The organism is Candidatus Poriferisodalis sp. (genome assembly GCF_965204125.1).
In the GTDB taxonomy this organism is placed as follows: Bacteria; Actinomycetota; Acidimicrobiia; order Acidimicrobiales; family Poriferisodalaceae; genus Poriferisodalis.
In genome coordinates this window covers 343,338-574,023 of record NZ_OZ241968.1, presented here as the reverse complement: position 1 = coordinate 574,023, position 230,686 = coordinate 343,338, and the positions used below count along the sequence as shown (strand labels likewise).

Annotated in this window: 206 protein-coding genes and 3 tRNA genes (1 of these 209 running past the window's edge); 151 read left to right on the top strand and 58 right to left on the bottom strand. The window is 68.2% G+C overall.

Going from position 1 to position 230,686, the window contains the following annotated elements:
• Window positions 1–22: 22 nt before the first annotated feature.
• Complete coding sequence (locus tag ACOGXD_RS02845) at window positions 23–409, bottom strand: DUF2784 domain-containing protein (protein ID WP_419916419.1); 387 nt, start codon at window positions 407–409, stop codon at window positions 23–25.
• 120 nt (window positions 410–529) lie between these two features.
• On the opposite strand from ACOGXD_RS02845, the gene pncB reads away from it, so the two are divergent.
• Entirely contained in the window at window positions 530–1,840 is a 1,311-nt protein-coding gene (gene pncB, locus ACOGXD_RS02840; protein WP_419916418.1) for a nicotinate phosphoribosyltransferase, read from the top strand.
• On the opposite strand, the gene ACOGXD_RS02835 is transcribed toward pncB, so the two are convergent.
• Both ACOGXD_RS02835 and ACOGXD_RS02830 read right to left on the bottom strand, forming a co-directional pair.
• Window positions 1,837–2,499, bottom strand: coding sequence for a peroxiredoxin (locus tag ACOGXD_RS02835; protein WP_419916417.1), 663 nt, complete (start codon window positions 2,497–2,499; stop codon window positions 1,837–1,839). The genes pncB and ACOGXD_RS02835 overlap by 4 nt on opposite strands.
• 126 nt (window positions 2,500–2,625) lie before the next feature.
• Complete coding sequence (locus ACOGXD_RS02830) at window positions 2,626–3,777, bottom strand: NAD(+)/NADH kinase (RefSeq protein WP_419916416.1); 1,152 nt, start codon at window positions 3,775–3,777, stop codon at window positions 2,626–2,628.
• Window positions 3,778–3,845: 68 nt separating this feature from the next.
• Here ACOGXD_RS02830 and thiD point away from each other — a divergent pair, with 68 nt between their 5' ends.
• The 4 genes from thiD (at window position 3,846) to ACOGXD_RS02810 (ending at window position 7,300) form a co-directional block, all read left to right on the top strand.
• The gene (thiD, locus tag ACOGXD_RS02825; protein WP_419916415.1) at window positions 3,846–4,688 is read left to right on the top strand and encodes a bifunctional hydroxymethylpyrimidine kinase/phosphomethylpyrimidine kinase; all 843 of its coding nucleotides are present in this window, start codon (window positions 3,846–3,848) and stop codon (window positions 4,686–4,688) included.
• Window positions 4,689–4,802: 114 nt separating this feature from the next.
• Complete coding sequence (locus ACOGXD_RS02820; protein ID WP_419916414.1) at window positions 4,803–6,446, top strand: acyl-CoA mutase large subunit family protein; 1,644 nt, start codon at window positions 4,803–4,805, stop codon at window positions 6,444–6,446.
• Between the two features lie 239 nt (window positions 6,447–6,685).
• Complete coding sequence (locus ACOGXD_RS02815; protein WP_419916413.1) at window positions 6,686–7,153, top strand: DUF4333 domain-containing protein; 468 nt, start codon at window positions 6,686–6,688, stop codon at window positions 7,151–7,153.
• Between the two features lie 9 nt (window positions 7,154–7,162).
• Window positions 7,163–7,300, top strand: coding sequence for a hypothetical protein (locus tag ACOGXD_RS02810; protein ID WP_323671981.1), 138 nt, complete (start codon window positions 7,163–7,165; stop codon window positions 7,298–7,300).
• A 28-nt stretch (window positions 7,301–7,328) separates the two neighbouring features.
• Here the strand turns inward: ACOGXD_RS02810 and ACOGXD_RS02805 are convergent, their stop codons facing one another.
• Window positions 7,329–8,312, bottom strand: coding sequence for an MDR family oxidoreductase (locus ACOGXD_RS02805; RefSeq protein WP_419916412.1), 984 nt, complete (start codon window positions 8,310–8,312; stop codon window positions 7,329–7,331).
• Between the two features lie 135 nt (window positions 8,313–8,447).
• On the opposite strand from ACOGXD_RS02805, the gene ACOGXD_RS02800 reads away from it, so the two are divergent.
• From ACOGXD_RS02800 to ACOGXD_RS02785, 4 genes are all read left to right on the top strand, one after another.
• Window positions 8,448–9,113 carry a NifU family protein gene (locus ACOGXD_RS02800; RefSeq protein WP_419916411.1) on the top strand — a complete coding sequence of 222 codons (666 nt, stop codon included), beginning with the start codon at window positions 8,448–8,450 and terminating at the stop codon, window positions 9,111–9,113.
• Window positions 9,114–9,163: 50 nt separating this feature from the next.
• Window positions 9,164–9,898, top strand: a complete 735-nt coding sequence (locus ACOGXD_RS02795; protein ID WP_419916410.1) for a PIG-L deacetylase family protein — start codon at window positions 9,164–9,166, stop codon at window positions 9,896–9,898.
• 123 nt (window positions 9,899–10,021) lie between these two features.
• Entirely contained in the window at window positions 10,022–11,422 is a 1,401-nt protein-coding gene (locus tag ACOGXD_RS02790) for an OB-fold domain-containing protein (RefSeq protein WP_419916409.1), read from the top strand.
• 65 nt (window positions 11,423–11,487) lie between these two features.
• Entirely contained in the window at window positions 11,488–12,690 is a 1,203-nt protein-coding gene (locus ACOGXD_RS02785; protein WP_419916408.1) for an acetyl-CoA acetyltransferase, read from the top strand.
• Between the two features lie 96 nt (window positions 12,691–12,786).
• Here ACOGXD_RS02785 and dxs read toward each other — a convergent pair whose 3' ends face one another.
• Window positions 12,787–14,697, bottom strand: a complete 1,911-nt coding sequence (dxs, locus tag ACOGXD_RS02780) for a 1-deoxy-D-xylulose-5-phosphate synthase (RefSeq protein WP_419916407.1) — start codon at window positions 14,695–14,697, stop codon at window positions 12,787–12,789.
• Window positions 14,698–14,714: 17 nt separating this feature from the next.
• Window positions 14,715–15,635, bottom strand: a complete 921-nt coding sequence (locus ACOGXD_RS02775) for a lysylphosphatidylglycerol synthase transmembrane domain-containing protein (protein ID WP_419916406.1) — start codon at window positions 15,633–15,635, stop codon at window positions 14,715–14,717.
• 309 nt (window positions 15,636–15,944) lie between these two features.
• Between ACOGXD_RS02775 and ACOGXD_RS02770 the strand changes: the two genes are divergently transcribed.
• Genes ACOGXD_RS02770 through ACOGXD_RS02755 form a run of 4 tightly spaced genes read left to right on the top strand, consistent with a single transcriptional unit; the run spans window position 15,945 to window position 20,373 of the window.
• Entirely contained in the window at window positions 15,945–17,390 is a 1,446-nt protein-coding gene (locus ACOGXD_RS02770; RefSeq protein WP_419916405.1) for a TldD/PmbA family protein, read from the top strand.
• A 20-nt stretch (window positions 17,391–17,410) separates the two neighbouring features.
• Complete coding sequence (locus ACOGXD_RS02765) at window positions 17,411–18,775, top strand: TldD/PmbA family protein (protein ID WP_419916404.1); 1,365 nt, start codon at window positions 17,411–17,413, stop codon at window positions 18,773–18,775.
• Window positions 18,776–18,778: 3 nt separating this feature from the next.
• Window positions 18,779–19,504, top strand: coding sequence for a PHP-associated domain-containing protein (locus ACOGXD_RS02760; protein ID WP_419916403.1), 726 nt, complete (start codon window positions 18,779–18,781; stop codon window positions 19,502–19,504).
• Window positions 19,505–19,512: 8 nt separating this feature from the next.
• On the top strand, window positions 19,513–20,373 hold the full coding sequence (locus tag ACOGXD_RS02755) for an undecaprenyl-diphosphate phosphatase (protein WP_419916402.1): 861 nt from the start codon (window positions 19,513–19,515) through the stop codon (window positions 20,371–20,373).
• On the opposite strand, the gene ACOGXD_RS02750 is transcribed toward ACOGXD_RS02755, so the two are convergent.
• Together ACOGXD_RS02750 and ACOGXD_RS02745 are read right to left on the bottom strand one after the other, a co-directional pair.
• Complete coding sequence (locus ACOGXD_RS02750) at window positions 20,357–20,974, bottom strand: hypothetical protein (RefSeq protein ID WP_419916401.1); 618 nt, start codon at window positions 20,972–20,974, stop codon at window positions 20,357–20,359. The genes ACOGXD_RS02755 and ACOGXD_RS02750 overlap by 17 nt on opposite strands.
• Before the next feature lie 67 nt (window positions 20,975–21,041).
• Window positions 21,042–21,419: an FmdB family zinc ribbon protein gene (locus ACOGXD_RS02745; protein ID WP_419916400.1), complete on the bottom strand. Its 378-nt coding sequence runs from the start codon at window positions 21,417–21,419 to the stop codon at window positions 21,042–21,044.
• A 148-nt stretch (window positions 21,420–21,567) separates the two neighbouring features.
• Here ACOGXD_RS02745 and ACOGXD_RS02740 point away from each other — a divergent pair, with 148 nt between their 5' ends.
• The 9 genes from ACOGXD_RS02740 to ACOGXD_RS02700 all read left to right on the top strand — a co-directional run bounded on the left by ACOGXD_RS02740 (window position 21,568) and on the right by ACOGXD_RS02700 (window position 29,165).
• The gene (locus tag ACOGXD_RS02740) at window positions 21,568–22,719 is read left to right on the top strand and encodes a UTP--glucose-1-phosphate uridylyltransferase (RefSeq protein WP_419916399.1); all 1,152 of its coding nucleotides are present in this window, start codon (window positions 21,568–21,570) and stop codon (window positions 22,717–22,719) included.
• Between the two features lie 60 nt (window positions 22,720–22,779).
• Window positions 22,780–24,003 carry a gephyrin-like molybdotransferase Glp gene (gene glp, locus ACOGXD_RS02735; protein WP_419916398.1) on the top strand — a complete coding sequence of 408 codons (1,224 nt, stop codon included), beginning with the start codon at window positions 22,780–22,782 and terminating at the stop codon, window positions 24,001–24,003.
• A gap of 71 nt (window positions 24,004–24,074) precedes the next feature.
• Entirely contained in the window at window positions 24,075–25,103 is a 1,029-nt protein-coding gene (moaA, locus tag ACOGXD_RS02730) for a GTP 3',8-cyclase MoaA (RefSeq protein ID WP_419916397.1), read from the top strand.
• A gap of 15 nt (window positions 25,104–25,118) precedes the next feature.
• The gene (gene moaC / locus ACOGXD_RS02725; protein ID WP_419916396.1) at window positions 25,119–25,604 is read left to right on the top strand and encodes a cyclic pyranopterin monophosphate synthase MoaC; all 486 of its coding nucleotides are present in this window, start codon (window positions 25,119–25,121) and stop codon (window positions 25,602–25,604) included.
• A gap of 335 nt (window positions 25,605–25,939) precedes the next feature.
• Complete coding sequence (locus ACOGXD_RS02720) at window positions 25,940–26,143, top strand: hypothetical protein (RefSeq protein WP_419916395.1); 204 nt, start codon at window positions 25,940–25,942, stop codon at window positions 26,141–26,143.
• 65 nt (window positions 26,144–26,208) lie between these two features.
• Window positions 26,209–26,281 (top strand) — tRNA-Ala (locus tag ACOGXD_RS02715).
• Window positions 26,282–26,342: 61 nt separating this feature from the next.
• Entirely contained in the window at window positions 26,343–26,957 is a 615-nt protein-coding gene (locus ACOGXD_RS02710) for a sterol desaturase family protein (protein WP_419916394.1), read from the top strand.
• Window positions 26,954–27,970 (top strand): NAD-dependent epimerase/dehydratase family protein, encoded by a 1,017-nt coding sequence (locus ACOGXD_RS02705; protein ID WP_419916393.1) that lies wholly within the window; start codon window positions 26,954–26,956, stop codon window positions 27,968–27,970. Before ACOGXD_RS02710 ends, ACOGXD_RS02705 begins: the two co-directional genes overlap by 4 nt.
• A gap of 49 nt (window positions 27,971–28,019) precedes the next feature.
• Window positions 28,020–29,165 (top strand): amino acid ABC transporter substrate-binding protein, encoded by a 1,146-nt coding sequence (locus ACOGXD_RS02700; protein ID WP_419916392.1) that lies wholly within the window; start codon window positions 28,020–28,022, stop codon window positions 29,163–29,165.
• 93 nt (window positions 29,166–29,258) lie between these two features.
• Here the strand turns inward: ACOGXD_RS02700 and ACOGXD_RS02695 are convergent, their stop codons facing one another.
• Window positions 29,259–31,616, bottom strand: a complete 2,358-nt coding sequence (locus ACOGXD_RS02695; protein WP_419916391.1) for an ATP-binding protein — start codon at window positions 31,614–31,616, stop codon at window positions 29,259–29,261.
• A 116-nt stretch (window positions 31,617–31,732) separates the two neighbouring features.
• Here ACOGXD_RS02695 and ACOGXD_RS02690 point away from each other — a divergent pair, with 116 nt between their 5' ends.
• The gene (locus ACOGXD_RS02690; protein WP_419916390.1) at window positions 31,733–32,479 is read left to right on the top strand and encodes an SCO family protein; all 747 of its coding nucleotides are present in this window, start codon (window positions 31,733–31,735) and stop codon (window positions 32,477–32,479) included.
• 2 nt (window positions 32,480–32,481) lie between these two features.
• Window positions 32,482–33,342: a cytochrome c oxidase assembly protein gene (locus ACOGXD_RS02685; RefSeq protein WP_419916389.1), complete on the top strand. Its 861-nt coding sequence runs from the start codon at window positions 32,482–32,484 to the stop codon at window positions 33,340–33,342.
• 100 nt (window positions 33,343–33,442) lie between these two features.
• Here ACOGXD_RS02685 and ACOGXD_RS02680 read toward each other — a convergent pair whose 3' ends face one another.
• A complete protein-coding gene (locus tag ACOGXD_RS02680; RefSeq protein ID WP_419916388.1) occupies window positions 33,443–35,998 on the bottom strand; it encodes a M1 family metallopeptidase in 2,556 nt (851 codons plus the stop codon).
• 104 nt (window positions 35,999–36,102) lie between these two features.
• Between ACOGXD_RS02680 and ACOGXD_RS02675 the strand changes: the two genes are divergently transcribed.
• Window positions 36,103–37,113: an adenosine kinase gene (locus ACOGXD_RS02675; RefSeq protein ID WP_419916387.1), complete on the top strand. Its 1,011-nt coding sequence runs from the start codon at window positions 36,103–36,105 to the stop codon at window positions 37,111–37,113.
• Here the strand turns inward: ACOGXD_RS02675 and ACOGXD_RS02670 are convergent.
• A complete protein-coding gene (locus ACOGXD_RS02670; RefSeq protein WP_419916386.1) occupies window positions 37,110–38,825 on the bottom strand; it encodes a phospho-sugar mutase in 1,716 nt (571 codons plus the stop codon). The genes ACOGXD_RS02675 and ACOGXD_RS02670 overlap by 4 nt on opposite strands.
• Window positions 38,826–38,894: 69 nt before the next feature.
• Between ACOGXD_RS02670 and ACOGXD_RS02665 the strand changes: the two genes are divergently transcribed.
• Both ACOGXD_RS02665 and ACOGXD_RS02660 read left to right on the top strand, forming a co-directional pair.
• Window positions 38,895–40,316 carry an MBOAT family O-acyltransferase gene (locus ACOGXD_RS02665; protein WP_419916385.1) on the top strand — a complete coding sequence of 474 codons (1,422 nt, stop codon included), beginning with the start codon at window positions 38,895–38,897 and terminating at the stop codon, window positions 40,314–40,316.
• Between the two features lie 3 nt (window positions 40,317–40,319).
• Window positions 40,320–41,483 carry a DUF459 domain-containing protein gene (locus ACOGXD_RS02660; RefSeq protein WP_419916384.1) on the top strand — a complete coding sequence of 388 codons (1,164 nt, stop codon included), beginning with the start codon at window positions 40,320–40,322 and terminating at the stop codon, window positions 41,481–41,483.
• A 52-nt stretch (window positions 41,484–41,535) separates the two neighbouring features.
• Here ACOGXD_RS02660 and ACOGXD_RS02655 read toward each other — a convergent pair whose 3' ends face one another.
• From ACOGXD_RS02655 to ACOGXD_RS02645, 3 genes are all read right to left on the bottom strand, one after another.
• Window positions 41,536–43,272 carry a polysaccharide deacetylase family protein gene (locus tag ACOGXD_RS02655; RefSeq protein ID WP_419916383.1) on the bottom strand — a complete coding sequence of 579 codons (1,737 nt, stop codon included), beginning with the start codon at window positions 43,270–43,272 and terminating at the stop codon, window positions 41,536–41,538.
• 86 nt (window positions 43,273–43,358) lie between these two features.
• A complete protein-coding gene (locus ACOGXD_RS02650; RefSeq protein WP_416246623.1) occupies window positions 43,359–43,445 on the bottom strand; it encodes a 50S ribosomal protein bL37 in 87 nt (28 codons plus the stop codon).
• A gap of 43 nt (window positions 43,446–43,488) precedes the next feature.
• A complete protein-coding gene (locus tag ACOGXD_RS02645) occupies window positions 43,489–44,628 on the bottom strand; it encodes a CaiB/BaiF CoA transferase family protein (protein WP_419916382.1) in 1,140 nt (379 codons plus the stop codon).
• A gap of 117 nt (window positions 44,629–44,745) precedes the next feature.
• On the opposite strand from ACOGXD_RS02645, the gene ychF reads away from it, so the two are divergent.
• Genes ychF through ACOGXD_RS02610 form a run of 7 tightly spaced genes read left to right on the top strand, consistent with a single transcriptional unit; the run spans window position 44,746 to window position 51,157 of the window.
• Window positions 44,746–45,879 (top strand): redox-regulated ATPase YchF, encoded by a 1,134-nt coding sequence (gene ychF / locus ACOGXD_RS02640; protein ID WP_419916381.1) that lies wholly within the window; start codon window positions 44,746–44,748, stop codon window positions 45,877–45,879.
• Window positions 45,880–45,881: 2 nt separating this feature from the next.
• Complete coding sequence (locus tag ACOGXD_RS02635; RefSeq protein WP_419916380.1) at window positions 45,882–46,217, top strand: DUF192 domain-containing protein; 336 nt, start codon at window positions 45,882–45,884, stop codon at window positions 46,215–46,217.
• Window positions 46,214–47,071: a 16S rRNA (cytidine(1402)-2'-O)-methyltransferase gene (gene rsmI / locus ACOGXD_RS02630; protein WP_419916379.1), complete on the top strand. Its 858-nt coding sequence runs from the start codon at window positions 46,214–46,216 to the stop codon at window positions 47,069–47,071. The genes ACOGXD_RS02635 and rsmI overlap by 4 nt, the downstream gene beginning before the upstream one ends.
• A 59-nt stretch (window positions 47,072–47,130) precedes the next feature.
• Window positions 47,131–48,630 (top strand): class I tRNA ligase family protein, encoded by a 1,500-nt coding sequence (locus tag ACOGXD_RS02625; RefSeq protein WP_419916378.1) that lies wholly within the window; start codon window positions 47,131–47,133, stop codon window positions 48,628–48,630.
• 10 nt (window positions 48,631–48,640) lie between these two features.
• Window positions 48,641–49,429: a TatD family hydrolase gene (locus ACOGXD_RS02620; RefSeq protein WP_419916377.1), complete on the top strand. Its 789-nt coding sequence runs from the start codon at window positions 48,641–48,643 to the stop codon at window positions 49,427–49,429.
• On the top strand, window positions 49,426–50,313 hold the full coding sequence (gene rsmA / locus ACOGXD_RS02615; protein WP_419916376.1) for a 16S rRNA (adenine(1518)-N(6)/adenine(1519)-N(6))-dimethyltransferase RsmA: 888 nt from the start codon (window positions 49,426–49,428) through the stop codon (window positions 50,311–50,313). Before ACOGXD_RS02620 ends, rsmA begins: the two co-directional genes overlap by 4 nt.
• A 4-nt stretch (window positions 50,314–50,317) precedes the next feature.
• Window positions 50,318–51,157 (top strand): 4-(cytidine 5'-diphospho)-2-C-methyl-D-erythritol kinase, encoded by an 840-nt coding sequence (locus ACOGXD_RS02610; protein ID WP_419916375.1) that lies wholly within the window; start codon window positions 50,318–50,320, stop codon window positions 51,155–51,157.
• 26 nt (window positions 51,158–51,183) lie between these two features.
• Here the strand turns inward: ACOGXD_RS02610 and ACOGXD_RS02605 are convergent, their stop codons facing one another.
• Window positions 51,184–51,279 (bottom strand): 30S ribosomal protein bS22, encoded by a 96-nt coding sequence (locus ACOGXD_RS02605; protein WP_323671112.1) that lies wholly within the window; start codon window positions 51,277–51,279, stop codon window positions 51,184–51,186.
• A gap of 118 nt (window positions 51,280–51,397) precedes the next feature.
• Between ACOGXD_RS02605 and ACOGXD_RS02600 the strand changes: the two genes are divergently transcribed.
• The 10 genes from ACOGXD_RS02600 to ACOGXD_RS02555 all read left to right on the top strand — a co-directional run bounded on the left by ACOGXD_RS02600 (window position 51,398) and on the right by ACOGXD_RS02555 (window position 61,829).
• Window positions 51,398–51,469 (top strand) — tRNA-Gln (locus ACOGXD_RS02600).
• A 29-nt stretch (window positions 51,470–51,498) separates the two neighbouring features.
• The gene (locus ACOGXD_RS02595; protein WP_419916374.1) at window positions 51,499–52,284 is read left to right on the top strand and encodes an NTP transferase domain-containing protein; all 786 of its coding nucleotides are present in this window, start codon (window positions 51,499–51,501) and stop codon (window positions 52,282–52,284) included.
• 213 nt (window positions 52,285–52,497) lie between these two features.
• Window positions 52,498–53,481 (top strand): ribose-phosphate diphosphokinase, encoded by a 984-nt coding sequence (locus ACOGXD_RS02590; RefSeq protein ID WP_419916373.1) that lies wholly within the window; start codon window positions 52,498–52,500, stop codon window positions 53,479–53,481.
• Window positions 53,482–53,538: 57 nt separating this feature from the next.
• Complete coding sequence (locus tag ACOGXD_RS02585; RefSeq protein WP_419916372.1) at window positions 53,539–54,183, top strand: 50S ribosomal protein L25; 645 nt, start codon at window positions 53,539–53,541, stop codon at window positions 54,181–54,183.
• A gap of 8 nt (window positions 54,184–54,191) precedes the next feature.
• Complete coding sequence (gene pth / locus ACOGXD_RS02580) at window positions 54,192–54,833, top strand: aminoacyl-tRNA hydrolase (protein ID WP_419916371.1); 642 nt, start codon at window positions 54,192–54,194, stop codon at window positions 54,831–54,833.
• A 32-nt stretch (window positions 54,834–54,865) separates the two neighbouring features.
• Window positions 54,866–58,441 carry a transcription-repair coupling factor gene (mfd, locus tag ACOGXD_RS02575; protein WP_419916370.1) on the top strand — a complete coding sequence of 1,192 codons (3,576 nt, stop codon included), beginning with the start codon at window positions 54,866–54,868 and terminating at the stop codon, window positions 58,439–58,441.
• Window positions 58,442–58,499: 58 nt separating this feature from the next.
• Window positions 58,500–59,549, top strand: coding sequence for a hypothetical protein (locus tag ACOGXD_RS02570; RefSeq protein WP_419916369.1), 1,050 nt, complete (start codon window positions 58,500–58,502; stop codon window positions 59,547–59,549).
• 21 nt (window positions 59,550–59,570) lie between these two features.
• On the top strand, window positions 59,571–60,056 hold the full coding sequence (locus ACOGXD_RS02565) for a MazG nucleotide pyrophosphohydrolase domain-containing protein (protein ID WP_419916368.1): 486 nt from the start codon (window positions 59,571–59,573) through the stop codon (window positions 60,054–60,056).
• A gap of 31 nt (window positions 60,057–60,087) precedes the next feature.
• Complete coding sequence (gene eno / locus ACOGXD_RS02560) at window positions 60,088–61,383, top strand: phosphopyruvate hydratase (RefSeq protein ID WP_419916367.1); 1,296 nt, start codon at window positions 60,088–60,090, stop codon at window positions 61,381–61,383.
• Between the two features lie 44 nt (window positions 61,384–61,427).
• Window positions 61,428–61,829, top strand: coding sequence for an FtsB family cell division protein (locus ACOGXD_RS02555; RefSeq protein WP_419916366.1), 402 nt, complete (start codon window positions 61,428–61,430; stop codon window positions 61,827–61,829).
• A gap of 6 nt (window positions 61,830–61,835) precedes the next feature.
• On the opposite strand, the gene ACOGXD_RS02550 is transcribed toward ACOGXD_RS02555, so the two are convergent.
• Window positions 61,836–62,423 carry a TetR/AcrR family transcriptional regulator gene (locus ACOGXD_RS02550; protein ID WP_419916365.1) on the bottom strand — a complete coding sequence of 196 codons (588 nt, stop codon included), beginning with the start codon at window positions 62,421–62,423 and terminating at the stop codon, window positions 61,836–61,838.
• A gap of 135 nt (window positions 62,424–62,558) precedes the next feature.
• Here ACOGXD_RS02550 and ACOGXD_RS02545 point away from each other — a divergent pair, with 135 nt between their 5' ends.
• Both ACOGXD_RS02545 and ACOGXD_RS02540 read left to right on the top strand, forming a co-directional pair.
• The gene (locus ACOGXD_RS02545; RefSeq protein WP_419855646.1) at window positions 62,559–63,068 is read left to right on the top strand and encodes a (2Fe-2S)-binding protein; all 510 of its coding nucleotides are present in this window, start codon (window positions 62,559–62,561) and stop codon (window positions 63,066–63,068) included.
• A 13-nt stretch (window positions 63,069–63,081) separates the two neighbouring features.
• Complete coding sequence (locus ACOGXD_RS02540; RefSeq protein WP_419916364.1) at window positions 63,082–63,909, top strand: FAD binding domain-containing protein; 828 nt, start codon at window positions 63,082–63,084, stop codon at window positions 63,907–63,909.
• Between the two features lie 60 nt (window positions 63,910–63,969).
• Here ACOGXD_RS02540 and ACOGXD_RS02535 read toward each other — a convergent pair whose 3' ends face one another.
• Window positions 63,970–64,713, bottom strand: coding sequence for an SDR family oxidoreductase (locus ACOGXD_RS02535; RefSeq protein ID WP_419916363.1), 744 nt, complete (start codon window positions 64,711–64,713; stop codon window positions 63,970–63,972).
• A gap of 250 nt (window positions 64,714–64,963) precedes the next feature.
• Between ACOGXD_RS02535 and ACOGXD_RS02530 the strand changes: the two genes are divergently transcribed.
• From ACOGXD_RS02530 to ACOGXD_RS02465, 14 genes are all read left to right on the top strand, one after another.
• Window positions 64,964–65,980 carry a fatty acid desaturase gene (locus ACOGXD_RS02530; RefSeq protein ID WP_419916362.1) on the top strand — a complete coding sequence of 339 codons (1,017 nt, stop codon included), beginning with the start codon at window positions 64,964–64,966 and terminating at the stop codon, window positions 65,978–65,980.
• A 57-nt stretch (window positions 65,981–66,037) separates the two neighbouring features.
• A complete protein-coding gene (locus tag ACOGXD_RS02525; protein ID WP_419916361.1) occupies window positions 66,038–67,075 on the top strand; it encodes an aldo/keto reductase in 1,038 nt (345 codons plus the stop codon).
• A gap of 74 nt (window positions 67,076–67,149) precedes the next feature.
• Entirely contained in the window at window positions 67,150–67,977 is an 828-nt protein-coding gene (locus ACOGXD_RS02520; protein WP_419916360.1) for an EamA family transporter, read from the top strand.
• Window positions 67,978–68,111: 134 nt separating this feature from the next.
• Window positions 68,112–69,785, top strand: a complete 1,674-nt coding sequence (locus ACOGXD_RS02515; RefSeq protein WP_419916359.1) for a hypothetical protein — start codon at window positions 68,112–68,114, stop codon at window positions 69,783–69,785.
• Between the two features lie 25 nt (window positions 69,786–69,810).
• A complete protein-coding gene (locus ACOGXD_RS02510) occupies window positions 69,811–70,716 on the top strand; it encodes an AAA family ATPase (protein ID WP_419916358.1) in 906 nt (301 codons plus the stop codon).
• 14 nt (window positions 70,717–70,730) lie between these two features.
• The gene (locus tag ACOGXD_RS02505) at window positions 70,731–71,900 is read left to right on the top strand and encodes a vWA domain-containing protein (RefSeq protein ID WP_419916357.1); all 1,170 of its coding nucleotides are present in this window, start codon (window positions 70,731–70,733) and stop codon (window positions 71,898–71,900) included.
• A 75-nt stretch (window positions 71,901–71,975) separates the two neighbouring features.
• Complete coding sequence (locus ACOGXD_RS02500; RefSeq protein ID WP_419916356.1) at window positions 71,976–72,293, top strand: XdhC family protein; 318 nt, start codon at window positions 71,976–71,978, stop codon at window positions 72,291–72,293.
• Complete coding sequence (locus ACOGXD_RS02495; protein WP_419916355.1) at window positions 72,290–73,081, top strand: XdhC family protein; 792 nt, start codon at window positions 72,290–72,292, stop codon at window positions 73,079–73,081. The genes ACOGXD_RS02500 and ACOGXD_RS02495 overlap by 4 nt, the downstream gene beginning before the upstream one ends.
• A gap of 33 nt (window positions 73,082–73,114) precedes the next feature.
• Complete coding sequence (locus ACOGXD_RS02490) at window positions 73,115–74,281, top strand: acyl-CoA dehydrogenase family protein (protein ID WP_419916354.1); 1,167 nt, start codon at window positions 73,115–73,117, stop codon at window positions 74,279–74,281.
• A 30-nt stretch (window positions 74,282–74,311) separates the two neighbouring features.
• On the top strand, window positions 74,312–74,878 hold the full coding sequence (locus ACOGXD_RS02485; protein ID WP_419916353.1) for a nucleotidyltransferase family protein: 567 nt from the start codon (window positions 74,312–74,314) through the stop codon (window positions 74,876–74,878).
• The gene (locus tag ACOGXD_RS02480) at window positions 74,869–75,558 is read left to right on the top strand and encodes an SRPBCC family protein (RefSeq protein WP_419916352.1); all 690 of its coding nucleotides are present in this window, start codon (window positions 74,869–74,871) and stop codon (window positions 75,556–75,558) included. Before ACOGXD_RS02485 ends, ACOGXD_RS02480 begins: the two co-directional genes overlap by 10 nt.
• Window positions 75,559–75,644: 86 nt before the next feature.
• Entirely contained in the window at window positions 75,645–76,145 is a 501-nt protein-coding gene (locus tag ACOGXD_RS02475; RefSeq protein ID WP_419916351.1) for a DUF501 domain-containing protein, read from the top strand.
• Entirely contained in the window at window positions 76,135–77,223 is a 1,089-nt protein-coding gene (locus ACOGXD_RS02470; protein ID WP_419916350.1) for an exopolyphosphatase, read from the top strand. The genes ACOGXD_RS02475 and ACOGXD_RS02470 overlap by 11 nt, the downstream gene beginning before the upstream one ends.
• Before the next feature lie 31 nt (window positions 77,224–77,254).
• Window positions 77,255–77,893, top strand: a complete 639-nt coding sequence (locus ACOGXD_RS02465) for a GNAT family N-acetyltransferase (protein WP_419916349.1) — start codon at window positions 77,255–77,257, stop codon at window positions 77,891–77,893.
• Here ACOGXD_RS02465 and ACOGXD_RS02460 read toward each other — a convergent pair.
• Entirely contained in the window at window positions 77,863–78,822 is a 960-nt protein-coding gene (locus tag ACOGXD_RS02460; protein WP_419916348.1) for a PD-(D/E)XK nuclease family protein, read from the bottom strand. The genes ACOGXD_RS02465 and ACOGXD_RS02460 overlap by 31 nt on opposite strands.
• Window positions 78,823–78,926: 104 nt before the next feature.
• Here ACOGXD_RS02460 and ACOGXD_RS02455 point away from each other — a divergent pair, with 104 nt between their 5' ends.
• Both ACOGXD_RS02455 and ACOGXD_RS02450 read left to right on the top strand, forming a co-directional pair.
• Window positions 78,927–79,460: a hypothetical protein gene (locus ACOGXD_RS02455; protein WP_419916347.1), complete on the top strand. Its 534-nt coding sequence runs from the start codon at window positions 78,927–78,929 to the stop codon at window positions 79,458–79,460.
• Window positions 79,461–79,533: 73 nt separating this feature from the next.
• Window positions 79,534–79,619: transfer RNA gene (locus ACOGXD_RS02450), tRNA-Leu, on the top strand.
• Between the two features lie 24 nt (window positions 79,620–79,643).
• On the opposite strand, the gene ACOGXD_RS02445 is transcribed toward ACOGXD_RS02450, so the two are convergent.
• Complete coding sequence (locus ACOGXD_RS02445; RefSeq protein WP_419916346.1) at window positions 79,644–80,702, bottom strand: ketopantoate reductase family protein; 1,059 nt, start codon at window positions 80,700–80,702, stop codon at window positions 79,644–79,646.
• Between the two features lie 101 nt (window positions 80,703–80,803).
• On the opposite strand from ACOGXD_RS02445, the gene ACOGXD_RS02440 reads away from it, so the two are divergent.
• The 4 genes from ACOGXD_RS02440 to ACOGXD_RS02425 all read left to right on the top strand — a co-directional run bounded on the left by ACOGXD_RS02440 (window position 80,804) and on the right by ACOGXD_RS02425 (window position 85,198).
• The gene (locus ACOGXD_RS02440) at window positions 80,804–82,072 is read left to right on the top strand and encodes a cytochrome P450 (protein ID WP_419916345.1); all 1,269 of its coding nucleotides are present in this window, start codon (window positions 80,804–80,806) and stop codon (window positions 82,070–82,072) included.
• A 63-nt stretch (window positions 82,073–82,135) separates the two neighbouring features.
• On the top strand, window positions 82,136–83,437 hold the full coding sequence (locus ACOGXD_RS02435; protein WP_419916344.1) for an inositol-3-phosphate synthase: 1,302 nt from the start codon (window positions 82,136–82,138) through the stop codon (window positions 83,435–83,437).
• 144 nt (window positions 83,438–83,581) lie between these two features.
• Entirely contained in the window at window positions 83,582–84,169 is a 588-nt protein-coding gene (locus tag ACOGXD_RS02430; RefSeq protein ID WP_419916343.1) for a hypothetical protein, read from the top strand.
• A 93-nt stretch (window positions 84,170–84,262) separates the two neighbouring features.
• On the top strand, window positions 84,263–85,198 hold the full coding sequence (locus ACOGXD_RS02425; RefSeq protein ID WP_419916342.1) for an isopenicillin N synthase family dioxygenase: 936 nt from the start codon (window positions 84,263–84,265) through the stop codon (window positions 85,196–85,198).
• A gap of 42 nt (window positions 85,199–85,240) precedes the next feature.
• On the opposite strand, the gene ACOGXD_RS02420 is transcribed toward ACOGXD_RS02425, so the two are convergent.
• Both ACOGXD_RS02420 and ACOGXD_RS02415 read right to left on the bottom strand, forming a co-directional pair.
• Complete coding sequence (locus ACOGXD_RS02420) at window positions 85,241–85,927, bottom strand: class I SAM-dependent DNA methyltransferase (RefSeq protein ID WP_419916341.1); 687 nt, start codon at window positions 85,925–85,927, stop codon at window positions 85,241–85,243.
• Between the two features lie 84 nt (window positions 85,928–86,011).
• Window positions 86,012–88,084: a thiamine pyrophosphate-binding protein gene (locus ACOGXD_RS02415; protein ID WP_419916340.1), complete on the bottom strand. Its 2,073-nt coding sequence runs from the start codon at window positions 88,082–88,084 to the stop codon at window positions 86,012–86,014.
• 104 nt (window positions 88,085–88,188) lie between these two features.
• Between ACOGXD_RS02415 and ACOGXD_RS02410 the strand changes: the two genes are divergently transcribed.
• The 5 genes from ACOGXD_RS02410 to ppk2 all read left to right on the top strand — a co-directional run bounded on the left by ACOGXD_RS02410 (window position 88,189) and on the right by ppk2 (window position 92,655).
• A complete protein-coding gene (locus ACOGXD_RS02410; RefSeq protein ID WP_419916339.1) occupies window positions 88,189–88,677 on the top strand; it encodes a SixA phosphatase family protein in 489 nt (162 codons plus the stop codon).
• Window positions 88,674–89,876: an aminomethyltransferase family protein gene (locus ACOGXD_RS02405; protein WP_419916338.1), complete on the top strand. Its 1,203-nt coding sequence runs from the start codon at window positions 88,674–88,676 to the stop codon at window positions 89,874–89,876. The genes ACOGXD_RS02410 and ACOGXD_RS02405 overlap by 4 nt, the downstream gene beginning before the upstream one ends.
• Window positions 89,876–90,862 (top strand): ornithine cyclodeaminase family protein, encoded by a 987-nt coding sequence (locus ACOGXD_RS02400; protein WP_419916337.1) that lies wholly within the window; start codon window positions 89,876–89,878, stop codon window positions 90,860–90,862. Before ACOGXD_RS02405 ends, ACOGXD_RS02400 begins: the two co-directional genes overlap by 1 nt.
• A complete protein-coding gene (locus ACOGXD_RS02395) occupies window positions 90,859–91,746 on the top strand; it encodes a DMT family transporter (RefSeq protein WP_419916336.1) in 888 nt (295 codons plus the stop codon). Before ACOGXD_RS02400 ends, ACOGXD_RS02395 begins: the two co-directional genes overlap by 4 nt.
• Window positions 91,747–91,815: 69 nt before the next feature.
• Window positions 91,816–92,655 (top strand): polyphosphate kinase 2, encoded by an 840-nt coding sequence (gene ppk2, locus ACOGXD_RS02390; protein ID WP_419916335.1) that lies wholly within the window; start codon window positions 91,816–91,818, stop codon window positions 92,653–92,655.
• A gap of 50 nt (window positions 92,656–92,705) precedes the next feature.
• On the opposite strand, the gene ACOGXD_RS02385 is transcribed toward ppk2, so the two are convergent.
• From ACOGXD_RS02385 to ACOGXD_RS02370, 4 genes are all read right to left on the bottom strand, one after another.
• The gene (locus tag ACOGXD_RS02385) at window positions 92,706–94,361 is read right to left on the bottom strand and encodes a SulP family inorganic anion transporter (protein ID WP_419916334.1); all 1,656 of its coding nucleotides are present in this window, start codon (window positions 94,359–94,361) and stop codon (window positions 92,706–92,708) included.
• A gap of 84 nt (window positions 94,362–94,445) precedes the next feature.
• A complete protein-coding gene (locus ACOGXD_RS02380) occupies window positions 94,446–95,189 on the bottom strand; it encodes an SDR family NAD(P)-dependent oxidoreductase (RefSeq protein ID WP_419916333.1) in 744 nt (247 codons plus the stop codon).
• A 121-nt stretch (window positions 95,190–95,310) separates the two neighbouring features.
• Window positions 95,311–96,378 carry a TIGR03617 family F420-dependent LLM class oxidoreductase gene (locus ACOGXD_RS02375; RefSeq protein WP_419916332.1) on the bottom strand — a complete coding sequence of 356 codons (1,068 nt, stop codon included), beginning with the start codon at window positions 96,376–96,378 and terminating at the stop codon, window positions 95,311–95,313.
• Between the two features lie 31 nt (window positions 96,379–96,409).
• Complete coding sequence (locus ACOGXD_RS02370; RefSeq protein WP_419916331.1) at window positions 96,410–97,429, bottom strand: NAD(P)-dependent oxidoreductase; 1,020 nt, start codon at window positions 97,427–97,429, stop codon at window positions 96,410–96,412.
• 77 nt (window positions 97,430–97,506) lie between these two features.
• On the opposite strand from ACOGXD_RS02370, the gene ACOGXD_RS02365 reads away from it, so the two are divergent.
• The 3 genes from ACOGXD_RS02365 to ACOGXD_RS02355 are packed head-to-tail and all read left to right on the top strand — an operon-like array spanning window position 97,507 to window position 101,019.
• Complete coding sequence (locus ACOGXD_RS02365; RefSeq protein WP_419916330.1) at window positions 97,507–98,826, top strand: MFS transporter; 1,320 nt, start codon at window positions 97,507–97,509, stop codon at window positions 98,824–98,826.
• 30 nt (window positions 98,827–98,856) lie between these two features.
• Entirely contained in the window at window positions 98,857–100,179 is a 1,323-nt protein-coding gene (hmgA, locus tag ACOGXD_RS02360) for a homogentisate 1,2-dioxygenase (protein ID WP_419916329.1), read from the top strand.
• Between the two features lie 27 nt (window positions 100,180–100,206).
• Complete coding sequence (locus ACOGXD_RS02355) at window positions 100,207–101,019, top strand: SDR family NAD(P)-dependent oxidoreductase (protein ID WP_419916328.1); 813 nt, start codon at window positions 100,207–100,209, stop codon at window positions 101,017–101,019.
• Window positions 101,020–101,089: 70 nt separating this feature from the next.
• Here the strand turns inward: ACOGXD_RS02355 and ACOGXD_RS02350 are convergent, their stop codons facing one another.
• Genes ACOGXD_RS02350 through ACOGXD_RS02340 form a run of 3 tightly spaced genes read right to left on the bottom strand, consistent with a single transcriptional unit; the run spans window position 101,090 to window position 104,125 of the window.
• On the bottom strand, window positions 101,090–102,469 hold the full coding sequence (locus ACOGXD_RS02350) for an LLM class flavin-dependent oxidoreductase (RefSeq protein ID WP_419916327.1): 1,380 nt from the start codon (window positions 102,467–102,469) through the stop codon (window positions 101,090–101,092).
• A 40-nt stretch (window positions 102,470–102,509) separates the two neighbouring features.
• Complete coding sequence (locus ACOGXD_RS02345; protein ID WP_419916326.1) at window positions 102,510–103,259, bottom strand: ABC transporter ATP-binding protein; 750 nt, start codon at window positions 103,257–103,259, stop codon at window positions 102,510–102,512.
• Window positions 103,256–104,125: an ABC transporter permease gene (locus ACOGXD_RS02340; protein ID WP_419916325.1), complete on the bottom strand. Its 870-nt coding sequence runs from the start codon at window positions 104,123–104,125 to the stop codon at window positions 103,256–103,258. The genes ACOGXD_RS02345 and ACOGXD_RS02340 overlap by 4 nt, the downstream gene beginning before the upstream one ends.
• A 107-nt stretch (window positions 104,126–104,232) precedes the next feature.
• Between ACOGXD_RS02340 and ACOGXD_RS02335 the strand changes: the two genes are divergently transcribed.
• The 8 genes from ACOGXD_RS02335 (at window position 104,233) to ACOGXD_RS02300 (ending at window position 115,719) form a co-directional block, all read left to right on the top strand.
• Window positions 104,233–107,382 (top strand): glycosyltransferase, encoded by a 3,150-nt coding sequence (locus tag ACOGXD_RS02335; RefSeq protein WP_419916324.1) that lies wholly within the window; start codon window positions 104,233–104,235, stop codon window positions 107,380–107,382.
• A 27-nt stretch (window positions 107,383–107,409) separates the two neighbouring features.
• Window positions 107,410–108,309: a phytanoyl-CoA dioxygenase family protein gene (locus ACOGXD_RS02330; RefSeq protein ID WP_419916323.1), complete on the top strand. Its 900-nt coding sequence runs from the start codon at window positions 107,410–107,412 to the stop codon at window positions 108,307–108,309.
• A 26-nt stretch (window positions 108,310–108,335) separates the two neighbouring features.
• Window positions 108,336–109,112, top strand: a complete 777-nt coding sequence (locus tag ACOGXD_RS02325; protein ID WP_419916322.1) for an SDR family NAD(P)-dependent oxidoreductase — start codon at window positions 108,336–108,338, stop codon at window positions 109,110–109,112.
• Entirely contained in the window at window positions 109,052–109,606 is a 555-nt protein-coding gene (locus ACOGXD_RS02320) for a glycine/sarcosine/betaine reductase selenoprotein B family protein (protein ID WP_419917344.1), read from the top strand. Before ACOGXD_RS02325 ends, ACOGXD_RS02320 begins: the two co-directional genes overlap by 61 nt.
• Before the next feature lie 18 nt (window positions 109,607–109,624).
• Window positions 109,625–110,305 carry a hypothetical protein gene (locus tag ACOGXD_RS02315; RefSeq protein ID WP_419916321.1) on the top strand — a complete coding sequence of 227 codons (681 nt, stop codon included), beginning with the start codon at window positions 109,625–109,627 and terminating at the stop codon, window positions 110,303–110,305.
• An 83-nt stretch (window positions 110,306–110,388) separates the two neighbouring features.
• Complete coding sequence (locus tag ACOGXD_RS02310) at window positions 110,389–111,690, top strand: MFS transporter (RefSeq protein ID WP_419916320.1); 1,302 nt, start codon at window positions 110,389–110,391, stop codon at window positions 111,688–111,690.
• A gap of 125 nt (window positions 111,691–111,815) precedes the next feature.
• Window positions 111,816–115,379, top strand: coding sequence for an indolepyruvate ferredoxin oxidoreductase family protein (locus ACOGXD_RS02305; protein ID WP_419916319.1), 3,564 nt, complete (start codon window positions 111,816–111,818; stop codon window positions 115,377–115,379).
• A gap of 91 nt (window positions 115,380–115,470) precedes the next feature.
• Window positions 115,471–115,719 carry a hypothetical protein gene (locus ACOGXD_RS02300; RefSeq protein ID WP_419916318.1) on the top strand — a complete coding sequence of 83 codons (249 nt, stop codon included), beginning with the start codon at window positions 115,471–115,473 and terminating at the stop codon, window positions 115,717–115,719.
• Window positions 115,720–115,823: 104 nt separating this feature from the next.
• Here the strand turns inward: ACOGXD_RS02300 and ACOGXD_RS02295 are convergent, their stop codons facing one another.
• Window positions 115,824–116,033: a hypothetical protein gene (locus tag ACOGXD_RS02295; RefSeq protein ID WP_419916317.1), complete on the bottom strand. Its 210-nt coding sequence runs from the start codon at window positions 116,031–116,033 to the stop codon at window positions 115,824–115,826.
• Window positions 116,034–116,448: 415 nt separating this feature from the next.
• On the opposite strand from ACOGXD_RS02295, the gene ACOGXD_RS02290 reads away from it, so the two are divergent.
• From ACOGXD_RS02290 to ACOGXD_RS02255, 8 genes are all read left to right on the top strand, one after another.
• Window positions 116,449–126,555, top strand: a complete 10,107-nt coding sequence (locus ACOGXD_RS02290; RefSeq protein ID WP_419916316.1) for a Calx-beta domain-containing protein — start codon at window positions 116,449–116,451, stop codon at window positions 126,553–126,555.
• 147 nt (window positions 126,556–126,702) lie between these two features.
• The gene (locus ACOGXD_RS02285; protein WP_419916315.1) at window positions 126,703–127,044 is read left to right on the top strand and encodes a hypothetical protein; all 342 of its coding nucleotides are present in this window, start codon (window positions 126,703–126,705) and stop codon (window positions 127,042–127,044) included.
• A 16-nt stretch (window positions 127,045–127,060) separates the two neighbouring features.
• Entirely contained in the window at window positions 127,061–128,023 is a 963-nt protein-coding gene (locus tag ACOGXD_RS02280) for a hypothetical protein (RefSeq protein WP_419916314.1), read from the top strand.
• 104 nt (window positions 128,024–128,127) lie between these two features.
• Complete coding sequence (locus ACOGXD_RS02275; RefSeq protein ID WP_419916313.1) at window positions 128,128–129,057, top strand: phenylacetaldoxime dehydratase family protein; 930 nt, start codon at window positions 128,128–128,130, stop codon at window positions 129,055–129,057.
• A gap of 54 nt (window positions 129,058–129,111) precedes the next feature.
• A complete protein-coding gene (locus ACOGXD_RS02270; RefSeq protein ID WP_419916312.1) occupies window positions 129,112–130,515 on the top strand; it encodes a pyridoxal-phosphate dependent enzyme in 1,404 nt (467 codons plus the stop codon).
• The gene (locus ACOGXD_RS02265; RefSeq protein WP_419916311.1) at window positions 130,515–131,714 is read left to right on the top strand and encodes a cystathionine gamma-synthase; all 1,200 of its coding nucleotides are present in this window, start codon (window positions 130,515–130,517) and stop codon (window positions 131,712–131,714) included. Before ACOGXD_RS02270 ends, ACOGXD_RS02265 begins: the two co-directional genes overlap by 1 nt.
• Window positions 131,715–131,844: 130 nt before the next feature.
• Window positions 131,845–133,041, top strand: a complete 1,197-nt coding sequence (locus tag ACOGXD_RS02260; RefSeq protein WP_419916310.1) for an ammonium transporter — start codon at window positions 131,845–131,847, stop codon at window positions 133,039–133,041.
• Between the two features lie 40 nt (window positions 133,042–133,081).
• On the top strand, window positions 133,082–133,837 hold the full coding sequence (locus ACOGXD_RS02255; RefSeq protein WP_419916309.1) for a histidine phosphatase family protein: 756 nt from the start codon (window positions 133,082–133,084) through the stop codon (window positions 133,835–133,837).
• A gap of 44 nt (window positions 133,838–133,881) precedes the next feature.
• Here ACOGXD_RS02255 and ACOGXD_RS02250 read toward each other — a convergent pair whose 3' ends face one another.
• A complete protein-coding gene (locus tag ACOGXD_RS02250) occupies window positions 133,882–135,177 on the bottom strand; it encodes a M18 family aminopeptidase (RefSeq protein WP_419916308.1) in 1,296 nt (431 codons plus the stop codon).
• A gap of 7 nt (window positions 135,178–135,184) precedes the next feature.
• Complete coding sequence (locus tag ACOGXD_RS02245; RefSeq protein WP_419916307.1) at window positions 135,185–136,033, bottom strand: LLM class F420-dependent oxidoreductase; 849 nt, start codon at window positions 136,031–136,033, stop codon at window positions 135,185–135,187.
• A gap of 43 nt (window positions 136,034–136,076) precedes the next feature.
• Between ACOGXD_RS02245 and ACOGXD_RS02240 the strand changes: the two genes are divergently transcribed.
• Window positions 136,077–136,862 (top strand): hypothetical protein, encoded by a 786-nt coding sequence (locus ACOGXD_RS02240; protein ID WP_419916306.1) that lies wholly within the window; start codon window positions 136,077–136,079, stop codon window positions 136,860–136,862.
• A 29-nt stretch (window positions 136,863–136,891) separates the two neighbouring features.
• The gene (locus tag ACOGXD_RS02235; RefSeq protein WP_419916305.1) at window positions 136,892–138,631 is read left to right on the top strand and encodes a SulP family inorganic anion transporter; all 1,740 of its coding nucleotides are present in this window, start codon (window positions 136,892–136,894) and stop codon (window positions 138,629–138,631) included.
• Here ACOGXD_RS02235 and ACOGXD_RS02230 read toward each other — a convergent pair.
• Window positions 138,628–139,359: a DNA alkylation repair protein gene (locus ACOGXD_RS02230; protein WP_419916304.1), complete on the bottom strand. Its 732-nt coding sequence runs from the start codon at window positions 139,357–139,359 to the stop codon at window positions 138,628–138,630. The genes ACOGXD_RS02235 and ACOGXD_RS02230 overlap by 4 nt on opposite strands.
• Before the next feature lie 196 nt (window positions 139,360–139,555).
• Between ACOGXD_RS02230 and ACOGXD_RS02225 the strand changes: the two genes are divergently transcribed.
• Window positions 139,556–140,359, top strand: a complete 804-nt coding sequence (locus ACOGXD_RS02225) for a rhomboid family intramembrane serine protease (RefSeq protein WP_419916303.1) — start codon at window positions 139,556–139,558, stop codon at window positions 140,357–140,359.
• 24 nt (window positions 140,360–140,383) lie between these two features.
• Here the strand turns inward: ACOGXD_RS02225 and ACOGXD_RS02220 are convergent, their stop codons facing one another.
• Window positions 140,384–141,283: an EamA family transporter gene (locus ACOGXD_RS02220; protein WP_419916302.1), complete on the bottom strand. Its 900-nt coding sequence runs from the start codon at window positions 141,281–141,283 to the stop codon at window positions 140,384–140,386.
• A 169-nt stretch (window positions 141,284–141,452) separates the two neighbouring features.
• Between ACOGXD_RS02220 and ACOGXD_RS02215 the strand changes: the two genes are divergently transcribed.
• From ACOGXD_RS02215 to ACOGXD_RS02170, 10 genes are all read left to right on the top strand, one after another.
• A complete protein-coding gene (locus tag ACOGXD_RS02215) occupies window positions 141,453–142,796 on the top strand; it encodes a branched-chain amino acid ABC transporter substrate-binding protein (protein ID WP_419916301.1) in 1,344 nt (447 codons plus the stop codon).
• 57 nt (window positions 142,797–142,853) lie between these two features.
• Complete coding sequence (locus ACOGXD_RS02210) at window positions 142,854–144,005, top strand: branched-chain amino acid ABC transporter permease (RefSeq protein ID WP_419917343.1); 1,152 nt, start codon at window positions 142,854–142,856, stop codon at window positions 144,003–144,005.
• Window positions 144,002–145,864, top strand: a complete 1,863-nt coding sequence (locus ACOGXD_RS02205) for a branched-chain amino acid ABC transporter permease (protein ID WP_419916300.1) — start codon at window positions 144,002–144,004, stop codon at window positions 145,862–145,864. The genes ACOGXD_RS02210 and ACOGXD_RS02205 overlap by 4 nt, the downstream gene beginning before the upstream one ends.
• The gene (locus tag ACOGXD_RS02200; protein ID WP_419916299.1) at window positions 145,861–146,697 is read left to right on the top strand and encodes an ABC transporter ATP-binding protein; all 837 of its coding nucleotides are present in this window, start codon (window positions 145,861–145,863) and stop codon (window positions 146,695–146,697) included. Before ACOGXD_RS02205 ends, ACOGXD_RS02200 begins: the two co-directional genes overlap by 4 nt.
• A gap of 67 nt (window positions 146,698–146,764) precedes the next feature.
• Window positions 146,765–148,078, top strand: coding sequence for a branched-chain amino acid ABC transporter substrate-binding protein (locus tag ACOGXD_RS02195; RefSeq protein ID WP_419916298.1), 1,314 nt, complete (start codon window positions 146,765–146,767; stop codon window positions 148,076–148,078).
• A 50-nt stretch (window positions 148,079–148,128) separates the two neighbouring features.
• The gene (locus tag ACOGXD_RS02190) at window positions 148,129–148,950 is read left to right on the top strand and encodes an ABC transporter ATP-binding protein (protein ID WP_419916297.1); all 822 of its coding nucleotides are present in this window, start codon (window positions 148,129–148,131) and stop codon (window positions 148,948–148,950) included.
• A 25-nt stretch (window positions 148,951–148,975) separates the two neighbouring features.
• Window positions 148,976–149,848: a DUF1932 domain-containing protein gene (locus tag ACOGXD_RS02185; RefSeq protein ID WP_419916296.1), complete on the top strand. Its 873-nt coding sequence runs from the start codon at window positions 148,976–148,978 to the stop codon at window positions 149,846–149,848.
• 286 nt (window positions 149,849–150,134) lie between these two features.
• A complete protein-coding gene (locus ACOGXD_RS02180; RefSeq protein ID WP_419916295.1) occupies window positions 150,135–150,803 on the top strand; it encodes a dual OB domain-containing protein in 669 nt (222 codons plus the stop codon).
• Window positions 150,804–150,812: 9 nt separating this feature from the next.
• Window positions 150,813–151,481, top strand: coding sequence for a DUF488 family protein (locus ACOGXD_RS02175; RefSeq protein WP_419916294.1), 669 nt, complete (start codon window positions 150,813–150,815; stop codon window positions 151,479–151,481).
• A 2-nt stretch (window positions 151,482–151,483) separates the two neighbouring features.
• Window positions 151,484–151,936 (top strand): DUF488 family protein, encoded by a 453-nt coding sequence (locus ACOGXD_RS02170; protein WP_419916293.1) that lies wholly within the window; start codon window positions 151,484–151,486, stop codon window positions 151,934–151,936.
• Here the strand turns inward: ACOGXD_RS02170 and ACOGXD_RS02165 are convergent.
• Entirely contained in the window at window positions 151,933–152,829 is an 897-nt protein-coding gene (locus ACOGXD_RS02165) for an LLM class flavin-dependent oxidoreductase (RefSeq protein ID WP_419916292.1), read from the bottom strand. The genes ACOGXD_RS02170 and ACOGXD_RS02165 overlap by 4 nt on opposite strands.
• 252 nt (window positions 152,830–153,081) lie before the next feature.
• Between ACOGXD_RS02165 and ACOGXD_RS02160 the strand changes: the two genes are divergently transcribed.
• On the top strand, window positions 153,082–153,876 hold the full coding sequence (locus ACOGXD_RS02160; protein WP_419916291.1) for an SDR family NAD(P)-dependent oxidoreductase: 795 nt from the start codon (window positions 153,082–153,084) through the stop codon (window positions 153,874–153,876).
• Window positions 153,877–153,922: 46 nt separating this feature from the next.
• On the top strand, window positions 153,923–154,510 hold the full coding sequence (locus ACOGXD_RS02155) for a GGDEF domain-containing protein (protein ID WP_419916290.1): 588 nt from the start codon (window positions 153,923–153,925) through the stop codon (window positions 154,508–154,510).
• Window positions 154,511–154,553: 43 nt separating this feature from the next.
• Here the strand turns inward: ACOGXD_RS02155 and ACOGXD_RS02150 are convergent, their stop codons facing one another.
• The 3 genes from ACOGXD_RS02150 to ACOGXD_RS02140 form a co-directional block, all read right to left on the bottom strand.
• Window positions 154,554–155,045, bottom strand: coding sequence for a hypothetical protein (locus ACOGXD_RS02150; RefSeq protein WP_419916289.1), 492 nt, complete (start codon window positions 155,043–155,045; stop codon window positions 154,554–154,556).
• A 61-nt stretch (window positions 155,046–155,106) separates the two neighbouring features.
• Window positions 155,107–155,898, bottom strand: a complete 792-nt coding sequence (locus ACOGXD_RS02145) for a hypothetical protein (protein WP_419916288.1) — start codon at window positions 155,896–155,898, stop codon at window positions 155,107–155,109.
• Window positions 155,899–155,966: 68 nt separating this feature from the next.
• Window positions 155,967–157,565 carry an acyl-CoA dehydrogenase family protein gene (locus tag ACOGXD_RS02140; RefSeq protein WP_419916287.1) on the bottom strand — a complete coding sequence of 533 codons (1,599 nt, stop codon included), beginning with the start codon at window positions 157,563–157,565 and terminating at the stop codon, window positions 155,967–155,969.
• Between the two features lie 160 nt (window positions 157,566–157,725).
• Between ACOGXD_RS02140 and ACOGXD_RS02135 the strand changes: the two genes are divergently transcribed.
• Together ACOGXD_RS02135 and ACOGXD_RS02130 are read left to right on the top strand one after the other, a co-directional pair.
• Window positions 157,726–158,247, top strand: coding sequence for a MaoC family dehydratase (locus tag ACOGXD_RS02135; RefSeq protein WP_419916286.1), 522 nt, complete (start codon window positions 157,726–157,728; stop codon window positions 158,245–158,247).
• A 4-nt stretch (window positions 158,248–158,251) separates the two neighbouring features.
• Window positions 158,252–159,151: an A/G-specific adenine glycosylase gene (locus ACOGXD_RS02130; protein WP_419916285.1), complete on the top strand. Its 900-nt coding sequence runs from the start codon at window positions 158,252–158,254 to the stop codon at window positions 159,149–159,151.
• Window positions 159,152–159,187: 36 nt separating this feature from the next.
• Here ACOGXD_RS02130 and ACOGXD_RS02125 read toward each other — a convergent pair whose 3' ends face one another.
• Together ACOGXD_RS02125 and ACOGXD_RS02120 are read right to left on the bottom strand one after the other, a co-directional pair.
• Entirely contained in the window at window positions 159,188–159,706 is a 519-nt protein-coding gene (locus ACOGXD_RS02125; protein WP_419916284.1) for a UGSC family (seleno)protein, read from the bottom strand.
• 117 nt (window positions 159,707–159,823) lie between these two features.
• The gene (locus ACOGXD_RS02120) at window positions 159,824–161,335 is read right to left on the bottom strand and encodes a thioredoxin family protein (protein WP_419916283.1); all 1,512 of its coding nucleotides are present in this window, start codon (window positions 161,333–161,335) and stop codon (window positions 159,824–159,826) included.
• Window positions 161,336–161,383: 48 nt separating this feature from the next.
• Here ACOGXD_RS02120 and ACOGXD_RS02115 point away from each other — a divergent pair, with 48 nt between their 5' ends.
• Window positions 161,384–161,878, top strand: a complete 495-nt coding sequence (locus ACOGXD_RS02115; RefSeq protein WP_419916282.1) for a flavin reductase family protein — start codon at window positions 161,384–161,386, stop codon at window positions 161,876–161,878.
• A 24-nt stretch (window positions 161,879–161,902) separates the two neighbouring features.
• Window positions 161,903–162,277 carry a MauE/DoxX family redox-associated membrane protein gene (locus ACOGXD_RS02110; RefSeq protein WP_419916281.1) on the top strand — a complete coding sequence of 125 codons (375 nt, stop codon included), beginning with the start codon at window positions 161,903–161,905 and terminating at the stop codon, window positions 162,275–162,277.
• A 63-nt stretch (window positions 162,278–162,340) separates the two neighbouring features.
• Here ACOGXD_RS02110 and ACOGXD_RS02105 read toward each other — a convergent pair whose 3' ends face one another.
• Window positions 162,341–164,548, bottom strand: a complete 2,208-nt coding sequence (locus ACOGXD_RS02105; protein ID WP_419916280.1) for a S9 family peptidase — start codon at window positions 164,546–164,548, stop codon at window positions 162,341–162,343.
• Window positions 164,549–164,621: 73 nt separating this feature from the next.
• On the opposite strand from ACOGXD_RS02105, the gene ACOGXD_RS02100 reads away from it, so the two are divergent.
• The 11 genes from ACOGXD_RS02100 (at window position 164,622) to ACOGXD_RS02050 (ending at window position 173,527) form a co-directional block, all read left to right on the top strand.
• Window positions 164,622–165,140, top strand: coding sequence for a gamma carbonic anhydrase family protein (locus tag ACOGXD_RS02100; protein WP_419916279.1), 519 nt, complete (start codon window positions 164,622–164,624; stop codon window positions 165,138–165,140).
• A gap of 69 nt (window positions 165,141–165,209) precedes the next feature.
• Entirely contained in the window at window positions 165,210–166,115 is a 906-nt protein-coding gene (locus tag ACOGXD_RS02095) for an LLM class F420-dependent oxidoreductase (RefSeq protein WP_419916278.1), read from the top strand.
• 58 nt (window positions 166,116–166,173) lie between these two features.
• Window positions 166,174–167,586: a Fe-S cluster assembly protein SufB gene (gene sufB, locus ACOGXD_RS02090; RefSeq protein WP_419916277.1), complete on the top strand. Its 1,413-nt coding sequence runs from the start codon at window positions 166,174–166,176 to the stop codon at window positions 167,584–167,586.
• Window positions 167,586–168,656, top strand: coding sequence for an HpcH/HpaI aldolase/citrate lyase family protein (locus ACOGXD_RS02085; protein WP_419916276.1), 1,071 nt, complete (start codon window positions 167,586–167,588; stop codon window positions 168,654–168,656). The genes sufB and ACOGXD_RS02085 overlap by 1 nt, the downstream gene beginning before the upstream one ends.
• 17 nt (window positions 168,657–168,673) lie before the next feature.
• Window positions 168,674–169,549, top strand: coding sequence for an HpcH/HpaI aldolase/citrate lyase family protein (locus tag ACOGXD_RS02080; RefSeq protein WP_419916275.1), 876 nt, complete (start codon window positions 168,674–168,676; stop codon window positions 169,547–169,549).
• Window positions 169,550–169,563: 14 nt separating this feature from the next.
• Window positions 169,564–169,977 (top strand): hypothetical protein, encoded by a 414-nt coding sequence (locus ACOGXD_RS02075; RefSeq protein ID WP_419855739.1) that lies wholly within the window; start codon window positions 169,564–169,566, stop codon window positions 169,975–169,977.
• 66 nt (window positions 169,978–170,043) lie between these two features.
• Window positions 170,044–171,297, top strand: coding sequence for a Fe-S cluster assembly protein SufD (sufD, locus tag ACOGXD_RS02070; protein ID WP_419916274.1), 1,254 nt, complete (start codon window positions 170,044–170,046; stop codon window positions 171,295–171,297).
• Between the two features lie 25 nt (window positions 171,298–171,322).
• Window positions 171,323–171,655 carry a non-heme iron oxygenase ferredoxin subunit gene (locus ACOGXD_RS02065; protein WP_419916273.1) on the top strand — a complete coding sequence of 111 codons (333 nt, stop codon included), beginning with the start codon at window positions 171,323–171,325 and terminating at the stop codon, window positions 171,653–171,655.
• Window positions 171,652–172,551 carry a Fe-S cluster assembly ATPase SufC gene (gene sufC / locus ACOGXD_RS02060; protein ID WP_419916272.1) on the top strand — a complete coding sequence of 300 codons (900 nt, stop codon included), beginning with the start codon at window positions 171,652–171,654 and terminating at the stop codon, window positions 172,549–172,551. Before ACOGXD_RS02065 ends, sufC (ACOGXD_RS02060) begins: the two co-directional genes overlap by 4 nt.
• A 114-nt stretch (window positions 172,552–172,665) precedes the next feature.
• Entirely contained in the window at window positions 172,666–172,962 is a 297-nt protein-coding gene (locus ACOGXD_RS02055; protein ID WP_419916271.1) for a 4a-hydroxytetrahydrobiopterin dehydratase, read from the top strand.
• Window positions 172,963–173,041: 79 nt separating this feature from the next.
• Complete coding sequence (locus ACOGXD_RS02050) at window positions 173,042–173,527, top strand: NUDIX domain-containing protein (protein ID WP_419916270.1); 486 nt, start codon at window positions 173,042–173,044, stop codon at window positions 173,525–173,527.
• Window positions 173,528–173,551: 24 nt separating this feature from the next.
• Here ACOGXD_RS02050 and ACOGXD_RS02045 read toward each other — a convergent pair whose 3' ends face one another.
• The 5 genes from ACOGXD_RS02045 to ACOGXD_RS02025 form a co-directional block, all read right to left on the bottom strand.
• Entirely contained in the window at window positions 173,552–174,721 is a 1,170-nt protein-coding gene (locus ACOGXD_RS02045) for an acyl-CoA dehydrogenase family protein (protein ID WP_419916269.1), read from the bottom strand.
• Window positions 174,718–175,224: a Fe-S cluster assembly sulfur transfer protein SufU gene (gene sufU / locus ACOGXD_RS02040; RefSeq protein WP_419916268.1), complete on the bottom strand. Its 507-nt coding sequence runs from the start codon at window positions 175,222–175,224 to the stop codon at window positions 174,718–174,720. The genes ACOGXD_RS02045 and sufU overlap by 4 nt, the downstream gene beginning before the upstream one ends.
• A gap of 30 nt (window positions 175,225–175,254) precedes the next feature.
• Window positions 175,255–176,502, bottom strand: a complete 1,248-nt coding sequence (locus tag ACOGXD_RS02035; protein WP_419916267.1) for a SufS family cysteine desulfurase — start codon at window positions 176,500–176,502, stop codon at window positions 175,255–175,257.
• On the bottom strand, window positions 176,499–177,281 hold the full coding sequence (sufC, locus tag ACOGXD_RS02030) for a Fe-S cluster assembly ATPase SufC (RefSeq protein ID WP_419916266.1): 783 nt from the start codon (window positions 177,279–177,281) through the stop codon (window positions 176,499–176,501). Before sufC (ACOGXD_RS02030) ends, ACOGXD_RS02035 begins: the two co-directional genes overlap by 4 nt.
• A 78-nt stretch (window positions 177,282–177,359) precedes the next feature.
• The gene (locus ACOGXD_RS02025; protein ID WP_419916265.1) at window positions 177,360–178,733 is read right to left on the bottom strand and encodes a M20/M25/M40 family metallo-hydrolase; all 1,374 of its coding nucleotides are present in this window, start codon (window positions 178,731–178,733) and stop codon (window positions 177,360–177,362) included.
• A 39-nt stretch (window positions 178,734–178,772) separates the two neighbouring features.
• Between ACOGXD_RS02025 and ACOGXD_RS02020 the strand changes: the two genes are divergently transcribed.
• From ACOGXD_RS02020 to ACOGXD_RS02010, 3 genes are read left to right on the top strand one after another with little or no spacing between them, the layout of a single operon-like run.
• Window positions 178,773–180,218 carry an amidase gene (locus tag ACOGXD_RS02020; RefSeq protein ID WP_419916264.1) on the top strand — a complete coding sequence of 482 codons (1,446 nt, stop codon included), beginning with the start codon at window positions 178,773–178,775 and terminating at the stop codon, window positions 180,216–180,218.
• Window positions 180,219–180,274: 56 nt separating this feature from the next.
• On the top strand, window positions 180,275–181,282 hold the full coding sequence (locus ACOGXD_RS02015; RefSeq protein ID WP_419916263.1) for an ABC transporter ATP-binding protein: 1,008 nt from the start codon (window positions 180,275–180,277) through the stop codon (window positions 181,280–181,282).
• Window positions 181,279–182,124: an ABC transporter permease gene (locus tag ACOGXD_RS02010; RefSeq protein WP_419916262.1), complete on the top strand. Its 846-nt coding sequence runs from the start codon at window positions 181,279–181,281 to the stop codon at window positions 182,122–182,124. Before ACOGXD_RS02015 ends, ACOGXD_RS02010 begins: the two co-directional genes overlap by 4 nt.
• A 59-nt stretch (window positions 182,125–182,183) precedes the next feature.
• Here the strand turns inward: ACOGXD_RS02010 and ACOGXD_RS02005 are convergent, their stop codons facing one another.
• Both ACOGXD_RS02005 and ACOGXD_RS02000 read right to left on the bottom strand, forming a co-directional pair.
• Entirely contained in the window at window positions 182,184–182,825 is a 642-nt protein-coding gene (locus tag ACOGXD_RS02005; protein ID WP_419916261.1) for an MBL fold metallo-hydrolase, read from the bottom strand.
• A 63-nt stretch (window positions 182,826–182,888) separates the two neighbouring features.
• Window positions 182,889–184,634, bottom strand: a complete 1,746-nt coding sequence (locus tag ACOGXD_RS02000) for a molybdopterin-dependent oxidoreductase (RefSeq protein WP_419916260.1) — start codon at window positions 184,632–184,634, stop codon at window positions 182,889–182,891.
• Window positions 184,635–184,894: 260 nt separating this feature from the next.
• Here ACOGXD_RS02000 and ACOGXD_RS01995 point away from each other — a divergent pair, with 260 nt between their 5' ends.
• From ACOGXD_RS01995 to ACOGXD_RS01980, 4 genes are all read left to right on the top strand, one after another.
• Window positions 184,895–186,007, top strand: coding sequence for an acyl-CoA dehydrogenase family protein (locus ACOGXD_RS01995; RefSeq protein WP_419855763.1), 1,113 nt, complete (start codon window positions 184,895–184,897; stop codon window positions 186,005–186,007).
• A gap of 60 nt (window positions 186,008–186,067) precedes the next feature.
• On the top strand, window positions 186,068–186,514 hold the full coding sequence (locus tag ACOGXD_RS01990) for a hypothetical protein (protein WP_419916259.1): 447 nt from the start codon (window positions 186,068–186,070) through the stop codon (window positions 186,512–186,514).
• 28 nt (window positions 186,515–186,542) lie between these two features.
• Window positions 186,543–186,764 carry a hypothetical protein gene (locus tag ACOGXD_RS01985; RefSeq protein WP_419916258.1) on the top strand — a complete coding sequence of 74 codons (222 nt, stop codon included), beginning with the start codon at window positions 186,543–186,545 and terminating at the stop codon, window positions 186,762–186,764.
• A gap of 62 nt (window positions 186,765–186,826) precedes the next feature.
• Window positions 186,827–187,591, top strand: a complete 765-nt coding sequence (locus tag ACOGXD_RS01980; protein ID WP_419916257.1) for an alpha/beta hydrolase family protein — start codon at window positions 186,827–186,829, stop codon at window positions 187,589–187,591.
• Here ACOGXD_RS01980 and ACOGXD_RS01975 read toward each other — a convergent pair.
• The gene (locus ACOGXD_RS01975) at window positions 187,588–188,070 is read right to left on the bottom strand and encodes a MaoC family dehydratase (protein ID WP_419916256.1); all 483 of its coding nucleotides are present in this window, start codon (window positions 188,068–188,070) and stop codon (window positions 187,588–187,590) included. The genes ACOGXD_RS01980 and ACOGXD_RS01975 overlap by 4 nt on opposite strands.
• Before the next feature lie 106 nt (window positions 188,071–188,176).
• Complete coding sequence (gene aceE, locus ACOGXD_RS01970) at window positions 188,177–190,879, bottom strand: pyruvate dehydrogenase (acetyl-transferring), homodimeric type (RefSeq protein WP_419916255.1); 2,703 nt, start codon at window positions 190,877–190,879, stop codon at window positions 188,177–188,179.
• 21 nt (window positions 190,880–190,900) lie between these two features.
• On the opposite strand from aceE, the gene ACOGXD_RS01965 reads away from it, so the two are divergent.
• On the top strand, window positions 190,901–191,962 hold the full coding sequence (locus ACOGXD_RS01965; protein WP_419916254.1) for a ribonuclease H family protein: 1,062 nt from the start codon (window positions 190,901–190,903) through the stop codon (window positions 191,960–191,962).
• 53 nt (window positions 191,963–192,015) lie between these two features.
• Here ACOGXD_RS01965 and ACOGXD_RS01960 read toward each other — a convergent pair whose 3' ends face one another.
• The 3 genes from ACOGXD_RS01960 to ACOGXD_RS01950 form a co-directional block, all read right to left on the bottom strand.
• A complete protein-coding gene (locus ACOGXD_RS01960; RefSeq protein WP_419916253.1) occupies window positions 192,016–192,480 on the bottom strand; it encodes an SRPBCC family protein in 465 nt (154 codons plus the stop codon).
• Between the two features lie 8 nt (window positions 192,481–192,488).
• Window positions 192,489–192,713, bottom strand: a complete 225-nt coding sequence (locus tag ACOGXD_RS01955; protein WP_419916252.1) for a hypothetical protein — start codon at window positions 192,711–192,713, stop codon at window positions 192,489–192,491.
• A gap of 69 nt (window positions 192,714–192,782) precedes the next feature.
• Complete coding sequence (locus ACOGXD_RS01950) at window positions 192,783–193,106, bottom strand: hypothetical protein (protein ID WP_419916251.1); 324 nt, start codon at window positions 193,104–193,106, stop codon at window positions 192,783–192,785.
• A 226-nt stretch (window positions 193,107–193,332) separates the two neighbouring features.
• Here ACOGXD_RS01950 and lpdA point away from each other — a divergent pair, with 226 nt between their 5' ends.
• The 4 genes from lpdA to ACOGXD_RS01930 are packed head-to-tail and all read left to right on the top strand — an operon-like array spanning window position 193,333 to window position 198,795.
• A complete protein-coding gene (lpdA, locus tag ACOGXD_RS01945) occupies window positions 193,333–194,796 on the top strand; it encodes a dihydrolipoyl dehydrogenase (RefSeq protein WP_419916250.1) in 1,464 nt (487 codons plus the stop codon).
• 39 nt (window positions 194,797–194,835) lie between these two features.
• Window positions 194,836–196,233 carry a dihydrolipoamide acetyltransferase family protein gene (locus ACOGXD_RS01940; protein ID WP_419916249.1) on the top strand — a complete coding sequence of 466 codons (1,398 nt, stop codon included), beginning with the start codon at window positions 194,836–194,838 and terminating at the stop codon, window positions 196,231–196,233.
• Between the two features lie 14 nt (window positions 196,234–196,247).
• A complete protein-coding gene (gene lipA / locus ACOGXD_RS01935; protein WP_419916248.1) occupies window positions 196,248–197,921 on the top strand; it encodes a lipoyl synthase in 1,674 nt (557 codons plus the stop codon).
• Between the two features lie 31 nt (window positions 197,922–197,952).
• Complete coding sequence (locus ACOGXD_RS01930; protein WP_419916247.1) at window positions 197,953–198,795, top strand: hypothetical protein; 843 nt, start codon at window positions 197,953–197,955, stop codon at window positions 198,793–198,795.
• Between the two features lie 21 nt (window positions 198,796–198,816).
• On the opposite strand, the gene ACOGXD_RS01925 is transcribed toward ACOGXD_RS01930, so the two are convergent.
• Window positions 198,817–199,641, bottom strand: a complete 825-nt coding sequence (locus ACOGXD_RS01925; protein WP_419916246.1) for an enoyl-CoA hydratase/isomerase family protein — start codon at window positions 199,639–199,641, stop codon at window positions 198,817–198,819.
• 116 nt (window positions 199,642–199,757) lie between these two features.
• Here ACOGXD_RS01925 and ACOGXD_RS01920 point away from each other — a divergent pair, with 116 nt between their 5' ends.
• The 6 genes from ACOGXD_RS01920 (at window position 199,758) to ACOGXD_RS01895 (ending at window position 205,946) form a co-directional block, all read left to right on the top strand.
• On the top strand, window positions 199,758–201,143 hold the full coding sequence (locus tag ACOGXD_RS01920) for a 4-hydroxyphenylacetate 3-hydroxylase N-terminal domain-containing protein (RefSeq protein WP_419916245.1): 1,386 nt from the start codon (window positions 199,758–199,760) through the stop codon (window positions 201,141–201,143).
• 51 nt (window positions 201,144–201,194) lie between these two features.
• Window positions 201,195–202,142 carry an ABC transporter ATP-binding protein gene (locus ACOGXD_RS01915; RefSeq protein ID WP_419916244.1) on the top strand — a complete coding sequence of 316 codons (948 nt, stop codon included), beginning with the start codon at window positions 201,195–201,197 and terminating at the stop codon, window positions 202,140–202,142.
• Window positions 202,139–203,089, top strand: coding sequence for an ABC transporter permease (locus ACOGXD_RS01910; RefSeq protein WP_419916243.1), 951 nt, complete (start codon window positions 202,139–202,141; stop codon window positions 203,087–203,089). The genes ACOGXD_RS01915 and ACOGXD_RS01910 overlap by 4 nt, the downstream gene beginning before the upstream one ends.
• Window positions 203,089–204,096 (top strand): ABC transporter ATP-binding protein, encoded by a 1,008-nt coding sequence (locus ACOGXD_RS01905; RefSeq protein WP_419916242.1) that lies wholly within the window; start codon window positions 203,089–203,091, stop codon window positions 204,094–204,096. The genes ACOGXD_RS01910 and ACOGXD_RS01905 overlap by 1 nt, the downstream gene beginning before the upstream one ends.
• Window positions 204,093–204,878, top strand: coding sequence for an ABC transporter permease (locus tag ACOGXD_RS01900; protein ID WP_419916241.1), 786 nt, complete (start codon window positions 204,093–204,095; stop codon window positions 204,876–204,878). The genes ACOGXD_RS01905 and ACOGXD_RS01900 overlap by 4 nt, the downstream gene beginning before the upstream one ends.
• Window positions 204,879–204,950: 72 nt before the next feature.
• On the top strand, window positions 204,951–205,946 hold the full coding sequence (locus tag ACOGXD_RS01895) for a glycosyltransferase family 2 protein (protein ID WP_419916240.1): 996 nt from the start codon (window positions 204,951–204,953) through the stop codon (window positions 205,944–205,946).
• Here the strand turns inward: ACOGXD_RS01895 and ACOGXD_RS01890 are convergent.
• Window positions 205,936–207,699 carry an acetyl/propionyl/methylcrotonyl-CoA carboxylase subunit alpha gene (locus ACOGXD_RS01890; RefSeq protein WP_419916239.1) on the bottom strand — a complete coding sequence of 588 codons (1,764 nt, stop codon included), beginning with the start codon at window positions 207,697–207,699 and terminating at the stop codon, window positions 205,936–205,938. The two genes, ACOGXD_RS01895 and ACOGXD_RS01890, sit on opposite strands and share 11 nt — an antisense overlap.
• A gap of 81 nt (window positions 207,700–207,780) precedes the next feature.
• On the opposite strand from ACOGXD_RS01890, the gene ACOGXD_RS01885 reads away from it, so the two are divergent.
• Window positions 207,781–208,680, top strand: a complete 900-nt coding sequence (locus ACOGXD_RS01885; protein ID WP_419916238.1) for a biotin--[acetyl-CoA-carboxylase] ligase — start codon at window positions 207,781–207,783, stop codon at window positions 208,678–208,680.
• A gap of 126 nt (window positions 208,681–208,806) precedes the next feature.
• Window positions 208,807–210,303 (top strand): leucyl aminopeptidase, encoded by a 1,497-nt coding sequence (locus ACOGXD_RS01880; RefSeq protein ID WP_419916237.1) that lies wholly within the window; start codon window positions 208,807–208,809, stop codon window positions 210,301–210,303.
• 7 nt (window positions 210,304–210,310) lie between these two features.
• Here the strand turns inward: ACOGXD_RS01880 and ACOGXD_RS01875 are convergent, their stop codons facing one another.
• Window positions 210,311–211,027 (bottom strand): hypothetical protein, encoded by a 717-nt coding sequence (locus tag ACOGXD_RS01875; protein ID WP_419916236.1) that lies wholly within the window; start codon window positions 211,025–211,027, stop codon window positions 210,311–210,313.
• Between the two features lie 161 nt (window positions 211,028–211,188).
• Between ACOGXD_RS01875 and ACOGXD_RS01870 the strand changes: the two genes are divergently transcribed.
• From ACOGXD_RS01870 to ACOGXD_RS01840, 7 genes are all read left to right on the top strand, one after another.
• Window positions 211,189–212,007 (top strand): SIR2 family NAD-dependent protein deacylase, encoded by an 819-nt coding sequence (locus tag ACOGXD_RS01870; protein WP_419916235.1) that lies wholly within the window; start codon window positions 211,189–211,191, stop codon window positions 212,005–212,007.
• A gap of 90 nt (window positions 212,008–212,097) precedes the next feature.
• Window positions 212,098–213,261: a molybdopterin-synthase adenylyltransferase MoeB gene (moeB, locus tag ACOGXD_RS01865; RefSeq protein WP_419916234.1), complete on the top strand. Its 1,164-nt coding sequence runs from the start codon at window positions 212,098–212,100 to the stop codon at window positions 213,259–213,261.
• 46 nt (window positions 213,262–213,307) lie between these two features.
• Window positions 213,308–214,675, top strand: a complete 1,368-nt coding sequence (locus ACOGXD_RS01860; RefSeq protein ID WP_419916233.1) for an FAD-dependent oxidoreductase — start codon at window positions 213,308–213,310, stop codon at window positions 214,673–214,675.
• Window positions 214,672–216,273, top strand: coding sequence for an LCP family protein (locus ACOGXD_RS01855; RefSeq protein ID WP_419916232.1), 1,602 nt, complete (start codon window positions 214,672–214,674; stop codon window positions 216,271–216,273). The genes ACOGXD_RS01860 and ACOGXD_RS01855 overlap by 4 nt, the downstream gene beginning before the upstream one ends.
• Window positions 216,270–217,643, top strand: a complete 1,374-nt coding sequence (locus ACOGXD_RS01850; RefSeq protein ID WP_419916231.1) for a UDP-glucose dehydrogenase family protein — start codon at window positions 216,270–216,272, stop codon at window positions 217,641–217,643. Before ACOGXD_RS01855 ends, ACOGXD_RS01850 begins: the two co-directional genes overlap by 4 nt.
• 97 nt (window positions 217,644–217,740) lie before the next feature.
• A complete protein-coding gene (locus ACOGXD_RS01845; RefSeq protein ID WP_419916230.1) occupies window positions 217,741–218,565 on the top strand; it encodes a hypothetical protein in 825 nt (274 codons plus the stop codon).
• Window positions 218,562–219,614 carry a sugar phosphate nucleotidyltransferase gene (locus ACOGXD_RS01840; RefSeq protein ID WP_419916229.1) on the top strand — a complete coding sequence of 351 codons (1,053 nt, stop codon included), beginning with the start codon at window positions 218,562–218,564 and terminating at the stop codon, window positions 219,612–219,614. Before ACOGXD_RS01845 ends, ACOGXD_RS01840 begins: the two co-directional genes overlap by 4 nt.
• On the opposite strand, the gene cofE is transcribed toward ACOGXD_RS01840, so the two are convergent.
• The 3 genes from cofE to ACOGXD_RS01825 are packed head-to-tail and all read right to left on the bottom strand — an operon-like array spanning window position 219,611 to window position 222,791.
• The gene (cofE, locus tag ACOGXD_RS01835) at window positions 219,611–220,321 is read right to left on the bottom strand and encodes a coenzyme F420-0:L-glutamate ligase (protein ID WP_419916228.1); all 711 of its coding nucleotides are present in this window, start codon (window positions 220,319–220,321) and stop codon (window positions 219,611–219,613) included. The two genes, ACOGXD_RS01840 and cofE, sit on opposite strands and share 4 nt — an antisense overlap.
• The gene (gene cofD, locus ACOGXD_RS01830; protein WP_419916227.1) at window positions 220,318–221,289 is read right to left on the bottom strand and encodes a 2-phospho-L-lactate transferase; all 972 of its coding nucleotides are present in this window, start codon (window positions 221,287–221,289) and stop codon (window positions 220,318–220,320) included. Before cofD ends, cofE begins: the two co-directional genes overlap by 4 nt.
• A complete protein-coding gene (locus tag ACOGXD_RS01825; RefSeq protein WP_419916226.1) occupies window positions 221,286–222,791 on the bottom strand; it encodes a cell wall-binding repeat-containing protein in 1,506 nt (501 codons plus the stop codon). Before ACOGXD_RS01825 ends, cofD begins: the two co-directional genes overlap by 4 nt.
• Window positions 222,792–222,996: 205 nt before the next feature.
• On the opposite strand from ACOGXD_RS01825, the gene ACOGXD_RS01820 reads away from it, so the two are divergent.
• The 4 genes from ACOGXD_RS01820 to ACOGXD_RS01805 all read left to right on the top strand — a co-directional run.
• Window positions 222,997–223,977, top strand: coding sequence for a GDP-mannose 4,6-dehydratase (locus tag ACOGXD_RS01820; RefSeq protein WP_419916225.1), 981 nt, complete (start codon window positions 222,997–222,999; stop codon window positions 223,975–223,977).
• Window positions 223,978–224,177: 200 nt separating this feature from the next.
• Entirely contained in the window at window positions 224,178–226,262 is a 2,085-nt protein-coding gene (locus tag ACOGXD_RS01815) for a SpoIID/LytB domain-containing protein (RefSeq protein WP_419916224.1), read from the top strand.
• A 13-nt stretch (window positions 226,263–226,275) separates the two neighbouring features.
• Entirely contained in the window at window positions 226,276–229,569 is a 3,294-nt protein-coding gene (locus ACOGXD_RS01810) for a hypothetical protein (protein ID WP_419916223.1), read from the top strand.
• Between the two features lie 10 nt (window positions 229,570–229,579).
• Window positions 229,580–230,686, top strand: partial view of a hypothetical protein gene (locus tag ACOGXD_RS01805; protein WP_419916222.1) — the 5' portion only. The gene runs 549 nt beyond the window's last position; only the first 1,107 of its 1,656 coding nucleotides appear in the window; its start codon is at window positions 229,580–229,582; its stop codon lies off the right edge, out of view.

The following is a 230,686-nucleotide window of genomic DNA, read 5'->3' as shown; positions in this document are numbered from 1 at the left end:
CGCAGAACCGAGAGGCGAAGCGCTACGACGAAGCGGACCCGCCCTTGGGGCTAGCGGCGTTTCTGGCCAGTCGCCAGTAGCTCACCAAGACCGGGATCACGAGTGCGAGCAGGATCACCGAATTCACCCGGCCGGTGATGCCTTTCGAATAGAAGGGCTCCACGAGATAGTGGGAGGCGAAACCTGTCTCATACGGCTCCCGCCCTGCTCGACGGAGAAACCACTTCTCCCAAGTGGTCAGCGGGCAGTCGGAACCGGTGATGTTCACCAATCCGGCTGCGCCGAATGCGGCGAGGTGCCACTTCATCAGCTTCGGTCGGTGCTTCGCGGCAAATCCGCCGACCAGCAGGAACACGATGTAGGCCAGATGCGACACGGCCATGAGCCGTGCCAGCCCGACAAGTGCCATCGCCGCTCACGCTATCTGTGCATGTCGCGGTATTGCAGAGACGCACTGCTCCAGCGAGTCGGAATGGCCACGGCGACCGTGGCCCCAGCGTTGGGCCTGCGGTGCGGGCAGACTTGTGGTGTGGGCACGGCCATGATGACCGACCTGTACGAGCTCACCATGCTCGATGCGGCCTTGCAGTCAGGTGTCGCGTCCCGGCGCTCGTGCTTTGAGGTATTCGCCCGGCGATTGCCGCCGGGACGCGGCTACGGCGTGGTGGCGGGTCCGGGCCGGCTGGCCGGGCTGCTGGCTGACTACGGGTTCGAGGCCGACGATCTGGACTACTTGGCTGGGCTCGGCCGTTTCAGCGACGGCCTGCTCGATCACCTGGCGACGTTCCGATTCGACGGTGATGCCTGGAGCTACCGCGAGGGCGACTTCTATGTGCCCGGCAGCCCGGTGCTGCGTGTCGATGCGTCGGTAGGCACGGCGCTGCTCGTGGAAACGCTGGTGCTGTCGGTGCTCAACCACGATTGTGCTGTGGCGTCTGCGGCTGCTCGGATGCACGATGTCGCAGAAGGACGTCATCTCATCGAGATGGGCGGCCGCCGCACCCACGAGCTCGCTGCCGTTGCCGCCGCGCGTGCCGCCTGGTTGGTTGGTTTCGATGCGACATCCAACCTGCTCGCCGGTGAACAGTTCGAGATCCCGACGGCCGGCACCGCTGCTCACGCCTTCACGCTGGCGCACCACGATGAGGAAGCAGCTTTCGAGGCGCAGATGCGTGCGCACGGCCTCGAGACCACGCTGCTCATAGACACCTTCGACCTGAGAACAGGGCTTGAACGGGGTCTCGCAGCGGCGAAGCGTCTCGGCGGGGTGCCGGGCGCGGTACGCATCGACTCGGGAGATCTCACGGTGGAGGTGCCGCGGGTTCGGCGGTGGCTGGATGACGCAGGCGCCGAGGAGACCCGCATCGTGGTGTCAGGCGATCTCGACGAGTACCGCATCGCCGATCTGGCGCATCTGCCGGTCGATGGCTATGGCGTGGGCACCCAGCTTGTGGTGGGTTCCGGCCATGCAACCGCCGGCATGGTGTACAAGGCGGTGGCTATCGCACGGCACTCCGGCACGTTCGAGCCGGTGGTGCCCGTCTACAAGGAATCAGAGGGCAAGGCCACCCGTGGCGGCGTGGTGAGGCCCTACCGGGTAGTGCGCGATGGCGAGGCCACCTCGGAGACGCTCGTCGAGCAGGACCGCCCCGGGCCCACCAACAGCCGGCCGCTGCACGTTCCGCTGCTGCGATCCGGCCAGAACGCCTATCCCTACACGCTTGCCCAGGACCGTGTCTTCCACCAGCGCGTCCGCGCTGAGCTGCCCGAATCGATGCGCCGCCTCGACGGCGCCCCAGCATTCGAGGCCGAAGTGGTCGGCGAATCCAGCCTGAGCTAAACGCCCGGCTGCGGCACGAGACGCAGGTAGGGCAGCGGTGATTCCCAGCCGTCGGGGTACTTCTCGGCGGCGGCCTCGTTCGATACAGCGGGCACGATGATGACGTTCTCGCCCTGCTGCCAGTTGGCTGGCGTGGCGACCTGCTCGGCGGCGGTGAGCTGGCACGAATCGAGCAGGCGCAGGATCTCAGCGAAGTTGCGGCCGGTCGTCATCGGGTAGGTCAGCGACGCCTTGATCTTCTTGTCCGGGCCGATGATGAACACGGTGCGGGCCGTGGCATTGTCGGCCGCGGTGCGTCCCTCCGACGTATCACCGGCGTCGCCGGGAAGCATGTCGTAGAGCTTGACGACGTTCAGTTCGGGATCGCCGATGAGCGGGTAGTTGGCCTCGTGGCCCGTCGCGGAAGCGATATCTGCCTTCCAGGCCACGTGGTCGCTCACGCCGTCGACGCTGATGCCGATGATCTTGCAGTTGCGTGCGGCGAATTCACCGGCCAGCGCAGCAACGGCGCCCAACTCGGTGGTGCAGACCGGGGTGAAGTCCTTGGGATGGGAGAAGAGCAGCGCCCAGCCATCGCCGATCCAGTCGTGAAAGCTGATCTCGCCCTCGGTGGTGTCGGCAGTGAAATCGGGAGCGGTGTCGTTGAGTCGCAGTGCCATGGTCGTCCTCCATGCGATGCGGTTGGCGCGGTGGTGCGTGAGCCAGCACCATCCGTGCCGCGGAGGATAGCCGCATTTGACGATAAATCCGACCTGATTAGTCAGGAATTGGCCAAGCGGGCAGCATCAGCAGCAATCGCGGATCGGGGTGCCGTCGGCGTGGTGGTAGTGGACCTTCGAGGCCTCGTTGAGCGCACGGTCGCCGGTCGGCGCCCGAGAAGTCTCGAACACTCCGGCGGCGGCACCCAATTCCAGCGCCCGTTCCACGTTGACCACCCGAGGCCCGCTGCGCTGCACATCGGCTATTGCCGACGCACTGGGGCCGATCGTGCGTTCCCGGTCGCCGTCGAGCGACAGCACCGTCGGACCCCCGAGCTCCACGGCTTCCCCCAGATCGACGCTGCGGTGATCGATGACTGGCACCGTCCGGTACAGCCCCGGTGCCAGCGCCACTCGCATCGGGCGCCCGCCCGGCCCGCACTCAACCAGCACGCCCGCATCGTCGGCGAATGAGCATGGCTGCAGCAGCCCCGCGAGCGAACTGAGCCCGATGCTGGCGGGATGGGCACGTGACACGAGCACCTGCCGCAGCCGCGCCCCGTCCGCCGGCATGCGGTTGCCGACGAAATCGTCGGCAATCGTGACCGCGTCGACCAGAGCGATCTCGGTCCACGCCCCCGCCGGCTGCCCATTGCACGATGTGCCGTCTTGCGATGTCACGGTGATCAGCTTTGAGCGGGGCGCACACGCCTCGGCATCCACCACGCCGGTTGCCATCAGCCCCGCCGCAGCACCGGCCACGGTGGGCTCGGTGAGGCTGGGGAACACGTTGTTGGTGCCGGTGGACATGGGCACGAGCGTCGCTTCGGGCCAGACGCTGGCAATCGTGCGGTTGGTGCCGTCGCCGCCCAGCGTCACCAGCACGCTCACGTCCCGAGCTCGCATGGCGTCCACGGCACGGATCGTGTCGGTGGGTGACACGGTCGCCCCCACGTCCACGATCTCGATCTCCGCGTCGATGCGAAGGTCGGTGAGCGCACCCGTGGCGATGCCGAACGGTTCTGCCATGGCCACGATCCGCGTGGCTCCCGCGGTCACGGCGCCGATGACCGCCCGGGCGATCCGGTTGCGCTTGTCCTCGGTGGTCGACACTGCGCCGCGCGCCGCCACCCGGCGAACATCGCGCCCCGAGACCGGGTTGGCGATGATCCCCACCGTGCCGTCGGGGGAGATGCGGCCAGCGAAAGAGTCGCTCGGTCTCGACGCGGATCCGGCCATCGCCCGCCGACGCTAACCAGCGGCGCGCGTGACTGCCGCGCGGCGCTCTCAACTGTTGTACTTGGGACATGGCCGGCCCGATGACGAGGGAGAATCCCCATCCGCCCGCGCAGCACGCCTGGTCGCCCGCGGCCCTGACCATCGCGGGGGCGGATTCGTCCGGCGGGGCCGGTCTCGCGGCCGACCTGCGGGCGTTTGCGGCATGCGGCGTGCACGGGACATTCGCTCTCACGCTGGTGTCGGCACAGAACACTGCAGAGTTCCGGGCCGCGCAGCCCGTCGACGCCGAGCTGGTGGCCGCACAGATTCACGCAGTGCTCGACGACATGCCCATTGCCGCTTCCAAGACGGGCCTTCTGCTCACGGCGGAGACCGTCGCGGCGGTGGCCTCGGTAGCTGCCCGCCGGCTTCCCCAGTTGGTGGTGGACCCGGTGCTGGTCGACGGGGCCGGCGAGCCCCTGCTCAGCGCTGAGACCGAACGATCGGTTGCGACGCGCCTGCTGCCGAGCGCCCGCGTTGTGACACCCAACCACCTCGAGGCAGGTCGACTGGTGGGCAGAGACCTGGGCGACGAGGTCGAAGCGTGGATCGAAGCGGCCCGCGAGCTCGCTGCCACCGGGCCCGAGGCCGTGGTGATCACCGGCGGTCGACTCCTGAGCGGTGAAACGATCACCGATGTTGTGGTCCGCGACGGCAGCGTCCGGCTGCTGTCGGCGCCGCGCATCGAGACCCGCAACGTCCGCGGGTCGGGCGATGTCTTCTCGGCAGCCATCTGCGCGGAGCTGGCCAAGGGCACCAGCCTGGACTCAGCGATTGACCGTGCTCACGACCTGACGGCGCGCGCCATCTCGGCAGGCGCAGATCGCCTGCTCGGCAGCGGTCGCGGACCCGTCGACCCGCTCAGCCCCTGAGACCAGAGGCTGGGCCGGCCTGCGGGCTCCTGCATACACTTCAAGCGCCGCAGGTGACGCTGAAGCTGAGCGCACCTCGGCAGTGACGAGGCTGCGGATCTCAGGAGGCCACCGGTGACACGCGAGCGCTGGCAAGCAGAGTTCGAGGCCACCCCGGTGCGCGACGCCGACTTCGAGACGATGAGCGGTCTCGAGCTTGACCCGCTCTATGCGCCTGCGGAGAGCGAACCCGATCCTGAGGTGGGCTGGCCGGGGCAATTCCCGTATATCCGTGGCGTGCATCCCAGCGGCTACCGCGGCCGGCTGTGGACGATGCGCATGTTCGCAGGCTTCGGAACGCCCGAAGACACCAACAAGCGGTTCCACGAGATCCTCGAAGCAGGCGGAGGCGGACTGTCGACCGCATTTGATATGCCCACGCTGATGGGCCTCGACTCCGACGATGTCATGTCGCTGGGCGAGGTGGGCCGCTGCGGCGTGGCCGTCGACTCGATCGAGGACATGGCGACGCTGTACGACGGCATCGACCTCGAGGCGACCACCACGTCGATGACCATCAACGCGCCGGCGGCCACGATCTGGGCGATGTTCGTCGCGAACGCCGAAGAGCACGGCGCGGACCGCCGCAACCTCGGCGGCACCCTGCAGAACGACATCCTCAAGGAGTATCAAGCCCAGAAAGAGTGGGTGTACCCGCCGCGGCCGTCGATGCGCCTCGTTGCCGACACCATCGAGTTCGCTACCGAGGAGATGCCGCGGTGGAACTCGGTATCGATCAGCGGCTACCACATCCGCGAGGCGGGCTCGACGGCGGCGCAGGAGCTCGCATTCACCCTGGCCAACGGGTTCGCCTACGTCGAGGCCGCGGCCCAGCGGGGGCTGTCCACCGACGAGTTCGCGCCCCGCCTGAGCTTCTTCTTCAACGCCCACATCGATTTCTTCGAAGAGATCGCCAAGTACCGGGCAGCCCGCCGCATCTGGGCTCGGTGGATGCGCGATCGGTACGGCGCGCAGAGCGAGCGATCGATGATGCTGCGCTTTCACACCCAGACAGCCGGGGTCTCGCTCACCGCGCAGCAGCCGGAGATCAACATCGCGCGTACAGCCATCGAAGCACTCGCCGGAGTGTTGGGAGGCACCCAGAGCCTGCACACCAACTCGATGGACGAGGCACTGGCGCTGCCGACAGACAAGGCCGCCCGGATCGCCCTGCGGACACAGCAGATCATCGCCCACGAGACCGGTGCGGCGAACGTCATCGATCCCCTCGGCGGCAGCTGGTTCATCGAGGAGCTGACCGACCAGCTCGAAGCCGAAGCAGAGGAGATGTTCGCTCACATCGACGCAGCCGGGGATGGCTCGATGCTCGAGGGCGCATTCCGCCTGATCGACGAGGGCTGGTACCAGTCCGGGATCGCCGACGCGGCGTATGAGTTCGAGAAGAAGGTGAACGCAGGCCGCCGGGTCGTGGTGGGCGCCAGTGCCTTCACCGAGGGCAGCGAAGACGACGAGATCGACCTGCTGAAGATCACCAACGACGACGAGCAACGCCAGATCAAGCGGCTGGCCCAGGTGCGGGCCGACCGGAGTCAGGCGGCCGTCGACGAGGCGTTGATGTCGCTTCGCCGGGCGGCGGAGACCGACGCCAATCTCATGCCGCACCTCATCGACACCGTGCGAACGCGGGCCACCGTGGGCGAGGTGACCAACGCCTTGGCCGACGTTTTCGGGCGATACACCGAGCGGCCCTTCATCTGATCGGCATCCGAATTCGCGTGCAGCGCAAGGCTCTGCAGAGGACACGGATGACCTGTGATTTTGCCGGCTGTGAGAAGTACAGGTTGCGGCATGCCATTGGGCTATTGTCCCGTCATTCCTAGCCGGAGGCCCTCAACTTGACCAGACCGCTCGCGCCGGAGACAGCCTGTGCGCGGGGGCGGTGGACAGGTATGCATCGCATTGTCCGATGGGGCTGGATCGCCGTTTCGGCGTCGCTGATGGCGACGGTGCTCGCGGCCTGCGGCGGCGGTGCAGACCAGTCGCAGGTAGAGCGCGAGGTGCAGGATTACCTGCAGAGCGTGGTGGCGCCAGCCGAGATCGCCGACATCGACTGCCCCGAGGATGCGCCCATCCGGCCGGGTTCGACGTTCCTGTGCGACGGACTCGTTGAGGGAGCGTTCTACGAGGCGCAGGTGACGATCATCGACGAGCAGGGCCGCCGCGAGATCCGACCTCGCCAGGCAGTGATGCAGACCAATGCCACCGAGACGGCGCTTGGTGCCGAAGCGGCAGCCGCATTGGGATTCGGTGTCCAGGCCAATTGCGGCGACGACCAGTACCTGGTGGTTTCGGTCGGCCATACGTTCCTGTGCACGCTCGAGCGTTCCGATACAGGGGCCACACAGGACATCGAGGTCGAGGTGCAGAACGAGATCGGCGCCATCGAGTGGAGGCTGAAGGGCTAGGCCCAGCGCATGCCACGTCACCGTTATGACGCGATGGGCAACCTGCGCCCGCTGCGCCAGCGCCAGCCGGGGCTGTGGTGGACCGCAGTCCTTGTCGTTGCCGCGATGCTGCTGACCGGCTTCGCCGCGATCACCTCGGTGTTGTAGTCAGGCGCGGACCTCAACAGACGCGCCGTCAGGCGCGCACATCGACGACGGTGCGCCCTTGCACCTCGCCCGCCAGGATCTTCGGCCCCAGCGCGGCCAGATCGCCGAGACCCACCGTCGTCGCCATCGATGCCAGCAGATCCCGATCCACCAACTCGTCGAGTCGTTGCCATGCGGCAGCGCGCGGCTCGTAGGGGCACATCACCGAATCGATGCCGAGCAGGTTGACGCCGCGCAGCAGGAACGGGATGACGGTGGTGTCGAGCCCATTGCCGCCGGCGAGGCCGCACGCCGCCACGCTTGACCCGTATGACATCTGCGTCAGCACGTTCGCCAGCGTGGTCCCCCCGACTGCGTCCACGCAGCCGCCGAATCTCTCACTGCCGAGCGGCCGCCCCGGCGGCTCCGACAACTCCGTCCGATCGATGATCTCCGAAGCGCCGAGGTTGCGCAGGTAGTCGGCGGTCTGCGGTCTGCCAGTGGAGGCAGCGACCTCGTGACCAGCCGCTGACAGCAGGTGCACTGCCACGCTGCCGACCCCACCGGCGGCACCGGTCACGAGCACCGGACCCGATCCGAGGCCGTGCCGCTCCAGCGCTTGCGCGGCCAGCATCGAGGTGAACCCGGCCGTGCCGATCGTCATCGCGTCGAACGTCGACAGCCCGTCGGGCAGTCGCACCAGCCAGTCGCCGCTCACGCGTGCGCGCTCCGCGTAGCCGCCCCAGTGGGTCTCGCCGACTCGCCAGCCGGTCAGCACAACCCGATCTCCCGGAGCGAAGCGGCCGTCATCGGATGACTCGACGACGCCCGCGAAGTCGATCCCTCCCACGTGCGGGTACGTGCGGACCAGTCGCCCAATCCCGCCCAGGATCATCCCGTCCTTGTAGTTCAGCGTGCTGTACTCCACGGCCACGGTGACATCGCCGTCGGGCAGCTGGCTGTCCTCGATGTCGGCCAGCTCGGCCGAGACGGCTCGGTCCTGTTCGTGCAGCATCAATGCGCGGAAGGCCATGAAGATCCCCTTTGTTGCGGGGCGCCCTCGGTCTGAGAGGCGCAGCGAGCGCGCGGGACACTACCGCCAGGCTGTGGGGCAACGCCTTTCGCAGCCGCCCACGGACCCGCAGGGCGTCGTCAGTAGGCTGCCGACATGGCCCTGAGCGACCCGATGGCTCCCGCTGACGCAGTGCGCGAATCGATGATGGAGACGCGGCGCGAGACCTTTGACGTCACGCCGGCTGCACTCGAGAAGGTGGTCGAACTGCGCAACAGCGAAGTCGACGGCGATCAGCTCGCGCTTCGCATCGAGGTGACCGGCGCCCAAGGCGTCGACTACACCTACGACCTCGCCTTCGAGCTGCTGGCCGAGGCCGACGTTGCCGATGTGCCATTCGCAGTCGGGGGCGGCCTGACGGTGCTGATTCCCGATCGCGACGTGCCCAAGCTCGACGGCGCCTCGTTGGACTTGCCGTCCAACCCGAACCAGCCGGGCCTCGTGCTGCGCAATCCGAACCGCCCCGACCTCGGCCCCAACGCGCAGCTCGACCTCGACGGCACGGTGGAGGACAACGTCCAAGAGGTGCTCACCAAGCGCATCAACCCCTCGATCGCCGCGCACGGCGGGTTCGCCGAGCTGGTGTCGGTGGAAGGCGACACGGTCGTCGTCAAGTTGGGCGGCGGCTGCCAAGGCTGCGGCATGGCGAACGCCACCGTCACCGCGGGCATCGAGCGCACACTGCGTGAGCTGATCCCTGAAGTCGAGCGGGTCGTCGACCTCACCGACCACGCCTCGGGCGAGAACCCTTACTTCACCTAGCGGCTGAGCCGAACGGCGACGCCGTCGCCCGAGCGACGGAGGTTGTGGCAGTGGGCGTGATCTTCACCGATCAGGGAGAGATCGAAGCGCCTGCACGGGCGCTGATCATCGTGGCCCATCCCGACGACATCGACTTCGGCATGGCGGGAACCGTTGCCGCGCTGACATCGGCCGGATGCCACGTGGCGTACTGCCTGGCGACGAGCGGGGAAGCCGGCGACGACGACATGTCCCATACACCCGACGAGCTGGCCGCAATGCGGCAGGCCGAGCAGACTGCTGCGGCAGCGAAGGTGGGTGTGAGCGAGCTGCACTGGCTCGGCCATCCCGATGGCATGGTCGTGGCCGACTTGGGATTGCGGCGTGACATCGCGCGCGTGATCCGGATCGTCCGTCCCGATGCCGTGCTGTGCCAGACCACTATCCCCAACTGGGACCACATCTACATCTCCCACCCGGACCACCTGGCCACTGCTACTGCTGCGATGGCCGCTGTGTACCCCGACTCCCGCAATCCACGGGCTTTCCCGGAGCTCCTCGACGAGGGTCACAAGCCCCACAACGTCAGCGAGATCTGGCTGATCGGCACCGAGCCCAACCGGTGGATCGACATCACCGACAACTTTGGCCGAAAGGTCGAAGCGCTTCGTGCACATCGCAGCCAGACCGCGGAGATGGACGATCTCGAAGGCCGTCTGCGCGAATGGGCTGCCGATACCGCAGCCGCGGGCAACCTTCCCAGCGGTCGGCTCGCCGAGGCCTACCGCGTCGTGCCTGCGGGCTAGGCGACACGGACGCTCCACGCCGTAGGCTCCTGCGCTGGCCGGTGTGCGCCGGGGACAGCCGACCGGACCGCTTGAGGGCCGACGGCGGCGACGATTGCAACCGCAGCGACGGGAGAACCGACAATGGGACGAGGGATCATTGCGTACGGGGCGTACGTGCCGTATTGGCGGCTGGACCGCTCCAAGATCACTGCGGCGATGGGCTCCGGCGGCGGCCGCGGTCACCGAGCCGTGGCCAGTTACGACGAGGACACCACCACGATGGGTGTCGAGGCCGCGCGCAATGCGCTGCGCGGAAGCGACATCGTGCCCGACTCGGTGCTGTTCTCGACGGCCAATCCCGCATACATGGACAAGACGAACGCTTCTGCCATCCACGCTGCGCTGGACCTGCCCCAATCGTCCTGGGCGGTCGATGCCGGAGGAGCGCCGCGTTCGTCGGAGGCCATCTGGGCACTCGCTGCGGCCAACCGGGGCACCAACTTGGCAGTGGCTTCGGATCTGCGCACCGGTCGCCCGACCAGTGGCGACGAGGCAGGCGGCGGCGACGGCGCAGCCGCCTTCGTCTTCGGCGACGACGCTGTGTCTCCGGTGCTGTGCGAGTGGCTCGGCGCGGCGGTTGCCACCGCTGAGTTCACCGACCGCTACCGCCAGCCGGGCGATGCGTACTCGCGCATCTGGGAGGAGCGGTTCGGCGAGCAGGTGTACTTGCCGCTCGCGAACGATGCCATCGAGCGGGCAATGGCCGATGCCGGAGTCGGTCTCGACGGCATCGACAAGATCGCCATCGTGGGACTGCACGCTCGTGCGGTGCGCGGCCTGTCCCGCGTGGCAGGCGACAAGCTGGTCCCCGACTTGACCGGCGAGATTGGCAACACCGGCACGGCGCATGCGGCGATCGTGCTGGCAGCCGTGCTCGACGACGCGGCGCCGGGCGAGACGATCCTGCTGGTCCATCTCGCCGACGGCGCCACGGCCGATGTGCTGCGGACCACGGACGCCATCGCCGACCACGCGCCATACGCGCCGGTACGCGCCCAGATCGATCGGGGCAACGACGCGCTCGACTACAACAAGTTCCTGACGTGGCGCGGCTTCCTCGACCGTGAGCCGCCCCGGCGGCCGGACCCAGAGCGTCCCGGTGCGCCGCCGGCGTTCCGCTCCGAAGACTGGAAGTACGCGTTCGTCGGCTCACGCGACCGCAGCTCGGGCGCCATTCATCTGCCGCCGATGCGCGTGTCGATGGAAGGCGGCGCTGTCGACGACATGGAGCGCGTCCGCATGGCCGATGTGCCCGCCACGATCGCCACCTTCACGGTGGACCGGCTGGCGTTCTCGCTGTCGCCGCCCATGGTTGCCGTGGTCATCGACTACGACGGCGGCGGGCGTTTCCAGGCCGAGATGACCGATGTCGACCCCGATGAGGTGCGCATCGGCGACCGCGTCGAGATGACGTTCCGCCGCCTGTACAGCGCGGAAGGAATCCACAACTACTTCTGGAAGGCTCGTCCGGCTGCGGGGTGACGCAGCAATGAACGCGGGCCAGCGGCCATAATGTCAATACCCAACCCACCACAAGGCAGGCACACATGAGTTCACATGGCATTCGCGACAAGGTCGCGATCGTCGGAATGGGTTGCACCCAGTTCGGCGAGCACTGGGATCGCAGCGTCGATGACATGCTCACCGACGCGGCACACGATGCGTACGCATCTGCTGGCGTCACCCAGGACGACATCGACGCCTTCTGGCTCGGCACGATGGGATCGGGCGTCTCCGGCCTGACGCTGTCGAAGCCGCTGCAGCTCGACTACAAGCCGGTGACCCGGCTCGAGAACATGTGCGCCACCGGTTCTGAGGCGTTCCGCAACGCTGCCTACGCAGTTGCTTCGGGCGCCTACGACATGGTGATGGCGATCGGCGTGGAGAAGCTGAAGGACTCCGGGTATTCGGGTCTGACCGGTGCACGCCCGCCCAGCGACGGCACCGATTCCACCATCACCGCGCCGGCCACGTTCAGCCTGCTGGCACCGGCCTACGCCCACAAGTACGGGCTCGACGAGGACACCATGAAGGAAGTCCTCACTCGCATCGCCTGGAAGAACCACCGCAACGGTTCGCTGAATCCCCGAGCGCAGTTCCGCAAGGAAGTCGCCAAGGAGACCATCGCCGGCTCGCCGCTGATCGCTGGTCCACTGGGCATCTTCGATTGCTCGGGCGTCAGCGACGGCTCGGCCGCTGCGGTCCTGGTACGGGCCGAGGATGCCCACAAGTACTGCGAAAACCCGCTGTACATCAAGGCCCTCAGCTTTGCGTCCGGTCCTGCGACCGGCGCGCTGGACAGCACCTACGACTACACGACCTTCCGTGAGGTTGTGGCGTCCGCGACCGAGGCCTACAAGCAGGCCGGCATCACCGACCCGCGCTCGCAGATCGCGATGGCCGAGGTGCACGACTGCTTCACGCCCACCGAGCTGGTCCTGATGGAGGACCTTGGCTTTGCCGAGCGTGGCCTGGGCTGGAAGGAAGCCATGGCCGGCACGTTCGACCTCGACGGCGACCTTCCGGTCAACCCCGATGGCGGTCTGAAGAGCTTCGGCCACCCGATCGGTGCATCCGGCCTGCGGATGCTCTTCGAGTGCTGGTTGCAGCTGCGCGGTCAGGCCCCGCCTGAGCGGCAGATCCCTTCAGTCACCGAGCAGGGCAAGACGCTGGGGCTCACGCACAACCTGGGCGGGCAGCCTGGGGCGGCGGTGAGCTTCGTCTCGGTCGTTGGTTCCGAGCTGGGCTAACCCTCGCTGTATCTGATGCCCGCAGCATTGCTGCGGCGCAGGAACAATCCAACGCCTAGCGGCCCGGGGCATCTGCTCCGGGCCGTTTCGCGCCGCTTAGGCCGTGATGCGGGCAAGGGTCTTGCGAACTGCTGCGGCTATGCCGACTGCGTCGAGGCCGAGTTCGGCGTGCAGTTCTTGGGCGGTGCCGTGGGGGAGGTACGTGTCGGGAGTGCCTAGTTGGGTGATGCGTGGCACTGATGGGGAGTCGAGTTGCTGGAGAGCGTCGTTGACGAGGCTGCCGAAGCCGCCCACGCGCACACCGTCCTCCACGGTCACCACCAGCGGGTGCGCGGCGGCGTCCAGCAGCATGGCGCGGTCGAGCGGCTTCAGGACTCTCGGGTCCCACAGCGAGACTTCGACGCCGTCGGCACTGAGCAGTTCGGCGGCTTCGATTGCTGCGCTGAATGTCTGGCCGGCGGCCAGGATGCAGGCGTCGGGGCCTGACCGGTGTTGGCGGGCCTCTGCGCGCATGTCGCTCGTCACGAGATCTGGTTGCTGGACCGTCCCGCTCACCGGGCCTTTGCCGCGGGGCCAGCGGATTGCTACGGGGCCGTCGGTGATCTCAAGGGCTTGGGCGAACGCTGCCGGAAGCTCATCGGGCCCCGATGGGGCGAACACAGTCATGCCGGGGATGCGAGTGAACATGGCAATGTCGTACAGGCCGTGGTGGGATGCGCCGTCGGGGCCGGTGATGCCGGCGCGGTCCACGCAGAGAATGACGGGCAGCCGGTGCAGGCCGATGTCGTAGAGCGCTTGATCGAAGGCTCGCGCCAAAAACGTCGAGTACACCGCCACCACCGGTCGGAGACCGGCGCGTGCCATGCCGGCGGCTGATGTGAGTGCATGCTGCTCGGCGATACCCACGTCATAGAAACGATCGGGAAACTCCCGCTGGAAGGGCAGCAACCCGGTGGAGCCCGGCATCGCGGCCGTAATTGCGACGATGTCGCGGTCGCGCCGTGCTGCTGCGATGAGCGTCTCGGTGAAGACAGCCGTGTAGTCGCGCAAGACCGGTCGGTTGTCAGTGCTCGGCGACGGGGCGCTGCCGGTGGCGGGGTCGAAGAGGCCGATGTCGTGCAGGTGTTTCTCGGTGTCGTGCTCGGCGGGGGCATAGCCGCGCCCCTTCTGCGTCACGACATGGACGACGATGGGACCGCTGGCGTAGGCAGCAGCGTCGCGGAAGGCTGATTCCATGGCCGATATGTCGTGCCCGTCGACCGGGCCGACGTAGCGCACGCCGAGAGTCTCGAAGAACGCCGGCGGCTCCCACATCTCGCGCATCGCGGCGGCGGCGCTGTCCAAGCTCCGGCGCACGCCGTCGCCCAGCGGCACTCGCTCGAGCAGGTGGTCGACCGCTCGGCGGCCCTGCACGTAGTGGGGCGACTGTCTCAGCCGCGACATCACCGTGGACAGCCGGCTGACGGTCGGGGCATAGGAGCGGCCGTTGTCGTTGAGCACGATCAATGCGCGCTGGGCGTAATGGCCGAGGTTGTTCAGTGCCTCGAAGGCCATCCCGCCGGTCATAGAGCCGTCGCCGATGACAGCGACGACACGTCGGTGCTCGTGACCGGTGAGCTGGAACCCGGTGGCGAGCCCAGACGCCCAGCTCAGCGAGGTGGAAGCGTGGCTGTTCTCGACGACGTCATGGGGCGACTCGGACGTGCTGGGGTACCCCGACAGGCCGTGCCGCTGGCGGAGTTGCTCGAAACCGTCCCGCCGACCGGTGATGAGCTTGTGCACGTAGGCCTGGTGGCCGGTGTCCCAGATGATGACGTCGCGTGGCGATTCGAAGACTCGGTGCAGCGCAACGCTGAGCTCCACCGCGCCGAGGTTCGAACCGAGATGCCCGCCGGTCTGCGAGACAGCCTGCACCACGAAGTCTCTGATCTCCGCACAGAGCTCATCGAGCTGAGACGGGCTGAGTGCTCGCAGGTCAGCCGGGCTGGTGAGCTTGGCGAGGTGCATTCGCGGCCCAAGGGTACTCAGCGCTCAGCAGGCACTTCGGCGGGTACCTTGCTGCGCTTGCGACGGCCGCCGAGCGCCAGCGCCGGAGCTCCGGTCAGGCTCACCAGCAGCGTCAGTGCATATACCAAGAGGCCCAGCAGCACGGCTTCGCCTTCGTTGACACCATGGGCGTCGAGGAACAGCACGAGAGCTCCCTCTCGCACTCCAAGACCGCCGACGGCACTCAGATTCTGGACGATCAACACCATGGGCGCGAAGGCCAACCAGGCTCGAAGACCTGGATTCACACCGATCGCTGCCCCCGCCAACGCCGTCGCTACTACGAGCAGGAATTGATACGCCAGTCCGACCGTGAGCAATCGGCCCGCGGCCCCCGGATGTCTCCGGAACACGCTCAGACCCGTGTGCACCGCGCCGAGCGCTTCCCGGATACGGGTACCGCCCGCAAGTCGGCCAAGTCCGCGGGGATGTTCTGCCACCCAGACGATGAATGCGAGCACGACCAGCGTCCCCAGCGCGAGTCCGCCGGCGATCTGGCCTCCGGAATGTCTCAGCAGGCTCGGCTGCGAGATCAGCGCCGCCAACGTGAGCAGCGGCAGGACGACCCAGCCCGTCAGGCGTTCGATGATGACTGTGGCGAAGGCGTTGGCCTGACTGCCGCAGATGCGAGCCAGCCGGTTGACGCGCAGCACGTCGCCGCCGATGGTGGTGGGCAGGAAGTTCCCGACGAACAGCGCAGCGAGATAGATGGAGAGCGTCGAGCGACCAGATACCCGGACGTCGAGCGTGTCGGCCACCTGCCACCAGCGCATTGCCGCCATGACGAAGGCTGCCGCGATGACGAGGGCGGCGGCAGTCAGCCAGGCTGCAGCAGCGCTCTTGGATCCGACATCGAGCGCCGACAACTCATCGCGGCTGATGATGATCAGCAGGGCCAAGAGCCCTGCGCTCGCGCAGACGCGCAACGCTGTAACGAGGCCGTGTGGAATGCGAGCCCGCCGCTGCGAAGGCTGGACTGGTGCTGTGGCGCCGCGCATCGCCTTCAGCCTGCCGAGCGGGAGTCACGCTCAGGCTGCCCTGCGCAGCGCTCGCCCAGCGCGTCGCCCTCGGGGGCACGGCGACGCACATCGGTTCCGAAGCGTTTCACGTGGCTTCGCACAATAGTGTGACGACGGTGCGGCCCACATACGGCCGTGCAGCGGATGCATCACGTGTCCGCGCCGAATTCTGAGACGCTTGGCAGCTTCATGACACGTACATCCGACACTACGGCCGCCGCAGAGATCGCAGCCGAGCCGTTGGTCGATCTCGACATCGTCGACGCGACCTTGCGTGCCGCGCTGGACGCGGGCGGCGAGTGGGCAGAGCTGTTCGCTGAGGACCGGGATTCGGCCAGCGTGGTCCTTGACGAAGGCCGGGTGGAGGAGATGAACTCGGGCCGCGACCGCGGTGTGGGCATCCGGGTCACTGCCGGTGAGGTCACGGGCTATGCGCACACGTCCGATCTGAGCGCTCAAGGGCTGGCGGAGGCCGCTCGTACGGCTGCCGCAGTGGCGACGCGTCAGCCGCGTGGCGGCACGGTGGACATGATGTCGCTCGGGGGAGTCGCGCTCGCCGAGCCGCGGGTTGCTGTGCTGCCGGCTTCCATCGGCGCCGAGCGCAAGGTGGCGCTGCTGCGTACCGCAGACGATGCCGCCCGCTCTGCTCACGAGGCCATCACCCAGGTGACTGCCCGCTATGGCGAGAGTCGCCGCCGGATTCTGGTGGCCAACACCCATGGCGTCTGCGCCGCCGATGATCAGGTGCGGACGCTGTTCTCGGTGGGATGCGTCGCGAGCGGCGACGGCGGCTTGCAGACCGGCCGCGAGACCGTCGGCTACACCGTGGGCTGGGAGCTGTTTGACGACCACGACCCTGCTGAGCTTGCCGAGCGTGCTGCTCAGCGCGCCGTCACCAAGCTTGCGGCCCGTCCCGCGCCGAGCGGCGAGGTGCCCGTGGTCATTGCCCGCGGCGGGGGAGGGGTGCTCTTCCACGAGGCCTGCGGTCACGGGCTCGAAGCCGATCTGGTGCGCAAAGGAGCGTCGGTGTTCGCCGATCGGGTGGGTTCGCAGGTGGCTGCCAGCGGCGTGACGCTGGTCGATGACGGCACGATGGGACCCGAGTGGGGCGCGCTGGCCATCGACGACGAAGGCCATCCCACACAACGCAACGAGCTGATCAGCGACGGCGTCCTCACCGACTACATGTGGGACTGGCTGCGCAGCCGCGATGAAGGTCGGGTGCCGTCGGGCAATGGCCGGCGCCAGAGCTACACGCACCTGCCGATGGTCCGCATGACCAACACGTTCGTCACCAATGGTGACATCGACCCGGCCGACATCATCGCTGACACGCCGTGGGGCGTGTATGTGGCGCATCTCGGCGGCGGTCAGGTCAACACCGCCACTGGCGATTTCGTATTCGGCATGACCGAGTCGTACCTCATCGAGGACGGCGTGATCACCGAACCGCTGCGAGAGGGCAACCTGATCGGCAACGGTCCCCAGGTGCTGCTCGACATCGACGCCCTCGGGAATGACTTCGCCATGGGGAGTCCAGGTACCTGCGGCAAGGACGGCCAGGGCGTGCCCGTCGGAGATGGCCAACCCACGCTGCGCGTACGGGCACTGACAGTCGGGGGGACCGCCGCGTGAGCGGCGGGTTGTGATCGCGCGTGAACGGACGACGCCAGTTCGACACTGACGAGTTGGCCCAGCTCGCGCGGCAGGTGTGCGAGCAGGCCCAGGGGCCCGAGCAGATCGAGGTCTGCGTGTCGACGGGGCGGTCCACCTCGGTGCGCGCCTACAACGGAGACGTCGAGTCGTTGCGCTCCGGTCACAGCGCGGCCATCGGCGTGCGCGTCGTCACCGAGGGCCGTCAGGGCTTCGCATCGGCCGGCTCGCTGGACGACGATGTCGTCGCCGACACGCTGGCGGCCGCCCGGCGCAACGTGATGTTCGGCGAGCCTGATCCCCACCAGGGACTCGCCGAACCCGATGACGTGGCCCCTCCCGGTTTGGACCTCAGCGATCCGGCAGTGCTCAGCGTGTCCGACGCTGACAAGATCGCAGCGGCCATCGACCTCGAACGCCGTTGCCTGTCCGCGGATCCCCGCATCTCCGGCGTGCGCGTCGCGGCCTGGAGCGACGGGTGGTCCCAGTCGGCGCTTGCGTCGAGCACCGGCATCTGCGTGCAGTCCGAGCACGGGAGCTGCTCGGTCGGCGCTCAGCCGCTGGCCACCGATGGCGATGAGACGCAGATTGGCTACGCCGGCGATGCCGCGTGGCGGCCCGACGAGCTCGACGTCGACCGGGTCATCACCGAATCGACGTCGCTGGCCACCGGCCAGCTCGGCGCGACCAAGCCGCCGAGCGAACGCGTGACCGTCGTGCTGGCCCCGCCGGTCGCAGCGGCGTTCATCGGCGTGGTCGCGAGCGTGCTTGCCGCCGACAGCGTGCTCAAGGGTCGCTCGCCGTTCGCCGATCGTGTCGGCGAGCAGATCGCCGACGAGCGACTCCATCTCATCGACGACCCCACCGACCCGACGACGCTCGGGGCTGCGAACTTCGACGGCGAGGGGCTAGCAGCACGCCGCAACGCGCTGATCTCGGCAGGTGTGTTGCGCGGCTTCCTGCACAACGCCTACACAGCACGCCGATCTGACACTGCCTCCACCGGCTCAGCGGTGCGCGGCACGCGGTCTCTTCCTGGCGTCGGCACTCACGCTCCCGTGGTCGCTACCGGCGACATCGCCTCCGGCGACCTGTACGCGTCGGTCGGCGACGGCGTGCTGGTGCGCGGCGTCAGCGGCTTGCACAGCGGGGTCAATCCCACGAGCGGCGATTTCTCGGTCGGCGCCTGGGGGCACCGGATCTCGGGCGGCGAGCTCGCCGAACCGTTCCGTGAGGCCACCATCGCTTCCACCCTGCAGCGGATGCTGCTCGGGATCGGCGGCATCGGCGCTACCGCCGAGCGCCTCGCCGGCGGCATGTCGATGCCGCCGCTGGTCGTTGCCGACATCGCGCTCTCGGGAGTGTGAGCGATGCCGCGCCCGCCCGCACCAGCCGCCGTCGAACGGCATCCGCATCTCGCGGACAGCTGTCCGGCAGGCTGGGTGCGCGTCGACTTCCACACCCACACCATGTGGTCGGGCGACTCGACGACGACACCGGAAGAATTCGCGCAGTGCCTGTCCGAGAGCGGCATCGATGTGGTGTGCATCACCGACCACAACGCTGTGCGGGGTGCGCAGCAGCTGCAGGGCGAGCTGGATGCACGCGTCGTGGTCGGCGAGGAGATGAAGACCCACGCCGGGGAGATCATCGGGCTGTTCCTGACCGAACGCGTGCCGCAGGGCTTGGCACCGGTCGCGGCCGCACAGGCGGTGAAGTCGCAGGGCGGGCTCGTCTACATCCCGCACCCGTTCGACCCGCTTCGCAACAACCTGCGTCACGACGTCCTCGACGAGCTGGTCGGCGAGGGCCTGGTCGATGGCATTGAGGTGATCAACTCAAAGACGAGCCTGTCGAGCCTCAACTCGCGGGCATCTCGCTATGCCAGTGAGCACGGCCTGGCGCCGGGTGCGGGCAGCGATGCTCACGTCGCCGAGGCGCTTGGGGGCGCATACCTGGAGATGCCCGATTTCAGCGACGACGATCCCGCCGGCTTTCTGGCATCGATGCGCCAGGGCTGGGCCGTCGGACATCACTACGACCCACCCCGTCGCTGGAGGCCGCGCATCGTTCCTTCGGTGGGGAGCGATCACTAGAGGCTGCAGTGCCGGACCCTGCCGTCGCGATCCTGCTTGGCCTGCTGCAGGGACTGACCGAGTTCTTCCCCGTTTCGTCGAGTGCCCATCTCGAAGTTGTGCCCTGGCTGGCCGGATGGGATCTCTTTGACGGCGACAATGAGCTGGAAAACGCCTTTGATGTCGCCGTGCACGTCGGAACGCTGGCCGGAGCGGCGCTGTACCTGCGTGCCGACATCGCCCGCTACGCCGCCGCACTTTGGCGCGGCATCCGCGGCCGCGCCGAGCGCGACACCGTGATCGCCGTGAGCTTGGCGACCTCGGCGGTTCCTGCAGCCGTTGCGGGCGTCGCCCTGGAGGATCGCCTGCTCGACCTCGCCGAGCGACCGCTGCTGATCGCAGTGCTGCTGGCCGCCTTCGGCTGGCTGCTGTGGCGGTCCGACGTTGCGGCGCACCGACGGGGCGCGCGGCGATCCCAAGATTCCTACCGGGTGCGGGATGCTCTCGGCATGGGCCTCGCGCAAGCCACAGCGCTGCTTCCGGGCGTCAGCCGATCGGGAGTGACCATCACGGCAGGTCGGTGGCTTGGCTTCGACCGGGCAGCAGCGGCGCGGCTGGCATTTCTCATGAGCCTGCCGCTTATCGCCGGTGCAGGTGTGTATCGCTTCGCTTCACTTGGCGATGCTGCACCTGCCGGTGCAGAGCTGCAGCTGTTCATCGCGGGGGGCCTGGCCGCGGCGGTGTCGTCATGGGCGGGAGTTGCCGCCATGGTGTGGCTGCTGGATCGGACTGGCCGCCGCCCGCAGCGCAGCCCCTTCGCGCTGTTCGCCGGCTACCGCCTGGCACTTGCAGCCGCCGTAGCCCTAGTGGCGATCAGCGGTCTGCGCTAACCACCACGGGAACGACGACGCCCGTGGCACTGGCCCGCGCTACCGAGTCGAGGTGGACCGGCTCAACCTCGACAAGCCATCGATCCCGGGACGCGGCCAGGACGAAGGCCGGCACGCGCGCGGGATCGGCATCGCCGACGTCGGGATCGAACGGATCGATGTCGGCGAACAGCATCAGCTCGACGGGGGTGCCCGGCTTCACATCGGGGGCATGGGGAACGACGCTGATGCCGATGCCCCGGCGTCCCGGGCTCACCCCTGATGCGGGGTGGAAGTCGAGCTCGGTCAGCAAGGCGCCCCGCGGGACTGCCCGGGTCAGCTCACCGAGAGCGAACGCACTGGTGAGCGCCCCGGCGGGTACGAGATGAGCCGGCACCTCGACAAGATCGACGTGCTCGGTCGGTGTGCTGCCCACTGCCAGCGATGTCTGCGCGGCCAGCACTCGCACCGACGTTCCCCAGGCGGCCGCCGCCGCGCGCGCTCGGCCGGCCGCGCCGGCGACCAGCAGGAGCGCCACGAGCGCGACCACACCGACCGCGGCCCAGTGCACCAGGTTGGGGCGCCGCCGCCAGAGGTCGCTGAGCTGTGAGATGAACGCCATGAGAGCCTCCGTCGCGAAGCCATCGCAGCGGCGGGGCCGCTGCGGGCTTGTCTCGATGCTGGAGGCGTCAGCCTGACGCCGAGGCGGCCCCCACGGCGGAGCTCGACGTGCCGTTTGACGAGCTGCTGTCCGAAGAAGCCGATTCCTTGCTTGTCGAATCGCTGGTTGTGCTTGAACTCGATGAGTCCGACGAGTCGTTGCCGGAAGCCTTCGACGTGCTCCGGCCCTCGGACCTGCTGTCGTTCCGGTAGAAGCCGCTGCCCTTGAAGCTGATCCCGACGTTGGAGAACACCTTCCGCACCTCACCGCCGCACTCGGGCGCCGACCCATTGAGCGCTGCGCCGCCTGCTGGCAGCGGGCACACGGCGATGGGATCGTCGGAGAAGCTCTGGTAGCGCTCGAAGGTCTGGCCGCAGCCGGTACAGCGATACTCGTAGGTCGGCATGAAGTCCCGTCCGGTGTCCCTTGGGGCCAGTCACTCGGGTCACCAGCAGTGCCCGAGCCGCCGAGCAGTGTAGCCCTGGGCCACGGCGGGCCGCCTCGAATTCCCGGCGGACAGTCGTGAATCCACCCAGCCTCTAGGTTCTGGCACCGTGCTCGCCTCGGACTTGGAAGACCGGTACGGCATCGATGTCGCGGCTGCCGAGACGCTCGTGGCCTACGGTTTCGAGCCCGAGACGTTCGACGGCCTGCGCAGCCGGCTGACCGCTCGGCAGCCATCGGCGCCGCGCAGCACCGAGGCCAACTGGGTGCGCGGGAGCATTGAGCCCCCACGGCACGACGACCTGGTGCCGCTCCCGCCGCCGGGCTCCGCCGAACGCGAGCAGCTCGCCCGTGCCGGTCGTGATGCGATCGCTGGCGGGCAGGTGGGCGTCCTGCTCCTGGCCGGAGGCATGGCCACTCGCTTCGGGGGCGGCGTGAAGGCGCTGGCCGAGGTACTCCCGGGCCTGACGTTCGCGGCCGCCAAGCTGGCCGATCTGCGTCGTGTCACCGCTGATCTGCACTGCGTTGTTCCCTTGTGGCTGATGACCAGCTTCCAGTCCGAGCGCGTGCTGCGCGACTGGTCGGCTGCGGCGGCGACGCCCGACGTTCCCATCGGCATTGCCCCTCAGGGCGTCTCGATGCGCCTCACACCCAGCGGCGATGTGTTCCGCGACGCCGACGGCGCCGTTTCGCTTCACGCCCCAGGGCATGGCGACGCGCCATGGGCAGTGCAGCGGAGCGGCCTGCTGAGCCGGTTCGCAGATGGCGGCGGGCGCTGCCTGTTCGTCACCAACGTCGACAATGCTGCAGCATCGCTGGACCCTGCGGTGATCGGCGCGCATCTGGCCGGTGCGAGGCCGCTCACCTGTGAAGTCGTCGGGGGCGATGCTACGGGGGGCTCTCCGTGGCGTGTGGACGGGCGACTGCAGATCGTGGAGTCGTTTCGCCTGCCACCGGGCGTCGACCCACTGGCGCCTGGCGCAGTCAATACGAATTCGCTCGTCGCCGACATCGAGGTGTTCTCTGCCGGCTGGCCGCTCACCTGGTTCGAAGTGCACAAGCACGTCGACGGCGCCGAGGCGGTGCAATTCGAGCGACTGATCGGCGAGCTGTCGGCATTCGTGGACACCACGATGCTGCGGGTCGAGCGCGACGGGCCCGACGGCCGCTTCCAGCCCGTCAAGGACCCCGCGGAACTCGAGACACGCCGACCCGAGATCGCTCGGATCCTCGCGGGACGGGGCATCGACGCGGCTCAGTAGACGGCTCCGGCGCGAGCGCTCGGCCGCTCCAGGATCGCCGTGCCCGATACATTGCGTCCGATGTTGCCGCTGGAGGCCGTGCGTGAGTTCGTGCTCGACAGATGCCCCGCGCGCACGCCGGTATCGGTGCCGGTTGCGGACGCACTGGGTTTGGTGACGGCCAGCGAGATCATCTCGGCCGAAGCCATCCCGCAATTCGCCAACACGGCCATGGACGGCTTCGCTGTCCGGTCTGCCGACGTGGTCGACGCCCCATGCGATCTGCGGGTTATCGAGACAATCGCTGCGGGACACGCGCCGCAGGTGACGGTGGGGCCGGGCGAGGCCAGCCGCATCATGACCGGCGCAACGATCCCCCCGGGCGCCGATGCGGTGGTCATGGTGGAACGGACGAGCATCGTGACCGACGGGCCCGCATCCGGAGACGGCGCGGCCGAGATCGTGCGTGTAGAGGTGAGCGTTCCGTCGGGCAACCATGTGCGGCCCGTCGGCGACGACCTGCATGCCGGAACCCATGTGTTCGGCGTCGGCACGGAGCTCACTGCGGGACATCTCGGCGTGCTGTGCAGCCTCGGGATGACCGAAGTGGAGGTGTTCCCGCGGCTGCGGGTCGGCGTGCTGTCGACAGGCGATGAGCTCGTCGACGACGGCAGCCCGCTCCGGCCCGGTCAGATCCGAGATTCGAACCGTCGAACCCTGCTGGCATTGGCGCACCGGGCCGATGTGATTCCGGTCGACCTGGGACTGTCTCCCGACGAGCCCGACAAGATCGAAGCTGCCATCAGCACCGGCATCGACACCTGCGATGCCATCGTCACCTCCGGCGGCGTCAGCATGGGCGATTTCGACTATGTGAAGGCCGTGCTCGACCGCATCGGCGACATGCGCTGGATGCAGGTGGCCATCAAGCCGGCAAAACCGCTGGCGTTCGGCACGGTGGGCGATGTGCCGGTCTTCGGCCTGCCCGGAAATCCTGTCTCGTCAATGGTGTCGTTCGAGCTGTTCGCCCGGCCAGGCCTGCGCTCGATGATGGGCCATCCCGATCCCGTCCGTCCGACGGTTGCGGCCACGGCCGCGGAAGACCTGCCCCGGCGCGCCGACGGCAAGACGCACTTCATGCGGGTGCTCGCGACGTCCGCGAACGGTGGCATCGAAGTGCGCTCCGCCGGCGGGCAGGGCTCGCACATGCTCTGGGCGATGGCGAAGGCCAATGCGCTGGCGGTCGTGCCCGACGGCGATGGAGTACGCGCCGGCGGCCCGGTTGACGTGCTGCTGCTGGACTGAGCAGCTCCGGTTGCCCAGACCCAGAGCAGCTGGAAGATCAGCCCCGCGTACTGCTGGGTACGCTCAGGCCAATGAATGGCGCAGCAGATGTCGTTGCCCCTGCCCAAGCGACCGATCTCGTCGATCCGTTCGGCCGGATCGTGGGCGACCTGCGCATCTCCGTCACCGACCGGTGCAACTTCCGCTGCCAGTACTGCATGCCGGCCGAAGGCATGACGTGGCTGCCGCGATCGGAGATCCTGAGCTTCGAGGAGATCGAGCGATTCGCCAAAGTGTGCGTGGAGCGCTTCGGCTTCGAGAGCATCCGCCTGACTGGCGGTGAGCCCTTGGTGCGTGCGCATCTGCCGCGGTTGGTCGAACGCCTCGCCCGGCTGGGTGTCGACGTCGCATTGACCACCAACGGCGCCACGTTGCGCTTGCATGCGAAGCCGCTGGCCTCTGCTGGCCTGTCGCGCATCAACATCAGCCTCGATTCGCTGCAGCGCGACAGATTCCTGGAGCTGACCCGCCGCGACGAGCTGGATCGGGTGCTCGACGGTATCGACGCGGCCATCGACGCCGGGCTCGCTCCGGTGAAGATCAACACGGTCATGATGCGCGGCATCAACGACGACGAGGTGGTGGATTTCGCCCGGTACGGCCGCGAGCGGGGCGTCGAGGTGCGGTTTATCGAGTTCATGCCGCTCGAAGCCGGCGACGTGTGGAATGCAGATGTCGTTGTGCCGGCCGACGAGATCCTGGCGGCAATCTCGGCTGAGTATCCGACTGAGCCCGTCGTGCGCGCCAACGAGCCCGCCGAGCGCTACCGGTATCTCGACGGCGGCGGTCAGGTCGGTGTCATTGCCAGCGTCACCAAGCCGTTCTGCGGCAACTGCGACCGGGTGCGGCTCACCGCCGAAGGTCAGTTCCGCACGTGCCTGTTCGCGCTCGACGAGTTCGACATGCGGTCGATCTTGCGTGGTGGTGCAGCGGGTGCCGAGCTCGACGATCTGCTGGCGACTGCCATCCGCGATGCAGTCGGCACGAAGTGGGCCGGTCACTCAATCGGCCAGGTCAACTTCATCAAGCCAAAACGGACGATGAGTCAGATCGGCGGCTAGGGAGGCGGCGAGGACATGACCGAGTCACCCTTCACCCACTTGGACCCGCTCGGCCGGGCACGCATGGTCGATGTGACGCCGAAGGAGGCGTCCCACCGCCGGGCGATTGCTCGCTGCCGTGTGCACATGGCAGCCGAGACGGCGTCGCTGGTTGCCCGCGGTGCGATCGCAAAGGGAGACGTCATCGCTGTCGCCCGGGTGGCCGGCATCCAGGCCGCCAAACGCACGCCGGATCTCATCCCGCTCTGCCACCCACTGCTCGTCGGTGCGGTGTATGTGAACTTCGAGATCGCCGACACGTGGATCGAGATCGAGGCCCAAGTCGAGACGGTGGATCGAACAGGCGTCGAGATGGAGGCGATGACGGCATGCTCGGTCGCCGCGCTCACGATCTACGACATGTGCAAATCGGCCGATCGGTCCATGGTCATCGGCGATCTGGCGCTGTGGGAGAAGACGGGCGGCAAATCGGGCACCTACCGCCGCGACGTGGCAACCTAGGCGGGCAGGCCAGCCAGCAAGGCAGGTGATGCGTGACACAACTGGTCTTGGTGCTGTTGGCGGTCGTCTGGATCGTGGTGTTGGCACCGGACGTCGCTCGCTTGTTTCAACCCCGCCGAAGGGCGACATCTTCGGTCGACCAGTTTCGCCAGCAGCTTGACTCGCTCGGCCGGTCCGCGCCGGCCGCGGCGCAGCTCTCGCGGCAGCACCCACGCAGACGCGTCGGCGTGCCTCAGCGACGATGGGCGAGCCCCTCCACGTCGATGCCGGCGACGCCAGCACAGGCAGCAACGCGTCGGCGCGATATCGGCACGCTCCTCGTGCTGTGCACGTTGGTGACGCTTGCAGGCGCACTCGTCACAGGATCGCTCTGGGCGCTTGCCGCGTGTGCCCTGATGCTCTTGGCGTCATTGGCGTTCGTCATGCTCGTCGTGCGGCGCCGCCGCGCAGCGCCGACCGCCGAGGTGCACTACCTGCCGCTGCGAGATCCCGCCACCGCTTCGACGGTCAGGATGATTCAGCGCCAGGCAAACCAATAGGCACAGCGCACTGCGGCCAACGGGTAGGCACAGCACCGCAGATATATTCGACGGTCGCCCACCTCGGGGGTGTAGCTCAGTTGGTAGAGCGCTTCGGTCGCATCGAAGAGGCCAGGGGTTCGATTCCCCTCACCTCCACAGCTTCGGCAACGGTCGCATGAATCCGGCCTTCTATCTGGCTGCAATTGCCGTGCCGTCCATGGCGATTGCGCTCTGCCAATCGATGCACATCAAGCTGCCGCGTCTGCGGCGCGCACCCAGTGACGGAGTCTTGATCGACGGCCGCTACCGGAATGTCGTACTCAACGGCAGCGTCGCTCTGGCGACCTACGTCGTCGGCATAGTGCTGTTCGGCGGGTACCTGATCGACGCCGACCGCGCTTCCCGTTGGTACGCGCCGATCCTGGTCCTGCTGCTGTACGACCTCGGCTACTACTGGCTCCATCGAGCGCTTCACTGGCGACCGCTGATGCGCAGGGTCCACTGGGTGCACCATCGAACCTCGCATCCGACCGCCGTCGATTCGCTGTACCTGCACCCGCTGGAAACAGTTGCAGGCCTGGTGGTGCTGCTCGCCAGCATGGCGGCCATCGGACCGCTCGGGGCGGGCGCGTTCATCGCGGTGGCGGTCGCGCACTCCCTGGTCAATGTGCTGGTACACGCCAACCTGAGCGTTCCGGTGCGGCTCGCGTGGCTGACGAACCATTGGTCGGCACGGCACGATGCACATCACAGCAGCAGCGGCAACTTCGGCAACATCACACCGCTGTGGGATTGGCTGTTCGGCACTTCTGCCTGTACTCAGCACGCGTGAATCGTCCCGAGTCAGCCGCAGGCCCTGTGCTCGTCACCGGCGGGTGCGGCTTCATCGGCTCAGCGGTCGTGCGTGCGTTTGCAGATGCCGGCCGGCAGGTGCGTGTGGTCAATCCGCGTTGCCGTCCGTTCCGCGACGATGTGCAGTTCCTGGACCTCGACATCAGGGACGGAGCGGGTATCGCCGCGGCGTGCAACGGGGTGGAAACGGTCATCCACTGTGCCTCGGTCGTGCAAACCCGCAATACGGCCCAGGACGAGATGTGGGAGGTGAACCATGGCGGGACGCGCAACGTCCTGGAAGCGTGCCGGCGCGGCCGCGTGCGCAAGCTGGTTCACATCAGTTCGGCAAGCGTGGTGTACGAGGGCCGCGACCTCGAGGCTGGCGACGAAGAGCTGCCGTATGCCGCGGCGTCGTTGAGCGCATATGCGGACAGCAAAATCGCAGCCGAGCAAGATGTCCTGGAATTCGCTGGCGAGGGGAGCACCAGCGCGTGTGCATTACGGCCCCATCTGGTGTTCGGCCCCGGCGACACACGATTCTTGCCCAACATATTGCGACGGGCCGACGGGGCCGGCATCCGGGAGGTGGGGACGCGCAGCAAGCTCTCCGACTTCGTCTACATCGACAACGTCGTGGACGCCGTTGTGGCTGCAGAGGCCCAGCTGGAGCCAGGTACTCCGGTCTGCGGCCAGGCGTATTTCGTGACCAACGGCGAACCGATCGCCTTCTTCGACTTCGTCGAGCGACTGCTCATGGCAATGGGCTACCCGGCAGTGCGCAAGCGCGTGCCCTACTGGCTCGCCTATGCCGGTGCCGGCCTGGTGGAGGCGTTCCACTCGGTAGTACGGACGGGGGAAACCGCCGAGGACGGGCTGTCGAGGTTTGCTGTCCGGTACCTGAACACGCACCACTACTTCCGCATCGACAAGGCCATCCGCGACCTGCACTGGCGCCCTCGCACGGCACTCGAAGAGGGGATCCAGCAGACCGCGGCAGCCGCAACTCGGTGATGTCCACGCCCCGATGTCGGCCGGTTCGGACAGTTAACGTATCCGCCTGATGGTTGAACCTCATCTTGACATGAACGTGCTCAAACTGGGAATGAGGCACCTCGCCAGGTTCCTTGCCGCGGGCGGCGCCGCAGTGCTGCTGATCGCTGGCTGCGCGTCCGGCAATGCTGCCGATGCTGACACTGCAGCGCTGCCGGCAGATCCGGTGCCAGTGCAGGCGACCCAGGACGTCGACTTGCTGGAGACGGTGCGGTCACGGGGTGTTCTCAACTGCGGCGTTTACGGCGCTGCGGTGGCGTTCTCCGAGACGCAGCCCGATGGCAGCACGACCGGATTCGATGCTGACTACTGCCGTGCACTGTCCATCGTGATGCTCGGCGATGCCGATGCGGTCAACTTCGTGCCGCTTACCTCAGCGGAGCGGTTCACAGCACTGCAGACGGGCGTTATCGATGTGCTGGTGCGCAACACGACCTGGACGCAGAGCCGCGACGGCGACCTGGGGTTCGACTTCGCTCCTGTCACCTTCTACGACGGCCAGCAGCTCATGGGACGCGCCAGCGACGGGTTTGACGCTGCGTCCACAGTGGCGGATATCGCCGGTGCGACGGTCTGCGCTACCGCCGGGACCACCACCGAGAAGAACATCGCCGATGCCGCCAACGCGGCTGGCGTCGAGATCAAGCTGGCGACCTTCGAGGATCTCGACATCATCACCGACAGCTTCATCAACGGCTCGTGCGATCTGATGACGACTGACGGATCGGGGCTGGTCGGCCGCAAGGCCAAGCAGGAGGGTGATCAGGAGTGGGTGATCTTCCCCGCGGCACCGTTCTCCAAGGAGCCGCTGGCCCCGGTGTACCTGCCGAATCAGTCCACGTTCGGCGACATCGTCAACTGGACGGTCTATGCCACGATCATCTTCGACGAGAAAGGCATCACCTCAGCCAACGTCGACGACTTGCTGGGCAGTGGCGAACTCGATGCCGAGGCGGTCCGGTTGCTCGGAGGCGAAGGCGAGTTGCAGTCCAAGATGGGTTTGGCGCCCGATGCGTTCTATGAAGTGGTCCGCCAGATCGGGAACTATGACGAGATCTACACGCGCAACCTCGAACCCGTGGGGTTGCGGCGGGCCGGCACGCCCAATGCGCGCTGGACCGAGGGCGGGCTGATCTACGCCCCTCCAGCGCGCTGAACCACGGCCGACAGGGCTGCCCGCCGACAGCCCGAGAATTGTCCACAGGTCTTGCACTGGCTTGTGGACACAGGCGCGGCCGCCGCACCACCCCTATGCAGTGGCGGCTTGGTAGCCGATGTTCGGGACGGTGAGGATGTAGGTGGGATTCCTGGCATCGTCGCCGAGCTTGGCCCGCAGGTCTTTGATGAATGTGCGCACGCGTTGGGCATCGCCGCTGGTTCCTTCGCCCCAGACGGTCTCGAGCAGCTGCTCGTAGCTGAGCGCGCGGCCGGCGTTGATGCACAGTTCCGACAGCAGCTTGTACTCCGTGGGCGTCAGGTTCGCCGTCTGCCCAGCGACCGTGGCGGTGTGGGTGAGGAAATCCACCGTGAGGTCCCCGAGACGGTACGGCTCGGCGTGTTGGGATTGGGCTTGACGACGCAATGCGGCGGCGATCCGGGCCAGCAGCTCGGTGGGTGAGAAAGGTTTCACGATGTAATCGGCCGCACCCAGTTCGAAGGCCTTGGCGAGGAGCTGATCGTCGCCCCGCCCTGACACGAATATGACGGGCACCTCCAACAGCTTGGGCACACGCTTGACGACCTCGAAGGCGTCGGTGCCAGGCAGCAGCAGGTCCAGCAGCACCAGATGAGGCATCTCGGCATCCAGCAGCTGCCCGACCTCGCCGGGGTCGCTGGTGACGATGGGCGTGTAGCCGGCCTTGGCCAAGGTGTTGCGAACGAAATGCAGCGTCTGAGGATCGTCATCGACGACGAGGATGCGCTCCACCCTTGTCGCCGTCGGGTGCGCCTGCTCGGAGTCGGGCCCGGTGCGGGTCGGCGCGATGGCGGACTCGTCGAGGGCGGGGATGGTGAAGGTGAACCGGGCACCGCGGCCCTGTCCCGCACTGTCGGCCCAGATGCGGCCGCCGTGAGCTTCCACGATGCCCCGGCAGATGGCGAGGCCCAGCCCGTAGCCGCTGTCGGTGCTGCCGGGTTCGCTGCGCTGGCCGCGGGAGAACTTTGTGAACAGCAGCGGGAGACGTTCGGGGTCGATCCCCGTGCCTTCGTCGGTGACCGAGATGGCGACCAGAGTGCCGTCAAGCGACGCGGAGACGCCGATCGTGGACCACTCGCTCGAATTGGCGGCAGCGTTGGAGAACAGGTTGTGAAGCACCTGTACGATCCGCTGCCTGTCGCCCCAGACTCGCGGCAGGTTCCGTGCTGGCTGGATCTGGACGTTGCGCCGGTATCCGCTGCTCAGGAACGCACTCTTTGCCTGCTCGATGATCGATCCCACATCCATCGGCTCTGGCGACACCGACAACGTCCCCGTCTCGATGCGGGTCATGTCCAGCAGGTTGTTGATGAGGTCGCGCATATGGTCGGCCTGCTCTTCGACCATGCGGAAGAACTGGTTGACCTCGGCGGGATCGGGCGGGATCAGCGAGCTGCGCATCGTGGCGGCTGAGCCCTTGATGGATGTCAGCGGTGCTCGAAGCTCGTGGCTCACCATTGCCAGGAACTCTGCCCGCAGCCGCTCCAAGTCCTCCAGCGGCGACATGTCCTGGAGCGTTGCGATCACCGTCCCCAAGTCGCCGTCCTCGGACTGGATCGGCACAGCGCTGATCAGCGTCGGCACCTTGCTGCCGTCGGGGTGCACGATGACAAGTTCCTCCGCATGCACAGTCCCGCCATCGTTCAGCGCCGACTCGAACGGCAGATCTTCCAGGGCGATCTCGGATCCGTCCAAGCGCCTGAACTTCAACTGCTCCAAGGACGCCACGGAGAAGATTTTCGGCTCGGGCTCTACGCAGGCGATGCGGCGTGCTTCGTGGTTGGCCATGACGATGGTCGCCGAGGCGACGTCGGCCACCAGCACCCCGACCGGTGAAGCGTTCACCAGTGCTTCGAGATCAGCCTTGGACTGCAGTTCATCGCGGTAGCGGCGCACATTGACGAGCGTGAGCGCCGCCTGACTGGCGAACACCTCCAAGATCTCCTGATCCTCATGCGTGAAGTCGCCCTCAGATTGCCGCTTGCCGACGAAGATCGAGCCCACCTGACCGTCGCGGCCTCTGATCTGCGCGCAGAGGAACGCGCCGATGGGCAGCTGGAAGTCGGTGAATCCCGCAGCTTCTATGTGCGCCGTGAAATCGGTGGTTCTCTGCGGGTCCCGCGGCGCAACCAGATACTTGAACAGCTCGATGCCGGCGCTGTAGCTCACCATCGTGTCCTGTTCCTGCGTCGACAAGCCCGAGAACAGCGCGTCCCGCAAATCCCCGGCGCTGTCGATCGTCCCGATCACCGCATAGCGGGCACCGGTCAGCGTCCGAGCGCCGTCCGCTACGCGTTGCAACACCGTGTCGAGTTCGAGATCCTCGCTGATGCGCCGGATTGCCTCGGTCAGCCCTGACAGCCGGGTCCGCAGAGTGTCGTTCTCCGCCCTCAAGCGGTCGATTTCAGCCAACCCGGTGCCCTTCTTTGCGCCGGTCGAGTGTGGTGGAATTCTGCCATGGCGGCAACTCTCACCGGAAGCACGGCGCGATGTCGCTCGGGAAGCACCCGCCACTAGCGTCCGGCGATGTGCAGGATCCCGAGTCTGACCAAGCTTCGATGGTGAGGTGGGGGATCCGGCTCGCAGCTATTGCGGCCGCCGTGTTCGTGGCGGCTTCATGCAGCAGCGTCGCCGACAGCGAATCGCGATACGAGGGCTTGGCCGTGCCGGCGTCGCAGCTGCGGCAGGTGCCCGAGATGGTGTTTGCCGACACTGATGGCAACGACTTCCACCTGGCAGCCGATACCAGGGGGCAGGTCCGGCTCGTGTACCAGATGTTCACCAACTGTCCCGACATCTGCGGCGTGCAGCTCGCGCAGCTCGCGAGTGTGCTCAACCGTCCCGGTGCGCCGACGAATGTGGCTGTGCTGGCCGTCACCGTCGACCCGGATCGCGACTCGCCAGACGTGCTCCGTGCCTACCTCGACCAGTTCAGCGAGGATTTCGTGGGGTTGATTCCCCACAGCGAGCAGCAGCTGACCGACCTGCAGAATGCGTTGGGTGCGCTGGCATCGATCAAGATCTTCGACACCACCACCACCGGCGCTCACGAGATGTCGCCAGACGGGGACGACATGGCCCACGACGACATGGCCGCCATGAGTCATGGCGATGTCGATTACGACATCGCCCACGATGCCCGGGTGTTCGCCTACGCCCCCAACGGCTACGGCTACGCGCAGTACCCGCATCCCACACGCCAAACCCAGTTCGACCATGACCTGCCGATCCTGGCCGGTATCGAACCGAGCGCTCCGGCTGAGGCAGGCTTGTAGCGATGCGTTTCTGGTGCTCGGCGCTCGAGGAGCCGTGGAGTTGGTCGTGGCGGGCCTATCCGGGCGTCTGGGCGGCAGCGCTGGCTATCGCAGTCCCGTACTTGGTGGCGCGGCGGCGGGCCCGCGCCATGCGCCCGCAGCCGCTGGATGCTGCCGAGACGGCGGCGCAGCGCCGGCAGATGTGGTTCTTCCTGGCCGGGGTGGCGGCGTTCTGGGTGGCGTCGGACTGGCCGCTCGGCGTCCTCGGTGCCGGCTATCTGGCCTCTGCCCACATGGCGCAGTTCATGCTGTACACGCTGGTTGCGGCACCGCTGCTGGTGCTCGGCATTCCCGAGCCGATGGCTCGGCGGATCTTGGCGAGGCTGCGGCTCTACCGGTTCATGACCCGGCTGACCAAGCCGGTTGCCGCCGGGCTGGTGTTCAACGGCTGCTTGGTCGCAACGCACTCGCCGTGGGCGGTCGACACGCTGCGAGCGAACCAGTTCGGCTCGTTCGTGATCGACGCGGTGTGGCTGGCATCGGGCGTGCTCGTATGGCTGCCGATCTGCTCGCCGCTCAGCGAGCACCGGCTGCGGGCCTACCCCGGCAAGATGGTGTACCTGTTCCTGGCCCTGGGGGTCGTTCCGGCGGTGCCTGCAGGTTTCTTGACGTTCGCAGGATTCCCTCTCTATGCCACTTACGAGCTGGCGCCGCGCTTCTATGGCCTCGATGCTGCGACGGACCAGCAGATGGCGGGACTCATCATGAAACTGGGCGGCATTCCCATCGTGTGGGGAACCATCATCGCGATGATGATGCGGTGGGCCGACGAGTCCAAAGAGGCCGGCTCAGCATCTCAGTCCACGATGACCAGCGCCCAATAGACCACCACGGCGATCAGCGCCGCCGCTGCGGCGAGCGCGCGCAATGACAGCCACACCTCGTCGCCCGGCCTCATCGGCCGTCGAGGCGGGCGGCCGAACATCAGCCGATGCGGGCGCCCTCGCGCTCGCGTAGCCGCACATTCACCCACATTTTCTCGATGTGCTGGGCGACCGTGAGCGCTCCTTGAGGCACCTCGTGCTCTGAGAAGAAGGCTTCCACCTCTGTGGCCAGCTCACGGGTGTGCAGCCCGCGTATCCCGCCGACCATCCGCGAGATGGAGTTCTGGGGGAACCGGTCGGTGAGCTCGTCCCAACGGTCCCGGACGAAAGCCCAGGCAATCGGACCGTGGTCGAGATGGGTCATCGCGGCGCCGAGCAGGTATGGGGCGTTCTGCGTGCGGACTTCGGCAGCGAACAGCTCGAGCGTCCGGTTGAACAGCTCGGCGTCTTCGAACAGCAGCAGCGATTGCAGGTAGCGCAGTTCGCTCTGGGGTGTGTCAGCCGACCGGTACAGCTCCAGCATGCGCTCGTAGTCGGTCTCGTCGCCGGCCGCCGCTGCCACCTGTACTGCGGCCGCGGCCAGGTTCGGCTCGACAGCCGCACTGCTGTCGATTGCCGTCTCGAAGAGTTCCCGTGCGCGTGTCCGGACCAGCTCGTCACGGCCCCGGCCGCCTGCCGCCTCGAACAGCACGCCGCGCAGCTCGCGGTCGAGATCGGGTTCGCCAGGCTGGGGCTCGAAACCCAGCACGCCCAGCGCCGTGGTCGCCAGATCCCGTATCAGCACGGCCAGGGTCTCTCGCCCGTCCGGCTCGGCGATCGCGTGCAGTCCCTTGAGTCCCCCGATCATTCGCTGCCACACGTGCAGGTCGGTTTCGGAGCCCAGATCGGTGACGAGCCCGATGAATTCGGCTGCGCTGGCGTCGCCGGCCACGACAGCCGCATAGGTGTCGTCGACGAGCCCGTACCGCTCGATGGGTTCCAGCACTTCCAGGGCTTGACGCGCCACCGCTGCCAGCAGATCAGTGCCGTAGCGCACCCGGTAGTAGCCGTGCCCGCCCGCGTTCACCACCGCCCACTCGACGCCACCGCCGAGGTCCACCGTCGCGGCCGCGTCGGTGAGCAGGAGTCGCCGTTCGGCGGTGCTGCCGTCGACCAGGCGCGCACGCACCATGACTGGCACGCTCCAGAGGCCCTCCGATTCGGTGCCGTACACGAAGCGGTGCTGCGACAGCGTGAGCCCGGACGGATGCGGCCCAACGGACACGATCGGGTAACCGCCGGTGAAGATCCAGCCATCCATGACCGACCGCACCGGCTCGCCGCTGGCAGTCTCCAAGGCGTCCCACAGGTCGGTCGTGGTGGTGTTGGCGTAGCTGTGGCTTTCCAGGTAGTGCTGCACTCCAGCTGCGAACCGGTCGGGGCCGAGGTACTGCTCGAGCATGCGCACGACCGCCGCGCCCTTCTCGTAGGTCAGCACGTCGTACATGCCCTCGGCGTCAGCGGGGGAGACCACCTCGTACTCGATGGGTCGGGTGGAGCTGAGCGCGTCGACATCGAACGCCGCACCCCGCTCGATGCAGAACTCGTCCCAGCGCTTCCATTCGGGTCGGAAGGCATCGGTGGCGGCCACCTGCATGAACGTGGCGAACGCCTCCTTCAGCCAGATGCCGTTCCACCAGTCCATCGTCACGAGGTTGCCGAACCACATGTGCGCGAGTTCGTGCGCCACAACATCGACGATCCGCAGCAGTTCAGCGGTGGTGGCCTTCTGCGGGTCTGCCAGCAGCAGTGTTTCCCGGAAGGTGATGGCACCCATGTTCTCCATCGCGCCGAACGCGAAGTCGGGCACGGCAATGAGGTCGACCTTGGTGCCGGGGTAGGGAATGCCGTAGTAGTCGACCAGCCAGGCGAGCGCGAACGCTCCGGCTTCCAGGCCGAACCCGGTCAGCGCCGACTTGCCCCGCACATGCACGATGCGCAGCGGCACGCCGACTACGTCGACGGGATCGGTGACCTCGAGGTCGCCGACAATGAAGGCCATGAGGTAGGTGGACATCTGCATGGTGTCGGCGAAGGTGTCGCGCCGGCGGCCGTCAGGCAGGGTTTCCGACGACACCACCTCGCCGCAGCTGACTGCCATGAGATTGGCGGGCACGACCATCGTGACGCCGAAGACAGCCTTGAAATCGGGCTCGTCAAAGCACGGGAATGCCCGTCGCGCGTTGGTGGACTCGAACTGCGTCGTCGCGATGGTGTGCGCCTCGCCGGCCTCGTCGACGAAAGTGGAGCGGTAGAAGCCGCGGAGCTGGTCGTTCAGCTCGCCGGCGAACGAGCAGCTGATCTGGACGTCGCCGGGCTCGAGCTGTCGGCCGTCGGAAGGGCGCAGCGTCATCCGCTCGGTCTCGGGGTCGAAGGAGATCTCGGCGCCCGATGTTGTGTCGCCTTGGCTGAGCGTGGCGTCCGAGCACTCGAGTTCGGCGGCATTCAGGGTGACGCTGTCGATTGGGGCGTGCACCGTTGCTTCGATGCGGACTTCGCCCACGAATCGTGCGGCGTCAAGGTCAGGCTCGATGACGATGTCATAGCGATCGGGCCGTACATCTCGTGGCAGCCGGTACGGGTTGGCGTTCGGCGAGCCATCAGTCAGGAGCGTCACGGCGCGCACACTACCGACGCCCCGCGAAGCGTCGCAGCGGATGCGCCCGCTGCGGAGCCGGCAGGACGTGCGAGCTGGCGAGTTGAGGTGCTAAGCCCACATGCGTGGAATCGGCGGATTCGCTTGATGTCGTTGGCATCGGGAATGCCATGGTGGATGTGCTGCTGCGCGCCGATGATGCCGTCGTCGACGGTCTGGGCATCGTCAAGGGAGCGATGACGCTGGTGGACACCCAGCGGGCAACTGAGCTTGCCGCAATGGTGGAACTGCTCGGCGGCGCCGACGAGATGACACCCGGCGGATCGGTGGCCAACACCATGCTGGGCATCGCTGCGCTCGGCGCCCGTGCCGGATACATGGGGCGAGTCTGCGCAGACGGGCTCGGCGATCTGTTTGTGGCCGACATGGCCGCCCACGGCGTCGCTCAGGCCACAGCAAGAGCGCCACGTGACGACCCCACGGGACGCTGCACCGTCGTCATCACCCCTGACGGCGAGCGAACGATGAGCACTTACCTGGGCGCGTCTGCCGGCTTCGCCCCCGCAGATGTCGACTGGGACATGGTGGGCCGGGCCCGCACCGTGCTGCTGGAGGGCTACCTCTGGGATCCGACCGCTGCCCGGGCAGCGCTGCGCGAGGTAGCGGAGCACTGTGCCGCGCCCGGCAACGACTGCCAGGTGGCACTCAGCCTCTCGGACTCATTCTGCGTGGATCGCCACCGGCGCGAGTTCATCGACATGGTCGACCGGTGCACGAACATCCTGTTTGCGAACGCCGCCGAGCTCAAGGCCTTGTACCAGACCGAGGATCTCGATGAGGCGCTTGCGGCGGTGCAGGGCCAGGTGGACATTGCATCGGTGACGCTCTCAGCCGCGGGTGCTGTTCTTGTGACGCCTGATGAGATGGTGCAGGTCGCCGTCGAGCCAGTCGACGAAGTGGTCGACCGCACCGGCGCCGGTGACCTGTATGCCGCCGGGGTGCTGTACGGGCTTGCCCGGGGCTACGACCTTGAACTGTGCGGCCGGCTGGGCTCCGTGGCTGCCGCCGAGGTCATCTCCCACGTGGGCACCCGGCCGCTCGTGCCGCTCGATGAACTGACTGCCGAACTGCTCTAGGCGCGCTTGAACCACACGCTGACCTCCGCAGCTATGGCGTCCAGCAATGCCTGCATGCGGTGGCGGTCTGCGGGAAGGTCATCAGGGTTCGGACTGACGGCTTCGAGGTAGATCTTCGCCTTGGGCTCGGTGCCGCTCGGGCGGATGCAGATGCGCACCTGCGCCTCGAGATCTCGGTTTGGATCGCCCGCAGTGGCCGGAGCCAGTTCCAATTCCACGAGATCGGTTGGGTGGGGCGCACTTGGATCGAGCCAGTCTGTGACCTTCGTGACCGAGAGCTCGGTGATCGTGCGGGGCGGATCGGCCCGCAACGCCGCCATGGCACCCGCGATGTCCTCAGTGTCGGCGCGTACTGATGCTGCGCCGGTGACGTGCAGTCCGATTTCGGCGGCCAGTTCGTCGAGACGTTCAAGCGGGCTGATCCCACGAGCGGCCAAGGAGCCGGCCAGGCGCGCAAATTCCACTGCCGCCGAGATGCCGTCCTTGTCCAGCACGGCGTCGGTGACCGAGTAGCCGAGCGCCTCCTCGTAGCCGAACAGCCAATGCGCTGCAGCGTGTTGGAGGCGAGGCTCCATGATCCACTTGAAGCCAGTCAAGGTGCGATGGTGGGCCACACCGCGGGCAGTGCACAGGGCCTCGACCATCCGTCCCGACACCACCGACGATGCCGAGATCGACTGCCGCGCCGTCCGCTGCTCACCCGCCAGACGGATCAGCCAGTCGCACAGCAACACTCCCAGCTCGTCGCCGCTCAGCCGGCACCATGTGCTGTCCCGATCGCGAACTGCTACCGCCAACCGGTCCGCGTCGGGGTCATTCGCGAGCACGAGATCGACATCGCGATCCTGGGCGAGAGCCATCGCATCGTCGAGGGTGCCTGGCTCCTCCGGATTCGGGAATGGCAGCCCAGGAAACGCGCCATCGGGTTGCCGCTGGTGCTCCACGTAGATCGGGGGAGGCAGACCGGCGGTGGCAAACGCATGGGCCAGGGTCTGCGAACCGACACCGCACAACGCCGTGTACACGATCGGCGGCACATCGTTCGGATCGACCGGCTGGCCATCCGCGTCAAAGACCGGACGGCGGACGGCTGCGCCCACGTACTCAGCGATCACTGATCGCACGTCGAGGCTCTCGACCTCGTGTCGGGCTGCCAGATCAGCGTCGGCAGGAAGTGACGACAGGACCATGCGCGCTTCGATGCGCTGGTCGAGCGGCGGCCGGATCTGCGTTCCGTCGGCCCAGTACACCTTCAGGCCGTTGTCATCGCGGGGGTTGTGGCTCGCTGTCACCATCAATCCGGCCCCCGCTGAGCGAGCGAGCAGTTGGCGGGCCAGCAACGGTGTCGGCGCGGGGCCATCGATGATCGCGGCAGGGATGCCCATGGCGGCGAGCAGCCGGGCGGCGTCGAAGGCCATGTCCGCCGAGCCTGGCCGAGCGTCGAACCCCACTACGGCGCCACGACTGCCGAAACCGGCTGCGATCAGCTCGGCGCCGACAGCTCGTGCGGCGATGCGGACCATGACGCGGTTCATCCGCGCTGGTCCCGGCCCCACGGGGGCACGCATGCCGGCGGTTCCGAAGCGAAGCGGGCTGCCGAAGTGCGCCTGCACCCAGTCGGTGCTTGCACGGTTGGCCTCGATGTCCGCGCGCATCGCCGCGTCGGGGTCGATTTCCAGCCAAGAATCGAGCAGCTCTGCGTGAGTTGTCATGGTCTCGCCTGCCGGCTCAGCATCTGGCTCAGCCCTTGACAATGCGCGCGCAAGTATGTTCGGCCCGGCATGTTGTTCCCGACGTTCGTCTTCGGAGCATTCTTCGTTGTCGTCTTCGTCGTCAACTGGCTCACGCGGCCGCATCCGGCCCTGTGGAAGCCGCTCATGCTGGCGGCCAGCATCGTGTTCTACGGCTGGTGGAGCTGGCGCTTCGTCTTCCTGCTGCTCGCCACCATTGTCATCAACTGGGTCGTTGGGCACTTCGCGGTTATGGGCTCCGACCAGAGGAAGCGCTGGTGGGTGGGGCTCGGCGTGGCTGCCAATCTCACCATCCTCGGCATCTTCAAGTACTGGGATTTCTTCGCCGTCGAGATGTCCAACCTGCTGGAGCGCTTCGGCATCTCGAACTCCTTGCCGGTGCTGGAGTACACGCTGCCGGTCGGCATCTCCTTCTACACGTTCCAGGCCATGAGCTACATCATCGATATCGGCCGCGGGAATGTCCGCGAGATGGCGCCGCTGGACTTCGCGGTGTACCTGTCGTTCTTCCCCCAGCTCGTGGCCGGACCGATCGTGCGGGCATCGGAGATGGCGCCGCAGCTCGCTGCCCGGCCCGACCCCCGGCACGTGCCGGCTGCCGAGGCGTTCGGGCTGATCCTGAACGGCCTGTTCAAGAAGGTTGTCATTTCCAGCTTCCTGGCGAGCGAGATCGTGGATGGCGTGTTCGCCGATCCGGGGGCGCACAGCGGGCCCGAAGTCGTCTTGGCGGTGTACGCCTACGCGGTCCAGATCTACGCGGACTTCTCCGGTTACACCGACATCGCCATCGGCGTGGCGCTCCTGCTCGGGTTCCGCTTCCCGCAGAACTTTGACAATCCCTACCGGGCGCTCACGCTGCAGGACTTCTGGCGCCGCTGGCACATGACCCTGTCGCGCTGGCTGCGCGACTACTTGTACGTGCCGCTGGGCGGCAACAGGAAGGGCCGCGCCAACACCTACCGCAACCTCATGATCGTCATGCTGCTGGGCGGGCTGTGGCACGGCAGCACTTGGAATTTCGTCATCTGGGGCGGGATCCACGGTGTCGTCCTGGCGTTGGAGCGGCTGGTGCGCGAGCAGCGGGAGCGCAGCGGTGCGCCGCCGATCCTGCCGGGGGGTTGGGGCGAGGTCGTGCGATGGCTCGTCACCTTCCATGTGGTGTGCCTGGCATGGGTGTTCTTCCGTTCCGAATCGCTGTCCGCAGCGGTCGAGATGCTCGGCGCGATGGCCAACTTCGACAACTACGCCGGCACTGCAACACCGCTGGTGATCGCGGTGACGTTCGGCGCACTCGCCTTCCAGTTCATGCCCGCCGACTGGTTCGACCAGCTGCGCGACGGCTTTGCCAGCCTCGGCTGGGTGGCCCAAGGCGCCGTCGTAGGCGTCTCGCTGGTGGCCATTGACGTTCTCGGTCCCACGGGCGTCGCCCCGTTCATCTACTTCCAGTTCTGAGCAATGCAGATCTCGCACGCTCCGCCCAGCCCTCCGACTGCTCCGTCCGGAGCCCAGCCGCGCCTGCATGCCAGCGACCGCCGCATCGGCGTACCTGCCGGCAAGGTGTTGCTGGCAGGCGCGCTCGGGTTGACGCTGGCGATCGTGCTCAACTCGCAGCAGCTGCTGCGCGAGGCCCAGCAGAAGCCGTTCGGCTGGGAGCGCGATGTCTCGGTGGCGGTGTGGGAACCGGTCGAGGGCGCGGCCAGCGCCGCCGGAGTGCACCTGCCGCGCCTCTGGGCCGACGAGGCGTTCGGTCGCGACGTGGCCGATCCCGGCGCGACGGCCGATCCGTCCAGTGCCGTCGCTGCCGGCGAGGCGGTCGATGAAGCCGGCGGCGCCGCGGCTCCCGATCCGGCGCGTGCTGGTGTCGTGGTTGCCGATCCGGCGACGCCGGCGATCGCTGGTGCCGGGAGCTCCGATGACGGCGTGGCGACAGGAGCGCCGGCCACCACCATGCCGTGGTTCCCGACGCCGGCCGATCCGCTGCGGCTGCACGTCATGGGCGATTCCATGGTGCAGTTCTTCGGCCACGTCATGGTGGGCTTGGCCAACGACACGGGCGTCATCGAGGCCTCCACGGAGCATCAGCTCTCCAGCGGCTTGAGCCGACCCGACTTCTACGACTGGCCGACACGCATCGTGGAGGTCCTAGCCGCCGAGGACCCCGACGCAGTCGTGCTGATGTTCGGCGGCAACGACGCACAGGCGATCGTCGTGGACGGCCAGATCGCGCGCCGCTTCTCTGATGCCTGGGTGCAGGAATACTCGGCGCGGGTCGGCCACGTCATGGACCTGGTGACCACCGACCCCGACCGGGTGTTGATCTGGGTCGGCCAACCGATCATGGAGGACCCCGAGTACGACTCCCGCATGCAGGGCGTCAACGAGATCTTCGAGGCCGAAGCCGCCAAGCGCGACCGGGTGCACTACGTGGACACGAGGGATCTGTTCCGGGGGCCCAATGGCGGCTTCAGCCGCTACGTGGCCGACGCCGATGGGCAGCTCGCCGATGTGCGTCTCACCGACGGCGTCCACCTCAGCACCGTCGGCGGTCGCTGGCTGTCGCAGGTGCTGCTGGACGAACTCGGACTCTTCGTTGACCTGTCGTCTGGCGCTCAGTCGTGAAGCGCCGCCCGCCGCGGCGACATCACAGAGCACGCAGCCGCGGCGCATCGCATTAGCGGCACAGCGGTTTGAATTCGAATCCGCGGTCTGAGAGCCGTTCGAGCGCCATGTCGAGTCCTCGCACCGTCGCCGAACGAGGGCCGCCACCGTCGTGCAGCAGAATGATGGCACCGGGATAGGACCGGGCGACGAGGCCGTTGGCAATCGCCTGTGCCGGGCGCTGTTCCCAATCGCGCGGGGAGTAGCTCCAGCCGACCAGTCTCAGGCCCAGCTCGTTGGACCATTCCTCGGTGAATCTGCCGATGGCGTAGTAGGGAGGTCTGAGGCACGGGGTGGCGAGCGGCCCCAGGGTCTCCTGGGTGCGCCCGACGGAACGGTCGAAGGCCGCCTTCGAGACACGTGCGAGCGACTCGTGTTGCCAGGAGTGGTTGGCGAGGGTGTGGCCCTCGTGCGCGATGCGCTGGATGAGCAGTGGATACCGCTCTGCGAGGTAGCCGACGACGAAGAAGGTCGCTCGAGCCCCGTGGCGTGCCAGCACGTCGAGCACTTGCGGTGTGTAGGTCGGGTGCGGTCCGTCGTCGAATGTCAGGTAGACGACTGGCCCGTCGTCGGGCAAGGCTGGCGGGGAGGCGTGCGTGCTCGACCAGAAGCCGGTGGGGTCGCGGGTAGCTATGCCCGCGCCGAGCGCAGCTGGGAATACGTCGATGGAAAGCCGGTAGTCCGCCGGCTCGGGGAGCGTCGACGCGACTGTGACAGTCCACGCGCCGCTCGCCGGCACGTAAGTTGCAAATCTCTGGGTCTGCTCGGCGATCGGCACGAGCATTGCGTCGTCGCCGAGACCGGCCTCCAGCCAGACTCCGGCCGGCGCAGTGAGCGTCACCACTATGACGTCTTGCTCAGCGGCATGAACGACATATCGGTGCCGCTCGCGCAGTTCGATCCGATCCGGCATGACGGTGCCAATGCCGTCGAGCTCGAACGTCACCTGCGTTGCCGGCCTGTTGATCTGAAGCGCCTGCACATTGGCGATCGGCTCGACGCGGATGGCAGTGGCGATCCACGCTGGCGCTGCATCTGATGCGCCCGCGCTGTCGGGGCTGATGGACAGGGTGGTGCGTCGTGTGATCACCGTCAGCGGCTCGCCAGGCGAGCGATCGAAGAAGGACACCTCGACCGCGCCATCCCGGATGTCGGTGGTGTCGATGATGATGTGACGGCCCAGTTCCACGGGCGGCTGCACGTCAAAGTCCGCGCCGGTGTCGATGACGGGCACTAGCAGATTTCCCTCCGGCAAGTCAGCGAATCGGGCCTCGACGTAGACGGCGAAGTCGTCGACGCCATCGCCGTTCAGATCGCCCCGGCCCACCTCGGGATGAAGCACATACGCAGCATCCGGGAACGATGTGCGCAGGGCGGCCTCGAGATCCGCAGGAAGCGGCTCGGGCTCGACAGGATCGGCCTCCACGACGTCCGGCTCGTGCGCCTCCTGAGCGGTGGGCTGGTCGTCGATGCCGTCGTCGACTGCTTCCGGACCATCCGGCAGCCCGGGATCGCTGGATGTCGGTTCGTCGGATGTCGGTTCGTCGGAAGCGCTGGGTGCGGGCGGGGGCAGAGTCGGCGAGGGAACTGCCGCCGATGTCGCGCCGGTCGACACCTCAGTCTGCCCGGCAACGCTCGACTCACTCGCGACCGGCGCCGCGTCAGGACTCTGCTGAACCTGGCATGCGCCGCTCAGCACGGCAGTCAGGATCAGCAGCCTGACCAAGCCTGAGGCGCCGCGTTTGCGCACCCCTTGATGATGGCCGGTTGAGAGAGGTGCGCAGCGGCAGCCGGACGCAGTCACATTGGCCGCAGGCGCGGCCCGATGCCAGCCGCCTAGCCGCGGCCGCAGTTGGGGCGCTTGCCGTGATTGGCTTTGCTGCGCCGCGCCCGGAGCTTTCGCTTGTTGGTGCGCTTCGACATAGGCGTCTCAGGCTACCGACGCAGTTCGGCTCAGCCTCTGGGCTCAGCCGACGGCACCGACTTCGTGAAGCTTCTCGATGTCGTCGGCGTCGAAGCCCCAGTCGGCCAGTACCTCATCGGTGTTCTCGCCTGGCGACGCCGGCGGTCGGGCCACGGCGCCCGGAGTACGGCTGAAGCGAGGCGCCGGTGCCGGCTGCATCACGCCTTCGACCTCCACGAAGCTCTCGCGGGCCACGTTGTGCGGGTGGTGCGGTGCCTCCGACAGGTCCAGTACGGGCGCATAGCAGACATCGGAGCCGGCCATGATCTCGTCCCACTCGTCGCGGGTCTTGGTCTTGATCACCTCCGCCAGGCGGGCCCGCTTGTCGGCCCACCCATCACGGTCGTTGCGGTCCACCGTGGGAGCGTCGGCCAGACCGGTTTTCTCGAGCAGCTCGTCGTGGAACTTGCCCTCGATCGAACCGACCGAGACGAACTTGCCGTCAGAGGTCTCGTACACACCGTAGTAATAGGCGCCGCCGTCGAGGAAGTTGGACTCCCGCTCGTCGGCCCAGCCGCCCGAGCCGTAGATGCCATAGATGGCTGCCATCAATGACGCAGCACCCTCGGTCATGGCGGCGTCCACCACCTGGCCCTGCCCGGAGTCACGCGCCTCGAGCAGTGCGGCGCACACGCCGAAGGCCAGGTACATGCCGCCGCCGCCGAAGTCGCCGACCAGGTTGAGCGGCGGGCTCGGTGCCTCGGCTGGTCCGATGGCATGCAGCGCACCGGTCAGGGCGATGTAGTTGATGTCGTGGCCTGCGGCGTGTGCCATCGGCCCCTCTTGGCCCCACCCGGTCATGCGGCCGTAAACCAGTTTCGGGTTGCGGGCGAAGCACTCGTCCGGTCCGAGGCCGAGTCGCTCGGTCACGCCGGGGCGGAAGCCTTCGATGAGCGCGTCGGCCTGCTCCACCAGTTTGAGGATGGTTTCGACGCCGTCAGGCGACTTGAGGTCGACTGCCACCGAACGTCGACCCCGGTTGAGCACGTTGAACCTGCGCCCCCGGTCGATGCCGAGGTCTTCAGGCGTCATGCGGTCGATGCGGATCACGTCCGCGCCCAGATCAGCGAGCAGCATGGCGCAGAATGGCCCAGGGCCGATGCCGGCCAGCTCGATCACCTTGAGTCCCTGCAACGGTCCCATGGGTTCCTCCCCGTCAATGGATGCCTCGGGCGCGCACCCGACCCGGCGAAGTCTTGCACGCAGCGCTCCGCACCGCCCGGGAGCACTCGGCGGAGCACTCACTAGCCTCGCCCGGCGATGGAGCGCTTTGGGTTCGTGGGCCTGCCCAACGCGGGGAAGTCGTCGCTGTTCAATTCGCTCGCCGGCGGCGGGGCACTGGCAGCGCCGTACGCCTTTGCCACCACCGATCCGAATGTCGGCGTGGCCCGGGTGCCCGACCCCCGGCTCGACGCGCTCGCCGAGATGAGCGGCAGCAAAAAAGTGGTGCCCACCACCACGGAGTTCATCGATATCGGCGGGCTCGTGGAGGGCGCCAGCAAGGGCGAAGGTCTCGGCAATCGCTTCCTGGCGGGAATCCGCGAGGTGGACGCGATCGTCTTCGTCCTGCGTGCCTTCTCAGATGCCGATGTGCCCGGTCCCGCCGACCCGCTCGAACACCTTCGCATCGTCGAGACCGAGCTCACGCTGGCGGATCTGGAGTCGGTGGAATCCCGCATCGACCGCCGTCGCAAGGCGTCCCGCAGCCAGCCGTCCGACACCGCGCTGGCCGATGAGGTTGCGGCGCTCGACGCTGCGCTCGAACATCTGGCGGCCGGCACGCCGCTGTACCGGGCATGGCCGCTTGGCGATCAATGCGATGGCGCCGACCAGCGTCCGCAGCGTTCCGCCCAGAAATACCCGCATCGAGCAGCGCTGCGGAGCCACTTCCTGCTGACCGACAAGCCGGTCATGGCAGTGCTGAACCTCGGCGAGGACCAGCTCGATGCAACGGCGGAGCTGGCAGCGCCCATTAAGGCCGAGCTGCCGGGTGCGACGGTGCTGCCGCTGTGTGTGCAACTCGAGGCGGAAGCTGCGCAGCTTGCCGGCGCCGAGCGAACCGAGCTGCTCGAAGGACTCGGTCTGGGCGAAGGCGCGCTGGAGCGGTTCGTGGCGGCTGCGCACGGCTTGCTGGGCCTACGCACGTTCCTCACCACGGGCGAGAAGGAATCGCGGGCGTGGACCTTCCGGGCCGGCTGGCGAGCGCCGCAATGCGCTGGGCGGATCCACACCGATTTCGAGCGCGGCTTCATCCGGGCCGAGGTGATCGACTGGGCTGAGCTGCTGGATTTAGGCTCGTGGTCTGCCGCGCGGGACGCCGGCCGCCTGCGAGTCGAGGGGAAGGACTATCCGATGCGCGATGGCGATGTCGTGGAGTTCCGCTTCAACGTGTAGTCATGCCCTGGCTGGTGTGCGGGGATCGGGTGGTGGCGAGCCTTGAGGTTGCTCGCACCCGTTCCGAGCGCCGGCGTGGCCTGCTCGGGCGCGGCGACTTGACCGGAGCACTGCTGATCGAGCGATGCCGGTGTGTGCACACCATCGGGATGAGCTTCGACATCGACGTGCTGTTCCTGGACCGGCAGCGACGGGTAGTGGACCTGGTACAGATGCCGCCGGGCCGGATCGGACGCCCGCGACTGAGCGCTCGATCGGTCATCGAGACCCAGGCGGGCGCATGCGAACGCTGGGGCTTGTCCGTGGGAGACACGCTCGACATCCGGCTGGAAGCATGAGCGACAGCGAACCCCGGCTGTGGCTGGTCGCCACACCCATCGGCAATCTTGCCGACATCGCCCCGCGGGCGGTCGAGGTGCTGTCGGCAGTGTCGTTCGTGGCCTGCGAGGACACCCGCCGCACTGGCCTGCTGCTGCAGCGGCTCGGCATCGCGGGGCAGCCGCTGGTGGCGATGCACGAGCACAACGAGGCCACCGTGGCCGCAGAGATCGTGCAGCGCCTGACGGCAGGGGAGACCGCCGCGTACGTCACGGACGCGGGCCTGCCCGCCATCTCCGATCCTGGGCAGCGACTGGTCGCCGCGGCGGCAGCAGCAGGCATCGGCGTCAGCGCCGTTCCAGGACCGTCGGCGCCAGTCACGGCGTTGGCCATCTCAGGCCTGCCGACAGATCGCTGGATCATGGAAGGGTTCCTGCCCCGCAAGGGGACCGTCCGCAGTCAACGACTCGAAGGGATCGCCGCCGAGCAGCGAACGGTGGTCCTGCTGGAATCACCTAGGCGCCTCGGCGCCACGCTCGGGGACCTGGCCGAAGCCTGCGGCGCCGACCGCCGGGCAGTCGTCGTCCGTGAACTCACCAAGCTGCACGAAGAAGTGGCGCGCGGCACGGTCGCCGAGCTGGCGGCCCAGTTCGCCGAACCGCCCAAAGGAGAGATCGTCGTGGTGCTCGGCCCAACAACCCCGCAACCCCCGTCCGACAAGCAGATAACCGCCGAACTGCATCGCGAACTGGAAGCCGGCGCCACTCCCCGCGACGCCGCGACCAACGTGGCAAAACGCCTCGGCGCCGCCCGCAACCGCACCTACCGCATATCCACCGAGTTAGCCCGCTCCCTCGATGACCAGATGCCGTAGCGGCGAGAGCGGCTGCGAATTCTGCGAGCGGCTGCGCTGCCCCTCACTACCCTGCTGGCGTGACCTCCTACTACGTCACAACGCCGATCTACTACGTCAACGACGCCCCCCACATCGGGCACGCGTACACAACGATCACGGCTGATGCGGTCGCTCGCTGGAATCGGTTGTGCGGCGACGACGTCATGTTCCTCACCGGCACCGACGAGCACGGCCTCAAGGTGCAGCGGGCTGCCGAGCAGAACGGCTGCACTCCCATCGAGTGGGCCGACCGCACCGTGGTGCGCTTCCAGGAAGCCTGGCAGCAGCTCGACATCGCCAACGACGACTTCATCCGCACCAGCGAGCCTCGCCATCACCACTCGGTCCAGCAGCTGCTGCAGGCCTGCTACGACAACGGCGACATCACGCTGCAGACCTACGAGGGCCTGTACTGCGTGAGCTGCGAGGCCTACTACACCGAGGACGACCTCGACGACGGCGTGTGCCCCATCCACCGCCGGCCGGTCGAGCACGTCTCGGAGGAGAACTATTTCTTCTCGCTCAGCCGCTACGAGCAGCCCCTGCTCGACTGGTACGAAGCTCATCCCGACTTCGTCGTGCCGGCGACCAAGCGCAACGAGGCGCTGGGGTTCATCCGCAGCGGGCTGCAGGACTTCTCCATCAGCCGTACCTCGCTGGACTGGGGTATCCCGATTCCCTGGGACCCGAGCCATGTCACCTATGTCTGGTTCGACGCGCTCACCAACTACATCACCGCCGCCGGGTACGCCAGCGACGATGCCCAGTTCGCGCATCGCTGGCCAGGTGTGCACCTGATCGGCAAGGACATTCTCCGGTTCCATTGCGTGTACTGGCCGGCGATGCTGATGAGCGGCGGCGTGCTGCCGCCCCGCCGTGTCCATGTGCACGGTTTCCTGCTCGTCGGCGGTGAGAAGATGGCGAAGTCGGCGCTCAACCAGATCGCGCCGGGCGATCTCGTGGACGATTTCGGCAGCGACGGCGTGCGACACCACTTCTTGCACGATCAGCCGTTCGGCCCCGACGGCGATTTTTCCTATGAGGGGATGGTCGCCCGCTACAACGCCGACTTGGCCAACAACCTGGGCAACCTCATGAGCCGCGTGGCCACCGTGGTCAGCCGCAAGTGCGACGGCATCGGTCCGGCGCCCCGTGCGGACAGCCCGCTGGCCGACGCGGTGGCCGAGTGCGTTGCCGAGACCGCCGACGCCTGGGAGCGACTGGCGCCCTCGGAAGCCCTCGACGCCACATGGCGCATCATCCGCGAGACCAATGCGATGCTCGAAGCAGCCGAGCCGTGGAAGGCCGATCCGGGCCCCGAGGTGGACGCTGTGCTCGGCGATGCGCTCGAGGCGCTGCGCATCGTGGCGGTGCTCGCGTCGGTGGCGACGCCGAGGGGCTGTGACGAGGTGTGGCGGCGCATCGGCATGGCGGGTTCGGTCGCGGATCAGCGCCTGCCCCAAGCTGCGGTCTGGGGTGGTTACCCCGGTGGTCTGCCGGTGTCGACTGGCGATCCCCTGTATCCCCGTCTGAAGTGACCTCACAGGGATGAACTCAGCGCCGCAACCCGAGGTCTGGGTGGACAGTCACTGCCATCTCTGGGATGGGGGAGCCGAGCTGGTCGCCGAAGCCCAACAGGACGGCGTGGCGTGGATCGTCGATATCGGCACTGACGTCGAACACAGCATTGCGGCACTGGAACGGGCCCGGACGCTGCCGGGTGTCGCTGCCACGATCGGGCTGCACCCTCACGATGCGGATGAGGGTCCGGTAGCGCTCGCAACGCTGGAGCAGCTGATCAACGCCGGCGAGACGCCGGTGGCGATTGGCGAGTGCGGGCTCGACTACTACTACGAGCACTCGGATCGGGCCAGCCAGCGCGAGGCGTTCGCCGCCCAGATCGCCATGGCGCACCGCTACGGGTTGGCGCTGGTGATCCACAGCCGGGATGCCTGGGAAGACACCTTCGACGTGCTCGACGCCGAGGGTGTGCCCGCGGGCACGGTGTTCCATTGCTTCACCGGCGGGCCCACCGAGGCCCGCGCAGCACTCGAGCGAGGTGCATCGGTGTCGTTCAGCGGCATCGTGTCGTTCCGCAACGCATCGGAGATCCGCGACGCCGCAGCGCTCGTTCCAACCGACCGCTATCTCATCGAGACCGACGCGCCGTATCTGGCACCGGTGCCCAAGCGGGGGAAGCAGAACCGGCCGAGCTGGGTGCGCTTCGTGGGCGAAGCTGTCGCCGCAGCGCGCGGCGTGTCCACCGCCCAGGTCGCTGCGGAGACCACGGCCAACGCTCGGCGCATCTTCGGGCTGGACGATCCCGCTGTCGTATGACAGACCGGTTGCTGACTCTGCCTGCCGTCAAGGAGCTCCTGGCGCAGGTCGGGGCGGCGCCGCGGCGAAGCCTCGGGCAGAACTTCGTGATCGATCCCAACACCGTGCGCCGGATCGCACGCCTGGCAGGCGTCGGCCCGGGCGACCGCGTCGTGGAGATCGGCGCTGGTGTGGGCTCGTTGACGTTGGCCTTGGCCGAGACCGGGGCCGAGGTGGTGGCAGTGGAGACCGACGGCCGTCTCGTGCCGGCCCTGCGCGAGGTGGTGGCCTCGTTCAACACGGACAGCAGGCCGGATCCCGCAGCGCCCGGTGGGCCGACGCCGGGTCCCGTCCAGATCGTGCACGCCGACGCGCGACGCATGGACTGGAGCGCGCTTCTGCCGGGCCACGGGTGGCAGGTCGTCGCCAACCTGCCGTACAACATCGCGACGTCGCTGGTGCTGACCGTGCTCGACGAGGTGCCGGCCGTCACCCGGCTGCTGGTGATGTGCCAGCGAGAAGCCGCGGAGCGATTGGCGGCGGTGCCTGGCAGCGGTGCCTACGGCGCAGTCTCCGTTCGGGTCGCGGTCCACGCTGACGCCGAGTTGGCCGGAACGGTGCCGGCCACGGTCTTCTACCCCCGTCCTGAAGTGGAATCCGCGTTGGTGCGCATCACCCGTCGTGCCCTGTCCATGGAGCCCGATCTGCGCGCGGAGGTCAATCGGCTCGTGGCGGCAGCATTCGCGCATCGCCGGCAGATGCTGCGGCGCACGTTGCGCAACGCCCTCGACGACGCGGACGGGACATTGAAGAGAGCGGGCGTCGAGGGGACCAATCGTCCCGAACGTCTCGGGCTCACCGAATGGGTGCGTCTCGCCGAGGTTTCACTCGGCACGCCGGTGTAGGGCCGTGGCGGCGCTCACTCAGACGGCGCGGCTGCTCGCTCCGGCGAAGCTGACGCTGCGGCTGCGGATCACCGGCATCCGGGGCGACGGCTATCACTTCATCGATGCCGAGATGGTGACGCTCGACCTATGCGACGAGATCATCGTGCACCCCAGCTCGCAGCTGTCGGTCGAGATCATTCCGACCGCCGGAGCGAATGGCCCGGCCAGCGCAACGCCCGACTGGGACATCCCTGCTGATGGGTCGAATCTGGTGGTCCGGGCGCTGGAGCTTGCCGGCAGGACCGCCCACGTCGAGGTTCGCAAGCGCATCCCGCCTGGTGCGGGCCTGGGCGGGGGCTCGGCAGACGCCGCAGCCGTGCTCCGCTGGGCGAATCGCATGGCTGCCGACGCGCCGGCGACGCCTCCGCTGCGGGCACCTGCCATCGTCACCCCGCAACAGGCGGCGACCCTGGGTGCCGACGTGGCGTTCTGCCTCGTCGGCGGTCGTGCTCGCGTGACGGGCGTCGGTGAGATCGTCGAGCCGCTCCCGTTCCGTGACCAGTCGTTCGTGTTGTGGATGCCGCCGCTCCGGGTCGACACAGCGGCGGTGTACCGGACATGGGACGAGCTCGGCGGCCCGTCCGGCGATCAGTACAACGATCTGGAGCCAGCCGCAGTGGCCCTTCACCCTGAGCTGACTGCGTGGCGCGATGAATTGGCTCAGGTCTCCGGGCGCCGGCCGCAGCTAGCCGGCAGCGGCGGCACTTGGTTCATCCCCGCACCGTTCGCCCCACGCGTGCACCAACCGGTCGCCGATGGTGTGCGCGCAGCAGCAGCACGCGCCATCGGACGGCTCCACTAGCTGGCAATAGCCCCGATAGCTGCGGGTCAGCGATTGCGACGCTGGTAGCGCGTCCGCCGCAGCATCTTGCGGTGCTTCTTCTTGCGCATCCGCTTGCGGCGCTTCTTGACCAGCGATCCCATGGAGGCACGAACCTAGCGCCTCCGGCTCGCCCTGCCACGAGTGAAATCCGTGACGATGGGGCTGGAGCAGGTCGCTACCCTCGATCCACAGGCAACCCGCCTGCTGAGACAGGCGCTATCGGGGATCGTTCAATTGGTAGGACATCGGGTTTTGGTCCCGGCAATGGAGGTTCGAGTCCTCCTCCCCGAACCCCAGGTCTCATGCGGCGAGCCGGCGCAATGCCGGCTGACCCGATGATGTCGGGCCCCATGACGCCGCCGTGCGCGGCCGTCGTGCTGGCAGCGGGCGCCGGTACCCGCATGGGCTCGGAACTGCCCAAGCCGCTCCACCCGATCGGCGGCCGCGCCATGGTGCTGCGAGTGCTCGATGCCTTGGCTGCCGTCGACGCGTCGCCCGTGGTGGTGGTGGTGGGGCACGGCGCAGCCCAGGTCCGCGAGGCTGTCGGGGCCGAGGCCCCCCAGGCCGACCGGTTGGTGTTTGCGACGCAACCCACCCAGCTCGGCACCGGCGACGCGGCACGTGTCGGTCTGTCGGCGCTGGACTCACACCCCGAAGCCGGCGATGTCTTGGTGTTGCCGGGCGACACGCCGTTGCTGCGAGCAGCAACGCTGCGACGTGTCGTGGCGGAGCGCCGTCGCGCCGGTGCCGCTGCCAGCCTGCTGACGGCTCACATCGGCGACCCCACCGGCTACGGGCGCATCGTGCGTGATGCGGCCGGTCTGACCGTTGTCGAGCAGCGTGATGCCACGCCCTCGGTGGCGCAGATCAACGAGATCAATGCGGGCGTGTACTGCTTCGACGCGGCCAAGCTGCGCCAAGTGCTGCCGCAGCTGCGTCTCGCAAACGCCGCTTCGGAGTACTACCTCCCCGACGCCATCGGCCTGCTCGCCCGCAGCGGCGAGGTGATCACCGCGGTAGCCCTCGACGATGCATCAGAGGCCATGGGCGTGAACGACGCAGAGCAGCTGGCGGACTGCGAAGCCGCGCTGGCTGCCCGAGGGTGACGTGCGGGATGTGCAGACGCCCACATACGCCGTGACGGGCGGAAATTCTGGGGTTCTGAGAGTGCGTTGGGGTAGTCTCAAATTGTCGCCGGACTGCTGAACATGCCGCCAAAACCCATTGCCGAGCGTTCCGCCCAGCCCTCAGCTAGTGCTGCTTCGAGCGCGTCTGCGTCAAGCACGGCGCCCAGAGGACTGCTGCGAAAGGAACACGCAATGGAGCTGGTCACCAAGAAGCGCCTGCACCTGTTCAGCGGCAGGGCGAATCCGGAATTGGCCACCGAGATCGCGGAGCAGCTCGGCGTGGAGCTCGGCGATCCCGGGCTCATCGACTTTGCGAACGGCGAGATCAAGTGCAAGTTCGCCGAGTCGATCCGCGGCGGCGACGTGTTCATCATCCAGAGCCATGCCGCTTGCGACACCATGAGCCCGAACGACGCGATCATGGAGCAGCTCATCATGGTCGACGCCGCCCGGCGTGCTTCGGCCAAGCGCATCACCGCAGTGGCACCCCTGTACGGGTATGCCCGCCAGGATCGCAAGGCGGCCGGCCGTGAGCCGATCACCGCACGCCTGCTGGCCGACCTGTTCACCGTGGCCGGGGCTGAGCGTCTCGTGTCGATCGACCTGCACAGCGGCCAGATCCAGGGTTTCTTCGACGGCCCGGTGGATCATCTGACGGCCGCGCCGGTACTCATCGACTACCTGTCCGGCGTCATGGGGCCCGACTCGGTGATCGTGTCGCCTGACACCGGCCGAGTGAAGGTGGCTGAGCGCTACGCGACCCGGCTGGGCTGTGACGTCGCTTCGATCTACAAGCGTCGTGCCACTGACAACGCCAACGAGTCTGAGGCGCTCGGCATCATGGGCGAAGTGACGGGCCGCACCTGCGTGATCATCGACGACATGATCGACACGGCCGGCACTATCTGTTCCGCTACCGAGACGCTGGTTGCCAACGGTGCCGCCGACGTGATGTGCGCCAGCACGCACGGCCTGTTCTCCGAGCCGGCCGTGGATCGCCTGAAGAATTCCTCGCTGAGCCAGGTCATCGTCACCAATACGGTGCCGATCCCCAGCTCAAAGCAGTTCGACAAGCTCGTGGTGCTGAGCGTGGCCGGCGTGTTCGCCGACGCCCTGGAGTCGGTGTTCGAGGACGCATCGGTGTCGGAGATCTTCGACGGCCAGAACCTGTTCTGAGACTCGTAGGCTGTCTCGTCGCCATCGACTAGGCGCCCAGTGCTCGAAAGGGCCAGCATGGAACAGCTGAAGCTCATCGCCGAGACCCGTCAGGCCACTGGCTCGGGTCCGTCGCGGCGTCTGCGCGCCGAAGACAAGATCCCCGCAGTGATGTACGGCCACGGCAGCGAGCCCGTGTCGATCACGCTGGATCGCTTGCGGTTTCGGGCTGCGCTGAACGCAGCGGGCCCGAATGCGATCATCACGCTCGAGGTCGAGGGCGAGAACCATCTCACCATCGTCAAGGACATGCAGCGCGACACGATTGCCAATCGCGTCACGCATGTCGATTTCCTGCTCATCTCGCTCGACGAGCGCCTGGTGGTGGATGTGCCAATCCGGCTGGTTGGCGAGGCGGCGCAGGCGGGTCGCGAAGGCGCGGTGGTGCAGCAGCAGCTGATGTCGCTGCATGTCGAATCACCCGCCGGGGTGATCCCCCCCGCGTTCGACGTCGACGTGGAGTCGCTGTCGCTGGACAACCCCATCCGTGTCAGCGATCTCACGCTGCCCGAGGGCATGGAGAGCTTGCTCGACGGCGACACGCTGGTCGCGATCGCGCAGCGGACGCGGGCTGCCGTCGCCGCCGAGCAGGTCGACGAAGAAGGCGAGCCGGCCGACGCTGACGCCCTCGACGACGACGACGCCGCCGACGACGAAGACTGAACGACTCAGTGTCCGTGTTCCGCCGGGCGGCCGCGCGGCGGGGAACAGCCGCAGACTGGCTGGTGGTGGGCCTCGGCAATCCCGGCGAGCGCTATGCCGGCAGCCGTCACAACGTCGGGGCAGAGGCCACTGAACGCTGGGCCTCGATGCTCCAGTGCAACTTGGCGGTGCAGCGGCGTGAGCATGCCCGAGTGGCACAGGCAACGGTCGGCGAGCGTCGCATCACGCTCGCGTGCCCGACCACGTTCATGAATGAGAGCGGCCGTAGCGTGGGCGCGCTGGTCAAGCGCCACGGCATCGTCGAGCCGTCGCGACTCGTCATTGTCCACGACGAGCTCGACCTTGAGCCCGGCCAGGTGCGGCTCAAGTCGGGCGGCGGGATTGCCGGTCACAACGGCTTGGCGTCGATCGCCAACCAGCTCGGCACCCAGGATTTCACGCGGCTGCGCATCGGCATCGGCAAGCCGCCGCGGCCCGAAGCTGGCAAGAAATGGGTGCTGCAGCGGCCGAGGGGTCACGAGGAACCGTTGATCGACACAGCCGTGGTCCTCGCAGTCGCGGGACTCGAGGTGCTGGTACGCGATGGCATCGAGGCGGCCATGACCGTCACGAATGCTCGCCGGCGGGGACGGGATCCCCAAGCCCAGTGAGCCCGGCAAGCCCAGTGAGCGCTGCAAGCCCAGTGAGCGCCGCACCGCTGCGGCTGCTGACCGAGCGCCTCGGCCGTGACCAAGGCTTTGTGTCGATGCTGGGCCGTTCGTCGGGCTCGATTGCCGTTGCCGAGGGAGCCCGCCCGTTCGTCGCCGCCGGCTTGGCGACACTGGGCTCACGCACACCGATCCTTGTCGTCACGGCCACCGCCAACGAGGCTGAGCGCACTGCCGCCGACCTCCGCACCTGGCTGGGGGAGGGACAGGTAGCGCTGTTCGCGGCGTGGGAGACGCTGCCGTTCGAGCGCGTGAGCCCCGCAACCGAGACGATGGGTGGCCGGCTGGCAGTGCTGGAGGCGCTGAAGCCCCACGGCGGAACTGGCGAGCTGGCGACTGCAGTCGGGGTGCCCGAGGTGATCGTGGCGCCGATTCGGGCGCTGTTGCAGCAGCTGAGCCCGAACGCTGTCAGCGACGAGGCAGCATCGCTGCGCGTGGCACGAGGCGACCGATGCGACCTTGGCGAGCTGGTATCGCAGCTGGTGGCGTGGGGCTACCGGCGGGAGCATCAGGTGGAGCATCGCGGCGAGGTTGCAGTGCGCGGCGGGATCGTGGATGTCTTCTGCCCGACGGCCGACGCGCCGGTGCGCATCGACCTGTGGGGCGACGAGGTGGACCGCCTCACGCAGTTCTCGGTTGCCGATCAGCGTTCGGTGGCGGAGCTTGCGCAGACGCAGCTCTACCCGGCACGGGAGATGCGGCCCGACGCTGCCATGCGAGAACGAGCCGCAGCCCTGGCCGTCAGCGAGCCGTGGTGCGCAGAGCACATGGAACGTCTCGGCAGGGGCGAGCTCTTCGACGGGATGGAGTCGTGGCTGCCGTGGCTCGCTGCAGAGGAGTTCGTGCTGCCGGACCTGCTCGGGCCCGACTCGCTGGTGCTGCTCTGCGAGCCCAGGCGGCTCGCTGATCGTGCCGCCGACATCAAGGCGGAAACCGATGACCTCACCCAGTCGCTGGCCGTCACGTGGGGGCTGCGGAGACCTGACAGCGCCGATGAGGGCTCTGACATTGCCCCCGACGATGCCCCGGCTCCGTTCCCGCCGCTGCATGTCGCCTTCGACCGGTTGCTGGCACGCTGTCCGGCGGCGGTGTGGTCGGTGGACTCCACGGCTGCTCCGACGGCAGACGGCCATCCTGGGCCGCAGGTCGCCACCGAGCCATGGCTGCCCGCTGCGGGTGATCCCGAGCGCCTCGTGGCCCAGCTGCGCCGCCTGGTGCTGGGCGCGGAGCGTCCAGGTGTGTCAGCTGCCGAGCGGCCCGTCTCGGTCGTGGCCGCCGAAGGAGACGGCTCCGCTGCTCGGCTAGCGGACACGCTGAGCGCGCACGAAGTACCGCTGCTCCTGCACACCGAGTCCAGCAGCTTCGACCCGACGCCCGGCGGCCACGTCGTGGTGGCGCCCCTGGAAGGGGGCTTCATCGCGCCTGCAGCCGGAGTGGCGGTGCTGCCGGAGGCGGAGTTCACCGGACGCCGCCGGGTCCACCGCGCAGCTCGGCGGCGGACCGGAGTAGCGCCGACGTTCGAAGATCTGAGCGTCGGCGACTTCGTCGTCCACCACCATCACGGCATCGCCCGCTATGCGGGACTCGTGCGGCGAGCCTTCGGCGACGACGAGCGCGACTACCTCGAGTTGGAGTTCCGGGGGACAGACCGCCTCTACCTGCCCACCGAGCAGATCGACTTCATCCGCCCGTACATCGGCGGGGAGACACCCCGGCTCAGCCGCATGGGCGGCAGCGATTTCCAGCGCCAGAAGGCCAAGGTGCGCGCGGCGGTGGCCGAGATCGCCCAGGAGCTGGTGGTGCTGTACCAGCGACGCATCACCACATCGGGCAACGCATTCGATCCGCACGGCTTGGGCATGGCAGAGCTGGCCGACAGCTTCGTCTACACGCCTACGACCGATCAGCGCCGCACGATCGACGACGTGCTGGCCGACATGGCCGAGCCAGTGCCCATGGATCGGCTGGTGTGCGGCGACGTCGGTTTCGGCAAGACGGAGGTGGCGGTACGGGCCGCGTTCTGCGCAGTGAGCGCCGGGAAGCAGGCGGCGGTGCTGGTGCCGACCACTCTGCTGGCCCAGCAGCACCACCAGACGTTCGCCGAGCGTTATGCAGACCATGCCGTCCGGGTAGAGGTGCTCAGCCGCTTTCTCACGCCCGCCGAACAGCGATCAGTGGTCGCCGGGGTCGCCGACGGAACCGTCGATGTGGTGATCGGCACGCACCGGCTGCTGTCGGACGATGTGAAGTTCTCCGACCTGGGTCTGCTGGTAGTCGACGAGGAGCAACGCTTCGGCGTGAGCCACAAGGAGTCCATCAAGCACCTGCGAGCCGAGGTGGATGTGCTGACGCTGACGGCCACGCCCATCCCGCGCACGCTGGAGATGGCACTCACCGGCATCCGAGACCTGTCGCTGCTGCAGACGCCGCCCGCCGAGCGTCAGCCGATCCTCACCCACGTCGGCCCCTACGACGAGCGCGCCGTCAGCGAGGCCATTCGCAGGGAGCTGCTGCGCGAGGGCCAGGTGTTCTTCGTGCACAACCGGGTCGCCGACATCGACGTGGTGGCGGCGGGTTTGGCCCAACTCGTGCCCGAGGCGCGTATCGCCGTGGCGCACGGCCAGATGGACGAGGGCACGCTGGAGCAGATCGTCATCGACTTCTGGGCCGGTGCATACGACGTGCTGGTCTGCACGACGATCATCGAATCGGGCATCGACATGCCGAGCGTCAACACACTGGTCGTGGATCGAGCCGACCTGCTCGGGCTCGGGCAGCTGCACCAGATCCGCGGGCGTGTGGGCCGGTCGGGCCAGCGTGCGTACGCATACCTGTTCCACCCCGAGGGCCGTTCGCTGTCCGAAGAGGCCTACGAGCGCCTCCGCACGATCGGCGAGTCCACCGAGTTGGGCTCGGGGTACCGGATCGCGATGCGCGACCTCCAGCTGCGCGGCGCAGGCAACCTGCTCAGCGGCGTGCAGTCGGGGCACATCGCGGCCGTTGGCTACGACCTCTACTGCGAGCTGGTCAGTGAGGCGGTCGCCTCCTTGAACGGCGAGACACCTGCCCAGTCTGCGGAGATCGTGATCGATTTGCCCCTGGCGGCACACCTGCCTGACGATTATGTGGCTGACGCTACGGGCCGACTCGAGGCGTATCGTCGCCTCGGGGCTGTGACCGAACTGGTCGAGGTGGCTGACATAGAAGCCGAATGGATCGACCGTTACGGACCTGTCCCGGACGCGGCACAGACACTGCTGCACATCGCGCTGCTGCGCACCGAGTGTCACCGGCTCGACATGCGAGCCGTGGCGTTTGCGCCTGGCCACGACGGGGGCAGGGTGCGTTTCGGGCCGCTCGTGCTCACGGCCAGCGAGGAGTTGCGCATGCGGCGCATCTGTGCCGGCACACCGTTCAACGCGGCCCGGTACAAGGCCGACGACCGGGAGGTGCAGCTGTCGGTCCGTGCGCTGAAGCCGACCACGGTCGGGCACCTGTTTGCCTTCTGCCAGCAGCTGCGGCCCCCGACGGCGTCTGAGCAGCAGGGGTGAAGCACCGCCGGCGCGGTGAGCACCTAGCCTGCCCGCAGTGCGTGCCAGGGGGAGTTCCATGTCTCGACGAGCTGCGCTGCTGGCTCCGCTGGCGCTGGTGGCATTGCTGACGTTCGCATGCGCGGACGACGGCAACGTCGTCACGATCCACACAGGGCTCGAACCTGAGCCCGATGCCGAGCTCATTGCCGAGCTCGACACCGACGGCGACGGCGTCGTGTCACGAGAGGCGGCGCAGGCTGCCGCCACCGAAGCCGAGCGGCAAGCACAGGAGGACGCCGAGCGCGCCGAGCGTGACGCAGCGCGCGCAGCTCAGGAAGCCGCATACCGGGCGCTGCTCGCCGACGCTGACGCTGTCGCGGCGAGCTTCCCGGGCGGTCAGATCCTCATCGGTGATGTGCGAGCCAACATCGTCGAGTCACCTGTCACGCTCATGGACGACCCGGAGAACCCGACGCACGAGGAATTCGTGTCGCGGCTCACGTCGATGATTCAGCTGCGCCTCGCCGGCGTCGCGCTGGACGAATTGGGCTTCCCGGTCGACATCAGCCTCACCGACGCAGAGATCAATGCGCAGGTGCAGGCTCACCTTGAGGGCCCCTTCGAGGAGTTCGCTCAGCAGCGCGCCATCGAAGACGACCCCAGCATCGAGCGGCTGGCGACGCCCCACTGTGTGAGTGCGCTGGCTGTGACCTCCGAAGCCGATGCCGTTGCGGCGTCCGACCGCGTGCAGGCCGGTGAGCCCCTTGGCGATGTCGCTTCTGCGGTCAATCTGCCCGGCCTCACCGAGGCCGACGGCACCATCGGCTGCGGCCAGCCCTTCGATCTGTTCGGCGGCGGCGAGCTCGCGCTGGCGCTGCTCGAACTGGAGCCTGGCGAGCTGACCGCGCCGCTGCTGCTGCCGTCTGCAGCAAGCCCGACGGGTGAGCTGTGGGTGGTGCTGCGTGTGGACTCGCTGCGCACCGACGCCACCGATCTCTCGTCGATCGGCCCGTTTGCGGGTCACGTGCTGACGGAGGCCATGTCAGCCCACGAGGTGAGCGTCGCCCCGGCGCTCGGCGCGTGGATCGCCGGCAACCTGCGGGTCTCGTTGCCGGTCCTGCCGTGAGCCGCTTGCGCAGTGGTCGTCGTGGCCACTGAGCGCAGCCCTGTGGATCTGGGGCGCCGGCTCGTCTCGCTTCACGAAGTCATCGCCAGGCTGCGGCGGGATTGCCCGTGGGACCGGGTGCAGACGCACGCCACGCTCGCTCCGTACGCACTCGACGAAGCCTCGGAGCTGGCCGAGGCATTGCAGGCAGCCGACGACGCGCGGTCGGGCGACACGGCCGAGTCGGCCACAGCGATCGAGGATCTCGTCGAAGAGCTGGGCGATGTGCTGCTGCAGGTGATGATGAATGCTGCGATCGGCGAGCAGGCGGGAACGTTCACCTTGGCTGAGGTGCTCGAGACCGTCGAGGCCAAGATGCTGCGCCGCCATCCCCACGTGTTCGAGCGCGATCCGGATGCGCCCGAGCCCAGTGATGACGAGCTGTCGGTGCAATGGGAAGCCATCAAGGCCGCCGAGCGTGAGGCCCGGGCACAGCGCATTGCCGCGCGCAGAGCGCGCACGAACTAGCCGGCGCCGCCCTTCGGTACTCTCGCTATGCGTGACAGCGCGCGCGTCCACGCAGATCGTCCAGGTGACCGGCCGCGAAGTCCTCGATTCTCGTGGCAATCCCACGACCGAGGCCGAGGTGCACACCGCAGGCGGCGCCGTGGGCCGCGCCATCGTGCCCTCAGGTGCCTCGACGGGACAATTCGAGGCCGTCGAGTTGCGAGACGGCGGCCAGCGATACGGCGGCAAGGGAGTCGCCGTGGCCGTGGGGCATGTGAACGGTCAGATCGCTGACGCGCTGGTCGGTCGTGATGCGGTGGATCAGCGATCGGTTGACTACACGCTGATCGAGCTCGACGCCACGATGAACAAGGCCCGCCTGGGCGCGAACGCCGTGCTGGCCGCCTCCCTGGCTACCGCACATGCGGCGGCAGCGGCACTGGGTCTGCCGCTCTACCGCCACGTCGGCGGCGCCAATGCACATGTGCTGCCCACGCCGATGATGAATGTCATCAACGGCGGTGAGCACGCCGACAACAACGTGGATCTCCAGGAGTTCATGATCGTCCCGGTCGGTGCGGCGTCATACTCCGAAGCGCTGCGGTGGGGTACCGAGACGTATCACGTGCTGCGCGGCGTTCTGCGTTCGCGTGGGCTGTCGACTGCCGTCGGCGACGAAGGCGGGTTCGCTCCCGACCTGGAATCCAACGAGGCGGCGCTCGCGTTGCTGATCGAAGCGATCAGCGAAGCCGGCTTCGAGCCCGGTGTCGACATGGCACTCGCTCTCGACGTGGCCTCCACCGAGTTCTACGCCGACGGCATGTACACCCTGGCAGGCGAAGGCCGTCAGCTCGACGCTGCCGGATTCGCGGGATACCTGGCCGACCTGTGCGAGCGCTACCCGATCCGCTCCGTCGAAGACGGCATGGCCGAGGATGACTGGGACGGCTGGTCGACGCTCGGCGACCTGGTCGGCGAGCAGGTCCAGCTCGTCGGCGATGACCTCTTCGTCACCAATATCGAGCGGCTGGGGCGCGGCATTGCTGCCGGCGTCGCCAACAGCGTGCTGGTGAAGGTGAACCAGATCGGCACGCTCACCGAGACGCTCGACGCCGTCGAGTTGGCAGGACGTTCCGGCTACACCGCGGTCATGTCGCACCGCTCAGGCGAGACCGAGGACACCACCATCGCCGACCTTGCTGTTGCCACCAACTGCGGGCAGATCAAGACCGGTGCGCCGGCGCGCTCCGATCGTGTCGCCAAGTACAACCGGCTGCTGCGCATCGAGGAAGAGCTCGGCGAAGATGCTGCGTACCGGGGCGGCAGCTCACTTGCCCGCGACCCATAAGCCCCGTTGCCCACAGGCACAGCGCCCATGAACTCCTCGAATCCATGAGCACCGAGCCGGCAGACATGCCGACGCAGACCCGCCGCCGGCAGGGTCGGCCCCGACCCCTGGCGGTGCTCGTCGGCTTGGTGATCGTGGTGAGCGCAATCGGCCTGCTGGCCGTGCTGCTGTTTCCCTGGCAGTCGCTGACGTCTCAGCGGCGCAGCATCGACCACGCCGCTGACACGCTCGAAAGGCTGCAAGCGGAGACCTCCCACCTGGCTGTTCAGGTGGCCGAGGCCAAGGATCCCGTGGTGGTGGAACGCATAGCGCGTGAGCAGCTCTCACTGGTACGCGAGGGCGACACCCTGTATCGCCTCAATGTTGATCCTGCCGACGTGATCACGCTGCCCCCGGCGTGGCCTCTGCCCGGTGTGGCCCACCTGCTCGGCGACGGCGAGGGTTGACGGCCGCTAGTCGGTCATGATCTGCAGGGCCCGCCCGATAATCGCATCACGGTGAGTGTCGGGCTCCACGCCGCTCTGTTCCAGCGAGAGGCGAATGGTGCCCACAGCGGCTGCCGCACGGATCCGATCCTCGACCTCAGGAGAAGAGCCGGTAAGCCACGCAAAGAGGTCTCTGGCTTGGGCCCGCAACCGCTGGCCCACCGCGCTCTGCTGGACATCGACGTCGTCGGCGACGAGGCGGAACGCCACAATGTCGCGGGCGAGCAGGTCGAAGTAGCGATCGAGCACCTCCCGCAGGGCTTCCGGCGTCGGCTCCAAATCGGCCATCCTTGCGATGATGGTCTCGCCGTCGCGCTCCATCGGCGCCAAGACCCCGGCGAGCACGTCTTCCTTTCCGGTGAAGTGGTAGTAGAGCGCTGCCGGCGTGAGGCCGAGTCCTGAGGTGAGCTGCCGGATCGACGTGCCGCGGTAACCCTGCCGGGCGAACAGGTCACGTGCCCGCCGCAGAATCGAGTCATGCGTGTCCGGCGGCACCGGTTCGCTTGCGCGTTCGGGCGTGCTGTCAGTACTCGCTATGGCCCCTTCACCGGCCACATCGTCAAACTACTGCTGCGCTTGCAGGCCGCTTGTCCTCGTGTCTGCGCGTAGCTGCCGCATGGTGCATGATGGTGCGCGCTCGGCCCTCGCGGCCGCGTGCAACGCCGCCCGGCCTCACGGCCGCGGAACAATATGCTCGGCCCCGAGGCCGACGAGACGGGAGAGGTCATAGTGGAGATCAGCGTCACGGTGAACGGCGAGACTCGTACTGGCGATGTCGAGCCGCGCACGCTGCTCGTGTACTGGCTGCGGGACGATCTGCGGCTGACAGGCACGAACATCGGCTGCGATACGTCCTCGTGCGGCGCCTGCACAGTGCATGTGAACGGCGAATCGGTGAAGTCGTGCACGATGCTGGCGGTGCAGGCTGACGGCGAGGACATCCTGACCATCGAGGGCTTGGCGCCGTCGGAAGACGAGCTGCACCCGATGCAGGAGGCCTTCCGCCAGAACCACGGCCTGCAGTGCGGCTACTGCACTCCCGGCATGGTCATGGCGGCGGTGTCGCTGCTCGAGGAGAACCCCGACCCGTCCGAGCGAGACGTCCGCTTGGGACTGGAGGGGAACCTGTGCCGCTGCACGGGGTATCACAACATCGTCAAGTCGGTGCTGGCCTGCGCGGCCGGCGAGACAGCGGCCTGAGGGGAGCGCAGCAATGATTCCTGCAGCATTCGACTACGTACGGGCCGGCTCCGCGGAGGAGGCCATCGCACTGCTCGGCGAGCATGGTGACGAGGCCAAGCTGCTGGCCGGCGGCCATTCGCTGCTGCCGATGATGAAGCTGCGCTTGGCGGTGCCCAGCGTGCTCGTGGACATCGGCCGCGTCAGCGATCTCAGCTACATCACTGACGGCGGTGATCACATCGCTGTCGGTGCGCTCACCCGCCACCGTGCGCTCGAGACCAGCGACCTGCTGGCTGCCGAGTGCCCCCTGCTGGGCCATGTGGCCGGCGAGGTGGGCGACCCGCAGGTGCGCCACCGCGGCACCATCGGCGGCTCGCTGGCCCACTCCGACCCGGCGTCTGACTTGCCGGCAGCCGTGCTGGCACTTGGCGGCACACTCGTTGCACAGGGCCCGAACGGGAGCCGCGAGATAGCTGCCGGCGATTTCTTCACCGGCTACTTCGAATCGGCGCTGGCCGACGACGAGATGCTGACCGAGATCCGGGTCCCGAAGGCCCCCGGCGCGGGCTGGAACTACCAGAAGTTCAACCGGCGGGCCCAGGACTGGGCGATCGTCGGTGCCGCCGCGGTGACCGTCAACGGCGGCACGAACGTGGCGCTCGTGAACATGGGCTCAGTGCCGCTGCGTGCCAGCGCGGTGGAGAACGCGCTCGCAGGCGGGGCCTCGGCGGCTGACGCTGCCGAGCAGGCTGCCGAGGGCACAGACGCCCCCACGGATCTGAACGCCACGCCCGACTACCGCAACCACCTCGCCCGGGTGCTCACCCGCCGGGCACTCGAAGCGGCCGGCGTTTCCTAGATCGGCGCTCAGGCGGGAACCCGTCGGGCAGCCGCCCGAACGCGGCTCGGCAAAGCGCTGTCAGTCCAGCAGACCGGTGGCTTGGCCACCGTCGATGAGCAGACCAGTGCCGGTGATGAACTTGGCCTGCTCGCTGCAGAGGAATGCCACTGCAGCGCCGAAGTCGTCCGACTCGCCGCAGATGCCCATCGGGTTGCTCTGGCCTGCCTGCTCGCGGTCCATCATCTTGGCGACCCGGTCGGTCCAGTGGGTGCCGGGCTGGGCGGAGTTGACGGTCACGCCATCGCCTGCGACCTCGCGGGCGGTGATTTTGAGGAAGCTGGTGAGACCGGCCCGTGCAACGGAGCTGGCAAGCAGGAACGGGATCGGCTGCTTGACGCCGACGCTGGTGATGGCGCACACCCGGCCCCAGCCGCGCTCGCGCATCGGCGGGACGGCCACCCGGCACATCTCGATCATGGCCTTGCAGTTCATGTCGAAGGCCATCTGGTAGGCGTCGATCTCGGTGCTCTCGAACATGCCCGGAGGCGGGCCGCCTGCGTTGGTGACAAGAATGTCGACCGAGCCGAGACCTTCGATGGCCTGCTCGACGAAGCTGCGACCTTCATCGGGGTTGCCCAGATCGGCAGTGATCGAGAGCACCTCGCCGTCGATCTGCGCGGCGGCTGCCGCCAACCGTTCGGGGTCCCGGCCGCAGATGGCCACTCGCACGCCCTCGGCTGCGAGTGCCTTGGCCGATCCGAGCCCCAACCCTGCTGAGCCGGCAGCAACTGCTGCAGTGCGTCCTGAGATACCCAGGTCCATCGCTTCTTCCCCTGTCTCAACCGGCTTCCGCAAGAGCCGGTGTGTGGTCGCCCGGAACCGTAGCCAACGGCCGACTGGCGTTGCATAGCCGCTTGCCGCGTGTGCGGCCCGGGCTGTGCAGGGGCTGGCGCACCCGTGCTTCAAACAGATGAAGCGCTTCGTGCGCAGGTTGGGGGTGGGAGGGGCGCTTCATAACTGCGCGCGGGCACACCAGCCCCTGCACAGCCCTCGTGGGTCGTAGCATCGAAGCGTGAGCGCTGCTGCTGCGCCGCCGACGCACGACGAGCTTGTGGCGAAGATGACCGGTGGCATGACGCGCCCCGATCTGCCCCGGTTCGAGGGCTCGGACCGCCTGCGGCCCGACGGCCGGCCGCGGCCGGAGTTTCGGGCTGAGCTGCGGCGCATTCCCGACGTCATCAACGCGATCGAGGTCATCGCCACGCTGGCGGCGCCGGTGGCGGTGATCGCCGCAGTGATTGCCATCGGGCACTGGCTTGCTGTGGTCGCGGCAGTGCCCATCATCGGCACGCTGCAGCTGCGGATGTTCGTGCTCCACCATGAGGCGGCGCACCGGCTGCTGTTCTCGAATCGCTGGCTGAACGACCGCATCGGGATCAACCTCGTGGGCTGGTTCCCGTTCGGCACCGGCGCACACCACTACCGCCGCGGCCACGCCAACCACCACCGCGACGAATTCGGCCCCCGCGAGCCCGACTTCCTGCTGTATTCGTTCTACCCGATCGCCTGGCGGTCGCTCCGTCGGAAGTTCGTGCGGGATGCGGTGGGCGTGTCGGCATGGCGCATCGTCAAGCCCCGGTTCACCGGCTTGGCCAAGCTCAAGTTCCTGCCGCTCAGCCTGCGTTTCTTCGCCGGTCAGGCGATGGTGTTCGCAGCGTTCTGGCTCGCAGGGCACCCATGGCTGTACCTGTTCTTGTGGGCGGTGCCTTTCTTCACCTGGTATCAGATCATCAACCGGCTGCGGGCCATTGCTGAGCACGGCGGTATGACCCGCACCCCCGACCGTCGAAACACGACGCATCACATCCGCCAGAGCCGGCTGGCCCGGGTGCTGTTCGTGCCATACCACGTCGGCTACCACCTGGCGCACCATGTCGATTCGGGCGTGCCGGCCCGCAACCTGCGCCGGCTGAACACTGCTCTGATCGAAGACGGCTACCTGCCTGCCGACGCCTCGTGGCCGACCTACCGCTCGCTCTGGCGGGCGCTCGCCGCAGGGTCACCAGAGCCTGCGTTGCAGCAGTCCTGAAGCACCGGCGGAGACAGGCCGACGGGCCAGGGCCGCCGTCGAATACGTTTCGGGTCCATGTCGCGACTGAAATCCACTCAGCTCGGTTCGAACTGCGGTCTCCAGGTGTCGGAGCTCTGCTTGGGGACCATGAACTTCGGTGTGCCCGGGCGGGGCCACCAGGGCGACTGGACCTTGGGTGTCGAGCAGGCTCGCCCCATCTTCGAGGCCGCCATCGAGCGCGGCCTGTACTACTTCGACTGCGCCGACATCTACGGGGTGGGGGCGTCCGAAGAGGTGGTGGGCCAGATCCTGCGCGAGCTGCTGCCGCGTGAGCAGTACGTGCTGACGACAAAAGTCTCGATTCCCATGGGGCGCAATCCCAACGAGGGCGGCCTGAGTCGCAAGCACATCATGGAGGGGGTCGACAACTCGCTGCGCCGCCTCGGTGTCGACTACGTGGACCAGCTGATCATCCACCGCCACCCGCACGGCATCCCCGGCAGTTCGGAAACGCCCATCGTCGAGTCGCTGGAAGCGCTGCACGATGTGGTCAAGGCGGGCAAGGCGCTGTACCTCGGCGGCTCGTCGATGTTCGCCTGGCAATTTGCTGAGCTGCAGCTCACTGCCGAGATGCGCGGCTGGACCAAGTTCGTGTCGATGCAGAATCACTACAACCTCATCTACCGCGAGGAAGAGCGGGAGATGAATCCGTACTGCACACGCACCGGGGTGGCGCTCACACCGTGGTCGCCATTGGCGCGGGGCATTCTCACCGGGTCCTACCAGGGCAGTCTCGACGCCGGCACCACTGATCGCTCCAAGGGCCAGGACCGTGCCCGCACGGAAAGCCTCTACCTGGGCGAGCGCGACTTCGACATCGCTGCGCGGGTGTCCGAGGTGGCCGAGCGACTCGATGTGCGCCCCGCCCAGATCGCGCTGGCGTGGCTCACCAACAAGCCCGAGATCACAGCGCCAGTGGTCGGCGTGTCCAAGATCAGCCAGCTCGACCAGCTCGTCGAGGCCACCACCATCGAGCTCAGCGCCGACGACACGGCCTACCTGGAAGAGCTCTACCAGCCCGTCGACAACCTGCTCTCGCTCGGCACCAGCTGAGACCGAAAGCGCTCCGACGTCGCTCCGCGGCGGCCGCAAGGCAGAGCCAGACGCACCACTAGCGTGCGATTCGCATGCCGGTGCTGCTGGGCGCTGCTGCGTCGGTCCTGATCGGCGTATCCGACTACTTCGGTCGCTACTGCAGCCGGCGCGCGCGGGCCATGACCGCAGTCGGCACAGCATTCATGGGCGGCCTGGTCGTGACCGTGGTGCTGCTGTTGCTGGTGCCGAGCTCACCCGGCGGCGCGGCCCTCGCGCTCGGGGCTGCTTCGGGAGTTCTGATGGCGTTCGCGCTCTCGGCGATGTGGCACAGCATGGCCGTGTCGTCGGCCGCGATCGCCTCGCCGGTGGTCGCCGCCTCCACTGCGCTGGGGCCGCTGGCGTACGGGCTCGCGGCCGGCGAGCGGCCCTCGCCGGTGGTGGCCGCAGGCATCGCCGTGACCATCGCCGGGCTGCTGGCCGCGGTCATCGTGCCGGACTTGCGCGGAGACATCGGGCGCGGCATCGCCTTCGCACTGCTGGCGGGAGTTTCCTTCGCAACAGCCACGGTGCTGTTGGGCGAGACCAGTCTCGACAGCGGCATGTGGCCGGCGGTCACCCAGCGGACGGCGGCGCTGGCGTGCATGCTGGCGGTGACCAGGGTCCGGCGGATACCCCAGATTCTGCCTCCATCGCTGCGTCTCGCCGGTTTCGCGGGGGGAGTCGCCGGCGGGGCCGGCATGGGCGCATTCATCGCTGGGCTGCAACGGGGCCCGCTCAGCGAGGTGGCCGTGGCAGCTTCGCTCTATCCGGTGGTGACGATTGCCTTGGCGGTGCTCTTCGATGACGACACGCTGCGCTGGTGGCAGGGCATCGGCATCGCTGCAGCGCTGGCCGGCACGTCGATGATCGCTGTGGGCTGAGCACGGCAGGCGGTCGAGTCCTGCACGTGCCCGCATCTGCGAATTGAACGATCCTCATGACTCTTGCCGAATTCGTGAGAGATACTGGGCAATTGGGGAACTGCCGGACGGCCAGGGGGATTCGGAACACCGCGATGGCGTACTTCGATCTGGGCTCGTATCGCTGGCCGGTCACGACGTCTGACGCCGAAGCCCAGCTCTGGTTCGACCGCGGCATGGCGTGGTGCTACGGCTTCCATCATGAAGAGGCGATCGCCTGCTTCGAGCGTGCGCTGCTGCACGACGTCAGCTTCGCCATGGCGCACTGGGGCATCGCGTACGCCATCGGCCCGAACTACAACAAGCCGTGGGAAGACTTCGATGAGGACGATCTGCGCACCTCGCTGCAACGGGCCCGAACCGAGGCAGCGGCAGCTGCGTCTGCTGCAGCAGGCACCGGTGATATCGAACGTGCGTTGATCGGTGCGCTGGCGTACCGCTACCCGTCTCACCCCGAAGTACCCGACGAAGACGACTTCCGACGTTGGAACGACGCCTACGCGGACGCAATGCGCGAGGTCTACCGGTCCGCCAGCGACCACCTCGATGTCTGCTCCCTGTTCGCCGAGGCGATCATGAACCGCACCCCCTGGGAACTGTGGGACTTGGTCACCGGCGAACCGGCGGAGGGCGCGGGCACGCTCGAAGCGGTCGATGTGCTGGAGATTGCCTTCGAGACGCTCGACGCCGAGGGCGCCAACAGCCATCTGGGCTTGCTGCACATGTACATCCATCTCATGGAGATGTCGCCGCACCCGGAGCGGGCGTTGGCAGCCGGCGACCGGCTGGTCGACCTGGCGCCCGACGCAGGGCACCTGGTGCACATGCCGACCCATATCGACGTGCTGTGCGGCCACTACCACAACGTCGTCACCCGCAACTCGGCCGCCATCGCGGCCGATCGGAAGTACCTGGACCTCAAGGGTCCGATGAACTTCTATTCCGCCTACCGCTGCCACGACTATCACTTCAAGGTGTACGGCGCGATGCTGGCCGGCCAGTACGCCCCTGCCCTCGCGGCGGCCGAAGAGATGAACCGCACGCTGCCCGAGGAACTGCTGCGAACCGGCTCGCCGCCCATGGCCGACTGGCTGGAAGGGTTCGTGGCGGTCAAGCAGCACGTGTTCGTGCGCTTCGGCAAGTGGCACGAGATCCTCGACCAGCACCTGCCCTTCGACCAGCAGTTCTATTGCGTCACCACGGCCATGATGCTGTACGCACGCATCGTGGCCTACGCCTCGCTGAGCCAGGTCGACGAAGCGTTGGCCGAACGCGAGGCATTCCTGGCCGCCAAGGCTCAGGTGCTGCCGAGCCGCACGCTGTTCAACAACACCGGCCTGGACATCCTGACCGTGGCCGAGGCCATGCTGAACGGCGAGGTGGAGTACCGCTGCGGCAACTTCGATGCCGCGTTCGACCATCTCCGCCACGCGGTGGAGCTCGACGACAACCTGCCTTATGACGAGCCCTGGGGCTGGATGCAGCCGACACGCCATGCACTGGCCGCGTTGCTGTCGGAACAGGGCCAGTTCGACGAGGCCGAGGCGCTGTACCGGGCCGACTTGGGCCTGGACGACCAGCTGCGCCGACCCTGCCAGCATCCCGACAACGTCTGGAGCCTGCACGGGCTGCACGAGTGCCTCGTGCGGCGAGGGGAAACAGTGGAGGAACCGCTGATCCGCCAGCGCCTCGATCTCGCCATCGCGCGGGCAGACGTGCCCATCACTGCGTCCTGCTTCTGCCGGTTGGATACCACTGCGTCCGGATGAACGCCAAGCCGTAACCTTGGCCGCTGTGTTCACAGCGCCCAGTACCACTGCTGATGTCTCGGCGGCGCTGACCGAGCACGGCTACCTGCCCGACGAGGGGCTGTCGACGGTGGTGTACCTCTCGGTCACGATGGGTCGGCCGTTGTTCCTCGAGGGGGATGCGGGCGTGGGCAAGACCGAGCTGGCCAAGGTGCTGGCGGCCTGGATCGGCGGGGAGTTCATCCGCCTGCAGTGCTACGAGGGCATCGACGCTGCTCAGGCGCTCTACGAATGGGACTACACCCGCCAGCTCCTTCACCTGCGCACGGCTGAGGCTGCGGGACGCGCTGCGGCCGACGCGGAGGCCATCGAGGACGAGCTGTACTCGGAACGCTTCCTGATCCGCCGGCCGCTGCTGCGGGCCATCGACCACGACGACGCCACGCCCGCAGTGCTGCTGATCGACGAGGTCGACCGCGCGGACGACGAGTTCGAGGCATTCCTGCTCGAGGTGCTGTCCGACTTCACGGTCACGGTGCCCGAGCTGGGCACGATCACGGCGGCCCGGCCGCCGCTCGTGGTGGTCACCTCCAACCGGACCCGCGACGTGCACGATGCGCTCAAGCGCCGCTGCCTGTACCACTGGGTCTCGCACCCGTCGGTCGACCGTGAGGTCGAGATCGTCAAGCTCAAGCTGCCCGATGTGGACGGCGCGCTCGCACGGCAAGTGGCCTTTGCCGTGTCGGTGATGCGCGAGATGCGGCTGTACAAGCCTCCCGGCGTGGCCGAGACCATCGACTGGGCCACGGCGCTGGGGCGTCTCGGAGCGGCCGAACTCGACACTCCCATGCTTGAAGCCACGCTGGGAACGGTGCTGAAGTATCGCGAGGATCAGCAACGCGTCACGTCGGTCGGGATGGAGATGATCATGGCCGCCGTCGCTGAGGCCTAGGAGTCGAGCGGGCCGTGGGCGCCAGCGGCACGGATCTTGGTGCTCCCACGCCGGCGCCCGACAAGCACGTCAACGAACCCGAGCGCCTGGCCTCAGCCTTCTCGTCGATCCTGCGTGGCGCGGGGTTGGTGGTCACGATCCGGCGTGTCATGGCATTCACCGAAGCGCTGCGGCTGCTGGGGGTTGGGGGCCGCGAGGACGTGTACTGGGCAGGCCGAGCAACGCTGGTGGGCAGTCCCGCCGACATCGGTGTCTACGACCGGGCCTTCGCGGTGTTCTGGGAAGGCCGTGCGCCCAGCGGGATCGTCGTGGAGCTGCCGCCGATCTCGGTGACCCTCGCCACCGACACCGACGACGACAGCGGCGCGCCGCCGTCGGGCGACGGGGACGAGTCCGATGCCGGCCCGACGCTGCGTGTCCGCTACAGCGACGTCGAGACACTGCGTCACAAGGATTTCGCCGACTGCAGCGATGGCGAGCTGTCTGAACTGCACGCGCTGATGGGCGAGCTGCGTTTCCAGGCGGTCACCCGGCGTTCGCGGCGCGCCGTGCGGGCCAAGCGCATCTCTCGGCGCCCGGACTTGCGCCGCACCATCCGCCGTGCCTTGCGCACGGGCGGCGAGGCCATCCGGCGCGAGTTCCTGGTGGGCGACCGCAAACCGCGCCGCTTGGTGCTCCTGCTCGACGTGTCGGGTTCCATGGAGCCCTACGCCCGGGCGCTGGTGAGGTTCGCCCACGCCGCGGTGGTCGGCCGCACCCGGGTAGAGGCGTTCACGATCGGCACCCGGCTCACCCGGGTCACCCGTGAGCTGTCCTCCCGCGATCCCGATGCCGGCTTGAAGTCAGCCGCCGAGGTGGTGCAGGACTGGTCGGGCGGCACCCGGCTGGGCGCCACGCTGCACGAGTTCAACGATCGCTGGGGAGTTCGGGGCCATGCGCGCGGGGCCATCGTGGTGATCTGTTCGGACGGCTGGGACCGCGGGGCGCCTGACGAGCTGGCCGAGCAGATGGCCCGCTTGCACCTGGTGACCCACCGGCTTGTCTGGGTCAATCCGCTGAAGCACACTCCTGGCTACGCGCCGCTGGCCCGGGGCATGGCCGCAGCGTTGCCGCACGTCGACGAGTTCATCGAGGGCCATTCCTTCGATTCGCTCGAACACCTGGCTGCAGCCATCGCGGCTTGAGACTGGCCGAACCGCACGATCACCCGACGCACGACCCTCCGATGCCGCAACAATGTCAAGAGGGAGACTGGGCACATGGACGAGATCTTGGATGACATCGACCGGTGGCGGGCTGTAGGCCAGCGAGTGGCTGTGGCGCGGGTGGTGGACATCGAAGGCTCGGGGCCACGCGACCCAGGTGCTGCGATGGCCGTGAACCAAGAGGGCGAAGTCGCCGGCTCGGTCTCGGGCGGCTGCGTCGAGGGCGCTGTGGTCGGCGAGGCACTCGAACTGCTGGGCGGACGGAGGGGTCCAGGGATCACCACCTTCGGCTACAGCGACGACGAGGCATTCGCCGTCGGGCTGACCTGCGGCGGCACGATCCACCTATTCGTGGAGGAACTCGACTGGTGAGCGAGGCCGCGGGCATCTACGAGGCATTCCGGGATGCCATCCGCGCCGAGGAGCCCGTCGCGCTCGCCACGATCATCGACGGCCCAGACGCCGGCGCGAAACTGCTCGTGCAGCCTGGCGAGGCAGCCCTCGGCACCCTCGGCGACCCCGATCTCGACCGGGTGGTGGTGCGCGACGCCTTGGGGATGCTGGACGCGGGCATCAGCGAGGTGCGCCACTACGGACAGCACGGAGAAGCTCGTCAGATGGACCTCAGCGTGTTCGTGGAGTGCCACGCCCGGCGCCCGCACATGGTGATCTTCGGCGCTGTCGACTTCACCCGGGCGCTCGCCTCGCAGGCCAAGCTGCTCGGCTACCGGGTCACCGTGTGCGATGCCCGGGAGGTCTTCGCTACGAGGCGCCGTTTCCCGATGGCCGACGATGTGGTGGTGGACTGGCCCAATCGCCTGCTGGATCGCATCGGCGACGAGCTGGGTCCCCGCGACGCCGTCTGCGTGCTCACCCACGACCACAAATTCGACGTGCCCGCCATCGTTGGCGCCCTGCCCACCCGCGTCGGCTACCTCGGAGCGATGGGTTCCCGCACCACCCACGAGAAGCGAACCGAGCGCCTCCGCGAGGCCGGCGTCACCGACGAAGATCTCGAACGGGTGATGGCACCCATCGGCCTTGACATCGGCGGCCGCACGCCCGAGGAAACGGCCGTGTCGATCGTGGCCGAGATCATCGCCTCGCACACCGGCCGTCAAGCTCCCCGTCTCAAGGACGGCGAAGGCCGCATCCACTGAACCCGGCAGCGGTCGCCCGGTAGCGTCAGCGCGATGGACTTCACCCAGAACGAGGACCACGAGGCGATCCGCGAGGGCGTGCGGCGCGTCTGTGCAGATTTCCCCGACGAGTACTGGCGCGAGCGCGACGAGAAGCACGAATTCCCCTGGGACTTCTACAACGCCATGGCCGAGGGCGGCTGGGTCGGCATCGCCATTCCGGAGGAGTACGGCGGCGGCGGCCAAGGCATCACCGAGGCATCGATCGTGCTGGAGGAGGTGGCGGCCAGCGGCGCTGCCATGAACGGCTGCTCGGCCCTCCACCTGTCGATCTTCGGCATGGAGCCAGTGCGCAAGTACGGCTCGGAAACACTGGCCAAGGAGATCCTTCCGGGCGTTGCCGACGGCTCCATTCACGCCGCCTTCGGCGTCACCGAGCCCGACGCCGGTACCGACACCACGTCGATCCGCACCCGAGCCGAGCGTGACGGCGACGAGTACGTGATCACCGGGGCCAAGGTGTGGACCACCAAGGCGCCCTTCTGCGATGTCTGCCTGCTGCTCGTGCGCACCACGCCTAAGGAGCTGTGCGACGGCCCGACCCAGGGCATGACGCTGCTGCTGGTCGACCTGCAGGATCCGGCGGTCGACATCACCCCGATCCCCAAGGTGGGCCGCAACGCCGTGGTCTCGTGCGAGGTCCGCTATGACGGGCTGCGCGTGCCGGTGGACCGTCGCGTCGGCGAGGAGGGCGAGGGTTTCCGCTACATCCTTGACGGACTCAATCCCGAGCGGATCCTGATCTCTGCAGAGGCTCTGGGGATCGGCCGGGTCGCCCTGCGTCGCGCCGCCGAGTACGCGAAGAGCCGGGTGATCTTCGGCCGCCCGATCGGCCAGAATCAGGGCATCGCCTTCCCCCTGGCCGACAGCCACGCCCGCCTGCACGCGGCCGAATTGGTGGTGCGCGACGCATCGTGGCGCTACGACAACGGCTTGAGCTGCGGCGAGCAGGCCAATCTGGCCAAGTATCTGGCGTCGGAGGCGGCGTTCGAGTGCGCCGACCGGGCCATGCAGACCCACGGCGGCTTCGGCTATGCCAAGGAATACGACGTGGAGCGTTACTGGCGCGAGGCCAGGCTGATGAAGATTGCGCCGGTCAGCCAGGAGATGGTCATGAACTTCGTGTCGTCGAAGGTGCTCGGCCTGCCTCGCTCGTACTAGCCGGACTCATCGGTTGAGGATTGGCGGCCAGTGTCAACGGCGGGAGTGCTGCTGGCAGCGGGCGCTGGGACCCGGTTCGCAGGCCCGCAGCACAAGCTGCTGGCGGTCATGGACGGCCAGAGCGTGGTGAGCCGGGCTCTGGAGTCGCTGCTGGGGGCGTCGCTCGATGCCGTCGCGGTGGTCACCGGCGCAGTGGATGTCTCGGAGGTGCTCGCAGCGGCCGGCGGCGAGATCGCCGCGATCGAAAACGATGGTTGGGAGTCAGGCATTGCGTCGTCGGCCCGGTGCGCTGCGTCGTGGGCCGCCCAGCACGGCCACGACGCGATCGTGGTGGGGCTCGCCGACCAGCCGTTCGTGACATCGGCAGCTTGGCAGATCGTCGCCGCCAGTACGGCCCCCGTCGCGGTCGGCACCTACGGCGGCCGGCGCGGGAACCCGGTCCGGTTGGCGCGCGAGGTCTGGCCGCTGTTGCCGCACGGCGGCGACGAAGGCGCCCGGACGGTGATGCGTCGATTTCCGGAAATCGTGGTGCCGGTAGCCTGCGAAGGGTCACCTGACGACATCGACACCGTGGAGGATCTGCGCCGATGGAGCTGAAGAGTGAATTCCGTGTCGGCATACCTGTCGAGCAGGCGTGGAGCACGCTGACCGATGTCGAGTTCATCGCGCCGTGCATGCCAGGCGCGCAGCTCACCGAGGTCGACGGCGATGAATTCAAGGGCGGTGTGAAGATCAAGGTGGGTCCGATCACGGCGCAATACAAGGGCGCCGCGAAGTTCGTCGAGCTCGACGAGGCCAATCGCCGGATCGTGCTGGAAGCTTCGGGACGGGACTCTCGCGGCGCGGGCAACGCAGCCGCAGAGGTGACCGCCGAGATGACGCCCGACGGCGATGGCACGGTCGTGTCGATCGCCACCGACCTGAAAGTCACCGGCAAGGTGGCGCAATTCGGCCGCGGCGTGATGGCCGACGTCACCGAGAAGCTCATAGGTCAGTTTGTGGATTCGCTCGAACAGAAGCTGTCCGAGATCGGCGACCAAAGTGATGCCGACGCCGCAGCGGACGATGCTCCGGCGGATGACGCTGAGGCGTCAGACGAGACCGGCGAGGCGTCAGACTCGTCAGGTCCGCGCCAGATCGAGATGGCCGAGCCGGAACCGGTCGACCTGCTCGAGACAGCGGGCCGGCCCATGCTCAAGCGCATCTTGGCGCCGCTCGCGGTGGTGGTGTTCTTCCTGTTCAATCGCCGCCGCAGGCGCAAGCGCCGCCAAGGCTGAGGGCTTGCCTACCGGCTCAGCCTCGTAGGGCGTTGCTCGTTCGTTGCGCCCCGGGCGCACCCCTGACGCCCGCTCAAGTCGACGAGGTGGCCGCCCTGCTCGGCCGCCCGCCCCAGTGCGCTTTCGATGTGGCCGTCGCGCACGACGACGGGCGGCCGGCGGTGATCGCCAATGCTCCGCTGCTCGATGACGGGCGCCCGATGCCCACCCGCTACTGGCTGGTCGACGTCGACCTGCGGCGGCGGGTATCCCAGCTCGAGGGCGATGGCGGGGTCCGGGCGGCTGAGGCGGCTGTCGCTCCCGAGGCACTCGCCGCGGCGCATGATCGCTACGCCTCCGAACGAGACGCGCTGGTGCCCGCCGATCACCGCGGACCGCGCCCGACGGGGGGCATCGGGGGGACGGCGCGAGGCGTGAAGTGCCTGCACGCGCACCTGGCCTACCGGCTGGCGGGCGGCGATGACCCCGTCGGTGATTGGGTGCTGGCACGGCTCGGCGACATGGGCGTGTCATCGGCCGTCGAAGGCGCTGCGACCGCATCTGCACCCACTCAATCGGCATCCGTGGCGGGCTCTCATGGCCGTTGAGCCGTCGCCAGCTCCGGTTGCAGTCGTGGACTGCGGCACGAACACCACGCGCCTGCTCATCGACGACGGCACGGGGCTGGGACAGCGGCTGCTGCGCATCACCGGGCTCGGTAGAGGCGTCGATGCCGGAGGTCGGCTCCGCGACGACGCCATCGGCCGTGTCGTCGACGTGCTGGGGGAGTACCGCCAGATCATCGAAGACCGTCAGGCGATCGCGGTGCGGGCTGTCGCGACCAGTGCTGCGCGAGATGCCGCGAACGGTGCGGAGTTCCTGCAGAGGGCGAGCGATGCGCTCGGCACCGACGTCGAGCTGCTGGATGGCGACGCCGAGGCCGCGTATGGATTTGCAGGGGCCACCACCGGCTTGGCCGATGTTGCCGGCCGCGGCGCACCGTCCGATCCCGGCGCGCCCACAGCCCCAGCTCCGGCGGCCGGACCCGCGGCGCTAGTGCTCGACATCGGCGGGGGATCGACGGAGTTCGCCTACGGCACGCCATCGGCTGGCGGCCGACCGGATGCGGCGACCTCCGTCGATATGGGCTCGGTGCGGTGGACGGAGAGGTTCCTGCCATCGGATCCTCCCCGGCCCGAGGAATTGAGCTCGGCGATCTCGGTGGCGCGCCTGCACCTCGACGACATCGACCGTGATCATCCCGTCATCGCGCGGGGTGCCGCGGCGGCACGGCTCGTGGGTGTCGCCGGGACCGTTACGACGGTGGCCGCGGTCGAGATCGGTCTCGATCCCTACGATCCTGAGGTCATCGACGGATTCGTGCTCACTAGGGCTGCGGCCGAGGATGTCTTCCGCACGCTGGCCACCGAGCGGCTGGCCGACCGTGTCCACAATCCGGGACTGCACATCGATCGGGCGCCCGTGATCGTGGGAGGCTGCTGCATCCTGGTCGCGGTCATGCGCCACTGGGACATTGACGAGTGCATCGTCCGTGAGCGCGATCTCCTCGACGGCATAGCGGCCGAGCTCCGCGAGGCGCAGGTCAGCCCGGCGGCCGAGCTCCGCGAGGCGCAGGTCAGCCCGGCGGCCGAGCTCCGCGAGGGAGGCACCGATGCCGCTCGGTGAGCGCCGGCGGCGCGCCAGTACTGTGCGCAGCGTGAGTCGCCTGCGCACCGAGCGGCTCGAGCTTCGCCCGCTCGTGCCGTCAGACTTCGCCCAGTGGAATGAAGTCCGGGCACGGTGCCGCGACTGGCTGGCCAAGTGGGAGCCTCGCCCGCCCGCGAGCGCGCCCGATCCGTCGCGCGACCCGCAGGCGTTCGCCAATCGCTGCCGCGTCCGTGAACGCGAGCGCTCACTGGGCACGGCGTTCGACTTCGGCCTCTGGCACGAAGGCTGGTTCTGCGGCGAGATCAATGTCTCACATGTGGCACGTGGGGCATTCCAGAGCGCCCATGTGGGCTACTGGATCGACGAACGGTTGGCCGGCAAGGGACTGGTCGCCGAAGGGCTGCTGGCTGTGTTCGGGTTTGCCTTCGATCAGGTCGGCTTGCACCGGGTGCAGGTGTCGATCATGCCGCGCAACGCCGCCAGCCTCCGGGTGGTGGAGAAGCTGGGGCTGCGCTCCGAGGGAATCGCTCAGGGATATATCCAGATCGCCGGCGTGTGGGAAGACCACGAGCGCTTCGGCCTGACGCTGGAGGAATGGCAGGCCGGCCGCGATCAGATGGGAGCGCGGCTCCGGGCTGCCCGCAGCGACGGCTTCGCTCAGTCGTCGGGGTCTGACAGCCACTCCTGACCCGGCCCGCAATCGACCGAGATCGGGCACCAACGGCACGGTGGGCCAGGCACGCGCCGCGGCTCACGCCTGTCGGTTCGCAAGCTGATGAGTCGACCGATGCCGTCGATGGTCCGGCGCAGCGCGCTGTTCAGCACCTCGGCAGTCACGGTCTCGTGCTCGATGCGTCCTTCGGCGACGTAGAACGAGCCGACGCCCAGCGGCGGCACGCCTACGGAGAGCGTCTCGACGAGGGCGTAGAACCGCAGGTCTTCCGGGTCGGTCGGCGTGCGTGAGCCGGTCTTGAGGTCGATGATGACCTTGCCGGCGCGTTGGAGGCGATCAGGCCCGCCCAGCGGTGAAGGCGATCCGAGTGTGAGGTCGTACTTGCCGTTGAGCACGAACGCACCGCCGCACAGCCGTGCACGGGCGCGGACCTCGGCGGCAGGTCGCCAGGCACGCTGCATCGGCGGGAACGTTTCGCCGAAGCGTGCGAGCAGCGCGACGCAGTTGGCCGTCAGATCGGCGCGCTCGCCGTCCGATGCTTCGGCCAGGAAGCCGCCGAGGTTGTCGTCGTCGGCGACGAGACGTTCGAGCGCGGCATCGACAGCATCTTCGGGTTCGAAGCGCCGATGGGTCGACAATTCGACCGCCTTGTGCAGCACCGTGCCGCGTGCCGTCGGCACGGACCATTCGAACGGCATGTCTGCATCGGCGACGTATCGGGCTTCGCAGCCGAACACGCCAGCAAGGTCCCGTTTGGCAACCCACAGCCCACGGCTGTCGATGTTGCGAGCGGCATCGACGAGCCTGTTCAGCGCTGATTCTGCGTCGTTGCGCAGCTCGTTGGCGAAGCCGGCCGGGTAGGCGGGACGGTGCTCTGCGGGCGTGCGGATCGCGTCAAGCGTGGCCTGCTGGGCAGGCAGCAATCCTCGGACGGTGTTCGCCATCTGGGTCCATTGTGGTCGTCGCCGCGCTCGCCCTCGACAACACCCCGACTGCAGGACCGGTAACCCTCCGTATTGGTGTCACACCCCCTGGCGATGATGGGCACATGCAAGCAACACCCCGCACCCACCCTCCCGCAGCGCTTCGGCTGGTCGATGCCTCGCAGGCTCGCGGGCGATTGCACCGGGCCGGCAGCTCATCGGCGGCCGCGGCCGGCGTGCTCAGCGATTCGAACGCCGACCCCTCGGGTCGCTTCGTGCTGACGGCGCGAGCCTTGGCTGCGGCCTCGCGCGACATGGGCCTGCACGTGCCCAGTTTCCAGAGCCCGCCGCGATCGGATCAGCTCGATCGCTCCATCCAGCGCAGCGGTAACGGCGAAAGCGTGGTTGCGGTGCGGGTGCGCGGCCGCCCCTTCGCAGCGGTCGTGGCCGACGCCATCGAAGGCATCGTGGTGTGCAACCGGTTGGATGTCTCAGCAGCGGCTGCGGTGCGAGACGAGCTGTGGCGCGAGATCGAAGGCAGCCACGATGCCGCCGCTGCTGCTGCGGGCCGGGGAGGGCCCTGTACGACGACCTCCGAGAGCGGGCATTGCAAGCCGGGCACGGCCCAAGAGCCGTACTCCTTGGATGAAGCCGCCTAGAAACCCAGTGCATCGTGTGCGGGCGGGCGTGCGAGCATGATGACCACTGAGGAGGCGATGAACACGCCGAGTGGCCCGGGTGGCGGAACTGGCAGACGCAGAGGGCTTAAACCCCTCGGCTCCCACGGGAGTGTGCGGGTTCGAATCCCGCCCCGGGCACCCAGACGAGCGGCGCCGCGGTGATCAGCGGCGGGCGGCGGCGCGCAGTGACGCCACGGTCTCGGTGCCCGGCCCCAGCCGGCGGGCTGCAGCGTCGTGGCACAGTTCGTTCAGCGTCCGGTTGAGCGGGGTGGCAATGCCGTGCCGCTCGCCGAGTTCGCAGATCCGGCCGTTGAAGTGCTCCACTTCGACCGTGGGGCGCCGGAAATACAGGTCCTGCCAGGTCGATGGGTAGCTGTGCATCACCGGGTCTGAATCGCCCCGTGGCTCTCGCCGGCCCGGCACGCGCATCCGTTCGATCCATGCGCGCAAGTCCCGGCCGTCATCCATGACAGGCGAGATCCCTGCCGCATCGAGCACGTCGGCGGCTTCTTCCTGAAGATCGGCCATGAAGAAGCGGGTTTCCTCGTCGCAGAACCACTCCTGCACGGGCAAGTCGATCAGTGCCGAGAACGCATTCGTGAGGTTCAGCACCAGCTTGCCCCACTTGGCCTCGGCCACCTGTTCGTCGACCGTGGCCCGCATGTCGGCGGCAACCAAATCGTCCACCACGGCAGCGCACAGCTCGTCGGAGCCGGTGGGCCAGCATCCGATCTGGGCCCGGCGCGCACCGGTGTGGGTGACCACGCCCGGCTCGTCGATGCGGGCACCGATCCGCACCATGACGCCATAGGCCCGGAATCCCTGCTCCGTCAGCCACTCCTCGTTGGTGACACTGTTCTGGAAGCAGAACAGCGGCACGCCGTCGTACAGCTCCCGGTGCTGTTCGATCGCCTCGAACGTGTGCTGTGTCTTCATGGCCAGCAGCACCACGGTGCGCTCGTCCACGTCGAGCTCGTGCGCGGTGCGCACCGCCGGCAGCCGGAAATGGCCCTCGGTGTAACCCGAGATGCTGAGGCCGTCGCGCTGGAGGGCTTCGAGGTGCTCCCCGCGGGCAATGAGAGCCACGCGGCGTCCCGCTAGAGCCAGCCGAGCACCCAGCACGCAGCCGATGGCCCCGGCTCCGTGCACGATGTAGTTCAGATCAGCATCGCCCTCAGTGGATTCCGCCGGAGCGCGATCTGGTGCATGGTCTGATGCCACAGCGGTACATCGTGCCAGATGGTCACGCGTGCGGCCGGCGCTGCCGCCTGCGAGTGCGTGGGCTGTGCTTGCTGCTCGCGGCGCGGCGCTACCGTGCTGCCATGCGCGAGTGGAACACCGACGTGCCCAACATGATGGAGGCGGAGTTCTGGGTCCAGCCGGCCGATGTCATCGACGCGGTGATCGCCCGGCACCATGCCGAGGCCCCGCTGGACTGGTTCGAAGAACCCGGCTACGACGGTCTGATTCCGGTGGGACCCGGCTACTGGTGCGTCACCCGGCATGCCGATGTCGCGGCCGTCTCCCGCAACACCGAAGTGTTCAGCTCGGCGGCGGGCATCACCATGCTGGACGCACCGCCGGAGTTCCTCGAGTTCTTCAGCTCCATGATCGCCATGGACGACCCGCGCCACGCCCGGCTGCGCCGCCTCGTGGCCAAGGGCTTCACGCCGAAGATGCTGGCGGACCTCGACGGCAGCGTCCAGGCCTCGGCGGCTGACATCGTGGACTCGGTCTGCGAGAAAGGCAGCTGCGACTTCGTGACCGAGGTTGCCGCTGCGCTGCCGCTGAAGATCGTCTGCGATCTCATGGGCATTCCCCGATCGGAATATGACGGTGTGTTCGAAGCCACCAACATCATCTTGGGCATCGGAGATCCCGAGTACCAGCCCGAAGGCGTCGACTTCGTGACGGCGCTGCTGGGCGCGGGCGCCCAACTCGCCGAGCTGATGAAGGAGGTCGCCGAGGCGAAGCGTGGCGGTGACGGCAAGGACCTGACCAGTGTGCTGGTCAACGCGGAGCTGCCCGACGACCGGCTGAGCGATTCGGACTTGGCCAGCTTTTTCGTGTTGCTGGTGGTGGCCGGCAACGAGACCACCCGCAACGCCATCTCGTGGGGGCTCAAGTACCTCACCGATCATCCCGACCAGCGGGCTATCTGGGCCGCCGACTTCGAGGGTGTAGCGCCCACCGCGATCGAGGAGATCGTGCGGCTGTCGAGCCCCGTCGGCTACATGCGCCGAACGCTCACCTGCGACTTCGTCTTCGGTGGACGCGAGATGCAAGAGGGCGAGAAGCTCGCGATGTTCTACGTCGCTGCCAACCGCGACCCTGCGGTGTTCGATGACCCGTACAAGTTCGACGTGCTGCGCGACCCGAACCCGCAGTACGGCTTCGGCGGCCCCGGCCCGCACTACTGCTTGGGCGCCCATCTCGCCCGCCGGGAGATGACGGTGATGTACCGCGAGCTGTTCGACCGGCTGCCCGACATCGTTGCGGTCAACGAGCCCGACACGCTGCAGGCCGCGTTCATCCACGGCGTCAAGCATCTCGATGTGGAGTTCACACCGACGGCACCGCTGGCCGCCTGAACGGTCTGTTCACGGTCGCCGCCGTTATCCGCATCGCCACGCTTGGCTCATAGGGTTCGGGGTATGACGAAGCCCCAGATTGCGCCCGCAACCGGCAAGCTCGGCGTGCTCACGCCTGGCATGGGCGCGGTGGCCACCACGTTCATTGCCGGTGTACTCGCCGCACGGGCGGGCTTGGCGGCGCCTATCGGCTCGGTCAGCCAGATGGCCCACATCCGTCTCGGCGGCCGGGCTGATGGCCGCAACCCGCTCATTCGTGACTTCGTGCCGTTGGCCTCACTCGACGATCTGGTGTTCGGCGGCTGGGATCCGATCACGCCCAATGCGCTCGAAGGCGCCCGCACCGCGGGCGTGCTGGAAGACCGTGACCTCGGTGTGATCTCCCGCGAGCTGGAGGGCATCGTCGCGATGGACGCCGTGTTCGACAGCCGCTGGGTGAGCCGGCTCGAAGGCACCCGTACCAAACCTCCGATGGGCAAGCTCGAAGCCGCCCAGGCGTTGATGGAGGACATCGAGCGTTTTCGGGCCGAGAACGAGTGCGAGCGGCTGGTGATGGTGTGGTGCGGCTCCACCGAGGCGTACCAGGAGCCGTCCGGAGTGCACGCCAGCGTCGAGGCGTTCGAAGCCGGATTGGCAGCCGACGACGACGACATCTCGCCGAGCCAGATCTACGCCTACGCAGCGCTGATGAGCGGTGTGCCCTTCGCCAACGGGGCGCCGAACCTGTCCGTCGACATACCGGCCATGACCGAGCTGGCTGTGCGCCGCGGCGTGCCTATCGCCGGCAAAGACTTCAAGACCGGCCAGACGTTGATGAAGACGCTGGTGGCGCCAGGCCTGAAGGCTCGGATGCTGGGTCTGCGCGGCTGGTACTCCACCAACATCCTGGGCAATCGCGACGGCGAGGTGCTGGACGATCCTGAGAACTTCAAAACCAAGGAGACGTCGAAACTCGGCGTACTCGGCACGATCCTGCAGCCCGAGACCTATCCCGAGCTCTACAGCGAGATCGACCATGTGGTGCGCATCAACTACTACCCACCCCGCGGTGACAACAAAGAGGGCTGGGACAACATCGACATCTTCGGCTGGCTCGGCTACCCGATGCAGATCAAGATCGACTTCCTGTGCCGCGACTCGATCCTGGCGGCACCGATCGTGCTCGACCTGGCGTTGTTCTTGGATCTTGCCCAGCGTGCCGGCCAGGGCGGCGTGCAAGAGTGGCTGTCGTTCTACCTCAAGGCTCCCCAGTCGGCCGATCCGGCAGGGCCCGAGCACGACCTGTTTATCCAGCAAACCAAGCTGAAGAACACCCTGCGGGAGTGGATGGGCGAGGAGCCGGTCACCCATTCCGAGGCTGGCTGAACAAGACCGAGCCGAGCCGCTGCGTACCGGCGGTTGTACTGCGTTCCCAAGCCCATCCCGTTCTCATGCCGATTTCAGGGTCCTTTCAGGTTCATCCGTCATCGTCTGAGTCGTCGCACGAACCCTGGCGAAAGGACTGGCGGCATGAACGAGACCGGCGAGATCGACGAACCCACCGAGACACCGAGGCGCAGACGCGTGCACAGCCGACTGCTGGCGCCTCTGGCCGCACTGCTGCTGGCTGCGACTGCGGTCGTTGCGTTCAGTGCCGGCAGCGCAAGCGCACAGACCCAGAACGACAACGGCAACGCCGACCAGCAGCAAGCTGACGACGCAGCGGGCACGTGCGACAAGGACGGCACCCGCCGGGTAGACAATCTCGGGCGATTCGGTATGGGCGACACGCTCACCGATCTGCTGGGCATCGACGCCGAGACGCTTCGGGAGCAGCTGAAGGGCGGCTCGACGCTGGCCGACATCGCTGCTGAGCAAGGCGTTGCCGTCTCCGAAGTGATCGACGCGCTCGTGACTGCGATCACCGAGAAGGCAGCCGAGCACGACCGCGAGATCGACACCGACGAGCTGATCACCAAGATCACCGCCTTGGTGAACGGCGAAGGGCCCGAACGTCCCGATGACGACGAGGGCCGCCGCGGGCGGCGCGGACTGCATCGCGGCGGCTTCGACGGTGCGAGGCACTTTGGCCGGCACGCCCAGTCCTCCGCCGCATAACCCCCCGCTGCCTCCGAGCAGCATCCGAAGCGGGCCGGTTCCCTCTCCGCCGGCCCGCTTCGGCGCGTGCGGGCAAGCCAGTACCTTGCGTCCGTGGCCGCCGGCAGCACGACGATTCCCGTCATCGACATCTCACCGAGTGCATCCGCTGAGGAGGCGTGCGCACGGATCGACGCAGCGTGTCGAGGCATCGGATTCTTTGCGATCACCGGCCACGGTGTTGCGGGGCAGCTGCTCGACGGCGTGCTCGACGTGGCTCGGCAGTTCTTCGCCCAGCCGCTTGCACACAAGAACTCGCTGGCGATCGAGCTGTCGGACCATCACCGCGGCTACGCCGGCGTGGAGGGCGAGCTGCTGCAGCCAGGTCTTCGAGCCGACTACAAGGAAACGCTGGACTTCGGCCCCGAAGTGCCGCTTGAGGACCCCCAGCGCTCGCCGCTGGAAGGACCGAACCAATGGCCCGACCTACCCGGCTTCCGTGACGCCGTCGAGGCCTACCAGGCTGCCGTGCTGGACGCGGCAAAGCGGCTGCTGCGCCTGACCGCGCAAGCGCTCGGCCAGGAGCCGTCGTTCTTCGACAGGCGCTTCGAGCGGCCATTGGTGGGCACACGGCTCATCCGTTACCCGGCGGTGGCCGAACCGCGGCCCGACCAGCTCGGCTGCGGTGCGCACAGCGACTACGGCTGCGTCACCCTGCTGCACATCGATGGCACCGCCGGCCTGCAACTGGCGGACCTCGAGGGCAAGTGGCACGACGTCATCGCGCCGCGCGGCAGCTTCATCGTGAACCTGGGCGACATGCTGGCCCGCTGGACCAACGACCGGTACCGCGCCACCGTTCACCGTGTGCAGTCGCCGCGCACGGCGGACCGCTATTCGGTGCCGACGTTCGTCAATCCGTCCTACGACACCATCGTGGAGTGCCTGCCGAGCTGCCTCGGCGAAGGCGAGCACCCGAAGTACCCCACGACCACTTCGGGCGCCTACCTGCAATCTCGATTCGACGAGACGTTCGCCTACCGCCAGTAGCCGCCGTCGGGCCTCAGGCGCATCGCCGCTGGGCAGTCTGGCTCACGTCACGGTGAAGACGGCGATGCGTGTCCAGCGGTCGGGGTCGTCGGGATCCGCGCCGCCGTAGATGGGACGCAACTCGAAGTCGAGCCCGCTGATCTGCCCGGCCGATTCGCGTTGCGCTAGCCAGTTGCCGAAACCGACCTCGGCGAAGTGTGCCGAGTTGATGCCCAGGCTGCAGCGGGCACCGGGTCGGGCCACCCGCAACAACTCGGTGACGGACTCGGGGCCCAGATGACCGTGGGTGAACGCTCCCGCGCTCACGATTCCGGCGTAGGTGTCGCTGTCGAGATTGAGGCGGCCGGTGAGGTCAGCTTCGAAGAGATGCCGGTAGGTCGGTAGACCTTCGTGGGTCTTGGCTGCGGCCTTCGCCAGCATCTCAGGCGAGATGTCGATGCCGTCGATCACCCCGACACCCAGCCGTGCCAGCTCGGCACCGACCACACCCGTTCCGCAGCCCACATCGAGCACTGGCCCATCGAGACCGTCGCGAAGGTTCTCACCGCCGCAGAACGCTGCAACCACGTGCTGGTGGTACTCGTAGTCGTTCTCGGCAAGGAAGACCGACTCGTAGGTCTCCGCCCACGAGGCGTACAGCTTGCGGTTGTCCTCGGGGCCGTCGACGGCGTACGCGTCGTCGAGCCCGATGCTCGTCGCTGCGGAGTCTGTCGCAGATTGCTCGGCCATTGTTGCGAGACGCTAGTGCTGCCGTTCTCTGCGCAGGGGTGCCGTTGGGGGCGGCGGTGTTGCGCAGAGAAACGAGTCGATCCCTCAGACGAGCAGTGGATCGGTCAGCACTTCCACCAAGGCGGGACCCGGGTGCGCCAAGGCCTCGCTGAGCGCGTCGTCCAGTTGGTCTGCCGCCGTCACCTGGCGGCCCATCGCCCCGCACAGCTCCGCGAACCCGGCGAAGCTCGGGTTGCGCAGCGAGGTCTGCCACACGTCGAACTCGGCCGCTCGCTGCTCCTTGGAGATCTTGCCCAGCTCGCCGTTGTTGAGCAGCACATGGGTGATGCCCATCCCGTACTTGACGGCAGTGGTCAGTTCCATGGCGTACTGGCCGAAGCCGCCGTCGCCCGACACCGAGACCACCGGCCGCCCGGCCCAACGTGAGCCGTCCGCGCCGTCACCGCTGCCGGGCGCAGGCTGGGTGGCGGCCCAGCAGCCCATTGCCGCCGGGAACGCGAAGCCGATCGAGCCCAGGTACCCCGACATCAGCACGGTCTGACCGCACGGCTCGAAGTACCGGCCGAACGAGTAGGCGTGATTGCCGACGTCCACGGCCATCACGGCATCAGGCGGCACGAGGCGACTCAGGGCCTCGAACACCACCGCCGAGTTCACGCCGCTGCCGCGGTCGTCGAACTGCCGGCGCTGCTTCTCTTCACGCCAAATACCCCAACGCGCCGCCACCTCGGCGGCGGCCGACGGGTTGCTGGCCCTGGTGGCGAGCGCCCCGGCCAGCGCCCGGGCCGCCACACCCACATCGGCCAGCATCGGCACGGTTACCGCATGGAATCGGCCCAGCGCCATCGGGTCGAAATCCACCTGCACGATCGGTTTGTACGACGCGATGCCGGTGTGGTTGGCGAACGACACGCCAAAGGTCACCAGCGCGTCGGACTCGTTCATGAACCAGCTCGCGATCGGGGTGCCCGACCGGCCGAGCACGCCGCAGGCCAGCGGGTGCTGGTCGGCAATCAGTCCCTTGCCCTTGAAGGTCGTGGCCACCGGTGCATCGATGGCTTCGGCCAGCGCCACGATGTCTTCGATGCCGCTGCGGGCACCGTGGCCCACCACGATCATCGGCCGTTTCGAGCCCGACAGCACCTCTGCCGCGGCGTCGAGCGCACTGGCGGCAGGCGACACACCGCGATCGCCCGTGCGTCCCTGCGGCGAGCCGGCCGGCCGTTCGGAAGCAGGTGCCGGCAAGACCTGCACTTCGTCAGGCAGCACGAGGTGCGCCACGTCGCGTTCCACCAAGGCGGTCTTGCAGGCCAGGTTCATCAGCTCGGCTGCATCCGAGCCCGCTTGCACCGTCGCCGAGTAGCGGGACACGTCAGCGAAGGCGGCGGACAGGTCAGTGTCCTGGAAGGCGCCCCGGCCCCGGACGCTCGACGGCACTTGTCCAGACAGCGCTAGCACCGGCGCACGGTCCATCTTGGCGTCGTACAGCCCCGTGAGCAGGTTGGTGCTGCCGGGTCCGGCGATGGCAAAACACGCGGCAAGACTTCCCGTCAGCTTTCCGTAGGCGGTGGCTGCGAATGACGCGGCGCCCTCGTGCCGCACCCCGATGAACCTCAGCGCGCCATCCGTCTCGGCCTCGCGCAGCGCATCGGCAAAACCCAGGTTGGAGTGCCCGACCATGCCGAACACCCACGCCACGCCCCAGGCCGTCATCGTCTCGACGAGCTGATCCGACACCGTGCGGGACCGGCTGGGCACGACCGGCAGAGCCACGTACACGCCGTCGGACCTGATCTCGGTGCGGTAGGCAGCGGGTGCGTCGTCGAACGGCGGCGGCGGTGTGCCGTCACGCGGCGAATAGTCGTAGCCATGCCACGGGCAGCGCAGCCAGCCTCCCTCGATGCTGCCCTCGCCCAAGGGACCGCCCTGGTGAGGGCACGCATTCGCGAGACACCCGAAGCCCGACTCGGTGCGGGTGACGCACAAGCTCTCACGCTCGACGGTGACGGTCGTGACGCGGCCCACGTCGAGCTCGTCGACGCCGATGAGCCGGTGCCAGGCGAACTCGCCGCCCGGCAGCGCGGGCACTGCGACGCTTGGCGTCGCAGCATTGGACTCAGTGACGCTGGGCGTCGGATGCTGGGATGTGTCGCTCATCGCTCGCCCCTGTTCAACTCGCGCTCATCGTCGCACACCGCGCAGGAACACCCGTAGTCGCGAAGCGACGCCAGACACGGCCGCGCGGCTCTAGCGTTTCCGGCGTGCTGTTCCTCGTCCGTCACGCTTCCGCAGGCGATCGGCGTGCTTGGCGGGGCGACGACAGCGCGCGACCGCTGGACCCGATGGGCCACGCCCAGGCGGAGGTCATTGCGGCGACGCTCGCCTCAGCACCGATCATGCGCGTGCTGACGAGTCCCAGCGTTCGCTGCGTCGAGACGATCGAGCCGCTTGCGGCAAAACTCGGCTTGGATATCGAGGTCTCCGCCGAACTGGCCGAGGGCGCCGACGGCTGGCGCACCGAAGCCTTGGTGGAGCGCCTGTGCGGCGAGGCGGGCGACAGTGTGCTGTGCAGCCACGGCGACGTCATTCCCGAAGTGCTCTGGCGCCTGTCCGGTCGCGGCATCGACGTGAACCCGACACGGTGCAAGAAAGCATCTGTGTGGGAACTGCATGTGGCCGGCGGTGCCGTCAGCCACGGGGTTTACCGGTCTCCTCGCAGTCTCGGCGCGCGTGTGGAGGATCTGGCATGAGAGCCAGCCAGCACTACTACGTCGAGTCGTTCGACACTGTCTCGCTGGCGCCGTACCGGATAAGCAGGTCGCCGTTCGCGCACCGCTACACCACCGCCGAGACCGTCCATGCGGTGTATTGCAACCGGCTGTACCCGATGAAGTCGAGTCTCGACGAGGACCCCATTCCCGCCTACTGGAAGCTGCGTCAGGGCGTCCTGCTGTACGACGTCCCTGAGAAGCCGTTGGCGATCGAGGGTCCCGATGCTGCGCGACTGCTCGAACGCGTGCTGACGTGCAGGGTGGCCGATCTCGGCGTCGGCCGCTGCCGGTACGGGCTCGCATGCAGCGACGACGGCGCAATCCTGATGGACGGTGTGCTGATGCGCCTCGCCGAGGACCGCTTCTGGTACGTCATCGCCAACGGCGAGTTCCTGAGCTGGCTGAAGGCGCACGCCATCGGGCTCGATGTGGAGGTCTTCGACCCTCGCTCACGGGTGTTGCAGATCCAGGGACCCACGTCGCTCGATGTGGCTGATGCGGCGATCCGCGGCGGGCTGCCAGCCGATTTCCGCTACTTCCGCGCCGGATTCTTCGAGGTCTGCGGCCAGACGCTCTGGGTGTCACGAACTGGCTGGACGGGCGAGGCCGGCGTCGAGATCTACTGCAACAGCGGGCCCGAGCCCACCGATCACGACGCTCTGTGGGACGGCCTGTTCGCCTGCGGCGAACCGTTCGGCATGGAATTCGGCACGGGGTCGTCGATGGGGATCCGACGCATCGAGTCCGGAATCCTGGACAACGGCAGCGACATCGAACCCGACCTGACGCCCTTCGGCGCCGGGCTCGGCCAATTCGTCCGGCTCGACAAGGAGGATTTCATCGGCAAGGCCGCGCTCGAGCGGGCCGACCGCAGCCAGCTGCTGTTCGGCCTGATCTGCCCTACGGCGACGCCCGAGCCCGGCATGGGCCTCAGCTACCGAGAACGCCACGTGGGCCACGTCACCATCGGCACCTGGTCGCCCACGCTCGATACCGGCGTCGGCTACGTGCGCTTCGACCAGTCGCTTCCCGACGACGACTGGCTCGCCAAGACCGTTCGCCTGCACGACGATGACGGCACGCCGCAAACTGCGACGGTCGACACGCTGCCGTTCGTCGACAAGGAAAAACGGTTGCCGCGCGTCGCGTGGGGCGGCCCGGCCGCAGCCGCCGGCTGATGTTGACGCTCGACGCGGCGGCGGTACGACAGTCCACGCCGTGGCACGAGCTGATCGAGGCAATCGAGCGCCTGCTGGTCGAGAACGACGCCTCGGTGCCGCAACGAGACATCCATGATGTCGGTCTGCCGGACGGCGGGACGGGTTCGCTGCTAGTCATGCCCGCCTGGGTGGACCGCGAGGTACTCGGCGTGAAAGCGGTGACCTACTACCCCTCCAACGCCGGCACCGACCTGCCGACCATCAGCGCCGGCTACCTGCTGTTCGACGGCCAGACCGGACAGCTCCGCGCGGTGCTCGACGGCGACGAGCTCACGCTGCGACGCACCGCAGCGGTCTCCGCACTCGCGGCCGACCGTCTGGCCCGCCCAGACGCCAGTCGCCTGCTTGTGGTGGGCACCGGCAACCTGGCGCCGAACCTGGCGCTCGCCCATGTCGCAGTCCGCGAATTCGACGCCGTCGAGGTTTGGGGTCGCAGCCCGCAGCGCGCCGCCGCAACGGTGCAGCAGCTCGTCGAGCACGGTTTGCCGGCACTGCCGGCCGACACGCTTGACGAGGCCGTCGGGCGAGCCGACGTCATCTCCTGCGCCACGGGTGCCACCAGCCCGCTGGTGCGTGGTGCCCTCGTGCAGCCGGGCACGCACATCGACCTGGTGGGGGCGTTCCGGGCAGATATGCGAGAGGCCGACGAAGAGGCCATCCGGCAGGCGACGCTGTTCGTCGACACGCTCGACGGTGCGCTCGGCGCGGGAGACCTGGCACAACCGCTCGACGCCGGGGTGATCTCGGTCGGCGACATCGCTGCCGACCTGGCGTCGCTCGCCGCCCTGCGCCACCCGGGCCGCACCTCCGACAGCGAGATCACCCTGTTCAAGTCGGTCGGCTTCGCGCTGTCCGATCTGGCCGCCGCGCGCGTGATTCTCGACCGGATGGACAGCGCCGGCGATGGCTTGGGCGGGCAGATGGCTCGCAGCGAGCGCTTGTGAAGACGGCGCGCTCGCCCGCACCGAGCCGACGTCTGGGCTGGGGCCTCGCGGCCCTCGGCATGCTGCTGGTGTCCACCGATTCGCTCTGGGTGCGCGCCTCGGGCGCCGATGCGCTGGACATCGCCTTCATAGTCAGCGTGCTGTCGCTCGTGCTCTACGGCGCGATGGCGCTCCGGGAGCGGGCGGCCTCATGGGCGTCGCTGCGGGCCGATACCGGGCCGCTCTTGGCCATCGGGGTCCTTGGAGCAGTCAGCCAGATCACGTTCATTTCGGCGATCACGCACACTGAGATTCCCAACGTGGTGGCGATCGTGGCGTCGGCACCTGTGCTGGCGGCTGGATTCGCGTGGATAGTGCTCCGTGAGCGGACGTCGCCTCGGGTGGCTGCAGGAATCGCGCTGACCGTCGTGGGCATCGGCCTGGTGGTATCGACATCGATCGGCTCGCCGAATCTGCTGGGCGACTTCCTGGCCCTGGTGGCGGTGGTGGCTTTCGCGGTCAGCACGGTCATCTGGCGCCGTCACCGGGAGATGAGCCGCATCGTCGGCCTGTCCTTGGCGGCGATCCTGGTAGCGGTCCCCACAGCGTTCGTGGCCGATCCGGGAGCGCTCGACGCGCCGGCATGGGCGGCCATTCTTGCGATGGGCCTGCTGTGCAATCCGCTCGGCCGCTTGGCCTATAGCAATGCGCCCAAGCACGCGCCCGCCGGCGAAGTCGCCCTGTTCGCTCCGGTGGAAACCGTGGCGGGCATCGTCTGGGCCGCCGTATTCTTGAGCGAGTATCCAGCTGTCATTACCGTGGCTGGGGCCGTCATTGTGATTTTCGGCATGCTGTACGCCACGGTGTTCGACCGCAGGGGAGCGGTGGCGTTCGGCACCGACTAAGAGGCAGAGCGGAATGGCGAAGCCCGCCACGTCTTCGCCCCGCGGGCCGCTCGGATACTGTCCGAACCCATGGGCACGAACGCCGCTGCTGTGCCGGAGGACGAAGCGCTTGTGCCGCCCCCGAAGCGCAAGAGCCGCCTTTCGCGCCGCAAGTACGAGAGCGAGCTCAAGCTGCTCCAGCAGGAACTCGCCCGCCTCCAGCGCTGGATCCGCCACAAGGGGCTCAAGGTCGTCGTCATCTTCGAGGGGCGAGACGCGGCCGGCAAGGGCAGCACGATCAAGCGCATCATGGAGCGGTTGAATCCACGCGTGGTGCGTGTGGTTGCGCTCGGAACGCCGAGCGACCGCGAGAAGACACAGTGGTGGTTCCAGCGATACGCGGAGGAACTGCCCGCCGCGGGCGAGATGGTGCTCTTCGACCGCAGCTGGTACAACCGTGGCCTCGTCGAACCGGTCATGGGTTTCTGCACCGAAGAGGAGTACGAGGAGTTCCTGCGCTCGTGCCCTGAATTCGAGCGGATGCTGGTGCGTTCGGGGATCATCCTGATCAAGTACTGGTTCTCGGTCAGCGACGAGGAGCAGGAGCGCCGATTCCAGAGCCGCATCGCCGACCCGGCACGGCGCTGGAAGCTCTCCGCGATGGACCTCGAGGCACGTGCGCGCTGGGTGGAGTTCTCACGCGCCAAGGACACCCTGTTCGCTCACACCGACATCAAGCAGGCTCCGTGGTTCGTCGTGGCGGCCGACGACAAGCGCGCCGCCCGCCTCAACTGCATCGCACACCTGCTGTCGCAGATTCCCTACGAGGCCGTTCCGTGGGAGCACGTCGAGTTGCCCGAGCGGCGCCCGTCGGGCGGGTACGTGCGGCCGCCGCTGTCAGACCAAACCTTCGTGCCCGAGCTGTACTGATCCGCCGACCGAGGCGTTGAGCATCTCGGCCACGGGCGGGGCGAAGGCCTTCACGGCTGTGAGCTGGACTCCATGTTGATCTCGAGCAGGCGCGCTGCTATCACCCGAGCGTCATCGAAGCTGGCCACGAAGTGGTCGCCTGGCACCCGATGCAGCACGTCCAGCGACTGCAGGCTGCCTTCCGGCAGGCTGTCGACCCCGATGACGATGCACTCTGTGTCGTGCTCCATCGCGGCGTCGATGAGCTGCTCCACCACGAGCGCAGCGCTGTCGTCCATGTAGCTGGTCTCGGTGAAGTCCAGGATCACCACCTGGTGCTCCTGGATGTCCTTGCTGATGGCGATCCGCAGCCGGTTCGAGGAGGCGACGGTGAAGCTGCCGCGCATCTTGACCATGCCGACTCGTGCGGAGAACGCGTCGAATTGGCTGACGTCGACCCGGTCGCTGTCGGCGAAGAACACGGCGTCGAGCATCGGTACCGACAACACGCTGTCGAGCTCCAGCCGCTCGAAGCGACGGCTGGCTGCAAGGGCAGCAGCGACGATGCCCGCGGCGATGGCCACCAGCAGGTCGACGAATACGGTCAGGCCCAGCGTCAGCAGCATCACCAGCACGTGCTCTGGCTGCACCCGGTACAGGTGCGTGATCAACCGCCAGTCGATGAGGCTGAGCCCGAGCCACAGCAAGATGCCGGCCAGCACGCCATAGGGAACGCTGTCGATGAGGCCCGAGAGCACGATGATCAGCACGAGCGCCGCCACCGCGGAGACGACGCCTGAGACACGGGTCTGTGCACCGGCCCGGATATTGGACTGAGTGGCACCTGGCGCGCCCGCGCCCGGCAGACCGCCGAACATCGCGGCGACGGCATTGCCGAGTCCCACGCCGAGGAGTTCTCGGTTCGGATCGTGCTGGTGCCCGGTCATCGAATCGGCGGACGAGGCGCCCAGCAGGCTGCTCAGCGAGCCGATGAGAGCGATGGTCACGGCGGCCCCGACGGCGCCCCAGAAGCCGGCACCCGGCATCTCCATAGCCCAAAACGACGGTGCCTCCACCACCTCGGCGATGCGCGGCGCTCCGTCGAAGATCCACACGCCCAGGACGGTGCCGCACACCAGGGCGCCCGCCGCCGCCGGCACATGCTTGCGCCACCGCTTTGGCCATCCGGCGCAGATCACGAAGGTGGCAACCGCCACACCGAACGCATGGAAATCCATGTCGCGGGCGGCGTCGGCCCAGTGGCGGATCGAATCGATCGGGTTGCCCAGCAAGGGCTCGGCGCCGAAGAACGGCAGCACCTGCAGCAGCACCACCATGACCCCGACACCGCTGACGAAGCCCGACGTCACCGAGTGGGGCGTGTACTGGAACAGGCTGCCAATCCGCAGCAGCCCGAACAGCACCTGGATGACCCCCGCGATGAAGATGATGGCGAGTGCTTCGGTGGCCGACTCGGCGTACCTGACGAGGACGAACGACACCGCAAGCGCCACCGGAGCCGTTGCAGCGGAGATCTGCACTCGCGTGCCGCCCGCGATTGCGGCGAGCAATCCAACGGCGACCGCACCCCACAGGCCCGCGATCGGGCCCAAGCCCGATACCACGCCGAACGCCAGGGCCAAGGGCAGCACGACAATCGCCGAGACGATCCCGGCTCGAAGATCGGCACGGAGGTTCCCGATGTCGTAGTTCATGTCAGCCCTCACCGCGTGCAATGCACCCGCGGGCCACAGTAGTTCAGGCCCTAGCGGCTACCTACGAATCCGAACACCTCGGATCATGTCGCAAGCTCAGCCGAACATGCCCCCGTCCACCGTGAATTCTTGGCCGGTGCAGTAGCTGCTGGCGTCGGAGGCGAGGAACAAGACCACCCGGCCCACCTCTGCTGGCTCGGCGACGCGCCCCAGAGGCACACCGCGCAGAATGCGCCGGGTGCGGTCGCTGTCCTCGGTGAACACGTTGGTCTGCGCCAGCATCTCGGTGTCGATGTAGCCGGGGTGCACAGAGTTCACCCGCACGCCGCGACGCCCAAGTTCCTTTGCGGCCGACTTCGTCATGCCGCGAACCGCCCACTTGCTGGCGCTGTAGGCGAACGACCCGGCGGTGCCCATCAGTCCCGCGACCGAGCTGATGTTGATGATCGAGCCCGACTCGGCCTCTGCCATTGCCGCGCCGGCCTTCTGCATGCCCAGGAACACACCGCGGGCATTGATCGCCAGCATGCGGTCGAAGTCGGCAGTGGAGGTCTTCATCAAACCCGCGCCCTGAAAGATGCCGGCGTTGTTCACCAGCACGTCGATGCGGCCGTGGCGACCGACCACGTCGGCCACCACCGAGTCCCACGCCGCGTCATCGGCAACGTCGTGGTGCAAGTAGTCGCATCCCAGCTCGCCCGCGGTGCGCTCGCCTTCGTCGTCGAGCACGTCGGTGAGCACGACAGTCGCCCCCTCGTCGGCAAAGAGCTGGCCTTCGATTGCGCCCTGCCCTCGTGCACCGCCGGTGATGATCGCAACCCGTCCGTCCAGAACACCCATCTGCTGTCCCCCTATGTCAAATACGGTCGGCCTCGCGCCACACCTGCGCGCGAGTGACGGCGAGACCCTAGACCTCGACGGACACGGGTGCCGCTGCTGTCGGCGAACCAGTCGGGATCGCTCAGTGACGGCTGGCGGCCTGCAGCTCCCTGAGGATGCCGGTGAGCTGCTCGCCGTCGTCGGGTGTGTTGACGGGAATCGAGAACTCGATGCGGTCGATCAGGGACCCGTATCGCTCCGCCAGCAGCCCGCCGATCTGGTCGTACGTGCCGACTGTGGCGATGGTGTGCAGCATGTCGTCGGACACGATCGCCGAGATCTCGTCCCAGCGTTGAGCCTTGGAGAGGACCGCCGCTCGCTCTGCCTCGTCCGTCCAGTCGTGCACATCGAAGGCCGCCCGGTAGGCGGGTGTCGAGAGGTAGAAGCCGACGCGCTCGCGCACCGTGCGGGCCACGGCGGCCAGGGTTGCCTCGTCCGGCGCCGTGGCGACGAGGGGTTTCATGCACCATTCGACTTCATCGGCATCGCGCCCGGCCCGCTCGGCGCCGCGAGCGACCGCGGGCGCCATCACCTCGGTGATGTAGCGAGGCGAGCACACCGGGTGCAGCCGCACACCGTCGGCAACCTCGCCGGCGACACCGCACATGTTCGGGTTGATCGCAGCGATGTGCACCGGGACACCGGGGTGGTCGATCGGGCCGGGGTCGAACAGCGGCACCATGAGGTTCAGGCTGTAATGCTCGCTCTCATACTCCAGCGGCGTGCGGTCCTGCCAGCAGCGCCACACTGCGCGTACAGCGCCGACGTAGTCGCGCATCCACGGCCCCGGCGCTGACCACTCCATGCCGTAGCGGCGGCGGATGTGGCCGCGTACCTGGGAGCCCAGCCCCAGGATCGACCGTCCTGCCGATGCCTTCTGCAGCGTCCATGCTGACAGCGCGGTGACGGTTGGCGACCGCGGAAACGCCATCGCCACCGAGGTGCCGAGTCCGAGCGTGGTGGTCGCCACCGCAGCCATGGCGAGCAGCTGGTACGGGTCGTCCTTGGTCTCTTCCACCACTAGGGCGTCGTAACCCAGCGCTTCGACCTGCGCAGCGGCCTCGCCGATGCTCGCCACATCCAGCGGCACATCGGGCGCGCGCAGTCCGGGGTCGAGCTTGCCCAGCGGCAGGAGCGTCTCGGTCTTCATGATGCAGCTTTCATGATCCAGCCTCCACGGCTCAGCCCTCCACGAGCAGGCGCGGCGCCCGGCCTGCCAGGAACGTGTCGAGTTGGGCGATGAACAGGTCGTCGTTGCGGGCTGCCATCCCGCTGCCGGCACCGCCGATGTGGGTGGTCATCACCACCTTGGGGTGCTGCCACAGCGGGCTGTCACCCGGCAGCGGCTCGATGTCGAACACGTCGAGCACTGCGGTCGCCGCACGGTCACCGTCCAGCCAGGCGAGGAGTGCGTCGGCGTCGATAACGGGGCCGCGGGCCACGTTCACCAGCACCACGTCGTCACGCAGAGCCGACAGGAACTCGGCGTCGACGAGCCCGCGGGTCTCGTCGGTGAGCGGGCACGTCAGCACCACCACATCGGCGAGCGGCAGTTCATCCGCGATGGCCTCCATCGTCACCATGGCGTCCGTGGCCTTGAGATCGGCATCGTCGGCCATGCTGCGGCGAGCGCCCACGACGGCTGCGCCGAATGCACGGGCCAGCGTGGCCACCTTGCGGCCGATGGAGCCGAAGCCGACGATGAGCCACCGGCTGCCGCGCACCTCCCGCCAGGGAACCTGCAGCCAATCGCCAGCCCGGCGCCGGTCGATCCGTCCCGCCCAGTCATGAAACGTGCTCAGCACCAGCGACATCGTGTGCTCGGCGGTGGCATCGTTGGGCGCGTCGCTGCGGCTCAGCTGAACGCCCGCAGCAAGAAGCTGCTGGAACGGCGGTGCATCAGTTCCCGCCAAGCAAGCCTGCGTCCAACGGAGTGTCCCCGGGGCCAGTGCCGCATCGACGAAGGGCGCCAGGTTGCCGCCGAAGAGCAGCCCGATCGAGACCCAAGCGGCGACCGGCGCGTAGTCGGCGTCGCCGGTCGGCACGCCGCCCGCATCGGCGATGACCGAGCCGTCGGTGAGCGTCACGCCCTCGCGGCTCCACAGCAGCGGCGTGATGTCGTGATCGAGCGCCGACAGCCGATCAGCCAGTCGCCCGTAGTCGTCAGCCGGCAGCAGCACCTGCACCTGGGAAGAATTCACGCTGGCACGCTAGAGGCTGAGCCCTTGGCCCGAGTTAGCCGCACAATCGCCTGGCGACAGCCATAGGGTGCGCTGCGATGCGGACCGGCGACGCCCCGAGCGCGACGGCGGGCGCGCCTGACGAGGTCGCTGCGACCGAAGACGACCCGATGCAGCGCTTCGGCCTGAACTTCGTGCTGGTCGCGACGATGGTGCTCGGCCCGTTCCCGATCATGGCGCCAGCCGTGGTGGCGGTCGACCTGATCGGCGATCTCGGCATCACCACCGGTGCGTTCAGCGTCGCCCTCACCGCCAACACCGTCGTCGCAGCACTCTTCGCGCCGCTGTCGGGCCGCATCACCGATCAGATCGGGCCGAAGGTGTCCACGGTGCTCACGATCGGCACTGCCGGGGTGGGCCTGTTCGGCATGGCCTTCGCACCCAACGTGTGGCTGCTCATGACGGCGGCGGCGTTCTCAGGCCTCGGTCAAGGCTGGTGCAATCCGGCCACCAACAAGCTCATCGCCGAGCGTGTGCCGGCGGGTCGTCGCGGCACCATCACCGGCCTGAAGCAGTCCGGTGTCATGTTCGGCACGTTCTTGTCGGGCGCCACGCTGCCGACGCTCGCCGCTCTGTACGGCTGGCGCTGGGCGACCGGCATCTACGGCGTGGTGACGCTGTTGTGCGCGCTGGGCATCGCGCTGTGGTTGCGGCCCGACGCCAAGACCGGCGGCGAGCCGGTCTTCGCCTACGAGGCGCCGCCGGGTGCGGTGTTCGCCGTCGCGCCCGCGCAGCCCAGGGTGGTGCGCATGGGGCTCGCGGAGCGCCGATTCATCATCACGATCACGTGGTTCTCGCTGCTGATGGGCAGCGTCGTGGGCGGCGTCGGCCGCTTCCAGATCCTCTTTGCGGAGGAATCGCTGGGCTGGACCAACTTCTGGGCCGGATGGGCCAGCGCCCTAGCCGGCGTGACTGCAATCGGATCGCGCATCTGGTGGGCCCGGCTCACCGAGCGGCGGGTGCACCCCGCGAGCGCGTTGGCCATCCAATCCGCGTTCACGGTGGTGGCGATGGCGCTGCTGCTCGGCGCGGCAACTGTCCACAGCAGCCTCATATGGGTGATGTCGCTGCTCGCCGGGTTCACGATGATGTCGTGGAATGCCGTTGCGATGCTGGCCATCATCACCGGCATTCCCGTCGCGCTGGCAGGCCGGGCGTCGGGCATTGTGATGCTCGGCTTCATGTCCGGACTCAGCATCGGAGGTCTCGTCACGGGCTACGTCGCGGAGTGGACGGGCAGCTTCAACTTGGTCTGGTCGGGTTTCGCAGTGCTTGCTGCCGGCGCGACCCTGCTGGCGCTGATCATGCGCCGCCAAAGAAGCGTTACTCCCGAAGCCCCGAGGCCCGGGCCTCGATAGGGGCTCATCGGCGCGACCTAGGCTGGCGCGATGGGGGACGACTTCGGCATCGAATACCAGAGCGGTTTCGGCAACGAGCACGCCACCGAAGCGGAGCCTGGTGTGCTGCCGATCGGCCAGAACAGCCCGCAGCGGGTCACCCACGACCTGTACACCGAGCAGCTGACCGGCAGTGCCTTCACGGCGCCCAGGGCCGATGCGCTGCGCACCTGGATGTACCGGATCCGCCCCTCGGTGCGCCACGTCACTGCGCTGCGTGACATCGACCCCGGCAGCATCCGTACTTCGCCCTGCCGCGAGGGCTCACCGCCGGTCGCCCAGCTGCGCTGGAGCCCGATCGGGGTGCCCGACGAGCCGTTGAGCTGGCTCGAGGGCCTCTGCACTTTCGCAGCCAACGGCGACGCCCACCTCGGCACGGGTGCCGCAACGCACCTGTACGTCGCCAATCGCTCCATGGACGGCGAGGTGTTCGCCAACGCCGACGGCGAGATGCTGATCCTGCCCCAGCAGGGCGCGCTGCGACTGGTGACCGAGCTCGGCACCCTCGCCGTCGGGCCTGCGGAACTGGCCACAGTGCCCCGTGGCGTCAAGTTCCGCGTCGAGCTGATGGAGGAGACGGCCCGGGGCTACGTGTGCGAGAACTATGGCGCCCCGTTCCGGCTGCCCGATCCAGGGCTGATCGGCGTGGACGCACTCGCCATGCCCCGCGACTTCCTTTTCCCGATGGCTGGCTACGAGGCTGACGATCGACCCACCCGGCTGGTCTTCAAGCACGGCGGCCGCCTGCTCGAAACCCATCTGCCGCACTCGCCGCTCGACGTGGTGGCCTGGCACGGCAACTTTGCCCCCTACAAATACGACCTGCGCAACTACTGCCCGCTCGGCCCGCTGCTGTTCGACCACCCGGCGCCGTCCATCTGGACATTGCTCACCTCCCCCTCAGACACCGCGGGCACCGCCAACGTCGACTTCGTGCTGTTCCGTGAGCGCTGGGCAGTGCAGGAGCACACGTTCCGGCCGCCCTGGTACCACTCCAACGTGATGAGCGAGCTGATGGGGCTCATCGAGGGCACTTACGACGCCAAGCCCGAGGGCGGGTTCCTGCCCGGTGGCGTCAGCATCCACAACGCCTTTCTGCCCCACGGTCCTGACATCGAGGCCTACGACGCCGGCACCACGGCCGAGCTCGAACCCCGGCGGATGGCCGACATGCTGGCCTTCATGTTCGAGTCGCGCTACGCGTGGGTTCCCACGGCGTGGGCAGCCGGCCTCGACGAGCTGCAGGACGACTACGCCGCGGCATGGACACCGCTGGACGACCGCAGCACCCTGCGCCGAAACGGCGACGGCTGAGCACTTGCCCCGCTGGATCGTCGACGGATGACTGCGATACGGGCGACTGCGGGCCTGGGTGGCCGGGTGGCGATCGTCACCGGCGCTGGGGCACGTGGCGACGGGATCGGCAACGGCCGCGCTGCGGCGATCCTGCTGGCCGAGGCCGGTGCGCATGTGCTGGCGGTGGACCGCAAGCCCGAGCTCGCCGAGGCCACTGTCGAGATGATCAGCGCCGAGGGAGGCAGCGCCATCGCTGTCGGCGCCGATGTGACCGTCGAAGCCGATTGCGAGGCAATGGTGAAGGCCGCGCTCGACCAGTGGGGCCGGCTGGACATCCTGGTCAACAACGTCGGCATCGGCAGCGACGGCACGGTGGTGACCAGCGATGTCGAGAGGTGGCAGCGGGTGATGGATGTGAACCTCACCTCAATGGTGCTGGCATCTCGTCACGCCATCCCGGCCATGATCGAGCACTCAGGCGGGGGAGCAGTCGTCAACATCTCGTCGATCTCGGCGCTGCGTCCCCGCGGCATGACGGCGTACTCGACCTCCAAGGGAGCGATCATGGCGCTCACCACCGCCATGGCCGTTGACCACGGCGCCGATGGCGTGAGGGTGAACTGCGTGGCCCCCGGACCCGTGCGCACGCCGCTCGTCGGCGGCGACGAGATGCCCCCCGAACTCGCTGAGGCCCGTCGACGGGCCAGCGTGCTCAAGATCGAGGGCACCGGCTGGGATGTGGGTGCTGCAGTGCGCTTCCTATGTACTGACGAGGCCCGCTACATCACCGGCCACACGCTGGTCGTCGACGGCGGTGTGACGTTGCGAGGACCGACTCGGGCCTCGCCGCGGGGCTGAACCGGACGCCGCCGTCACTATTCGCGCTGGCTGAGCTGGCTAGCCGCCGCCGAGCCGCCGCGCCGATCGGCTACACCCGCTGCTGGCGGAAGCCGCTGGCGTAATGCGTTTCGGGCAGGCGCCTGCGGCCGAACAGCTTCTCGCGCAGCGTTCCCGGCTGGTACTCCCGCTGCATCAGGCCTCGTTCGCGCAGCACCGGCACCACACCTTCGATGAAGTCGACGAACGTGCCGGGGGTGGTGGCATACACCAGGTTGAAGCCGTCCACACCCTGGTTCAGCCGGTGCTGCATGCCGTCGGCGATCTGCTCGGGCGACCCCACCAGGAATTGCCCGGCCATGTTCAGCTTGATGAGGTCGCCGAAGGTTCGGGTGCCCGGCCGGGCCGAATCCAGCAGCGACTTCACCGGGCCGCGCACGCCCTCGGTGTCGAGCGTCTCGAGCGGCTGGTCGGGGTCGATGTGGCTCAGATCGACGTTGAGGTTTCCGCTCAGGTGTGCCAGACCTGCCTCCAGCGAAAGCGTCTCGAGATAGTCGGCGTGCTTGGCTTTCGCCTCGGCCTCCGTGCCGCCCACGATGGGGGACAGGCCGGCAATGATCTTCACCTCATCGGGGTGGCGACCGACAGCACTCACCCGGCGCCGGATGTCCTCGGCAATGCGTGTCAAGCCCCGCGAGGCCGCCACGACAAACACGCATTCGGCGTGTTTGGCCGCGAAATCGCGCCCACGATCCGACGAGCCCGCCTGGTAGATCACCGGCGTGCGCTGCGGCGACGGTTCGGCCAGATGAGGCCCGGCCACCGAGTAGTACGGGCCCTCGTGGTCGATCGGCCGCACCCGGTCAGGGTCGGTATAGACGCCGCGCTCGATATCGGCCACCACGGCATCGTCAGACCAGCTGCCCTCCCAGAGCTTGTAGCAGACGTCCAGGTAGTCCTCGGCTCGCTCGTAGCGCGTGTCGTGCTTGGGCAGTCGCGGGTAGCCGAGGCTCTGCGCGCCGTTCTGCAGGTACGAGGTGACGACATTCCAGGCCACCCGCCCGCCCGTGAGGTGGTCGAGCGTGGAGATCTGGCGGGAGAAGGTGAAGGGGTGCGCCTGCAGCACGTTGCTGGTGAAGGCGAACCCGAGGTGCTCGGTGACCGTGGCCATAGCCGGGATCAGCAGCATCGGGTCGTTCACGGGCACCTGCATCGCCTCGCGCAGCGACGTGTCGGCGCTGCCCCGGTAGGTGTCGTACAGCCCGATGACGTCTGCCAGGAAGATGGCATCGAAGCATCCGGCCTCGCAGATCCGGGCCAGCTCCAGCCAAGGCTCGAGCGAGGTGTATTCCCGTTGGCGGGTGTCGTCGCGCACCCACAGCCCCTGCTGTATGTGGCCCACGCAGTTCATCGTGAACGCGTTCAGGATGATGCGCCGGCCTTGCCCGTCTGCGCCCGCTTCCGCCGCCACGTGGGCCAGTCTCGCACCACTGGCTGCGAGCCGTCCCGCCCTAGCGGGAGTTGGGGCTGGGGGCTGCGAGGTAGCTGTCGACGATCTCGGCTGGGTCGCCGACGGCGCGGATGCGGCCCTCGTCCAGCCAGACCACCCGGTCGCAGAAGCGCCGGATCTCGTTCATGTTGTGGGTGACCAGCACCACCGAGCCCGACGCTGAGCGCACGTCGTCGATGCGCTCAGCAGCCAGCCGCCGGAACTCCTCGTCGCCGACGGTCAGCGCCTCGTCGATCAGCAGGATCTCGGGTATGCGGGCCGTGGCGATGGCAAAGCGCAGCCGGGCGCGCATGCCCGAGGAGTACGTGCGCATGGGCCGGTCGATGTCGGCACGCAGCCCGGCGAAGTCGATGATCTCGTCCATCCGGCGCTCCACCTCGGCACGGGTGAAGCCCAGCGCCAGCCCGCCGATCAGGATGTTGCGGCGCCCCGAGAGCGCCGGTCGCAGCACCGAGGACACCCCGAGCAACGACGGCCGCGACCGCCCCCGGATGCTGCCCGAGCGCAGCGGCAGCAGCCCGGTCATAGCGGCGAGCAGCGTCGACTTGCCCGCACCGTTCGGCCCGATCAGCCCCAGCGTCTCGCGCTCGAACAGGTCCAGCGTCACGCCCTGCACTGCGGGGATCATGCGGTACTGGCGACGCATCCGGCCCCGGGCGAAGCCCTGCTTGAGGCCCATGGCAGGCTCCTCGAACACCCGGTAGCTGACGTGGGCGTCGCGCACCTCGACCGTGATGGCGAAGTCGCTCACGCGCCGAGCCTCTGCTCGGACCGGTGGAACACCCAGAAACCGATTGCGGGCATCACGATGCACCACATCACCAGACCGGCCACCACCCAGGGGTCCACGGGCTCGCCCAGCAGGCACCAGCGCGCGCACGTGATGACGTCGTAGAGCGGGTTGAGCGCGAACGCACGCCGCCACGCCGTGCTCTGCACGAACGCGTCGACGCTGAAGATCACGCCCGAGCCGTAGAACAGCAGCCGGAACAGGTGCGGCAGGATCTGGCGCAGGTCGGGCAGCGTGGTGCCGATGCGGGCCACGAGCAGCGCAGTGCCGAAATTGAAGGCGAACTGCGCTATCAGCACCGCCGGCAGCACCAGCCAGCGAAGCGTCGGCAGCTCCCCGGTCGCCAGCACCGCCAGGATTGCCAGCGCCAGTGCGGGCACGAACGCAGCGGTCTGGCCGTTGACCGACGCTGCGGGCAGCAGGATGCGCGGGAACTGGATCGAGCGGATCAATCCCATGTTCTGGGTGATCGAGGTGGAGGCCTCCAAGGTGACCCGCTGGGTGAGATGGAACAGCACCACGCCGACGATGAGGAATCCCAGGAAGTTGTCGACCCCGCGCCGGGTGTCGATGATGACGCCGAACACCAGGAAATAGACCCCGACCAGCAGGGCCGGATTCACCAGGTGCCAGAGCTGGCCGAGCGTGGTGTCCATGTTCTGGGCCCGCAGGTCCTGCGCTGGCACCACGATGGCGAACTCGCGCCGACGCCACGCCTCGCGCAAGTAGGTCCGCGCCGTCGGCCTCGATGTCAGGTCGATGAGCGGCCGGACCGCCGCATCCCCCGAACTGGAGCTGCCGGAGCCGTCGGCGGCTTCAGTACTCACGATGGTCATCCTACGAAGGCCCCGCAGGGTGAGCCGAAGGGCCTCGTTGCAGGGTGGCGACCCTCAGCAGGGGCATACTCACGCGGCCGAGTGATGTCCGGCAACGGATGTCTGACCGCAACGGACCGCCCGTGTTCACACCGCCTGCACACCGTCCCACGCCGCCGCCCGCCGCCGTGCGGGGCAATGACTGGCGCTCGCTGGGGGTGGCCCCGCTCGACGTGTTCGAGCCGCTGCTGCCGGTGACCGTGGTTGTTCCCTACTACGAGGCGCCGGATGCGCTGGCGCTGACGCTGGCGGGGCTAGAGCGCCAGACCTATCCCCGGGATCTCTTCGAAGTCATCCTGGTGGACGATGGCTCCGACCCGCAGCTCGACCTCGCTGAGCTCGACTGGCCCGCGTCCGGCCAGCAGACGGCCAGCGAATCCAAGTCCGCGGCAGCGAGTCCGAGCCGGTTGAGCGTGCGAGTGGTCCATCAGGAAGACCTCGGGTTCGGCTTGGCTCGGGCACGCAACAACGGCGCCCGCGCTGCCCAAGGCGATGTGCTGATCTTCCTCGACTGCGACATGGTCCCCGAGGCCGACTGGCTGGCCGCGCACGCCCGCTGGCACCACGCAGCCAGCGACCTGCTCACGCTGGGGTTCCGCCACCACGTTGATGTGGACGGCATCGGGGCAGCCGACGTGCGCGACCGGCCCGGCACGCTCGCCGATCTCTTCGAAGGACGGCCGATCCAGCGCCCCGAGTGGATCGAGCGCCGCATGGAGGCCACCGACGACCTCGCCTCCGACGCCGATGACGTCTTCCGAACAGTGACCGGCGGCAACTTTGCTGTGTCGAAGGCATTCTTCGAGACCGCAGGCTGCTTTGACGAGACGTTCACCCAATGGGGCTCGGAGGACATCGAGTTCGGCTGGCGCGCCTACGCGCAGGGGGCAGTGCTCGTGCCCGAGCGCTCGGCGCTGTGCTGGCACCAAGGCGAAGGCGCAGTGCTCAGCGAGGACGAGACCGTCAGCCTCGCCCAGCAGCGCGACAAGCTCTCGCACCTCATTCCCGACCGGCGGCTGCGCGCCTCGCCCCCCGGCCGCTCCTACACCGTGCCGCAGTTCGTGGTGACCGTGCAGCCTGGGCACGTCGACGAACCCGAGGTGCTCGACACCGTCGAACAAGTGCTGGCCAGCAGCCTCCACGACCTCGTGGTGTGGGTGGACGAGCGACCGGGCGAGCCATTCGAACGGCTCGGCCGCCTGCTCGACCCCGACCCGCGGGTGAGCGTGGGCGAAGCTGGCGGCGCGGCGCTCGCGCATCCCGCAGCGGCATTCCACGTGCGTGTTCCCGCCGGCGCCGGCATCCGGCCGCGCATGCTCGACCGTCTGCAGAACCAGCTCGGCACCGCCGCCGCCGGAGCGTCGGACCTGGCCTCAGGACACCGGGTGGGCATCACCCGCGGCTGGGCCGTCCACCGCGCCCGCCGCTGCGGTCGGACCGTCGGCGAGTTCGGCAGCGTCGTCGAGCTCGACGTCGACAGCCTGCAGGTCACCCAGGAGGCCAAGCCGCAGGGATGGCTCGCCGGCAAGCTGCACGGGCCCGCCAAGCGCTTCCTGCGGATGTGGGCCCGGATGCGCCGGCACGGCTCGACGCTGTTCGTCGCGGTGCGACGCATCCGGCGGCCTTCCGACGTCGCCCGCCTCAGCGGCACGGTCGCACGGGCTGTGTGGTGGCGTCTCAAGAACCTGCGTTGGAAGTTCCGCAGCATGATGTGGGCGCTGCGGCGGGCCCGCAAGCACTGGCCGCGTCTCGTCAAGAGGATCAAGAAGCGCCTGCGCATCTGGCTGGGCCTGCAGCCGCGCAGCCAGCGCTACGTGCAGCGCCTCGCCCGCTACCCGCTCGGCGCCGAGATCGTGGCCGCCGGCCGCGAGGCATCGGCGGTCTTCGCTGCCTCCACCAGGGTGGCAACCCACGTCGGCGACGACGGCGATCATCACGTCGATGTGGTGGTGGCCGATTCGGCCAAGTCCGGCGAAGCGGCGCTTCGAGGCACTCGGGGCGAGCGGCGGCCGGCGGTCGTCGTACTGGCGGACATGGCCCCGTTGGCCAGGGTGCAGGCATTCAATCCCGAGGCGGTCAACCCGATCGGCTGGTCGGCCGGGTCCGAGCCGGAACCGGTGTCGGTGCGATCGCTGCTGTCACTGGCGCGTGGCTCGATCTTCAGTCTCTACCTCGGCGGCGAGCTGCTCACCGACCTGCGCGCCCCGCACTATCTCACCGACAGCGCCGCCGACCACCGAGACGCGGTGCAGCGGGCAGGAGCGCTGGCGGCGTTGGCCGGCGCCGGCGTTGTCGTGCACATCGACGCACCCGATCCCGAGCTCGCAGCCACTCTCGGGCCGGCATTGCACGACTTGATGGCGTCGGGCGATGTCGCCGGTGCCGATGCGCACCGCCGCGAGCAGCTCAGCATCGAGATGCGGCGCTGCGCGCTGCGCGACCACTCGCTGCGCAGCCGAGCCCGCCAGATCCTCTCGGCCACGGGCGTCAGCGCCCAGCCGCCCGAGGTGTCCATCTTGGCCCCGACCCGGCGGCCGGACCGTGTGGCCGATGTCATCACGACCGCCGCCCGCCAGACCTACCCCCGCCTCGAGCTAGTGCTCGCCTTGCACGGCGACGGCTTCGACAGCGATGCGGAGATCGAAGCGCTGGCAGGCAACCTCGGCCAGCCTCTCCAGATCGTCCGAGTCGACAGCACGGAGAACCTGGGAGGGGTGCTGCGAGCTGCCGCAGAGGCAGCCGGCGGATCGCTGCTCACCAAGATGGACGACGACGACTACTACGGCGCCGAGCACCTCTGGGACCTAGCGCTCGCCCACGAATACTCCCGGGCAGAGCTGATCGGCAAGTCCGCCGAGTACGTGTACCTGGAACGGCTCAACACCACCGTGCGCGATCAGAACCGCCAGAAGTTCTCAGAGCGCTACATCCCCTTCGTGGGCGTCTCGGGCGGCGTGCTGATGATCTCCCGCCACGACCTCGAAGCCGCCGGTGGATGGCGGCGGGTGCCCCGGCGGGTCGACATCGCCCTGGCCCACGACGTCACGCTGGCAGGCGGGCGCATCTACTGGACCCACGGCGCCGGTTACCTGCGGGTGCGCCACGGCGACGAGCACACCTGGAACGTGGAGGACAGCCACTTCCTCGGCCGGGCCAGCGAGGTACGGGACGGTTGTGATCTGTCCTTCGCTGGAGTCGAAGAGGCCTGACCGCTCCCGTCCTGCGAGACTGGGGCCATGAGCGGCACCGTGGACCTCACTGCGAACGAATCCGAACTCCAGCGCTATCTCGACGAAGTCGACGAGAACGGCTACTGCATCGTCGAAGGCGCCATCGAGCCCGAGCTGGTCACCGAGATCCGCGAGACCGTCGCCAGAGTCGAGGACGAGCTGAACGTGCAGCCGAAGGGCAACCGCATCGAGGGGTTCGCCACCAAGCGCATGTACAACCTGCTCCACAAGGACCGGTCGTTCTGGAAGCTGCCGATCCACCGCAACGTGCTGCCGTTCCCGCAGCAGCTGATGGAGCCCGGAGCGATCCTGTCGGGCACAACGTGCATGCACATCGGTCCCGGCGAGGTGCACCAGGGCCTGCATTCCGACGACGGCCTCGTCGATCAGATCGATGTGCCGCGGCCCCGCCCGCCGTTCATGGTGACGACCATCTGGGCGTTCACCGACTTCACCGACCGCAACGGCGCCACCCGCCTGGTGCCCGGCTCGCACCGCTACGACCACGAGCCCCAGCCGGGCGAGAAGCCGGAGTACATCGCAGCCGAGATGCCTGCTGGCTCAGTTCTGATCGTGAATGGCGGCACCTGGCACTGCGGCGGCGCCAACACCTCCAACGACGACTGGCGCCTGGGTATCAGCGTGCAGTACTGCCGGGGCTGGATGCGCCAGCAGCAGAACCAGTACTACAGCCTCGCCCCCGAAGATGTCCGCGACATGCCCGACGAGCTGGCGGCGCTGTGCGGGTTCAGCCTCTACCGGGGGATCATGGGCCACATCGACGGTGCCAGCCCCGGCCGGTTCCTTGGGGCCGAGGGCCTAGCCGAGACCGCATACGCGGCTCGAATCAAGGCCATCGACGAGGGCGAAGAGATCGGCGGCATCGGCACCGCTGATACGGCCTAGGTCACGAAGGCAGAAGGGAAGCCATCATGGAACTGCGCGATCGGGTTGCGATCATCACGGGTGGGGGAGGCGGCATCGGCGGCGCGACAGCCCGGCACTGGATGGCTGAGGGCGCTCGCCATATCGTCGTCGCCGACTACAACGCCGAGACTGCCCAAGCTGTAGCGGACGAGATCGGCTGCGAGGGCGTCGGGCTCGACGTCACCGACGAAGCCGCCGTCGCCGATCTGGTCGAACGCACGCTTGACGCGCACGGCCCGATCGACGTCTTCTTCTCCAACGCCGGCGCCGGCGCCGACGGCGGCGTGGATGCCTCCAACGACGCATGGCAGTCTCAATGGGAGCTGCACGTGATGAGCCACGTGTACGCAGCCCGTGCCGTGCTGCCTTCCATGCTCGCCCGGGGCGAGGGCTATCTCGTGCACACCGCCAGCGCCGCCGGATTGCTGGCGGCCATGGGCTCAGCGCCCTACTCGGTCACCAAGGCAGCTTGCATCAAGCTGGCCGAGATGGAGGCGATTCTGCACGGCGATGACGGCATCCGGGTCTCGGTGCTGTGCCCGCAGGGCGTGAACACCGCCATGGCCCCGCAGCGACTCGCCGATGGCGGCACCGACGGCATCGTCGAGCCCGAGTTCGTGGCGCAGGTCATCACCGAGGCGATGGCCGAGGAGCGGTTCCTGATCCTGTCCCACCCTGAGGCCCAGACCTACGTAGAACGCAAGGCCTCTGACCCCGATCGCTGGCTCAGAGGCATGCGCCGCCTCCGCCAACGCTCCCTCGACGTCGAGGAATCCGCTTAGCTCCCAGTGCCGAGCAAGCCAGTGCGGCACGTCGTAGCGTTGCCGCCATGGCTGATTCCGATGTCAAGGCACTGACGGGGGGGCTCGAGCTCCCCGACTTCGAGACCACAGCGTTCACCACGCCCCCGCCCCTGGCGGAGGCCAAGGTCGCCATCGTGACCTCGGCGTCGCTGCACCATCCCGACCAGGACGATTTCGAGCCGATCGATACCGGCTACCGGGTGCTCGACGGCAGCCGTCGCGATTACATGTGCGGCCACTGGAGCCCCAACTTCGACGCCACTGGGATTGCCCTCGACCTCAACACGGTGTTCCCGATCGACCGTCTCGACGAGCTCGCCGCCGACGGCACCATCGGCGAGGTCTCCGACATCCACCTGTCCTACGCCGGTAACCAGTTCGACTTGTCCGGTGTGCGGATGGACTCCGGGCCTGCGGGGGCCAAGTTCCTGCGTGACCACGAGGTGGACGTGGTGCTGCTCACCCCCGTCTGACCACTGTGCACGCGTACCGTGAGTACGCTCGCCCACGTTTTCGAGGAAGCCGGTATCGCCACCGTGGCGCTGGGCTCCATCGGCGCCCACATCCAGGGAACCGCCCCGCCGCGAGGCCTCTGGTGCGACTTCCCGCTGGGGCGCCCGCTCGGCAAGCCCAACGATGCCGACTTCCAGCACCGGGTGCTGGCCCACGCCTTCGGGCTGCTCACCTCGCCCGAGCCGGTTGTGGAGAAGTTCGCGGAGTCGATCGACGACGACGGCACCGCCACCATGTCGTGCGAGCTGCCGCCGCGGCACGACCCCAGCCTGCATCCCGCAGTCGACGAGGCCAACGGGCTGCGGCAGGCCTACGACCGGGCCGTGGCCAAGCTGGGGAACCGCACCGGCGCGGGGCGAGTCGTGGCCGCCGACGACATCGGTGCGGCCGTGCAGTCGTTCGTGCGTGTAGCCGAGGGAACACCGTGGAAGGAAGCTGGCATTCCGGGCATTCCGGCGCGGGTGGCGCAGGACATCCGGGGCTACTACGAGACCGCCGCGCTGGCGCTGGCCGAGCACGCACCGGCCCCGTGGGCGGGCGCTCGCTGGTTCTTCACCTCCACTGAGGCGGGCCGCACGATCATGGCCGCCCGCAAGGCCATGGCCGACGCCGGCGAGAAGCAGCCCATCTGGTTCTTCCTGGCACCAGGCGACATGTAGCGGATGCCGCCTCGGGCGGCAAACCGCACAGATGAAGCTCATCTCGTGACTGTGCCCATGAGACGGCAGCCCGGCGGCGTTTCGTGCTGATCGGCCGGCCCTTCCATGGCTGGCGCGTGGCGTGGGCCGGCTTCTGGGTGCTGTTCATCGTGTACGGCCTGCAATTCAGCTACGGCACCTTCGAGGGCGCCATCAGCGCAGACACCGGCTGGTCGACCAACTGGCTGCAGCTCGCGTACGCGCTGTACATCCTCAACTACAGCGCCATCAGCGTCTGGAGCGGGCAGCTCACCGACCGGATCGGCCCCCGTCAGGTCATCGCCGTGGGCGCCCTGCTGCTGGCTGCCGGCTACCTGGTGCTGTCGTCTGCGCCGAGCTTGGTGCTGGTCTTCATCGGGCTGGCGGTGATCGCGCCGCTCGGCATGTCGTCGTCGTGGGTGCCCGCGAATGCCACCGTCGTGCGCTGGTTCACCGCTCGGCGCGGCTTGGCGACGGGGATCGTGGGCTCGGGCGGCAGTGCCGGCGGGATCGTGGCACCGCCGATCGCTGCGTGGCTCGTCTCGCAGTTCGGCTGGCGCACGGCGATCGCCGTGATGGCCGTTGTGGGCGGCGTATTCATGGCGGCTACCGCGATGCTCTTCGTGCGCGATCCCGAGTCGATCGGCCAGTATCCCGACGGTCGCACGCCGGATCCCGCTGACCGCCCGCTCGCCCGTTCGCGGGTCGTGTCGAGGCCGGCGGGATTCGTGGTGGAAGCCACCCGCAGCAGCGCCCCCGACGCCGAGAATCCCCGCACGGCGTGGACGGCCTCCGCAGCGTGGCGCACCTCGGTGTTCTGGCGCATCTTCGGGATGTTCGCCTTGACGTTCGTCGTCGTGTTCGTGCCGTTCGCACACGGCGTTCAGTACGCCCGCAGCCTTGGCTTCTCCCTGCAGTGGGCGTCAGGAGTCATCAGCTCGGTCGGCGTCGGAGGCCTTGTGGGGCGCATCGTGACGGGTCCGCTGTCGGACCGCATCGACCGCCGCCGAGCCGTGGGGCTGGCGCTGGCGGTCGAGACGTTGTCGTTCGTCGGCTTTGCCGTGGCCGACAACCTGGTGTTGCTGTACGCCTCGGCGATCGCGTTCGGGCTCTCCTACGGCGGGAGCGTGGCGGTCTTCCCGGCGCTGGTCGCCGACTACTTCGGCCGTACCCATGCCGGTGCGATCGTCGGCCGCTTCTTCGCGACCGCGGGGTCGTGCGCCGCGATCGGGCCGTACGTGGCGCAGCTGCTGCTGAATGCAACCGGGGGCTATGGCTGGACCTTCACCATGGCGGCAGTTGCCAACGCTTGCGCGCTGGGCCTGGCATTCACGCTGCCCCGGCCGGGACTCCTGCCCAAGCACTGACAGGAGACTGAGCCCGCAGCCGCCAGCCTGAAGTCGCCGGCGACCAGCCCGCAGCCGCGCGCTGGAGGGTTTCTGGGCGTCCTCGCTTCACCGGCGGCAAATCGGGTTGACGGGTAGCCTCGCTGGTGGCCGCCGCACCCGCCGCCGCGGCCCATGAGGGGGATTCGATGGCACTCGCCGACTTCAAGCTCGAGGATCGCTTCGACCGCGTCGAGGGCGATGTGGCCATGTCGGGCGTGCAGGCGCTGCTGCGCGTGCTGCTGGATCAGCTGCGGGCAGATCGTCGTGACGGGCTGAACAACGCGGCCATGGTGTCGGGCTACCGCGGGTCGCCGCTGGGCGGCATCGACTCGCTGATGACGACCAACGCCACCGAGCTCGAGCAGAACAACATCATCTTCGAGCCCGGCCTCAACGAGGATCTGGGTGCCACGATCGTGTGGGGAAGCCAACTCTCGAACCGCAACTTCGAGGGCCGCTTCGACGGCGTGCTGGGCATGTGGTACGGCAAGGCCCCGGGGGTTGACCGCTCCGGCGATGCGATCAAGCACGCGAATGTCTGCGGCGTCGATCCCAAGGGCGGCGTGCTGCTCGTCGCGGGCGACGACCCTGCATCGAAGTCCTCGACGCTGGCGTCGGAGTCCGAGCCGGTGCTCATCCATTTCCAGACGCCGATCCTGTATCCCGGCTCGGTCCAGGAAGTCATCGACTACGGGCGCTGGGGCTACGAGCTGTCCCGCTACAGCGGCTTCTGGTCGGCGCTCAAGATCGTCACCAACGTGGCCGACGGCTACGCAACCGTGCAGGTCGGCCCCGGCCGTGTGTCGGTCGCCCGTCCCCAGTTCGAATGGGAGGGCAAGCCCTGGGCGCACACCCAGCAGGACGCCCTGTTCGGCCCGAACGCGGTGCGCATGGAGCTCGAGATCCACGAGGGCCGCATGGTCGCGGTCGACGAGTTCGTGGCGGCCAACAAGCTGAACCGCCAGACCGTTCCCACCCGCGACGCCCGGATCGGCCTCGTCGCCGCAGGCAAGACCTACTACGACCTGCGCGAGGCGCTCGACCGCATGGGCCTCGACGACATCGAGCTGGAGCGCCGCGGCGTCCGCATCTGGAAGCCGGCTGTGGTGTGGCCGCTCGAGCCCTCCAGCTTGCGCGAGTTCGCCGACGGGCTCGACGTGATCGTCGCTGTGGAAGAGAAGCGCTCGATCATCGAGACGCTCATGAAGGAGAACCTCTACGGCGTGGCCGGCGCGCCCGTCGTGCTCGGCAAGCGCGACCAGCAGGGCGGCTTCTGGTTCCCGGGCCACGGCGAGATGGACGCCGATCTCATCGCGCGCAAGATCCGGCCGTTCCTGGTGGACCGGCTCGGTCCCGAAGGCATCGGGCCGGCCGTACCCGAGCGCATCACGATCCCGCTCGCAGTCACCACCTCCAAGGGCGAGAAGGCCGCCGGCCGCACGCCGGGGTTCTGCTCGGGTTGCCCCCACAACCGCTCGACCTGGGTGCCCGAGGGCTCCGAGGCTGGCGGCGGCATCGGCTGCCACGGCATGGCGGCCATGACACCTACCCGCAACGTGCGCGGCACCACGCAGATGGGCGGCGAGGGTTGCCAGTGGGTCGGCGCGGCGCCGTTCGTGACCATGGAGCACCGGTTCCAGAACATCGGCGACGGCACCTACCACCACTCCGGTTCGCTGGCGCTGCGCCAGGCTGTGGCCGCCGGCACCAACGTCACCTACAAGATCCTCTACAACGGTGCGGTTGCCATGACGGGCGGTCAGGACATCGACGGCGGCATGGCCGTGCCGGAGCTCACGCGATCGGTGCTCGCCGAAGGCGTGGCCAAGGTGATGGTGGTCACCGACGACCCTGGCAAGTACCCCGCCGATGCAGAGTTCGCCCCAGGCACCGACGTCTGGCACCGCGACCGCATGGACGAAGCACAGCGCTTGCTGCGTGACATCGAGGGTTGCACGGTGCTGATCTACGACCAGGCATGCGCAGCCGAGCTGCGGCGCGACCGCAAGCGCGGCAAGGTGGCTGAGCCCAACACGCGGGTGTTCATCAACGAGGCGGTCTGCGAGGGCTGCGGCGACTGCGGCGAGAAGTCGAGCTGCCTGAGCGTGCAGCCCATCGAGACCGAGTTCGGCCGCAAGACGCAGATTCACCAGTCGTCGTGCAATAAAGACTTCACCTGCCTTGATGGCGACTGCCCGGCGTTCATCGAGGTGGTGCCGGCGGGGAAGATCCCCACCAAGGCCACGGTGGCGATCGAGCACATTGGCGACGACCTGCCCGAACCCGACCGGATCGACGAGGGCAACATCTTGATGATGGGCATCGGCGGCACAGGCGTGGTCACGGTGAACCAGATGCTGGCGACGGCCGCCCTGCTCGACGGCAAGACGGCCAACGGCCTCGACCAGACCGGTCTCGCCCAGAAGGGCGGCCCGGTGCTGTCGAACCTCAAGGTCCGGAAAATGGGCGCCAACGGCGACGACGTTTCGGCGGCGGATCACGACGGCGGCGACGAGGCCAACAAGGTCGGGCTCGGCGAGGCCGATGCCTACATCGTGTTCGACCTGCTCACCGGCACCAACCCGGCCAACCTCGACAAGGCCCTGGCCGGCAAGACGGTGGCTGTGGTGTCGTCGTCGAAGGTGCCCACCACTTCGATGGTGCGTGACACCTCCGCCGAGTTCCCCGAGTGGACGGCCTTCCAGCGGGTCATCGACGAGTCCACCAGCCCCGAGCGCAACGTCTACTTCGACGCGGGCACGCTGTCGGACAGCCTGTTCCGCTCGCACATGCCGGCCAATGTGCTGGTGGTGGGCGCTGCCTACCAGGCGGGCGTGGTCCCGATCAGCGCTTCGGCGATCGAGCGGGCCATCGAGCTGAACGGCGTTGCGGTGGAGATGAACACCCAGGCGTTCCGCATCGGCCGCAAGATCGTGCTCGACCCCGACTTCCTCGGAACGCTCGAGGTTGAGCGGGTCGGCAAGGTGAAGCGTGACACCGGCCCGTCAGGTCGTGAGCAGGACCTCATCGACACGGTGCCCAGCCAGTCCGAGGAGCTGGCACGGCTGCTGCGCATCCGGGTGCCCGACCTGGTGGCCTACCAGAACCGCGCATACGCAGCGGCGTACGCCGCCTTCATTGCCAAGGTGCGCGAGGCCGAGGCAGCGGCGGGCAGCGAGACGGCGCTCAGCGAGGCCGTGGCCACGTACCTCTACAAGCTGATGGCCTACAAGGACGAGTACGAGGTGGCCCGGCTGCACCGCTCCAAGGCGTTCCAGCAGGCCGTGCGCGACCAGTTCGGCGACAAGAGCGAAGTCACCTACAAGCTGCACCCGCCGATCATGCGGCGCATGGGTGTCGAGAAGAAGATCGGCCTCGGCCGCTCCGGCGACATGGCGTTCGCATTGCTGGCGCGGATGAAGGGCCTGCGCGGCGGGGCGCTGGACATCTTCGGCAAGACCGCCCATCGCAAGATGGAGCGCGAGCTGATCGACGAGTACCGCGGCATGATCGAGCGGGCACTCGACACGCTGGGCGCAGGCGACGATGCCGCCTACGCCCGAGCCGTCGAGATCGCCCAGCTTCCCGACATGATCCGCGGCTACGAAGAAATCAAAGAGAACAACGTCGAGCTGTTCCGAGCCCGCGCCGCCGAACTCGGCGCCTGAGCTTCGCCTACCACGCAGCCAATCCCGGGCTGGCCATCGCCTGCTGGGTATCGTCGGCAGCATCGAAGGTGCACAGACCGGGAGGCGCTCGATGACGCGTGAAGAGGCGATGGCGAACTACAGGGCATTCACAGCGCTTCTCGAAGCTGAGCCCGAAGTGGCGCGTGTCGGCGAGGTCGCTGTGATCTGCGACCAAGAGGTCATCGCGTTCTACCCGGATGTGGGAACGGCGTACGACGCTGGGCTGTCGACGTATGGCGCAGGCCGGTTCACGATCCAAGAGGTCCGGGACACACCGCTGTACTTCGGCGCGATCCCGATCATGCACAGCGTCAGCTGAGTCGCAGCGACCGTAGGCCGCGTCAGGCATCGTGCCGTCCGGAAACGGTTTGCCTTGAGACTGTTATGTTTTCATGCTATCTCAGGCCAACTCGATGATAACCATCACGCTGTCGTCCTCTTGCCGATCAGTTCGCCGAAGACCGGGGCGATCCAGCTCTGTCGCGTGCTCATCGATACGGGGGCGAACGCATCGGGGATTTCGCGACGTGTCGTTGACAGCCTCGGCTTGAGCAGCGATGAGGCCTTGTCGGTGGCGTTGAGCCTGCGCACCGTCACGGGAGAGATGGCGGCCAACGGGTTCGTCGTCCACATTCACCCTCCTGCGCCGCGGCAGCAGCCGGGTCTGCAGCCCCCGCCGGGCGACGAGCGGCGGCTGCGAGCCGGCCCAAGGCGCATACGCCCGTCGCTGCGAGTGGCGCTCGCTGCAGCGCCATTCGGGGACGCTTGGTGAATTGCATCCGGCGGCCCGGCAGGCCGGCCTGAGGGGCATGTGCTTGGCGTTCCGGCGAGGACGCTTGCAGCGCATGATCGCTGTGTGTGAGTACCGCTGACTCTGTGAATAACTGTATGGATCGGTCGATGGCTGAGTGAATGGCGTTACCATCGCCTGCCGTGAGCACCTACCGTTCCGCCGGCGCCGATGAGCTGACCACGACGTCTCATTCGGCGCGTCCCTCGGACCCCCCCCCCCCCAGAGTTACGGCGGCGGGCGAGGCCGGGTACGGGCGTGAGGCGCCGACCGCACTGGCGGCGCTGCCTGGCGGTACTGGCAGCGGCGGTGCTGGCCGCGGCAGGGGTGGTGCTGCCCCCAGGCGGCGTTCCGCCTGCTGAGGCGGCTCACAATGCGCATCTGACCGGTCTGACGCTTGAGGGCTCGGCCACCCGCGGCGGGGAGACGGTCACCTTCACGCTCACCGCCACCGAGGCGCTCGACCACAGCCCGTCGGGCAACGCCAAGGTTTACACCGTGCATGTGCCGCACGACCTCGCGACGATCAAGTTCACGCCCACCTGGACCGACACGGGCCTCGCCAGGGTGAACCTCAGCGAGAGGCGCAACAGCTCAGGTAGCAACCAGAACGCCGACAGCGTCGGCAGCGTCTCTTCTTCCGGCTCGGCTTTGACCACGGGCAGCACGCCGCGCTGGCCGTCGATCGTGGTGGTCCCCAAGACCGGCGGCGCCAGCCAGCGCATCGCCTACTACTTCAACCTGGAGTACGACCTGCTGGTGAGCAACTTCGGGCAGACCGCGTCGAGCAACCGGGGAAATAACGGAGTTCAATCCTTGGCCCAGTTGTTCACGACGGGAAGCGCGTCGGGGGGCTATTCGCTGGAAGGCGTCGAGGTCGAGATCACTAACTCCCCCACATCATCAGCCCAGCGCGACGACATCAAGGCTGAGCTGTGGTCGGTCAGCGGCGGGACTCCGAACGAGAAGGTCGAGGATCTGACCGTCCCGGCGTATCCCATCGCGGCGGGCCCGGTGACCTTCGCCGCGCCGGACAACACCACGCTGTCGCCGAGCACCACGTATGCCTTGGTCCTCTGGACGACCGACAACTTCAACCCCGTTTATACGAGAAGGGGATCGGGCAACGAGGACGCTGGCGCTGCCGCTGGCTGGAGCATCGCGAACGCTCTCCATTGGATCGCCGACCCCGCTCCCCCCTGGGACCTCGTCAATCGCGCTTGGGGCACTCTGACGGCCAATCAACCCCTGTCGATGCGCGTCACAGGTGCCGAGGCGCCGCCGCAGCTTCCGGTGGTGGAGTTCAGTCCGTCGCAGTACACGGTGTCGGAGTCGGATGGCTCGGCGACTTTGATGTTGTCGGTGAGTCCTGCGCCGGCGGCGGACTTGTCGGTGTCGGTGTCGGCGGGGTCGACGGGCGACGCGACTCGTCAGACGACGGCTGGGTCGTGTCAGGCGGGCAGCGACTGGATCTTGAACGCGACGACGGTGACGGTGACCGCGGGGGAGACGTCGGCGTCTTGGTCGTCGGGGGTCACGATCTGCGACGACTCCGATGTGGAGGCCGATGAGTCGTTCACGGTCGACGTCGGTGCGGGCACGGGCTACACGGTGGGCACGAACGGGTCGGCGGAGGTGACGATCAACGACAACGACACGCCGGCGGCGCCGTCGGGTCTGGCGGCGTCGGGGAACGCGCAGTTGGCGGTGTCGTGGACGGCGCCTGGCGGTGTGCTGTCGGGTTATGACGTGCATTACACGTCGAATGCGTCGGTGGGGGACGGCGCGGTTGCGTCGGGCAATGACGCGTCGGCGGCGTGGGTGGTGGCCTCGGACTCGGTGTCGGCCGCGGCCACCTCGCACACGATCAGCCCGTTGTCGAACGGCACGCCGTATCGGGTGCGGGTGCGTGCGAAGAGCGCGGGAGGCGAGGGTGCGTGGGCGCACAAGACGGCCACCCCGGCGGTGCCGTCGTTGCCGCGGATCTCGTTGGCGGCGACCGATTCGGGGAATAACCCGGTGTCGAGTGTGACGGAGTCGGATGCCGATCAGTCGGTGACGTTGACGGTTTCGGTGCCGACGAATGTGACGTCGGATCTGACGGTGAGCTTGGTGCGCGACGGCGACAATTCGACGGCGACTGCGTCGGCGGATTACACGCTGGCGGGGTCGGTGACGATCTTGTCGGGGTCGGATTCGGCGGCGGCGACGTTGACGGTCAAGGGCGATCAGCTCGACGAGGACGACGAGACGCTGACCTTGGCGGCGACAGCGACGGGCTACACCAAGAGTGCTGCGTTGGCGTTGACGATTGTCGATGACGACACGGCGGGTGTGTCGGTGCGCGAGTCGTCGACGGATGCGACGGCGGTGACGGCGCGTTCGGTGCAGGCGGGCGAGACGGCGACGTATTGGCTGGTGCTGGATTCTGAGCCGACCGCGAGCGTGACGGTGACGCCCACGAGCGGCGACACGTCCAAGGCGACGGTGTCGGGTGCGTTGACGTTCTCTGCGACGAACTGGGCCACGCCCCAGATGGTGACGGTGACCGGGGTGGCGGCGGGCCCGTCGACGGTGACCCATGCGGTGACGGGCACGGTGGGGGACTCGAACTATCCGACGTCGCTGTCGATCGGTCAGGTGGCGGTGACGGTGACTGCGTCGACCAGGACGTTCAGCATCGCGTCGGTGACCGTCGATGAGGACGTGTCGGGCGGCAACGCCGTCCTGACAGTCACGCTGGGCCGCAACGCGCCCACCGGCAACTTGGCGTTCACCGCGGCCTACAGCTACGCGGGCACGGCGAGCTCGGCGGACACGGGCACCACTGCGGGCACGGTGTCGGTGACTGCGGGCAGCCGGACGGCGACGCTGAGCGTGCCGATCACCGATGACACCCTGGTGGAGGCTGATGAGACGTTCACTGTGAGGGTCTCCACGACGGCGTCGGGATGGTCGGAGGCGTCGGCGGGTGCGGGCACGGCGACGGTCACGATCGACGACGACGACACGCCGGCTGCGCCGGGGGGCTTGGCGGCTGCGGCGGGGAACGCGCAGCTGAGTCTGTCGTGGTCGCCCACCACCGAGGTGCTGACGGGCTATGTGGTGCAGTACACGTCGTCGTCGACGGTGGGGAACAGCGCGGCGGCGCGCACCGACGGCGACGCTGGGTTGGGCTGGGTGCCGGGCGGCACGCCGGCGGCGACGGCGACCGCGCACACGATCCGCGATCTGACCAACGGCGAGACGTATCGGGTGCGGGTGCGGGCGGTGAGCGCTGCGGGCAACGGCGTGTGGGGGTTCACCTCGGGGATACCGGCGGTGCCGGTGTCGACGAAGACTTATGGGATCACCTCGGCGGCGTCGGTGAGGGAAGGGTCGTCGGCGTCGTTGACGATCAGCTTGGGCGAGGCCGCGCCGACCGGCGGCTTGGCGTTCACGGTGACCTACGGCTATTCGGGAGACAGCCCGGCGAGCGCGGCCGATCTGGATTCGGCGCCGACGCGGGTGTCGGTGACGGCGAACGCGACGTCGGTGTCGTTGAGCGTGCCGACCAAGGCCGACACCGACGTGGAGGCTGATGAGACGTTCACGGTGTCGGTCAGGCCGGCGACGGCGACGGGCTGGTCGGTGGCCTCGGGGGGCACGGCGGAGGCGACGGTGACGATCGACGATGACGACGCGCCGGCGGCGCCGACGGGTCTGGCGGCGTCGGGGAACGGGAAGCTGAAGCTGACGTGGACGAAGTCTTCGGGGGTGCTGAGGGGTTATGAGGTGCATTACACGTCGGCTCTGGCTGCCGATGTGGTCGACGGCGCGATGGCGTCGGGCAATGACGTGGCGACGGGCTGGCTGGTGTCGTCGAGCATGGTCGCGGCCGGGGATGACCCCGAGCACACGATCAGCGGTTTGTCGAACGGCACGACGTATCGGGTGCGGGTGCGGGCAGTGAGCGCGGGTGGCAAGAGCGGGTGGGCGCACGCGTCGGGCCAGCCGGCGGTGCCGCCCCAGCCGACGGTGACGCTGTCGGTCGCGTCGGGTTCGGTGACCGAGACCGACGCGGACGAGACGATCACGCTGACAGCGACGCTGTCGGAGGCGCCGACTACCGCGGTGACGGTGTCGGTGGCGGCGACGAACGCGTCGGAGGCGACGGCGTCGGCTGATTACGTGCTGCCGGCGTCGATCACGGTCGCGGCGATGGCGAGCTCGGGCACGGCGAATGTGACGATCAAGGGCGACACTGTGGTGGAGCTCGACGAGGATCTGGTCTTGGAGCCGTCTGCTGCGGGTTATGACTCGGCGGGGACGCTGACGATCACGATCGTCGACAACGACCTCGCCGCGGCGCCGTCGGGTCTGGCGGTGCGCGGGGAGAGCGCGAAGCTGGCTCTGTCGTGGACGAAGCCTGCGGGGACGCTGTCGGGCTATGACGTGCACTACACGTCGGCGTCGGCGACGGCCGCGCCGAACGCTCAGGCGGTGCAGACGGGCGCGAATCCCTCGGCGTCGGCGGGCTGGGTGGACGCCGCTCACACGGGCACCGACACCGGGCACACGATCAGCGGCCTGATCAACGACACGCTGTATCGGGTGCGGGTGCGCGCCACCAGCGATGCCCGCAAGGGCGCGTGGGGGTTCGTCTCGGGCACTCCGGCGGTGCATGCGGTGAAGGTGTCCGCGGAGTCGGTCGCCGTGGAGGTGGGCGAGACGACGACCTATACGGTGAGGCTGGCCACCAAGCCGGCCGGCAGCGTGACGGTGCGCGCCCGGAGCGACGACGACGACAAGGCGACGGTGAGCCCGGCGTCGTACACGTTCACGGCGTCGGACTGGAACACCGCCAAGACGTTCACGGTGACCGGCGTGGCGGTGGGCGCCCCCGGCATCGACCACGACGTGCAGACCAGCACCGACGCGACGCGGTACCCGACGACGCTGTCGGTCGACGACATCGACGTGACGGTGAACGCGTCCACCAAGACCTACAAGATCGACTACACCGGGCCGACCGCGGAGGGCTCGGACGCTGAGCTGACGGTCACGTTGGGCCGGGCGCCGACCGCGATGGCGGGCCGGGCCCTTTCGGTGACCTACAGCTACTCGGGCAGCACCGCCACCACCGCGGACACGGGCACGACGCCGACCACGGTGACGGTGGGCCAGGGCATGACCACCGCGACGCTGACGGTGCCGATCGCGCAGGACAATCTGGTGGAGGGCGCCGAGTCGTTCACCGTGACGGTCGGCGCGCCGGCGGCGGGCTGGTCGGTGCCGTCGGGCGCGTCGGCGACCGCGACGGTCACGATCGCCGACGACGAGACGGAGAACGCGAAGATCGCGTTCGGCAGCGACGCTGCATCCACCGCTGTGCATGCCGATTCGGCGGCGGAGGACAAGACCTCGCCTGCGACGGTGCTGGTGCCGGTGACGGTGTCCGCGCGGCCTCAGACGAGCACGTCGTTCACGATCACCGCGGCGGGCACCGCGACCGCAGGCGCCGCGGGGGATTACACGGTGCCGGCGTCGGTGACGTTCGGGCCGACCGACACCGCTGAGACGGACGGGTCGGTGACCAAGAACGTGACGGTCACGCTGAGAGACGACAGCGTGGTGGAGCTCGACGAGACCGTGGAGCTCGAGATCGCCGCCGCACGGGCGTCGAGTCACATGGACTACGACCTGGGCGACCGGTATGTGCGTCATGCCAGCGGCGCCAAGGCGACCGTCACCATCGAAGACGACGAGGCCGACGACGGCCCCACGGTCGCGTTCGGCGCCGACGCTGCGGGGACCGCGGAGCACAAGGCCAGCGTGGCCGAGGACGTGTCGGGCGGGATGCTGTCGGTGCCGGTGACGGTCAGCGCGCTGCCGGGCGCGTCGACGACGTTCGAGGTGGAGGTGCTCACCAGCGGCACTGCGACGGAGTACGACGCGGGGCCGCCGGAGGCGGTCGGCGATTTCCGGATCACCACGAAGTCGGTGACGTTCGGGCCGGCCGACGCGTCGATGACCCAGAACGTGTCGATCGCGATCCAAAACGACGCTCTGGTAGAGCAAGCCCAGACCATCAAGCTGCAAATCAAGGCGGCGCGGGCCAGTACCGATGCGGGCTACGACGTGGGCGACCTGTACGGCCGAGACGCGCAGGGCGACCCGGCCACCGACACCGACGGGACGTCGTCGGAGGCGACGGTGACGATCACCGACGACGAGGCCGCCAACGCGAAGATCGCGTTCGGGAGCGATGCTGCGGCGACCGCGAAGCACGCGGAGCGTCCTGACGAGGACGTGGCGGGCGGGAAGGTGAGCGTGCCGATCACGATCAGCGCTGCGCCCGAGACCGCCGTCACGTTCTCGGTGGAGGTGTCGGGGCTGGCGACCGAGGGCACCGACTACACGATCAATAAGAAGTCGTTCACGTTCACCCCGACCGGCGCGTTGACCCAGAATCTGGAGATCACGATCACCGATGACGATCTGGTGGAGAACGACCAGGCGATCGAGCTCGCCATCGCGGCCGCCGACAGTCCGGTGGACGATCTGGGCGACTACTACGTGCGTCACCCGCAGGGCCGTCTGGCGACGGTCACGATCGCGGACGAGGACCGCGACGAGGCCAAGATCGTGATCGGCACCGCCGTGCCCACCGGCACGCCGGTGCAGTACACGGCGACCGCGGCTGAGGGCGACGGGACGCTGGCGGTGCCGGTCACGATCAGCCACCTGCCCGAGAGCGCCGTGACGTTCACCGTGGAGGCGGCCGACGTGCCCGACAGCGTCGGCAAGGACGCGCGCTCCAGCGACGACGACGACAACCCGACGGGCAACCCCAAGGACTACGACTTCGCCGCGACCGACTTGGAGTTCGCGGTTGACGCTCAGGACACCGTGAAGTCCAAGGATCTGACGATCGACATCGCCGACGATGTGGTGGAGGAGGACAACGAGTTCATCGGGTTCCAGATCGCGGCGGCGGACGACGTGATCGACGATCTGGGCGATTACTACGAGCGTGTGACGGATGCGTCGACGGGGTTGGTGACGTTGACCAGCGACGATGCGGTGTCGTCGGTGGTGTTGTCGTTGTCGGGGGTGACCGCGACGGCGGGGGGCTGGTTTCCGGTGCTGGAGGGCACTGCGGTGACCGTCACGGCGACGGCGGACATTCCGGTGGGCCCTGATGGGTGGTCGGTGGCGGTGTCGAACCCGACGCTGGATCAGAGCGGCGGGTTCGTGAGGACCCAGTGCCGCACCAATGTCGCTTTGGCGGGTTGGGCGTGCCCGAGCGATTATCGGCTGCCTGGGGTGTTCAAGATCGCGGAGGGCCAGACGCAGGCGACGGCGACGCTGACGCTGGTGTCGGACAGCCGTGAGGAGACGACTGAGGAGCGGATGAGCCTGGCTGCTGTGGCGACTCGGGGCGCCCGCAAGGTGGCGGCGCGCAAGCTGGATCTGCGGGTCAGGGAGAACGCGTCGGGCATCAGCATCGACCCGCCGTCTGGGGAGCTGATCCCCGGCGAGACCGTCACTTACACGGTCAGCCTGATCGGCGCGGAGCCGACCGCCGATGTGACCGTGACGCCGACGAGCGGCGCCACTGGCGTTGCGACGGTGTCGGGTGCGTTGACGTTCACGGCCGGACAGTCGGGGAACTGGGCGGACCCTCAGACCGTGACGGTGACCGCGGTGGCGGCGGGCGATGTGAGGATCGCGCATGGGACCTCGTCGTCTGATGCGGCGTGGAACCAGCTGACCGGGCTGGGCGGGTTCTCGGCGAAGGTGAACGCGGCCCGCAACGTGTTCCGGGTCGATCCTCCGAGGGACCCCGCCGACGAGGGCGGCACCGCGGAGCTGACGATCACCCTGGGGGCGCTGGCGCCCACGGGCGGGCTGACCTTCACCGTGGACCGCTCCCGGGCGAACGATCTGGAATACCTGATCGCCTCCCCGCCGCTGCAGACCCCCGAAGCAGGCCTCGCCGACGTTTCAGCGGACCTGACCAGCCCGCCGGCGACGGTCACCGTGCTGGAGAACACGCGCACGGTCACCCTGTCGGACACTGTCGCAGATGACGGGCTCGCGGAGGGCGACGAGCACTACTACGTGGTGATCTCCACTGCGACTGCGGGCTGGGCCCGCGAGACAGGCGACCAGCTCACCACCAGCCGCACCTGTGCGCAGGACGCCGCCTGCGCCCGGGTGGGCATCGCCGACGACGACACCGCCGACCTGGCGGTCGCGTTCGGCAACGCTGCCGACGCCACCTCGGCGCACACTGTCGCTGCCGCCGAGAGCGCCGGCACGGTGTCCGTGCCGGTGACGGTGTCCGCGCTGCCCGCTGCTGAGGTCGCCTTCGACGTCGAGGTGCTCACCAGCGGCCCTGACGCCGCCACGGAGGGCGTCGACTACACGATCGCGACCAAGCGGGTGACGTTCGGGCCGGCCGACACGTCGGCCACCAAGAACCTCGACATCGCGATCACCGACGACGCCGTGGCGGAGGGCGACGAGACGATCCGGCTGCGCATCACGCCGGCGCGTGCGCCCAGCGACGCGGGCTACGGCCTCGGCGACCGCTACGCACGCCACCAGAACGGAGCGCAGGCCACCGTCACGATCACCGACAACGACGGCGCCGTGCAGATCAGCACCACCGCGGTGACGGTGCGCGCCGACGCGACCGAGACCTACACGGTCCGCCTGACCGGCGCCGGGCCCGCTTCGGCGGTGACCATCGACATCGCCAGCGACGACGCCGACAAGGCCGCTGTGAGCCCTGCACAGCTGACGTTCGACAGCACCGACTGGCAGCAGCCCCAGACCGTCACCGTGACCGGCGTCGCCGACGGCACCGCGACGATCACCCACACGGTCGGCGGCTCGGACGCGGCGTATCCGTCGTCGCTGACAGTGGCGTCGGTGAGGGTGACGGTCACTGCGCTGCCGACCGCGACGATCGCGGTGTCGCCGAACCCGGTGCGCGAGACCGCCGCGGCGACCGTCACCGTCACCCTCTCAGAAGCCCTCGCCCGAGAAGCGGTCATCCCGATCGTGGTCGCGGCTGCTGTGGGGGACAGCCCTGCTCAGCCCGGCGACTGGACCCCGCCCGGCAGCGTCACCATCGCAGCCGGCCAGACCAGGGGCACCACCACGCTGGTCACCGTCCGCGACAGCGACAGCGACGACGAGAAGGTCGACGTCTCGCTGGGCGCGCTGCCCGCCGGGCTCGCTGCGGGCTCGCCCGCCACGGTCAGGCTCGAGATCACCGACACCGGCACCGGCATCGCGCCGCCGTCGGTCAACACCGGCGGAGGCCCTCCCGGAGGCGGCGGTCCCGGAGGCGGAGGAGGAGGCCCCGGCGGCGGGTCGGGCAGCAGCGGCGACGACCGGGAAGCCCGCGAGACCGAGCGGCTGTGGGGCCCAGACCGCTACGCCACCTCGCTCGCGGTGGCCCGCGAGGTCGCCGCCGCAGCCGACGCCAAGCTCACCACCGTGGTGCTCGCCGGCGGGCACAGCTGGGCCGACGCGCTCACCGCGGGCCCCCTCGCGGGAGCGCTCGACGCGGCCCTGCTGCTCACCGCCCCCGACGGGCTGCCCGCCGGCACGGTCGAGTGGATCAAGAGCCTCGGCGTGACCGAGATCATCGCCGTGGGCTCCACAGAGCACATCACCGACACAGCCCTCGAAGCGCTGGCCGACATCGACGCCGACATCGAGCGCATCACCGACCCCAGCCCCGAAGCCACAGCAGTCGCCGTCGCCCGTCGCGTCGGCCGCCCTGAGACGCTGGGGCCGCTTCTGGGCCGCACCGTGATCGTCGCCTCGAGCCGCGTGTTCGTCGACGCGCTCGCCGCAGGGCCGCTCGCCGCCAAGGGACCCCACCCGATCCTGCTCGTCGGCCAGGACGGCCTGCACCCCCACACCGCCGCCTATCTGGCCGAGCACGCCGACCACGTCGTGATCATGGGCGGCACCGCCGCCGTCAGCACCGAGGTCGAAGACCAGATACGCGCGATCTCCCAGGCCAACCGCGCAGGCGACCGGCCCATGGCGATCACCCGCCTCGGCGGAACCGACCGCTACGACACCTCAGTCAAGTTCGCACGCTGGCTCGCCAGCCCAGCGCTCGAAGGACGCGTCTGCTTCACCACCGATGTCGTCGGCCTCGCGACGGGCACCGACCCCGCCGACGCAGCAGCCTCCGCACCACTGCTCGCCCGCAGATGCGCCCCCCTCGTGCTCACCCGACCCGACCGGCTGCCCCCGATAGTGGCCAGCTACCTGCGCCGCGCCGGCGAACTCATCGTCTTCGGAGGCACCAAAGCCATCAACCAGACAGCCCTCGACGACTGGACCCACTAACCCCCAAACACCAGCCACCCATCGGGCGCCCGGCACTCCTGCCGGAGCCGGTCCTGCTGGCCAACTTCCGGGACTGTCCAAGGCCCCGGCAAACCCAACAGTGACACTCGGATTTCTTGTGTAACCGACCGTCCGATGGTCTATTTCATGAACACGCAGACCCACCGGCTGCACACCGATTTCATCACCCCGCTCTTCCGGGAAGAACTCCGTCGCGACAACGGCCGCCTTCGGGAGAACAGCATTTCGACTCTGTCGAACGCGGCGATGCGGGGCGACATCGTGTATCACCCCAATGCCGTTGCGCCCGACGGTTCGCTGGGCGTGTACCGATTCGAAGTCCAGCCTTCGGATACGTACTCGTTTGAGAGAGTCGCCTATGCAAACGAGGTGCTGGCTGCGAGCATGCCGTTCCTCGAGAACAACCTGGCGTACCACCCCGCTGTCGCAGGCGCTGGCGCGCTACCACAAGCAGAGGGCGCTCTATGACGCCTCCCGGGTCAACGTGCTGCTGGAAGAGGACATCTTTCCCGATGCCGATTTCATCTCCCTCAACGCGGGGGTGGGGTATGGCTACCTGCGGGTCATGTCGCCGGAGGAGCGCCCCAATCCCCGCGACGTGGTGATCTACGAGACGCTGCCCAACGACCTGCCCCGGGTCGCCGGCATCATCACCGCCGTGCTGGGCACGCTGGACTTCCCCGACGGGACCGTCCACGGCGGGTTCGCCGTGCCGTTCTATTTCTACGACGAGTTCATGAAGAACGCAGCGCTGGCCGAGGAGACCCTCTTCGGCAAGAAGAAATGGCCCGCGGCCGACAAGTTCACGCTGCCGGCCGGCACCAAGCTCAGCGCCGTCGTCACCAAGATGCTGGCGCACCCGAGATTTCGGGCGGACTACGAGATCCAGGACGAGATGCTGGACGACCTCCGTGATGCCATCAAGGACGCGCAGATGAGCCAGCTGCGCCGGCACCTCGCCGTCGTACACAACCGGTTCGCGGAGTTGTACGAGCCCGAGCCCGGCGAGGCGTTCGCCATGGAGATCGAGTTCAAGATCACCAGCGCCAATCTGCTCGCGATCAAGCAGGCACGCCCCTGGGTCTTCGCGGCGGCCAGTACCGGCGGGCAGGGCGAAACGCCCAACCAAGCGCCCACGGTGTCCGCCGCCATCGCCGACGCCGCCATCGTCAACCAGACCGGCACAAAGTCTGTCTCGCTCGCCGGCGTGTTCAGCGATGCCGACGGCAGCCGGGTCAGCAGCCAATTCGACATCACCGTCACGATCACCCCGCCGGGCACAGCCACCGAGTCGGGCCTGCCCCCCATCGTCGCCCGCTACGACGCCAACAACGACGGAGCCATCGACACGGCGGAATACCAGCAGGTCAAGAGCGACTGGCTCGCAGGCGAGATCAGCTACGACCAATTCCTGGAAATCGTCAGGGTCAACCTGAGGTCCGGCTGACCGCAGCCCAAGTTCGTCTTCCCGCATGGCAGCAGTCGCCGTACGCTTCGCTGCAAGGGTTCGTGGCCGGGCAGCGCTGCGAGTGAACCGCGGAAGGAAGATCGATGGCTGCGAACCGGCCCAAGGGGCATACGCCCAGCGCGCCGGCGTGGTGCGTGGTCGACTTTCCCGAGCTGACGGCCTATTCGATGGTCTTCTCGAAGGGGCCCGGCAACACCGACACGCTGGCGGAGCTTCAGGCGGCACTGACCGGCGGCGAGAACCGGCCGGATCATGTCGAGCGGGCTCGCGTCGTCAACTTCACTGACGGGGGCGACGACGCTGACGAGGCCCAAAGCGATGTCGAGACCGTGTTCATGGCCTACTGGGTCGATCCGGCGGTCTACGAGCGCTGGCGAGACGGTTGCGATGTGCTCGAACGGGACGGGGTCTATTGCGAGACGGCCGTCATCCCGGCGGAGCGCTGGGAGACGATTGCCGGCACCAAGCGACCGCTGCCTGGTGTGCGCAACCTGACCTCGGTGGACCTCACCGAGCTGCACGACTACTGGGGCGCTGCGCGCGACCGCATGGCGGCCAGCGCGGACGACCCCTTCGAGGCCGCGCCGGGTTCGCCGCTGCCCGCCAACCTGTGCCTCATCCGCTCAGGCCAGAAGTGGGACGAGTGCCTCGACGACGAGCGCGAGATGTACTTCACCGACATCGAGCCGAAGCTGCGGGCCGGCATCGAGTTCCTGGCCGCCAACCGCGACTCCGGCTGCATCTCGAGCCGATTCCTGCGAGAGCAATCCATCCACGGCGAGGATCTCGAGTCCACGAGCTTCGTGGGCTGGTTCGACGACCTGGCGTCACTTGAAGCGTGGTCCCGGTCGCACTCGACGCACTTGGCGATCTTCCACTCGTTCCTCTCGACGGTGCACCTGCTAGGGCGCCCGCCCAAGCTGCGCCTGTGGCACGAAGTCTCGGTGCTGCCCGAAGGCGGCGTGGAGCTGGTCAACACCGAGCTGTCCCCCCTAGCCGAGCTGATCGCCTGACACGCGCACAGTGGCTTCGGCACAGCCGGTACGGCGTTCGTAGGCTGTGATGCCGTGACTGACGCCCACCGGGGGCCTTCGCCGATGCCCGAGGCCCTGAAGGGCTTGGACATCGCGCCGTCAGTGCTGGACCTTGTGGGCCGCACACCGATGGTCCGGCTGAGGAAGGTCGAGCCGCACATCGCGACGCCGGTCGTCGCCAAGCTGGAGACCACCAACCCCGGCGGCTCGGTGAAGGACCGCGCCGCAGTGGCGATGATCGACGCCGCCGAAGCCGACGGCTCGCTGCAGCCGGGCGGCGTGATCGTGGAGCCCACGTCGGGGAACACCGGCGTGGGCCTTGCCGTGGTCGCTGCGCAGCGCGGTTACCGGTGCATCTTCGTATGCACCGACAAGGTGGCGCCCGAGAAGGTAGCGCTGCTGCGGGCCTATGGGGCAGAGGTGGTGGTGTGTCCGGTGGCGGTTGCGCCCGACGATCCACGCTCGTACTACCGGACCGCGGAGCGCCTGAGGAGCGAGACGCCGGGCGCCTACTCACCGAACCAGTACGGCAACCCGACAAACCCTCAAGCGCACTACGAGACCACCGGACCAGAGATCTGGGCACAGACCGAGGGTCGCATCACCCACTTCGTGGCGGGTGCAGGCACAGGCGGCACCGTCACTGGCGTAGGTCGCTATCTCAAGGAACAGGATCCCGGCATACAGGTCGTGATCGCTGACCCGCCTGAGTCGGTGTATGTCGGCGGCGATGGGCGGCCCTACTTGGTGGAAGGCATCGGCGAAGACTTCTGGCCGTCCACCTACGATCCCGGCGTCGTCGACCGCGGAATCCCCATCACCGATGCCGAGTCGTTCGCGATGGCACGCCGGGTTGCCCGGCGAGAGGGCCTGCTGATCGGCGGCTCCGGCGGCACGGCAGTGGCAGGCGCATTCGCCGTTGCCGCGGAACTCGACGCCGCCGGCCGCTCGGAGGAGTCGTTGGTAGTCACACTCATCCCGGATTCGGGTCGGGGCTACCTCAGTCGGGTGTTCGACGACGAGTGGATGGCACAGATGGGATTCCTGCCGCAGGCGCCCGGGCCCGGAACGGTGAGCAGCCTCGTCGACGGCGAGTTCGTGTTCGTACGTCCCGACGACACCGTGGCCGCTGCGCGGCAATGCATGGATCTGGCGGGATTGCGTGCTGTTCCGGTTTGCAAGGGCGAGATGCCCTTGGCGGCTGCTCAGGTGGTGGGTTCGGTGGCCCAGGACGGGCTGCTGGCGGTGGACGGCAATGCAAAGGTGTCTGCGGCGATCGAACCGCCTCTGCCTGCCGTCGGCATCGGAGAACCAGTCGGTCGAATCGCCGAGCTGCTGGCCCGAGCCGACTTGCTCGCAGGACCCGAGGCGGTCGTGGTCTATGACCGGGGCAGGCCCGTCGCGACGCTCGGCCCGGACGCAATCGGAGACAGTTGATGCTGGGCGGCGATCCGCAGGTATCGGGCTTCGAGGACCCCGACGAGTTCGGCTTCGAGACCCGGGCGATACGGGCAGGCCAGCCCCACGACCCATACACGGGCGCGGTGGTCACCCCGATCTCGCTGGCCACCACCTTCGCCCAGGAGGCGGTCGGCCAGCCGCGGCACGGCTACGAGTACGGCCGCACGGGCAACCCGACCCGTCACGCCTACCAGGTCTGCGTGGCGTCGCTGGAAGGCGCGCGCCACGGGTTCGCGTTCGCCAGCGGGCTGGCGGCGTCGGATGCGCTGCTGCGGGTGCTGCGCCCCGGTGACAGCCTGCTGCTTGGCGATGACGCCTACGGCGGCACCTTCCGGCTCATCGACGAGGTGTTCGGCAACGCCGGCGTCGGGCTTGCGGCCGTCGATCTCACCGCCCCCGACAAGATCCGCGACGCGTGGACGCCGAGCACCCGCATGGTATGGCTGGAGACCCCCACCAACCCGCTGCTCACGGTGTTCGACATCGAGGCCATCTGCGCCGTCACGCACGAGCTGGGCGGCATCGTGGTGGTGGACAACACGTTTGCTACGCCCTACTTGCAGCAGCCGCTGGCGTTGGGCGCCGATGCGGTGCTGCACTCGGCCACCAAGTACCTCGGCGGCCACAGCGATGTAGTCGGTGGTTTCGTAGCCACCAACGATGACGAGCTGGCCGACCACCTGGTGTTCACCCAGAACGCCGTGGGCGCCGTGCCGAGCCCGTTCGACTGCTACCTGGCCTTGCGAGGCACCAAGACGCTCGGCGTGCGCATGGACCGCCACGGTGAGAACGCGCACGCGGTGGTCGGGTTGCTGGAGGAGCATCCGGCAGTGCGGTCAGTGCTGTATCCGGGGCGCCCCGATCATCTCGGCCATGACATCGCCTGCCGCCAGATGAGCGGCTTCGGCGGCATGGTGTCGTTCCGGCTGCAAGGCGGGAGAACCGCAGCCGAGCAGGTCGCAGCGTCGACCAAGGTCTTCACCCTCGCCGAGTCGCTGGGCGCGGTCGAATCGCTGATCGAGCATCCCGGCGCAATGACCCACGCGTCGGCAGCAGGTTCGGCGCTGGAGGTCCCTGACGACCTGGTGCGACTGTCGGTTGGGCTCGAGACCGTCTCGGACCTGCTGGACGATCTCGGCGCCGCCCTCGACACCGCATCGGCCGGTGCTGCTTAGGACTTTCCGGCCACCCAGCGGGCGTTTCGGAGCACGCGAGAACCCGGTGTCCAAGCAGCTCGCCTGCCATGATGTGCGGATCAGCCGCCCTATTGCCCGCTAGCGCACGCGCGCGACGAGGAGAGACGTGATGGAAGGCAACATTGCCTGGATACTGACCGCAGCGGCCTTGGTGCTGTTCATGGTGCCGGGCTTGGCGCTGTTCTACGGCGGCATGGTGCGGGCCAAGAACGCGCTGAACATGCTCAACATGAACATGTGGTGCCTCGGCATCGTGCCGGTGATCTGGGTGCTCGTCGGCTACAGCCTCGCATTCGGCGAGAGCGGCCTGCCGATCATCGGCGATTTCTCGATTGTCGGCATGAAGGGCATCCACGACGCCGCGGGATTGGCAGAGTTCGCGTTCCTGATGACGTTCGCGGCCATCACGCCGGCGCTCATCTCGGGTGCCGTGGCCGACCGCATGAAGTTCTCGGCTTGGATGCTGTTCGTGCCGCTGTGGTCGCTGCTGGTGTACGCGCCGGTCGTGTACTGGGTGTACGGCGGTGACGGCTGGATCTTCAACCTGCCTGCCCACGACTTCGCGGGCGGCACCGCCATCCACGTGAACGCCGGCGCAGCGGCGATGGCTTTGGCGCTGGTCGTCGGCAAGCGCTCCGGCTGGCCCGACAACCGGCCGGTTCCGCACAACGTGCCGTTCGTGATGCTGGGTGCGGGCATCCTGTGGTTCGGCTGGTTCGGCTTCAACGCCGGCTCGGCCTTGGCGGCCGACGGTGCGGCGGCGCAGGCATTCGTGAACACCTTCATAGCTGCTGCAGCCGGCATGGTGGGCTGGGCATTCGCCGAGTACGCACGGCACCAGCGGGTGTCCACCATCGGCATCGCCTCCGGTGTCGTCGCGGCGCTCGTGGCCATCACGCCGGCGGCGGGCTTCGTGGGCTCGATGCACTCGCTGGCGTTCGGCGCCATCGCCGGCGTGGTGTGCTTCTTTGCCATCGAGGCCAAGTTCCGGGTGGGCTTCGACGACAGCCTCGACGTGGTCGGCATCCACTGGGTCGGCGGCGCCGTCGGCGGCATCCTCTTGGGCTTCTTCGCCGACGCATCTGCGGTGCCCGGGGGCGACTTCATCGACGGCGTGTTCTTCGGCGGCGGCGTGCTGCTGTGGAACCAGGTGCTCTCGATCGCCGTGGTCACCGCGTACTCGTTCGCTGCGACATGGATCATCGCCAGCATCATCAAGGCGACCATGGGCATCCGGGTCTCGGCCGAGGTCGAGATGGCCGGCATCGACGTGAGCGACCACGGCGAGGCCGCCTACCAGCTGTAGCGCTCCGGGTGACGGCGGGCTGGCCGCTAGGTTGCCCGCCGTGACATCAACCGACGAGACACCGGCGGCTGCAGACGCGGAACCCGTCTACGACGACTACGACCTCGCGCCGTCCGATACTGAAGTCCGCCAATTCGAGCAGGAGCGGTGGATCCGCCCGCCCGGCGCCACCGAGGTGCTGCTGGTGCGCCATGGCGCCTCCCAGGCCTTCATCCCCGGCGAGCCGTTCCCCATGCGCGGCGACCAGGGCGACCCGGCATTGGCCTCGAACGGCCACACGCAGGCTGCGGCGATGGCGAAACGGCTCGCACACGAACCGATCGACGCGCTGTACGTGAGTTCGTTGCGGCGCACCCAGCAGACGTTCGCGCCGCTTGCCGAACGGCTGGGCATGACCCCGACGATCGAGCACGATCTGCGCGAGGTGGCCCTTGGCGAGTGGGACGGGGGGCGCATCCGCCAGTTCGCTGCCGACAATCACCCGCTGTACGAGCGCCTGCACACTGAGCGGCGCTGGGACGTCATCCCCGGCGCCGAGTCGAATGAGCAGCTCACGGGCCGGTGCATGGCTGCTCTCGGGCGCATCGCCGACGCACACCCCGACCAGCTCGTGGCGGCATGCGTGCACGGCGGGGTGATCGGCGCCGTGCTGGCGCATATCACCGAGTCCACGCCATTCTTGTTCGGCGGTTCCGACAACTGCTCGATCACCCAGGTGGTGCGGTGCAACGGCGACTGGGTGCTGCGCCGCTTCAATGACTGCTCGCACCTCGACAACCACCTCCACCACGCCTGACCGACCGTGCCGTGCTGGTGGCTGGCCCGCACGTGGGCGCAGCGCTAGCTGCCGGCGTGGAAGGCGCCGAGTGCGGCGGCGAGCATGGCGGGGTCGTCGCTGCCGCCGAGTTCGCGGGCCGAGTGCATCGAGAGCTGGGGCGAGCCCACGTCGACCACGCTCATGCCCAGCCGGGATGCCGTGATCGGACCGATGGTCGAGCCGCACGGCAGGTTGCCGCGGTGGGAATAGACCTGGTGAGGCACACCGGCCGCGTCGCAGGCCGCCGCGAAGCGGGCGTGGGTGCGCGCATCGGTGGCATAACGCACGTTGACGTTGGTCTTGATGACCGGACCACCGTTCAGCACCGGCAGGTGCTGGGGCTCGTGGCGCTCGGGATAGTTCGGATGCACCGCGTGGGCCCCGTCGGCTGACACGCACAGCGAACGGGCCACTGCCCGCAAGTACTGCTCGCGGCTGGCGCCGAGGCTGTGGGCGATGCGTTCGAGGGCATCGGCAAGGATCGGGCTGCCGGCGCCCGTGGCGGAGTCGCTGCCGATCTCCTCGTGGTCGAACAGCACGACGACCGCCGCCGTGTCCTCGGGAAGCGAACTCAGGCCGGCCAGCGCTTCGATGGCCGCATGGCACGAGGCCAGATTGTCGATGCGACTGGCGGCGTACATCTCCCCGTCGCGTCCCAGCCGTGCCGGCGGCGTGAGATCGTGCGCCATGACATCCCACGCCAGCACAGCCTCGGGCTCGACCTCGAGCTCGTCTGCCAGAAACTCGCGGAACCCCGAACCGCTCGGCTCGCCCAGCCCCCACACCGGGGTCATGTGCTGCTGGCGGTCGAGCTTCAGCCCGTCGTTCACGTCCCGATCCAAGTGAATCGCGAGCTGCGGGACGCGCAGCAGCGCCCGGTCGCAGCGCCACAGCACCATTCGGGATCTAGCCGCTGGGCCGTCGCCGTCCCTGCTGCTTACCTCCACGCGTCCCGACAGGCCAAGGTCGCGGTCGAGCCACGAGTTCAGCAGCACGCCGCCGTACACCTCCACGCCGAGTTGGCGGTAGCCCAGCGTGCTGCTGTCGGGCCGGGGGCGGACGCGCAGGTTGGGGCTGTCGGTGTGCGCGCCGATCACACTGAAGCGCAGTCGCTCAGGGTCCACCGCGGCGCCAGCCCGCACAGCCACCACGGTGCCGCCGTCGCGCACCACGAAGCCCTGCGCAACGTCCAGTTCGCTCCATGGCTCGCCGCGGCCGGTCTCGACAAGGCCCGCCGCCGCTAGCCGGTCGGCCGCCGCTGCAGCCGCGTGAAACGGCGATGGCGACGCCTCGATGAACTCGAACAGCGAGGCGAGCATGCGGCTCCTATGCGTCGGCGTAGGCGGTGATGATGTCCCGGCTGAAGTCATCGAACTTGGAACGTGACATCGGATTGGTGATGAGCCGGGTGATGCCGATCGCTGCGTACTTCTCTACCCATTCTGGAGTAGCCGCGCCGATCGTCGTGAAGTCGAGCTTGTCGGGATCCCGCCCCGCCTTCTCCGCGCAGCGCTTCGCATGGTCGAAGAGCATCGCCATCTCGTCGAGGTCGCCTGACACGGGGAAGAACCCGTCGCCGTGCTCGCCCGCGCGGCGAGCGGCACGCTTGCTGTCGCCGCCGACGATGATCGGGATATGACCCGACGGCTGGGGGCGGCAGTACACGCGGTCGAAAGAAACGTGCTCGCCCTCGAACGAGCAGACATCCTGCTGCCACAGCGCCCGGTAGGCGTGCAGATGCTCATCAGTGATGTCGCCGCGGTCGGCGAACGGCACGCCCAGCGCATCGAATTCCTCTTCCAGCCATCCGGCGCCCACTCCCAGCAGCACGCGACCCCGCGACAGCCGGTCGAGCGTGGCAACTGCCTTCGCCGTGACGGCGAAGTTGCGCTGCGGCACGATCAGAACGCCCGTGCCCAGCTTGATCTCCGACGTCACCGATGCCACGAACGCCATCCACATCAGCGGATCGGGAATGTCGATGTCGTCCCGCTTGCCGGGCATCTTGCCGTCTTCGGCGTACGGGTAGGGCGTCTGGTAGCCCTCCGGCACGACCACATGCTCGACCGTCCAGAGCGACTCGAAACCCGCTCGCTCGGCTTCCTGCGCATACGCGATGGCTGTCTCGCCCTCTACCTGCGGACCCGTGTTGGCCAGGGTCATTCCGAATTTCACTGTGTACCTCTCATCACATCGCTGCAGCCCGTAGTCTGCCCTTATGCGACGCATCTCTGCTCTGTTCGTTGTGCTTGCTCTCGCGGCCGCTGCGTGCGGCGGCGATGACGATCCGCCGCCCGCCACCGAGGCGGCCGCGCCTACCACCGCCGCGCCGACCACGGTTGCCACCACTGAGGCGCCCCCGCCCGCCACCACCGAGGCCCCGCCGCCCCCGCCCACTACCGAGGCGCCCCCGCCGACCACTGAGGCGCCGCCACCCACCACTGAGGCGCCCCCGCCCACCACCACCGAAGCTGACGCACCGGAAGCCGCGGCGCTGCCGCCTGCCGTGGAAGGCGCCCTGCTGGAAGGCCAGACACCGGAGGGCTTCGACACCCTGCAAACCGCCACCAACATCCCGCGGGCCGAGACCTGTCCCGGCACCCCGGCATATGGCGGGATCGTGCCGGTGGCGTACTCCGAATCGGTCTGGGCGGCCGACCCGCTCACGGGGCCGTTCCTCGACGTCTCCATCTCTCGATTCGAGTCGCCGGACGTGGCATCGCAGGCCTTCAACAACTACATCGTGGAGGTCATCGCTTGCGGCGAGTTCCCCGAGCCGTCCACCGGCGCGGTGGGTGCATTCAGTGAGGGCGAAAACCCCGCCCTGGGCGACGAGTCGTTCGGCACCGACTACACGGCCACCTTCCAGGGGCTGCCGGTCAACCGCTACGGCGTGCTCGTACGCATCGGCGACTCGATCTACAGCTCGGGTGCCACCCACGTCTTCGTGGATCCCGACAAAGCCACCGTGCTGGAGGCGCTCAATACGTTCCTCGGCCAGTAGCCGGTCCGTCGGCTTGAATCGGCGTTGATATGTCAACGCTGAAAGCGCCGACGCTGAACTACAGCGCCGAGCAGCTGCGCGGCGACGTCTTCGGAGGTCTCACCGCGGCGGTGGTCATGCTGCCGCTCTCGCTGGCGTTCGGTGTGGCCTCGGGCCTCGGCGCAATCGCGGGCCTCTACGGTGCCGTCGCGGTCGGCTTGCTGGCAGCAATCTTCGGCGGCACCCGAACGCAGATCTCCGGGCCCACAGCGCCGCTGTCGGTCGCGATGTCGGTGGTGGTGATCGACTACGCCGGCGGCGACATCGAAAAAGCCCTGGCAATCGTGGTGCTCGCGGGGATCGTGCAGGTGCTGCTGGGCGCACTGCGTCTCGGCAGCTATGTGTCGTACACGCCCTATCCGGTGGTGTCGGGATTCACCTCCGCGGTCGGGCTGATCATCATCGTGGTGCAGTTGATCCCGCTGCTCGGCCACGAAGTGGCGCTCGGCGGCGTGTCGGCATCAATACGAGCGCTGCCCGATGCGGTGGGCAATGTCGACGTCGGCGCTCTCGCGCTCGGTGTGCTGAGCATCGCTGTGTGCCTGCTCTGGCCGCGCCGCCTGCGCCAGGCGCTGCCGCCGTCGGTCGCGGCGCTGCTCGTGTGCACGGTGCTCAGCGTGCTGTGGATCAGCGAGGTGGCGGTCATCGGCGACGTTCCCTCAGGGCTGCCCGAAGTGCGGATGCCGTCGTTCAGTTGGGGAGACGTCGGCGGGGCCATAGCGCCTGCGGTCACGCTCGCGCTGCTCGGCTCGGTCAACAGCCTGCTCACTGCGATGGTGGCTGATTCGATGACCCGCGATCAGCATCACCCCAATCGTGAGCTGCTCGGCGTGGGGGCGGCCAACGTGCTGGTGGCGTTCATCGGTGCGGTGCCCGGCGCGGGGGCCACCTCGGCCACCGTGGCCAACGTGAAGGCGGGTGGCCGCACGCGGGTGTCGGGCGTGCTCTGCGCAGTTGTGCTGGGTGCGCTGGTGCTCGGGCTGGGCCGGCTGGCCGAAGTGATCCCGCATGCGGTGCTCGCCGGCATTCTCATCAAGATCGGTTTCGACATCGTCGACTGGGAATACATCGCTCGGGTGCGTCGCACCCGCCTCGACCAGTACGGCGTGATGGCGCTCACGCTGACTTTGTCGATCGTGTCGGATCTGGTGGTGGCTGTGGGAGCGGGCCTGATTGCCGCAGCGATGACCGGTGCCCGGCAGTTCGAGCGCCTCGAACTCGACGAGGGCGTGGTGTCGACCCCGTTGCTGGACATGACGTTCCTTTACCCCCCGGGCAGCGGCGACGACGAGGGCGACGAGTCCGGCGGCATCAGCCTGGCGAGCCTCGACCTCGACGGTCCCGATCCGTTCGCGGCGCGCACCGGGCTGCTGTCGCTGCGCGGTTCCTATACGGCGTCGTCGTCGATCCGGCTGTTCAACTCGATCAACCACGATGTCGAAGAGCACGAGGTGGTGATCTTCGACTTCAGCGAGACCCGGCACATGGACGACAGCGCCGCGTTCATGATGGGCCAGCTCATCGACGTGGCGTTGGATTCGGGTGCCAAGTGCATCGTGATGGGGCTCGAGGAGTCGCGGGCGATCAGCGTCAAGGAGCTGAACGTGCTGCGCAGCGTTCCCGTGGAGAACTTCGTCGACGATCTCGATGGCGCCCGGATGGTGGCTCGCCGGCTTCTCGACGGAGACGGGGGGGACGAGAGCGACGACGGCGGGGGAGACGGGGGCTAGGCGCCGGACTTCGCAGCCGCCTTGGCTGCGGCCTTGGCGGCTCGGCGTGCTGCCATTTGCTCTCGGTGTATCAGCGTGCGGTCGATGTAGGGCGCGATAGCGGGCGTCTTGCAGCCGGTCTCGCCGTGGTCGACCTGTACGGGCCCGATGCGGGCGTCGACCTTGAGCACCGAGCGCCGCAGGCTCTCGTCGCGCAGCCCGATCGCGATGAGGACGCCGTTCATCTCGTGACGCACCCGGTTCGGCCGCTCGGCGATCTCTGTGTCGATCTGCGCCACCAAGCCGCGCAATTCGCTGGCGGACCAGACGTCAGCCTGCTCGGCGGTGCAGGCCACGATGAACCAGCCCACCGATGCGGGCCACTCCGTGGGCGAATCTCGCCACTCGTCGCTGAGTTCACGTGCATGCGGCGCCTCGGAGAGCTTCCCGCCGAGCGCCTCGGCGAGGATGTAGTTGTCGACATCACGAAGCCATCGCCGGGCGCGGGTCTTGGTCATCGCAGATGCATCGGCGATCCGCAGCGCCAGCACCCGGGCGTCGTGATTGCCTGAAGCCCACAGTTCCGCCGCAAGCGCATGATCGGTCTTGAGCGGCTTCGCGATGCGGCCGAGGTCTTTGTAGCTGACACCGAACATCGGCTCGGCGGCGCCATGGCGCGCGTACACCTTGCGATTCTGCGCCGTGCCGGCGCGCCGCAACTGCGTCATCACGTCTTGCAGCGTCGACATAGCACCAAGCTTTCTGAAACGTCCCCGATAGATGTGCGGGCAGCTCAACCGGCAAGGGTTGCGTCGCTGCGATTGCACATGCCCGAGCATTCGCAAGAGGGCTTGAAACTACAGCGGGTTACAGGTGCCCGCATGTGCGCGCCGAGACGGAACGCTGCCGCGTTCGGCATGTACACAACTCGTAGGGTTCATGTCCGTGCGTGGGCTTGGCGTTCGGCGGGGCGGGCAGCCGCTGGCGACCGTCGCGCTCGGCGCCGTCTCCGTGGCGGTCTTCTTCCTGACCCACGACTTGGTGCGGGTGCTGTCGCTCACCCGCCGTTCTCTGAACGACTCGGTCCTCGGCGACTACGGCACCGCCGCCGCATTCATCGCCGAGCAGGGCGAATGGTGGCGCATCGTCACGGGCACGTTCTTGCACGCCGACGTGCGGCACCTGGCGTTCAACATGCTGCTGCTGTACCTGCTGGGGCGACGGTTGGAGCACTTCATCGGGCCGGCGCTGCAGGCCGGCGTCTATGTCACGTCGCTGCTCGGTGGCTCGGCCGGGGCACTGCTGACGCTGCCCGCCGCGTACGTGGTGAGTGCCTCGGGTGATGTTGCGCTGCTGCCCTCAGCGTTCGTGGTGGGGGCGTCGGGCGCCGTGTACGGCGTGATGGGCGCGGCCTTTGTCGTGGAATACCTGCGTGGCGGCAACCCGTGGCGAGACGGGCTCGGCACCCTGATCCTCATCAACGTGGTCTTCTCGTTCCTCGTTCCCAACATCTCCATCGGCGGTCACCTCGGCGGTCTGGCAGCGGGCGTGCTAGCCGGCTTTGCGATCGGTGACACCAGCCGGCGCCGGCATCCGCCGACGCTGGCCGAGCGGCTGTCGAACGAACCCATCGACACGCGGACGCGGCGATCGCCGGTCGTGGTCTGGGGGTTGCTGGCGCTGCTCGCCGTCGCAGCGTTCGCTGGCGCATTGGCGGCTGCGACCACGTGGCGCGACCCGCTCTTCTAGCGACGGAGCGCAGGCACCGGCCGCTCAGGGGACCACATCGGTCGTTGCCGGGTCGGACTCCCGGTTGATCACTATGGCCGCGATCACGGCCACAATGCCGATGGTCTCACGCACGCTGGGCACCTGTGACAGCCAGACCAGTCCGATCAGCGTGGCTGTCGCCGGCAGCAATGCCTGCAGCAGGGCGAATCTTGCCCGCGCCAGCCGCTGCATCACGAGCTGATCGATGCCGTAGGGGATCACGTTCGACAGCACACCCGCCGCCACGCCGCCCGCCAGCAGCAGCGGCGCTCCCGCCGCCGCGCCGAGGCCGCCGGCGCCAGCGGCGCCGTCGACGATGCCCACCGGGCTGATCACCAGGGCGCCGATGAGCATGCCCACGCCGAGCCCGTCCACCGCCATCCCGGCCCGGGCCACGCGGTGCCCCAGCACGATGTAACCCGCCCACAGCGCACCGGCAATCAGCGAGAACAGCGCCCCGAGCTGGGCCTCGGGCGGCGCAAACCCCGCCAATGCCACCACCCCGCCGATGGCCAGCGCCAGCGCCCCGCCCGACCGCAGCGTCCGGGTGCCGAACGCCGCCACGGCAATCGGCCCGATGAACTCGATCGCCACCGAGTTGCCCAGCGGCACTCGCTCGATGGCCAGGTAGAAGAACAGGTTCATCGACGCCAGCGCCGCCCCGAACGCCGCCGTCCACGCCAATTCGATGCGTGACCAGCGCCGCCGCCACGACCGGCGCAGCAGCACCAGCATCGCTCCGGCGCCGGCGACCCGGAGCAGAGCGACCGTGCTCGGCCCCAGCTCGTCGAACAGCTCGAACGCCGTGGCAGCGCCCAGATATTGCGACACGGCGCCCACGGCGAACAGCGCCTCGGGCGACACCCTGCTGGCGCTCCAAACTCGTTCGACAGGTGCGCTCAACTAGGTACCTTCCCATGACAGACGTGATCTAGGGTGTGAGCCAGACGCATACAGCTTGGCGAACCATGCTGACGCTCGTGCACGAATCAGGTGGCTGCGGCCGTGAGCGACAGGCGCACGAGGTGTTTTCGCGAGGACTCGTCGGGCGAATTCAGGGAGGACTGTGCGTATGAACAAGAAACTGCTCACGCTCTTGGCGGCACTCTTCGCGCTGTCGCTGCTCGCCGCGGCATGCGGCGACGACGGCGACAGCGAGGCCACCGACACGACAACCGCGCCGGCGGCAACTGAAGCGCCTGATGAGCCCGACGACGAGATGATGGACCATCTCGGCGACGGCTCGCTCGGCGGGGTCACGGTGGACGCAGGCGGAGCGGTCCAGATCCGCTCGCTCAACGCCATCACCGGCGACGTCGCCTTCTTCGGCCTGCCGCTCGAACGCGCGGTCATCCTCGCGATCGAGGACTACGGCCAGATTCACGGCTTCGACGTCGACCTGGGCACCACGCTCGACGACCTGTGCTCCAACGACGGCGGCCAGGCAGCCGCCCAGATCGTTGTGGCCGACGAAGACGTGCTCGGCGTGATCGGCACATCCTGCTCGGGTGCGGCGGTGGCCGCGGCGCCGCTCATCACCGACGCCGGCATGGTCATGATCTCAGGCGGCAACACGTCGCCTGCGCTCACGTCAGACCTGGCGGGCACGCCCGGCGAGAACTACAACGTCGGCTACTACCGCACGGCACACAACGACCTCTTCCAGGGTGCCGCAGTGGCCAAGTTCGTCTTCGGCGAGCTCGGGTTCACCACCGCCGCAGCGATCCACGACGGCGACCCGTACACCCAGGGCCTCGCACAGGCCTTCGCCGACGCCTTCGAGGCCGAAGGCGGCACGATCACCGGGTTCTCGGCGGTCAACAAGGAAGACACCGACATGGTGCCGGTGCTGACGGAGATCGCAGCAGGCGGCCCCGAAGCGCTGTTCTTCCCGATCTTCCAGCCCGCCGGCGACTTCGTGGCCGATCAGGCACCGGGAGTGTCGGGCCTGGAGAACACCGTGCTGCTCGCGGCAGACGGCCTGCTGAACACCAACTACCTGGCGCTGCCGCAGACCGCCGGCATGTACTTCTCGGGCCCCGATTCTCGTTTCGGCGAGAACGTGAACCAGAGCACCGGCAAGACGGCACAGGACTTCCTGGCCGCCTACGAGGAGCGCTGGGGCGAGGCGCCCGCCGCGCCGTTCTGGGCCCACGGCTACGACGCCACCACGATGCTGCTCGACGCCATCGCTGCCGCGTCGTACGTCGACGCCGACGGCAACCTGCACGTCGACCGTCAGGGCATCCGTGACTACCTCAACAGCATCGAGGGCTTCAGCGGCCTGATCGGCACTATCAACTGCGACGACTTCGGCGACTGCGGCGCTGCCCGCATCACCGTGGTCCAGAACATCGGCGGCGAGGAGAACGCGGTGGCCAGCATGGACAACGTCGTGTTCTCCTTCGTTCCGTGAGCACAGGGGGTCGGGTCCTAGGTCGGTCGGTCACGGCCTTCTAGGGTCAATCCAGTGATGGATGAAGGGGCGCCCCCCAGCGGGGCGCCCCGCCCCCGGCCCCGCGCCCGGCTGCTGCGGCCCCGCACCCGGGTCGACTGGTTCCTCACCGTCATCCGGGTGGCGGTGCTGATCGTCCTGGCCGTCGGCTTCACGGCCTTCATCGCCCAGGAGATCAACCCCGACAACCCATTCGCCCGCTGGGCCAACCCCGACGCCACCGGCCTCACCGGGGCGCAGTTCCGCGGGCTGGTGATCTCAGGCATCGCCCAGGGGTCGATGTACGGGCTGATCGCGCTCGGCTACTCGATGGTCTATGGCGTGCTGGGGTTCATCAACTTCGCCCACGGCGAGGTGTTCATGGTGGGTGCCATGACCGGCATGATCACCTCCAACAAGCTGGCCGACGCCGGGCTGTGGGAGTCGAACTTCATCGGCTCGCTGGTGTTCATCGTGGTGGTGTCGATCATCGTGTCGTCGCTCACGGCGGTGGTCATGGAGCGGGTCGCCTACCGACCGCTGCGGGGGGCGCCCCGGCTGATCCCGCTGATCACCTCCATCGGCGTGTCGTTCTTCCTCCAGAATGCGTCGGTGGTGCTGCTGGGGCCGGCCAGCAAGTCGTACCCCAACGTGCCGGACTGGGTGAAGGCCAAGCACACCTTCCTGCAGATCGAGGGCGCCAAGATCCTGGTGATCGTGGTGGCTGCGCTGTCGATGGCGGCACTGTGGTACTACGTCGATCGCACCAAGACCGGCAAGGCGATGCGGGCGGTGGCCGAGGACGCCGAGATCGCGGCGCTCATGGGCATCGACGTGAACCGCACCATCGTGAAGGTGTTCGCGGTGGGCGGTGCGATGGCGGGCATGGCGGGGATTCTGTGGGGAATCCTGTTCCGCAGCGTCATTCACACCACTGGTTTCCTGCCGGGGATCAAGGCGTTCAGCGCGGCGGTGGTGGGCGGCATCGGCCACTTGGGCGGTGCGATGGCGGGCGGGCTGTCGATCGGGGTGGCCGAGTCGGTGGGGCCGTTGCTGATCCTGGAGCCGCTGGGGGTGAGCGGCGTGTCGCAGCTGCGTGACGCCGTGGCGTTCTCGATGCTGATCATCGTGCTGCTGGTGAAGCCGGCTGGCCTGTTCGGCGAGCGGCTGCCGGCGGAGGACCGGGCATGAGCCTCACCAGCGTCGAGCCTGACGCGCCGCCACGCCCGCCCCTCGCCCAGGACTGGCGCCGCGTCGCCCGTATGGGTGCCATCGGCGCTATCGGGCAGATCTTCATCTCGCTGTCCAACATGCCGGTCAAACTCGACGGCCGGGCGATCATCGAGGGCGTTCTCAGCCTCGGCTACCTCTCGCTGGTGGTGCTGCCGCTGGCGGCCGGCAGCCGTATCGGGCACCAGATCCGGCGCGAGGGCGTCCCGTTCCACCGCCCCGGCGCCCACGAAGTCATCGGCGGGGCCGCATGCGGTGCGCTCGTTGGCGGCGGACTGTCGCTGCTGGCGGTGCTCATCGCCAACTTCGACCTGCGCGAGCCGCTGGTCAACTGGAGCCCGATCCTGGCCGACCTGCTGGCGTTCAACAGCGGCACGGCGTTCGCGGTGTTCATCTGGCTCGCCATCGGCGCAGCCGTGGGCGCTGCGGGCGGCCTGCTGCGAGTGGTGCCGCCGGTGGCACGGCGGGTGCTGTGGACCATGGTGCTCACCCTGTTCGGCTCGGCGGTGCTCGAATCGCTCACCACCGACCTGGCCGAGGGAATGGGCGTCGAGGGGCTGATCGACTGGTTCTATGCCCCCCGGGGTGGGCTCACCATCACCGGTGCCATCGCCCTCGCCGCCGGATCAGGCGTGCTGGCCTTCGTGGCCCGGGGCCGCGTCAAGGGGGCCAAGGCCCGCGTCGACGCCCTCGAAGGCCCCGCCCGCAACCGGGCCCACCTCGGCCTGATCATGGCCACCGCCGCAGTGCTCGTCATCCTGCCGATGTTCGCTGGCAAGCTCACCAACGAGCTGCTCGCCAACGTCGGCCTGTTCGTGCTGCTGGCGCTGGGGCTGAACATCGTGGTCGGCCTCGCCGGCATCCTCGACCTGGGCTACGTGGCGTTCTTTGCCGTGGGCAGCTACAGCGCAGCGGTGCTCACCGCTGCCACATCGCCGAAGATCCACCCGGAGCTGCCATGGTTTGTGGCGCTCATCGGCGTTGTGCTCCTGACCGGGCTGGTGGGGCTGTTCATCGGCGCCCCAGTCATCCGCATGCGTGGCGACTACCTCGCCATCGTCACGCTCGGCTTCGGCGAGATCATCCGCCTGCTGTTCCTGTCGGACTGGCTGTCGGGATGGTTCGGCGGCTCCCAGGGAATCACCAACATCCCGGGTGCAGAGATCTTCGGCCTGGCCGAGGTGGCCGGTACCGATCCGCGCAGCGTCTTCTACCTGGTGCTCGCGTTCTGCGCGATCGCCATCTACGTCTCGTGGCGGCTCGAGCGGTCGCGCATCGGGCGTGCGTGGATGGCCGTGCGCGAGGACGAGACCGTGGCCGAGGCCATGGGCATCAACACGGTCAACGTCAAGCTGCTGGCGTTCGTGGTGGGTGCCGTGCTGGGGTCGTTCAGCGGGGCGATCTTCTCGGCGAAGGTGGGCTCGGTGTTCCCCGCCAGTTTCCTGATCCTGGTGTCGATTGTGATCCTGGTGGTGGTCATCTTCGGCGGCATGGGCAGCATCGTCGGCGTCATCGCCGGCTCGGCGGTGCTGATCGGCGTGCTCGGCGGCCCCAAGCAGCCGGGCCTGCTGGCGGAGTTCTCCGAGTTCAAGCTGCTCATCTACGGGGCGCTGCTGGTGTGGATGATGCTGGCCCGGCCCGAGGGATTGATACCCAGCGTGCGCCGCACCCGCGAGCTGCACCAGGAAGAGCTGGCTCAAGACGCCTGGCTGCGCGGGCAGACCGAAGACGACGACGGCGGCGACGATGCCACCGCCTCCACCGCAGCAACCTCGGGCAGCACCGTAGAGGCGGCCCGGCCCGCAGGCGAGTCGGCATGAGCGCTCCGGCGCAGGCCGCATCCGGCACGCAGGACAGCGGCCCTGCGCAGCAGCCGATCCTCGAAACACGGGGCCTCGGTGTCGACTTCGGCGGGCTGAAGGCGCTCGACGGGCTGGATTTAGCCGTGTATCCGGGCGAGATCGTCTCGGTCATCGGCCCCAACGGCGCCGGCAAGACCACGCTGTTCAACGCCATCACCGCCACGGTCGCCGCCAGCGAGGGCGACATTCTCTTCGAGGGCGAGTCGCTCATCGGTCTCGACCCCAACCGGGTCACCTCCCGGGGCATCGCCCGCACCTTCCAGAACGTCCGCCTGTTCGCCAACATGACCGTGCTCGAGAACGTGATGGTGTCGCAGCACTGCCGCACCCGCCAGAGCGTGTTAGGGGCGCTTCTGTTCACCAAGGCGTTCCGCAACGAAGAGGCCGAGATCACCGAGCGGGGCAAGGAAGTGCTGTCGTTCTTCGGCAGCCGGCTGACGGGCTACCGGTTCGACCAGCCCGCCTACACCCTGTCGTATGCCAACCGGCGGCGGCTGGAGATCGCCCGGGCCATGGCCACCCAGCCCAAGCTGATCCTGCTCGACGAGCCTGTCGCCGGCATGAACCCCACCGAGTCTGCCGAGCTGACCGGCCTGATCGGGCGACTGCGGGACGAGTGGGGCTTCGCCATCGTGGTGATCGAGCACGACATGGAGGTGGTGCGCGAGGTCTCCGACCGAGTGGTGGTGCTGGACCACGGCGTGAAGATCGCCGAGGGCGACTACGCCGACGTGTCAACCGATCCGCAGGTCATCGAGGCATATCTCGGCCGGAGCGCCGCGGACTCATGAGCGCCGAACGTCCCGATGCCGTCGCCGGTGTCCTTGTGAACCGCGATGAGGCGGTGCGATGAGATCGATGTCGATACTCCGAACGCTCCGGCTGAAGGTTCTGCTCGCTGTCGTGACTGCCATGGCGCTCGCAGCCGCCGCATGCAGTGCGGACACGGCCCAAGAGGCCGATGCCGATGTCGGCTCTGCCGGCACAGCAGCCGGCGAGAGCTCGCTCGGCGTCGTGGAGGTCCAACAGGGCGACGCCATCCAGATCCGCTCGCTGGAAGCCATCACCGGCGACTATTCGATCGTCGGCCTCGCGATCGACCGCGCTACTGCTATCGCGGTGAACGATTACGGCCAAATCCACGGATTCGATGTGGATCTCGGCGCGAGCCTCGACGACCTGTGCTCGAGCGACGGCGGGCAGGCTGCCGCCCAAGCCATCGTCGCCGACTCTGATGTCGTCGGGGTCATCGGGACGTCGTGTTCGAGCGCGGCCATTGCGGCGGCGCCGCTGGTGACGGCTGCGGGCATGGTGATGATCTCCGGAGGCGCCACCTCTCCCGCGCTCACATCGGATCTGGCAGGCAACCCGGGTCCGAACTACACCCCGGGCTTCTACCGCACCGTCACCAACGATGTGTTCCAGGGCGCAGCGATGGCCCAGTTCGTGCATGACGATCTGGGCTTGAGCACTGCAGCGGCGATCCACGACGGCGACCCCTTCACCCAAGGCCTGGCCCGGGCTTTCGCCGATGCCTTCGAGCGGGAGGGCGGCACGATCACGCGGCTGTCGGCCATCAACAAGGAAGACAGCGACATGGTGCCGGTGCTCACCGAGATCGCCGCAGGCCGTCCCGAGGCGCTGTTCTTGCCCATCTTCCAGCCGGCAGGCGACTTCGTCGCCGACCAGGCACCGGGAGTGCCGGGCCTCGAAGACACCCTGCTGGTCGCGGCTGACAGCCTGCTGAACCTCAATTTCCTGTCGCTGCCGCAATCTCAGGGCATGTACTTCACGGGTCCCGACCGGCGTTTTGCGGGCAATGTGAACCAGAGCACCGGCAAGACCGCTGACGACTTCGTGGCCGCATACGAGGACCTGTACGGCCACAAACCCGGCTCGCCTTTCTGGGCGCATGCCTACGACGCCACGACACTGCTGCTGGACGCCATAGCGGCCGCGTCACGGGTGGAGGAGGGCACCCTCGTCATCGACCGGGCAGGCATCCGGAAGCACCTTGACAGCGTGCGCGGCTATGAGGGGCTCATCGGCCCTATCGCCTGCGATTCGTTCGGCGACTGCGGCTCCAACAAGCTCGTCGTCGTTCGCAACCTCGGCGGCGAGTCCAATGCCGAAGCCAGCATGGAGAACATCGTGTTCTCCTACGCTCCCTAGAGCATGCAGGGGAACCCACGCTGTGCGCGGCTGCAATGTCGCCCTGCCCGATGAGCGGCACGACACGAGCGGACGTCCGCGGCGGGGACGCTGCCGCCGATGCAAGCACGCCGCTGCTGGAGATGCGCAAGGTGAACGTGCACTACGGGGCCGTGCATGCCCTGCGCGATGTGGATCTGTCGATCTACGAGGGTGAGCTGGTGTGCCTGCTGGGCGGCAACGCCAGCGGCAAGTCGACCACGCTGAAGACGCTGCTGGGCATGCTCAAGCCCACCTCTGGCGAGGTGGTGCTCGACGGCGAGGTCGTGAACGACCGCCCGACCAGCTACCGGGTGGTTCGCGGCATCACGATGGTCCCCGAGAACCGGCGCCTGTTCAAGCGGCTCACCGTGCGGGAGAACCTGCAACTCGGCGCCTACCTGCGCAAGGACAGCGACGCCATTGCAGCAGACATGGAGCGTGTGTACGAGCTGTTCCCCCGAGTCAAGGAGCGGCTCGCCCAGAAGGCGGGCACGCTGTCGGGCGGCGAGCAGCAGATGGTGGCCATCGGCCGGGCGCTGATGTCCCAGCCCCGGGTGCTGCTGATGGACGAGCCGTCGATGGGCTTGGCGCCGGCGCTCGTGCAGCAGAACTTCGAGCTCATCTCCCAGATCCACGAGGCCGGCATGACGGTGTTCATGGTGGAGCAGAACGCCAACATGGCCCTCGGCATCGCCGATCGGGGCTGGGTGCTGCAGACGGGTCGTGTGGTTCTGGACGACACCGCCGAGGCCTTGCTGGCGAATCCGGCGCTGCGCACGTCGTACCTCGGCGGCGGTCAGGACGACGGCGACAACGAGGCAGGCGAGAGCCTTGCAGGGGAGTCCTCGTAACAGCGAGCCTGCTAGGACTGGCTGCGTGAGCGAGGCTTCAGCCACCACGACGCCCGACGAAGCCGTGACCGGGGTGCTGCACCCCGGCGACATGGGCGTGACCTTGGCTGCGGCCTGCTCGGGCAAGGTGCTGTGGGCCAGCGAGGGTCGATCGGCCGAGACGCGCGAGCGTGCGCACGGTGCCGGCCTCACCGACGTCGGCGACTCGGCATCATTGGTGGCCGCGGCTGACATCGTGATCTCGGTGTGCCCTCCCCATGGCGCGGAAGAGCTGGCTGCCACGGTGGCCGATGCCGGCTTTGCGGGCTGTTACGTGGACGCCAATGCTGTCTCACCGGCTACTGCCCGGCGCATCGCCGCCCGCTTCGAGCACTTCGTTGACGGCAGCGTGATCGGTCCGCCGGCGCGAGAACCCGGAACCACTCGGCTCTACCTCGCAGGACCCGACGCGGCCGGCGTCGCGGCGAGATTCGCCGGGTCACCATTGGATGCCCGTGTGCTGGATGGCGGCGGCATCGGGGCTGCCTCGGCGTTGAAGATGGCCTACGCGTCGTGGACCAAGGGCACCAACGCCCTGCTGGTGGCGGTGGCGGCCCTAGCCGCAGCCGAAGGCGTTTCCGATGAGCTGACCGCCGAGTGGGGCCTGTCTCAATCAGGCCTGTCGCAGCGCTTGACCTACACGTCGATCCGGTCGGCGCCCAAAGCGTGGCGCTGGGTGGGCGAGATGGACGAGATCGCCGACACGTTCGCGGCGGCCGGGCTGCCCGACGGCTTCCACCGCGCCGCCAGCGAGGTGTTCGCGCGCCTCGGCGAGTTCAAGAACTCCCGCAGCGCCTCTGTCGAGCAGATGCTCGAGGCTCTGCTGAATTCCTCTGCGGCGGCCGAGGACGCCGGCTGACGCCGAACAACCCAACCTCCTCGTTGCGCAGCGGCGTCCACGAACGCTGACTGAGGCCGAGCGGCTCAGCGTCCTGGTTCTGCAGCGGCAGGACTGCGCTGGCCACACCCTCGAGTTCCGCGAACCAGTCGTCGGGCGCTCCCACCAGCACGAGTACGAACTTCGATGCGCCCAACTCGATGAACCGCTGCATCTGACCGCGCAAGCCGATCGCTGGCCTCCGTGGGCTCAGTGGAGCATCGGAGATTCTTTCGTTCACAGCAACAGCGCGCATATGCTCACAACGGTGCGCATCGTGTGCTTGGCAAACTCCCGGAAACTGTCAGGCCGCTGCATCGCGGGCCGCATCTGGAGCAAGTCTTCGATTGGTGGCTGGGTTCGTCCCGTTAGCGAGCGTCATGAGCGAGAGGTGTCCGAATACGAGCGGCAATACGCAGACGGTAGCGACCCCAAATTGCTTGACATCATCGAGATACAAATGCTTAGAGCCCAGCCTGAGGGATATCAAACCGAGAACTGGCTGCTAGATTCGGAGTACTACTGGGAAAAGAAGGGCACGTTCAAGCGCAGCAAATTACAGGATCTCGTAGAGCCGGTTTCGCCTCTATGGATCGACAATCATAGCACATACAATGGCAAGAATGATTGCATTCCGCTGAACGAAGTCGGTGCACTCACAGAATCGCTGCGCTTCGTATCAGTTAGCGAAATGCAATTACGAGTCTTTGCGCCAGGCACGGCATTCGGCAATTCTAAGCGGCGAGTACAGGGCCGATTTCGCCACGCAGACTCCAGCTACGCATTGTGGATTACTGATCCAATTCAAGAACGTAAGTGGCTCGCTCATCCCGACGGCGTGTATTCTCTCGGCGAGTGCTACCTCACAATTAGTCTGGGCGAGCCCTACGAGGGTAGAGTCTACAAGTTGATCGCTGCTGTCATTGAACAACGCTAGAGGGTATTCGTGCCAAATTCTCAAACTCAGATTTTCACGATCGGACATTCAAATCATAGCGCCTCGGTGTTCATCTCTATGCTGCAACAGCACCGAATAGATGCCGTAGCCGATGTTCGATCTGCACCATACAGTCGCTTCGTATCGCAGTTTGATCGCAAGTCACTAGGCCCTCTTCTCGATGAAGCAAACGTTGCCTATGTCTACGTGGGCGAGGAACTCGGAGGCCGTCCATCGGATCCTGAGCTGTATGACCCAAATGGCCATGCCTGTTATCGACGCATGGCGCAAACCGAATCCTTCGAAAATGGCTTGGAGCGGATTCTGGAGGGGTCATCCCGGTATCGTCTGGCGCTGATGTGTAGCGAAGAAGATCCTCTCCAGTGTCATCGTACCTTGCTCGTTGCTCATGAGCTCTGGCAACGCGACGTCCATGTGTCACATATTCGCGCGTGCCGAGAGACTGGTGAGAGTCGAATTGAGACTCATACGGAAGCGCTTGAGCGGCTCGTCCAGATGCATGATTTGAATCAGGGCATGATGATTGCATCGGATGGCGGCATAGTGGATCAACTACATGGCACATCAGCGATATATGAAACTGCCGTAGAGCGTCAACGAGAACAAGTCGCCTATACAAGCGATAGGAAACCTAGCGTCTCTGGCGAGGTGCGGTAGAAATGAACCTGTGGACAATCGGCTTTACGGGAAAGCCTGCACGAGACTTCTTTGAGCTTGTTGGCAAATCGGGAGCACGCCGGGTCATCGACGTTCGCCTCAACAATACATCTCAGCTTGCGGCGTTCGCCAAACGAGACGATCTATCCTTTTTCCTGGACCGCATTTGCGGTATCGAGTATGTGCACATTACGGATCTCGCGCCAACCGCAGAGCTATTGAGCGACTATCGCAAGCAACAGATTGACTGGTATACATATGAGTCGCGATTCCTCGCACTAATGGAAGAGCGTCGAGTCGAAGACGTGATTAGTAAAGAAGTTATCGACGGCGGCTGTCTCCTCTGTAGCGAGAAGCAGCCTCATCATTGTCACCGTAGATTGGTTGCGCAGTATTTGCAGGACCGGTGGGGTGACCTGACGATAACGCACCTTGGCGACGACGCTAAGGGCTAGTTCTGCAGTGGCAGGACTGCGTTGGCGACGCCCTCGAGCTCTGCGAACCAATCGTCGGGCTCGCCCACCAGCACGGGCACGAACTTCGATGCGCCCACCTCGATGAACCGCTGGATCTGGTCGCGCAGGCCGCCCCAGCCGGTCGGGATGATGTCGCCCGGGTCGGCATCGGGCGCTCGCCGTTCGAGGATGGCCTTGTAGCCGGGGCTGATCTCACCGTGCGTGTAGGGGATGAGCACGCCGAAGTGTTCGGGGTCGATCCAGCGCTCGTGCTCGTCGGCGGCCTCGTTCACGATCTTCCAGCCCGCCGCAGCGATGTCGGGCGTGCAGAAGGACGGCAGCCATCCGTCGCCGAAGCGCCCGCAGCGGCGCAGCTCCACTTCTGCCGCACCGCCCAGCCAGATGTCCATCGGCTTCTGCGCCGGCTTCGGCAGCAGCGACACCTCGTCGTAGTGGTACCAGTCGCCGTGGTGAGTGACCGGTTCGTCCTCCCAGAAGCGCTTCAGCAGCGGCAGGGCCTCGTTGAACATCTTCGCCCGCTGGCGGCGCTCCACGCCGAAGGCCGCCTGCTCGTGCACATCGGCCACGCCCAGCCCGAAGGCGGGCAGCAGCCGGCCGTCCGACAGCCGATCGAGGCTGGCGAGCTCCTTGGCCAGCACTGCGAGGTTGCGCCCGGGCAGCACCAGCACCGACATGCCGAACTTCATGCGCTTGGTGCGGCCCGCCGCGTACGCGAGTCCCACGATCGGATCAGGGCATTCGCCGCCGAGCCGTTCGCTCAGCCACAGCGAGTCGAAGCCGTTGTCTTCCAGCGCATCCACGAACGGGTCGAAGGTGGCGTGGTCGTTGGTGAAGCTGCGCGTGCCCAGCCCGAAGCCGATCCGGATCTTCATGGCCCACACGCTAGGGCACTGTTGCCGCCTCGACCCGGGCCGGCTCCGAGCCCGGGCCAGTCACGAGGCCGCGCCGGCGGCCCGCCCGCCGTAGCGGGGTCGGCCCGGGGTGCGCCGGCGGCGGCCCGTGCGACGCGCGCCGCGGCGGGGTCGGCGCTGCTCAGTGACTGGTGCATCGGCATGAACGGCGAAGCTGTGCGCCGTACCCTCGTGCGCTGATGGGCGAACACCGGCCGCGATGAAGGATTGTCGATGAGTGATACCGCAGTGAACGGGCAGATCGACCTGACCTCACCATTCCGGCTCGACGGGCAGGTCTGCTTGGTGACTGGTGCATCAAGCGGCTTCGGGGTGCGCTTTGCCCGGGTGTTCGCAACCGCGGGCGCCAAGGTGGCGGTGGCTGCCCGGCGGGCCGACCGGCTGGAGGCGTTGGCTGCCGAGCTGCCCGATGCACTTGCCATCCCGTGCGACGTCGGCGACGACGACGCCTGCCGCGATCTGGTGGCCCAGGTGGTGGACCGCTACGGCAAGGTCGACGTGCTGGTCAACAATGCCGGGGTAAGCGACGCCATCAACCCCGGCGAGCAGGCCGACGTGGAGAGCTTCCGGCATGTCGTCGACATCAACCTGAACGCGTGCTTCCTGCTGGCCGGGCTCGCCGCCGCCGACATCATCGGCCGGGAGGCCACGGGCAGCATCATCAACGTGGCCTCGGTGCACGGTCACGTGGCTTCGGCGCCCAACCTGCAGCCCGCGTACGCAGCGTCCAAGGCGGGCCTGGTGAACCTGACACGCGACCTTGCCGTGCAGTGGGCCACCCGGGGCGTGCGGGTGAACGCCCTGTGCCCCGGCTACTTCGAGACGGAACTGACGGCGCCGATGTTCGACGACGATCGCTCGATGGCGTGGATCAGCCGGAACGCCCCGATGCGGCGACCTGGGCACGAGCACGAGCTGGATGGTGCGCTGCTGTTCTTGGCCAGCGACGCCAGCAGCTACGTGACCGGCAGCTCGCTGATGGTGGACGGGGGCTGGACCGCCCGGTGAGTGCTGCCCGCCGCCCCGATCCGCTTGTGCCTTGCGGGGGAGATTGGTGAGCCGGTCGGTCGCCTCCAGGCTGCGCGTGGGCGCAGCCGCACTGGCTGCAGCGCTCGGCGGCGGCTGGTGGCTGGCATCGGGCCGCTGGCGGCGCACGTGGCGCGCCGACTCGCTGACCGGTGTCGCCACCCGAGACGGGGCACTGCGCCACCTGCATGCCGAGCTGGTGCGCTCGACACGCACCGGCCGGATGGTCGGCGTGGCATTCTGCGACGTCGATGCCTTCAAGCAGGTCAACGATCAGCACGGCCACCTGGTAGGCGACCTGGTGCTCGTCACCGTGGCACAGTGCCTGCGCGACGCCGTGCGGCCGTCTGACGTGGTTGCCCGCGTCGGCGGCGACGAGTTCGTAGTGGTGTGCGGCGGGCTGCGCAGCGCAAGCGACATGGAGATCATCACCGGACGTCTGCACGCGTCGCTCACCCAGGCGCCTGTGCAGAGTGACACTGGCGACCCCTTGGCCGAGATGGGTGTGACCGTCAGCATCGGCAGCGCCACCGGACGCGGCGGCGAGGCCTCGCCCGGGGCTCTGCTGCACGCGGCTGATCGCTCGATGTACCAGCAGAAGGGCTGGCGGCCCTAGCGGCTGACCGACCCCGCTGGCTGGCTCGGCCCCAAGCGATGGCTCAGCCGAGTGCTGGCGTGCCTTCGAAGTTGCCCGGGTCGTCGGCTGTGGGCAGCACCGGGCGTGCCCGCCAGTCCATGGCCTCTTCGACGCCGTCGATCACGTCAGACCATTCGGCGGCGTTCCAGCCCTGGGCCGAGCCGAGCACGCTGGCGTCTTGGGCAAGATGCACGAGGGCCGGCAGCCGTTCCAGGCCCAGCGATCGAACGAACTCGCGCTCGGGGTCGAGCAGCACGAGATGCTCATCGGCAAAGCGGCCCAGGAAGCTGCGGGCGCCCTGCGCATCGCTGCACACCACGAATGCGCAGCGCACGTCGGCCTCCTCGTACACCAGGAACAGCCGCGATGCAGTGGGCAGGATCCAGCCGCTCTGGTGCGTGTAGGGGTCGATGACAACGCCCATGAGGTTGAACACCACCAGCCATTCGGCCAGCGTGTGAGTGTGGCCGGAGAGCGTCTCGAGCTTGATGTCGGTGGACGGCGCGTCAAGCACGGCAGGCAAACTAGCGCTCCCGGTGGGCGCGGCCACGGTTCATGCGCCGATGCGCCGGTTGTCAGATCGGCGGACGCAGCAGCTCGGCGGCCAGAGGGCAGTCGGCCCGTTGCCAGCCGGCAGCCGGCTCGATGCCGCCGGGCCCCACGACATGGCTGAACAGGCCGATCGGCACGATCTCCTCGTCGCATTCCCACGGCTCGTCGGCCACGGCGCTTGAAGCGGCCTCGAAGAGCGGCTGTGGCAGCGCCCGTCCCTGCCCGACGAGGCACCACACCTCCACCCCCGACACGTACCCGACCGCCGCAGCGGCATGGGAGCCGCCGGCTGCGATTACGGCTTCGGGCCCGGCGGCAGCAGCCTCCACCAGGATCACCTCAGCGGTTGAGCATGCAGCCGCCAAACCCGCCAGCGGCACGTCGGTCACCTCGCAACCGTCGCCCGCAAGCCGCCGAGCCAGGCCAGCGCCCTCGCCGTAGGCGTCGATGATGCGCACCTCGATGTCGGCGCGCCGCCCCAGTCCCTCAGCGGCAAGGTCGGGCCAGCCCAGCAGGCACACCGTGGCTCCCTCGGGCAGCGCGTCAGCGGCGCGGTCGGCAGTGGCATCGGCTCGCAGCTCGGCCGCGAACTCGCGTGCATCCCGGTACGGCTGGGCCGAGGCGCACACCACGGCCGCCATCGACCACAGCGCGCCGGCGACCGGGTACTTGTCGAGGATGCGGCGGCACACCGTGACCAGCTCCAGCGGGTCCGAGGCGAGCGCGCCCAGCGCCGATGCGGCCTCGCGCACCAGCACGTCCTGGGATAGGTCGCCCGCACGCGCCACATAGCGCAGGTGCTCCATCGGGTGCACGCGCCGAAGCTATCCCGTGCAGGTGAACTGATTCGTTGCGGGCTCTGTCGGGCGCTGTGCGGCGCTGCTCAGGCGCTCTGTGTCTGCAGCCGGCGCGCGATCACTTTCAGGCACAGCGTCTCGTCTGCGCCTTCGAAGATCGACAGCACCCGGGCGTCCACGAACAGCCGGCTCACCGTGTATTCCTCGGCGAAGCCGAAGCCGCCGTGAAGCTGCTGTGCCTCGCGGGTCACCCACTCGGCGGCCTTGCAGACATACGCCTTGATCATCGATGCCTCGAGCGCGCCGCCGCCCCGAGCCATCATGCGGGCCACCTCGTAGCTGTACTGGCGGGCCGCGGCGATGATCGCCGCCATGCGGCCCAGCTTGGCCTGCGTCAGCTGGTACCCGGCGATCGGCTGGCCGAACACCTTGCGTTCGTCGGCATAGGTGCGGGCCTCGTCATAGGCCGCCTGCATCACGCCCACCGCCCGGGCCGCTGTCTGCAGCCGCCCGTTCTCGAAGCCGGCCATCTGCAGGTAGAAGCCCTGCCCGATCCCGTCGTCGCCGCCGATGAGGTTCTCTGCAGGCACGAACCAGTCGTCGAAGGCGATCTCGAAGCTGTGCATGCCCCGGTAGCCCAGCGTGGCGATGGCCCGCCCCTCGATGGTGCCGCCCCGCTCGTCGGTGAACTGGAAGTCGTGGCCCTCCGACTGGGGCTTCGGCACGATGAACAGGCTGAGGCCCCGGTGGGCCTTGCGCCGGTCAGGATCGGTGCGGGCCAGCAGCATCAGCACGTCGGCCCGGCCGGCGAAGGTGCACCACGTCTTGGTGCCCGAGATCAGCCAGCCGCCCTCGGTGGGCGATGCCGACACGACCAGGTTGGCCACGTCGCTGCCGTAGTCGGGCTCGGTCACGGCGACCGCCACCATGGTCTCGCCGGTGGCGATCTGGGGAAACCAGTGCTTCTTCTGCTCCTCGGTGCCGCCGCGCTCCAGTGCCCGTGTGAGGATCTCGGGCCGGGTGATGAGCGAGCCGCCCGCACCCAGCGATGCCCGCGACAGCTCCTCGGTGGCGATGACCATGCCCAGGTAGTCGCTCTCTGAGCCCGAGGCGAACCCGCCGTATTCCTCGGGCACCGACAGGCCGAAGCAGCCCAGCTCGGCCAGCCCGCCGATGATGTCTTCGGGGATGTCGGTGTCGCCCCGGTGGATGTGCTCGGCGGCGGGGGCGATCTTGTCCTCGCCGAAGCGGCGGAAGGTTTCCGCCACGAGCTCGAAGTCCTCGTCGAGGTGGCTGGGTGCGTCGAGGCCGGCCAGCGTCGCCACGTAGGCGGGGTTGCGGTAGGCGGCTACGAAGTCGCGAGCGCCGTCGAGGGCGCCGGGCGCGAGACCCCACTGGGCCTCGCGGGCGAACAGCCGAGCGTGGAATTCTCCGAGGGCGTCGGCGATGAAACCGCAGGCGAGGCGGGCCTCGGCGTCGCCCAGCGCACCCCATGCGACCAGCGAATCGCAGATGCGCAGCGCCGAGGCGGTGTGCGCCAGGTCGTACAGGAAGCACTGGTGGTCGTCGCCCATGCCGACCGCATGACTGCACGCACGGCTCAACGCCGCGTTGCCCGCAGCGAGCGCATCCGCTGCGGCGGACATGTCCGGTTCGGTCACCGTGGCCTCGGCGTTCGCAGTCATGTCGTCCCCGTCGTCGTCACAGCCGCACAGGCTAAAGCCCGCTCCAGCGCGCGGCCCGGGCTACGACTCGGCTTGACCCGGTCAGCGGGGATGCTGCGCCGTACGATGACTCGGTCCACGCACCAGCACCACTGCTCCAGACCATTGCACGGAGGTTCCTGTGACCGTCCATGACCGCCCGTTCGGGCGCTACTTCGAGGACTTCGACATCGGCGACGTGTACCGGCACTGGCCGGGCAAGACCATCACCGAGGCAGACGATCACCTGTTCTGCATGATCACGATGAACCACCATCCGCTGCACACCAACGAGTGGTTCGCCCAGCACGAGACCGTGCACGGCAAGAACGTGGTGGTAGGCAATCTCGTGTACTCGCTGGTGCTGGGCATGAGCGTGCCCGACGTGAGCGGTGCGGCCATTGCGAACCTCGAGGTCGAGACGCTGACCCACTCCCGTCCGACGTTCCACGGCGACACGATCTACGCCGTCACCAAGGTGCTCGACAAGCGTGAGTCTGGCTCGCGGCCCGACCGGGGCGTGGTGACCGTGGAGACCCGGGCGTTCAACCAGCGCTCCGAAGAGGTGTGCTACTTCCGCCGCAAGGTCATGATCTGGAAGCGGGAAGCAGGGCCCGAGCGCCGCTTCCCCTACAGCGACGAGGCAGCCGTCGGCGAGGGCTGATCGCTTGCGCCACGCTGGGTCGGATGCGCGTGGCTCACGCCACGCCGAACTGATCGGCTGGTGGTCGGCCGAGCGGCGAGATCTGCCGTGGCGGCGCACCCGCGACCCGTGGCTCGTGCTGGTCTCGGAGGTCATGCTGCAGCAGACCCAGGTGGAGCGGGTGCTGCCGTACTTCGAGACGTTTGCCGAGTGCTGGCCGACGCCGGAGCAGTGCGCGGCAGCGGAGCTGGCCGACGTGCTGGCTGTGTGGCAGGGACTGGGCTACCCCCGGCGCGCTCGCAACCTCTGGCGGACGGCGGCGATCATCAGCGAGCGCCACGGCGGCCGGGTGCCCGCCGATCTGGACGGCCTGCTGGCGCTGCCGGGCGTGGGTCCCTACACCGCTCGGGCAGTGCAAGCCTTCGCCTTCGGCATCGACACAGGCGTGGTCGATACCAACGTGGGTCGCATCCTGGCCCGCTGGCAGGGCCGTCGGCTGAGCCCCCGGGAGGCCCAGCGCATCGCCGATGAATTGGTGCCTGCGGGGGAGAGCTGGGTATGGAACCAGGCGATGATGGATCTCGGCGCACAGGTCTGCACCAGGCGAGATCCGAGCTGCGGCCAGTGCCCTGCACAGCGGTGGTGTGCGTGGGCGGTTGAGGTATTGGGCCCGGAGCCTTCGGGTCAACCAGATCCAGCCGACCGCAGCGCCGGGGTCAGTGCGCGGCAGGCACCGTTCGAAGGCAGCGACCGCCAGGCCAGGGGCCGCCTGCTCGCAGCGCTGTCAGGTGGTTCGCTCCCGACGGAACAGGCTGCCGCGGCGATGAGACTCGAGCACGACGAAGCACGCGCTCAACGTCTTGTCGAAGAACTGACCGCCGAGGGCTTGATCACCGCAGTCGGTGACCGGCTCCGTCTCGGTTAGCTCAGGCAGCCACGCTGTGCTTGTCGGGCTCGTAGCTCAAGCAGCTACAAGCTGCTCGATCAGCTCGTCGAAGGCCTTGTCGGCGATGGCGACCATCTCGTCGTCGGTGCGGTCCTGGATGGGATGCTCCACCCATACGGCCGCCGGATCGAAGCCGAGCGACTTGCCCTGTACCTCGGCCCCGTCGACGAACTGGACGGTGGCGACGAACACCGACGGGATGCCGCGGCGTTCCAGATCAGCGATGTCGTGCACACTGCACGACGTGCAGCTGCCTCAATCGGCTAGCGCTTCGATCACCACGTCGCACTTGGTGGCGATCTCGTGGCGCAGGTCGACCGGGGCCGGCTTGGTGAACGTGGGCTTGGAGTAGCGCTCGACGCGCAGGCCCCGCTCGGTCAGCCGTTCCTCGAGCCGGTTCAGGAAGCGGTCGCCGCGGGGCTTGCTGATGTCCAGCAGGCCCACGGTGAGGCCGTCCAGCGAATCGGGCCGGGTGACCCGTTCACGATGGGCGGGTGCCGCTTCGTTCGTCGGGTCCAAGACGACAGTGCTCATGTGGTCCCCCCTGTGTTGGATCCGGTGGGCACGTCCTGATCGACTGTAGCCGCCCCGGGCTTAAGCGGCCCGTGAGCGGAGCGAACAAGAGCGGCAAGCGAGGACGAGATGATCCTGCTAGCGCCAGGGATCGATCTCGACGCAGACGGGCTGAGCGCCGACCTCGCCGTTCACCCAGCCGCCGATGACCGCCGAGAACAGCCCTGCGCCGCCGCCGCAGTGCACCAGGTGCAGGCCTCCCTCACGGAACTTCGGCAGATCGGCTTCGGCCAGAAAATCGGGCACACCCTCGGCGATGCCGTCGGCGCCGCGCACCAGCTCGGAGCCCGGTCGGGTCGTCAGCTCGTTGATGCGGTCAGCAGTCTGCTGGCGCGTCCAGCCGCTGTCGATGAACACGCGGGAATGGTCCGGCGCCACCGCCAGGATCGCATCGAAGCCCAGCACCAGCTTCGGGTGATGGATCGCATTGAGCGACGCAGCAAGGGTGCGCGCCAGCGACTCGGGATCGCGGGAGAGCTGGTCGACCACCGAGCGGGGCGCCTCGCCCGGGAAGGCCGTCACAGCGTTGGTGCCGGCTTCGAAGCCGAAGTCGGTGCACAGCGGGTCCCAGCCGGTGCCCCCGGACTCGTCGGTGCTGCCGTCGGCAGCGGCTTCGATCTCAGCGAAGCAAAAGCCCACCTTGCCGGGCTGGCCGAGCGCCGCCCGGTCCACTTCGCCGGGGCGTCCGCCGCCCACGTTGCGGACGATGAGCTGCACCGCCCGCCCGATCGTGCTGTTGGCCCGGTTGCCTTGGCCGAACACGTTCATCCCGTTGTTCATGCCGATCTGGCGGGCGATCGGTCCGTTCACAATGAACACCGGCCCGACCGGCATGGTTGTGGCGAGCATCCCGTGCATGTTGAAGGTGTCGTTGCACACGGCGGTCAGCGCAGCCAGCACCACCGGGAAGTACTCGGGCCGGCAGCCGGCCATGACGGCGTTCACCGCGGCCTTCTCGACGGTGCAGTCGGCAAGATCGGGCGCGACATTCGCCACCACCTCGTCGGCGGCACGCGACGTCCCCGCCAGCATTGCAGCGACCCGCTCGGCGGTGGGGGGCACCAGCGGCAGGCCGTCCGACCAGCCCCGGTCGAACATCGCCTCGTGGAGGTCTTCCTGGCTGCCGAACTCGACGCGGCGAGCGCTCAGGCCCGAGCCGCCGAAGCGAGCCTCCAGGGCGTCGACGTGGGCCGGATCGACCGACAGCGAACCGCAGCCGGGACGATGTTCGGGCAGGCCGTCGCCCAAGCCTCCGAGTCCGGTGAACGACTCCCATTCGGGCCGGGACCAGCCGACGATGCGTCCGGTCTCGGCACCGTCGGCGAACCGCATCAGCGTCGGCACGGTCTCGATGTCGTGATGCCATGAGAAGCCAAGGTCTGCGTCGTGCACTCTGGCTGCGACCGCCTCGGGGAAGGCGGGATCGTCCTGGGTGAACACCGTCAGCGAGCCGCGGGATTCGATGTCTGCCAGCACCGGCCCGATGAGTTCGCACGTCGGGCAGTCCCGCTTCACGACGGCCACCAGACCGTCGCCTGGCACCTCTGCCACTGCGTTGTCGGCTTGGTTCTCGTCTGCGCTCGAAGCCATGGCGGGAGGCTACGTCGCGCAGCTAGCGGCGTGTCTAGGGTTGGCGCCGTGACTGACTCGAGCGACCAGCCCTCCATCGACAGCAGGCTCTTTCGGGATGTGCTCGGGCACTTCCCGACCGGCGTCACCGCGGTCACCGCCGTGAACGAGGGCCGGCCGGTCGGCATGGCCATCGGCTCGTTCACTTCGGTGTCGCTCGAGCCGCCGCTCGTGGCGTTCCTGCCCACCAAGGACTCGTCGTCGTGGGGCGACATCCGTGCCGCGGGCAGCTTCTGCGTGAACATCATGGCCCAGGACCAGATGGCAACCTGCGGGGTGATGGCCAGCCGGGCCGACGACAAGTTCGCTGATGTCGAGTGGCACCCGGGGCCGACGGGCGCCCCGATCATCGAGGGCTCGATCGCCTACATCGACTGCACGATCGAAGCCGTGTACGACGGCGGCGATCACGACATCGTCGTCGGGCGGGTGGTCGAGCTCGAAGTGCTCGACGCGAAGGATCCCCTGCTGTTCTGGAAGGGTGGCTACGGCACCTTTGCGTGACGGCCGGCTGATGGGCGGGAAGCGGTGATCGGCACCGTCGCCCGCATCGCACTGGGTGTGCTGTTCCTGGCGTCGGGCGCGCTGAAGCTGAGCGACCCGTCGTGGCCTGGCGCGGCCCGGGCGATGGGCGCTCCCCGGTGGACGGTGCCGTTGTTCGGCCCAGTCGAGATCGTGCTCGGGGCAGGCTTGGCGGCTGGCGTTGCCAAGCCGTGGCCGGCGTGGCTGGCGTTGGTGCTGCTCGCGGCATTCAGCGCGGCACTGGCGCGGATGCTGCGACGCCCTCGTGAAGAGCGGCCCGCGTGTGCGTGCTTCGGCCGCTGGTCGGCGAAGCCCGTCGGCGCCGGTTCGCTGCTGCGCAACGGCCTGCTGGCGGCACTTGCCGTGCTGGCGCTCTTCTAGGCCGCTTACGCCACGCGTGCCCTCTGCGTGTGGCTTACGCCACTCGTGCTGTCTGCGCCTGGCTCACGCCACGCCGAGCACGTCGCAGATGAACGCCAGGATGAACGCCTCATCGCGCCAGGCGTCGTAGCGGCCTGAGGGTCCGCCATGGCCGGCACCCATCTCGGTGCGCAGCAGGATCGGCTTGGTCGAAGTGGTGGTCGCCCGCAGCTTGGCCACCCACTTGGCGGGCTCCCAGTACTGCACTCGTGGGTCAGCCAGCCCGGCGGTGATCAGCAGGGCAGGGTGATCGGCCGGCTCGACGTTCTCGTACGGCGCATACGACCGGATCGTCTCGAACGCCGCCGGGTCGTTCGGGTCGCCCCACTCGTCGTACTCGGTGACTGTCAGGGGGATGTCCGGGTCGAGCATCGTGTTCAGCACGTCCACGAAGGGCACCTCGGCGACGACACCGCAGAACAGGTCTGGGTGGCGGTTCACCATCGCCCCCATGAGCAGGCCGCCGGCGCTGCCGCCTCGGGCGCAGATCCGCTGCGGGTCGGCCCATCGGTCCGTGGTCAGATGGCCGGCGCAGGCGGCAAAGTCATCGAACGTGTTGTGCTTGCTGTCCAGCTTGCCGCCCTCGTACCAGGCCCGCCCCAACTCGCCGCCGCCACGAACGTGCGCGATGGCAAACAGCACGCCCCGGTCCAGCAGCGACAGCCGGACCGTCGAGAACGACGCCGGCATGCCGATCTCGTAAGCCCCGTAGCCGTACAGCAGGCAGGGCGCTGGCCAGCTAATTGCGCCCGGCTTCCACACCAGGCTGATCGGCACCGCCGTGCCGTCGGGCGCCGTGGCGGTGATGCGCTCGGTGGTGTACGCGGTCAGGTCGACATCGCCGAGCACCGGCAGTTGGTCGAGCAGCTCCCGTTCGCCGCTGTCGAGGTCCAGCTCGAAGATCGACGGCGGCGTCACCATCGACGTGTAGCCGAATCGGTAGCGGCGGGTGTCGAATTCGGCATTCGCCCCGCCGCCGGCCTCGTAGACCGGCTCTGGCATCTCGATCTCAAATGCAGGGCCAAGCTCGCCCGGGTTCGCATCGCCGCGTCCGTCGGTGCCGGTACCTGAAGTGCCGACACCGGCACCGTTCGGGCTCAACCCGCTCGGCTGGGCATCACGAGTGTCATGAACCCGCAGCCGGACCAGACCGTCCTGGCGCTCGTGGACAACCACGAAGTCCTGGAAGCAGTCCAAGCCGTCGATGCGGATGCCTTCGCGCGCGCCAATCAGCTCGCGCCACGTGCTGTCGTGCCCGGGGGGAGCGCCCTCTACCGGTGCGTCGCCTGCGGCCGGGGTGCTGCCTTCGCTCGGCACGGGCGCCTCGACCAGCCGGAAGTCCAGAGCGCCGTCGTTGGTGACGATGAGCAACCGCTCGCCCTGGTGGTCGAGGCCGTACTCGATACCTGCCCGCCGCTCACGCACGAGCAATGGCTCTGAAGCGGGCCGATCGGCTTCCACCAGCCGTTGCTCCGACGTGATCTTCGACTGCGAGCCGATCACCACGAAGCGCTCGCTGCTGGTGGCCCCCACGCCCACCCAGAACCGCTCGTCGTCCTCCCGGTACACCTCGACGTCGCCGGCGGGGTCGGTGCCCACGACGTGGCGGATCACGCGGTTGGGACGCAGGGCATCGTCGGTGAGAACGGCGAACAGCGTCGAGTTGTCGTTCGCCCACACCAACCCGTAGCTGAGCTCGCTCAGGCCGCACCCTGGCCCGGGCACGTCGGGGCCGTCCAGCACCTCACCGGTCGCGATGTCGACCACCGTCAGCGTGTACTTCTCGTCGCCGTCGGTGTCGGTGGTGTAGGCGAGCAGGCGGTGATCGGGGCTGACGGCCAGGTCGCCGACGGCGAAGTACTCGTGGCCCTCGGCCAACTCGTTCTCGTCGAGCAGCACCACCTCGTCATCGTCGGTGCCGCCCCGGGGGCGCCTCACATGGATGACGTACTGCAACCCCTCCACGGTGCGAGCCCGGTATTCCCAGTCGTCCTTCGGCGTCGGCAACGACTGGTGGGTTTCCTTGGTGCGAGCCTTGATCTCGCCGAAGATCTGCTCCCGAAGATCCGCCAGGTGGACAGTCGCGGCTTCCGTATAGGCATTCTCGGCCTCGAGATACTCCCGCACCGCGGGGTCGTCCTGGTCGCGCAGCCAGTGCCAGGGGTCGTCGGTCTCAGTGCCGTGAATGCGCCGCACGTGCGGCCGCTGCGGTGCCACCGGAGCCTGCGTCATGGAGCCCGCACCGTACCGCCCGAGCTGCGTCGATCACTCCGTCAATTCGGAGGCTGACCACTAGCGTGGCGGCGTGCCGATATATGCGCTTGGCGACCATGTGCCCGACATCCACCCCGATGCCTTCGTGATGCCCGAGGCGATCATCATCGGGCGGGTGACGATCGGCCCAGAGGCGTCGATCTGGTCGGGCGCGGTGCTGCGCGGCGACGACAACGACATCGTCGTGGGGGCCGGCAGTTCGGTGCAGGACAACGCCGTGCTCCACGTCACCGAGGAATGGTCGACCACCGTGGGGGAGCGCTGCACCATCGGCCACTTGGCGCACATCGAGGGCGGTGTGGTGCACGACGAGGCCCTGGTGGGCACCGGCGCAATCGTGCTGCACGACGCCGAGATCGGCGAGCGAGCGCTGGTCGGCGCCGGGGCCGTGGTGCCAGGCGGCATGAAAGTCCCGCCAGGCACCATCGCAGTGGGCACACCCGCCAAGATCCGCGAAGGCGTCGACACCGCCCCGCTCATCCTGCCCGGCGTGCAGAACTACCTCGACCGCCGAGTCCGCTACATGGGCGAACTCCGCCGCCTCGACTGATCACGCCCGTCGCGTTGTCTCGGTCGACAACCTGACGCGCTTCAAGCGGCGGCGGTAGCGTCACGGCCCATGAGCATGGGAAGCATCGACTTGGGACGCATCGGCATCTGGACGGGGGTGCTCGACACACTGCCGTCCGCGCAGGGCGTGGACTTCGTGGCCGAAGCCGAGGAACTGGGCTACGGGGCGTTCTGGATCCCCGAGGCCGTCGGGCGTGACCCGTTCGTGGCCGCTGCCCGCCTGCTGGAGGGCACCAGCACCATCAAGATCGCCACCGGCATCGCCAACATCTACGCCCGCGACCCCATGACCATGGCCAACACGCTGCGCACCATCGACGAGGCCCACCCGGGACGGTTCCTGCTGGGCCTCGGCGTCAGCCATCACCATCTCGTCGAGTACATCCGCAAGCACGACTACTCCAAGGCGCTCAGCTACATGCGCGAGTACCTCGAGCGCATGGGCAAGGCCCGCTTCATGGCCCACGGCCCCCAGGAGCTGCCCGAGATCGTGCTGGCAGCGCTCGGCCCGAAGATGCTCGAGCTGTCGGCCACCGCCACCGCCGGCGCCCACCCCTACTTCGTGCCGCCCGAGCACACGGCGGTCGCCCGCGACACCATGGGGCCCGACGCAGCGCTGTATCCCGAGCAGATGGCCATTCTCGACACGAACGCCGACTCGGCCCGCGCGCTGGCCCGCAAGAACATGGCCATCTACCTGGGCCTGCCGAACTACGCCAACAACCTGCTGCGGCTGGGCTTCACCCAGGCCGACATCGACGGCGGCCCCGACGGCGGCCCGTCCGACAAGCTGGTCGACGCCATCGTGGCCTGGGGCACCGAGGACGACGTCAAGGCCCGTGTGGACGCCCACTTCGACGCCGGCGCCGACCACGTCTGCGTGCAGGTCCTTGCCGACGACCCCCCAGCAGCATTCGACGGCTGGCGCCGTCTCGCCCCCACTCTGCTCAGCTGAGCGCTCCGCCCCGCGCCCTGCACTCGGACCCCGACAGGGGTGGCGTTAGGCTGAACACATGACCGACATCGCCGAGCCAACCGTCGGAATCGACCTCGGCAAGTACAAGCTGGGGTGGAGCGACGAGGAGGACTACGTCTTCAAGCCGCGCAAGGGCTTGGACGAAGAGATCATCCGCGAGATGTCGAGTCTCAAGAACGAGCCCCAGTGGATGCTCGACTTCCGCCTGCGGGCCTACAAGACCTTCCTGCGCAAGCCCATGCCCAACTGGGGCGGCGACATGTCGGAGATCTACTTCGACGACATCTACTACTACATCAAGCCCACCGAAGGCCAGGTCGACGCCTGGGAAGAGCTGCCCGACTCGGTCAAGGACACCTACGAGAAGCTGGGCATCCCCGAGGCCGAGCGCAAGTACCTCGCCGGGGTCACCGCCCAGTACGAGTCCGAAGTGGTGTACCACCGCAACCGGGAAGACCTCGAAGCCCAGGGCGTGCTGTTCAGCGACATGGACTCCGCCGTCAAGGAGTACCCCGACATCGTGCAGCGCTACTTCGGCACGATCATCCCCCCGGGCGACAACAAGTTCGCAGCGCTGAACTCGGCCGTGTGGTCGGGCGGGTCGTTCATCTACGTGCCGCCCGGCGTCGAGGTGGAGATGCCGCTGCAGGCCTACTTCCGCATCAACGCCGAGAACATGGGCCAGTTCGAGCGCACGCTGATCATCGCGGATGAGGGTGCCACGGTGCACTACATCGAGGGCTGCTCGGCGCCGGTGTACACCACCGACTCGCTGCACTCGGCCGTGGTCGAGCTGGTGGCGCTGCCGGGCGGGCGCATCACCTACACCACCATCCAGAACTGGTCGAACAACGTGTTCAACCTGGTCACCAAGCGGGCTGCCGCCTACGACGAGGCCCACGTGGAGTGGATCGACGGCAACATCGGCTCGCGGCTCACCATGAAGTACCCGGCCGTGTACCTGATGGGGCCCAAGGCCTCGGGTGAGGTGCTGTCGGTGGCCTATGCCGGCAACGGCCAGCACCAGGACGCCGGGGCCAAGATGGTGCACGCGGCGCCCGAGACCACGTCGAAGATCGTGTCGAAGTCGATCTCGAAGGACGGCGGGCGCACCACCTACCGCGGCCTCGTGCGGGTGGAAGACGGCATGAGCGGCTGCCGCAGCCACGTGCAATGCGACGCGCTGCTGCTCGACCAGGACAGTCGCTCGGACACCTACCCGTACCAGGAGATCGGTTCACGTGACGCCGAGATCGGCCACGAGGCCACGGTGTCGAAGGTGGCCGACGAGCAGCTCTTCTACCTGATGAGCCGCGGCCTGTCGGCCGAGCAGGCCATGGGCATGGTGGTGAACGGCTTCATCGAGCCGGTGACGCGCACGCTGCCGATGGAGTACGCCGTCGAATGGAGCCGGCTGATCGAGCTTCAGATGGAGGGATCGATCGGCTGATGCGCAGTCCAAAAGACTTCTTCGCCCCGCTGGCGCTCGGGGCGCCTGCTCCGCTGCGCGAGATCCCCTTCCGGCCGTCTCGCATGATCCACTTCTTCGACCCGTCGAACGAGCGGATGCGGGCCAAGGTGCCCGACATCGCCCCCACGGTGGACGTGCTGCTCGGCAACCTCGAAGACGCCGTGTCGGCCGACAGCAAGGACGCCGCCCGGGCCGGACTGATCGAGGTGGGCAAGGCGTGGGAGCGCGGTCACACGCAGCTGTGGACCCGGGTGAACAGCCTCGACTCGCCATGGTTCCTCGACGACGTGTGGGCACTGTGCCACGAGATCGGCGACAAGCTCGACGTGATCATGGTGCCCAAGGTGGAAGGCCCCGAAGACATTCACTACGTAGACCGGCTGCTGGCTCAGCTTGAAGCCCGGGTGGGCATCGAGCAGCCGTTGCTGGTGCACGCAATCCTCGAGACCGCCCGCGGCGTGGCCAACGTGGAGTCGATCTGCCTGGCCAGCCCCCGCATGCAGGGCCTGTCGCTCGGGCCGGCCGACCTGGCGGCCGACCGCCGCATGAAGACCACCCGGGTGGGCGGCGGGCATCCCGGCTACCTGGTGCGCACCGACCCGGTGCCCGAGAGCGACGGCGACGCGGGCGACGATGCTCGCACTGCCTTCCAGCAGGATCTGTGGCACTACACGCTGGCCCGCATGGTGGACGCCTGCGGCACCGCAGGGATCCTGCCCTACTACGGGCCGTTCGGCGACATCGCCGACCCCATCGGCTGCGAGGACCAGTTCCGCAACGCCTACCTGTTGGGCTGCGTGGGGGCGTGGAGCCTGCATCCCAGCCAGATCGCCATCGCCAAGCGAGTGTTCAGCCCCGAGCCTGCCGAGGTGGCGTGGGCACAGCGGGTGGTGACCGAGATGGGCGACGGCACCGGCGCCGTGATGATCGACGGCAACATGCAGGACGACGCCACGGTGAAGCAGTGCCAGGTGGTGCTGCAGCTCGCTCGTGACCTGTCGGCGGCCGATCCTGAGCTGGCCGCCGCCTACGGGCTCGAGACCGCCTGAGAGAGTCTGGACTCCATATGAGCGCTGCTGCCGCCAGCCCCCGCCCGCGCCGATCGGTGCTCTATATGCCGGCGGCCAATGCCCGGGCGCTAGAGAAGGCAAAGACCATCGGCGCAGACGCGCTCATCTTCGATCTCGAGGACGCAGTGGCGCCCGACGCCAAGGAAGCCGCCCGTGAGGGCGCCTGTGCCGCGGTGGCCTCGGGGGAGTACGGCTACCGCGAGCTGACCATCCGCTGCAACGGGCTCGACACCCCGTGGGGTCGTGACGACATCAGGGCCGCGGGTGCAGCAGCTCCCTCTGCCGTCGTCATCCCCAAGGTGTCGAGCGCCGCACATCTCGCTGCCGTGTCCGACCTGCTCGACACCGCGGGCGCCCCCGACTCGGTGCGAATCTGGGCGATGATCGAGACACCGGCGGGCATTGCCCATGCCCGCGAGATCGCCGGGTTCGAGCGGACCGAAGCGGTAGTCATGGGCACCAACGACATGGCCAAGGAGCTGCACGCCACCATCACGCCCGACCGCGCTGCCCTGGTGCCGCACCTCGCGACCTGCTTGGTGGCTGCCCGGGAGGCCGGCGTCACCGCCCTCGACGGCGTCTACAACGACATCCGCGACGCCGACGGATTCGCGGCCGTGTGCCACCAAGGAGCCGACCTGGGCTTCGACGGCAAGACGCTCATCCATCCCAGCCAGGTCGATCCCGCCAACGAGGCCTTCTCGCCGAGCCTCGACGAGCTCGACTTCCACCGCCAGGTGATCGGGGCATTCGAGACGGCGGTGGCAGATGGCCGTGGGGTGGTGACCGTAGACGGCAAGATGGTTGAGAATCTTCATGTTGACGAGGCTCGGCGGGCCATCGCGCTGGCCGACGCGATTTCGCAGCGCTGAAGGAGGCGACTGCCATGCCGATGCGGACCAACTGTCGCCACTACGAGAGCCGGTCCTACCCCAACGGCGACACCGTGCGGAAGTGCAACCTCGACTTGGCCCCCGAGGCCCCGTGGCGCTGCCCCGAAGACTGTCCGTCGTATTCGCCTCGACGGCTTGACGCCGGTTGGCAGCACGGCTCGCTGGGTGTACGCAACTTCGCTACCGAGCCCGAGAGCATCGGCGTGGACGAATCCATCGGCGACCTCCTCGACGCTGCCGAGGACATCCTGAACGAGGCCGGTCCGCGAATCCTCGAAGAGGTTGCCGCGGAACAGTCCCGGCGCAAAGGCATCCGCATCAGGTCCAAGAATCGCAAGGCGGCCCGCAAGGCAAAGCGTGTGAAGCGTCGTGCGGACCGCGACGATCGCAAGGACGGCGAGGTTTGATCACGGCGCGCTGCGGGCCGCTCCGGCCCGCTAGGCCCTGACGGGCGCGCCGGTAGCCTCCGCAGAGTGTTCAGCCCCGACCTCGTCGACGCGCTCGGCGGTTCCGACGCGTTGGCCAAGCGGCGCCGCGCGGCAGCGGATCGGGCAGTTGCGGCGGGCCAGCCGTCGTTCACCGAAGAGGTGTGGCGCTACACCCCGATCGACGATCTCGACCCAGCGCGATATGCCTTCGCGGCGCCGGGCGGCACAGCCGGACCGGTGGGCCTGATGAGCGGCGTCGACGACGGCGCCGCAGCGGTCGTCCACATCTCTAACGGTGCTGTTGTCGACGTGTCGGTGCGGGCTGACGGTGTCCGCGTCGACACGCTCGGCGGCGGAGCCGACGACTTGATCGGCACGGTGGCGCCCGAAGGCCCGGATGTCTTCGGCGACTGGAACCTCGCGCTCGCCTCGGCTCCGGTGGTGGTCAGCATCGATCCGAAGGCGGTGCTGACCGATCCCGTCGTGGTGCACGTCCACACCGACGTCGATGGGCTGGCATGGTTCCCCCGGCTCGTCGTCATGGCTGGCCGCACCAGCCAGGCCACCGTGATCGAGCACCACACCGGCGGGAACACACCCGCACTCATCTGCCCGCTCACCGAACTGAGCGTGGGCGACGGCGCACATCTCGGCCACGTCACCGTGCAGGAACTGGGCGAGGCCGCCTGGCAGATCGCCAACCTCTGCGCAGACGCAGGCCGCGACGCCAACCTGAGGATCGGTCACGTAGCCATGGGCGGCGACTACGCACGGGCCCGCATCGGAATCGACATGACCGGACGCGGCGGCCACAGCGAGATCGACGCCGTGTACTTCGGCCGTGGCACCTCCACGCTCGACTTTCGCACGTTCCAGACCCACGTGGCACCTCACACCACATCTGACCTGCTGTTCAAGGGGGCGGTCGACGACTACGCCCGGGCTGTCTACACCGGGCTGATCCGCATCGAGGCCGACGCCTCGAACGTCATGGCCGATCAGACCAACCGGAACCTCAAGCTGTCGCCGAATGCGTGGGCCGAGTCGGTGCCGAACCTCGAGATCGAGAACAGCGACGTGCAGTGCAGCCATGCCTCGTCGATCGGACCGGTCGACGCCGACCAGCGCTTCTACCTCGAGAGCCGGGGCGTGCCCACCGACGTGGCCGAAGCCCTCGTGGTGCGTGGCTTCTTCGACGAAGTCCTCGATGCGCTGCCGTCTGAGCAGATCTCGGCGTCGGTGCGCCAGCGCATCGACGAGCTGGTGTCGGACGCCGACTTCACGGCGGCGCTGTCATGAGCTCGACCGCCATGGAGGCGGTGCGATGAGCACAGCTGGCGGCGCCCGCACCGTCGTGCTGTGCCAGCGCGACGACGTGCCCGACGGTGAAGCCCGCCGCTTCGACGTCGAGGGTCACCGCATCGCGCTCGCACGCATCGACGACGACTTCTACGCCATCGGCGACCAGTGCAGCCACCAGAACTACTCGCTGGCCGACGGCTGGGTGTGGCCCGACGAGTGCGCGCTGGAATGCCCCCAGCACTCGTCGAGCTTCGATCTGCGAACGGGCCGGCCGAACTGCTTCCCCGCCACCCAACCGGTCCCGGTGTATGAAATTCGCACCCAAGACGACGGCGTCGCGGTGGTGCTGCCATGAGCGCTCCGACCGCCGAGTCCGCGCACACGCTTCGCATCGAGGGACTGCACGCATCGGCGGGCGACACCGAGATCCTCCAAGGCGTGGATCTCGAAGTGTCCTCCGGGCGAGTTCACGCAGTCATGGGGCCGAACGGCTCCGGCAAGAGCACGCTCGCTCACGTCGTGATGGGCCGGCCGGGCTACGAGGTCACTGCCGGATCGGTCACCCTCGACGGCGTCGACGTGCTGAGCCTCGCGCCGTGGGAGCGGGCGCAGGCCGGGCTGTTCCTGGCCATGCAGCACCCGACCGAGGTGCCGGGCGTCTCGGCGGCCCAAGCACTGGCAGAGGCGCTTGCGCTGCGAGCCGGCGACGACAGCCCGAGCGCCAACCAGCTTGAGCGCACCCGCAGCCTGCTCGAAGCCGAGGCGGCCGCGGTCGGGCTGAAGGCCGAGCTGGTGGCGCGGCCGCTGAACGTCGACATGTCGGGCGGCGAGAAGAAGCGCAACGAGACCGTCCAGCTCGCCGTGCTGCAGCCCCGCATCGCCATCCTCGACGAAATCGACAGCGGCCTCGACATCGACGCCTTGCGCGCCTGCGCCAACCGCATCGAGGCGCTCACCGAAGCCGGCTTGGGTGTGCTGGCCATCACGCACTTCACCCGGGTGCTGGAGTACCTCCGGCCCGACGAGGTCCACGTGATCGTGGATGGTCGCATCGTCGACTCCGGCGGTCCCGAGCTTGCCGAGGCGCTCGAGGCTGACGGCTACACGCCCTACTTGCCCGAAGAACCCGATGCCGGCGTGGCGGTGTCCATAGGCGGGCTCGGCAGCCCTCTCTCCGGTGGGGCCGGGTCGACCCCTGCCGACGATCCCTTCGCCGATCCTTGGGCAGACCCGCTCGACGAATTGGGTTGAGTGGCGCTGCATCTCGCATGGCGCCTGCCCTCGACGCCCGTCGCACATTGAGCTTTCGATGTACTCGCCGGTTGGTGTTGACTGGGCACGGGGAAACCTGGGGAGGGTTAACCGATGGCACGAGAGCTGTTGACGCAGGACGAACTCACCGAACTCAGCGCCGAGCTCGGGGCCTGGGATGTGTCGGGCAGCGAGCTGCGCCGCACCTTTCGCTTCGGGAACTTCGTGGAGGCGTTCGGGTTCATGGCCGCAGCCGCCCTGGTGGCTGAGAAGATGGACCACCATCCCAACTGGTCGAACGTGTACAGCACCGTCGAGGTTGCGCTGAATACGCATGACCGTGGCGGCGTGACCGAGCTGGACGCGGCGCTGGCTCGTGCGATGGACGGCCTAGCAGGCGCCGCGGGCTGACAGCCGCCCGATGCGACTGCCACGCCTGAAGCGGCGCGCGAAACCGGACCGCCCCGATCGTCCAGCGCCCGCGCCCGTCGTGGAGGGCACGATCGAGTCGAAGCCGGGCGTGCGGCGGATGCTGCACCAGCTCTTCGAGTTCTGGGTGCGGTTGCGACCTGCGAGAGTCACGCTCGGCGTGCGCGGCCTGGTCGTGGATCACAAGGGCCGCGTCTGCCTGGTGCGCCACACTTACCGCGACGGCTGGTTCCTGCCCGGCGGCGGCGTCAAAACCCGCGAGGCGCTGGTGGATGCAGTAGCGCGGGAGCTGCGCGAGGAGACCGGTGTCGTGGTCGCTGAAACGCCCCAGAACGTGCTCGGCGTGTACTCCTCACGCCATGGCAATCGCAGCGACCACATCGTGGTGTTCGTCGTGACCGACTGGCGTGTCGAGGAGTCGGTCTCGCCCGAGATCGCCGAAGTGGCCTTCTTCCCGCCTGACGAACTGCCCCCAGGCACCACACCAGGCACCTCACGCCGCATCTCTGAATGGATGACAGGAGTCCCCCCCGGCCACCGCTGGTAGCACTTGCCAACTTGCGCAGGATGGCTAGAGGCGGGGGGTGCGAGGGGGGTGGCCCATGAGGATGCGGCCGTAGGCCTCGAGGGCCGGGTCGAGCGCCGTGATGGCGTGCATGTTGATGGCCTGCAGGTCGGCTTGGAGGCGGCCGATCCGGTTGGCGTCGCGCACGCCGCGGCCGCCGGTGGCGAGGTACAGCGTTTGGGTTGCTTCGAGGCAGCGCCGGACGGCATACGCGCAGTCGAGCCGGACTCGTGCCCGCAGTGGCAGTTCCAGCGGCTCATGGCTGCGTGCGGTGTCGATGAGCAGCTCTGCGGTGCGTCGCATCAGCAGCTCGCCCTGATCGACCAACGCGTGGGCCTCGGCGAACTGCCGGTGGGTCAGTGGCCAATCGGTCTGCAGCACATCGACATGGCTGATGACCTTGCCGTCCACCTCCTCGGCGAATGCAGCCAGTGAGGCCCGAGCGGCGCCCAGCGCCGGCGGCACCAGTGCGTAGGCCAGCGTCGGCATGAGCGAGCTGCGCTGGATCCAGCCGACATTGCGGGCCATGCCGGGCGTTTGGCCTGACGCCAGTACGTCACCGCGGATGAACCGGTGCTCGGGTACGAATGCGTCCTTCACCACGAGGCTGCTGCTGCCGGTGGCCCGCAGCCCATTGGCGTGCCAGTCGTCGAGCGCTGACACATCCTCGGCCGGCAGCACGAACATGCCCGAGATGGGACCGCTGCCGTCAGGGGATGGGAAGTGGCCGCCCAGGATGACCCAGCCGGCGTGATCGATGCCCGAGCCGAACGGCCAGAAGCCGTTCAACGTCCAGCCGCCGTCGACGGGCACCGCGTCGCCTCGGTCGACCAGCACACCGGCCACGTAGATGTCGGGCCCGTCGCCATAGATCTCTTCTTGGCACGCATCAGGCCAATGGCCCACCAGCCAGGCGTGTGCATTGCCGACGCATGAGTGCCAGGCGGTGGAGGGGCAGCCTTCGGCCAGCGCCGCGTTCACTTCGAGGTAGGTGATCCAGTCGAGCTCTTGGCCGCCGTTGGCACTCGGCTGGCCGATCGTGAGCAGCTCGGCGCCGCGCAACTCGTCGATGACGTCGGGTTCGACACGGCGAGCCCACGGGTCGGCTGCCGCCCGCGCAGCCAGCTTGGGGGCGAGCTGGCGCGCCCGCTCGACGAGTTCGGCGCCGCGGCTCACTCGCCCTCGGCCGTCTCGTCCAGGCCGGTGGCGAGCGCGTTCCAGCCGAGGGTGGCGCACTTGATGCGCACGGGGAACTTCACCACGCCCCGCAAGGCCTCCAGATCGCCCAGCCGCAGAGCGCCGTCGTTCGGACCGCCCGGCTGATCGGTCCCCGCGCCGTCGAGCGCTTCGCTGCCGTCGCCGCCGATCGATTCCTCGTGGATCGACATCATGGCCTTGAATGACCGCGTCAGATCGCGGATCTCATCGATGGTCTTGCCGATCACCGCAGCCGACATCATCGACGCCGACGCCTGGCTGATGGAGCAGCCGTAGCCGCCGACACGAAGGTCGGTCACCAGATCGCCGTCCATCTCGAAGGTCAGCACCACCTCGTCCCCGCACAGCGGGTTGAAGCCCTCGCTGCGGCGCGCGGGCGGGCATTCCAGCTCGCCGCGATTGCGCGGGTTCCGGTAGTGGTCGAGGATGATCTCCCGGTACAGGTCTTCGAGCCCAGCCATCGGATCCTGCGTCGTCCCGGTCCGTTGCCTCTAGTGGCCGAACAGCGCGCCGACCTCGTCGAGCGCATCGGCCAGCGAATCTATGTCGGAAGTGTCGTTGTACACGTATAGCGAGGCCCGCGTGGTGGCGGTGACGCCGAGGCATCGCATGAGCGGCTTGGCACAGTGGTGACCGGCACGCACGCACACGCCGCTCTGGTCGAGCACCTGGGAGATGTCGTGGGGGTGCACGTCGCGGTACACGAACGACAGCACGCCGCCGCGCTGGGCCGGCTCGGAAGGCCCGTGCACGGTGATGTCGTCGCCGTGGCGGTCGGTCAGCGTCCGCAGGGCGTAGCCGGTGAGGCTGACCTCGTGGGCTCGCACGGCATCCATGCCCAAGCCCTCCAGATATCTCACCGCAGCCCCGAGGCCCACGATCTCGGCAATGGGCGGGGTGCCCGCCTCGAACTTGTGCGGCACCGTGTTGGGCCGAAACCCCTCCTTGGTGACGTCGAGGATCATCTCGCCGCCGCCCAGGAACGGGGGCATGGCGTCGAGCAGCTCCATGCGGGCCCACAGCACGCCCACGCCGGTCGGGCCGCACATCTTGTGCCCGGTGAACACCATGAAGTCGGCGCCCAGTTCCCCCACGTCGGTGGGCAGGTGCGGCACGTACTGGCTGGCGTCCACGCTGAGCAGTGCACCGGCCTCGTGAGCGGCGGCGGCAAGGCGGGGGATCGGGTTGAGCGTGCCGAGCACGTTGCTCATGGCGGTGACCGACAGCAGCTTCGCCCCGTCGAGCAGGCGGTCGAGGTCGGTGAGGTCCAAGCAGCCGTCGTGGGTGATCGGAATCCAGCGGATCTCGAAGCCGCGCTCGGCGGCCAAGATGTGCCACGGCACGATGTTGGCGTGGTGCTCCATCTCGGTGAGCACGATCGCGTCGGCCGGGCCGAGGTTCGAACCGCCCCACGAGCGGGCCACCAGGTTCATGGCCTCGGTGGCGTTCTTGGTGAACACGATCTCGTCCGCGCTGGGGGCCGAGATGAACCGGGCGACGTCCGCCCGAGCCTGTTCCATCCGCTCGGTCGCGGCGGCGGCGATCTCGTACGCCCCACGATGGACGTTGGCATTGACCGTGCGGTAGTAGTCGTCCATGGCGTCGAGCACCGCCATCGGCTTCTGCGACGACGCCGCAGAGTCGAGATAGACGATCGGACGGCCGTGGACGCTGCGTTCCAGCAGCGGGAACTGCGCCTTCACGGCCCCGTCGATCTCGGGGCCGACCCCGGCGCTCACGCCGCTGCCTTCTGCTCGAACGGCTCGTAGCCGTCGCGTTCCAGCTCGGCGGCGAGCTCCGGGCCGCCCGAGGCCACGATCTGCCCGTCGACCAGCACATGGACGTAGTCGGGCTCGATCTCGCCCAGCAGGCGCTCGTAGTGCGTGATGAGCACCACACCCATGTGCGGTCGCTCGGCACGGACCTGCTGCAGGCCGGTGGCCACCACCCGCAGTGCATCGATGTCGAGGCCCGAATCGGTCTCGTCGAGCACGGCCACGTCGGGTTCGAGCAGGGCGAGCTGCAGGATCTCGTTGCGCTTGCGCTCGCCGCCGCTGAAGCCCTCGTTGAGGTAGCGGTCCATGAATGACTCGTCCATGCCTAGCCGCGACATCCACTCGCCCATGGCGACGTAGATCTCAATGGCCGATACGTCCTCGCCGCGCCGTGCCGAGACCGCTTGGCGCAGGAAGTTGCGCACCGACACGCCCGGGATGTGCTGCGGGTACTGGAACGCCAAGAACAGCCCGGCCTTCGAGCGGGCGTCGGGATCCCACTCGGCCACGTCGTCGCCGCGGTAGCGGATCTCCCCGCCGGTCACTTCGTACTCCGGCGATCCGAGGATCGTGGTGGCCAGCGTGGACTTGCCCGACCCGTTGGGGCCCATGATGGCGTGGCACTCGCCCGCGTGGACAACCAGATCCACGCCGCGCAGGATCTGCGGGCCGTCGACGGCCCGTACGCCCAAATCGTCGATCTCGAAGAGGGGTGCATCCGGCGCTGTATCGCCCTGTGCCATCAACCGCAGTGTATGGCTGGCCCCAAATGCCTCAACCGGCGCCCCGGAAGTGGGCCTGCCAGTCCGCAGGCCCTGCCTTCAGCCCCAGAGGCTGTCGACCACGTCGAGCCAGAGCTGGGTGGTGAGGGCGAGTGATTCGACGTCGATGCGCTCGTCGTTCCCGTGGAACCGGGCGCCGAAGTCGGCGCCGTCGAGCTCGGGGCTGAACAGGCCGGCGCCGTATGCGACCGCTCCCATGTCTCGATACACCCGGGAGTCGGTGAACCCGATGATGAGCTGCGGCGTCAGTCGGGCAGTCGGGAAGCGCCGTCCCACTGCCACCTCCAACGCGTCCCACAGCGGCGTCTCGACCCGGCTCAGCGATGCCGGGTCGTTCATGATGATCTCCACCTCGACCTGGTCGGCCAGATCACCGAGCGCCTCGTCGAGATGCGCCTGCACCTCCGCAGCGCCCTCGCCGGGCAGCGTCCGCACGTCCACCTCGATGTCGACGTGGTCGGGGATGACGTTCGTCTTCATGGCGGTGGGCGCCCCGAGGACGTTCGGCGAGAACGATGTGTGGGTGCACGAGTACAGGTGAGCGGCCGCCGACGCGCTCGGATGGGCGTCGAGCCAGTCCTCGATGAGGGCTTCGTCGAGCATGATGGCCTTGGTCTCGTCGTCGACGCCGAGCGTGTCGACCTGTTCGCGCCACAGCTCGTGGAACTTCGGCGGTGGCCGGTACTGCGAGATCCGGTGCACTACTGCGGCGGCCTTCACCAGGGCGTTGTCCTGCCGGAATGGACGTGAGCCGTGGCCGGGCACGCCTCGCACCCGCAGGCGCCGCCACGCCACGCCCTTCTCGCCGATGTTCATGCCGATGAACGGGGCGTCGGGCGACCCAGAGTGCAGGCCGCCGTTCTCGGTCAGCACGTAGTCGGCGCCGATGACATCCCAGTGGTTCTCGGCCATCCAGCGAGCGCCGTAGGCAGAGCCGGCTTCCTCGTCGGCACAGGCGAAATAGATGAGGTCGCCCTTGGGCCGGTAGCCGGTCAGGGCCAGGTGCCGCATCGCCACCGCCATCGAGGACGTGAGGTTGAGCATGTCGACGGCGCCGCGGCCCCAGACTTCGCCGTCGATGAGCTCCCCGCCGAAGGGGTCGCGGCTCCAGCCGTCACGATTCACCGGCACCACGTCGGTGTGGCCCATCAGGCACAGGGTGGGAGCGTTCGGGTCGCTGCCTTCGATGCGGGTCACCAGCGATCGCCGGCCAGGCGCAGCGTCGAACACCTCGAGATCCAGTCCGGCGCCTTCGAGGTAGGCCTGAATGGTGTCGGAGTTGCGGACTTCGCCGCCGGATTCGGCCGTGCCGTAGTTGACGCACTCGTTGCGGATCAGCGTCTGCAGCAGCTCGACGGTCTGGTTGGTGCGACGGTTCTCGTCGCTGGTCCCAGCAGTGAATGACTGGCTCATGATCTGCAAGTTAGGCGGCGGCTGTGGTCGAATGACCTGATGGACTCGGGCTCTGGGAATGATGCGGGCATCTGCGGGCTGCCTGCCACACAGATGGCGGCCATGCTGGCCGACGGAGAGATCTCGGCGCGAGAGCTGCTGGCGGCGCATCTCGAGCGCATCGAGCAGGTCAATCCTGCCCTCAACGCCATTGTCACCTTCACGCCTGAGCTCGCGGCCGAACGTGCGGCCGCTGCCGACGAAGCGCAGGCCCGAGGCGAGTCGCTGGGACTGCTGCACGGGCTGCCCGTGGCCCACAAAGACCTGGCGCTGACCGCCGGTGTGCGCACCACTATGGGCTCGCCTCTGTTCGCCGACTTCGTCCCCGACATCGATGCGCTGGTGGTGGAGCGTCAGCGAGAGGCCGGCGCTGTGATGGTGGGCAAGACCAACACGCCCGAGTTCGGCGCCGGTTCGCACACGTTCAACCCGGTGTTCGGCATAACCCGCAATCCCTACGACATCGGCAAAACCTGCGGCGGCTCCAGCGGGGGCGCAGCAGTGGCGCTGGCCGCCCGGATGCTGCCGCTGTGCGATGGATCCGACTTGGGCGGCTCGCTGCGCAACCCGGCGGCGTTCTGCAACATCGTGGGCTTCCGGCCCTCGCCCGGCCGGGTGCCGTCGACCACGGCAATGGATGCTTGGTTCCCGCTGGCAGTCGAGGGCCCGATGGGCCGGACGGTCGGCGACGTGGCGTTCTTCCTGCGGGCGCTCGCCGGCCCCGATGACCGTTCGCCGGTGTCGAATCAAGAGTCGCCGGAGGTCTTCGCCGGTTCGCTGGAGCGCGACCTGCGCGGCGTGCGCGTGGCATGGTCGCCCGACGCCGGCGGTCTCCCGGTCGACCCCGCCGTCCGAGCGGCCACAGCCAACGTTCCCGACGTGCTCGCCGACCTGGGCTGCGAGGTGGTCGAAGCCTGGCCCGACCTTTCCGACGCCCCGCAGATCTTCCAGGCCCGCAGGGCTTGGGTGATGGCGGTCGGCTTCGGCCAGCTGCTCGAACAGCACCGGGATCAGTTCAAGGAGACGCTCGCCTGGAACATCGACAAGGGCCTGAACATGACCATGAGCGAGTACGCCGACGCCTGCCGCCGTCACTCCCAACTGTTCGCCGCCGTCGACGCCTTCATGTCACCCAACGGCGGCGGCTTCGATTTCTTGGCGTGCCCGACCACCCAGGTGCCGCCGTTCGACGTCGAAGTGGAGTACCCCACCGAGATCGACGGCGTCGAGTTCGAGACCTACATCGACTGGATGCGCTCGTGCAGCGACATCACCGTCACCACCCATCCCGCCATCTCGATGCCAGCCGGATTCACTCCCGACGGCCTGCCCGTCGGTTTGCAGCTCGTCGGCCGCCACCGCGCCGACCGCTCGGTGCTCGAACTGGCCCACGCGTGGGAGTCGGCCACCCGCTATATCGACGTTCTGCCGCAGCTTCCCCGTTAGCAGGCTGCCCTAAATTCACGGGTCGCCAGCGCAGGCCGCTCGCTAGCCTGCCGCCCGTGTCCAAATCGAATTCCGTGGTGCCGGAAACGGCCATCGAAGCCCACGGGCTCATACGGGACTTCGGGGCCAAGCGGGCGGTAGACGGGGTGGACTTGCGCGTTCACCAAGGCGAGATCTTCGGCTTCCTGGGTCCGAACGGCGCGGGCAAGAGCACGACGGTGCGCGTGCTGTGCACGCTGCTGGCCCCGACGGCGGGCTCAGCCCGGGTCGCCGGCTACGACGTGGCCAAGAATCCGGGCGAGGTCCGCGTCCGCATCGGTGTGGCCATGCAGGAGGCCGCACTCGACGAGAAGCAGACCGGCCGCGAGATCCTCGACCTGCAGGCTCGCCTGTACGGGCTGCGCCCCGCCGACCGGGCCGCGTCCATCTCCCAGGCCATCGACCTTGCGGATATCGGCGATGCCATCGACGACCGTGTCAGCACCTACAGCGGCGGCATGAAGCGACGCCTCGACCTGGCGGCGTCGCTCATCCATGCACCGGAAGTGATCTTCCTGGACGAGCCGACCACCGGCCTCGACCCGGTGAGCCGTGCGCAGGTCTGGGAGGAGGTGCGACGTCTCAACAGTGAGCTTGGCGTCACGGTGTTCCTCACTACCCAGTACCTGGAGGAAGCCGATGCGCTGGCGGACCGGATCGCGATCCTGGCCGACGGCCGGATCGTGGAGCAGGGAACGCCAGTCGAGCTGAAGCGAGGTGTCGGCGCCGACGTCATCGTGGTGGATCTCGAGCCCAGCGACATCAGCCGGGCCGCGGAGGTCGCGGCTTCGGTGCCGGGCGCAGACGGCGTGACGGCGGGCCGGCTCGGCGTCACCATCGCGACATCCGACGGTGCCGGGCTCATCGGCGCGGCCGCGGTGGCGTTGGCGAACGCCGACGTGCATCCCACCGCGCTGACGGTACGCACGCCCACGCTCGACGACGTCTTCCTGCAGGCCACCGGGTACCGCATGGCCGTTGCCGAAGAAGCGGCTGCTGACGAAGCGACGAAGGGCACGCCATGACCGACACCACGGCCTCTGCGCTGACGGGCGGCGGACTCACCCGCCGGGTCGGCTTTGTGACCGACATCGCCACTATTGCCCGGCGGGCGGTTCGCAGCGTGCTGCGCGAACCCGAGTTCGTGGGACCGGCGCTCATCATCCCCGTCTTCTTCTTCGTAGTGAACGTCGGTGCGCTTGAGCCGTTCGTGGAGGCGGGTGCTGCAGCCGGCGCAGGGGCCGGCCCGATGTCGGGCGGCGTGCCCGACTACCGGGCGTTCCAGCTGCCGGTCGCGATCATCTTCGCCGTCACCGGCATCTCACGCGCCAGCGTGCTGGTGATCGACATCCAGTCCGGCTATCTCGACCGCATGCTGGTGACGCCGATCCGCCGGTCCACGCTGCTGCTCGGTCTCATGGTGGCCGACATCGTGATGGCGCTGGGGCTGGCGCTGTTCGTGATCGTCATGGGGCTGGCCTTCGGCGTGTGGTTCGAGACCGGCGTCTTGGGACTGGCCGTGTTCTTGCTGCTGTCGATTGCGTGGAGCCTTGCGTTCACCGGCTTCCCGTACACCGTGGCGCTGCGCACCGGGAACCCTGCCGCGGTGAACTCCGCGTTCCTGATCTTCTTCCCGTTCGCGTTCCTGACGCCGGCCTTCCTGCCCCGTGAGCTGATGTCGGGCTGGATGCGCGCTGTTGCGGCCTGGAATCCAGTCACCTACCTGCTCGAAGGCATGCGCACGATCCTGTCGACGGGCTGGGACGGCGCTGCGCTCGCCAAGGGCGCAGCGGCAATCCTCGGCCTCGCCGTGGTGACGTTCTTCATGGCGTTCAGGTCGCTCGGCCGTCGAGTGGCGACCGGATAGACGCAGTCGTCGCGTAGCGACGGGCTAGAGACAGTCGCCGGATGGCGACCGGCTAGGAGCTACCAGCGGCGGTCGATCCACTCCTGCAGGTGGGGCGACTCGGTGCCGATCGTGGTGTCGAGGCCATGGCCGGGCAGCACCATCGTGTCCGCGGGAAACGCCGAAAACATCCGGTCCTCGATGCTGCGGATGATCTGATCGAAGTCGCCGCCGCCGCTGGTGGCGCCGGGCCCGCCCGGGAACAGGGTGTCACCGGTGAACAGCAGCGGCGTGCCCTCCACGTGAAAGCTCATGGACCCAGCGGTGTGGCCGGGGTTGTGAATCGTGCGAATCCGCAGGCGGCCCGCTTCGATCACCGAGTCGTCTTCGAGGATGTAGTCGTAGCTGGGCAGCATCGACGCATCCTCGGCGGTGATGCCCACCTCGATGCCGGCGTCGCGCACGGCAGGCACGGCCTGGATGTGGTCCCAGTGGCCGTGGGTCTCCACCACCGTCACGACGCCGAGCTTCTGGCACACCTCCAGCAGCCGCTCGTGCTCGTTCGAGGCGTCGATCAGCATCGCCTCGCCGGTCTCAGTGCAGCGGATGGTGAAGACGTTGTTGTCGAAGTCGTCGGGAAAGCCGTGGGGCAGGTTGCCCTCGAGCGGGCGCACAACGTGCTTGTGGACTTCGATACCGGTGGCGGACCAGTGCAGAGCCATGGCCGCATCCTAAGAGCGTGGGCAGACTGGTGAGCCCGCTGCGGAGGCGGCAGGGGGCTCGCTTCAGGCTGCGTCGACTCGTACGGCGACTCGGTGCCAGCCTTCGGCGCCGTCGGGACGGACGTCTTTGGGGCCTTCGGGCTGGGTCATGCCGGTGCCGTCGATCGCCCGCACTTGCAGTGAGTGCGTACCTGCTGTGGGCGTCCAGGGCAGGTGCCACTGGACCCAGCTCTCGTCGCCGAGCGCCTCGCCCAGCTCGCAGCGCTGCCAAGGTCCGTCATCGACGCGCACCTCGACCGCACTGATGCCTCGTGTCGGTGCCCAGGCGATGCCGGCAATCGCCGTTTCTGTGCCTGCGACGGGGCGGTTGCCGCCGCCGGGCACGTCGATGCGGCTCTGCGTCTTCATTGGGCCGCGCTTGGACCATCCCCGCGGCACCCAGTAGCCGTCGAAGCCGTCCCAGGTGGTGAGATGGATCTCTTCCACCCACTTCACGGCCGACACGTAGCCGTACAGCCCTGCCACCACCAGGCGTGCGGGGAAGCCATGGGCGGTCGGCAGCGGCTCGCCGTTCATGCCGACCGCCAGTACTGCGTTGCGGCCGTCGCGCAGGATCTCGGTGGGGAAGCCGGCGGTCCAGTCATCCACCGAGCGTCCGACTACCTGATCGGCACCGTTCTGCACCCCCGCCCGGTCGAGCAGATCCACCAGCGGAACGCCTGTCCAGACGGCGTTGCCGACCAGGCTGCCGCCGACCCGATTCGACACGCACGACAGCGTGATCACGTGCTCTTGCAGGTCCATCGCCAGGATCTCGTCGAAGGTCAGCTCGTAGGGATTGTCGACCATGCCGGTGAAGCTGAGCTTCCAGTTGGCGGGGTCGACCTGCGGCACCGTGAGCGCCGTGTCGATGCGGTAGAAGTCGTTGTTGGGGGTCACGTAGCTCGAGATGCCCGCAACCTCATCGAGCGTGTCGAGCGCAGCGACTTGGGTGGCGACCGAGGGTCCGGCAGCCGTGGTGGCTGTGGGCTCCGCAGCGGCAGCCGTGCCCGCAGCAGCGGTGGTCGGCGGAGGCCTCGCTGCACTCAGGTCGATGCCGGCGCGGGCCGTCTCTGCCGCTGAGGGGCCGCGTACGCCCCGACCCAGCGCGACGAGGCCCACGGCGGCCACACCGGCGCCGCCGATGCCGAGCAAGAAGGCACGGCGACCGGCGTCGGGGGCCGCCTCGGGCATTGCCGCGACAGAAGATTCAGCTGGCGCTTGATCTTCAGCGGGTACAGGGCTGCGGGCCGGGGCGACTCGCAGCAACAGCCTCAGCGTGACGTAGCCGAGCGCAGCGGCAGCCAAGGCGACCACCCACGAGCCCACGAACGGGCTCATCGGGTTGCGCGCCGCGGTCCAGCCGCCGATCACGCCGAACGCAGCGAATCCGGCGAACGGCACCCACCGTCGGCGTGGCGCCATGGCACACGCTCCCAGCAGGCCGCCGATGATCAGCGACACGCCGACGATGCCGATCGCCAGCACCGCCTTGTCCTTTTCGCCGAACAGCTCGATGCTCAGCTTCACCGCCCAGTCGGGCGAGTAGTCCACCAGTGCCTCGCCGACGGCCACCACGAGCGACGGGATCGAGTCCACCAACCCGTCGACGAACTCGCCGAATGCCAGCGCGACCGCAGCACCGGCAATGCCGGCCAGCAATCCGGCGACCGAGCCGGGCCGGCGGATGAGCCGGCCGATGCCTCGGCCGTCCTGGGCCTGCGAACCGGAGGGCGCATCGGCCGTGGCCTCGTGGGAACTGTCGCTCATGTCTGCCCGTTTCGCTGGAGGAGGCCGGCTCAGCCTCTGGATCGAGTTGGACGGGCACCGGTCGGGGGGTCGAACCGGTGTACCCCGCTGGGGGGCGCCCGTCACGAAAGCTAACGCTCAAGGTGCGCCGGAGGTTCCACCGTTGGTGCACGCGTCCCTGAGTCGATCGGGCCGCTGGGTGATAGAACTTCGGCTGTCCATCGCACCGGCAGGGCCGGTGCTCAGGCTGCACTGGCTGCACCAGCCCCGGAGGCGCGTCCGTGAACTTCGCATTCACCGAGGAGCAGGAAGAGCTCCGCAATTTCGTCCGTTCGTTTCTCGAGGAGAAGTCCCCGGAGACCACCGTGCGGGAGCTGATGGAGACCGACGACGGCTATGACCCCGCCGTGTGGTCGCAGATGGCTGAGCAGCTCGGCCTTCAGGCACTGATCATTCCCGAGGAATACGGCGGCCAGGGCGCCAGCTACGTGGAGCTCGGCATTGTGCTCGAGGAGATGGGCCGCAGCCTGCTGTGCTCGCCCTACTTCTCCACGGTGGTGCTGGCCGGCAATGCCATCTTGCACTCGGGCAATGAGAAGGCCAAAGAAGAGCTGCTCGAAGGCATCGCCTCGGGCGAGATCATCGCCACGCTGGCGCTGGCCGAGGCCAGCGGACGCTGGGATGCCGAGGGCGTCGAGGTGGAGGCCACCGATACCGGCGACTCGGCGACGATCTCGGGCGAGAAGATGTTCGTGACCGACGGCGGCACCGCGAACCTGTTCGTGGTGGCAGCGCGCTGCGACGGCGGGATTCACCTGTTCACCGTCGAGGGCGACGCCGCGGGGCTCAGCCGCGAGAACCTCGCCACCATGGACCAGACCCGCAAGCAGGCCCGCATCACTTTCGACAACACGCCGGCCAAGCACCTGTGCGACACCGACAACTTCGCCTACATCGACCAGGTGCTCGACCTGGCTGCGGTAGCGCTGGCCAGCGAGCAGGTCGGCGGTGCGCAGTTCGTGCTCGACATGGCCGTGCAGTACGCGAAGGACCGCGTGCAGTTCGGGCGCCCGATCGGCTCGTTCCAGGCAATCAAGCACAAGTGCGCCGACATGCTGCTCGAGGTCGAATCGGCCAAGTCGGCCGCCTATTACGCGGCTTGGTGCGCTGCGGAGATGAACGACGAGCTGCCGTCGGTGGCGTCGCTCGCCAAGGCCTACTGCTCCGAGGCGTACTTCCATTGCGCCGCGGAGAACATCCAGATCCACGGCGGCATCGGCTTCACGTGGGAGCACCCTGCGCACCTGTACTTCAAGCGCGCGAAGAGTTCAGAGCTGATCTTCGGCGACCCCGCCTACCACCGGGAGCAGCTGGCCCAGCGCATCGGCCTGTAGGCCAGGACAAGTCAGACTGAGGCGCGCCGCACGGACATCTGAGCTGCCGGGGAGGCACCGGTGATCGTCGCGGTCATCGTCATCTCATTGGTGATCGGCTTCGTCGTCGCCGCGGGCGTGGTCGGCACGCAGGCGCAACGGCTGGGCCGCCAGCGACGTGAGCCCGTGTGGCGTCTCGCCGAGGCGGCCGAGGTCGTCGCCGATCTCGTGCCGTTCGACATTGCTGCGGCACTGGAGCCCAGCGAGCTCGAAGCGCTCCTGCGGGCACACCTCAACCAGCTGCAGTTCGCGCCCCCACCTACGCCGGACGACGCTGATCCTGATGCCGAGGGCGAAACGGGCACGACGGTCACCGAGGACCAACCCTCGGCGGCCGACCTGTACCGCAGCGTCCGCCGAGACGGGCTTGAGGTGTCGCTGGAGCAGGTCCAGGCGGTGACAGATGCGCACTTGGAGTACCTGCGCCTGATCGGCGCGCTTGCCGTCGTGGACCCCGGCGGAGCCTGAGCCCGCAGCCGGACGGCAGAATGTTCCCATGGACATCCCGAGGGAGCTCGCCGGCTGCCGATTCGTCGGCGACAAGCGCAACCAGATCGTCTACGACATGGAACTCGAGACTGATGATCCGGCGGTCACCGAACAGCTCGCCGCAGCCGTCGCTGACATCGTGGCAGCGCAGTCCTACGCCACCTTCGGCCCCGACGAGCTGCCAGAAGCGCGCAACCGCGGCTACCGCCTGTCGCGGCTCTGCCGCTAGGACATGACGGTGCGCCTTGCAACGGCCGCGCATGCGGTATTCGGCCGACAGCCCGCAGCGACGTGAGCACCGACGTCACCGAGACCACCATCGAGGGCAGCCCGGGCCTCGCAGCGATCCTGGTGCGCCCGAAACGACCTGTCCGCAGCGGGCCCGCAGTGGTGCTCTGCCACGGCTTCCCGTCGATGCAGCGGCCCGGCGTGCCGAACCGCACCTACCAGCTCTTCGCCGAGCGCATCGCCGAGGCCCAAGGCTGGACAGTGCTTGCGGTGAGCATGCGCGGCTGCGGCGAGTCTGACGGCGACTTCTCCCTGCTCGGCTGGATTGACGACATCGGCCGCTCGGTCACCCGTGTGCTCTCCGAGGGTTGCCGGGGTGTATGGCTCGTGGGCTCGACTACCGGCGGCTCTGTGGCGATCCTGGCGGCTGCGCGCGACGCCCGGATTCGCGGCGTGGCCGCAATGGCGCCCAGGGCGGATTTTGACGACTGGGCGAGCGACCCCAAGGCGTTCCTGCAGCACTGTCGCAACGTGGGTGTGATCCGAACTGACGGCTTTCCGAAGTCGACGGGCGCTTGGAATCGTGAACTGAAGCAGAACCGGGCGATGGACGCTGTGGGACAGCTGGCCGACCGGCCGCTGCTGATCCTGCACGGCATCAACGACCGGCAGGTGCCCTACGAAGAGGCCCGACATCTGGCTTCGGGGCATCCCAGTGCAGAGCTGCGTCTCATCGAGGGTGCCGACCACCGCATCCGTCACGATCCGCGAGCGGTGGCCATCCTGCTCGGCTGGCTGGAGCGCCAAGCAGCCGCCCAGTACGCCTAAGAGGCCGCGCTCTGCTCGGGCAGGCGCCGAGCGATCATCATGTTCGCCACCGAGCGCACCACTGTGATGCCGTGCTGGTTGACGAGTTCGTGGGCCATCTTGACGATGCCCCGGTCGGGCTTGGAGCGGCTCGGGAGGAGTTCCAGTACGTCCACCACGAGGGTGAGACGGTCGCCTGGATGCACCGGCGCCAGCCACCGCAGCTCGTCGAGACCGGGCGAGCCCATGCTGGATGGCCCCAGCAGGTGCTCGCCCAGCAGCTTCATCATGATCGAGCCGGTGTGCCATCCCGAAGCGATCAGGCGGCCATAGACGGTGTCACGGGCGGCTTCGGGATCGATGTGGAAAGGCTGGGGGTCGAACTTGCGACCGAATTCGATGATCTCGGCCTCGTCGATCGTCGTTGAGCCGAACGTGAAGCGCTCGCCGGCCTCGTAGTCGTCGAACCATCGCTGCGGGCACGGGATGTCGCTGGGCACCGGGACAGTCTGCTCACTGCGACCGCCCAAGCGGCCACGAATCTCGGATATGTCCGTTGGTGTCCCTACTTGGCCTGCTGAGCCGGATGCCGGCGGGGCAGGTCGTTCAGTGTGCGGAGGCGGACCAGGGGTCGGCGCTGTCGGTGGCCAGGCCGTAGCGCTTGATGGCCTCCGCCGCCGCGGTCGCATCGATCTCGCCGAGCTCGGCCAGGCGCCACAGCACCGCCACGGTGATGTGCTCGGCGGTGATCTCGAAGTGCTCCCGCAGCCGGCTGCGGGTGTCGCTGTGGCCGAATCCGTCGGTGCCGAGCGACGTGTAGTCGCGGCCGATCCAGCGCGACACCTGATCGGGCACGGCCCGCATGAAGTCGGTCACGGCGATCACCGGCCCCATGCCGTCGGCCAGCTGCCGGGTCACGAAGGGCACCTGCTGGGGATCGTCGGGATGGAGCGTGTTCCACCGTTCGCACGACAGCGCCTCCTCGCGCAGCGCCTTGTACGACGTGGCGCTCCACAGGTCGACGCCTACGTCGTGCTCGGCCGCCAGCAGCTCTGCGGCTGCCCGCGCAGCCCCCTGCGCTGAGCCCGAGAACAGGATCGTGCCGGAGTGGGCGCGTCCGGGCGGCGACGGGGCGTAGCGGTACAGCCCCGCCAGGAGATCTTCCACAGCGAGATCGTCGGGCTCAGGCGGCTGGACGTAGTTCTCGTTGTAGATGGTGAGGTAATAGAAGATGTCCTCGCCCACGCCGTACATGCGCCGGATACCGTCCTGCACGATGGCGGCCAGCTCGTAGGCGAACGCTGGGTCGTAGGCCTGGCACGGCGGCACCACCGAGGCCAGCAGCGGCGAGTGACCGTCCTGGTGCTGGAGACCCTCGCCCATCAAGGTGGTGCGACCCGCCGTGGCCCCCATGAGAAAGCCGCGCCCCCGCATGTCGGCCAGCGCCCAGATCATGTCGCCGACCCGCTGAAAGCCGAACATCGAATAGAAGGTGTAGAAGGGCACCATCGCCACGCCGCGGGTGGCATACGACGTGGCCGCGGCAGTGAAGCTGGCCAGCGCACCCGCCTCGGTGATGCCCTCTTCGAGGATCTGGCCGTCGATGTGCTCGGTGTAGGACAACAGCAGGTCGTGATCGACCGGCTCGTACAGCTGCCCCTGGCTGGCGTATATGCCCAGCTCGCGGAACAGCGAGTCCATGCCGAACGTGCGGGCCTCGTCGGGAATGATCGGCACCACCCGGTCGCCGAAGCCCGGCTCACGCGTCATGGCCCGCAGCATCCGGGTGAACGCCATGGTGGTCGACACCGCCATCTCACCCGAGCCCGCCGCAAACTCCGAGAACGGCTTGGAGCTGGGCATCGGCAGCGCCTTGCGGCACCAGTTGCCGATGCGCTTCGGCAATGGGCCGTTGAGCGCCTTGCGGCGTGCCATCAAGTACTCGTGCTCGGCGCTGCCGGGCGCCGGCCGGCAGTAGGGCGGGTCGTCTGGATCGAACTCGGCGTCGATCTCGTTATGCAGCCGCAGTCGCTCGCGAATCGTCATGAGCTGCGTGCGGTTCAGCTTCTTGATCTGGTGGGTGGCGTTGCGGGCTTCGAGGTCGGGCCCCAGCGACCAGCCCTTGACTGTCTTGGTCAGGATGACCGTGGGGCTGCCCTCGTGCTCGACGGCCGCCTGGTAGGCCGCGTACAGCTTCTTGTAGTCGTGGCCGCCGCGAGGCAGGGTCTGGAGGTCTTCATCGGAGAGGTGCTGCACCATCTCGCGCAGCCGCGGATCGGGGCCGAAGAACCGCTCGCGGATGTACTGCCCGCTCTCCACCGAGTAGCGCTGGTACTCGCCGTCGATGGTCTCGTTCATCTTGTTGAGCAGCACGCCGTCGCGGTCGCGCGCCAGCAGCTCGTCCCAGCGGCCGCCCCAGATCACCTTGATCACGTTCCAGCCCGAGCCGCGGAAGTTGGCCTCGAGCTCCTGGATGATCTTCCCGTTGCCGCGCACGGGGCCGTCGAGGCGTTGCAGGTTGCAGTTCACGACGAAGATCAGGTTGTCGAGCCGCTCCCGTGCGGCGAGGTGCAGCGCGCCGAGTGTCTCGGGCTCGTCGGTCTCGCCGTCGCCCACGAAGCACCACACCTTCGATTCGGACGTGTTGTCGATGCGGCGGTTGTGGAGATAGCGGTTGAAGCGGGCGTGATAGATGGCGGTGATCGGCCCGAGGCCCATCGACACCGTCGGGAATTCCCAGAATTCGGGCATGAGTCGTGGATGGGGGTACGACGACAGGCCGGTGCGACCGATCTCGCGCCGGAAATGTTCGAGGTCGGTGTCGTCGAGGCGGCCTTCGAGGTAGGCCCGGGCGTAGATTCCGGGCGCCGCATGACCCTGGATGTAGATGTGATCGCCGGGCTCGCCGTCGTCCTTGCCGTGCCAGAAGTGGTTGAAGCCCACGTCGTACAGCGCCGCCGAGCTGGCGAACGTGGACAGGTGGCCGCCGATGCCGTCGGCCCACGAGTTCGCGTGAGTCACCATGGCCACGGCGTTCCAGCGGATGAAGGCCCGCAGGCGCTTCTCGATCTCCTCGTCGCCGGGGAACCACGGCTCGTCTTCAGGGGCGATCGTGTTGATGTACGGGGTCGAGACGGTGGCGGGGAAGTCGACCTGCATCTCACGGGCCTTGGACATGAGCCGCCGGATCAGGAAGCGTGCGCGGTTCTTGCCCCGTTCCTCGACGACTGCCGCGAACGACTGCAGCCAATCGTCGGTCTCATCGGGGTCGATATCGGGGATCTGCTCATGCAACCCGTCGAAGAGCATGGGTTCTAGTGTCGCACTTGGATGAGCCAGAAATCGAACGCGGCAGCGCGAGAGGTCTTCACCGACGGGTCATGCCTGGGCAATCCAGGCCCGGGCGGCTGGGCCTACGTGGTCGACGGCGGGCCGTGGGCCTGCGGCTTCGAGCCCTCCACTACGAACCAGCGCATGGAGGTTGCAGCTGCGGCGGAAGCCGTCGAAGACCTGGACGGGCCGCTGCGGATCGTCAGCGACTCCACCTACGTGGTGAAGTGCTTCACCGATGAATGGTGGAAGGGCTGGCACCGGCGCAACTGGCTGAACACTGCGAAGAAACCGGTGGCCAACCGGGATCTGTGGGAGCCGTTCATCGAGGCCGTGCTGGCGCGGGGCGATGTGACCTTCGAGTGGGTGAAGGGTCATGCGGGCCAGCGGCTGAACTCCGCTGCCGACGCGCTGGCTGTGCATTCTGCGGGGGCAGGTGCCGGCCAGAGCGGCAATCGGTTCGACGATGACGTGCTCGATCGGCTGAGCGACCCGCGTTCGGCGCCGCACCGCCCTGCCAAGGGTGCCGTGAGCACCGACGAGCCGACGTCCGGGAACCGGGAGATCACCGGTCACGCGGTGGCTGTGCTGGGCCACCGGCCGCCGGAGCTCGGCGGCTACAACGAGAACCCGGTCTCGCGCAAGGTGCTCCGGCAGCTGAGCGATGTTCTCGCGGCCAAGCGCGAGCTGCATCCCGATCTGGTCGTAGCGACGGGCCTGGGGCTCGGCGCCGAGACCCTGGGTGCCGAGGCTGCGCTCGCGGCCGGTGTGCCCTATGTGGTGGTGCTGGCGTTCGAGGGGGTTGAGCGTCGATGGCCGGGGCCGTCACGTCAGCGGTTTGCAGAGCTGCGCCAGCGTGCAGGGCAGGAATTCGTGCTCGCGAACCGCGTGCCGGCGGACACCGAGGCATTCGGCAAGGCGATGCGTCGCCGGGACACCTGGTTCATGCACAACTGCGACGAAGCCGTGCTGGTGCGCCGCGCTGACGACCGCACGCTGGGCGATCTGAACCGGCGCCTGGAGGATGCGCTGGACGATGTCTGGGTGATCGAACCCGATTGACCGAGACCGACGCACCGTCGACGGCAAGTCGGGCCAGCGGTACCGCCAGTCGATCAGGATTGGTCGTCGCCGGACGCGGCCTCCGCCACGGCAGCCAGCCGCTCGAGCGTCTTTTCCATTGACGGCACAGCCTTCTTGTGCCCCCTGAGGAGCTCGATGCTCCACGGCATCTTCGCTGTGGACCAGTCCATGGTTTCGCGTACCAGCGTGCTGTCGTCGGGTTGGGGTTCGAGCCGGTAGCTCCAGCGCTGGCCCTGCCAGTGCGCCCAGGTGATGAGGCGGTTCTCCTCGAACTCCAGCACCCGGTTCTTCACGGTATAGGAGACGCCGAGCTTGACGCGCATCGAGAACGTGCTGCCCAGCGTCAGCGGGGCATTGCTGCTGGTCAGGCGGGTCAGCATTCCTGATCCGTCGATCTCACAGTGGCGGTTGGGATCGGTCAGTACAGCGAAGATCTTCTCCGCGGGAGCGGCAATGAGCCGTTCCACACTTACGGTTCGCTGCTTCGACGCGGCCATGGCTGTTCTCAGGCGGGCGTGAGCGCGTCTTGAACGATGTCGGGCGGGGGCGTGCCGCCGCCGCGCTCGATGCTTCCGTCGGCCCGCACCAGCATCCACCTCGGCTGGTAGCTGTTGCCGAGCTGGTCCCATAGATCGCCGTCCTCGTTGCTGAGCTGCGGGACGTCGCCGAGCTGGTGCTTGGCTACGAACTTCCGGTAGGAATCCTGAGAGTCGCCGCCCGGGACGCCCACCAAGACCAAGCTGTCGCCGTGCTCTGCCTTCAGCGCTGCGACCGCAGGCGCTTCACGATTGCACGCCGGTCACCAAGGTGCCCAGAACCACAGCAGGACATCGTTGCCAGCCGCTGCAGCCAAATCGAACTGCTGCCCGTCGAGCAGCGCGCCCTCCAGCAGCAGGATTTCGGCCCGGGTCTCCTGGGTGATCGGGGCAGTCGTCGCTGCTGGCTCGGCAGCCGCACCGGTGTCGGTGCCGCCGGAGGTGGTCGCGGGCACCTCGGCAGCAGATGTCGTGGCCGCCGTGTCCCGGGACACGCTGACCTCAACGCTCCCGCAGCTAGCCAGAACGCCGAGGCCTGCCAGCCCGGCAAGCAGCACGATGACCGCTCGGTACCGCGGATGCGTCACCTTGCCGAGCCTATCCCTGGGTCCAGGATGCAATAGCGCGGGTTACATTCGGCCAAGTGAGCACCCGGGCGCTGATTGCTTTGGCTCTCGTCACCGGGATGGTCATCCTGATGGCGTTCGCAGTCCAGGTGCTCATCGCGCTGTAGCACAGCCTGGATAGGCCGCAGTGCGTGCGGCGAGGCCCCGGTGCGAACCGGTCGGAAACGCGGCGTACCCTCGTCGCGCGATGGCAGATGACACGAACACCGGCGAGACGGGCAGTCCGGTTCGGTACGACCTCGTGGTAATCGGCGGAGGCCCCGCGGGCTACGGGGCAGCCCTGTACGCCGGTGCCGCAGGCATGAGCGTCGCGCTCGTGGAGCGGGACCGGCTCGGCGGGACGTGCCTGCATCGAGGTTGCATTCCCGCCAAGGAACTGCTCGAGACAGCAGCGGTCTGGCGCACCGTCGTCGAGGCCGCTGAGTTCGGCGTCAACGTCGAACCGCCCGAGCTGGACTTCGCCGTCTCGCAGGGCCGCAAGCAGCGCATCGTCGACGGTCTCGAAACCGGGGTGAAGGGGCTGTTGAAGCGCCGCAAGGTCACGACCTACGAGGGGACGGGCCGGCTGTGTGCCGACCGCTCCGTCGAGGTCGATGCCGGCGAGTCCGGCACCCAGACGCTGCAGGGAGACCACGTGCTGCTCGCTGCGGGCTCGGTGCCGATCACGCTGCCGGGATTCGATCGCGATGGCACGCTGGTGATGACGTCCGACGAGGTCTTGGCACTCGACGAGGTGCCGAGCCGTGTGGCCGTGATCGGCGGGGGTGCCATCGGCTGCGAGTTCGCTTCGATGCTCGCCGACCTCGGTGCCGAGGTCACCGTCCTCGAATACGCGCCGCAGATCATCCCCGGCGTCGACGCCGACATCGCCAAGGCCCTCGCTCGGGCGTTCTCCAAGCGGGGGATCGCGGTGCTCACGGGCTGCCGGGTCACCGGCCACACGCCGGGCGGCGGCGGAACGACGGTGCAGTACGAGATCGCTCCCCGGTCTGGCGGCGGCGACATGACCGAAGCGTCGCTGGAAGTCGACGCTGTGGCGGTGTCGGTGGGACGCCGGCCGTACGCAGATCATCTCGGCCTCGACGGCACCGGGGTGAAGCTCGACGAGCGGGGCTTCGTGGTGGCCGACGAGACGTGCCGCACGACCATGGCCGGCGTCTATGCCATCGGCGACCTCATCAACACGCCGCAGCTCGCCCATGTCGGGTTCGCCGAGGCGATCGTGGCCACCAAGGACATGCTCGGCGAGGAGCCGGCTCCGGTCGACTACGCGAACGTGCCCTGGGCGATCTACTGCCATCCCGAGGTGGCGTTTGCGGGGCTCACCGAGGCGGCGGCCCGCGAAGCGGGCTACGACGTGGTGACGTCGAAGCACCGCTTCACCGGCAACTCGAGGGCGATGATCGTCAACGACACCGAAGGTCTCGTCAAGATCGTGGCCGAGCGGGAGGCCGACGGCACCGCCGGGCGCGTGCTCGGCGTTCACATGATGGGGCCGTGGGTCACCGAGCAGCTCGGTCAGGGTTACCTGGCGGTGAACTGGGAAGCCACGGTCGCCGAAGTGGCGGCGCTGGTGCAGCCCCACCCCACGCTGTCAGAGCTCTTCGGCGAGACGATGCTGTCGCTCACCGGGCGAGGTCTGCACGGATGAGTCCGGCGGCCGCTGCCGTGTGCCGTTCTGGGGCGCGACATGGCTGACTTGGTGCTGCCCCAGCTCGGCGAAACGGTCACCGAAGGCACCATCACCCGCTGGTTCAAGCACCCGGGCGATTCGATCTCGGTGGGCGAGATGCTCTACGAGGTGTCGACCGACAAGGTCGACAGCGAGGTGCCCTCGCCGATGGAGGGGGTACTCACCGAGATACGCGTCCCCGAGGGCGAGACCGTGGACGTCGGGACGGTGCTGGCGATCGTGGAGCTGGCCGAAGGGGCCGTCGCGCCGTCGCCCGATGCTGCCGTCCCGGTGCCCAGCGGCGGGCCGGCAGAACCGGCTGCTGCTCCTGCGGCCGTGCCGGCGCCGGCCGATCCGCCTGCGGCGCCCGCCGTTGCTGCGGTTGCGGTCGGTGCACCGGCCAACGGCGCGGCAAACGGGCCCGCAACCGACCATGGCAGCCACTTGCTCTCGCCCGTCGTCCGACGCCTGGTACGAGAGCACGGCCTCGACCCCTCAGCGCTGGTGGGCACGGGCGTGGGCGGCCGCATCACCCGGTCTGATGTGCTGAACGCCATCGACGAGCGGCAGCGCGCCGCGGCTGCGAGCGCGGGCTCCACGACGTCTCCGGCCAGACCGGCTGCCGGCGAACGCCCATCGGCGCCCAGCCCGCCGCCGGTGCCGGCACCTGTTGCCGCTGCTGCCGCGGCCGAATGGACTGACGGCGACTCGCGCTTCGAGTCGTTCAACAACATCCGCCGCCGAACGGGCGAGCACATGGTGAACTCCATGGCCACGTCGCCGCACGCTCTCACCGTCGTCGAGGTCGACTACGAGAATGTGGAGCAGGTGCGCAGGGCCCACCGGGAGGCATGGCGGGCTGCGGAGGGATTCAGCCTCACCTACCTGCCGTTCATCGTGGTCGCCGTCGCTGACGCCCTGGCCCAATGGCCGCGGCTGAACGCCTCGGTGGAGGACGGCGGCCTGCGCATCTGGCGCCGTCGCAACGTCGGCGTCGCCGTCGACCTCGACTACGACGGTCTGATCGTGCCAGTGCTGCGCGATGCTGACTCGTTCAGCCTGCGAGGCGTCGCCCGCACGATGAATGAGCTCGCGGCGCGTGCCCGGGAGCGGCGCCTGACACCCGACGACATCAGCGGCGGCACGTTCACCATCTCCAACAACGGCTCGTTCGGCACCTACACCACTGCAGCCATCATCAATCAGCCCCAGGTCGCTGTGCTCTCAACCGACGGCGTCGCCCGACGGCCGGTCGTGGTCACGGACCGGTTCGGCAACGAGAGCATCGCGGTGCATTCGGTGGGCCACCTGGCGATGGGCTGGGATCACCGTGCGTTCGACGGCAGTTACGCTGCGGGCTTCCTGGGCCACATCCGCCAGATGCTCGAACAGCACGACTGGGGAGCGGAGTTCTGAGGCCGGTGCCCGGGATGCTGCAGGTGCGCTGGCTCGGCAGGGTCGGCTTCCGCGAAGCGATCGACGTGCAGCGGCGCCTGTGGGCCCACAGCGCGGAGAACTACCTGCTGCTGCTCGAACACCACCACGTCTTCACTGCGGGCCCGAGCGCAGATGAGGCCAACCTGCTCGTCGATCCCCGCAAGGTCGGAGCCGACTGCGTCCGCATCGACCGTGGCGGCGACTTCACCTACCACGGCCCCGGCCAGCTCGTCGGCTACCCGATTCTGACGCTGCCCGGCCGCCGCGGCGGGGGACTGGCCGAGACCGCGGCGTACGTGTACGACCTGGAACAGGTGCTCATCGATGCGCTGGCCGATCTCGGCATGGGCGGCTGCGGCCGATTGCGTGGGTACCCGGGGGTGTGGCGCGATCTCGAGGGCACGCCTCGCAAGATTGCCGCCATCGGCGTGCGCCTGAGCCGCGGGCGCACGATGCACGGCTTCGCGCTCAACGTCGAGACCGATCTGTCGTGGTTCGAGCGGATCATCCCGTGCGGCATCCGAGACTTCCGGCCGACGTCGTTGCGAGCTGAGGGCTGCGCAGCGACCACGCGCGAGGTGGCCGACGCCGTGGTCGGGCGTGCGGCCGAGCGATGGGGCGAAGCCGGCTGCGAGCGCGCCGATGTTGCGTGGCGGCACCGGCCGTCCGACCTCAGCGCGTTCAGCCAGGGCCTCGGTCCCGGGCGACAGCCCGGCCCGGTCGAGGTCTCGCCGCCACGCAGCCGTGCCCGTCTGGCACAGGCGGGAGTCGACGGCGGATTGCGCCTCGCTGAGCGGAAGCCGTCGTGGCTGCGTGCCCGGATGGAGGTGAACGAGGACTACCTCCGGCTGCGCCGCGTGATGCGCCAGCACGACCTGGTGACGGTGTGCGAGGAGGCCGGCTGCCCGAACATCTTCGAGTGCTGGGGGGCCGGAACGGCCACGTTCATGCTCAACGGCGAACGGTGCACGCGTGCGTGCGGCTTCTGCCTGGTGGACACTCGCCAGCCTGCGCCGCTCGACCCCGGCGAGCCCCGCCGGGTGGCCGACGCGGTCGCCGAGATGGAGCTGGATCATGCGGTGGTGACCGCTGTGGCCCGGGACGATCTTCCCGATGGCGGGGCCGCCGCGTTCGCCGAGACCATCGCTGCCATCCGGGCCCAGTCGCCGGGCACGACGGTCGAGGTGCTCGTTCCCGACTTCGGCGGCGACGCTGCCTCGTTGCAGACCGTCCTCGACGCGAGCCCAGACATTCTGAATCACAACATCGAGACCGTCGCCCGGCTGCAGCGGGCGGTACGGCCCTCGGCGGGTTACGCCCGCAGCCTCGCTCTGCTGGCGCGCAGCGCTTCGGCGGGGCACGTCACCAAGTCGGGCATCATCGTCGGCATGGGCGAGGACGACGCAGAGGTCGATCTCACGCTGGCCGACTTGGCGGCTGTCGGCGTGAGCATTGTCACGATCGGCCAGTACCTGCGACCGACGAGTCATCACATTCCCGTCGCCCGCTGGGTGCCGCCCGAGTCCTTCGAACGTTGGCGGGAGGTGGGCACCGCGCTCGGCATCGACCATGTCGAGTCGAGCCCGCTGACCCGTTCGAGCTATCACGCCGCCGAATCCGCCGCAGCCGTAGAGCTCAGCGCCCGGGCCCGCCCCGTCCTGGCGTAACGCGCCCCGGTCAGCGAGAGGCAGCACGGCGATGACTGAGGGCGCACCGGTGGATGTGGCGACGGTGATGTGCCAGTGGGCCACAGGGGGACTGGCGTACCTGTGGGTGACCACGCGCCGGCGGGAAGTCGGGCTCGGCTACGGCTGGCTGTTGCGCTCGCTGTACGGGGTGATCGCCGCCATCGGGGCGGTCACCGGCTTCGTGTTCCAGCCGAACGCCGTGCGCGATGTTGCGTGCATTGCGATGGCGGTGTGTGCCGGAGCGACGCTCGTGCGCTCGGCCGTGCCCAACGTGCCCGGGGCAGAGTTCCAGGCGCCGGCCAGCAGCGATAGCGGTGCACCAGCTGATTCCTCCTCGAGGAGGACGATCGAGGGCTTCGACCCGCGCTGGGACCTCGCAGCGCCTCTTGCCGGGCTGGTCGGGGTCGTGGCGGCAGGGCTCGGCGCCAGCGGCGACATCGCGCCGGCGCTGCACCTCGCGCGTGTCGTCGTTGGCGCCGCGTTCCTGGGCGCCGTGAGCAATTCGATGCTGCTCGGCCACTGGTACCTCGTGCAGCCCGGTCTGCGCCGCGAGCCGCTGCGGGAGCTGGTGCGTCATCTCGGCGGCCTCTGGCCCATCGAGGTAGGACTGCTGCTGCTGCCCACCGGCATGATCGCCGTGCTGACCGGCAGCATCGACGACGGTTACGGCGGGTTGCTGGGCTGGTTCTGGATTGCATGCGCAGTCACCACCGTGGCGCTCGCCGCCGTGGCCATGGCGGCGTTGCGCGAACGCCAGTACGCGGCCGTCATGGCGGCCACCGGGCTGCTCTACCTGGCGATCCTCACCGGCTTCGGCACCGACCTCGTGGCTCGACTCACCCTGGCCGGCTAGCTCTGTTCAGCGGCTGAGCGCTCAGGCGCCGGTCCATTCGGGCGGGCGTTTCTCGGCGAAGGCCCGCCCGCCTTCCTTGGCGTCTTCGCTGTCGCCCACGATCTTGCGGATCGACTCGCCCATGCGCAGGGCCTCGGTCCAGCCCATGCGCTGGCTGCGCCACGCCACTTCCTTCACGGCCCGCACGGCAAGGGGCGCTCCCTGGCACAGGCGCTCGGCCAGGGTGCGAGCTTCGTCCATGAGCGTGTCGTGCGGCACGACTTTCCACGCGAGCCCCATCTCGTGCGCTTGCTCGGCGTCGAAGTTCTCACCGGTCAGCAGGATCTCCATGGCGTTCGCCCAGCCGATCTTGTGCGGCATCCGCATGGAGCCCACGATGGTCGGCACACCGATCCTCACCTCGGGCATACCGAAGATGGCGCGGTCAGATGCAATGAGAAAGTCCGCCACCAGGGCCCCGGTGAGCCCGTAGCCGATGCACGCGCCGTTGATGGCCGCAATGATCGGCTTGTACAGCTCGAGACCGCTCTCGAGGCTGTTGATGGTGGGGATCTCGAAGTACGACCCCGACCAGACTCCCGCCGAGCCCCGGGTGGGATCGCGCAGGTCGGCGCCGGCGCAGAACGCCCGGCCCTCCCCGGTCATGATGGCCACCCACGCGTCGGGGTTGTTGTAGAACTCCATCCACGCGGCGTTCAGGCACTGTCGCATGTCGCCGTTGATGGCGTTCATTGCCTCGGGCCGGTTGTAGGTGATCGTGGCGACGTGCCCGTCGAGCTGGTACGTCGCCGCTGCGTCGGGGTCGGAGATGTCGGGCACAGGGCCCTTGTAGGAGGGATCCGTCATGGGTGCCGTTCTAGCGCACCGGCCCCTGCAGTCACCTCCGACCCCGGCCGGTTCCACCGCGCGCCACTAGCGTGACTGCCGCTCGCACGGCAACTGTGACAAATGGGGAGCTCACGATGCGCACCGGCCAGCAGTACAAGGAATCGCTCGCAGACGGACGCCTGACGTACTTCGAGGGCAAGCAGATCGACGACCTGGAGACCCACCCGATCCTGGGCCAGACGGTCGACGCCACGGCCGCGGGCTATGACCGCTTCTACGACCCGGCACCCGAGGCCATGTCGCCGCTGATGACCGTGCCGCGCAGCGCGGACGATCTGCGCGAGATGATCCCGATGCTGCATTCGGCGGGGATGATGGCTCACGTCACCTACACGTCCATCCAAACCCTGAAGACCGCCGCAGGCCGCATGGTCGACTCCAAGCCCGACTACATCGAGCGGATGGACGCCTTCATCAGCGAGGCGCAGGGCGACGACGTGCGGATCACCCAGTGCATCACCGACGCCAAGGGCGACCGCAGCCGGCCGCCGGCCCGCCAGGACGACCTCGACTCGTATGTCCGCGTGGTGGATCGCCAGCGGGACGGCGTGGTGATCCGCGGTGCAAAGCTCCACATCACCGGCGCTTCGTTCGGCCACGAGCTGCTCACCATCCCCACCAAAGCCATGAAGCCCGGCGAGGAGGACTGGTCGATCGGCTGCTCGGTGCCGGTGAACGCCCCCGGCGTCAAGATCATCAACACCACCTACGCGCCCCGCCACGAGGATCCCCGGGCGTTCCCCGTGTCGGGCGAGCACCACTATCCCGAGGGCTTCGTGATCTTCGACGACGTGTTCGTGCCCCACGAGCGCGTCTTCCTCGATGGCGAGACGCACTACGCCGCCGTGTTCGCCCATGCGCTGGGACTGTGGGAACGCCTCGGCGGACTGTCGGCCTTCGTGGAGGAAGCCGACCAGCTCGTCGGGCTGGCTCAGCTCGTGGCCGAGGCCAACGGCACAGCGGGGATCGGCCACGTCAAGGAGAAGATCTCCGAGTTGATCATCCACGCCACGCTGATCCGCGCTGCGCTGGAAGCGGCCATCGCTCACTGCTCGATCGGACCTGAGGGGGCGGCGTTCCCCAATGAGCTCTACACCAACGCCGGCAAGTTCCAGGCGGCGGCGAACTACAGCGCCATGGTGCGCCACCTCCATGACATCGCCGGCGGTGCCGTGCTGACGTCGCCGGTGCCAGCCGACTTTGAGAATCCCGACGTCGGCGCGCTGGCACGCAAGTACATGTCCACCCGCCACGATGTCGACGGCGAGTACCGGGCACGCCTGATGCACACCATCCGCGACCTCACCGCCGACTCCTACGGCGGCTGGAAGTTCGTGACCAATTTGCAGGCCGGCGGCGGCCTGTATGCCCAGCGCATCGTCACCCGCAAGCACTACGACCTCGACGCCGCCAAGCAGAAGGCGCTGGCCGTTGCGGGTCTCGCTGAAGCGGATCACTAACTCCAGCTCCCTTGACGGGGACGAAACATCCCGCGCGCCTAGGTTGAGCGCGTGAACGACGCTGCCGCTGCCGGGACGGTGCTCGTCTCCACGGCAGCGTTGACACAGCGGTTCGGATCAACGGTGGCGCTGGACGCGCTCGACATCCAGATGCGGCCCGGCGTGACCGGACTCGTCGGGGCGAACGGCGCCGGCAAGACCACGCTGCTCAATGCGCTGCTCGGCTTGCGCCCGCCGACCTCTGGTTCGGCCACGGTGCTGGGGCTTGATCCCCGCAGCCAGGGCGCCGCATTGCGGGCCAAGGTGGGCTTCGCCCCCGAGCGCGACGTGCTTCCCGACGAGATGCGGGCCGTCGATTTCGTGCGCCATCTGTCACAGGTACGCGGCCTGCCCCGCAGCGAGGCTCGCACCCGGGCATCGGACAGCCTGTGGCTGGTCGGGCTCGGCGAGGAGCGCACACGCACACTCGGCACCATGTCCACCGGTCAGCGCCAGCGCGTCAAGCTGGCGCAGGCCGTCGCGTCCGACCCGGAGCTGGTGCTGCTGGACGAGCCCACCTCGGGGCTCGACCCCACACAGCGCACCGAGATGCTCACGCTCATCGGCGAGATCAGCAACGAGCACTCGGTCAGCGTGGTCTTGTCGTCGCACCTGCTGGAAGAGGTCGAGCGGGTCTGCGACCACATCGTCGCCCTCGACGCGGGGCGCTTGGTCGCCGACGGGCCGATCGCCGAACTGGTCGGCGACGGCGAGGGCATCACGCTGGAACTGGTCGACATCGTCGAGCCCGCAGGGACCGTCAAAGCGGTCGAGAGCTCCCTGCGCAGCGCCGGCATCGATGTGCAGCGCACGGGCACCGTGCTACGACTCGGCGGCGCGGGACGAGATGAGCTCAGCGACCGGGCACGCGATGCCGTCGCCGATGCAGGGGCGCGCATCCGGCGTCTGGAAGCCCGCCAGCGCACGCTCGCCGACTTGTTCGAGGCGTCGGCGACATGAACGACGCAACCGGAGCCGCCGACGCTCGCGCCCAGGCGACCGAAGCTGACAACGCCGCGCAGATTCTCGACGAGCGCTACCGGCCCTACAGCGGCGCCCGCCATGGGCTCGCCGGCGCCATGCGCGCGTTGGTCGGCTCCTCGGTGAGATTTACGCTCGGGCTCGGGCGACCGGCCAGGCACAAGTTCCTGCCGTGGCTGGCCGTGGTGGTCGCCTTGGTTCCCGCAATCGTCTTCGTGGGCATCGCCACGGTGCTCGACATCGATCTGATCTCCGAGAACATCCTGCCCGAATACCACCAGTACTACGGCTTCATCGAGCTGGCGCTGTTCTTCTTCTGCGGGATCGTGGTTCCTGAGATCCTGGTGGCCGACCGCCGCAACGGAATGCTGTCGCTGTATCTGTCCACGCCATTGCGCCTGTGGAGCTACTTGGCGTCGAAGGCCGCCGCCGTGACTGTGACGCTGGCGGTCATCACCGTGGGGCCGCTGCTGTTCCTGCTCGTTGCCTACACCGTGGAGGGCTCGGGCCCCGACGGACTCGGCGACTGGCTGACAGTGCTGGTGCGGATACTGGGATCCGGCATCGCCATTGCCGCCACCATCACTGCCGCCAGCCTGGCGATCTCGAGCTTGACCGATCGGCGGGCATTCGCCGTGATCGGCATCATCCTCCTCCTGCTGGGCTCACAGTTCGTCACCGGCTTGCTCGTCGAAGTGGCCGAGATGGACCCTCGCATCTACGCGTTCAACCTGAGCGAGATGAGCGAGGCGCTCAAAGATCGGATCTTCGGCGTCGGACCGCCGGAATTGGGTGAAGACGACGCGTCTCCGGGGCTGCGAATCAGCGAGCTGTCCACGCTGTTCGTCGTGGCCGTGAATGCCGCCTGGCTCGCGGCCGGAGCAGCGGTGGTGTGGTGGCGCTATCGCCGGATCGAGGCTGGTTGATGAGTTCTCGACCTCGACCCGTGGCTGCTCCCCGTCCCGACGTTGCCGCGGACGAGCCGGGAGCCGCGGCCGTTGCCTCGGCTGCGCCGCCTGCAGGCATGGTGGAGGTGCACGGGGTGTCGAAGTTCTTCGGCGACGTGGTGGCCGTGTCCGACGTGACCTTCGCCGTCCGGGCCGGTGTCACGGCACTGCTGGGGCCCAACGGTGCAGGCAAGTCGACGCTGTTCCGCATGATGTGCGGGCTCACCCCGCCATCGCGGGGAACGGTGCGCGTGCTGGGAGCCGATGCCCGCAGTGACCGCGATGTGAGAGGCCGGATCGGACTGTCACCGCAGCAGGACGCCCTGTTCGACCGGCTTGACGCCCTCGAATTCACCGCCGTAGCAGCCGCTTCGCAGGGCGTGACCGACCCCGAAGCGGCTGCGCGACACGCTCTGGGCATCGTCGAACTCGACCCCGACGATGGTCGGCCGGTGTCGGGCTATTCCAAGGGCATGCGGCAGCGCACGAAGCTGGCAGCCGCGCTCGTTCACGATCCCGAGGTGCTGATCCTGGATGAGCCGCTCAACGGCCTCGACCCCGTTCAGCGACGTCGCATGATCGAGTTGCTCGAGGAGCTGGGCGCGCAAGGGCGCTGCGTGCTCGTGTCGTCTCATGTGCTCGAGGAAGTCGCCCGGCTCGGATCGCGAATCCTGGTGATTGCCCAGGGTCGCCTTGTCGCCAGCGGTGATTACCGAGAACTCCGGGAGCTGATGGACGACCGCCCGCACCGCATCAGCATCGAGGCTGATAGGCCCCGCGATCTCGCCGCAGCGCTGGTCACCTCGGGCACGGTGGTGGGGGTGCACATCGACGGAGATGTGGTGGTGGCGGACACGCTGGAGGTGGACCGCCTGGGACGCGAGATCGCGCCGCTGGCGAAGGACCTGGGCGCCCGGCTGCGTGAGGTCATCCCGCTCGACGAAGACCTCGAATCGGTCTTCCGCTACTTGGTGGAACGACGATGAGCGCCGCGCTCGACCCGCAGCCGCGCCGTGTCGGCGCTGTACGGGCGACGGCCCTGTGCTACCGCGTACTCATTCGCCAGATCGTCTCCGTTGGTCGCCTGGCGGCGCTCGGCGCGCTCGGGGCCATCATGGTCGTGGTCGGCTGGGTGGTGGGCAACTCCACGAATGGCGGCGCCCCCGCCAATGAAGGGGCGCTGTTCGACGGAGCCAACTATGCCGACGGTTTCGGCCTGATCATCATCGTTCCCATCGTCTCCCTGGTGTTCGCCGCAGCCTCGCTGGGCGATGTCCGCGATGACGGCACGCTCGTGTACCTGTGGCTGCGCCCCATGGGCCGTGCTCCGCTGGTGGTGGCTGCTGCTGCTGCGGCCGTCACGGTTTCGCTGCCGCTGTGCGTCATACCGACTGCTTTGGGCGGCTGGCTCGCGACCGACTTTGTTGCAGACTCAGGCGGCGTCGCGCTGGGCGCGCTGGCAGCTGCGGCGCTGGGGACCGTCGCCTATTCGTGCCTGTTCGTCCTGCTGGGCTTGCTGTTCCGCAAGGCCGTTCTGTGGGGGATCGCCTATGTGCTGCTGTGGGAGGGCCTGGCGGTGGGTCTCGGCGACTTTGCCGAGCGCCTGTCGCTGCGCGGCTACGCCCGTTCGGTGCTGGCGCGAATCGCCGACATCGATCTCGGCTTCACCACCTACGGGCTCGTTACCGCAGTCGTCGTGCTGGCCGCCGTCTCCGCCGTCAGTCTCGCCCTCGCCGCCGTGCGCCTCGCCCGCCTCAACGTCGACTGACCTGTCGTCTCCGCAGCGGGTGCGCCCGACGCTGAGTTCTCTTGTGTCGGGTCTACCCGACACAATGGGCGGGTGCGGCTGGTCATCCAGATCCCTTGCCTCAACGAGGCGGAGACACTGGGAGCAACACTGAGCGCACTGCCGCGCCGAGTGGAGGGCTTCAGCGAGGTGCTGTGGCTGGTCATCGATGATGGCTCCACCGACGACACGGTGAAGGTGGCTCGGAACCACGGCGCCGACGCCGTCGTCAGCCTCACGCAGAACAAGGGGCTCGCCGTGGCCTTCGCCAGCGGCATCGATGCGGCGCTGCGCATGGGCGCCGACGTGATCGTGAACACCGACGGCGACAACCAGTACGACGCGGGCGACATCAGCAAGCTGACCGAGCCGATCGTGGCCGGCCGCGCTGACCTGGTGATCGGCTCGCGCGACATCCGCAATCACCCGGAGTTCTCGCCGCTCAAGAAGCGGCTGCAGCGGCTCGGCTCGTGGACCGTCCGCCAAGCATCTGCGACCGACGTGGCCGATGTGACTTCGGGGTTCCGGGCCTACAGCCGGGAGGCTGCGCTCGCGGCGAACGTCGTGTCACGGTTCACCTACACGCTCGAGACGGTGATCCAGGCCGGCAAGTCGGACCTAGCGGTCACCGATGTGCCGGTGCGGGTGAATCCCACCACCCGGCCGTCGCGCTTGTTCAAGTCCAAGCGCCAGTACGTGCGCAGGGCGGCAGGCACCATCGCCCGCGTCTATGCGATGCACGAACCGCTGCGGGTCTTCGCCGTGCCTGCGGCACTGTTCGCTGCGGTCGGCATCTTCCTGTTCGCCCGCTTCGGGTGGTTCCTGGTGACCTCGGACGGCTCAGGTCATGTGCAGTCGCTCATCATCGGCGCCGTCGCGCTGCTCGTGGCCATGCAGCTCGTGATGCTCGGCGTCCTGGCCGACCTGCTGCGCGCCAACCGCGTCATAGCAGAACGAACTCTGCGCCGCGTCCGCGCTATAGAACTCGACGTCGGAGCGCTCAAGGAAGCAGAGCGTCGAACCCGGCCGGGTTCCGAAGCTACGAGATAACGACCACCACGTCGCCGGCGCCCACGGTGTCGCCCGGCTCGACCTTGATCTCGGTGACGGTGCCCGAGCGGTCGGCGTTGATGCTGTTTTCCATCTTCATGGCTTCGAGCACCACCACCCCCTCGCCGGCCGTGACCTCCTGGCCGATCTCCACGAGGATCTTGACGATGGTCCCCTGCATCGGCACGGTCACTTGACCGGTACCGGCGCCCGCAGAAGCGCCGCCGCTCGCGCGACGCGGGCGAGCAGCCGTGTTGGCCGCGTTGGCGGCTGGTGCCGATTCGGGCACCCACGCGCTCACCGAGAACCGTTTGCCGTCTACCTCCACCACGACATCGCGTCGCACGCGCGGTGTGTCTTCGCCGTCGGGTGCAGCGGGAGGTTCTGCGTCGGTCTTGCCGGTCACGCCGCTCAGGTCGAGCCGTTCTTCTACCCACTTCGTACTGTGGATGCCGGCCTGGAAGTCGTCTGAGGCCATGATCCGTGAGTGCGCCGCCGCAGTTGTCGCGACGCCGCCGACGCTCAGTTCGCTGAGGGCCCGCTGCATGCGGGCGATGGCGGTCGGGCGATCGGAGCCCCACACGACGAGCTTGCCGATGAGGTTGTCGTAGTACTGGCTGACGGTGTCGCCGGCCTCGTATCCGCCGTCCCAGCGAATGCCGAAACCGTCCGGCACCACCAGTGACGTCAGCGAGCCCGGGGACGGCAGGAAGCGACCGCCCGCGGGATCCTCGGCGTTGATACGCGCCTCGATCGCATGACCGACCGAGGTGACCTCCGACTGCGTGAACGACAGCGGCTCCCCAGCGGCCACCCGGATCTGCTCGCGCACTAGATCGATGCCGGTCACCATCTCGGTGACGGGGTGTTCCACCTGCAGGCGCGTGTTCATCTCCAGGTAGAAGAACTCGCCGTCCTGGTAGAGGAACTCCACCGTGCCGGCGTTCGTGTAGTTGCAGCCACGGGCCACGGCCACCGCCGCGTCGCCCATTGCCTTGCGGACGGCATCGTCGAGCAGGGGAGCGGGGCTCTCCTCCACCAGCTTCTGGTGCCGGCGCTGTGCAGAGCAGTCACGCTCGCCCAGCCACACGGCGTTGCCGTGGTGATCGGCGATGACCTGCATCTCGATGTGGCGGGGCCAGGTGAGGTAGCGCTCCATGTAGCACTCTCCGCGGCCGAAGAACGCCTCGGCCTCCCGCTGCGCCGATGCCAGGGCGGCTTCGATCTCGTCAGGGCTGCCGACAACCTTCATGCCGCGGCCGCCGCCCCCGTAGGCCGCCTTGATGGCGATGGGGTAGCCGTGTTCGTCGCCGAACGCTGCGACTTCGTCGGTGGAGGTAATCACCTCGGTGGTGCCGGGCACGCCGGCGACGCCGGAACGTTCGGCAGCCAAGCGGGCCGAGATCTTGTCGCCCATCACCTCGATGGCCTCGGGCGGCGGCCCCACGAACGTGACGCCCCGCTCGGTGATGGCGCGGGCGAAGTCGGCGTTCTCGGAATAGAAGCCGTACCCGGGATGGACTGCATCGGCGCCGCAACGGCCGATGACATCGAGAATCGCCTCGGTGTTGAGGTAGCTCTCGGCCGCGGTCTGGCCGCCAAGGGCGAACGCCTCGTCCGCGAGCCGCACATGCATGGCGTCACGGTCCAGTTCGCTGTACACCGCGACCGACGGAATGCCCAGCTCGCGGCACGCTCGGATGACACGCACCGCAATCTCGCCCCGGTTGGCGATGAGGAGCTTGCTGAACACGGATCAGGTCCCCAAATTGCCGGACATAGATGGGCGACGCTATTGCTCCCTGCTCATGTTCGCTACCGGTACTGTCGCTGCGTGCCTGCCGAGCACGACCCGGCGCAATTCGACTCACCGCACTTCAGGTCGGTCGCTAGCACCCGCTTCGTCGAGGTCGAGTGGCACGACGAGATCGGCTCCACCAACACCGAGCTGCTCGATCGGGCCCGCCGGGGGGCACCCGAAGGAATGGTGCTGATCGCCGATCTGCAGACCGCCGGCCGCGGTCGCCGCGGTCGCCGCTGGACGGCGCCGCCGGGCACCTCGCTCATGATGTCGGTGCTGCTGCGCCCGCCGCCGGACCTGCTGCCTCCGGCCCGGGCGGCCTTGGTGACGCTTGCCGTCGGGCTGGCCGCCGCCGACGCGTGCGAGCAGGTGAGCGGCGTACGGCCGCGGCTGAAGTGGCCCAATGATCTCGTGATAGCTGGCCCGACGGGTCCTGACGCGGCCGGCCACGACGCGGCCGGCCACGGCGCCGTTCGCCACGATCGCAAGCTGGCGGGCATTTTGGCCGAGTCCATCAGCACGCGGGGACTGCTGTCTGCGCTGGTCGTGGGCATGGGCCTCAACACCGGCTGGCCGGAGGTGCCCGCGGAGCTGGAAGGCGTCGCCACCAGCCTGAACCTGGAATCGGGGGCGCCGGTGGACCGCACGCTGCTGGCACGCCGGGTGCTCGAGGGTCTGGAGGCTCGCTACGAGTTGCTGTGCCGCGCCGCTGACGGCGCCGGAGCATCCGTCGTGCTGGACGAGGCTCGCCGGAATTCCGCCACGCTCGGTCATCGCGTGCGCGTCTCACTTGATGCGACGACGGGCGATGGCAACAGCCTCGAAGGTGTGGCGGGCGACCTCGATGCCGAAGGCAGATTGCTGATCACCGACGACGCCGGGGCGGTCCATACGGTGGCAGTCGGCGACGTGGTGCACCTGCGCCCGGCGTGAAGCGAAACACGGCCCCCGATCGGCGCGCGACAGACATCTGCTGCGTTGAGCGTCGGCGTCGGGTAGAACCGCAGTGCGGGCTGCGCTTGCCGTCGCTCGTGATACCCCCGACAGAGTGAGGACGCTGTGCCGCTGACTGTTTCAACAGACGCCTTCGAGGTGGTGACCGACCCCGCTGCTGCGCCGCCCACTGCCGCCGCGGACAGGCCGGTGCGCAGCGATGCGCTGGACACGCTGGGAGCCACGTCCAACTACCTGGCAGCCAGCGGCTTCGATGGCGCAGCGGGCAGCACCGCGCTGATGGCCGGCATCGCCGGCGCTGCTGACGACACCATGCCCATCGCCGTCGGGCTCGGTTCGGACGATCTCACTGCAGCGGACGTTCGCAAGGCGGCGGCGAATCTCTGGCGGGCGGCATCGAAGGTCGACTCGCTGACCTCAGCACTGGCGGCCGCTGCGGCCGACGATCTCGGTGCCGATGTCGCACTCGCGGCAGTGGTCGAAGGCATGCTCCTGGCCTCCTACGGGTTCAACGAGCACAAAGGCGAACCGCCCGAAGCCGACGCGCTCGGCCGCGTTGTGCTCGCAGCGCCCGACGGCACCGACACGACGGCAGCCGTCGGCCGTGCCGCCGCTGTGGCCGGCGGCATTGCCCTGGCCCGCGACCTCGTCAACCAGCCAGCCGGCGCGCTCACCGCGAGCGGCCTCGCCGACGCCGCAACCGAGGCCATCGAGGCGGCCTCTGCAGACGGCGATCCCGCGGCCGGCACTGCATCGGTGGAGGTGTGGGACCGCGAACGACTGGAGGCGGAGCGATGCGGTGGGCTCCTGGGTGTCAACGCGGGCTCCACAGAGCCACCGGCGCTCATCCGCATGCGCTGGCAGCCGACCGCTGAGCCGCGCGCCACTGTGCACCTCGTCGGCAAGGGCATCACATTCGACACGGGCGGGCTCAACCTCAAGACGTTCGAGGGCATGGAGTGGATGAAGATCGACATGGGCGGCGCTGCCGCCGTCATCGGCGCGATGAGCGCGATCGTCCGGCTGGCGCCCGATGTCGCGGTCACGGGCATCTGCTGCTGCACCGACAACCAGCCCGGACCCACGGCCACCAAGCCCGGCGATGTGCTGCGCATCCGCAACGGCAAGACCGTGGAAGTGCTGAACACCGACGCCGAGGGTCGGCTCGTGCTCGCTGACGGTCTGTCGCTCTCGGTCGAAGAGGAGCCAGACCTGGTTGTCGACCTCGCCACGCTGACGGGTGCCTGCATGGTGGCGCTCGGCGACAAGTACGGCGGGCTCATGGGCAACGACCCGGCAGCGATCGAGCGTGCCGAGGCTGCGGCAAGCGCCGCCGGCGAGTTGCTCTGGCATCTGCCGCTGCCGCCGGAGTACCGCGAGCAGCTCGACTCGCCGATCGCCGACCTGCGCAACATCGGCAAGAACCGCTACGGGGGCACGCTCCACGCAGGCCTGTTCCTGTCAGAGTTCGTGGGCGAGACGCCATGGGTGCACTTCGACATCGCGGGACCCGTGCGTACCGACGCCGACGCCGGCGAGCTGTCCAAGGGAGCGTCCGGCTTCGGTGTGCGCACGCTGGTGGAGCTGATCTGCGGTTGGTGACCGGGCGCTAGCCGCCGCGGCGGGTGCATCGCTGCGCCCATGCCCATGCCGTTGCCTCGTTTGCGGCATGAGGCGCGAGCCCCAGCGTCACCAGGCGCTCGGCTGATTCGTGCAGGCCGTGGCCGAGCATCAACATGCACGACGCGAGCAGGCGGGTCTCGCCGACTGAGAAGTCCGCACGCCCGTCGGTGCGCGACCAGCGTCCGACCTCATCGCGCAGCTCTTGGGGCATCCGGTCGTACAGCCGGCGTGGCACGGGCGGCAGCAGGCGGCGAACCATCAGCACGGCATCATCGGCGAACTGCGCCAGGTGGAACATGGCGCAGCGGTCGATGGTGCGCATGAAACTGCTCGTGCGGCCTCCGCGGTGCTGAAGCCCGAGTCGCCGGGCGGTGGAGTCGAGATCGAGTCGCAGGTCTTCTCCTGGGGCCAGTTCGTCGAACTCCCGTGCGAGCAGACGCAGAAACCAGACGGCGCTCGGGCCCAGGATGGCGACCCAGAAGCGCTCCACGTAGGCCGAGCGCGGATCGTGGCCACGGCGTCGCAAGCTGGGGTCATCCCACGGCCGCGCCAGCAGGACACGCAAAGGCTCGCTTGTGGCCGCTGGGACCAGCGGCTCGCTCGGCACAGTCGCCGTGCCGCCGACGAGCTGCAGGTTGACCGCTGCAGCCTCGCTGCTGGCAGTCGCGGGCGGGGGAGTCGTCGGCATGTGGTCGGTTCGCATCGAGGTCTCCTTCAGCGTGTCGTGTCGCGTCCGGCCGGGACCGGCGTTCGTGAGCGGTTGACGTGCTGTATATCAAAACATACTTATACAACATGAAATATACTTTTAATCACACAAATCTCGTCAAACCTGGTACCCGGCGATCAGTCAGACTGTGAGGCATGAGCCCAGCCGAGACGGACCGCGGGCCTGATGCGGGTTCCGACACCGATGACGACGTTCGAACGGTGGCCGGGTGGATCGATGAGGCGAACGCCATCACGGTGCTGACCGGCGCCGGGATCTCCACCGACTCGGGAATCCCGGACTTCCGCGGTCCCAATGGCGTATGGACCAAGAACCCCGCTGCTGAGAAGCAGGCGACGCTGCAGAACTACCTGGCTGATCCCGAGGTGCGCGTGCTGGCCTGGCGGGCGCGCATGGATCACCGTGCGTGGGGTGCCGAGCCCAACGACGGGCACCGAGCCCTGGTGCAGCTCGAGCGCCGCCGCAAGCTGGTGTCGCTGCTGACGCAGAACGTGGACGGGCTGCACCACGACGCCGGCTCGGACCCCGACAAGATCGTGGAGGTGCACGGCACCATCCGCGAGGTCGCATGCCTGGAGTGCGACTACCGCGCGGACATGGGCGTGGTGCTCGACCGAGTGCGGCTCGGCGAGGACGACCCGCCGTGCCCGCAGTGCGGCGGGATTCTCAAGAGCGCCACGATCAGCTTCGGCCAGCAGCTCGTGGCGCGAGACCTGCTGCGTGCGCAGATCGCAGCCGAGAACTGCGACCTGATGCTGGCCGTCGGAACGACGCTGGCCGTGTATCCCATCGCGGCGGTGGTGCCAGCGGCCAAATCGGCGGGTGCGCGTGTCGTGATCGTCAATGCGGAGCCCACCGAGATGGACCACCTCGCCGACATGGTGCTCCGTCGATCCATCTCCGAAGTGCTCCCCCAGATCTGCGGCGGCGCTAAAACCCGACCTGTTGGGTAGGATTTAGGGCCTGAGCCTGGTCTGGGGACTGGGCGTTATCGAACGTGACTCCATCGTTCCAGACACCGGGCGACGAACAGGGAGGCCCCGATGCCCTCGTTCCGCGAACTGCTGACAGCGACCAAGCGCGAGATCACCGAGATCACGACGGCCACGGCGGCAGAGTGGATCGCCGACCGTTCTCCGGTGGTGCTCGATGTGCGCGAGCCCGACGAGTACGAGCAGGGTGCGCTTGCCGACGCGATCCACATCCCACGCGGCCACCTCGAGGCGCAGATAGAGAACCGGCTGCCCGATCACGACGCCGAGATCATCGTCTACTGCGCCGGCGGCGTGCGCTCGGCCTTTGCCGCAAAGACGCTCGCCGAACTGGGATACCCGAACGCGGTGTCCATGGACGGCGGCTTCGGCCAGTGGAAGGACGAAGGCCGGCCGTGGTCCACCCCGGCCTCGCTCGGTGCCGAGCAGCGCAACCGGTACCAGCGACACCTGCTGCTGCCCGAGGTGGGCGAAGCCGGACAGCTCAAGCTGCTCGACGCCAAGGTGCTCATGCTCGGCGCGGGCGGCCTCGGCTCGCCGGCTGCGCTCTACCTGGCAGCTGCCGGTGTCGGCACGCTCGGCATCATCGACATGGATGTGGTCGACGAGTCCAACCTGCAGCGCCAGATTCTCCACAACGTCGACCGCGTCGGCGACCGCAAGGTCGACTCGGCCAAGAAGACGCTGACCGCGCTGAACCCGGACGTCAACGTGGTCACCTACGACACGCGGCTCGGCGCCGACAATGTGCTGGAGATCCTGTCGGGCTGGGACGTGATCGTGGACGGCGCCGACAACTTCCCGAGCCGGTACTTGCTCAACGATGCGTCCGTCAAGCTGGGCATACCCATAGTGCACGGCTCGATCTTCCGCTTCGAGGGCCAGGTCACCGTGTTCGACCCGCAGCATGGGCCGACCTATCGCGACTACCTGCCCGAGCCCCCGCCGGCAGAACTTGCCCCGTCGTGCGCGGAAGCCGGTGTGCTCGGGGTGCTGCCGGGAATCGTGGGCTCGATCCAAGCGCTCGAAACCATCAAGCTGATCCTCGGTGTCGGTGATTCGCTGTCGGGCCGCATCGTCGCCTTCGACTCGCTGGAGATGACCTTCCGCGAATTCCGGCTGCGTGCTGACCCCGCCAATGAGGTCACTTACGCCAACCGTGAGCGCATCACCGTCAGCGAGCTCGACGGTCTCTGCAGCCCCACGCTGAGCTAAGCCGCGACGGCAGCGGGGCCGGGGGGCACCGGTACGCTGCGGGACCATGGCCCAGAAGCGGTTCGTCGTGATCGGCGGTGGCCCGGCGGGTCACTCGGCGGCTACCTATGCGGCGCGCTACGGCGCAGACGTGACGCTGATCGAGCGCGACATCGTGGGCGGCTCCGCCCACCTGCGCGACTGCGTGCCGTCCAAGACCATGATCGCCACCGGCTCGGCGCTCAGCTTCGCCGGTCATCTCGACGAGCTGGGCCTCGCCAATGTGTCCACATCGGTGGACACCCCGCACCTTCGCCAGCGCATCGGCGACATCGAGGACCGCCTCGCTGAGGTTGCCCGGCAGATGCTGGTCAGCCAGGGTGTGCGGATACTGTCGGGCTCGGGCCGCCTGCTCGGGCCCAACGAAGTCTGCGCAGATACCGCCGACGGAGCCGTGGAGCTGTCGGCCGATGTCGTCGTGCTGTCGACCGGCAGCCGGCCCCGCATCCCCGAGTGGGCGCCCATCGACGGCGAGCGGGTCCTGACCACCCGGGACGCTTACCCGCCCGCAGAGCTGCCCGAGCACCTTGTCGTGGTGGGCTCGGGGGTGACCGGCGTCGAGTTCGTGCACATGTTCACCTCGCTGGGCTCCCAAGTCACGCTGATCGTGAGCCGACAGCAAGTGCTGCCCCACAAAGACCCCGAAGCCGCCGCAGTGCTGGAGCAGACCTTCAGTGATCTCGGCGTCGCCATGCTCAAGGGCGCACGTGCGGTGAACATCGTGCGTGACGGCGACGCGGTCGAGGTCGTGTGCAGCGACGGCCGCACGGTGCGCGCCACGCACGCCCTGCTCGCCATCGGCTCGATCCCCAACAGCGACGGCTTGGGCTTGGAGAACACCGAGGTGCGAGTCGACGGCGAGGGCTATGTGGATGTCGACCACAACCTGTGCTCGTCGGTGCCGAGCATCTATGCGGCGGGCGACCTGTCGGGCAAGCTGCCGCTCTCGTCGGTGGCGGCAATGCAGGGACGCAAGATCGTGGAGCACGCCATGGGCCTGCACGAGACCCGCCCCCACCGCCATCTCGACTACGACAAAGCGGCATCGGCCATCTTCACCGAGCCCGAGATCGCCGATGTCGGACTCGCCGAGGCGGAGGCCTTTGCCACTGGTCGCAAGATCCGCGTCACCAAGGTGCCGTTCGGCGCGAACGCCAAGGCACTGATCGAGGAGAACCCCCGGGGTTTCGTGAAGATCGTCTCCGATCCGCTGACCGGCCAGGTGCTGGGCGGTTCCATCGTGGGTCGGCACGCGGCCGAGCTGATCTCCGTGGTGGCTCTCGCTGTCAGCGCGAACCTGCGCGTCCAGGACATCGCCGAGAGTTTGTTCGTGTATCCGTCGTTGAGCGAGGCCCTCTCCGAGGCAGCTGAGTGAGCCACCGCAGCTGGCGGACTCGCCTCATTCTGATCTCGCTGGCGGTGCTGACCCTCGCCGGAGCGGCCGCGACCGGCGCGTCTGCATTCGTGCTGCTGCAGCTCGGGCGGATCGAACGGCACGAGCTGGCCGATGTGCTGACATCTGCTCCCCAGCAGCCGGTGACCGCCGCCGACGTGCTGATCGAGCAGCCGGCCACGATGGCGGCGAATCCTGACAGCTCGGCCGGCAGCGGCATGAGCAGTGACGAAGCGGGTGCCGTTGGCGACGACGTTTCGGCGGGTGACGAGTCGGATGCCGTGTCGGATTCGTCAGGAATTGCGGACCGGTCCGCTGGTCAGCCGGTACTGCCGGGTGGTCCAACCGGGGAGAACTACCTGCTCGTCGGCACCGACAGCCCCGTGGGACTCGCTGCCGACGATCCGCTGCGCGCCGGGCACTCGGACTACAACCGGCTCGCGGACGTGATCATGGTGATCCGCCTGCGCGACGACGGCACGGCGGCGATGATGTCCATCCCGCGGGACTTGGCGGCCGAGATCGCCGGCACGAGCGATATCGCTGGCACCGGCGTCATGGCCAAGATCAACAGCGCCTACAACCGTGACCGCACCACGGCAGCGCGCGCTGCGCGCTTGATCGACACGGTCGAGGAGAACCTCGACATCACCTTGCAGCACTTTGTCGAGGCGGATTTCCAGGCCTTTTTGCGGCTGGTTGACTCCGTCGGCGGCGTCGAGATGACCTTCGACCGGCCGTTGCGAGACCAGCCGAAAGAGAACGCCACCGATCCGACGGAGAGCCGGAGCGGGTTCGTCACCGGGGCGGGCACCCATCTCCTCGACGGCAGGAAGGCGCTTGCATATGTCCGCAGCCGTCATCTCGAGGAACAGCTGCCTGACGGGACTTGGCAGCGGCACGGCGCCTGGAATGACCTCGCCCGCACCGACCGCCAGCGCGAATTCATGCGCGTCGCAGCTGCGCAAGTCGCACCCGCGTTGCTTGCCAACCCGATCAATCTGCTCGCAGTGCTGGACATCGCAGCCGACCACCTGTCCACGTCCGACACGCTGAGCATCGTGAACGACGGCCGGAGACTCGCGGACAAGTTCGCCGGCCTCGACGTCGATGCCGACGTCGAGGACTACGAGCTGCGGGTCGTTGACGTGCACGACCCAGTGAGATGGTCGCTCGGGCTCGATCCGCAGCGCGCTGAGCACAATCAACGGGTACTGGACGTGTTCCGGGGCATCGGCTGGGACGACATCGTGGAGTCGCGGGTGCGAGTGCAGGTGACCGGGACGGCGCGGCACCAGGTGGCTGCAGAGCTGAGCGAACTGGGATTCGATGCGCAGGCAGCGGGGCCGATGCCGGAGGGCATCTCGGACGGGCTGGCGGGCACCGTCGTGTATCTGGCCCCGCAGGGACGGCTCGCTGCCGGCCTGCTGGCCAGTCACCTGCTGCCTGTGCCAGACTTCGCCGGCCATGCCGAGCTTGACGCAACCACGGTGATCCTGCACGTCGGCGACGAGCCGCCTCGCATCGATCCCGGCCACCGGAGGGTCGACGTGCCTTCCGCCGACCAGCTGGCGCCATGAGCGGCACATCGCCCGAGCAACGCATCCTCGTCGTCGGCGCGGGCTACGTCGGCCTCACGACGGCGGCGTGCTTCGCCCACCTCGGCCATGACGTCATCTGCGCGGACATCGACCGGGCCAAGGTGGCGTCCCTGTCGGCTGGCGTGGTGCCCATTCGCGAAGCCGATCTGGATCGGCTCGTCGCTGAAGGCATCGCTGCGCGACGCCTCCGGTTCGTGATCTCGGCCGAAGCCGTTGCGGCCACGTGCGACTTCGTCTTCGTCTGCGTGCCGACTCCGTTGCGTGCCGACGGCGAAACAGAGCTCAGCTACTTGCTGGCAGCGCTCGATTCGGTGGCACCTCGCCTGCAGCCCGGCTCGGTGGTGGTGACGAAGTCGACCGTGCCGGTGGGAACAGCGCCCAAGATTGCGGCGGCGCTCGGGCGCACCGATGTGGCGCTGGCGTCGAATCCCGAGTTCCTGCGGGAGGGCTCGGCGGTGGCCGACTTCCTGTCACCCGACCGGATCGTCATCGGGGCCGAAGATCTCTCGGTGGCACGCCGGGTCGCGGCGCTGTATGCCCGTGTGGAAGCACCGGTCATCCTGAGCGATCCGACCTCGGCCGAAACCGTCAAGTACGCGGCAAATGCCTTTCTGGCCGCCAAGGTCTCGTTCGTGAATGCGCTGGCCGCCGTCTGCGAGGCGGTCGGCGCCGACGTCGACACGGTTCTTGCGGGCGTCGGCACCGATCACCGCATCGGCTCGGCGTACCTGCAGCCCGGCCCCGGCTGGGGCGGTTCGTGCCTGCCGAAAGACACCCGCGCCTTGGTATCGGTCGCCAACGACGCCGGGTACGTCTTCGACCTGCTCGAAGGCGTCATCGCGGTCAACGAGCAGCAGCTCGACCGGGTGGTGGCGAAGGTCGCCCGGATGGTCGTGGGCGGGCCAGACCGGGTGACGGATCCGGCTGCCGGTGATGGAGCCCCGGGATCTGTTGATCTCGACGGTGTCACCGTGGCGGTGATGGGTCTCACCTTCAAAGCCGGCACCGATGACCTGCGCGGCTCTCCCGCACTGCGGGTCGCCGAGCGGCTGAGCGCGACCGGTGCACGCCTCGTGGCGTACGACCCGGCCCTGAGCAACCTCGACGACCGGCCCGATATCGCGTCACAGCTGCCCGCGGTCCTGCACGTTCGAGACTCAGCGTTCGAAGCCCTGCATGGCGCCGATGTGGCCGTCGTGCTGACCGAGTGGCCTGAGTTCGCGGCCCTCGACTGGGAGCGGGCCGCATCGGAGATGGCCGCGGCTCGCGTCGTCGACGCCCGCAACCTGCTCGACGCCAACCAGCTGCGCGCCGCAGGCTTCACCTACGAGGGTCTCGGCCGGCGCTGAGCGCCGGCGCGGACGGCACAGCCGCCGCTGAACCCCCTGCCGCCCCCCGCGGCGGGCGCACCCATTAGCCCCGAGCGCCGGTAGCTTGTCGCCCCGTATGGCGAGATCAGCCGCTGCCAAAAAGGTTGCCAAAGCAGCGAGCGCCGGCGGGAGCGGCAGGAGCTTTCGACCCCGGCGCGACATCCTGTTCCCGGCGGCGATGCTGCTCGTCGTCCTCTTGGGCGTGGTGCTGATCCTGGTGGCACGCAACGAGCGGTCGTCGAATGCCCCGGCAGGCCCGCCGCGGCTCGGCGATCACTGGCACTCGCTCTACGCGATCTACGACTGCGACGACTTCATCCTCGACCTGTACCCCAACGACGTCGACGACCAGTCGGGCATCCACACGCATGGCGACGGGCTCATCCACATCCATCCGTTCCACACCGGCGTGACGGGCCAGTTCGCCACCGTGGGTGCGTTCATGCGCGAGATCGAGTTCGAGCTGACCGACTCGAGGATCGAGCTGCCCGACGGGACCATCCTCGACGAGTCTGGCGAAGGCTGCGCATCCCCTGATCCCGACAGCGACGACGCCGACGTCGCCGAACCGGGCGCAGAGCTTCGCATCATGCGCTGGGAGACCTTGCAGGCAGAGAAGGCGCTGGCGTTCACAGAGGATCTGCGCGATGTGCGCTTCCTCGACGACGGCCAGATCTTTGTGTTCGCTTTCGTCCACCCGAGCGTGGAGAACGCGGACGTTCCGCGACCAGACGACGCATTCCTGCGGGCCTACCTCAATCTGCCGCCCGAGGATCAGCCCCTGATCGATGGCTCTACCGAAGAAGGACCGGTGCTCGACGACGGCAGCGGGACTGAGCCGGTCGAGGGCGACCTTCCGGCCACGTCGGAGCCCTCGGAGACCTCCGAGCCCGCTGAGTGAGGGCGATCCTGCTGCTGGGCGGCTTCGGCACCCGGCTGCGGCCGCTGACCAACGACACCCCCAAGCAGATGCTGCCGGTGTGCGGGCGTCCGATGATCGAGTGGGTCTGCGAGCATCTGCACCGCCACGGGGTCGATGAGATCGTGCTCTCGCTGGGCTACCGGGCCGAGGCGTTCACCGCGGCCTACCCGCATGGTCGCATCGGGCAGCTCGCATACCAAGTGGCCGTCGAGCCTGGCCCGCGCGGCACGGCGGGCGCTGTGCGGTTTGCCGCGGAGGCCAGCGACATCACGGGCACCTTTCTGGTGCTGAACGGCGACGTGCTGACCGACCTCGACGTGGGCGCACTTGTGAGCCTTCATGCCAGTTCGGGAGCGGAAGCCACCATCGCGCTGCAGCCGGTGGCCGATCCGTCGCCATACGGCCTCGTGGTGACCGATCCATCGGGCCGGGTGCTGTCGTTCTCGGAGAAGCCGGAACCGGGTTGGGCCCCTGCAGCGCTGCCGCGAGGAGGCGAACGGCCCACGATCAGCGCTGGGACCTACGTGCTGACCTCGGCGGTGCTCGATCGCATCGCGCCCGACCGGCCCGTCTCCATCGAGCGGGAGATCTTCCCCCAGATAGTCGCGGACGGGGCGCTGGCAGCGCTGGTTGCCGACACGTACTGGCTCGACACGGGCACGCCGCAGCAGTACCTCGCTGCCAACTTGGACATTCTCGCTGGCCGCCGTGGCGCCGCCAGGGTGATCGATGGCATCGCGGCGTCGTCGGACGGGCTTCATCCCGACGCGCAGATGCGCACGTCGGTCATCGGCCGCGGGTGCGAGATCGGAGCTGGTGCTGTGGTGCAGCGGTCAGTGGTGGGGGATGGCTGCCGCCTCGCCGCCGGCGCCATCGTGATCGACTCGGTGCTCGGCGCGGGCGCTGTCGTGGGAGCCGGGGCAACACTCTGCGATTACTCGGTGGTCGGCAGCGGCGAGCAGGTCGCCCCTGGTGCCGTGCTGCGCGCACAGCGCCAACCGCCGCCCGAGCCGGTGTCTGACAGCTAGCGGAACAGGTCCTCGGCGGGATCCCTGACGATCTCCGAGCGCACCGAGGCACGCCGCAGCCAGCTCGGGTCGACTCCGCGCACGATCGCAACCGGCACACCCCGTGCCTTGCCGCACACCAAGTCGGCAGCAGAGGCGATCTCGTCGGCCACGCACACTTCGGTGACCATCAGCTCCCGCCCCAGCGCATCGGCCGTGCCCTTCAGGTCGACGACGGCGGCGATGCCCGCGCAGCCGATGGCCACATCGGTGACGCCGCGCCGCCAAGGGCGCCCGAATGTGTCGGAGATGATCACCCCGACGGCGCAGCCCGACAGCGCCCGTATGCGGTCTCGGATCTTGTTGGCGGAGCGGTCGCTGTCGTCGGGCAGCAGCGCGGCGTAGCCCCGTTCGACGTTGGACAGATCGATGCCTGCGTTTGCGCAGATGAATCCGTGCTTGGTCTCGCTGATGATGAGGTCGCCCCGCCGGCGCAGGATGCGGACCGACTCGCGCTCGACCAGCGGCTTGTGCGACAGCGGGTCCTCGGGGTCGATCTGCTCCATGGCGCCCTCGGCCTTGGAGACGATCTTCTGCGTCACGACGAGTACGTCGCCGTCGCGTAGGCCGGCGGGTGACGCCTCGCAGGCGCTCGCGATGACGGCACCGAGATCAGCACCGAGTGTGATTTCGCCGATGCCTTCGAGCGGGTGCAGTTCGATGGTCATGTGCTCATTCTTGCGCTGACGCCTTCCAACGTCGCTCGGGCCAGTCCGGCCGCACGGTCGGGGTCGGCCATGATCGTGTCGGTCACCACCGGCGTCATCCCCGCCTGGGCGACGGCGGGAGCGAGTTCGGTGTCAGCGTGGTCGATCACCAGCGTGCCTGCGAATCCGGCGTAGAGCCGCGCCACGCCGACCACGCTGGGCTCGTGACCCAGCTCGCGCATCATGGCGCCGGCAGGCCCCTTGATCGATGCGCCGCCCACGATGGGTGACACGGCGACGACGCTGGCGCGCCGGCTGCTCAGCGTCTCGCGCACCTGCGGCACGTCGATGACGGGGCCGATCGAGACAAACGGGTTCGACGGCGCGACCACCACCGTGCCGGCAGTGCTCAAGGCGTCCAGCACACCCGGCGCGGGCCTGGCCCGCTCGATGCCTGCGAAGCGAACCGAGCGCACGGCGATGCCGTGCTGTTGCGCGACGAAATAGTCCTGGAAGTCGATCTCCGCAGCCCCGTCAGGCTCAGACGGCGTGATGCGGGTGGCGATGGGATCGTCGCTGACCGGCAGCAGCGTCAGCTCGAGCCCGAAATTGGCAGCAATCTCGCCGGTGACCTGCGACAGCGATGCGCCCTCGCTGCGTCGCTGCGTGCGGAACAGGTGCAGCGCAAGATCCAGATCGCCGAGCTTGAACCAGTCCTGCCCGCCGAGCCGCCCCAGCTCGGTGAGCACACGCCAGGTCTCGCCGGCGCGGCCCCAGCCGGTCTCGGGGTTGATCTGGCCGGCGAGCGTGTAGGTGACCGTGTCGAGATCGGGGCTGATGTGCAGGCCGTGCAGCGTGAAGTCGTCGCCGACATTCACAATTGCGGTGACATCCGCAGGCCGGCAGACGCGCAGCAGCCCGCTGAGGAACCGGGCGGCGCCGACACCTCCGGCCAGCACGGCGACGGCTCGAGAGTTCGGGGCGGTCATGCCGAGGCTGGTCCGGGTGGGCAGTCTGGTGCTGCTGTGTTGGCCTGCTGGCCGGCGGCCAGCGACACAGCGGCGGCACGCAGGCTGCGGCTCGTGCTGCCCGGAGCCGACGGTGCTGCGACACCTGCCGCATCCGACGGCGTTGCGTAGCTGCTCGGGCTCCACACCTCATAGCCACTGCCGTCGGCCCGTACCTGCACCTCATAGAGAGCCGTGTTCTGGAGTCCCAAGATCGTGGCAGGCGAGCTGACGTCGCGCAGCCTCATCCACTGACCCCCGACAGGCCGGTATCTGATCCGGTAGCCGGACGGTCCGCTGCTGCCGACCGTTGCCGGGGCCTCCCAGCGGATCTCGAGGGCACCGTTGAGCGGCTGCACCGACACGTCGCGGGGAACACCGGGTGTATCTGCGCGGGGATCGCACTCGCGGTCCAGGCCTCTCAGCGCATCGGCTGCCGCCGCCGCTGCGGAATCGGACACTGCGACGGGCCCGCCGAAGACCGTGAGCTGTACGGTGCCCGCATCGGGAACCGGGCCGGCCAGGAATCTGCGTGTCGCATCGGGCAGCACCGGCTCGGACAGCAGCAGCGGTGCCCGTCGCAGACCTAGCAGTGCGCCGCCGACCAGTGCGTCGGGGAACTTCCGGCCATCGGCGAGGCCGAACTCATCGGACCCGAAGCAGCGGTCTGCCAGCGCTCCGGCGATCTCGGCGGCCGTCTCGAATCGGTCCTGACCCCACAGGCGCTGCACTCTGATGCCTGCAGCGGTGAGCTCAGTCTCGACCGAGGGCGCGACCGCCGCCGGTCCGCCGGCAATCAGCACCTGTTGGATCGAGTAGTCGGCGGTGAAGTTCTTGACCGCCGTCGGCAGCCGGCCGGGCTCGGTGAGCAGCACGGGATGCGGGCCGGAGAAGGCAAGCGGCGACAGTGCCAGGGCGTCGGCGAACTTCTCCCCGGTCGCCAGCAGAGCAGTACGGCGCCCATCCCCGCAGTAATCACCGATCTCGCGGACTTCGATCTCGCGGGCGATGTTGACCACGGTCCGGTAGCGGTCGGAACCCTCCAGCCGGCCGGGTCTGCCGCTGATCAAGCCGGCCAGCGCATCTTCGACGTCATCGGAAATGGCAGTGGTGCCGCCGGCGATGATGATGTCGTCGATCGGGTGCCGCTGGATGAAATCGCGGGTTGCGGGGTGCAGCTCATCGGGCGGCGACAGCAGGATCGGTGCATTGTGCACGCGTGCCAGCGGGGTGGCTGCCAGCGCGTCGGCGAAGGATTCGCCGGAGGCCACGATGGCCGTGTCGATGGGACCAGCGGCGGCTGCATACTCCTCGGCGATCTTCGCTGCGGTCTCATAGCGGTCGGCACCCCACAGCCGGTCCGAATCGACACGTGACGCAGCTCCCGCTGCGTTTCCGGTCCCGACGATCGCTGTTGCCGCCAGCAACATCGCCGCTGCCGCCCGCGACGGGCGATACCAGCCGAGATGCGGGCGGCGTGCCATCCGCGGCACCGTACCGGAACCCGTCGTCCATGCGGGTGAGGGCTGTCCTTCCCGCTCTTGTTCCCGATTCTCATGCGATAGGGCTCACGGGCCGCTCGGGCCACGGCTTCGCCTCAGGGGCTGACTTCACAGCATCGGCGGCGACCCGTACCCTGAACTGCGCCCCTACACGCCTGCCCTGTAACCGGAGAACCGGAGCTGATCCGTGCCGACGGCCCTCATCACCGGAATCACTGGCCAGGACGGCCAATACCTGGCCGAGTACCTGCACGGCGAGGGCTACCGGGTAGTCGGGCTGATGACCGGTCAGCACAATCCGCGCTCGGAGACAGTGGCGGCCGATCTGCCCTATGTCGAGCTCGTGCCGGGCGACCTCGCAGACCTCGCATCGCTCATCGCAGCACTCGAATACACCCAACCCGACGAGGTGTACAACCTCGGCGCCATCAGCTTCGTGGCGCTGTCGTTCAAGCAGCCCGAGCTGACTGCCAATGTCACCGGTCTCGGCGTGCTGCGCATGCTGGAAGCCATTCGCCTCGTGGGCGGTGTGAACAACCCGATCCGCTTCTACCAGGCCTCCTCCAGCGAGATGTTCGGCAAGGTGCGCGAGACACCCCAGAACGAGCTGACGCCGCTGCACCCGCGCAGCCCCTACGGCTCGGCCAAGGTGTTCGGGCACAACACCACTGTGAACTACCGCGAGAGCTACGGGCTGTACGCCTGCAGCGGCATCCTGTTCAACCACGAGTCCCCCCGGCGCGGCCTCGAATTCGTGACCCGCAAGGTCACCAACGCCGTCGCACGCATCAAGCTCGGACTGCAGGACGAGGTGGCACTCGGGAACCTCGACGCCAAGCGCGACTGGGGTTTCGCCGGCGACTACGTGCGGGCGATGCATCTCATGCTCTCCCAGCCCGAGCCCGATGACTACGTCATCGCGACGGGCAAGACGCACGCAGTGCGCGACTTCGTGCAGCTCGCCTTCGCCGCAGCCGGCATCGACGACTGGGAGCGTTACGTGCGGATCGATGCCCGGTTCTTCCGGCCTGCAGAGGTCGACCTGCTGGTCGGCGATGCCTCCAAGGCTGCAAGGGAACTGGGATGGATGCCGCAGATGTCATTCGAAGAGCTGGTGACGTCGATGGTCACCAACGACATCGAGATCGAGCGGCGCAAGCTGAAGTGACGACTCCACTGCGGGATTCCTGCCCCAGGGGCAGCAGATGGCACCGGCGCGTTCGGGCGCGAGCGCGGGCGGCATTCGGCGCAATATCCGACCGGCAGCACCCGCAGGCCGGTACCACTACAGGGGTGCGGGAACTCCCTAGGTCGCGGCACGCCACGGCGAGGCGGCGCCGGCTCGCCGGCATGGCCGTGGCGTGTGCGGTGACGGCTGGATCCCTGGCGTTCGCGGTGCCGCCGGCAGGCGCACAGTCCGCTGAGCCGGCCCCGAGTGTGATCGTCGTGGAGGGCCGGGGTTTCGGGCATGGCAATGGGCTCAGCCAGTGGGGTGCGCTGGGCTATGCCGTCGACCATCGCTGGACAAGTGACCAGATCGTCAAGCATTACTACAGCAACACCACCCAGTCCTCCGTGAGCAACCGCGATGTCTGGGTGCATCTCACGGGCAACGACCGAAATGACCTGCTGGTCACGTCTGCCTCGGCGTTCACCGTGGCCGGCCGGAGCTTCGACGGCGGTGACGTCGTGCGGATCGGTGTCAGCTCTGGCGATTTCTGGGTGCGCTCAGACGCAGGCTGCGGGCGTCGCGGTGAGCTAGTGACCGACGGGCTCTCTGCGTCGAGCCGTCGCGGCGACCGGTACGTCGAAGCCGTCCCGTCGAACAGCGACTACGCCGTGGACGATCAGTCGCAACTCTTGGTGATGATCTACTGCGATGGACGCGACACGGCGGTGGAGTCGAGACGGGTCGCTTACCGGGGCGTCCTCGGCGTGGTGGATCAGAACGGCCCGTTCGCATTCAACCGGGTCCCGCTGGAGCAGTACCTGCGCGGCGTCGTGCCCAACGAGAGCCGTCCGCATTGGGGTGCTGAAGGTGACGGGCGCGGTATCGCCGCTCTTGAGGCCCAGGCAATCGCTGCGCGCTCGTACGTGCTCTCGCTGGCGGCCGCGCGCGCAAGCAGCGGAAGCCAGGGGCGGTTCACCGACACGTGCGACACCGCGAGATGCCAGGTGTATTTCGGCGCCGCCCGCGACGGGAACGCGCTCGATCACGGAACCCGGTACATCCACACCAACACCGCAATCCGGAACACGGCGGGCCATGTTCGCGTCCATGATGACGGATCGATTGCGTTCGCTGAATTTCACGCGTCGAGCGGCGGCTGGACGGCCGGGCTTGACGAGGGGTCCCGATTCCCTGGCGTTCAGGATCTCGGCGACTCGACGGCCGGCAATTCCAACCATGCATGGGAGTTCCGCATCAGCAGATCGGACATCGAGGCGGCCTATCCGAGCATCGGCAGCCTCGTGTGCATCGAGGTCACGCACCGCAACGGCAACGGCGCGTGGGGCGGGCGGACCCGCGGCCTGCGCATCGTGGGCACCGATGGCGTCGAGGACGGGCAGTGGAACCGCTGGGCACGCGATCCCTTCCGCAAGAAATTCGCTCTGCGGTCCGACTGGTACCGCTTCCCTCAGTTCCCCGATGGCCAGCCCTGCGAGCGGCCTGCTTCTGGCACCCCGGATCCGCCGGCAGAGACGGACAGCCCCGGCTTGTGGGTGCTGAAGTCTGACGGCACCGTCCTTGCCGACGGCTCCGCAGAGCATCTCGGCAACGGAACCGTGTCTTCGTCGGGCAGGTTCACGGCCATGGCTGCCCATCCGGACGGTGACGGTTACTGGCTCGCGACCTCCGGCGGCGACGTCCAGTCCTTCGGCGACGCCGACTATCACGGGAACGCGGTCGGCGCCGGGGGGGCCGAGTCCGTCGTGGCGATGGCTGCTCATCCGGACGGTGACGGTTACTGGCTCGTGACCAGCCAGGGCGACGTGTTCGCATTCGGAGCTGCCGGACACTGGGGGGCCCTCGCGCACCTTTGGCTAGCTGCTGCGGTCGTCGACATCGAGGCTTCGCCGACTGGCGACGGCTACTGGCTGGCGCTCGACGACGGGCGCGTCCTGGCATTCGGCGACGCACGCGATCTCGGTTGCGGACCGCTGCTGCGCTCTGGCATGGCCGGCATCGGTCTTGCGGCCGCGCCGGACGGCGGCGGCTATTGGCTTGCCGGTGCCGATACGGCAGTGCACGCCATCGGCGCGGCAGATCATCACGGCGATCGAGCCGATCGCCAGAACCGGCTGCGCGCTGTCGGATTTGCTGCCACATCCAGTGGATACGGCTACTGGCTGGTGTGGAGTGACGGCACCAGCTTCAACTACGGGGACGCGCCGGATTACCGCACCTCCCGGGCGGGGCTCGGCGTCGTCGCTGCCGAATCGGTGCCCTAGGAGGCTGAGCCGAATGGCGAAGCCGCCGCCCGCTGAGGCCGAACCTGCTGCTCCGGCACCTCCGCCGGCAGTCGCTGCCATCGTCACCGCCGGTTCGCGGTGGTCCGATACCGAGTTCGCATTGCGCGCTCTCGCGGCCCAGGACTACCCGCGGCTCGCTGTGCTGGTGCTGTGCGACGCGGCGGGCGAGCAGGGACGCCGGGTCCGTGAAGTGCTCCCCACCGCCGCGGTCGCCGACCCCGCGTCATCACGTAGGGGTCGAAGCCGTGGGGCGCAGCGCGGGCGGATGGGCGCGGTCAACAACCGGGGAGCATCGCTGGTCCGGGGAGCCGATTACCTCCTCTTCCTCTCCGATCGCGTCGCGCTGGCGCCCGATGCCATCAGCATCCTCGTCGACGATGCCGAGAACGTCCCGGGCCGGATCGTCGGTATGGCCGGACCCAAGCTGCTCGACGCCGACGACGGTCTGACGCTGCGCGATCTTGGCGGCACGGCCGACCGGCTCGGGGTCCGGATTCCGGTCGCCGGGCAGGACGAACTCGACCAAGAACAGCACGACGAGTCCCGCGATCTGTTCGTGGCTCCCACTGAGGCGATGCTGGTGCGGGAGGACATCTTCCGCATCGTCGGCGGCTTCGATCCAGCGCTCGAAGGCGATGGCGCCGTTGTCGATCTCTGCTGGCGGATACAGCTCTCCGGTGCGCGGGTCCGGGTGGTGCCGTCTGCAACCGGGACCGTGCGGTCTGCCACCACACAGGCCGCCCATGGGCCCTCGGCGCGCCAGCACGAGCACCGAGCCCGCCTGCGCACCATGACGAAGTGCTACGGGTGGGTGCACCTGCTGCCTGCCGTGATTCTCGCAGCGGTGCTGGCTGCAGGCGAGGTGTTGCTGGCCGCGCTGCGCGGGCGGTTCGCCCAGGCCTCGGATGTGGCGTTGGCATGGCTGTGGAACGCGCGCCACCTCGGGGGCACGTTCGCATTGCGCGGCGCTGCCAAGCGCTACCGGCGGGTGCGAGATGCCGATCTGCGCCGACTGCAGCAGGGCGGTTCGGTGCGTGTCGCCGACTGGTTCCGCTATCGCCTGAGTCCTGAAGGCGGGCTGGCGGCACGGACCACGATCGACGAGAGCATCCTCGGCACCTGGAGACGCAATGCGCACCGGACCGTGTGGGTGGTCTGGCTGGGGGTGCTCGGGCTGATCGCCTTTGGCTCTCGTCACCTGCTCACGGGCGGCATCGGGGCGTACGGCCAATTCGCACATTTCCCCGATGCCGGCACGATGCTCGGGGCGTATCTGGATGGCTGGCGTGATGTAGGGGTTGGTGCAGGCGGCGTCGGCCCACCCGCGATGGGCTTGCTGGGCCTCGGCAGCACTGTGCTGCTTGGTTCCGTCGGAATGCTGAGGAACATTGCCATCTGGGGCCTAGTGCTCGCGGGTCCCATCGGCATGTGGAGGCTGTGCGCCACTGGATCCAGTGGAGACGGGCCGAGTCGCAATGGCCGGCTGGTCGCTCTCGTGCTGTACGCCGTGTGCCCGTTGCCGTACAACGCGCTGGCGGCCGGCCGCTGGGACGTACTGCTGGCATACGGAACTGCACCTGCGATCGTGCTGCTCACCAGCCGCCTAGTGAACGCGTCGGGCGCTCAACGTCCACGCGACGGCTCTCGGCGTGGCACCGCGGCCAGAGTGGCATCGCTCGCCTTGCTGCTGGCTGTTGCGGCGGCGTTCGAGCCGTTCATGATGGTGCTGGCGGTCGCCACAGGAGTGGCCCTCACCGTTGTCGAGTTGGTGCGCCGTACGGCGCGCCGCGAGCCGCTCGGGGCAGCGATCGCCGGATTGCTGCGGGTCGCTGCGGCTGTGGCGCTCGCAGTGGTGGCGTATCTGCCCTGGCTGTTCGAGTTCAGTTCGCTGCGCGCCTATCTCGATGTCTCGCTCGGCGGCCGCACTTCGTCGACACCGTCGTCGCTGGGGGAGCTGTTGCGGTTCCAGACCGGCCCGCTCGGCGATCTTCCGCTCAGCTGGGGTCTGCTGGTGGCTGCGGCGGTGCCGCTGCTGGCCGGGAGCGGAGGCCGGCTGTGGACGGCGGTGCGCGGTTGGCTGGTAGCGCTGGCCGGCTTCGGGTTCGCTTGGTTCATCGTGGCCGGCTGGGCCGATCAGCTGATCAGCAGCGCAACGCCAGGGTTCTCGCTCGCCGAAGTGTCCTTGGCATTCGGGGCCGTCGGTCTGTGCTGGGCCGCCGCAGCAGGACCCGCAGCCCTGGCGCCCGCCGACGGAGATGCACCGCCCCGGATCCGCAGTGCCATGGTCTTGCTGAGCGGCATCGCGGTGGGTGCCATGGTGGTCCCGACGGCGTGGGCGTCGATCGACGGCGACTGGACGGCGCCGAGCTTCGACCACCGGGTGCCGCTCGGGCTGGTCGATGACCGGGACGTCGGGCCTGACTACCGGGTGCTCTGGCTTGGCGCTCCGGAGGTTCTGCCGTTGCGCGGCACCGACCTCGGCGTGGAGGGACTCGCTATGGGGACGTCGGTTCGGGGGTATCCCGACATCCGGCACTCATGGGCCACGCCGCGAGCACCCGGCGATGAACGCCTGGCAGACGCCGTACGGGTGGGATTGGCGGGCGACACGCTGCGATTGGGACGGCTGCTGGGTTCTTTCGGCGTCAGGTATGTCGTGGTGGTGGAACGCTCTGGGCCGTCGTACGCCGACGGCTGGGACCGACCGGTGTCCGCGGCGGTTTCCGAGGCGCTCGCCTCGCAGATCGATCTGCGCCCGCTAGCGGCGGATCCCTCGGTGCAGGTGTTCCGCAACGAGGCGTGGTGGTCTTCGCGGTCACAGTTCTCCCGGCCGATCCCGGCAGGCTTCGCGACGGATCCAGTGGATCTCGTGGTGAGCGACTTGACCGACGGCATCGGCGTGCTCACGGATTACCGGTCGGCGACGAGCCAGTTCGGACCGGTGGGCTCTGGCACGTTGCTGGTCGCCGAGTCCTACGATCCGGGCTGGCGACTCCATATCGACGACGCGGACAACGCAGGCTCTGCGGCAGTCGAGCCCGCCCCGGCGCTGGGCTGGGCGATGCGCTTCGATCCGCCCCAAGCCGGCCAGGCTGAGCTGCGCTTTGAGCGTTCGACCGTGGCGTCCAACCGGGTCGCTGCACAGGTGCTGATCTGGCTGACGTTGATCTGGATGGCAATCGGCCAGCCGACCCCCCTCGCCGACCGGATCTCCAGGCTGATGAAGAGGGCAGCGCGGGGGTCGCAGCGGAGCGGCGTTCCTGGCGGCACGGTGGCGGACTCATGAGGGCAGCGCGGTGAAGGTCATCCGGTGGCTGCCCCGGCTGCTGATTCCGCTGGCACTTGTCGCAGCGCTGGTGATCGACGCACGCGACGACCGCGCGGCCCCGATTGTCGCCGCTGCAGGCCCGCAGGCGCACGCGCAGGTCGCGGTGCCACCCCCCGATGCGCTCACATCGAGCTGGTTCTGCCCTCTCGTTGGCATGCGAGGACCAGTTCAGGGTTTCGGAGAGGTCACCACAGAGGTGCTGCTCACGAATATGACAGCCGAAGTGGCATCGGTGTCTGTCGAGTTCCGGGGACGCACAACGGGTCGGCGGTATGTGATGGCCGACGTTGCGCCCCACAGCACCGGTGTGGTCAGCACGTCGGACTATGTGAGCGACGAGGTCACCGGAGCGCTGGTGGAGGCTTCATCGGGCGGGCTAGCGGTGACGCGCAGGTTCGTCTCGCCGCTCGGGATTGACGAGGCTCGCTGTTCGAGCCTGCTGGCACCGGATTGGTACATACCTGTCGGCGATACGCAGTCCGACGCGCTGGCGGTGCTGGCCATCATGAACCCGCTGCCCCGGGATGCGATCGTCGACGTCACGTTTGCTTCGGAAGCTGAATTCGGCCCGTTCGTGGCGCCGGCGCTGACCGGGGTGGTGGTGCCGGCGTGGAGCACCGTCGCCGTCGACATCGGCGAGCATGCGCGCCGTCGAGATGTCGTGGCGGCATCGGTGCGGGCCCGCGCCGGGCGCATCGCCGTGGATTCGCTCGTGGCGTACGACGGGAGCGTCGGCCGCCGCGGCCTGGCCGCGGAGCTCGCGTCGGTGGCTACTGGCGAGCGCTGGCTCGTGCCGGTCCCCGGCATCGACGATGGCACGCGGTTGTGGGTGCGAGTCTTCAACCCGTCCGACGACGTGGCGGAAGTCGCTGCGTCGATCGTGTCCGACGACCCGCTCAGCGACCGTCTGGCCTTTGCAGTGGCGTCGCACGATGTGGTGGAGTTGACGGTCGAGTCGCCCGGCAAACTGGCACCGGGATTGGAAACGCTCCTCGCTGCGCCCGGACTCCCCTTCGGCGTGTCCGTTGCCTCGCAGAATGACGTGCCCATCGTGGTGTGGGCGGAAACGCTGGTG

Coding starts and splice junctions, on each gene's coding strand:
- ACOGXD_RS02845 (WP_419916419.1), bottom strand. CDS start 409: ATGGCACTTGTCGGGCTGGCACGGCTCATGGCCGTGTCGCATCTGGCC.
- ACOGXD_RS02835 (WP_419916417.1), bottom strand. CDS start 2,499: ATGGCACTGCGACTCAACGACACCGCTCCCGATTTCACTGCCGACACC.
- ACOGXD_RS02830 (WP_419916416.1), bottom strand. CDS start 3,777: ATGGCCGGATCCGCGTCGAGACCGAGCGACTCTTTCGCTGGCCGCATC.
- thiD (WP_419916415.1), top strand. CDS start 3,846: ATGGCCGGCCCGATGACGAGGGAGAATCCCCATCCGCCCGCGCAGCAC.
- ACOGXD_RS02815 (WP_419916413.1), top strand. CDS start 6,686: ATGGCGACGGTGCTCGCGGCCTGCGGCGGCGGTGCAGACCAGTCGCAG.
- ACOGXD_RS02810 (WP_323671981.1), top strand. CDS start 7,163: ATGCCACGTCACCGTTATGACGCGATGGGCAACCTGCGCCCGCTGCGC.
- ACOGXD_RS02805 (WP_419916412.1), bottom strand. CDS start 8,312: ATGGCCTTCCGCGCATTGATGCTGCACGAACAGGACCGAGCCGTCTCG.
- ACOGXD_RS02800 (WP_419916411.1), top strand. CDS start 8,448: ATGGCCCTGAGCGACCCGATGGCTCCCGCTGACGCAGTGCGCGAATCG.
- ACOGXD_RS02790 (WP_419916409.1), top strand. CDS start 10,022: ATGGGACGAGGGATCATTGCGTACGGGGCGTACGTGCCGTATTGGCGG.
- ACOGXD_RS02785 (WP_419916408.1), top strand. CDS start 11,488: ATGAGTTCACATGGCATTCGCGACAAGGTCGCGATCGTCGGAATGGGT.
- dxs (WP_419916407.1), bottom strand. CDS start 14,697: ATGCACCTCGCCAAGCTCACCAGCCCGGCTGACCTGCGAGCACTCAGC.
- ACOGXD_RS02770 (WP_419916405.1), top strand. CDS start 15,945: ATGACACGTACATCCGACACTACGGCCGCCGCAGAGATCGCAGCCGAG.
- ACOGXD_RS02760 (WP_419916403.1), top strand. CDS start 18,779: ATGCCGCGCCCGCCCGCACCAGCCGCCGTCGAACGGCATCCGCATCTC.
- ACOGXD_RS02750 (WP_419916401.1), bottom strand. CDS start 20,974: ATGGCGTTCATCTCACAGCTCAGCGACCTCTGGCGGCGGCGCCCCAAC.
- ACOGXD_RS02745 (WP_419916400.1), bottom strand. CDS start 21,419: ATGCCGACCTACGAGTATCGCTGTACCGGCTGCGGCCAGACCTTCGAG.
- glp (WP_419916398.1), top strand. CDS start 22,780: ATGTTGCCGCTGGAGGCCGTGCGTGAGTTCGTGCTCGACAGATGCCCC.
- moaA (WP_419916397.1), top strand. CDS start 24,075: ATGAATGGCGCAGCAGATGTCGTTGCCCCTGCCCAAGCGACCGATCTC.
- moaC (WP_419916396.1), top strand. CDS start 25,119: ATGACCGAGTCACCCTTCACCCACTTGGACCCGCTCGGCCGGGCACGC.
- ACOGXD_RS02710 (WP_419916394.1), top strand. CDS start 26,343: ATGGCGATTGCGCTCTGCCAATCGATGCACATCAAGCTGCCGCGTCTG.
- ACOGXD_RS02700 (WP_419916392.1), top strand. CDS start 28,020: ATGGTTGAACCTCATCTTGACATGAACGTGCTCAAACTGGGAATGAGG.
- ACOGXD_RS02685 (WP_419916389.1), top strand. CDS start 32,482: ATGCGTTTCTGGTGCTCGGCGCTCGAGGAGCCGTGGAGTTGGTCGTGG.
- ACOGXD_RS02670 (WP_419916386.1), bottom strand. CDS start 38,825: ATGACAACTCACGCAGAGCTGCTCGATTCTTGGCTGGAAATCGACCCC.
- ACOGXD_RS02665 (WP_419916385.1), top strand. CDS start 38,895: ATGTTGTTCCCGACGTTCGTCTTCGGAGCATTCTTCGTTGTCGTCTTC.
- ACOGXD_RS02660 (WP_419916384.1), top strand. CDS start 40,320: ATGCAGATCTCGCACGCTCCGCCCAGCCCTCCGACTGCTCCGTCCGGA.
- ACOGXD_RS02650 (WP_416246623.1), bottom strand. CDS start 43,445: ATGTCGAAGCGCACCAACAAGCGAAAGCTCCGGGCGCGGCGCAGCAAA.
- ACOGXD_RS02645 (WP_419916382.1), bottom strand. CDS start 44,628: ATGGGACCGTTGCAGGGACTCAAGGTGATCGAGCTGGCCGGCATCGGC.
- ychF (WP_419916381.1), top strand. CDS start 44,746: ATGGAGCGCTTTGGGTTCGTGGGCCTGCCCAACGCGGGGAAGTCGTCG.
- ACOGXD_RS02635 (WP_419916380.1), top strand. CDS start 45,882: ATGCCCTGGCTGGTGTGCGGGGATCGGGTGGTGGCGAGCCTTGAGGTT.
- rsmI (WP_419916379.1), top strand. CDS start 46,214: ATGAGCGACAGCGAACCCCGGCTGTGGCTGGTCGCCACACCCATCGGC.
- ACOGXD_RS02620 (WP_419916377.1), top strand. CDS start 48,641: ATGAACTCAGCGCCGCAACCCGAGGTCTGGGTGGACAGTCACTGCCAT.
- rsmA (WP_419916376.1), top strand. CDS start 49,426: ATGACAGACCGGTTGCTGACTCTGCCTGCCGTCAAGGAGCTCCTGGCG.
- ACOGXD_RS02605 (WP_323671112.1), bottom strand. CDS start 51,279: ATGGGATCGCTGGTCAAGAAGCGCCGCAAGCGGATGCGCAAGAAGAAG.
- ACOGXD_RS02595 (WP_419916374.1), top strand. CDS start 51,499: ATGCCGGCTGACCCGATGATGTCGGGCCCCATGACGCCGCCGTGCGCG.
- ACOGXD_RS02590 (WP_419916373.1), top strand. CDS start 52,498: ATGGAGCTGGTCACCAAGAAGCGCCTGCACCTGTTCAGCGGCAGGGCG.
- ACOGXD_RS02585 (WP_419916372.1), top strand. CDS start 53,539: ATGGAACAGCTGAAGCTCATCGCCGAGACCCGTCAGGCCACTGGCTCG.
- ACOGXD_RS02570 (WP_419916369.1), top strand. CDS start 58,500: ATGTCTCGACGAGCTGCGCTGCTGGCTCCGCTGGCGCTGGTGGCATTG.
- ACOGXD_RS02555 (WP_419916366.1), top strand. CDS start 61,428: ATGAGCACCGAGCCGGCAGACATGCCGACGCAGACCCGCCGCCGGCAG.
- ACOGXD_RS02545 (WP_419855646.1), top strand. CDS start 62,559: ATGCTCGGCCCCGAGGCCGACGAGACGGGAGAGGTCATAGTGGAGATC.
- ACOGXD_RS02540 (WP_419916364.1), top strand. CDS start 63,082: ATGATTCCTGCAGCATTCGACTACGTACGGGCCGGCTCCGCGGAGGAG.
- ACOGXD_RS02535 (WP_419916363.1), bottom strand. CDS start 64,713: ATGGACCTGGGTATCTCAGGACGCACTGCAGCAGTTGCTGCCGGCTCA.
- ACOGXD_RS02525 (WP_419916361.1), top strand. CDS start 66,038: ATGTCGCGACTGAAATCCACTCAGCTCGGTTCGAACTGCGGTCTCCAG.
- ACOGXD_RS02520 (WP_419916360.1), top strand. CDS start 67,150: ATGCCGGTGCTGCTGGGCGCTGCTGCGTCGGTCCTGATCGGCGTATCC.
- ACOGXD_RS02515 (WP_419916359.1), top strand. CDS start 68,112: ATGGCGTACTTCGATCTGGGCTCGTATCGCTGGCCGGTCACGACGTCT.
- ACOGXD_RS02500 (WP_419916356.1), top strand. CDS start 71,976: ATGGACGAGATCTTGGATGACATCGACCGGTGGCGGGCTGTAGGCCAG.
- ACOGXD_RS02490 (WP_419916354.1), top strand. CDS start 73,115: ATGGACTTCACCCAGAACGAGGACCACGAGGCGATCCGCGAGGGCGTG.
- ACOGXD_RS02480 (WP_419916352.1), top strand. CDS start 74,869: ATGGAGCTGAAGAGTGAATTCCGTGTCGGCATACCTGTCGAGCAGGCG.
- ACOGXD_RS02470 (WP_419916350.1), top strand. CDS start 76,135: ATGGCCGTTGAGCCGTCGCCAGCTCCGGTTGCAGTCGTGGACTGCGGC.
- ACOGXD_RS02460 (WP_419916348.1), bottom strand. CDS start 78,822: ATGGCGAACACCGTCCGAGGATTGCTGCCTGCCCAGCAGGCCACGCTT.
- ACOGXD_RS02455 (WP_419916347.1), top strand. CDS start 78,927: ATGCAAGCAACACCCCGCACCCACCCTCCCGCAGCGCTTCGGCTGGTC.
- ACOGXD_RS02440 (WP_419916345.1), top strand. CDS start 80,804: ATGCGCGAGTGGAACACCGACGTGCCCAACATGATGGAGGCGGAGTTC.
- ACOGXD_RS02435 (WP_419916344.1), top strand. CDS start 82,136: ATGACGAAGCCCCAGATTGCGCCCGCAACCGGCAAGCTCGGCGTGCTC.
- ACOGXD_RS02430 (WP_419916343.1), top strand. CDS start 83,582: ATGAACGAGACCGGCGAGATCGACGAACCCACCGAGACACCGAGGCGC.
- ACOGXD_RS02420 (WP_419916341.1), bottom strand. CDS start 85,927: ATGGCCGAGCAATCTGCGACAGACTCCGCAGCGACGAGCATCGGGCTC.
- ACOGXD_RS02415 (WP_419916340.1), bottom strand. CDS start 88,084: ATGAGCGACACATCCCAGCATCCGACGCCCAGCGTCACTGAGTCCAAT.
- ACOGXD_RS02405 (WP_419916338.1), top strand. CDS start 88,674: ATGAGAGCCAGCCAGCACTACTACGTCGAGTCGTTCGACACTGTCTCG.
- ACOGXD_RS02400 (WP_419916337.1), top strand. CDS start 89,876: ATGTTGACGCTCGACGCGGCGGCGGTACGACAGTCCACGCCGTGGCAC.
- ppk2 (WP_419916335.1), top strand. CDS start 91,816: ATGGGCACGAACGCCGCTGCTGTGCCGGAGGACGAAGCGCTTGTGCCG.
- ACOGXD_RS02380 (WP_419916333.1), bottom strand. CDS start 95,189: ATGGGTGTTCTGGACGGACGGGTTGCGATCATCACCGGCGGTGCACGA.
- ACOGXD_RS02375 (WP_419916332.1), bottom strand. CDS start 96,378: ATGAAGACCGAGACGCTCCTGCCGCTGGGCAAGCTCGACCCCGGACTG.
- ACOGXD_RS02365 (WP_419916330.1), top strand. CDS start 97,507: ATGCGGACCGGCGACGCCCCGAGCGCGACGGCGGGCGCGCCTGACGAG.
- hmgA (WP_419916329.1), top strand. CDS start 98,857: ATGGGGGACGACTTCGGCATCGAATACCAGAGCGGTTTCGGCAACGAG.
- ACOGXD_RS02355 (WP_419916328.1), top strand. CDS start 100,207: ATGACTGCGATACGGGCGACTGCGGGCCTGGGTGGCCGGGTGGCGATC.
- ACOGXD_RS02335 (WP_419916324.1), top strand. CDS start 104,233: ATGTCTGACCGCAACGGACCGCCCGTGTTCACACCGCCTGCACACCGT.
- ACOGXD_RS02330 (WP_419916323.1), top strand. CDS start 107,410: ATGAGCGGCACCGTGGACCTCACTGCGAACGAATCCGAACTCCAGCGC.
- ACOGXD_RS02325 (WP_419916322.1), top strand. CDS start 108,336: ATGGAACTGCGCGATCGGGTTGCGATCATCACGGGTGGGGGAGGCGGC.
- ACOGXD_RS02300 (WP_419916318.1), top strand. CDS start 115,471: ATGACGCGTGAAGAGGCGATGGCGAACTACAGGGCATTCACAGCGCTT.
- ACOGXD_RS02295 (WP_419916317.1), bottom strand. CDS start 116,033: ATGTGGACGACGAACCCGTTGGCCGCCATCTCTCCCGTGACGGTGCGC.
- ACOGXD_RS02285 (WP_419916315.1), top strand. CDS start 126,703: ATGAACACGCAGACCCACCGGCTGCACACCGATTTCATCACCCCGCTC.
- ACOGXD_RS02275 (WP_419916313.1), top strand. CDS start 128,128: ATGGCTGCGAACCGGCCCAAGGGGCATACGCCCAGCGCGCCGGCGTGG.
- ACOGXD_RS02265 (WP_419916311.1), top strand. CDS start 130,515: ATGCTGGGCGGCGATCCGCAGGTATCGGGCTTCGAGGACCCCGACGAG.
- ACOGXD_RS02260 (WP_419916310.1), top strand. CDS start 131,845: ATGGAAGGCAACATTGCCTGGATACTGACCGCAGCGGCCTTGGTGCTG.
- ACOGXD_RS02250 (WP_419916308.1), bottom strand. CDS start 135,177: ATGCTCGCCTCGCTGTTCGAGTTCATCGAGGCGTCGCCATCGCCGTTT.
- ACOGXD_RS02240 (WP_419916306.1), top strand. CDS start 136,077: ATGCGACGCATCTCTGCTCTGTTCGTTGTGCTTGCTCTCGCGGCCGCT.
- ACOGXD_RS02235 (WP_419916305.1), top strand. CDS start 136,892: ATGTCAACGCTGAAAGCGCCGACGCTGAACTACAGCGCCGAGCAGCTG.
- ACOGXD_RS02230 (WP_419916304.1), bottom strand. CDS start 139,359: ATGTCGACGCTGCAAGACGTGATGACGCAGTTGCGGCGCGCCGGCACG.
- ACOGXD_RS02215 (WP_419916301.1), top strand. CDS start 141,453: ATGAACAAGAAACTGCTCACGCTCTTGGCGGCACTCTTCGCGCTGTCG.
- ACOGXD_RS02210 (WP_419917343.1), top strand. CDS start 142,854: ATGGATGAAGGGGCGCCCCCCAGCGGGGCGCCCCGCCCCCGGCCCCGC.
- ACOGXD_RS02205 (WP_419916300.1), top strand. CDS start 144,002: ATGAGCCTCACCAGCGTCGAGCCTGACGCGCCGCCACGCCCGCCCCTC.
- ACOGXD_RS02200 (WP_419916299.1), top strand. CDS start 145,861: ATGAGCGCTCCGGCGCAGGCCGCATCCGGCACGCAGGACAGCGGCCCT.
- ACOGXD_RS02195 (WP_419916298.1), top strand. CDS start 146,765: ATGTCGATACTCCGAACGCTCCGGCTGAAGGTTCTGCTCGCTGTCGTG.
- ACOGXD_RS02190 (WP_419916297.1), top strand. CDS start 148,129: ATGAGCGGCACGACACGAGCGGACGTCCGCGGCGGGGACGCTGCCGCC.
- ACOGXD_RS02170 (WP_419916293.1), top strand. CDS start 151,484: ATGAACCTGTGGACAATCGGCTTTACGGGAAAGCCTGCACGAGACTTC.
- ACOGXD_RS02165 (WP_419916292.1), bottom strand. CDS start 152,829: ATGAAGATCCGGATCGGCTTCGGGCTGGGCACGCGCAGCTTCACCAAC.
- ACOGXD_RS02160 (WP_419916291.1), top strand. CDS start 153,082: ATGAGTGATACCGCAGTGAACGGGCAGATCGACCTGACCTCACCATTC.
- ACOGXD_RS02140 (WP_419916287.1), bottom strand. CDS start 157,565: ATGACTGCGAACGCCGAGGCCACGGTGACCGAACCGGACATGTCCGCC.
- ACOGXD_RS02120 (WP_419916283.1), bottom strand. CDS start 161,335: ATGGCTTCGAGCGCAGACGAGAACCAAGCCGACAACGCAGTGGCAGAG.
- ACOGXD_RS02105 (WP_419916280.1), bottom strand. CDS start 164,548: ATGACGCAGGCTCCGGTGGCACCGCAGCGGCCGCACGTGCGGCGCATT.
- ACOGXD_RS02095 (WP_419916278.1), top strand. CDS start 165,210: ATGAGCATGGGAAGCATCGACTTGGGACGCATCGGCATCTGGACGGGG.
- sufB (WP_419916277.1), top strand. CDS start 166,174: ATGACCGACATCGCCGAGCCAACCGTCGGAATCGACCTCGGCAAGTAC.
- ACOGXD_RS02085 (WP_419916276.1), top strand. CDS start 167,586: ATGCGCAGTCCAAAAGACTTCTTCGCCCCGCTGGCGCTCGGGGCGCCT.
- ACOGXD_RS02080 (WP_419916275.1), top strand. CDS start 168,674: ATGAGCGCTGCTGCCGCCAGCCCCCGCCCGCGCCGATCGGTGCTCTAT.
- ACOGXD_RS02075 (WP_419855739.1), top strand. CDS start 169,564: ATGCCGATGCGGACCAACTGTCGCCACTACGAGAGCCGGTCCTACCCC.
- ACOGXD_RS02065 (WP_419916273.1), top strand. CDS start 171,323: ATGAGCACAGCTGGCGGCGCCCGCACCGTCGTGCTGTGCCAGCGCGAC.
- sufC (WP_419916272.1), top strand. CDS start 171,652: ATGAGCGCTCCGACCGCCGAGTCCGCGCACACGCTTCGCATCGAGGGA.
- ACOGXD_RS02055 (WP_419916271.1), top strand. CDS start 172,666: ATGGCACGAGAGCTGTTGACGCAGGACGAACTCACCGAACTCAGCGCC.
- sufU (WP_419916268.1), bottom strand. CDS start 175,224: ATGGCTGGGCTCGAAGACCTGTACCGGGAGATCATCCTCGACCACTAC.
- sufC (WP_419916266.1), bottom strand. CDS start 177,281: ATGGCACAGGGCGATACAGCGCCGGATGCACCCCTCTTCGAGATCGAC.
- ACOGXD_RS02025 (WP_419916265.1), bottom strand. CDS start 178,733: ATGAGCCAGTCATTCACTGCTGGGACCAGCGACGAGAACCGTCGCACC.
- ACOGXD_RS02020 (WP_419916264.1), top strand. CDS start 178,773: ATGGACTCGGGCTCTGGGAATGATGCGGGCATCTGCGGGCTGCCTGCC.
- ACOGXD_RS02010 (WP_419916262.1), top strand. CDS start 181,279: ATGACCGACACCACGGCCTCTGCGCTGACGGGCGGCGGACTCACCCGC.
- ACOGXD_RS02005 (WP_419916261.1), bottom strand. CDS start 182,825: ATGGCTCTGCACTGGTCCGCCACCGGTATCGAAGTCCACAAGCACGTT.
- ACOGXD_RS02000 (WP_419916260.1), bottom strand. CDS start 184,634: ATGAGCGACAGTTCCCACGAGGCCACGGCCGATGCGCCCTCCGGTTCG.
- ACOGXD_RS01985 (WP_419916258.1), top strand. CDS start 186,543: ATGGACATCCCGAGGGAGCTCGCCGGCTGCCGATTCGTCGGCGACAAG.
- aceE (WP_419916255.1), bottom strand. CDS start 190,879: ATGCTCTTCGACGGGTTGCATGAGCAGATCCCCGATATCGACCCCGAT.
- ACOGXD_RS01965 (WP_419916254.1), top strand. CDS start 190,901: ATGAGCCAGAAATCGAACGCGGCAGCGCGAGAGGTCTTCACCGACGGG.
- ACOGXD_RS01960 (WP_419916253.1), bottom strand. CDS start 192,480: ATGGCCGCGTCGAAGCAGCGAACCGTAAGTGTGGAACGGCTCATTGCC.
- lpdA (WP_419916250.1), top strand. CDS start 193,333: ATGGCAGATGACACGAACACCGGCGAGACGGGCAGTCCGGTTCGGTAC.
- ACOGXD_RS01940 (WP_419916249.1), top strand. CDS start 194,836: ATGGCTGACTTGGTGCTGCCCCAGCTCGGCGAAACGGTCACCGAAGGC.
- lipA (WP_419916248.1), top strand. CDS start 196,248: ATGCTGCAGGTGCGCTGGCTCGGCAGGGTCGGCTTCCGCGAAGCGATC.
- ACOGXD_RS01930 (WP_419916247.1), top strand. CDS start 197,953: ATGACTGAGGGCGCACCGGTGGATGTGGCGACGGTGATGTGCCAGTGG.
- ACOGXD_RS01925 (WP_419916246.1), bottom strand. CDS start 199,641: ATGACGGATCCCTCCTACAAGGGCCCTGTGCCCGACATCTCCGACCCC.
- ACOGXD_RS01920 (WP_419916245.1), top strand. CDS start 199,758: ATGCGCACCGGCCAGCAGTACAAGGAATCGCTCGCAGACGGACGCCTG.
- ACOGXD_RS01910 (WP_419916243.1), top strand. CDS start 202,139: ATGAACGACGCAACCGGAGCCGCCGACGCTCGCGCCCAGGCGACCGAA.
- ACOGXD_RS01905 (WP_419916242.1), top strand. CDS start 203,089: ATGAGTTCTCGACCTCGACCCGTGGCTGCTCCCCGTCCCGACGTTGCC.
- ACOGXD_RS01900 (WP_419916241.1), top strand. CDS start 204,093: ATGAGCGCCGCGCTCGACCCGCAGCCGCGCCGTGTCGGCGCTGTACGG.
- ACOGXD_RS01875 (WP_419916236.1), bottom strand. CDS start 211,027: ATGCGAACCGACCACATGCCGACGACTCCCCCGCCCGCGACTGCCAGC.
- ACOGXD_RS01870 (WP_419916235.1), top strand. CDS start 211,189: ATGAGCCCAGCCGAGACGGACCGCGGGCCTGATGCGGGTTCCGACACC.
- moeB (WP_419916234.1), top strand. CDS start 212,098: ATGCCCTCGTTCCGCGAACTGCTGACAGCGACCAAGCGCGAGATCACC.
- ACOGXD_RS01860 (WP_419916233.1), top strand. CDS start 213,308: ATGGCCCAGAAGCGGTTCGTCGTGATCGGCGGTGGCCCGGCGGGTCAC.
- ACOGXD_RS01850 (WP_419916231.1), top strand. CDS start 216,270: ATGAGCGGCACATCGCCCGAGCAACGCATCCTCGTCGTCGGCGCGGGC.
- ACOGXD_RS01845 (WP_419916230.1), top strand. CDS start 217,741: ATGGCGAGATCAGCCGCTGCCAAAAAGGTTGCCAAAGCAGCGAGCGCC.
- cofE (WP_419916228.1), bottom strand. CDS start 220,321: ATGACCATCGAACTGCACCCGCTCGAAGGCATCGGCGAAATCACACTC.
- cofD (WP_419916227.1), bottom strand. CDS start 221,289: ATGACCGCCCCGAACTCTCGAGCCGTCGCCGTGCTGGCCGGAGGTGTC.
- ACOGXD_RS01825 (WP_419916226.1), bottom strand. CDS start 222,791: ATGGCACGCCGCCCGCATCTCGGCTGGTATCGCCCGTCGCGGGCGGCA.
- ACOGXD_RS01810 (WP_419916223.1), top strand. CDS start 226,276: ATGGCGAAGCCGCCGCCCGCTGAGGCCGAACCTGCTGCTCCGGCACCT.